Here is a 230,686-nt window from a genome sequence, read left to right on the forward strand (position 1 = left end):
GTCCGAGACTGACGGCACGCCGGGAAGGACGGTGGCCGCACTGTGCCGCAGGTGGCGCAGCAGGGGCGGGCCGGCCTCGGCGTGGGTGCCCAGCCACAGGTGCGCACCGCTGAGGGCGGCCAGAAACACCTGGTACAGCCCGTAGTCGAACGACAACGGCAGCGGGCAGTAGACGACGTCGTCATCGCGATACCCCAGGCACGACTGGATGGCGCGGGAGGCGAACAGAACCTGCTGGTGCGTGCTCACGACCGCCTTGGGCATCGACGTCGTGCCCGAGGTGTAAATCAGGCACACGGGATCGACGGAGAGCACGTCCTCGTCGAGCCGGGTCGGGTCCGCGGACTGGCTTCCCGGCTCGTCCACGTCGGAGGAGAGTCGAGCACTGGGCAGGTAACGGACCCGGTGCTGCTGAGCCGTGTCGCCGTCGTCGGCGTCGTCGGAGACCACGAGGGCGGGTTCGCTGTCCTGGAGGACATGGGCCAGCGGCTCTCCGCGGACGTGCTCGTGGAGCACGCTGAACGCCGCTCCCAGCCGCGATGCGGCGTAGACCAGGGTCGTCACGACGAGCCCGTCGGCTGCCTTTACGACCACGCGGTCGCCACGGGACACCCCTTGGTCCTGGATACGGCGAGCGGCGCGGACGCTCGCTACGGCCAGTTGACGGTACGTGCAGCTGCGGCCGTGGGCGGTTACGGCCGGCTCGTGGGGGGTGCGGTCGGCGGCGTCGTCGAGCAGTTCGTGCAGGAGGTTCGGCGTCTGAGCCATCAGTCCTCCCCGGAGGCTGCCGTGACCTTCTGCGCAGGGACCACGGTGGTGGCGGTGGCGCTGCATACCAGTCGCGGCTCGTCGAGTCGTCGAGCCCGGCTGGGACGGTCGGCGGGATCGGCGGCGATCACCTTGTGAGCCCGGAGGTCCACGACGCGGCGGAGCCGGGTTTTGCTCGTGAGTCGTGCGGTGGCCTCGACGTAGTCGCCCGGTGCAACCGGTGCGGTGAACTTCACCGCCGAGTACTCCGACAGGAGACCCTCGTCGCCGTCGGTCCGGATGGTGATCTCGGTGACGAGGTCACCGAAGAGCTTGAGGATGTGTGCTCCGTCGACGATCCCCCCTCCGTAGTGGGCGTCTTCCTGACCGATGCGGACCCGGAGGAACGCGGTGGTCGTGGTGTCCTCGCCGGTGTTTGGCGCGGTCATGGGCGTGGTTTCCTCCGTTCGTGGCGGGAGAGCGGTGGTGCCGGTATGCGCCGGGGGGAGCGGAACCGCAACGGCCGTCACCACGGTGTCTTTGTGCGAGATGGACAGAGCAAGGTCCGTGGAAGGCGACGGCAGCTCGGCTGCGGCTCCTTCGAGCCGCACCTCGGGAGATCCGTCGTCGGCCTGGGTCACGCAAATCTCGCGAGGGGCCACCCCCTGCAGCAATCCTTTGCCCATAGCCTTGAGCACGGCCTCCTTGGCGGCGAACCGTCCCGCCAGGAATTCCCGGCGGCGTTCGGCCCCGAGCTCGTCGGCGCGGCCGATCTCCTCCGGGGCATAGCAGTAGCGCAGGAACCACGCGCGCCGGAGCAGTTGATCGAGCTCGGTGCTGTCGAGGACGTCCACACCGATGCGGGCGGAGCCTTGCCGGGTCATGACGCCCCCACGAAGTCGACGAGATGCTGCTTGGCCAGCAGGTCTTGCGTGGTGTCGCGTTCACGGACCAGCAACGCACGACCACGGTGGACGAGGACTTCGGCGGGGAACCCCTGGCTGAGGAACAACCCCGGTGAGGCTGTGGGCCCGTACGCGCCGGAACGTTGCACGCCGATCAGATCGCCCGGTTCGACCCGTGGCAAGGCGACCTTCTTGGCCACGATGTCGTTGGGCGTGCACAGCGGCCCGGTTACGGAGTACCGCTGCAGTGGTGGTTCGTCCGGTCTTGTGAGGTGATGTATCGGAAAGTTGCGTTTGACGAAGCTACCGATCCCCACAGCCGCCATGTGGTGGTTGGTGCCACCGTCTGCGACGACGAACGACTCGCCCATAGATTCCTTGACGTACCGGGCTCGCACCACGTAAGTGCCCGCCGCGGCTGTGAGGTAGCGCCCCAGCTCCGTGACGAGCCGGCACCGGGGGTGGCGCTCGGCGAACGGAAGGATCACTTCCCGCAGCCGAGCTCCCAGCGCGTCGAGGTCGAGCTCGTCTTCGTTGTCGAAGTAGGCGACGCCCAGTCCGCCTCCGACGTCGACGATTTCCAGGGGGATGCCGAGCTGGTCGGCCAGCCTTTCGGCCGTATCCAGAATCCGACCGGTGTTGTGCACGACGTCGTCGTGATAAAGGAACCTGGTTCCCATGTAGGCGTGGATGCCGATGACCCGGATGTGGCGCAGGTCGGCGACGAACCGCTTGGATTCGGCGACCACGTCCTCGTCGACACCGAACTGGCGGGGTTTGCCGCCCATCGCCAGGCCGGACCCCTTGGTGCTGAACGAGGGGTTCACCCGCATGACTGCGCGGCAGTCGCTACCCCCTCGTCGTGTCACCAGTTCGTCCAGGAGGCGTAATTCGTCCAGCGACTCGCACACCACCGCATGGATGCCCGCATCGAGGCAGGCGTTGAGATCATCGGAGTCCTTGCCGGGACCGAGGAAGATCACGTTCTCCGGGCGCACCCCTGCTCTGAGCGCGGTCACCAGTTCGGCTTGGGAGGAGACCTCGGCGCCCGCACCCAGCGCACCGAGGAAGGCGCACACGCTGATGTTCGGATTGGCCTTGAGCGAGAAGAAGATGTCGAGCTGTTTCGGAAGGCGATCACGGAGATCTTGGTAGGTTTCTCGTAGGATGTCGGTGTCGTAGACGAACAGGGGAGTGCCGAACTCGTCTGCGATCTCGGAAATCGAATTCCCTTGGACGCGTGTCTCGTGCATGTCTCGGCGAGCCTTTCGGCGGTGCGGGACAGTATTTTGGATTTTCCCCGGTAGGGGTGAGCTGGCCGCTACGACTCCGGCGCCAGTGGTCCGATGCGGTAAAGAATCTCGTCGTGATGCTCCTCGGGGAAGTAGCTGGCGGGAAACAGCACGCTGTTCTCGATCTTGGCGGAGCGTGCCTTGGCGAATCGCCTGAGCACCATGATGATGGGCTTGTTGTTGGCGGAGACGGTGGCCTCGACGAAGTTCGCCCCCTTGGCGATCTGCTGCTCGGCGGCGTGCTTGAAGAGGTTGACTCCCAGGTCGGGAACGCCGTGTCGAGGCTTGACGGCCTCCTGCCAGACAACATAGGTGTCTGGGGCCTCCGGGCGCCTGTATCCGTTTAAAAACCCCACCACCTCCTCGTCGATGGTGGCGACGAGAGACTCCTGCGCGAAGTCCCGGAACCACATCGTGTAGTAGTAGGGACTGTTGGTGTCGAGTCGCCGGTCCTTGTCCACCATCTCCCATACGGGTAATCCGTCGTCCGGGGTCGGAACACGAAAAATGACCTCACTGCGATGATCGGAGCTCATGTGCGACACCTCCTCGAATCCGTGATGTGGAACACATCGGAATTATAAAGTACTCGTTCGGAAAAACTGGTGCAATATGCTGTTCGTAGTAATATCGGGTGACACGTCGTAATTACTTGCCGCGCTGGCGGGTGCCGCTCCGAGCGAGCGGGCAGATCCACTGTTCGGATGTCGTGCAGTACGTATCCAATATTGAATGGCCCGATCGAGCGCGACGAGATCTCGTTTGGCCACGAATCGAAAGAATCCCGCCGAGTCCTCCGGGCCCGGGTCGGGGCGAGACCGTCGGCAACGCGCGGGAGCGCCCCATCGCCTCAAGGCCGCGTCCGGGGCGACTCCACGACCCGGAGAAGATTCGCGCACGTCAATCGACTTCGTGGAGTGCGGGGACGCCGGTCACGTCCACGCGCGGATGGTCGCGCACGAGTGTCCTGCCGTGTGCCGAGACGACTCCGCGGCGGGGCTCGGACCCTGTGCGTCATGGCTTCCCGCTTGCTCGGGGTGTAAGAATCAAGCCATGGTTGCAAAGAATCGAGCCAGATCCGCTTCCGCGGACTCGGGTCGGCACCGGGTAGCTGTCTTCGTCCGTGACGGCCTGCTGCCGATGGAACTGGGACTGGTCCACCAGCTTTTCGGGCAGGCCAGATCGGAGGCGGGGGAACCGCTCTACGAATTGGTGACCTGTGCCTTGAGGCCGGGCCACGTGCGAACGGACACGGACTTTCCCATCGTCGTCGAACACGGTCCGGAGGTCCTCGGTGAGGCCGACACCGTGATTGTGCCGGCCTCCCACGAGTTCGACACCACTGAGACAGAAGGCCGACTCAGCGGGCCGTTGGCCGACGCCGTGGCCCGTATCAGGCCCGGAACACGGATCGCCTCGATCTGCACCGGTGCTTTTCTGGTCGCCGCTGCGAACCTGCTCAACGGTCGCCGCGCCACGACGCACTGGAAGTCCGCCGAGCACTTCCGCAAGCTCTACCCCTCGGTCAGGCTCGAGCCCGACGTGCTCTACATCGACGAGGGGTACGTGCTGACCTCCGCCGGTGAGGCCGCCGGTATCGACCTGTGCCTACATATGATCCGCAGCGATCACGGCTCCGCGATCGCCAATGACGTGGCCCGGGCGACTGTCGTGCCTCCGCACCGCGACGGCGGCCAGGCCCAGTTCATCAAGAGTCCCGTACCCGAGCCGGAGGGCTCCTCAACCGTCAAGGCCCGCGCCTGGGCGCTGCAGAATCTGCACCGCCAGCTCAAGATTAGCGATCTGGCCGGCCAGGAGTTGATGAGTAATCGGACCTTCACTCGTCGTTTTCGCGAGGAGGTCGGTATCTCCCCGGGGCAGTGGCTGTCCCAGCGACGTCTGGAGCACGCCCGTCAGCTTCTGGAGGATACGGAGATGTCGATAGAGCAGATCGCCGACAGCGCGGGCTTCGGCACGGCCACCTCGTTGCGTCAGCACTTACAGACCGCGCTGGGCGTTTCTCCGAGTGCTTACCGCAATACGTTCCGCGGGACGTCAGTGGTCTCCGGTGCCGACGGTGGTGATCGGCTCGGATGACCAACCCGGACGAGTCCTCCGGTTCGTTCTGCTCGACGAGCGGTGCGATCGCTCGGTGAACCCGGCGTCGTGCCACCGTCGGTGATGCTGTCCCGCAACGGTCGGACCCACCGCCGTCGTGCGCGGTGCCTCGGCTCAGCCGGTCTCGACCGCTTGGTGCTTGCTCGCGGCGAGATTGCTGCCGTGTTCATCGGTGTCATGGCGCTTGATCATCAGTGCCAGCAGGCCCGCGATCACGCACAACGCGGCGGAGACGATCCAGACCGGCGCGTAGGACCCGAGCGATTCCCGCATGATCGAAGCGGCCAGGGCCATCAGGCCAGCACCGACCTGATGCGTGGCGTTGACCCAACCGAACACGATGGCACCGTTGTCGCCGTAGAAGCGGCGGCACAGTTCGATCATGGGAGGTACGGTGGCCACGTCGAGCACTCCGAAGGCGACCATGAAAAACACCACCGAAGGCTGCACCGTCGAGGCCAGCAGTTGCGGCAGCAACAGTAGCAGGACGCCCCGCAGAGGGAAGTAGAGAGCGTGCAGCTTGCGCGGGTCGTAGCGGTCGGTGAGCCAGCCCGAACCGATGGTGCCCACCACGTTGAAAATGCCGATCATCGTCAGCAGCGAGGCCGCGACCGTGATCGGCATGCCGTGGTCGCGCGCGGCGGGAACGAAATGGGTCCACATGATGCCGTTCGTGGTAGCTCCGCAGATCGCGAACGTGGTCGCCAGCAGCCAGAATTGACCGGTCCTGGCGGCTTCGACAAGTACGCGCACCGTGCGACGGGCCGCACCCGGATCAGCAGCCGGTTTGGGGGTGAACTCACCGGCCCCGTAGGCGGTCAGCCCTACGTCGGCGGGATGGTCGCGCAGCAGCAGCCACACCAACGGTATCGTGATCAGTGCGGTCAGTGCCAGAGTCACGATGGCGGAACGCCACTGGTAGTGAGCGATGATCCAGGCCAGCAGCGGCAGGAAGACGAACTGGCCGAACACGCTCGCGGCGGTGAGCAGGCCGGAGACCACCCCGCGGCGCCGGACGAACCAGCGATTGGCCACGGTCGCAGCGAAGGCCATCGCCATGGACCCCGTGCCCAGACCGATGAGCAGGCCCCAGTAGAGGATCAGCTGCCAGGCCTCAGTCATGATCGTGGTCAACGCCGCGCCCGCTGAGATGATCGTCAGTGCCCCAGCGATAACGCGTCGAATGCCGAAGCGGTCCATCAGGGCCGCGGCGAACGGTGCCGTCAACCCGTAGAGCACCATGTTCACCGCCACCGCGATGCCGATCGTGCTGCGGGACCACTCGAACTCCTGGTGCAGCGGGTTGACCAGCAACCCGGACATGGTGGAGAAGGCGCCCGCGCCGAGAATCGCCAGGCAAGCACCGAGAGCCACCCACCAGGCGCGATGCACGCGCGACCCGCGTACGGGCGAGGAAGTTTCGATACCTTGTGTCATCACAGGTCATGGTCGGGGTGGTCCTCCCCGGTCACGAGTGGCTCGATAGCCATAATGAGAAAAAATCGAGCCAACCTGGTTGTCGGGATAGGGCGCCCACCCGGACAGCTGCTGGACGATCATGTGCAGATCCTCGGCGGGCACCGGCGCTAGGTAGTCGGCGAAGGCGTCGTCGCTGACTACGGGGGAGGGCGCCACGGTCGATGGGGCGAGCTTGTTGTCGCGCTCTCCGTGCGTAGACCAGCCAGCTGACCACCCCGCCCGGCCACACCGACGCGCCATCACCGATCCACGGGTGCATCGTCAGCTCACCGTCCCAGCAGGAGTGGCAACGATCCGGGCGATCCACAAGGCACTGCGGCACCCACGCCCGTGACGATCTCGGCAGGCGAGATCAACGAGGTGAGCACATTCGGTCTCTTCGGGTTGATGTGCGGTAGTCACAGAACAGCGCCCAGCGACTCGCCGCCCCATCGCTCACCTGGCCGACACCACCCCATCCACTGAGGCACACCGAATCCTCACTCGAGGAAGACAGTGAGGCCCTTACGCTTGGGTTCAGTCTGCGTGGATGAGGGTTTGGACGGCGTCGATCAGTGGGGTTGCGTGGTGCGGGCAGGCTCGGATCCGACGCGGGATTTTCCAGCTTTTGAGCTGGGCGTTGGCTCGTTCGTCGGGGCCGCGTAACCGGGCGTTCTGGTTCGCCGACTGCCGCGGGCGCTCGTCGAGGCCGTCCTCGCGTGCTCGGCGGCGTTGGGGGACTTCGACGCTCGCGCCGGCTCCGCGGTAGGCGCTGCCGGTGATCACGCGGGTCTCGGCGGCCGCCAGGGCGTCGATGAGCTCGTGTTATCGCGCCGCGCCTCTTTCGTGCCGGGCTCCGGACAACGCCGGTGAGACCCAGATCAGCTGCCCGGTCGGGTCGGTAACGACCTGCACGTTGACCCCGTGGCGCTTGTGTTTTCCTGAGTAGAACGAGCGATCCCGTCCCGAGGCCATGCCGACACGGTCGATGCGCAGCAGCGTGCCGTCGAGGATGACGAGCGCTTTCCGTGCTGCGGTCGTGATCGCCTCGCTCAGCCCGGCCGTCTGAGTGGCCAAGACCGCGAGAGCTTCGCGGATATAGCGGAGTACCGTCGTCGTCCCGATGCCGAACCCGACTGTGAGGTCGGTGTAGGTCTCGCCGTTGCGGAGGTGGGCCAGCACCAGCAGCGCCTGTTGAGCTGCTTCCAGCCGCCTCCGGCGGGTTCGGCGTGTCCGCCGCTCGTGACGTAACGCCTCGGCCGGCGTGTTCGGTGCGCGAGGAGGACACCGACATCCCCGGCGGGGGTGAGAAAGTCTCTCGAAGCTCCTGGCACGAACAGAGTTGATCTAGTCGATCCACTCGTCCACCAGGAGCTTCGCTCAGCTCCGCACCCAGCCCACTCGGTCTGGCAGTCCTTTCCCGGCAAGTGGAAAAGGCTCAGTGTCCCCGGGAACGGTCTATTGTCGCTGCTTCCGGCGGTGAACCTGACTGTCCGCGCGAGCGGGAACGGTCTACGGGCGCTCTCGGCGTCGGGGTCGTCGTCGTTGGTCGCGCAGCACGCTCAGTGCTGCGACGGTCTCGTCGGGGTCAGATCTCGCAGGGTGAGGGTTCCTCGGCAGCCGACATCGCGAGCTGTCGCCGGTGGAGGAGAGCTCCGATGGAGGCGAGTTGAGCGACCATGGCCAACACTGCACCGTGCTCGGTTTGCAGCTTGTCGTAGAGCGCCCGCAGTGCGGTTCGTCAACGCGCTCCGCGGGAGCGGCCATTCCTCTCGATCACTTCGTTGGGCGTAGCCGGACGAGCGGCGTCTTTCGGTGCGGTTACCTGCTGGCCTTGAATCGGAGACCGTCGAGCACCAGCTCGAGCCCGCGCTCGAAGTCGGCCGGTCCCCCGGGTGGACGGTCGATCGCCCCGGCGCTCGTGGCTTGCAGCGCGGTCTGTTCCTCCGTGGTGTGCCCGAAGACGAGGTGCAGGAGGGCGCGGGTGGCGACGTCGACGAGGTCGTCGGGCAGGTTGCCCTCCCGCAAGGTCTGTCGCAACTGGCTGGCGGGTTCGTCGGCGCCGAGGCCGAAGGTGTGCGCCGTGACGACCACCTCGGCGCCGTCCCGGTAGGCGAGCATCGTGTCCCGGAGCTCGCCGCAGAGCTCGACCACGCGCCGGTCCCACTCCTTCGCTCGCCGGGGTCGCCGGCCCCGGCGCACGATCTCGTCGGCGACCGCGGCCAGCAGTGTCTGCTTGTTCGGCACGTGGTGGTAGAGCGCGCTCGGCTGCACGCCGAGCTCGGTGGCGAGTCGCCGCATCGTCAGCGACTCCAGTCCGTACTCGTCGAGGACCGCGATCGCGCGGTCGATGACGTCGCTCCGGTGATGGCGCACGCGAACCCTTCCCGTTTGACCGATCGATCCTCCCGGTCTAACCTGAACGCTGTTCAGGTGAACAGTGTTCAGGTCACTCTACCAGCCGACACCGGGAGAAGTGATGAGCTCCACCTTCCAGCAGCTCGCCGATTCGGTCCTCGTCGGGACACCGGCCACCCACGACGACGCCCTCGCGGTGCTGCGCGCCGACGAGGCCGAGCTGATGTCCCTGGTAGCGGCCGCCGGCCGGCTGCGCCGGGCGCACTTCGGCAACACGGTGAAGGTGAACTACCTGGTCAACCTCAAGTCGGGACTGTGTCCGGAGAACTGCAACTACTGCTCGCAGGCGCTCGGTTCCGACGCCCCCGTCCTCAAGTACTCCTGGCTGTCCCGGGACGAGGCGCTCGAACAGGCCGGTGCCGGGATCGAGGGTGGGGCCGGCCGGGTGTGCCTGGTCGCTTCGGGCCGGGGACCGTCCTCCCGGGACGTCGACAAGGTCTCCGACATGGTCGGGGCGGTGAAGCGGGAGTATCCCGACGTCGAGGTCTGCGCCTGCCTGGGCTTCCTCTCCGACGGCCAGGCCGAGCGGCTCAGGGGCGCCGGTGTGGACGCCTACAACCACAACATCAACACCGCCGAGAGCAACCACGGCAACATCGTCCAGACCCACACCTACGCCGACCGCGTCGACACCGTGGAGAAGACGAAGGGGGCTGGGCTCTCGCCCTGCTCCGGTCTGATCGCCGGGCTGGGGGAGACGGACGAGCAGCTGGTCGAGGCCCTGTTCGCGTTGCGGGAGCTGGACTCCGACTCGATCCCGGTCAACTTCCTGATGCCGTTCGACGGCACGCCCTTCGAGAACACCTGGGAACTCACGCCCGCGCGGTGCGTGCGGATCCTGGCGGTGGCGCGGTTCGTCTGCCCGGATAGGGAGATCCGGATCGCCGGCGGTCGCGAGATGCACCTGCGGTCGTTGCAGTCGATCGCGCTGCACGTGGCCAACTCGATCTTCCTCGGTGACTACCTCACCTCCGAGGGGCAGGACGCCAAGGCGGACCTGGAGATGATCCGGGACAACGGCTTCGTCGTGCTGGGCTCGGAGGAGGAGCTCGCCCAGCGGGCCGCCCGGCCGGATCCGGTCGATCCGTCGATCCGCCGCCGCGGGGCGGGCACCGACGTCCTGCCGAACGCCTGATGACGATGTCCGAGGAACTGCTCGCGTTCGACCGCGAACACCTGTGGCACCCGTACACCTCGATGACCGACCCCACGCCGACGCGGCTGGTCACCGGCGCCTCCGGCAGCCGGATCAGCATCGATGGCGTCGGCGAGGTGGTCGACGGGATGGCGTCGTGGTGGTCGGCCATCCACGGCTACCGGCATCCGGCCCTCGACGAGGCGGTGCGCCACCAGCTCGACCGGATGTCGCACGTGATGTTCGGCGGACTCACCCACGAACCGGCGGTGCGGGTGGCCCGGCGCCTGATCGACCTGACACCGGCCGGCCTCGGCCGCGTCTTCCTCGCCGATTCCGGGTCGGTGAGCGTCGAAGTGGCGATGAAGATGGCGCTGCAGTACCAGCGCGGTGCGGGCCGGCCGGAGCGGACCCGGTTCCTCACCGTCCGCGGCGGCTATCACGGCGACACCTTCGACTGCATGAGCGTGTCCGACCCGGACGACGGCATGCACGCGATGTGGTCCGGTGCGCTGCCGGAGCAGGTCTTCGGCGCACGCCCACCTCGTTCGGACGGTGATGTCGACGCCTGGGCCGCGGGTTTCCACGCGCTCGCGGCCGAACACGCGGACCGGATCGCCGGGCTGGTCGTGGAGCCGCTGCTGCAGGGCGCCGGCGGGATGCACCCCTATCCGGCCGAGTGCCTGCGGGTCTTCCGCGACGTCGCCGACGAGCACGGGCTGGTGCTGGTCTTCGACGAGATCGCCACCGGGTTCGGCCGCACCGGAACGCTGTTCGCCGCCGAGGCCGCCGGGGTGACGCCGGACGTCCTGTGCGTCGGCAAGGCGCTCACCGGCGGTTACATGACGATGGCCGCCACGCTGTGCACGGCCGAGGTGGGACGCGGTCTGTCCACGAGCGACTCCGGCGTGCTCATGCACGGTCCCACGTTCATGGGCAATCCGCTCGCCTGCGCGGTCGCGTTGGCGAGCCTGGACCTGCTGGCCACCGGTGACTGGGTGGACGACGTGCGGCGGATCAACACCGGCCTGCAGGAGCTGCACGAGATCGACGCCGTGGACGTGCGCGTTCTCGGCGCGGTCGGCGTGGTGCAGCTCGATCACGAAGTCGACCGCGAGGCAGCGACGGAAGCGGCGCTGGCTCAGGGAGTCTGGTTGCGCCCGTTCCGCGATTTGATCTACACCATGCCGCCCTACGTGTGCACCGACGAGGACCTCTCCGCCATCTGCGCGGGGATCAAGGCCGCTGCGGAGACCGGATGAGCCGCTGGGCCGAGTGGTTCGCCGAGCAGAGAGCCGCGCGCGAAGAAGCCGGACTGCAGCGCACGCTGCGGCCACGTGGGGCCGACGAAGACGTCGTCGACCTCGCCGGCAACGACTACCTGGGGTTGAGCGGGCACCCCGATGTGCGGAAGGCCGCCGCCGACGCCGCGCTCTCCTGGGGCGCCGGAGCGGGTGCTTCCCGCCTGGTCACCGGCACCACCACGCTGCACGCCGACCTGGAGCGAGAACTCGCCGAATTCACCGAGCGCGCTGCGGCGCTGGTCTTCTCGACCGGCTACCAGGCCAACTTGTCCGCGGTGAGCGCGCTGGCGGACAAGCACTCGCTGATCGTCTCCGACGCGCACGTGCACGCCTCGCTGATCGACGCCGCGCGGCTGTCCCGGGCGGCGATCGAGGTGGTCGGCCACAACGACGTGGCCGCGGTCCGGGCCGCGCTGGCCGGAGCCGGTGACCGGAGGACGATCGTGCTGACCGAATCGATCTTCTCCGTGCTCGGCGACACCGCCCCGCTCGTCGACCTGGCCGCGGCCTGTGCCGACCACGAAGCGCTGCTCGTCGTCGACGAGGCGCACGGGATCGGAGTGGCCGGCGACGGCGGCCGGGGACTGGTGCACGCCCACGGGCTGGCCGACCAACCGCACGTGGTGATGACCGCGACGCAGTCGAAATCGCTCGGCGCGATGGGGGGAGCGGTCCTCGGCCCCGTCGAGCTGATCGACCACCTCACCAACCGGGCCCGCCCGTTCATCTTCGACACCGGGCTGGCCCCGGCTTCCACCGCCGGTGCGCTGACCGCCCTCCGACTGCTGCGGCGGCGGCCCGATCTCCCGCCGCGGATCCACCAGCGTGGTGGCGAGCTGGCCGACCGGCTCGGCGTGCCGAGGTCGGCGGGCGCCGTGCTCTCGGTGCCGATGACGTCACCGAGGGCCGCGGTCTCCGCGCAGGCCGCGGCGCTGGCGGCCGGAGTCCGGGTCGGGTGCTTCCGGCCGCCCTCCGTCCCGGACGGGATCTCCCGGCTCCGGATCACCAGCCGGATCGGCCTCGACGACGAACGCTGGGCGCGCGCGGTGGACGTGCTGGTCGGCGTCGTCGACGACCACCGGAGGCAATCGTGATCACCATCGTGACGGGAACCGACACCGGCGTCGGCAAAACCGTGGCCACCGCGGCGCTCGCTGCCCACTTCGGACCACGTGCGGTCGTCGTCAAGCCCGCGCAGACGGGCATCGGTACCGACGAACCCGACAGTTCCGTCGTGCAGCACCTGGCCGGTTGCGAGGTCGACGAGTACACACGGCTCGAAGACCCGCTCGCACCGGACACGGCCGCCCGGCTGCGCGGCATCGAGATCCCACCGATCAACGAGCACGCCGCCCGCGTCCGCGAGCTCGCCGAGACCCGCGACACCGTGATCGTCGAGGGCGCCGGCGGTCTCATGGTCCGGCTCGATACCGACGGCGGCACCCTGTCGGACCTCGCCACCGACCTCGCCCGGGATCACCCGGTGCGGGTGTACGTCGTGACCCGGGTGGGCCTCGGCACCCTCAACCACACCGCACTCACCGTCGAAGCGCTGCGTTCACGAGGCGTGGAACCGGCGGGACTGGTACTCGGCGCGGTGCCGGATGCGCTCGGTCTGGCCGAGGAGTGCGCTCTCGCCGAATTGCCCCGCGTCACCGCGGTGCCGATCGTGGCCGCCCTCCCCGAAGGGGCCGGCGGTCTCGATCCGGAGCACTTCCGGGAGCGAGTCGACTCGTGGCTGGCAGGTTGCCTCGCGGGACAGTGATCCTCGACAACCGTGGGGTGGACGACGTGCAACTCATCCGGAGCCGTGAGGCACCAGCGGCATCGGTGTGGACCGAGAACGCCCGCCGCTCGCACGCCGTCCCGGGACGCTTGGACGCCGGCACGGTCTGGGTGAACTCGCATCTCGTCCTGGCCAACGAGGTCCCCTGGGGGAGGTTTCAAGGGTTCCGGTTACGGCCGGGACCTGTCGATCTATGCTCTCGACGACTATTCCCGCACCAAGCACGTCATGCACAATCACGGGCGCTGACCGCTCCGGCCTGGTGGTGAAGGACCGCTGGACGGGCGAGGGGCGACGCGAACTGCCCCCTCGCCCGCGGTGGTGCCGCGACCGCTGTGCGCAACCGGGCCGAAACGGCTGCGCACCCACGACTCCTGCTCACTCGTCGTCGACGTCCTCTCGCACGGAGGCCGCACTGAGACCCCGCGGGTGCCCCGCCTGTTCTGGGCCGTGATCACCGGTGTGGCGGCGGCCCTGCTGCTGCTCGCCGGTGGCGAAGCCGCGCTCACCGTGCTGCAGGTCAGCTCGATCGCCAGCGCGGCACCACTGTCCGTCATCTACGCACTCGTCGTGATCGCACTGGCGCGGATGCTGCGCTACGAGATGGCGACCATGCCCCGCTACGTACGCGTCCGCCCGCGCGCCACTCCGTCAGCGCTCGTCTCGACCGCGCGTCAGCAGGCCGACGACGAGGAAGAGCTGCAGCGCAACCTCCGCGGACTGCTCAAGGCGCAGAGCAACGGCACGCCGTCACGCGGCAACCTCAAGCACGCCTCAGCGGCACTCGGCGGGCTCGCGGTGTCCCCAGCCGCGAAGCCGTCCACATCGACGACGAACGGCGTGGACACCGGTGTGCTGGCCGTCTACGACGTACCGGCGCGTGCCACCACAGTGGATGCGGAAACCGGCACCATCGCGAGCGACGACGACTCCGCGTTCCGGAACCCCATCGGGGGTGAAGTGTTCGACCCCGGAGTTCACCGCCTCCGCCGTCGGGGCCGAACACGAGACCGAGCAGCTCCTCCGGAAACACGCCTCCGACAACGGTCACTGACGACCCCGAAGCAGTCGATCACCGCGGGGCGCCCGCATGAGCGCAACGGGGGTTCGCCAGCAGCGGTACGCTGGCGAACCCCCGTACTGCATGAGCCGGATCGGCCGGGGAAGTGAGGGGGCCGTTCGCCGACACCGACCCGGTGAACGGTCGGTGCTTTGCCCCGAGGGCGTCATCGACGACGGGGTGTGATCATCCAGCGCCGCCGGACGGATGGCCGATCGTTCTGGAACGAGTCGTAGGGCGCGGAGGATCAGGCGAGCTGCTGGAGCAGATGCCCCATGCGGTCGCGCTTGGCCACCAGGTAGTGCGTGTTGTGCTCGTTCGGCTCGGACTCGACCGGCAGGCGTTCGCTGATCGTGATCCCGCAGTCCGCGAGGGCGCGGCACTTGTCGGGGTTGTTGGTCAGCAACCGCACCGAGCCGATGTCGAGCTCGGTGAGGATGCGGGCCGCGGGGATGTAATCCCGGCTGTCCACCGGCAGTCCCAGCGCCCGGTTCGCCTCGAGGGTGTCCATGCCTCGGTACTGCTGAAGCTCGTAGGCGCGGAGCTTGTGGCCGAGGCCGATCCCCCGCCCTTCGTGTCCGCGCATGTAGACGATCACTCCGCGGCCGGCGGCCGCGACGGACTCCATGGCCATGCGCAGCTGGGAACCGCAGTCGCAGCGCAGTGATCCGAGCAGGTCACCGGTGAGGCACTCGCTGTGCAGGCGTACGAGGACGTCCTCGCCGCCTTCCACATCACCCATCACCAGCGCGAGGTGTTCGACGCCGTCGGCTTCGGACCGGTGGGTCATCGCTCGGAAGGTCCCGAGCTCGGTGGGGATCGTGGCTTGACCGGTCAGTTCGACTCGGTCGTCGTGATTGCGCTTCCACTCGATGAGCTCGGCGATCGAGATCATCGGGATGTCGTGTCGCACGGCGAAGTCGTCCAGTTCGGGACGGCGCATCATGTGCCGACGGTCGGGGGTGACGATCTCGCACAGCAGTGCGGCTCCGCTCAGCCCGGCCATGCGGCACAGGTCCACGCCGGCCTCGGTGTGGCCTGACCGCTGCAGGACTCCTCCGGGCTTGGCGCGCAGGGGCATGACGTGACCGGGCCTGGCAAGGTCGGCGGGTTCGAGCCGCGGATCCGCGAGCGCACGGGTGGTCTTCGCGCGCTCGGCCGCGCTGATCCCCGTGGTCGTTCCGTGCCGGTAGTCGACGCTGACGAGGAACGCGGTGCCCTGACTCTCGGTGTTGGCCGAGACCATCAGGTCCAGCTCGAGCTCGTCGGCCCGGTGCTCGTCGATGGACACGCACAGGAAACCCGAGGTGTGTTCGAGGAAGAAGGCGACCTCGTCGGTGGTCGCGTGCTCAGCGGCCATGATCAGGTCGCCTTCGTTCTCGCGGTCCTCGTCGTCGACGACGAGGACCTTCCCACCGACCGACAGCGCGGCGATGGCTTCGGCAATTCTCGGCGAGGTCATCGATCTTCTCCTGCACACGTGTATCGCTCGGGCTGGGGTTCACCGCGTCACCGGGCGAGGTCGGCTCCTGCGCTTGCCGTCTCGGCCGTCCGACGGACATGCCGCAATTAGGCGTTCATAATATGAACGTAAAGTTCACTAATAATGACACCATCGCGAGTCTTCGTCAAGAAGATGCACCTATACGCCTGCTATCTCTCCAATCGGGCTCTTGACGAACTCGGCGAGCAAGGTCACAATATCGACGCAGTGTTCGTATAATGAACATACCGTTCGTTTTGAGGGTGAGTGGCTCGCGGTACTCCGGTTCCGCGGATCGTGAGGCGACTGTCGACCCCACGGCGAGCGCTCGATCCGCAGCAGCGATACCCGGACGTGAAACCGACTACGAGGGAGTGCTGTCACCGTGACCGAGGAAGCTGACGTCGTCGTGGTCGGGGGCGGGATCGCCGGCCTGATCACGGCCCGCGAGCTCAGCCGCCACAACTTGAGCGTCACCGTGCTCGAGGCCAGGGAACGGCTCGGTGGTCGAGTGTGGACCGACCACCGACTGGGCCATGACTTGGAGATCGGCGGCACTTGGCTGCATTGGGTGCAGTCGCACGCGTGGGCGGAGGTGACGCGCTACGGCCTCGACGTCACCCGGGGGCCGCGTCCCGAGGAGGCGTACTGGCTGGCCGGGGACGAGGTCCGCACGGGCACGCTCGACGGGTTCATGGAGCTGATCGACCCGGGGATGCGGCGACTGTTGGACCCGACGATGAGCTGGGTCCCGCGGCCGGATGCGCCGTTGTCGGCGCCTGAGTTGGAGTCGGTGGACGGTTTCAGCGTCCAGGACAAGCTCGACGAGCTCGACCTGCCAGTGGAGGAGTACCGCGCCAACGAGGCCGCCTGGGTGGGGCATCTCAACGCGCCGCCCGGGGACGCGGCGTTCACCAGTGCGCTGCGTTGGACGGCGGCCACCGCGGGCTCGTGGCATCTCATGCACGAGGCGTCGGCGGTGTTCCGTCTCGCGGGTGGGACCCGGTCGCTGGTGGAGGCGATCCGCGCGGACACCGACGCGGACATCCGGACGTCCACCGAGGTGCGCGGGATCGAGCACGATCCGAGCGGAGCGATGGTGACCACAGCGGCTGGAGGCCGGATCAAGGCACGCCGGGTTGTGCTGACGTTGCCGCAGAACATCCTCGGCGAGTTGGACGTCGCTCCCGGTTTGTGCCCGGAGAAGCGCGCCGCGAGCGCGGAGAAGACGGCCTCGAAGGGGGTGAAGGTCTGGATCAGGGTCCGCGGCCCGATCAAGCCCTTCTTCGCGTACTCGTCCGCCGCCCACCCGCTGTCGGTCGTGCGGACCGAGTTCGTCGGTGACGACGATGCCGTGCTGGTCTCCTTCGGGGCCGACTCGCGCAAGATCTCGCCGCACGACATCGACGCCGTCCGCGCCGCGCTGCGCGTCTGGCGTGACGACCTCGAGGTTCTCGAGGTCACCGGGCACGACTGGATGTCCGACCCGTACTCGCGGGAGACGTGGCTGATACAGCAGCCGCAGCAGCTCACCCGGTACTTCGCCGCGCAGCAGCGGCCGGAAGGTGTCCTGCACTTCGCGGGCAGCGACTACGCCAACGTGTGGGCCGGCTTCATCGACGGGGCGGTCGAAAGTGGGCTGCGCGTCGCCCGCGAGATCAGCACCGGCCTCGACGCCTCGCATTGACCCAACCGGCGACCGGCACCCGAACAGGGAGGGAACGCGATCATGACAATGCCGTCTCCAACGATCGAGCCACGTCATTTCCGGGACGTGATGGGGCATCTTCCCACCGGCGTCGTCGTCGTGGCCGGCCGCAGGGTGGACACCGGAGACCCCGCCGGACTCGTCGTCGGGACGTTCCAGTCGTTGTCGCTGGATCCGCCGCTGGTCAGCTTCAGCGTGGCGACGACCTCGAGCAGCTGGCCGAAGATCCGCCCGGCGGAGTACTTCAGCGCCAGCGTCCTGGCCGACGGGCAGAACGACGTCTGCCGGGCGATGTCGAGCAAGCGGGACGACAAGTTCGCCGCGGTGGACTGGAACGAGTCCACGGACGGTGCCCCGCAGATCTCCGGTTCGCACGCCTGGATCGACTGCAGGACCGTGCGCGAGCTGGAGGGCGGCGACCACCTCGTCGTGATCGCCGAAGTGCGCCGTCTGGAAGCCGGCGGCGGTGATCCCCTGCTCTTCCACCGAGGCCGCCTCGGCGGATACCGCGAGCTCCAATTCTGATCAGTTTCCCGCGTGCACGACGAAGTGAGAGCACACATCTGATGACCACCACAGCTCAACAGACCGAGCCTGAAGAGACCCACGACGAGATCGAGCGTCGCCTGGACGCCGCGACCGTCGCGACCGCCGACTGGGGGCAGCAACCTCCGAAGCAGCGGGCCGAAGCGCTGTCCGCGATCGCCGACGCGCTCGATGCCGAGAGTGCGACGCTGATCGCCGAGGCCGTGCGGGAGTCGGGGCTGCCGGAAGGCAGGCTCACCGGTGAGCTCAAACGCACGTCGGTGCAGTTGCGCATGTTCGCCGACGAGCTGCGCGACGGCTCCTACCTGCGGATCGCGCTGGACCGGCACGACCCCGACTTCGTCCTCGGCAACCGGCCGGACCTGCGCCGGTGGTCGACGCCGATCGGGCCGGTGCTGGTCTACGCGGCGAGCAACTTCCCGTTCGCGTTCTCGGTCGCGGGAGGCGATACCGCGTCCGCGCTGGCGGCGGGTTGCCCGGTCGTGCTCAAGGCACACCCCGGTCACCCCGAAACCTCCCGAAAAACCGCCGAAATCGTGCGGTCGGCCCTGGCCGCGAGCGGCGCACCGGAAGGCACCTTCGCCATGATCACGGGCCGTGAGGCGGGGGTGCGCGCTCTGCGGGATCCCCGGATCGCGGCGGGTGCCTTCACCGGCTCGGTCGCCGGAGGGCGGGCGCTGTTCGACATCGCCGTCTCCCGTCCCACCCCGATCCCCTTCTACGGCGAGCTCGGCAGCATCAACCCCGCCGTCGTCACCAGCGGTGCCGAACGGGAACGTGGTGAGCAGGTCGCCGCGGGCTTCGTCGGCTCGTTCACCCTCGGAGCCGGGCAGTTCTGCACCAAGCCGGGAACACTCCTGCTGCCCCGCGGAACCGCACTGCCGTCACGTATCGCGGAGCTGGCCGGCGACGTCGCGCCGGCCAGGATGCTCACCTCGGGCATCGCCGAGCGCTACCGGGAGCGGACCGAGGAGCTCGCGTCCGCGCCCGGGATCGAGGTGCTCGTGCGTGGAGCGGAGCACGACGACCCGTCCGGGGTACCGGCGGTCACACCGACCGTGCTGCACGCCGGTTCGGTGGAAAACCTGCTGAACAGCCCCGCTTTGCTGGAGGAGAATTTCGGGCCCTGCGCCGTGATCGCCGAGTACGGTTCGGACGACGAGCTGCATTCCGCGTTGGCTGCCGTGGAGGGCACGCTGACCGTCACCGCGCACACGGCTCAGGATCCGGACGAGGACGAGCGGCGGCGGCTCGGTCGACTGGTCCCGCTCGCTGCGGCCCGCTCCGGACGGCTCGTGTTCGACGAGTGGCCCACTGGAGTGGCGGTGACTCCGGCGCAGCAGCACGGCGGCCCGTACCCGGCCACCACCGCTGTCTCGCACACCTCGGTGGGCACCGCGGCGATCGACCGTTTCCTGCGGCCGGTGAGCTACCAGAACGCACCGGATTTCCTGCTGCCGGATGCGCTGCACGAGTCGAACCCGCTGGGACTTCCCCGAACGACGCACGAGGCGGGGAGCTCGCGCCGGTGGGACGCGCCGCGGAAGTAACCCCGACGCGCCCGCAGGTGGGCTCGCGGCTCACCGGCGGGTGGCTTCCCGCAGTTGCCACTGGCTGAGCCATCGCGGGCTCCCGCCCGGCCCGTCCCGGCGGGGCACCACGTCTGGGCCGGACCGGAATCCCAGCACTCCCACCGGATTCCGGGTAGCCGGGCCACCGCGGATGGGCCGTCGATCGCGTGACGGCCCCTCCGCCCCCGAGGAGAACCGTCCGGTGCGCACGGCCTTCGCCGTCGTACCTGCACCGATCCGCACACATACCTTCGATCCTGAGAACAGGAGCAGATGATGCTTTCTCGCCGCATGCGGCTGTTCGCCTTCGACTTCCAGGGCCCGGCGCATCTCTCCGCGGGGCTGTGGCGGCACGAGAAGGACCAGAGCGCGCGCTACAAGGACGTCCACTACTGGACGGAGTACGCGAAACTGCTGGAGCAGGGCCGGTTCGACGGCGTGTTCTTCGCCGACAACGTCGGCTACCACGACGTCTACCAGGGCAGCGCCGCCGGTGCGCTCGCCGACGGCGCGCAGCTCCCGGCCAACGACCCGGCCCTGGTGGTCTCGGCGATGGCCGCCGCCACCGAGCACCTCGGGTTCGGCCTGACCGGGTCCACCACCTACGACCACCCCTACGCGCTGTCCCGGAAGTTCAGCACCCTGGACCACCTCACCGACGGCCGGGTGGGCTGGAACCTGGTGACGTCCTACGCCGACAGCGCCGCGCGCAACCTCGGCAACGGCCAGCTGACCCCGCACGACGAGCGGTACGACGTCGCCGCCGAGCACCTCGAGGTCTGCTACAAGCTGTGGGAGGGCTCCTGGGAGGACGGTGCCGTCGTCCGCGACACCGACCGTTGCGTCCAGGCTGACCCCGAGCGCGTGCACGACATCAACCACCAGGGCAAGTACTTCAACGTTCCCGGTTTCGCCCTGTGCGAGCCCTCTCCGCAGCGCACCCCGGTGATCTTTCAGGCGGGCGGCTCGTCGAAGGGGCGTGCGCTGGCCGCTGCCCACGCCGAGGGCGTGTTCGTCAACTCGGTCTCCAAGTCGGCGCTCAAGCGGCAGGTCGAGACCCTGCGCGGTCTCGCCGCCGAGTCCGGGCGCGACCCGCGTGACCTGCGGGTGCTGCAGATGCTCAACGTCATCTGCGCCCCCACCGACGAGCAGGCGTACGCGAAGTACGAGGAATACCGCAAGCTGGTCAGCTACTCCGGTGCGATGGCCCGCTACAGCGGATGGACCGCCCTGGACATGTCCCAGTTCGACCCGGATGTGCCGCTGCGGCACGTCAAGACCGACGCCGGGCAGACCATGATCGACCTGTTCTCGAAGATGGACCCGGACAAGGAGTGGACTCCGCGCGACATCGCCGACTTCATCGGGATCGGCGGCAGCGGGCCCACCATCGTCGGTTCGCCGCAGACCGTCGCCGACGAGCTGATCAGCTGGGTCGAGGAGACCGACGTCGACGGCTTCAACCTCGGCCACGCCGTGAAGTACCAGGACATCGCCGACTTCGTCGAACTCGTCGTGCCCGAGCTGCAGCGCCGGGAGGCGGTGTGGACGGAGTACGAGGGCAAGACCCTGCGCGAGAAGCTGTACGGCCCGGGTGCCGTGCGGCTGCGCGACGACCACCCGGGCCGCAAGTTCGGCCACGCCGCACTCGGTGCCGGGCACTGACCCCCAAAAAAACCGGTCGGAAGGGAAGATCTCATGCAAGCAACGGAGCTCCACGAGATCGCGACAACACTGCGGGAAGCGCGGGTGAACCGCACGCCGGTCACCGCCCCCACGAAAACGTGGCAGGGACTCGACCCGGACAGCGCCTTCGAAGTCCAGCGGCTCAACGTCGAGACCGCTCTGGCCGACGGGGACCGCGTCGTCGGCTACAAGCTGGGCAACATCGCCAAGGCCATGCAGGCCGCGTTCGGCCTCGACCAGCCCGATTACGGGTACCTGCTGGCCACGATGTTCGCGTACGAGGGCACCACGATCGACCGTGAGCAGTTCATCGAGCCCTTCGTCGAACTCGAACCGGCGTTCATCCTGAAACGCCACCTGCGTGGGCCGAACATCACCGTCGCGGACGTCATCAACGCGGTCGAGTACGCGGTCCCCGCACTCGAGATCATCGATTCCCGGGTCCAGAACTGGGCGATCGAACATGCGGACACCCTTTCGGACAACGGTTCGACCGGCGCGGTCGTCTTCGGCGGAACACCTCGGCACGTCACCGAGCTCACGTTGAGCGATACCCGCGGCACCATTCGGTTCAACGGCCGCCACATGATGGAGGGCAACACCAAGAACATCCTGGGCAATCCCTTCGCCGCCACCGCGTGGCTGTGCAACAGGCTGGCCGCCTACGGCGCAGAATTCGAGCCGGGTCAGGTCATCCTCCCCGGTAGCTGCCTGGAAGCGGTGCCGATGAACGCGTCCGGACACTGGTCGGGCACCTTCACCGGCTGGGGAACGGTGGAGTTCGAGGTGTCCGGCGCCTGAGCGTTCGGACGAAAGCCACCAGTGGGCTCCGCCGCGCGCATGTGTCGGCGGAACCCACTGGTGGTAGTCGTACTCCCGGGGCCGAAGGCCACGGACGGACGTGAGAAGCCGTTGGGCAGACAATCAGCCGCCTCTGCCCAACGGCTTCTCACGTTGGGAAGGTCCGTCAGGACGGCGACGGCAGTCTCGCTGTCCTGCCGCCGTCGAGCACCACGGTCTCTCCGGTCAGAAAGCTCGCTTTGTCACTCGCCAGGTATACGGCGAGATCGACAGCCATCGCGCGAATCATCCCGTGAATGCCTGCCTTGGACGCGCAATAGGCCGCGTGCATGACCGGGGTTCGCTGCGGGCCCTTCGATCGAGCCGATGTTGATGACGCTTCCCCGCAGCGCCTGCGCATGTGCGGCAGAGCAGCCTGCGTCAGGAACAACTGTGCTCGCGCGTTGACCGCGAGCGTGAGATCCCACTCCTACGGCAGGAGGTCGGAGACACTGCGCTCGAACATGACTCCGGCGTTGTTGACCAGGATGCCGATGCCGCCGAGGTGCTCGACCACGCGCTCGACCACCGAGGTAGTCGACGACGAGTCGTTCAGGTCGGCGCGGGCGTGCGTGACATCCGGGTGAGTCGCCGGCGCAGTGTCCAGTGACCGACGTTGAACGACCGCCACCTGCGCTCCTTCATCCAGGGAGCGATCGACGACGCCGCGGCCTATTTCGCGCCTGCCGCCGGTCACCAGGGCGATTTTGTCTTCCGGCTGCAACGCGCTTCTCCTTTCGTTCCTTGCTCGGCTCCGCTGCGGCGGTGTAGCGAGCCCGCCTCGGGCCGTCGACGCGGTGAGCACCGCACACGAAGAGGGCACCACGCGCGGCGCGACGACACGGACAGCGCGCTACCGACTGAGCAACAACACGACGGCGCCCGATGTCGCTCAAGCAACTCGGGCGCCGTCATGCGGACAATCGTTACCGTTTGTCGCTGGAAGAGATCTCGTTCAGCGTGCGGCCGACCGTCTCCGGGGCCAGCACCTGGGACGCGGCAGCTCCGACAACGCAGATCCCGGCAGCGACGAGCATCGTGGTCCCGCCGCCGAGCTCCTCCATGGACCAGGGGAACAGGAACGTTCCGATCCCCGCTCCGACGCGGCTGACCGCCGTCGCGAATCCGGTTCCCAGCCCGCGGACCTCGGTCGGCAGCACTTCGCCGGGATAAACGCCCGTGAGCGCGGTGCACATGGCATTGGCGAACGCGAAGACCAGGAAGCAGCTCAGGACGACCAGCGGCGGCGCCGACGCCCAGAATCCGATGATCACCAGCACAACAGCAGAAACCCACTGCTGGGGAATGGTGAGCTTGCGGCGCCCGATGCGGTCGATGAGCAGGCACGACACGACGACACCTGCGAGGGCCACCCCGTTGACCCCGATGGCACCGAGCAGACCTTCCTCTCCGAGGCCGTACTGCGACAGCACGCTCGCGGAGAACGTCGCGATGGCGAAGTAGGGCGTCACGGTGCAGAACCAGAACACCGAGATGAACGTGGTGGCGCGCCAGACCTCCGGCGAGAAGAGCATGGCGAACGTGCCGGAGCGCTGCTCCTCGCTGAAGATGTCGGCGTGATCGGCACCGTCCTCGACGTAGGTGTCCGCGATCCGCTTGGCCTCCTCGGTGCGGCCCTTGTTCATCAACCAGCGCGGTGACTCCGGCACACCCAACCGGCCGAGGAACAGGACCACGGCGGGCAGGGTGCTGGTCCCGAGAACGATCCGCCAGTCGGCGTCGTACAGCGCCAGCACGTAGCCGACGATGAAGGCGCTCACGAACCCGATGTACCAGGCCACCTCGGCGAAGGACATGCACCTGCCGCGCAGGCGAGCGGGTGCGAACTCCGTCATGAGGGGCCAGCCGATGGAGTACTCGGCGCCGATCGCGATGCCCATCAACAGCCGCACGAGGAACAGTTGCCAACTCGAGTCGACCGCGAACTGCAGGATCGATCCGACCACGAAGACGGCGAGGTCGAGCGCGAACATCGGCTTGCGGCCGAACTCGTCCGCGAGCCAGCCACCGAGCGGGCCACCCGCGAAGATGCCGATCAACGCCGCGGCGCCGATCAGCCCCGTTCCGTACACCGACATGTTCAGGTCGGTAGTGATCGCGCCGATCACGGTCCCGATGATGCCGAGGACGTAGCCGTCGATGAACATGCCGCCGGAGGCGACGACGGTCAGCCTGAGCAGGAAGCGTTTCCGGTTGACCGGACTGCGCCCTATGCCCTCGACGGCGTCCTCAACTGCGTTGTTTGTCACCAGCTTGTTCCCTCTCTGGCGAAGTGCCCGCGGTACAGGTGCACACCCGGCCGGGGTCCTGTGCCTCGACCGCGGACGACGTGGTCTGAGACGTGCTGCCGCACGGTGACGACCAAGCTCGTGCTGGAGCCCGGACTAAGTAGCGTTCATAATGTGAACGCAATGACCAGGAACTGTGTCAGAGGTCATGTAGCCGAGTCAAGGCTTCGTCCCAAACAGCGACTATTGACAGGAGAGGGCGCTCGTTTCACACTCGTATTGCTCGAACAGAGTGTTCAATATACAAACACATATGGCATCAAGCCCTGCGTCACCCAGTACGAACGCCGACGGACATGCAGCCACCGAAAGAAACGCGGGTTCCTTTGCCGGCCGCGCAGCGCTCGCTCGAGCACCCGAGCGGTGCCTGAGCCGGTCACACCGATGCTCGGGCCTTGAGCTCCCGTGTCAAGCCGAGGACCTCGAACCGTTCCGCCGACCCTGTCGCCTCACGTTCCTCCGGGCGCCCCCGCCACCGCGTCCAGTAAGTGAACGCAGCTGTTAGGCTGAACGCACGGTACTGGCCCCACGGGCCTACGTGCGCTCCGAGGCGGCTGGAGGCGGAAACGGAATGGGCGACGGGCCCGAGCATGCGGAGGTGGCCAACAAGTCGGTGACCAAGGCTGTCCGCTTGCTTCGCGAACTGGCCGCTCAGCCGCGCACCGGCGCCACGGTTACCACGCTCGCGAAAGCGGCCCGCCTGAGCAGGCCGACCGCATTCCGATTGCTCTACAGCCTAGAGCAGGACGGCCTCGTTGACCGCGTCGACACCAACTACGTCCTCGGTTGGGAACTCGCCAGGCTCGGTCGTCGCGCAGACCCGTACGCGGGCCTGGTGACTCGTGCGCAGCCGCTGCTGCAGGAACTGGCGGACACGTTCAACGAGTCGGTGACGCTTTCCGTTCCAAACGGACAAGACGGACTCGACCTGGTCGCTGAGGCCGCGGGCTCCCACGTGGTCGGTGTCCTGTCCAGGAACATGGTCGGCCAGCACTATCCCATGTACGCCAGCTCCACCGGCAAAGTGCTGCTGGCCGAACAGCCGGTCGACAAGCTGCGCACGATGCTTCCCGACGAGCTCGAGGCGTTCACCCCGTACACCATCACCGACCGGACGACACTCCTCAAAGAACTCGAGCAGGTCCGAGAGCAGGACTTCGCCATCATCGACAACGAGCTCGAGCACGAGCTCCTCTCGCTGTCCCGCCCGATCCGGGACAGTGCAGGGACCCTGGTGGCCATCCTGACCCTCAACGGCCCGCGGAGCCGGTTCGGCCGCGCTCAGATCCCCGAGGCCCTGCAGCAGATGCAAAGCACTGTCGATCAGCTGGCAGAGTTGTTCTGGCGCGACTCGATCACCGGGTGATCCCGCACCGGTATCCGCGACTTCGTCGTCCCACTGGCCTGGATGGCGGGAACAGCGGTGACCTTGGCCCGGGCCAAGAGGGGTTGCCCGGTGACAGGTGGACCTTCTTGGTCTGGCACGCTGAGTATGAGTCCGGTTGAAGGACCGACCACAAGTACCGGGCGTGAGCCCACATCGAGCACGGCGGCCAGGTACAGCCATCCCTCGTCGGTGGGGATGTAGGTGATGTCGCCGGCCCAGCGTTGATCCGGCAGGCCGGGCGTGAAATCTCGACCAAGAAGATCCGGGGCTGGCTCTGGTTGATCTGCCACCGTGGTGCGTACCCGCTTGCGCGGGTTCACACCGACGAGGTCGTACTCCCGCATGAGGCGTTCGACCCGTTTGTGGTTGACCACCCGGCCTTCGCGGCGCAGCTGGGCATGCACCCGGGGTGAGCCGTAGGTGCCACCAGAGTCGGCGTGCACCGTACGGATCTTGTCGACCAGGTCTTGTTCGTCCTGCAGACTTCGCCGCCAGTCGTAGTAGGCCGACGTCGAGACCCCGGCGGCTCGACAGGTAGCCGCTACCGGGAAGCCGTCGGCCTTCTGGGAGCCGACGAAGCGCCTACCGGGTCACTCGGTCGACTCCCTCGCCCAGAAGGCTCATGAGCTCGTTTGAGCAGGTCCCGCTCCATGCGTAGCTTCGCGTTTTCCTGCTCCAGTTCCTGCAATCGAGCCCGTTCCCGGAGTGCTCGACCCTTCCTGCTGGCCGCGGTCGATGCGGGCCTGCTTCACCCAGTTACCCAGCGTGGAGTCATAGATCCCCAAATCCCGGGCCGCTTCGGCGACCGACTTGCCGCCGGTGAGTACCAGCTCCACCGCGTCTCGCTCGAACTCCGCCGAGAACTTCCGACGGGTTCGTCGTCGTTCTTCGGTCACGCGGACACTCTCCGACCAACACGAGTGTCCGGTCCAACGGGGGAAGGTCAGTGACCGGCCGGGGCATGTGCGGGTTCCGGCAGCGGCGCGGCACTGGTGCCGGCTGGGGCTGGTGACCGCGTCTTCGTGGCGGTCCGGCCGGCTGAAAACGTGCTGATCCTGCACATGCTGGCGGCGGTGGAGGACGTGTTGGCCGAGTACCACGCGGCGCTGCTGGGTGGTGATCACACATGAGCACCGATACCCAACACGTCGGGCAGGTGGGTTCCGCTGAGGTTGAGGCGGCGCGGTTGTCGCTGGCCCGGATGGAGGTCTCGCCGGAGCAGTTGGTCGCCGATCTGAGGCAGCGGTCACCGGCGCCTGACGTTCGCTGACCACATTCCCCAGGTCTCCGGGGCGGTCTCGGGCGGGACGCGTCGGGTGTATTGCTCGTATCGGAACAAGATCCTGGTCGCGTGGGGGCAGCGCTGGTTGGATGAGCCGAGTGCCTCGGAGATCAAGCGGCTGAGTTCGAGTCCCCTCAGTTCCACACCGGGAAGAGCCCGCTGATCCGGCATGAGAACGCCTGGTCAGTGGGCTTTTAGTGTCCAGGAGCGAATCTCGGTAGTAGCGCCATAGTATGATTAACTAAGGCTACCTGGAGCGAATCTGGAGTGTCGGGTTCGTGGGCATTGACGTAAGCCGCGATGGGGATCGATCCGGTGCCGTCCATCCCGCGACGAACTCCGTTCTCGGCGACAGGACGTACGGGGTCCGGGCATTGTCGTGAGAGCACGGGGCCGGCAGGCCCGTCCCGCCGATTGACGAGAATCAGGTCGCGTGTATGACCGGAAAGCAGCCTTGGTTCTTCGTGGCGGTCAGTGTGGCCGTCGTGGACCTCGCTGTCATCGTCTTGGTGCTGTCGGGTTCGATGGGGCCCGAGGTCAGCCCACTCACGGCTGATCTGACCGGTGTGGTGGGGACTCTCGCCGCCGCCGCGGCTTTCGCCTGGACGGGGTGGTACCAGGCAGGTGACGAGCGGCGATGGCGATGGCTGATGGTCCTGGCGCTCGCCTGGTGGGTCGCCGGGCACGCGATGTGGACCTGGTACCGCAGCATCGATCCGAAGACGTTCCCGAACGTGGCGAACGCGCTCTACCTGGGGCTGCCTGTATTCGCCTTCTTCGCCCTGCGCACCATGGTGAGGAAAGATCGTGGGGAGGCCACAGAGCAAGGGGCGGCCCCGCGGCGTGGGGTCGTCATGCTTGACGGATTCATCGTCGCGGGCAGCTCGCTGGCGCTGAGTTGGGAGATCACAGTCGATGCCGTCAGGCGTGCCGACGATGTTCGCGTGGGCAGGCTGCTCATGGTGACCACGTACACCGTGGCCGACCTCGTCCTGATCGTCATCGCGATCTTGTTCGCGATCACCCTGCACAGCATGTTGCGCTTCCCGTTGGCCTGGCTGGTGGCGGGGCTGATCGCCATCGGGTTCTCCGACGTGGTCTACATTTACACGATCAGCACCGCGACGTCGGCCCCGCACGTGGCCGATGTCGGTTACATGAGCGGGCCGATAATGCTGTTGCTGGCCGCACTCGCTCCCAACCGCCGCTTCTCGCAACGAGGTCCGCGGATATCGCTGTTGTTCCTCCCCTACGTCCCGCTGGCCGCCGTGTGCGCATTCACCGTGTTCACCACCGTGTCGACCGGTGTCCCCGAGGTCAGTGACGTGTACGGTCTCGTCGGTGTCGTGGCGCTGGTCGTCGTGCGACAGGTCGTGACGCTGCGTCAGTTGAACGCCGCCCAGCAGCAACTGACCTACCAGGCCACCCACGACCCCCTCACCGGGGTCTCCAACCGCGCCCACCTGCTGTTCCACCTTGACCGGGCACTGGCGCAGGTCCAGCAGCAGCCCCGCTCTCTGGGCCTCCTCTACGCCGATCTGGACAATTTCAAGGAGATCAACGATACTCTGGGGCACGAAGCGGGTGACACCGTGTTGCGCGTGGTCGCGGCCCGTCTGGGCGCCCGCATCCGGGGCGCGGACACGCTGGCGCGCATGGGAGGCGACGAATTCGTCATCCTCCTCAACCCGGTCGATGCGGACCCGTACGGTTTCGGTCAACGCATCCGGTCCGCGTTCCACGAACCCGTCCAGGTCGGCGACATCCCGTGCGCGGTCAGCGCCAGCATCGGTTACGTGGGGCTGAACACCAGCGACACCCCGGACCAGGCCCTCGTCCGAGCCGATGAAGCCATGTACCGGGCGAAGCACGCCGGCCGGAACGGGATCACTATCAACGTGCAACTCCCGTGACGCCGTGCCTTCGCCTACGGCTGGACGAAGCAACTGCCACGGTTGTGGCGTCGGAGGAGCCTGGCTAGAGTGATTCCCGCCAGTGTCGTGATCTTCGTGTCGGTTCGGTGACATGGGTTTCCCCTGGGGGATCATGAGTTGATCCCGTCGACGATGGTCTCGGCCCTGAGCGTGTTGATGGCGACCCACCGACTACGTCCGAGCAGGGGTGTCAGTGCCGGAGGCGTGGAGTGCGGTCGGGGAGCTCGTGGACCGCACATCTCGGGGTGGTTCGGACATCGGCCTGTGCGGCGCCGGCAAACACCCCCGAATCCCAGCCCGAGCCGGAGCGAAGCACGTCCCAGCCCGCTCCGTACCCGGACCGAAGCCTGCGAGTAGCTGCCCGGCCAGTAACTGAGAGGACCATCGGCGATGATCAGCGTTGAACACCCCAGCTACACGGGCTTGGCCGAGGCCATCGCCCGGCTCAACAACACCATGGGCGGCAAGAAGGAGATCGAACGGCTGCCCAAGTACCTCTTCGACGGTGAGGCCGTCGTCGAACTCGCCGTCGGCATGGTCAAGGCCAATGCCGGCGTCCTGGTGTTGACCGACCGGCGGATCCTGTTCGTGTTCGAAGGCTTGACCAAGAACCACACCCGGGGCTTCCTGCTGGACCAGGTCAAGGGCATCGGCGAGACGTACAAGGGAGCGCTCAAGCAGCCAGAGATCGAGGTGTTCGCCTGCACCTCGGGGCGCAAGAGCAAGGAACTCGCGCTGGAGGGCGTCGACGAGAACGACGCGCATCGATTCGTCGTCGCCGCCCGGGGCAGCATCGGCGGTGCCGCCCGTTCGTCGGGGGAGTAGCAGCGGATACGCGGGTACCGCTACGGCGCTCGGTTCGCTGGACGCGTGGCGCGTGCTACGGCGTCGGCCCCGTGCTATGCGCGGGAATCGGCGCGCGCCTGCACGTCGGAGTCGGAGCAGAATCCCTTACCGGTGCGCTTGAGGCACAGCAAACCGAGCAGCACGTGGTGGTCGTCGATCACGGCGAGGCGTCGTCTCCCGCTCGCGACCATCGCTCGCCAGGTGGTGTCGAGATCGGCACCGGGGCCGACGACGCGGCCGCGCAGCCGCCCGGCCAGCCGGGCGGGCAGATCCGGGGGCGCCGAGCTGATGTCAGACCGCTCCACGACGGCCGACAGCGCGCCGTCCGCGGCGATGAGCGCGGCGTGGACGTGGTCGTCGTGGAAGAGATCGTGCACGTCACTGACGGTCGTCGTGGGGCCGCACAGTTTGGGGGCGCGGATCATGTGCTCGGCCACGCTCGTGGGAGCGCTGTTGCGATCATTGGGTGAGGTCATGCGGGAGAGCTCTTCAGTCGGGCAGGGGCGTGATCGGTCCCGAGGTTGGGGGCCGACCGCTTCCGCGCGCACCGGGACGTCTCACAGGTCCTGCTCGGGCCCGGTCGTACGTTCGAGACGGACGATGATCGCCTTCGACACGGGGGTGTTGGACCGCTCGGCGACCGCGCCGAGCGGAACGAGTGGATTGGCCTCGGGATAGTAGGCGGCGGCGCAGCCCTTCGCAGTGGGGTAGGCGACTACGCGGAATCGTTCGACCCGACGTTCCTCGGTGACGCCCTGGTCACCGCTCCATGCTGACACCAGGTTGACGAGGTCGCCATCAGCGAGGTCGAGCGAGGCGATGTCGTCGGCGTTGATCAGGACAACGCGACGCGCGTCCTCGATGCCGCGGTAGCGGTCGGACAACCCGTAGATCGTCGTGTTGTACTGGTCGTGGCTGCGCAACGTCTGCAGCAGTAGACGGCCTTCGGGGATCTCGATGGGTTCGGGGATGTTGACCGTGAAGTTCGCTCTGCCCGTTTTCGTCGTGAAGGTGCGGTTGTCGCGGGGTCCGTTCGGAAGGACGAACCCGTCAGGTTGGCGGACACGTCGATTGAAATTCGCGCAGCCGGGCACGACGGCCGCGATGTGATCGCGGATCACGTCGTAGTCGGCCTCGAAGTCCTCCCAGCGGATCGGATGTTCGGGGCCGAGGAGTTTGCGGGCCAGGCGCGAGATGATCGCAACCTCGGACAGAAGGTGTTCGGAGGCGGGTGCAAGACGCCCCCTCGAGGCGTGGACCACGGACATCGAGTCCTCGACGGTGACGAATTGATCGCCGGATTCCTGCGGGTCGCGTTCGGTGCGACCCAGTGTCGGCAGGATGAGCGCGGTGCGGCCGGGTACTGCATGGGACCTGTTCAGTTTGGTCGAGACCTGCACGGTCAGGGCACAAGCGCGCAGCGCGCGTTCGGTTCCTCGGGTGTCGGGTGTCGCGGACGCGAAGTTTCCGCCTACTGCGAAGAACGCCTTGACGTTCCCGGTCTTCATTGCTTTGAGCGTGTCGACCGTGTCCAAGCCGTGGTGGCGTGGCATGGTCACGCCGAATTCGTTTTCGAGGGCGTCGAGGAAGGTGTCCGGCATCTTCTCCCAGATGCCCATCGTCCGATCGCCCTGAACGTTGGAGTGGCCGCGAACCGGGCACACGCCGGCGCCCGGCTTGCCGATCATACCGCGTAGCAGCATCAGGTTGACGACTTCGCGAATCGTGTCGACACCCTGTTTGTGCTGGGTCAATCCCATCGCCCAGCATGCCACGGTGCGCTCGGAGTCGATCAGCATCTCGGCGATTCTGGTGATCTGTTCACGGGGGAGACCGGTAGCCTCGACAACCTCGTCCCAGTCAACCCAGCGCGCCTGGTCCGCGAACTCGTCGTAGCCGTGCGTGCATTCGTCGATGAACTGCTGGTCGAGCACTCCGCCCCGGTCGTGCTCTGCCTGCAACAGCAGTGACCCCAGCGCCTTGAACAGTGCCAGGTCTCCGCCGATGCGGATCTGCGCGAACTCGTCGGCCAGCGGTGAGCCACGTCCGAGCGCCCCCCGGAGGTTTTGCGGGTTCTTGAACCGCATCAGGCCCGTCTCCGGAAGCGGATTCACGGCAACGATCCTTCCGCCGCGGTGCTTTACCTTTTCCAGTGAAGCCAGCATGCGCGGATGGTTGGTTCCCGGGTTCTGCCCGACCACCAGTACCAGGTCGGCGTGTTCGAGGTCGGACAGCGACACCGAACCCTTTCCGATGCCGATGGTCTCGGTCAGCGCCGTGCCGGACGACTCGTGGCACATGTTCGAGCAGTCCGGCAGGTTGTTCGTGCCGAAAGAGCGCACCAGGAGCTGGTGGAGAAACGCCGCTTCGTTGCTCGTGCGTCCCGAGGTGTAGAACGTTGCCTCGTCCGGGCCGTTCAAGCGGCGGAGCTCGCTGGCGATGACGTCGAACGCCTCGTTCCAGGTGATCGGACGGTAATGGGTGTCGCCGCCGCGAAGGACCACAGGGTGCGTGATGCGTCCCTGCTGGCCCAGCCAGTAGTCGGTCTTGTCGGCCAGATCGGCCACGGAGTGTCGAGCGAAGAAGTCCGGTCCCACCCGGCGGGTGGTGGCCTCCTCGGCGACCGCCTTGGCGCCGTTCTCGCAGAACTCGGCGGCCTTGCGCTTGTCTCCGTCGGCTTCCTGCGGGTCCGGCCAAGCACAACCCGGGCAGTCGAATCCGGACCGCTGGTTCAGCAGTGGCAGCGTTCGGGTGGTCCGACTCACCCCCATCTGTTCCCAGCTGCGTTGCAGCGAGACCAGCACGCCCTTCATGCCAGCCGCCGCATCTTCGGCAGCACCTACTTCGAGGCGGCTTTCGTCGATGTCGTGCCGAGGCGCATTTCGGGCCACTGGTCTTCCTCTCCTCGTGACGCGGGTAGTACTTGGTGCATGCCAGAACGGGTGGTGGCCCCGGCTCGGCGAGAGCCGAACCCACCACCCTTGCCGGCATGACCAGTGGTGGGGTGGGGCCACGCCGGACGTCGCTTCGCGATGTGACTGGCGGTAGCTTCCTGACGACGTGCTCGTCGGCCCTACTGCGCCATCGGCAACTAGGATGCCCGGTCGTGGGACCGCGTTTCCTCGCCGATCCGGGTGCGTACCCACTCGTGGAAGGCGCCGATGTGGTGCTCGCTGGGCACGAGCACGCCGCCGGCGGCGTAGGAGCGCGAGTCCATCGCCAGCTGGCACCGCTCGCAGGCGTCGAAGTCCTGCCGGTTGACTCGGTCGAACAGCTCCACCGACCGGGACAGATCCGTGCCCGAGGCCACGACGTCGGGGTGGTAGAGCCAGTCGCACTCGATGAGCGTGCGGTCCGGGGCGAGCGGGAACATCCGGTGGAAGACCACGTGGTCGGGGACGAGGTTGATGAAGACCTGGGGTTTGACGGTCATCGCGTAGTAGCGGCGGTTCTGGTGCTCACCGACCCCGGGCAACCGTTCCGCCCCCTCGCTGCCGTCGACGGTGAAGCCCTGCACGTCGTCGCCGAACTCGGCCCCGTGGCCGACGTAGTACTGCGCGGCGAACCCGTCGGCGAACTCCGGCAGGACCTCGGTGAGCTCGGGGTGGATGGTCGCGCAGTGATAGCACTCCATGAAGTTCTCGATGATCTGCTTCCAGTTCGCCTTCACGTCGTAGGTGATGCGCGTTCCCAGGCTCAGCGAGGCGACGTCGTAGGCGCCGATCTCCTCGGCGCCACCGAGCCGTTCGGCGACGTCGGCGACGACGGTGTCCTCGAACGACGGAGGGTCGTCGGCCAGGCACACCCACGCGTAACCCAGCCATTCACGCACGGCCAGGTGGTGCAGGCCGAGCTCGCCGCGGTCCACGTCGGGCATGTCGGTGAGGTTGGGGGCGGCGATGAGCTTGCCGTCCAGACCGTAGGTCCAGGCGTGGTAGGGACACTGGAAGGAGCGCTTGACCTGCCCCTGCTGTTCGGTGCACAGGCGCGCGCCGCGGTGACGGCACACGTTGAGGAAGGCGTTGATCTCGCCTCGGCGGCCCCGCGAGACGAGCACGCTCTCCCGACCGATCTGCACCGTCCGGTACGTGCCGGGTTCGGCGATGTCGGCGCTGCGCACCGCGCAGAACCACTGGGTCTCGAAGATGCGGGACTGCTCGAGCGCGAAGATCGCCGGGTCGGTGTAGTAGTGACCCGCCAGAGTGGGCATCAAGCTTTGCGATGATTCGGTGGTCGTCATGGTCGAACCTCACTTGGTTGATTCACGCGGCTTGCGGGATGAGCCGACGGGGGCGAAGAGGCCGATCGGATACTGCGCCGGAAGATCCGCCATTTTGGCGTTCGAACGGGCGCGGCTCCCGTTGACCTCGGATTCGGAGACGTGCGGTCGGTGCCCTCGGGCGTGTTTGCCGCGCGTGGCCAGGTGGTTGGCGGTGGCCCCCATGCCACCTGGCCCGCGACGATGACGCCGTCGTGGGTTGACTCGTCTCCTCACCGGGGTCAGCGGCGGATGCGGGTCATGTCGGGGTCGAACAGGGGCTCTTCGGCGACGGTGGCGGGGAGTCGGTCGCCGAAGTACTCGACGTGCACGCGGTCGCCGGGTCGGGTGGTGGGGGTGGGCAGCCACGCGTAGGCGATCGAGCGCTCCAGCGTGTATCCGTAGGTGGCGCTGGTGACGTATCCGGTCCCGGCGTCGGTGTGGACGGGCTCCTTGCCCATGACGACGTGTCCGGGGTCGTCGAGCAGCAGTGGGACGAGTTTGTGCTCGGGTTCGCGGTCAGCGAGGTCGGTCAGGGCCTTGCGCCCGACGAAGTCGCCCTTGTTCATCCGGACCGCGAAGCCCACGCCCGCGTCGAACGGGTTGTGCTCGGTGGTCATGTCCGTGCCCCACGCGCGGTAGCCCTTCTCGATCCGCATGCTGTTGAAGGCGCTGCGCCCGGCGGCAACGACGCCGAAGTTCTGGCCCGCTTCCCACAGGGCGTCCCACAACCGCAGACCCACGTCCGCGTCGGCGTAGAGCTCCCAGCCGAGCTCGCCCACGTAGGACACGCGAAGCGCGGTGACCGGTACACCGGCGATCGTGACGCGGCGGGCCTTGAAGAAGCCGAACCGTTCGTGGGACAGGTCGTCACTGCTCAGCGGCTGTACCAGAGCGCGCGCGTTCGGCCCCCACACGCCGATGCAGCAGGTCCCCGCCGTGATGTCGCGAATGGACACCGAGCGGTCGCGGGGAGCGTGTCGCAGCAGCCAGTCCAGGTCCAGGGTGGAGTTGACTCCGACCTGGAACTCCTCGTCGCCGAGGCGAGCGACGGTGAGGTCGCTGCGCACCCCACCCGCCTCGTCGAGCAGCAGGGTGTAGCTGACCGCACCCGGCTTGCGGCGCATCTGGTTGGTCGTCATCCGCTGCAGGAAGTCCAGGGCGCCGGGCCCGGAGACCTCCAGGCGCTTGAGCGGCGTCATGTCGAACAGGGCGACGCTGTTGCGGGTGGCGAGTGCTTCGGCCGCCGCGATCGGGGACCAGTACCGCGAAGCCCACTCACTCCGCGGGGGAAGCGAGAGCTCGTCGGCGAGCGCGGCGTTGGCCTCGTACCAGTGCGGGCGCTCCCAGCCGGCACCTTCCAGGAAGAAAGCCCCGAGTTCCCGCTGACGCGCGTGGAACGGGCTCGTACGCAGGTCACGGGGTGTGTCGGCCGGCTGCAGGGGGTGCAGGACGTCGTAGACCTCGACGAAGGCCCGCGTCGCGCGTTCGGCGACGTAGCCGGGGTCGAGCTGGACCTGTTCGAACCGGTGCACGTCGCAGTCGTGCACGTCGACCGTCGAGCGGCCGTCGGTCATCCACTCGGCCAGGGCTCGTGCGACCCCGGCCGAGTGCGTCACCCACACGGCCTCGGCCATCCAGAAACCGGCCACCTCGCGCGACTCACCCATCAGCGGCATGCCGTCGGTGGTGAACGACATGGCCCCGTTGAAGCCCTCCTCGACCTGCGTGTCGTGCAGGGCGGGCAGCAGCTTGCGCGCCTCCTTCCACGAGCCCTCGAAGTCCTCCTCGGTGAACTCGAGCACGGAGGGCATCACGGCGGCGTCGTCGAAGGCGGGCACGTCACCGAGGTCGATCGGCATCGGCCTGTGGGCGTAGGAGCCGATGCCGAGCCGGTCGCCGTGCTCGCGGAAGTACAGGTCGGCGTCCTGGTGGCGCAGGATCGGGCGCCGCGCCGAGGTCGGGTCCGCACCGAGCTCGGAGAGCTCGGGCAGGGGGCTGGTCTTGGCGTACTGGTGCGCCATCGGCAGCAGCGGTATGTCCACGCCGGCCATCGCGCCGATCTTCGGTCCCCACAGACCGGCGGTGGACACGACCATGTCGGCGGGCACGGCTCCCTTGTCGGTGACCACACTGCTCACCCGGCCGCCGCGCTGCTCGACGTCGACCACGGTGTGGTGGGCCAGGAACACCGCTCCTCGCGCGAGGGCCCGGCGGGCCTGTTCCGCGCCGGCCGGGACGGCCTTGGCCAACCCGTCGTCCGGGGTGTGCAGACCGCCGATGACCTGGTCGACGTCCACGGTCGGCCACATTTCGACGCACTCCTGCGGCGTGATCAACCGGGAGCGCACGCCCCACGAGGTGGCCAGCCCGTGCTTGCGCTGCAGGTCGTGCCAGCGTGCGGTGGTGGTCGCCAGCTCGAGCCCGCCGAGCGCGTCGAAGCACGGGTCGCCCTCGTGCCGCAGTTCGCTGAACTTGCTCACGGTGTACTGCGCGAACTTGGTGAGGGTCTTGGACCCGCTGGTGGCGAACACCAGGCCGGGGGCGTGCGAGGTGGAGCCGCCGGTGGCGAACAGCGGTCCCTGCTCGAGGACGGTCACGTTCGTCCAGCCGCGCTCGGTGAGCTCGTCGGCCAGCGAGCATCCGACGATCCCGGCGCCGATGATGACCACGCGGGATTGGGCGGAAGGTGTCACCAGCTTTCGTCCTTTCCATGTGTTGTGGGGATTGCGATCACTGGCCCGCCCTGGCAGGCCTGGCCGCACCCCCGGGGGCAGGTGCGCGATGAGCTTGAGGGAAAGGCGATCGTGAGGAGCGGCGACACCGAGCGGTCGCGGCGCTCGCCGCACCTACCGGTGTCGTCGCGTCAATGGGGGAACGTGGTGCGAGAGGTGTACCGGATCGGGGGGTGGGCAACTCTTGTGAGTGTTGCCCACTCCCCGACGAACCGGTGCGGAGTTGCTGGTGCGTCACGTCAGCGGCGTCAGTAGCCGCGGGCGATCCACTCGTCGAGGTGCGGGGCCTCGGCCCCGACCGTCGTGGTCGGACCGTGTCCGGTGTGGACGACGGTTTCGGACGGCAGCGTCAGCAGGCGCCGCGCGATCGAATCGGTGATCACCGAGAAGTCCGAGTAGGACCGCCCCGTCGCTCCGGGTCCGCCCGCGAACAGGGTGTCGCCCGAGAACAGCCGGCCGTTCTCGGCGTCGTGCAGGCTGACCCCGCCCCAGGTGTGCCCGGGTGTGTGCAGCACGTGCAGGTCGGTGCCGGCCACCGTGAGGATCTCGTCCTCGGACAGCGACCCGTCCGGCTCTCTGTCGGGGTAGACCTGCTGCCAGAGCTCGCGGTCCTCCGCGTGCAGCAGGACCGGGGCCCCGACCTTGTCGGCCAGCGGCACGGCACCGTTGATGTGGTCGTTGTGCCCGTGGGTGCACACGACCGCGGTGACTGATCGCGATCCGATCGTCTCGAGGATCAGGTCGGGCTCGTGCGCGGGATCCACGACGAGGACCTCGCGGTCGTCACCGATGATCCACACGTTGTTGTCGACGTCGAAGGTGCCGCCGTCCAGGACGAACCGTCCGGACGTGGTCACCAGCTCCACGCGGGCGCTCATCCCAGCACCACCACCGAACGCAGCACCTCGCCGCGGTGCATCCGGTCGAAGGCGTGCTCCACCTCGTCCAGCGCGATCCGCTCGGTGATGAACGCGTCGAGGTCGATGCGTCCCCGCTGGTGCAGGTCTACCAGCGTCGGGAAGTCCCGGGACGGCAGGCAGTCGCCGTACCAGGAGGACTTGACCGCCCCTCCGCGCGCGAACACGTCGAGCAGCGGCAGTTCCAGCTTCATCTCCGGCGTGGGCACCCCCACCAGCACCGCCGTTCCGGCGAGGTCGCGGGCGTAGAACGCCTGCTTGAACGTCTCGGGACGGCCGACGGCGTCGATGACCACGTCGGCGCCGAACCCGTCGGTCAGCTCCCTGACCGCCTCGACGGGATCGACGTGGCGGACGTTGACGAGGTCCGTGGCGCCGAACTTCTCGGCCCAGCTGAGCTTTTTCGGGTCGATGTCGATCGCGATCACGCGCCGTGCCGCCGCCAGGTCGGCACCGGCGACGGCCGCACTGCCGACCCCGCCGCACCCGATCACGGCCACGGTGTCCCCGCGCTGGACCGGCGCGGTGTTCACGGCCGATCCGATCCCGGCCATGATGCCGCAGCCGAGCAGGCCGGCGACTTCCGGCGAGCACTCGGGATCGACTTTCGTGCACTGGCCCGCGGCGACCAGCGTCTTGTCCGCGAAGGCCCCGATCCCGAGCGCGGGCGACAGCGGGGTGCCGTCGATCAGGGTCATCGGTTGGGTCGCGTTGTGCGTGTCGAAGCAGTACTCGTGACGACCGCGCCGACACGCCCGGCACCGCCCGCACACGGCACGCCAATTCAGCACCACGAAGTCACCGACGGCTACCTCCTCGACACCGTCGCCGACCGCCTCGACGACGCCTGCGGCCTCGTGGCCGAGCAGGAACGGGAACCCGTCGTCGATGCCGCCCTCCCGGTACTGAAGGTCCGTGTGGCAGACGCCGCAGGCCTGCACGGCCACGACCGCCTCCCCCGGCCCGGGATCGGGAACGACGATGTCCAGCACCTCCACGGGTGCCCCTTCTTTGTGCGCGATCACCCCGCGGACCTCTTGTGCCAACAGGCCACTCTCCTCTCGCAAGCAGGGACGTGAGATGTGTTCGGGCCGACCTCGTCGAATCCCGTAACCAAAACAGTTGCGTCATGCACAAACTGTTGCGGTATGCGAGACATGATGCGGTGTCGTGTTCATGCCGTCAAGGAGTCTCTCGTCATCCGAATCGGCCAATTTTGTGACTGTGGTCACATGCCGTATTGCGCAACAAAGGCCCTGGCGAGGACGACGCGTTCGCTGTCGACGAAGTTCGTCGCTCTCTTGACGATCGCCGGCACGCCGGGCAGTCTGTTGCGCATACCGAATCGAGTTTTCTAATACGCAACAGGAGGGGTCGATGTTTGCCGTCTGCCGTGTCGAGGAGCTGCCCCCCGGTGAGTCGATCCGGTTCACCGCCGACGTCGCCGTCGCCGTGTTCAACGCCGACGGCGAGTTCTACGCGGTCGACGACACGTGCACCCACCAGGACGCCTCGTTGTCCGACGGCTTCCTCGAGGGGTGCTTCGTGGAGTGCCCACTGCACGCGGCGTTCTTCGACCTGCGCACGGGCGCCCCGACCTGCCTTCCCGCGAAGCGGCCGGTGCGCACGCACCCGGTCACGGTCGACAACGACGTCGTCTACGTGCACGTCGAGCCCCACGGCCAGGTCCCGCAGGAAGCCGGCCGGGAGCAGGAGGAAGTCGCATGAGGACCGTCACCGTCGTCGGAACCTCGCTGGCCGGGTTCTCGGCGGCCCAGCAGCTTCGCGCGCAGGGGTTCGACGGTCGACTGGTGATGGTGGGCGCCGAGGTGCACCTGCCCTACGACCGGCCCCCGCTGTCGAAGGGTTTCCTGACCGGTAAGACCAGCCGCGCCGATCTGGCCCTGGGCGAGCAGTCCGACTACGATGAGCTCGAGGCCGAGTGGGTGCTCGGGGACCCGGCCGTGCAGCTGCGCCCGTCCAGCGCCGGAGTCGAGCTGCTCAGCGGTGAGCACATCGGTACCGACGGGATCGTCGTCGCCACCGGCGCCACCGCGCGGTCACTTCCCGGCGTCGACGAGCTCGCTGGTGTGCACACGCTGCGCACGCTCGACGATGCCGTGGCACTGCACGACGAGCTGTCGTCCGGACGTCCCCGGGTGGTCGTCATCGGCGCCGGCTTCATCGGTGCCGAGATCACCTCCTCCTGCCTCGATCTCGGGCTCGACGTCACCCTGGTCGAAGCCGCACCGCTGCCTCTGGAGCGCGCGCTGGGCTCCACGATGGCCCAGGCGTGCGCCGACCTGCATCGTGATCACCGGGTCGACGTCCGGTTCGGGGTCGGCGTGGAGGAGCTGCACGGTGCTTTCGGACACGTCACCGGCGTCCGGCTGAGCTCCGGTGAGGTCCTGCCCGCCGACGTCGTCGTCACCGGGGTCGGCGTGCAGCCGAACACGGCATGGTTGGCCAACACCGGACTGGGGCTGAACGACGGCGTGCTGTGCGACGCGGGCGGGGTGACCGACCTGCCCAACATCGTCGCCGTCGGCGACGTCGCGCGCTGCTACAGGCCGGATCTGGACCGCACGATCCGGATCGAGCACTGGGCCACGGCGAACGGCCAGCCCCGCGTCGCGGTTGGCAATCTGCTCGCCGGGAGCGTCGTCGAGCACCACACCGACGTCCCGTACTTCTGGTCCGACCAGTACGGCGTGCGCATCCAGTTCGCCGGAACCGTCCATCCCGACGACGACGTGCGGATCGTCGACGGGGCCGTCGAGGATAGGCGATTCCTCGCCCACTACGAACGGCAGGGGCAGCCGGTCGGGGTGCTGGCGTTCAACACCCCCCGGGCATTCGGACGAGCACGCCGCCAGCTCACCCGTCCGTCCCTCATCGTCACATGACCGCGGGCAGTACAGCGTGGACAGTCCCGCCCACGCAAGCAGCTGGTGGATCAATCGTCGGATCGTGTCGGTCGTTTCGGTTCGGTCCATATCCGGACGCCGGTCGTCCGGTGGTCCAAGTTGGTCGACGGGCGTTTTCCAGCCGAACGACACACAACCGGAGGCACACCATCATGTCGTCAATCGATCTGTTCAATGACCGGCTGGCCACCGTTGATCCGGAGGTGGCCGAGGCCGTCGGGGCCGAGCTGCACCGCCAGCAGTCCACGCTGGAGATGATCGCCTCGGAGAACTTCGCACCGCAATCGGTGATGGAAGCCCAGGGCACGGTGCTGACCAACAAGTACGCCGAGGGCTATCCGGGCAAGCGCTACTACGGCGGTTGCGAGCACGTCGACGTCGTCGAGCGGCTGGCGCTGGACCGCATCAAGGACCTGTTCGGGGCCACCTACGCCAACGTGCAGCCGCACTCGGGCGCGCAGGCGAACTCGGCGGCCATGTTCGCGCTGCTCAAACCCGGCGACACCATCCTGGGACTGGACCTGGCCCACGGCGGGCACCTCACCCACGGGATGCGGCTGAACTTCTCCGGCAAGCTCTACAACGTGGTGCCGTACCACGTCAGCGAGGACGACCACCGCATCGACATGGACGAGGTCGCCCGGCTGGCCCGCGAGAACAAGCCACAGATGATCATCGCCGGGTGGTCGGCGTACCCGCGCCAGCTCGACTTCGCCCGGTACCGGGCCATCGCCGACGAGGTCGGTGCCTACCTGATGGTCGACATGGCCCACTTCGCCGGGCTGGTCGCCGCCGGGTTGCACCCGAACCCGATCCCGCACGCCCACGTGGTCACCACCACCACGCACAAGACCCTCGGCGGCCCGCGTGGCGGCGTGATCCTGTCCGGTGACCAGGAGTTGACCAAGAAGTTCAACTCGGCGGTCTTCCCCGGCCAGCAGGGCGGGCCGTTGGAGCACGTCATCGCGGGCAAGGCCACGGCGTTCAAGATCGCGGCCACCGCGGAGTTCGCCGACCGTCAACGCCGCACGCTCGAGGGCGCCCAGATCCTGGCCGAGCGGCTGCAGTCCGCCGACGCGGCCCAGGCCGGGGTGCAGATCGTCTCCGGCGGCACCGACGTGCACCTGGTGCTGGTGGACCTGCGCCACTCCGAGCTGGACGGCCAGCAGGCCGAGGACCGGCTGCACGCCATCGGCATCACGGTCAACCGCAACGCCGTCCCCAACGACCCGCGTCCACCCATGGTGACCTCCGGACTGCGCATCGGCACCCCCGCCCTGGCCACCCGCGGCTTCGGCAAGGAGGAATTCTCCGAGGTCGCCGACATCATCGCCGAAGCCCTGCAACCCACCATCGACGAAGCCACCAGCACCCGACTCCGCGCCCGAGTCGAAGCACTCGCCACCAAACACCCCCTCTACCCACACCTCTGAACCGGGCTTCACCCCGGTGGCTTGTCCTGTCTTCCCATCGACGAACGGAGGTCCTGATGGCTCCGCGCACCCCGGGCGCAGACCTGCCCGAACACCCGACCTGGTTGTGGCACTCACCGGACCCCAAGTCCTCCTACGACGTGGTGATCGTGGGAGGCGGGGGACATGGTCTGGCCACCGCGTACTACCTGGCGGTCAACCACGGCATCACGAACATGGCCGTGCTCGAGAAGGGATGGCTGGCCGGCGGGAACATGGCCCGCAACACGGCGATCATCCGGTCGAACTACCTGTGGGACGAGAGCGCGGGGCTCTACGAGCACGCGCTGAAGCTGTGGGAGGGGCTGGAGGAGGAGCTGGACTACCCGCTGCTGTTCAGCCAGCGCGGGGTGCTCAACCTCGCCCATTCCCTGCAGGAAAAGCGCGACAGCGTTCGGCGGGTCGAGGCCAACAGGCTCAACGGGGTCGACGCGGAGTGGCTGGATCCGCAGCAGGTCGCCGAGATCTGTCCGATCCTGAACACCTCGGAGGACCTGCGATATCCGGTGCTGGGGGCGACGTGGCAGCCGCGGGCGGGCATCGCCAAGCACGACCACGTCGCCTGGGGTTTCGCCCGGGCTCTCGATCGCATGGGTGTTGATCTCGTTCAGGGCTGCGAGGTCACGGGATTCGAGCGTGTCGGTGACCGGGTGGTGGGGGTGGAGACCACGCGGGGACCCATCCGCGCGGGCAAGGTCGCCATGGCTGCCGCGGGCCGCACCTCGGTGCTGACCGACACGCTGGGTCTGCGGTTGCCGATCCAGAGCCACCCGCTGCAGGCGCTGGTCTCGGAGTTGCTGGAGCCGGTGCACCCGACCGTGGTGATGTCGAACTCGGTGCACGTCTACGTCAGCCAGGCCCACAAGGGAGAGCTCGTCCTCGGGGCGGGCATCGATTCCTACAACTCCTACAGCCAGCGCGGGGCGTTCCACACCATCGAGCGCGAGATGGCCGCGGCCGTCGAGCTGTTCCCGATGTTCGCCCGCGCCCACGTGCTGCGGACGTGGGGCGGTGTCGTCGACGTGACCCCGGACGCCTCGGCGATCATGGGGATGACGCCGTTCGAGAACCTCTACGTCAACTGCGGCTGGGGCACCGGCGGATTCAAGGCCACCCCGGGGGTGGGCTGGTGCTTCGCGCACACCGTCGCCCACGACGAGCCGCACCCGCTCAACGCCCCGTTCTCGCTGGAGCGGTTCACCACCGGCGCTCTGGTCGACGAGCACGGCGCCGCCGGCGTCGCCCACTGAGGCCGGTTCCGTTCGTCGAGGTCGTTTCTGCACATCTCTTGAAGGAGTCGCGACATGATGTTGATCCCGTGCCCGTGGTGCGGGCCGCGCAACGAGATCGAGTTCCACTACGGCGGCCAGGCCGACGTGCGTTGTCCGGCCGATCCGCAGGCGGTGTCCGACGAGGACTGGGCGACCTTCCTGTTCTTCCGGGACAACCCGAAAGGCGTCTTCACGGAGCGCTGGTCGCACGTGGCCGGGTGCCGCCGGTGGTTCACCGTGCGACGTGACACCGACAGCAACCGCGTTCTGCCCTCCGAGGGCACGCAGCAGGCGAGGACGGTGACGACATGAGCAACGAGTTCAGGCTGGCCGACGGCGGTCGGATCGACCGCGACCGACCGGTGCGGTTCGACTTCGAGGGGCAGCAGCTGCAGGGCTACGCCGGTGACACGCTGGCCTCGGCCTTGCTGGCCAACGGCGTGCACCGGGTGGCAACGAGCAACAAGTACGGGCGTCCCCGCGGCATCATGGCCGCCGGGGCGGAGGAGCCCAACGCGCTGGTGCAGGTGGAGGCTCCCTTCCCCGAACCGATGCTGCCCGCGACCACGGTCGAAGTTCGCGACGGTCTGCAGGCGAGCGGACTGCCCGGAAAGGGACGACTGGCCACCGAGGAGGACCCGGCCCGCTACGACACGATGCACACCCACTGCGACGTGCTCGTCGTCGGAGCCGGTCCCGCCGGACTGGCCGCCGCGCTGAGCGCTGCCCGCAGCGGTGCGCGCGTGATCGTCGCCGATGCCGACACCGAGTTCGGTGGCAGCCTGCTGGGCAGCGGGCAGACCCTCGACGGACGTGCGGCCACGGACTGGGTGCGGCGCACGACGGCCGAGCTCGCCGAGCACCCCGAGGTGCGGTTGCTGCCGCGCACCACCGTGTTCGGCTACTACGAGGACAACTACCTCGTCGCGCTCGAACACCGCGGTGACGACGCGAGCAGTCGCCAGCGCATCTGGCGGATGCGGGCTCGCGAGGTCGTGCTGGCCACCGGGGCCCACGAGCGCCCGCTGGTGTTCTCGGGCAACGATCGACCCGGCATCATGCTCGCCGGTTCCGCGCGGACGTACGTGAACCGCTACGCCGTGTTGCCGGGCCGCCGCGCGGTCGTGTTCACCACGAACGACAGCGCCTACGCGGCGGCGATCGACCTGCACGACGCCGGGGTGGAGATCGTTGCCGTCGTCGACGCGCGGGAGGTCGTGTCGACCTACTGGGCGTCGCTGTGCGTCGAGCGCGGCATCAGGATTCACGCGAGCACCGGCGTGGTCAGCACCTCCGGCACCGACCGGATCACCAGCGCGCACCTGTCCAGCCTGGGCCCGGAGGGGAACCACCCCACGAGCGTCCGCCAGGTCGTCACCTGCGACCTGCTGCTCGTCTCCGGTGGTTGGAACCCGGCGGTCCACCTGCACAGCCAGGCACGGGGATCGGTGCGCTTCGCCGAGGACATCGGTGCGTTCGTCCCGGACGGCACCGACCAGGCGGCCCGTTCGGCCGGCGCGGTTACGGGGGTGTTGGCCACGGGCAAGTGCCTGACCAGCGGCGCCGAGGCGGGCAGGGACGCGGCCCGCGCGGCGGGTTTCGACGCCGAGCTCGCCCGCGTGCCCGACAGCAAGCACGCGCCGATCCTGGCGGCACGGCACCTGTGGGTCGTGCCCGGCAGCGGGGACTCGGACGGGACGACGCAGTTCGTCGACCTCGCCCGGGACGCCACGGTCGCCGACGTGCGGCGCGCGGTCGCCGCGGGCATGGACAACGTGGAGCACGTCAAGCGCTACACCACCATCGGCACCGCGCACGACCAGGGCAAGACCTCGGGCACGCTGTCGACGGGCGTCATCGCCGAGGTGCTCGGCGTGGGCGTCGGTGAACTCGGCACGACGACGTTTCGCGCCCCGTACACCCCGGTCACGTTCGCCGCGCTGGCCGGACGCGAACGCGGTGACCTCTACGACCCGGTCCGGGTCACGGCCATGCACGACTGGCACGTCGAGCAGGGTGCTCTCTTCGAGAACGTGGGCCAGTGGAAGCGGCCGTGGTACTACCCGCACTCGGGCGAGGACATGGAAACCGCCGTGCTGCGCGAATGCTACGCCGTGCGGTCCGGAGTCGGGATGCAGGACGTGTCCACGCTCGGCAAGATCGACGTGCAGGGTCCGGACGCGGCCGAGTTCCTCGACCTCGTCTACACCAACAAGATGAGCACGCTCAAGGTCGGGCGCATCCGCTACGGCCTGATGTGCACCGCCGACGGCATGGTCTTCGACGACGGCACCGTCACGCGCACCGCCGAACACCGCTACCTGATCTCCACGACCTCCGGAGGCGCCGCCAACGTGCTGGCACACCTGGAGGACTGGCTGCAGACCGAGTGGACCCACCTGCGTGTGCACCTGACCTCGGTCACCGAGCACTGGGCCACCATCGCCCTGGTGGGGCCGGAATCCCGGCAGGTGCTGGCCGACGTGGCCCCCGAGCTCGACGTCGACAACGACGGCTTCGGATTCATGACCTGGCAGGAGGGCAACGTCGCGGGAGTGCACGCCCGTGTGTGTCGGATCAGCTTCTCCGGCGAGTTGGCCTTCGAGATCAACGTGCCCTGGTGGTACGGCCGCGAGGTGTGGGAAGTGCTCATGGCCGGCGGCAGGCCCTACGGGATCACCCCGTACGGCACCGAGACGATGCACGTCCTGCGCGCCGAGAAGGGCTTCCCGATCGTCGGCCAGGACACCGACGGCACCATCACCCCGCACGACCTCGGCATGAGCTGGGCGGTGTCGAAGAAGAAGGACGACTTCCTCGGCAAGCGCTCGTTCAGCCGCCCCGACACCGCACGCACCGACCGCAAGCACCTCGTCGGTCTGCTGCCCGAGGACACGAATCTCGTGCTGCCGGAGGGAGCGCAGATCGTCGAGCAGCCCGAGCTGGGCGAACCCCCGGTCCCGATGCTGGGCCACGTCACCTCCAGCTACCGCAGCGCCGTCCTCGGTAGTGGTTTCGCCCTGGCCGTGGTCAAGGGCGGACGCGACCGGGTCGGGGAGACCCTCTACAGCCCCGTCGGTGACCGGCCGGTTCCGGTCACCGTCACCGAACCCGTCTTCTACGACAAGGAAGGAGCGCGCCGTGATGGCTGAGCCGTACGCCGAGTCGCCGCTGGCGACCTACACCGACGTGCTGGAACGGTCGTCGGTCCGGGGGCAGCTCCGCATCGCCGAGGAACCGTTCCTGGCCCAGGTCACCGTGCGGGTCGACCCGAAGAGCCCGGCCGCGGAACGCGTCGGTACCGCTCTCGGCGGGATGCTGCCGAACCAGTCGGGCGAGGTCGTGCTCGCCGGTGACCTCACCGTGCTGTGGCTGGGTCCGGACGAGTGGCTGGTCGTGGGCCCCGAGGGCCGGGACCGGGATGTTCAGGAGCGCGTGACCGCCGCTCTCGACGGAGAGCACGGCGCGGTGGTCGACGTCTCGGCCAACCGCACGGTCCTCTCGGTGACCGGCCCAAGGGCACGCGACCTGCTGAACAAGGGATGCGCACTGGACCTGCACCCCAGGGCTTTCGAATCCAACCGCTGCGCGCAGACGATGCTGGCGCGGGCGGGCGTCATCCTGGTGCGCCGCGACGCCGAGGCGCCGTCCTTCTGGCTTTTGGTGCGGTCCTCGTTCGCCCGCTACCTCGCCGACTGGCTCGTCGACGCCGCTGAGGAGTACCGCTCCGGGGGTGGCGAGCCATGACGATCAGCGTCTTCGATCTTTTTTCGGTGGGCATTGGTCCGTCGAGTTCGCATACCGTGGGTCCGATGCGGGCGGCCGGCATGTTCGTCGGCAGGTTGCGTGTTGAGGGGGTGTTGCCCGCCGTCGCGTCGGTGCGGGCGGAGCTGTTCGGTTCGCTGGGTGCGACCGGGCACGGTCACGGCAGCCCGAAGGCGGTGCTGCTGGGGCTGGAGGGGCATCAGCCGGAGACGGTCGTTCCGGGCGCGGTCAGCGGGCGTGTCGACCGGATCCGGGAGTCCGGTCGGATCGGGCTGGGTGGAACGCACGAGATCGGCTTTTCGGTCGATCGTGACCTGGTGATGCATCGGCGCGAGTCGCTGCCGGTGCACTCGAACGGGATGCGGTTCAGCGCGTTGGACGGTGATGGTGGCGAGCTGCTGGTGGCCGCGTACTACTCGGTCGGGGGTGGTTTCGTCGTCGATGACGAGGCCTCCGGTGCCGATCGCGTCAAGCCCGACGAGACGGCGGTCGAGTATCCGTTCCACACCTCGGCGCAGTTGTTGGAGCAGGTGTCCGGGCCGGGGCCGGATGTCAGGATCAGCGATGTCATGTGGGCCAACGAGCGGTCCTGGCGTGACGCCGCTGCCGTGCGTGCCGGTCTGCTGCACATCTGGCAGGTCATGCGCGAGTGCGTGGACAACGGGTGTGCCAACACCGGGGACCTGCCCGGGGGGCTGAAGGTGGGGCGTCGAGCGGCCGAGCTGCAGGCCAAGCTCTCCGCGGACGACGACTCGATGGAGTGGGTCACGTTGTTCGCGCTGGCGGTCAACGAGGAGAACGCCGCCGGGGGGCGGGTCGTGACGGCCCCGACCAACGGTGCGGCGGGCATCATCCCGGCGGTGCTGCACTACTACTGGTGGTTCGTGCCGGGAGCGAGCGAGGACGGTGTGGTGCGGTTCCTGCTCGCGGCGGGTGCCGTCGGCGTGCTGTTCAAGGAGAACGCCTCGATCTCCGGTGCCGAGGTGGGGTGTCAGGGCGAGGTCGGTTCGGCCTGTTCCATGGCCGCCGCCGGGCTGGCCGAGGTGCTCGGGGGCACCCCGTGGCAGGTGGAGAACGCCGCCGAGATCGCCATGGAGCACAACCTCGGGTTGACCTGCGATCCGATCGGCGGTCTGGTGCAGATCCCGTGCATCGAGCGCAATGCGGTGGCCTCGGTCAAGGCGATCACCTCGGCGCGGATGGCGCTGCGCGGCGACGGCAGCCACCACGTGTCGCTGGACAAGGTCATCAAGACCATGCGCGCCACCGGCAAGGACATGAAGGACAAGTACAAGGAGACGGCACGCGGCGGCCTGGCCGTCAACGTCATCGAGTGCTGAGGCGGTTCACGTCGGCGCCCGGTGCCGAACGATCCACCGCGGCCGCGCTCAGGTCACAGCCCGCGCGGCGACAATTCGCCATCTACCGCGCCAACACGAGCCGACCGAAACATCGTGAAACAGCGAGAGGACCCGCAGTCGTGCGCAATGACACGATCGAAACCTTCTTGACGGCACTGGCCGAAAGGGTGCCCGCCCCTGGCGGGGGCGCCAGCGCCGGACTGCATGCGGGGCAGGCCGCTGCTCTGGTGGCCATGGTCGCCCGCTACAGTGACTCAGCTGCTTGCGCCCAGCACGCCGAGGTCATCGACTCGGTTCGCACCGGTGCGGACCAACTACGGCAGCACGCCCTCACCCTCGCCGAGGATGATATGAGGGCATTCACGGCGGTGACCGACGCCTACCGGATGCCGAAGAGCACCGAGAGCGAAGCAGTGCAACGATCGGCTGCGATCGGCGACGCGATGGTGGCGGCTGCCGAGGTACCGGCGCGGGTCATCGACGTGGCCGGGCGCGTGCTCGCGCTCGCCGAGGACCTGTTGCCGATCGGGAATCCCAACGTGATCACCGACGTCGCGGCGGCGGCTGAAGCAGCTCGGGCGGCTGCCACTACCGCACGTGTGAACGTCGAGATCAATCTCGGTGGAATCAGGAATCCGCAGACCCGCGAAACCCTGATGAACGTGATCGGCACGGTCGACGACGTCGGTCGACGCACTGAGAAGGTCAGTGCGGCGGTACGGGAGCAGGTGACCTCATGACGACCATCCTGAGCGGCAAGCAGCTGGCCGCCGACATCCGCGCTGAGACGAGCGACTCGGCTGCACGACTCGCGGCCCTCGGAACACCACCCAGGCTTGCCGTCGTCGTGGCGACGTCGGACGAATCCAGCGCTTGGTACGTTCGCTCCATCGCCAAGGCGGCTGAGAAGTGCGGGATCATCTGCTCGGTCGTCGACTGCGGTGCGGACGCCTCCGCGGAGCGGATCGCATCCGCGTTGCGCGAACTCAACGAGGATTACACAGTGCACGGTGTCATCCTGCAGACACCCCTACCGACTGGTGCCGACTTCGACGACCTGGCCTCCAGCATCGACTTCCGCAAGGACGTCGACGGAGCCAATCCCCTCAGCCACGGCAGACTCGTCACCAACCGGACGGCCTTCTCGCCGGCGACCGCGGAAGCCGTGCTGGCACTCCTCGACCACTACGAGGTGCCGCTGGCCGGTCGCCGCGCCGTTGTCGTCGGGCGCTCGAACGTGGTCGGCAAACCCGTCGCGCAATTGCTGCTCCAACGCGATGCGACGATCACCGTCTGCCACCGGCACACGAAGGAGCTCGCCGAGCACACCAGGCAGGCCGACGTACTCGTCGCGGCGGTGGGCCGTGCCGGTCTCGTCACCGCTGAGCACGTCGCCCCTGACACGATCGTCATCGACGTGGGCACCAATCCTTCCGAGCAGGATGGTCTGGTCGGAGACGTCGACGCCGCCTCGATCCACGACCGCGCGGCCGGTGTGACACCGGTGCCCGGCGGCGTCGGGCCGGTGACCACCGCGCTGCTGCTCCGGCACACCGTCCGGTCTGCGGCCGACACGGCCGACACGGCCGACACGGCCGACACGGCCGACACGGCCGACACGGCCGACACGGCCGACACGGCCGACACGGCCGACACGGCCGACACGGCCGACACGGCCGACACGGCCGACACGGCCGACTGGAGCGCGCACATCTGATTACCGCTGCGGTAACGAACACGATCGCTGCCGCACAACTCGATGACGAAGTGGAGATTTATGTGATGGATACCTACACGTTGACGGTGAACTGCCCGCAGCATCCAGGAATCGTGCACGCGGTGACATCGTTCCTGTTCCAGCAGGATTGCGACATCGTCGAGCACCAGCAATTCGACGATGTCGTGCGCGGGCAACTGTTCCTGCGAACGTGCTTTCGATCCACGAAGGAGACGGATGTCCAGTTCTTGTCCGCCGCGTTCGAGGAAACCGCCGCGGAGTTCGGCATGAGCTTCTCCGTGACCGACGACAGGCCCAGGCGGGTGCTCGTCATGGCTTCCAAGCTCGGCCATTGCCTCAACGACCTCATCTTTCGCTGGCGCGCGGGCACGCTGGGCGCCGATCTTGTCGCCGTGGTCTCCAATCACGACGATCTGCGAGCGATGGCCGAAGCAGCGGGATTGCCTTTCTTTCACGTACCGGTGACACCGGCCACCAAGGAGGCAGCGGAGGCTCGGCTGCTCGAACTGGTTGACCAGTACCAGGTCGACCTCGTGGTGCTCGGCCGCTACATGCAGGTGCTTTCCGATGAGACGTGCCGAAAGCTGAAGGGCCGTGCCATCAACATCCACCACTCGTTCCTGCCTGGGTTCAAGGGGGCCAAGCCCTACCACCAGGCCTTCGACCGCGGTGTGAAGCTCGTGGGCGCAACCGCGCACTATGTCACCGCGGATCTGGACGAAGGGCCCATCATCGAGCAGGAGGTTATCCGAATCGATCACACGTACGATCCGCGCGCGTTGTCGACCGTCGGGCGCGATGCCGAATCGCTGGCACTCTCCAGGGCGGTGCGCTGGCATTGTCAGCAACGCGTTCTGCTCAACGGCGGGAGCACCATCGTCTTCAGCTAAAGGCGCGCGGGGTTGTCGTGGTTCACGGACCTTCGGGGTTCGCGCCAGCGGTAGCCGGTGCGTTGTTGACGTCGACTCGGTACTGGCATCGGTGATTGTTCTACCGCTTGGGCGGGATTTTCGATGTGACTCGATGGGGAATAATGTGCTGTGCCGAAGTCATCCGCAGCGAAATTCCCTGAGGTCGACAGGATCGATTGCACTCCGTCGTCCCCGGAGTCGGCTCCAGCGGGTTCGTCTCGATCACGTCCAGGGCTTTGCGCTCCTCGGCGCACAGCCGGCGAGCCGTCCGCATGCGAATCGATCGCCGCTCACGACCGAACGGAACACTCGGCCTGCTGGTTGTGCTGCTTGACAGCAGGATGTGGCACACGTCATGATTATGTATCCGATGACCACAGTCGTTTCCCCGTCGAGGGATCACCGAGAAAGAGGTCTCTTGGCGGGTCGTTCGTTTTTCCTCTGCAGCGTCCGAGTGGGATTCGTGGGGATCGAGCACCAAACTTCCTCTGCGTGCTGATCACGATTTTGTTGGTTGCCGGCGGGTGGGCTTGCTTCGTTTCGTTGGTCGGGTCGTTGCTTGTGGGGTGAACTTTCCGAACGCGTGCCCGGCCGGGAGTGTGGGCCGGTGGCGGACGGTGCAACTGAAGACTGGAGAGGAGGGGGCGCCGCACCGTCGGTGCCGAGACCTGTGTCGACAGATACCTCGCAGAAACAGGAAGCCGGGGGGAGTTCGGCTCCCGATCCGGGTATGCAGGCCGCGCCCGACGGGCGCTCGAGGACCGACTGGGTGGTTTTCGGGGTCGTCGCGGTGATCATGTTCGTCCTGATCACCTGGGGTGCGGTCTCCACCGGCTCGTTGAGCGGTTTCGCCTCGAGCGGGTTGCACTGGTTGATCGAGTACGCCGGGTGGGGTTTCGTGCTCGCCGCCACGGGCTTCGTCGTGTTCGCGCTGTACCTGGCTTTCAGCCGCTACGGGCGCATCCCGCTGGGGCAGGACGACGAGCGACCGGAGTTCCGGACGATTTCCTGGATCGCCATGATGTTCAGCGCCGGTATGGGTATCGGACTGATGTTCTTCGGCGTCAGCGAGCCGCTCTCGCACTTCGTGAATCCTCCGCCGGGGACGGTTCCGGGACAGAGCGACGATGCCGTCTACACCGCGATGGCGACCTCGCTGTTCCACTGGACGTTGCACCCCTGGGCCATCTACGCGGTGGTCGGGTTGGCGATCGCCTACAGCAGCTTCCGCCGCGGTCGCAAGCAGTTGATCAGCGCCACGTTCATCCCGATGATCGGCAAGCGCAACGCCGAGGGGCCGGTCGGCAAGCTCATCGACATCCTGGCGTTGTTCGCCACCCTGTTCGGTTCGGCGGCCTCGTTGGGCATCGGCACGATCCAGATCCGCACGGGTATGGAGCAGGCCGGGTGGATCAGCGGAGCGGGCACGGTCGTCCTGGTCCTGATCATCGTCGTGCTGACCGTCTGCTTCATCGCCTCGGCCGTGTCCGGCATCGCCAAGGGCATCCAGTACCTGTCGAACATCAACATGGTGCTGGCCGCGCTGCTGGCGCTGTTCGTGTTCTTCGCGGGGCCGACGGTGCTCATGCTGAACCTGGTGCCCACCTCGATCGGCTCCTACCTCAGCGACTTCTTCGACATGGCCGCCCGCTCCGGCGCGACCGGCGGTACCGAGATGCAGGAGTGGCTCAGTTCCTGGACGATCTTCTACTGGGCGTGGTGGATCTCCTGGACGCCCTTCGTCGGCATGTTCATCGCCCGCATCAGCCGCGGTCGCACGATCCGCCAGTTCGTCGGCGGCGTGCTGCTGGTGCCCAGCGTGGTCAGCGTGATCTGGTTCGCCATCTTCGGCGGCGCGGCCATCGGTCTGCAGGGCATCGGCGAGAGCGGTACCAACATCGCGATGGGTGGTCCGGAGGCCCAGACGTTCAACGCGCTGGGCGAAATGCCGCTGTCGGCGATCACCTCGGTGCTGGTCATGATCCTGGTGGCGATCTTCTTCGTCTCCGGTGCCGACGCCGGGTCGGTCGTGATGGGAACGCTGTCCCAGCGGGGCGACATCGATCCGAGTCGCTGGATCGTGATCTTCTGGGGTGCCGCCACCGGTGCGGTCGCCGCCATCATGCTGGTCATCGGTGGTGGCGGGGACTCCGCCCTGTCGGGCATCCAGAACCTCACCTTCATGGGCGCGCTGCCGTTCACCGTCGTGATGGTGCTGATGTGCTTCGCGCTGCTCAAGGACCTGCGCAACGACCACATCACCAAGCGCGACGAGAAGGGCGCCGCCGTCCTCGAGGCCGCCGTGATGCAGGGCCACGAGGAGCACGACGGCGACTTCCAACTCGAAATCTCGCAGGCCACATCCAACAAGGCGCCCCCGGGTGAGTAAGTCGGACCCACTCACGAGTTGCGTGCCTCGCGCACGAGTCCTCCCGCGATCAAACGTGACGGGCATTTGGGATAGGTGACTCTGCCCGGGAACGGCGCCACACCGACAGGCCCGCCCGAACGACAGGTCTTCGAGCGTTCGCTGAGGACTCCTCGTGGTTGGAGCGATGTGGACGGCGTCTGGTCCAGGAGTGGAGGAGCGGTGAGTGGGATTCAGGCGGCTTCAACCGGGTCCGACTGCTGTCAACTGATGCGACTTGATCTACCGAACCTCCATTTCACAGGTCATCGCGGCATACCTGGAAGTCAGAGGGTCGGGGGTTCGAGTCCCCTCGGCTCCAGGCCGGGGGAACCTGGTGATCTAGCGTGAGCGTTAGATTAACGGTGGATCGGGTCTTGGCATCGGTTAGTTTCCTGTCGGGGTGATGCGGCCTTCGAACGTGATGGCGAACGCGTTCAAGGCGGGCTTTCACCGCATAGCCCATCGTGCCCGGCCGCGGCCGGTGGGGCCCAGTGAGCGGGTGGCCAGGTAGAGACACTTCAGCGCGGCTTGCTCGTTGGGGAAGTGCCCTTGTCGGTGATCCGCGAAATGGTGTCCTTGGACACCGACGCTCCGTAGATCTCGGAGAAATGCGCCGAGATCTCGCCGGTAGTCATGCCCTTGGAATGCAGCGACAGCACGATTTCGTCGACATCACCGATACGCCGTTGGCGCTTGTCTACAATCTGCGGATCGAAGGTACCTCTCGGTCACGAGGCACCGCGACCTCAACCTCACCGACCGCATCCGACATCACGGTCCTCGTGCGTGTGCCATTGCGGATGTTGGTCGATTCCCGCTCGGCATCGGCCCGGTTCGGCTCGTGTCCGAGATGCTCGGTCATCTCCTCATTGAGTGCCGTCTCGAGGACATTCTTGGTGAACAGCTTCAACAACCCGTCCGGGCCGGCAAATCCAGGACCTGCCGCCGGGCCTGGGCCACCATCGCCGCCGCAGCGGCCTGTTCCGGCGACAGCTGCCGCTTCGACTCCTCGGTCCGCTCCTGTGCGCTCACAACATCAGAGATCATCACTCACAGTGCCCATCCCGCCGGACCCAGGTCCGGCGTGTCGAGCCGGAAACACCGTTCGAGCGACAGTCCCCCAACTAATGAAAAGATCAGTAGGTCGTGTTTGGGGAGTGGTTTTGGTGAGGGTGCGGAGCCAATGTCGATCGTGACGAGGTGCACGGTGGTTTCGTAGCGCAGGCAGAGCTTGTCGTAGCGCGTGGCCTACCGCGCGGTGTTGTGTGAGCAGGTTGATGCCGCGTTCCACGGCGTGACGCTGCCGGTAGAGGTCGGGGTGGTTCGGCCTGCCAGCTCGGGTCACGACGAGCCCCGGCAGCACGCTGACGAGCCCGGTTGATCGTCGAGTCCACCGACACCTGCCACGTGACCACCCCGGCCGCATCCGCGAAGGCCCGCAACATGGCCAGGACCCCCCGGCCAGACCCGGTGACGCTGCCACCACCGGAACAAGCCATACACCGACTGCCAGTGCCCGTACCGCTCAGGCACATCCCGACACGGCGCGCCCACCCGCGCCCGCCAACGTAGCCCGTCCACCAGCTGGCGACGGGTCCACTTCGGCGGCCACCCCATCCGCGGACCCTCCGGCAGCAGCGACTCCAGGAGCTGCCACTACCGGTCCGACAAGTCCTTGCGCGCTCCGATCGATAAACCGCCCACCGAGGTCTCCGGGTAGATGACCTTCTTGGTCGTTGATCCATCTACCGGAGACCTCACCTACATCCACCACCCCGGACTCCCTAAACACGACCTAGCTGGACCAACGCCCGGCACCAGCAAGTCCATGACGTCGTGCAGGTAAACCGTCGTCAGATCCACCGTGCTCAACGCCGCGATGCGCGCGGTCGTCGTCCCGGGCACCGGCGAAAGCGTGCAGAACCTCTCCGCCGACGGCTACAGCGTGCACTTCGTCACCGAGGCCTACAAGCACTTCAAGCCGGTGGCCGCCAGCCAGGAGGGCGTGGCGATGCTCCAGCGGGCCGGGGTCAACGGAGTGCGGCGCGCCGATGACTCGCAATCGGTCGCCAACGACCACGGCGTCATCACGGCCGTGAGCAACGAGGGCTCGTTGCCCTCGGAGTTCTTCGAGGAGTTCGCCTCGACGCTGGCCGGTCACCGCGTGTGGGACCGGGACACCAGCCACGTCCCCGCATGAGCGAATCAGGGCGCAGGTCGCCGGATTCGCCGTTCACCGGCGAGGTGGCCTCGCGCCCGTCTTCGGACCCGCAGCGCACGCTCACGTGCCGAGCGGTCTCCGGGCGCTGCCGGTGACTCGCAGCCTGCGGTGGGCGGCCATCCGCACCGGCGCGTTGACGGTGCCGTAGCCGCTGTAGCCGCCGATGCGCTGCACCACCTCGAAGAAGATCCGCGAGCCGAGGATCTCGGTGTAGAAGTGCAGGAACTCGCCGTGCTCGTCGCGGTCGTAGAGCACGCTGCACTCGCGCATCGCGGCGAGCAGCTCGGGATCGGGTGCCAGACGTGCGTCCAGGTCGTCGTAGTAGTTGTCCGGAATCTCCAGCAGGGGAGCTCCTCGCGCACGCATCCTCCGCGCGGCGGCGATGGCGTCGCCGGTGGCGAAGGCGACGTGCTGCGGGGCGGGTACTCCCGGCACCCATTCCTCACCGCGGCGAAGGACCGCCACGTTCAGCGCGATCCGGACATCGCGACGGGGATCGGTGACCGCGCGGCTGCGGACCAGTCCGAACGGGGCTGCGAACTCGGCGGTGGTTTCCGGCTCCAGTCCCAGCACCGAGCGGTAGAACAGGGCCGCCTCGTCGAAGTGGTCGAAGGGCTGGGTGAGCGCGACGTGGTCGGTGCCGGTCAGTTCGGTTCCGGCTTCCGCCGCGTTGCCGGCGGGTGCGAAGTCGGCCGACCAGCTGCCGCCGTGTTCCCCGGCGGGGCAGAAGAACACCGAGGTCCCGTCGGGGGCGGCCACGGCGTGCAGGACCGCCTCGTCCGCACCGCGGCTGCGGGGGAGCACGGGCGCCAGCAGCGCTTCGGCGCGCCGGGCGGAACGGTGCGGGTCGTCGCTTTCCAGGCCCAGTGCGGTGACCGCGGCGCGCGGATCGTCCACGGCGTCCCGCTCGCGGTGGTCCGTGGTGTTGTTGAGCAGGACGCGGGCTTCGCCCTGCTGCCACAGTTGCACCGGCTTGGAGTGGTGCCGACCGGTGTGGGCGAAACCGAGTTTTTCCAGGGCGTCCGCGATGGGGCCGGAGGATGCGTCGTCGACGGCCAGTTCGGTGAAGGCGTGCCCGGTGAGTTCCGGGGCGTGCGGTAGTTCCGGGGGAGCGGTGGGGCGCCGAGCCGCTGCGGAGCCGGGTGTCTCGACCCGTTCCTGCAGGTCGAGCAGGGAACGCATCGCGTCGACGGCGGCGCGTTCGGGATCGGACTGGCGGAACACGTCGTTGAAGACCTCCAGCGACAGCGGACCGCTGTAGCCCGCGGCGAGGACGTGACCGAGGAAGCCCGGCAGGTCGAAGGAGCCCTGACCGGGGAAGAGCCGGTGGTGCCTGCTCCACTGCAGCACGTCCATGTCCAGCCGAGGAGCGTCGGCCAGCTGCAGGAAGAACAGCTTGTCGCCGGGGACGGAGCGGATCGCGGCCGGGTCCGAGCCGAGGGAGAGGATGTGGAAGCTGTCCAAGCACACTCCCAGCGCGGGGTGATCGGCACGCCGGACGATCTCCCAGGAGTGCTCGTAGGTGTGGACGTACCGGCCCCAGGCCAGCGCCTCGTAGGCGATGAGCAGGCCACGCTCGGCGGCTCGGTCCGCCAGGGTGTGCAGTTGCTCGGCGACGAGGTCGTCGTCGTGGGCGGCGTCCGGGGCCACCGAGGAGCAGACCAGGATCGTGTCCGCACCGAGCTGTTCCATCAGGTCGAGCTTGTGTTCCGCGCGGCGCAGGTTCGCGGCGAACGTCTCCCGGTCGGTCGAGTCGAAGTTCCGGAAGGGCTGGTAGAGGTCGACCGACAGGCCCAGTTCGAGACAGTGCTGCCGGACCCGGGCCGGTGACCAGGGTGCGGCGACGAGGTCGTTCTCGAAGATCTCCACCCCGTCGAAGCCCGCGGAGGCCGCCGCGGCCAGCTTGTCCTCCAACGTGCCGGACAGGCACACGGTGGCGATTCCCGTGCGCATACCGCCACCACGGTGGGCAGGGGGCTCAACGGTCTGCATGATCCTCCGCACTTCCTGCCGTTTCGGCTTCGGTGAGTGTTGCGAAATGGCGCAGCATCCGCTCCGCATCGGGATCGGTGCCGGTGAACAGGCGGAAGGCGTCGGCGGCCTGGAAGACCGCCATCCCGCCGCCGTCGAGGACGCGGCAGCCCCGAGCCCGTGCCGTGCGCACGAGTTCGGTGTTCAGCGGGCGATAGACGACGTCGGCCACCCACATCTCCGGCCGGAGCAGCTCGGCCGGGATCGGAAGGCCGGGATGGGCGGCCATCCCGGTGGGAGTGGCGTTGACCAGGCCGTCGGCTCGCCCCACGGCGCTGGCCAGTTCCTCGCCGTCTTCGTCCAGTCTGCCCGCCGTGGCGCGCTCGTCGCCGAAGTGCGCGCACAGCGAGCTCGCCAGTGCCGCGCTGCGGTGCGAGTCGACGTCGAGAACGCGGACCGATCCGGCCTCGAGGGTGAGCAGGGCGTGGGCGACGGCGGCGCCCGCCCCACCGGCGCCGAGCAGCGTCACGTTGCCCAGCGGGGCATCCGGCAGGCCCCGGTCGAGGTTGCGTGCGAAGCCCGACCAGTCGGTGTTGTGGCCGATGGCTCCACCTTCGGTGAGCACCACGGTGTTGACCGCGTTCAGGGCCACGGCGTCGGGGGAGAGCTCGTCGAGATGTTCGAGGACGAGCTGCTTGCACGGGTGCGTGATGTTGAGCCCGTCGTACTCGGCTGTCCGGGCGGCGGCCAGGATGTCGCCGATCGCGGTGGTCGGCATTCCGAGCTCGTCGAGGTCCATCCTGCGGTACAGGTAGCGCAGACCCAGCGCATCGGCCTCCCGCTCGTGCAGGGGCGGGGTCAGCGACGGTCCGATGCCCGAACCGACCAGCCCGACGAGGTAGCCGCTCTTGTCGTTCATGCCCGCACCGTGCCCCTGCCCGTCGCGCGTCGCCTCCGGGAAGCCGGCTCGGCCGTGTGGCGGCGGGGTGCTGCGCGAGCAGTCCTGAGTATCCCGGGGCGGAACCCGGCCGGGGTGAGTGCGCTGGGGGCGAATGTGATCAGGGGCACGGCCCCTCCTTCCGAAGCGGTCACTTATGAACGTACCAGATAGTTAATTAAGTGGGTCCGACGCCGCGGTGCACCGGGGACCGACCTCGTTGCGGCATGCCGGGCGATGGGAGCGGAACAGGGAGCCACTTAGAGTTGGGGAGACCCAGGACCCGTACGCAAAGGGGGACCGGTGGCCGCACCGACGTCCGACGACCCGCCTGCCGGTCCCTCGCCGCACGGCGCGGAGCGGCAGCGCGATCCCGACCGCACCCGGGTCGAGATCCTCGACGTCGCCACCCGCGAATTCTCCGAGCAGGGCTACGCCGGCGCCCGAGTGGACGAGATCGCCGCCAAGACGCGCACGACCAAGCGGATGATCTACTACTACTTCGGCAGCAAGGAACAGCTCTACCTCGCCGTGCTGGAGCGGGCCTACGCCACGATCCGCTCGAGCGAGCAGGAACTCGACATCGAGCACCTGGAACCGGTCGAGGCCATCCGGCGGTTGGCCGAGCTGACCTTCGACCACCACGAGTCGCACCCGGACTTCATCCGGCTGGTCAGCATCGAGAACATCCACGGTGCCAAGCACATCGCGCAGTCGCAGAGCCTGCCGGGGCTGGCGAACCCGGCGCTGGACGTGCTGGCACGCATCCTGGAGCGGGGGCGCGCGGCGGGGGAGTTCCGCGGCGACGTCGACGCTCTCGACGTGCACATGGTGATCAGCGCGTTCTGCGTGTTCCGAACCGCCAACCGGCACACCTTCAACGTGATCTTCGATCGGGACATGTTGGATCCCACGCACCGTGAGCACTACCGCACGATGCTCGGCGACATGGTTCTGGAGTACCTGACCGCCCGCTGAGGGCGTCGGTGAGGACTCTTGACAGAGAGCCCGAGACCCTCCAGGATCCGTGAATTAACTAACTAGTTCATACATAACCGATGCTCGCTGCCCGAACAGGTGACCGCCGACTCCGAGCGGGAAACATCCGCGCCGATCGGCCGCCGTGGCTGTCATCCCCCGGATGCGACAGTGTTCCGAGTCAGCCGACAGCCAGGCATCGGTCCTGCTGGGGGACGGCCGGAACGCCGTCCCGGCGCAGCACTGTCCGGCGACGGCACCAACTACAGGAGTACCTGTGACCGATCACCCCACCGACTCCACGGCGGCACGCATCGCCGAGCACGGCAAGCCCCGCAGAGCCGCGCTCGCCGCCTGGGTCGGCAGCGCACTGGAGTACTACGACTTCTTCATCTACGGCACCGCCGCCGCCCTGGTCTTTCGCGAGATCTTCTTCCCGGCGGCGGATCCGACCACCGGCACGCTGCTGGCCCTGGCGACCTTCGGCGTCGGGTACGTGGCACGCCCCCTCGGAGCGTTCTTCCTCGGACACGTCGGGGACCGGCTGGGGCGCAAGAGGGTGCTGCTGTTCACGCTGATGCTGATGGGTCTGTCGACGTTCCTGGTGGGATGTCTGCCCACCTATCAGGACATCGGCATCCTGGCACCCGTCGCGCTGGTGTTGCTGCGGCTGCTGCAGGGACTGTCGGCGGCCGGTGAGCAGGCCGGCGCGAACTCGATGAGCCTCGAACACTCGCCGGAGCACAAGCGCGCCTACTACACCAGCTTCACCCTCAGCGGGACCCAGGGCGGGCAGATCATCGCCACGGCGGTGTTCCTGCCGGTCGCGGCGCTTCCCGAGGAGCAGCTGCTGACCTGGGGGTGGAGGATCCCGTTCTGGCTCAGCGCCGTGGTCGTGCTGGTCGGGTTCTTCATCCGGCGCAGTCTGGACGAGACACCGGTGTTCCAGGAGGAGGTCTCGCGCACCGAGACGACGCGGAACCAACTGCCGATGGCCGTGCTCTTCCGCGATCACTGGACCGCGGTGCTGCGCATCGTCGTCGCCGCCGTCATCGCCTCGGTGAGCACGATCTTCACCGTCTACGCCCTGAACTACGCGGTCAACACCGTCGGCCTGGACCGCACGTTCATGCTGTGGGTGGGGGTGCTGGCCAACACCGCGGCGCTGGTAGCGATCCCGCTGTGCGCCAAGCTGGCCGACCGGATCGGGCGCAAGCCGGTGTTCATCGCCGGGTCGCTGGGCAGCGCGGTGCTGATGTTCGCCTACCTGTGGTCGATCTCGATGGGCAACTACCCGCTGATCATGATTTCCGGCATCCTCATGTTCGGTGTCGTCTACAGCGCCACCAACGCGATCTGGCCCTCCTTCTACGGCGAGATGTTCCCCACCCGGGTCCGGCTGTCGGGCATGGCGATCGGCACGCAGATCGGCTTCGCGATCGCCGGGTTCATGCCCAGCATCGCGGTCTGGGCGACCGGCACCGGCGAGAACAGTTGGCTCGGCGTCTCGTTGTTCGTCGCGGGCCTGTGCCTGGTCAACGTGATCGCGGTGGCCTCCGGGCGGGAGACCTACAAGGTCCCCACCGCCGAACTCGGGAAGAAACCGGCCGAGAAGCCGGGCCGGGAGTCGGTTTCGGCGACGGTCTGAACCGTCCGGTTCGACGAGGAACGGGCCCGTCGCAGCACCCGGCTGCGGCGGGCCGGTTCCGTCCCGGCAGTCGTAAACCGCCGGCGTCGCGGGCACGTCGAAAAGCCCTCAGTGGTGAAGGGCTTCTCGTGCGTGCGGCGTCGGCGGGGAGCCGGCTGCGGACAGCGGTGGCGCACCGGTACGGCAGAAGCGAGCTTCCCCCGGCTGTTCGGAGGGCCTGGCGAGACCCGGTGGGTTCGCGGATCGGTGGACTGGACCCTGCAGGGACTGATCAGGGCATTGTCAACGGTCTGCGGGCCACTTCCGCGCCGTGACCAGACTCCAAGGATCGCTGAATTCGCCTCGCTGCTGATGACAGGTGCCAGCCGAGGACTGTCGGAGCAACGGTGGGTCCGGGGCTCGGTCTGACACGCCGAGCAGGTGCTCGGTGGGAAAGATCGAGCGCAGCCGACGTATCGGTCTTGCGACTGAGGCACCGGGTCAGCCCCCGATCACGAGCCGTTTGCGCTGGTGGGGGTGGGGCGTAGTGGTCGGGTCCGGCTCCGACGCGTTATTGCCCCGATCATGCCCCGGGTGCCGAGTTCATCCAGCACCACCCGGTGCAGCCGCCGCCACAACCCCGCCTGGAGTCCACTCGACACACCGCCGACGCGCCGTGGGCACCGTGACCGGAGAACGACGGAGGCAGGCGTCGCCAGGCGCACCCGCTGGTCAGCACGAACACGATCGCGGTGCACACGGCACGGTCCTCCACCCGCGCACGCCCTCCACCTCGCGGACGCGACGGACCAGCGGAATCAGCGGCTCCGCCAGCTCCCACAGCTCATCCGGGACCAACCGACGCGGCACCGCATCAACCATCAACCCCGACCGTAATCACCCAGCCACTCCACACCACATGAGACACGCTCCAAGCACTCCCAGGAAAGCCAGAGAACGAGAACCAACTCGAGCAACCCGGATGGAGCAACGTCATCGACCGGGGCGGCGGAACGGAGAGCCGAAACGATACCCAAGGGCTGGTTCCGCCGCGCGGTGCTGTCGACGGTGGTTTCCGCGGAACCGGCCCTCGCCTCCGGACGAAACGGGCTCCGTCGAGCAACACCGGAGTGCCCCGGCCTCCGTCCCCCCGGGCTCCTCTCGCGGAAGTGCGCGACTCACGTGGGCGAGGGGGCCGTCGAGATGACGTCCCTCGCCAACGGGGCGATGGCGAACAGGGTTTCGCTGATCACGTGGTCGGCCACCTCGGTCTCGTGCAGCGCGTCGGCCAGGTATCCGATGACCAGGTCGTACTCCTCGTGGTAAATACCGCGCTGCTGGTGAAGCTGCTTCGCGAGCTCCCACCGATGGCTTCCGGGGCCTCCGAGGGCCGCTGTGAAGGCCTCCGTCTGGTACTCGCTCAACTCCTCCATGTCGTCCTCGTGGAAGAACCCCGCCAATCGCTTGTCGGCGAGCACCTTCCCGTAGAACCGGGTGACGACCTCTCCGACAGTGGACTCGCCGCCGATTTCCTCGTAGAGCGTGCTCATCACTACCTCCAGGAGGGGATGTTGACTTCCCCCAAGGAGACATGTCGCGCTTTGCGCTCTTGTGAGGAGACGGTAAATACCAGCTTATCCGGAACCGTATTCGGGAGGTGAGCGAGAACGTCGGGCGGTGAGCGCCCCTTGCCGGAACCCGCATCGGACTCTCACGCGCGGAGACCGTCCTCGTGTTCTCCCGGCTCGCACCGTGGACGGGGCCAGATCCGCTGCTACGCCTCCACGCGCGGAGTCGGCCGTGAAGCGGACGTTCGGGTGTTCGGTTGTCGCCGCTGCGGGAGCCCTCGGCCCGCGGAGCGGGCGTCGTTCGGATTTCCGCTGCGCTTACCTCCCCGAACCGGCCGGACCCGGCCCACCGATGGCGGGACGCGGGTTCCCGGCGGGAAGCGTCGCAACGGTCGTCCGAACTCCGCCGGTCGCTGCCGCACGTGCTGCTGGAAGGCACCGCGATCAGCACCGACCGGCTGAGCGAGATGACCACCAGTGTCCAGGGAACGATCAGCGATCTGCGGTACTCCGGCAGGCACCGCGCTCCGAGCGTCGTCGGCGCCGAACGCGGCTCCACCCTGCTCGCCCAACGCTGGCGCACGCTGCGGAGCGTTACCGCCAGTCCCGGAGGAAACCGACGTCGTCGAAGCCGACCTCACTCCGGACCCCCTCGAACGCTGCACGCCATCAAATCAGCTGGGATCGTCTCGTCGGCTCCATTGCGGTCTTGGAGACCAAGGCGATAACGAGACCGCGATGATGCGGGGTGTGCGCTCCCTCGCCCGGTGCGCAGCGGTTCGGCGGGCCGAGAACGTCAGGTCTTCGCCGCCGCCCGCGTCCGTCCCCGCTCGTTATCGGTTTTCTGCTTCGTCATCGGTGTCGTGGTCGGCCGGGTCGGTGGTCGCGTGGCTCGTCGAGGTCGCGATCGCCGGTGTCCACTCGGGTGGTTTGGTGGCGGTGAGCCGTTCGATGGTTCCGAGGCGGTGGTGTCGCTGGTGGACGATGGTGAAGCCGGTGTCGCGGACCAGCGGGGCGACGTGGCGCAGGTGGGCGTCCTGGACTCCTCGTTGGGTGGAGAGCCGTTCGAGGAGGCGTTGGGCCGTCCGGACCGGGCGGTGGGGGCTGGCGACGTGGCCGAGCAGTACCAGGTGTCCGCCGGGGCGCAGGACGCGGTGCGTCTGCGTGAGCGCGGCCCGGTCGTCGGGGATGGCGCGCTCGTAGTGGCGCGTGTCGGAGTCGTAGTGCGGTGCGTAGACGTCGTGCTGGCGGCGTGCTCGCGAGGTCGCGTCCCGCTCGGTCATCGATGGTCCTTGCCGGACCGAGGGGCTGTTCGTCGCTGTGCTCGTGGGGTTGTCCATCGTGCTTCTTCCGGGAGGACTGGCGGAGTTCGCCGCGGTGACCGAAGCGGAGCTCGCGGGGCGGCCGGTGGTGCGACTCGACGATACTGAGCCGGGCGTTCAGCGATCGTTGGTGAGTGTCTCGGGACGCGGAACGAGGCGTGGGCGGCCACCGCTTCCGGTGACCGGCAATGCACGGTGCGTCCTGCGAGGGCGGGATTTCGCCCCACTCGGTCCGGCGCCGGGGCAGGTCTTCGGCCCGGGGGCTGAACCGGGTCGGAGACCCGTGGCAGCTCGTGGTCGATGCCGAAGAGATCGGGGAGATCTCTCGCCGCGAGGGGGCGGTGCCGTCGAAGGCGCCTGGCCCGGACGGTGGGCTCGTGCCCCTTCGGCTCGCACCAGCTGCGAATCGAGGCCGGTGAGCGGTTGGTCGCGCTGCTGGACGAACAAGGGCGGGCGCTGCTGGTGTGCCTGCGACGAGTCTCCTCAAGACTGTTGCGCGACGCAGCGGGGCCGGTGTGCTGGCATCCCCTCCCTCGTTGGCACCAACCGCGTACCTCCTCGACGCGAAGGCGGATCGCGCGGAGTGCGGCACGGTTCCCACGGGTGGCGGGCCCCTACGACGTTCCGGACCGTTCGTGCTCGGTCTGCTCGACGAGTGATCGCCAGAACCGCAGCGCCGCGTACTCCATCTCGAGGCCGAGTTCGAGAGTGACCATGCGCGAGGCGATCTCGGGGTTACTGCCGAAGCGCTGCTTCATCCCCTCGTACTCGGCGATGCGTTCCTCGTGCTGCTTGACCTGGTCGTGAGCGAGCCGCGCGATGTCCTCGGGATCGGCGAGCTCGTTGAAGAACAGCTTGATCTCGGCGATGTCGCGGAGCTCGAAGTGCTGGTGGGTGGGTTCGGCCAGCCAGGCCCGGAGAACTCGAAGCCCTTCGTCGGTGATCGTGAACGTCTTGCGGCGCCGCCCCGTGCCCTCCTCGCTCACCCTCAGCAAGCCGAGCTGTTCGAGACGTTTGGGTTCGGAGTACAGCTGCGCGTGGGGAAAGTGCCAGAAGTAGCCGACCGAGTGGCCGATAGCGCGTTTGAGGTCGTACGAGGTCGAGGGGCCTCGCATCGCGACCATCCCCAGGACGACGTACGAGGTCGTCGAAAACCGAGCCGTTGACACGCCCCAAAGCGTACCGTATGTTCCTGACCATCTGAAACAGATGGTCTGTTGCATATGGTCGTTTCCGTATCATTGTTGCGGTGGAGGGACGGGTATGGACCTCGGAACAGTGCTGAGATGGACCGCCGAGCGCTACCCTCGGCATCGCGCGGTCGGCGGAAAGTACCCCTTGACATATGCCCAGTGGGACGTCCGCACCGACAGGCTGGCCCGCGTGCTGGCCGAGCTCGGCGTGCGGCCGGGCGACCGGGTCGCGTTCCTGCTGGCCGGGGGAGAACCGATGGCCAGCCTGCACCTCGCGGCGCAGAAACTCGGCGCCGCCTCAGTGCCGCTGTCGATCCGCTTCGGCGCGGAGGAACTGGCCTACTGCCTGCGTGATGCGGCACCGGCTCTGCTGGTCACCGATGCCAGCACGACCGATACCGCCGAGGCGGCCCTGTCGGACGAGCGACCGTTGGCCCGCGCCCACGCCGGTGAGCCCGCCGAGGCACCGCCCGGTGTCCGTCCGATCGAGCGGGTGGCCGCGGACGAGCCCGGCGGTGCGCTGAACACCCGGGTCTCGGAGGGCGACATCAGCGTGATGCTCTACACCTCGGGCACCACGGGAAAGCCCAAGGGCGTGCCGCGCACGCACTCGGCCGAGCATCAGGCGGCGGTGGCCCACCTGCTGCAGAGCAGGCAGGGGCCGTTCGCCACGACGCTGGGTGTGATGCCGATGTTTCACACGATGGGTCTGCGCAGCCTGCTGGCCAGTGTGATCAGCGCCGGAACCTGGGTGCCCCAGGTGCGGTTCTCCCCGGAGGAGACCCTGGAGCTGATCACCAGGGAAGATGTCTCGGCGCTGTACCTCGTACCGACGATCTACTGGGGGCTGCTGCGGACCGGGCGTCTGGCGGAGGCGACGAGCGTGCGCAAGCTGGCTTACGCGGGCGCGTCGATGACACCGACCCTGGCTGAACAGCTCACCGGCGCACTCGCTCCCGAGGTGTTCATCAACCACTTCGGCAGCACGGAGATCTACACCTTCACCATCGGCCCGGACGTCGCGGCCAAACCCGGGTGCGCGGGCAGGGCCGGCGTCTTCACCCGGGTCCGCCTGGTCGATCCGGAGCCGGGCGCGTCGCCCTCCGACGTCGTGGGGGAGGGCGAGCAGGGTCAGATCGCGATCTCGATGGACTCCCCGGAGGCGTTCGGCGGGTACTGGAACCGGCCCGATGCCGACGCGAAGTCCATTCGGGACGGCTGGTACTTCCCGGGGGACCTGGCCACGGCCGACGAGGACGGGGACCTGTGGGTGGCCGGCCGCGTGGACGACATGATCAATTCCGGGGGCGAGAACATCTACCCGTGCGAGATCGAGGAGACCCTGGACCGCTGCCCGGCGGTGGCCGACGTCGTGGTCGCCGGCCTTCCCGACGACCGCTGGGGTCAGGCCGCGACGGCCTTCTTCGTACCCGCCCCCGGAATGACTCCGCAGCACGCGGCCACCGTGCTGGCGCATTTCGTGCGCGAGCAGTCCGGGTTGCCGTCGCTGAAGCGGCCCAAGCGCCTGATCGCCGTCGAGCGGATCCCGAAATCAGCCGTCGGCAAGACCCTGCGCCGTGAACTGACCACGGGCAATTACGCACCACTGGCCGAGGCCCCGTCCGAGGCCATGACCCCTTCGCGCAGGTGAATACCGTGACCGATCCGAGCGAACCTCCCACTGGCGATGGCGGAGGACGCGGGCAGCGTTCCACGGCGCGCGTGGAGGACCCGGCTCTGCTGTGCGGCCGGGGCCGCTTTCTCGACGATCTCGATCCGCTGCCCGGAACCCTGACCGCGGCGATCGTGCGCAGCCCCCATCCGCACGCGAGGCTTCGCAGCGTGCACCTCGAGCGAGCGCGGGCGCATCCGGGTGTCGCTGCCGTCATCGGGCCCGAAGAGGTGACCGCGGCACTGCATCCGTTCCCGCTGTCGCTGAAGACACCGATGCCGTACTACCCGACCGCGACGGACAAGACCCGGTTCGTCGGTGAGCCGGTGGCGGTAGTCGTGGCCAGCGATCGCTACGTCGCCGAGGACGCGGCCGAGTTGGTAGAGGTCGATTACGAGCCGCTGCCGGCAGTGGTGGACACCGACAAGGCCCTCGACCCCGGAGCCCCCAAACTGCACGAGCAGGCCGAGGGCAACGTCGCCACCGACCGGACGTTTCACTTCGGGCCCGTGGACGAGACGTTCGACCGCGCCGACCGGGTGGTCACCGCCGAGTACGAGTTTCCCCGCTACTCCTCCACGCCGATGGAGTGCTACTCGGTGGTCGCCGAGTGGCACGACGAGGTCGACGGGCCCGCGATCACCGCGTGGGCGAACTTCCACGGCCCGTTCTCGATGGTGCCCGTGCTGGCCGGAGCGCTGGGTGTTCCCACTTCGCGCGTGCGGCTGCACGTCCCGGCCGACAACGGCGGCAGCTTCGGCATCAAGGCCGGTATCTACCCGTACGTCGCGCTGCTGGCCCTGGCCAGCAGACACGCGGGACGGCCGGTGCGATGGACCGAGGACCGCATCGAGCACCTGCTGGCGAGCTCGGCCGGTTCGGACCGATCGATGCGTTTCGAGGCGGCGGTCTCCGACGACGGACGCATCGAGGCGCTGCGGGCGGATCTCGTCGACAACGTGGGCGCTTACCTGCGCCCGCCCGAGCCCAGCACGCTGTATCGCTGCTTCGGCAACATCACGGGCGCCTACCGGATCGGCGCCGTACAGATCCGCTCCCGTGCCGTGGTCAGCAACAAGACACCGACCGGGCTCAACCGCGGGTTCGGTGGACAGCAGCTCTACTTCGGTCTGGAGCGGCTGATCGACACCATCGCCCACGCCCGTGGCATCGACGCGGCGGAACTGCGCCGCCGCAACTTCGTGCAAGCCGACGAATTTCCCTACAGCACCCCGACCGGTGGCATCTACGACTCGGGAGACTATCCGCAGGCCTTCGAGAAAGTCCTCGAGAACGCCGACTACACCGCGCTGCGGCAACGCCAACGGGAGGCGCGTGAGCGCGGCGAGTACTTCGGCATCGGGATGGCCAGCGTGGTGGATCCCTCCGCGACCAACATCGGCTACGTCGGTCTGGCCACCCCGGCCGAGAACCGGCCACCCGGTCGCGGCAAGTCCGGCTCCACCGAGCACGTCCGCGTCAGCGTGGACCTCAACGGCGTGGTCTCCGTTCTGCTCGGCACCGTGCCGCAGGGTCAAGGGCATGCCACGGTGGCACAGCAGATCGTCGCCGAGCAGCTCGGCCTGCAGCGGGACCAGGTCCGCCCCGTGGTCGAGATGGACACCGCCACCACGCCGTGGACGGTCAGCTCCGGCAGCTACTCGTCGCGTTTCGCACCGTTGCTCACCAGCGCCCTGGTGGAGGCCGCCGAACGACTGGCGGTCACAGTGCGGCTGGCCGGGGCGACGATGCTCGACGCGGATCCCGAGGAGTTGGAGCTTGCCGACGGACGGGTCCGGGTTCGTGATGATCCCGAGCGCGCCGTGGCGTTCCGCCACGCCGCCGGCCTGGTGCACTGGGACCCCGGCTCGTTGCCGGAAGGAGCTTCGGCCCGGCTCTACGAGGAGGCGGCGTTCACTCCGCCGGAGTCCAAGGCGGCCAACCAGAACGACCAGATCAACTCCAGCCTGTGCTACGGCTTCGTCGCCGAACTCGTGGTGTGCCGCATCGAGCCCGACACCCGCGAGATCACTCTCGAACACGTGTCCACCGTGCACGATCCGGGCACGATCCTGAACGAGACGCTCCTCGAAGGCCAGATCCACGGCGCGCTGGCGCACGCCATCGGGGGCGCGCTGTACGAGGAGATGCGCTACTCCGAGTCCGGCCAGCCCACATCGGCGACGTTCATGGACTACCTGTGCCCCACGGCGGCCGAGACCACCTACGCGCTCGACAGCGACCACGTGCAGACCCCGTCCCCGGTGACGCGGCTCGGCGCCAAGGGCTCCGGTGAGGGCAGCTCGATGAGCCTGCCGGTGGCCATCGCCAACGCGGTCTCGGACGCGCTCGCGCCCCACGGCATCGAGATCACCAGCCTGCCCCTGCACGGCAACGTCATCCACCAGCTACTCACCGAGGAAATCCCGGCAACGGAAGGAATCCACTGATCATGGCACTCACCGGAGGCGAGATCCGGCTCGACCGCGGCCACGAGGGGCGAGTGGCCTACCTGACCCTCGATCACGGCGAGTACAACGTCATCACCTGGGAAACCCGCAACGTGATGGCCGACCGGTTCGCCGAGGTCGACGCCGACGACACCGTCCAGCTCGTGGTCATTCGCGGCGAGGGCGAGCACTTCTCGTCCGGGGGTGACATCGCCGGGTTCATGGAGGTCGAACCGGTCGACTTCACCGACCTCGGACACCACGTCACGGCCCCGGCCCGCAGCCCCAAACCGGTGATCACCGCCGTGGACGGTTACTGCTTCGGCGTCGGCTTCGAACTCGCCCTGTCCTCGGACATCCGACTGGCCACCGCGCGCAGCCAGTTCGCCCTGCCCGAGATGAACCTCGGGATGATCCCCGGATCCGGCGGTACCCAGCGGCTGGCTCGGCTGATCGGGCTCTCGCGGGCCAAGTACCACGTACTCACCGCCGAGCGCATCAGCGCCGAGCAGGCCGGCGACTGGGGCCTGCTGGCAGGCGTCACCGAGGACCGCGCCGCCCTGGACGGCGAGGTCGAACGCCTCGTGGCCAAGATGCTCGGCTTCTCGCCGCTGGCGGCGCGTACCGCCAAGGAAGTGCTCGACCGCGGTGCTGACGGCCCGCTGTACACCGGCATCGAGCTGGAGCGCAAGGCCTACTCGATGCTGCGGGCCAGCCACGACTTCGCCGAGGGCGTCGCGGCGTTCAACGACAAGCGCACCCCGAAGTTCCGGGGGCGGTGAGAGTCGATGAAAGCCGCCCCCTTCGCCTACGTGCGTCCCACCAGACTCGAGGACGCCGTGAACGAACTCGCCGGCAGTGACGGCGGCGGGAAGGTCCTCGCCGGAGGGCAGTCGTTGGTGCCCGTCCTGGCGATGCGGCTGGCCCGGCCCGAGAAGCTGGTGGACATCACCACGGTAGAGGGACTCGACCAACTCCGGAGCACCGGTGACTCGCTCGAGGTCGCGGCGATGGTCCGGCAGCGACGAGTGGAACACGACCGGGCGACCGATTCGGTGCCGTTGTTGCGCATGGCCCTGCCGTGGGTGGGGCATCGGGAGCTGCGCAGTCGCGGAACCGTGTGCGGCAGCCTCGCGCACGCCGATCCGGCTGCTGAGATCCCTGCTGTGGCGGCCTGCCTGAACGCCCGGATCACGTTGACCAGTCCGCGCGGTACGCGCCAGGTACCGGCGCGGGAGTTCTTCACCGGTGCCATGACCACGGCTCTCGGTTCCGAGGACATCCTCACCGCCATCCGGTTTCCCGTCGCGACCGACGGTGAGGGCTTCGGGTTCGCCGAGATCGCACGCCGACACGGGGACTTCGCCCTGGCAGGTGTTGCCGTGCGCGTCGCGGTTTCCGGTGAGCGGGTCCGCGAGGCGACGCTCACGGCGTTCGGGGTCTCCGACCGCCCGGTCACCCGCGACGTCAGTACCGAGCTCGCTTCGGCCGTCAGCGCGTCCGGACAGGACGGTGTTCGGCTGGCCGCGCGGCTGCCCGAGCCCTTGGCCGATATCGCGCAGGGCATGGTCGACACCGACGGAGACGCGCACGGTTCCCGGGACTACCGGCGCCGGCTGTTCGTGACGCTGTCCGGTCGGGAACTGGCCAAGGCCCACGACCGTGCCCTCCGGGGCATCAACGGGGATAACCCATGACCACCAGCGAAAACACCCACGACACCGCGCGGTCGGCGGACCGCCGGGAAGGCAAGCCCCGGCCGGTGAGCGCAGGTGCAGACGAGCCGGTGGAGGTCCGGCTGTCCGTCAACGGCACCCCGGCCGTGTTGCGGCTGCCGCCTCGGCACACCTTGGCGGACGCACTGCGCGACCACCTCGGCCTCACGGGGACCCACCTGGGATGCGAGCACGGCGTGTGCGGCATGTGCACGGTGATGGTCGACGGGGAGGCCGCACGCGCCTGCCTGCTGTTCGCCTGCCAGCTCGACGGATCCGACGTGGTCACCGTCGAGGGCTTGGGGCGTCCGGACGACCTGCACCCGTTGCAGGAGTCCTTCGGCCACCACCACGCACTGCAGTGCGGTTTCTGCACGCCGGGCTTCCTGATGAGCTCCTACGACCTGCTCTCGCACAAGCCGGGCATCGCCGAGGAGGAAATCCCGGAGGAGCTCTCCGGCGTGATCTGCCGGTGCACGGGCTACCGCAACATCGTCTCGGCCGTGTCCGAGACGAGTCGTGAACACCCTGAAGGGGTTCCGGAACCCGGCAACTGCGCCCACCGCGCACTCGTCGGCCGCGCGGGTGGACAGGCGGCCGGCTTGCCGGGCGGTGCTGAGGGAGTCTCCGATACGCAACGAGCCGATGCCGCCTCCCAGGATGTGGAGATCGTGCTGCCGGACTCCGATCCGACGGTGTCCGTCGAGGTCACCACGGATCTGGACGTGCCGTTCGAGAAAGTGTGGCGCGTCCTCGACGACGTCCACCTGCTCGCGACCTGCCTGCCCGGCGCCGAACTCACCGACGACCTCGGCAACGAGCACTACACCGGACGCGCCCGCGTCGCGGTGGGACCGATCAAGCTCTCGTTCACCGGCGTCGCGCACATCACCGAGCACGACCGGGAATCCGGAAGAATCCGAGTGCTCGCCCAAGGCCAGGACACCGGCGGTGCGCAGACGCAGGCCGACCTCACTCTGGTGGCCGAGTCCACCGAGACCGGCACGCGGCTGCAGGCCGACGCCGCCGTGTACCTCACCGGCCGGATCGCCCAATTCGGGCGGGCACTCGCCGGTGACATCAGCCGCCGCATGTTCGAGCAGTTCGCCGACTCCGTGAAGCAGGCGGCCACCTCCGGCCAAGCACCGACCACTCCGGCGGGAGCGCCGAGCGCCTTGCGCCTGGTCGCCGGCACCCTCGCCACCCGGATCCGTCGGGTGCTGCGTCACATCGGTCTCGGGAAAGGGAACTCCCGCCGCGGCGGGACACCGACGGACGGCTTCCGCCAAGCGGGGTGAGGAACGGGCCGTACGCGCGAGGACCTCGACGCGCACCGGTGGGCCGAAAACCGACTCAAGGAGCACATCGATGAGCAGCTCTCCTCCGGTAGCGCCCCCACGTGCCGGCACAGACGATCGACTCGTCGAACGGGGGCCGGGGATACGCAGCGGCTTGCGGGACCTGCCCGCGCACCTGAATCTCTCCACGGTGGGCGCGGCCGTGGTCGCTACCGTGTTCGGCTGTACCGGACCCGCGCTGATCATCATCAACGGGGCGGGAGACGCGGGTCTCTCGGCCTCCCAGACCGCGTCCTGGATCTTCGGGATCTACGTGTTCGGCGGTCTGAACTCCCTGCTGCTCGCGCTCTACTACAAGCAGCCCGTAGTAGGAGCGTGGAGTATTCCCGGTGCGGTGCTCGTAGTGGATGCGCTCGGCACCTTCACCTTGGGTGAGCTCGTCGGGGCGTACCTGGTGAGCGGCGCCTCGGTGGTCCTGCTCGCACTGACCGGAGCGCTCCGCCGGGTGATGACCTGGCTGCCTGGTCCCATCATCATGGCCATGATCGCCGGCGCGCTCGTCGAGTTTGCGATCGGTGTCGTCGAGGCCGGGCGCGCCGCCCCCTGGATCGTGGCCTCCGCACTGGTCGGCTACCTGCTCGTGGCGCGGTTCGGCAAGAAGGTCCCGGGCGTCGTTGGTGCGCTCGTGGCCGGCGTGGTGGCCGCCGGGTCGACGGGTGCGTTCGTGGGACTCGACCCGGGTACCCGGCTCGCCGTGCCGGCACTCGTCGTGCCCACGTTCGACTGGGGAGCGGTCCTGGCCGTCTCCGTACCGTTGACCGTGCTCGTCATCGGGGCCGAGAACGCGCAGGCGACCGGGGCGCTGATGGCCGCGAGCTACCGTCCACCGATCAACTCCATGTCGTTGCTCAGCGGCCTCAGCGGGCTGGCCGCGGCAGGATTCGGGGGGCACACGGCCAACATCGCGGGTCCTATGACCGCCATCTGCACGTCCCGCGATGCCGGTCCCGAGGCGGGGCGTTACGCGGCGGCCGTGCTCAACGGGATCCTGTTCATCGCCTTCGGGGTGGTTTCGGGCGTTGCCGTCGCGTTCGTCACCGCGCTCCCGGTCGAACTCGTCACCTCCGTCGCCGGGTTGGCGATGATCACGGTCCTGCTGTCGTCCTTCCAAGGTGCTTTCGGTAGCTCCCGGTTCCAGATCGGGGCGTTCTTCGCGCTCGTCATCGCCATGAGCGGAGTCAGCATCGCGGGTATCTCCAGTCCTTTCTGGGCTCTGCTCGGCGGTGTGACGGCGTCCCTGCTGCTCGAGTTCGACCAGTTCAGGGATCGCGCCGATCACTCCGACTGAGCGGTGCGGGAACGGGAGCGGTCTTCCGAACAGTCGAGAGGAGATCGGATGTCTGCGGTCGAGGAGGACGGCGCGACACACGGCAGCGCCGTCGAGCAGCTCAGGGAGGCGCTGTCCGGAACGGAGCAGCTCGTCGTCCGGATGGGTCTGGAGATCACGGCGTGGAACCCAGATCACCTGGTCGGCACCCTGCCGGTGGCCGGTAACCGTCAGCCCTACGGGTTGCTGCATGGTGGGGCGAACGCGGTCCTGGCCGAGACGCTCGGCTCGATCGCCGCGGCGCTGCACACCGGGGCGAGTCGGTAAGCCCTGAGCGTGGATCTGTCCTGCACGCACCATAGGCCGCCCGCCGACCAGCGGATGATCGGGGCCGCGACACCGTTGCACCGGGGACGCGACCTCGCCACCTACGAGATCACGCTCAACGACGAAGACGGAAACCGCACGTGCACCGCACGACTGACCTGCGTGCTCCGGGAACACCCCTCCCATCGCCACCCGTCGTGAGAAACGCGTTCGGTGGAGCGCCATCAATGGGCAGGAGGCAGGACGGTGTTGGCGAGGGCGACGGGGACGGCAGTGCCGCCCCCAACACTCAGCGCGGTGTTGCATTGCCACGAAGGCAGGCCCAGGAGTGGTTATCAGGGCCACTCCGGCCACTCGGTGAGAGGGGCCGTCCAGGGTGTAGACGGCGAGGATCGCCCCCACCGACGTGTGGTTGCTGCCCGATGGGACTGCCCGATGAACAATAGATCCGAACTTTGGTCCAGCACGTCGAGCGTTGCTTGGTAGCAAGGACCGAACGCTGGGCTTGCAATCGAGGAAGCGGATCAGATCCCGAGCATCAGTCATGTCTGCTGGTTGAGCGCGTGGGCGTAGTGACCGGATCCGGCCTCTGACACAACTCATCGTTCCAGTGCGGCTGTGTGTGCTGGGTTTTTGTGAGGTTCCCCCTGTTGGCCGGACAGGTTAGTTATGTGGCCATGGGTTGTGGGTGGTCATGGTGGGCTTCCAGTGCTCGGGGCTGGCATAGTTCAGAGCCGAGTGCGGTCTCTTGCGGTCTTACCAGGTCTGAATGCAGGCGAAGATCGCCCGGCGGACCTCGGCGCGGGTGGTGAAGCGGTGTCGGTGCACGAGTCTTCCTTTCAACGCTCCGAAAAACGACTCCACGACCGCGTTGTCCCAACAGATCCCGGTGCGCCCCGGAAAACGCCGGATGCCCGGCTTGGCGCAGCGCTGGGCAAACCGGGCGCTGGAGTATTGACACCCTCGGTCGTTGTGAAAGATCATTCCGGCCACGGCGCTGCCCCGGAGGTCGACGGCGGTATCCAGACGGTCGGCGACGAGCTCGGTGCACAGGTGGCTGGCCATGGCATAGCCCAGCACCCGGCGTGAGCCCACGTCGAGCACGCCTGGTGGCCCCGTGCTCGTCGAACTTGGTGCGCACGATGCCCCAAGCAGCGTAGGCGGCCTCCATCGCGACTTCCGGGGCGAACAGGTGCCGAGCAACGAGGCGAAATGCCTGCGCAACCCGACCACTGCGAAGAAAGCCACGCTCGCGCATGGTCGCGACCATCGCGGTACGCAACTCCTCGGCATTCGCGGAGCAACCACCGGCGGGGCTGTCTCGGTGAGGGCTCACCCGGTCACCCTTGCAGAGGCCTCCGACAGTCCCGCGGGAACCACCGGGGCCGTGGGCGAGGTCCGCCCACGAGGTCCAGGGGCCTGAGTAGCACCAGTGCAGGATCTGGCGGTAGTGGCTGCCCTTCCTGTTCAGAGTGGTGGGCGGATCAGTCGTGTCGGATCGCCGGGAGCGACGACGTTTGCCGACGCGGGTTCCCGGCATTACCGACCTGGACGGACGACTTGGCTCGCCGAGGTGTCGACGAACCCTCGTTCGTCGGCACACGTAGCCGGAGTGCTTATCGCCAGATCCTGTACGCCTACTACTCCCACTCGGCGGAGAGTACGACCCGGAAACTCCCCTGGACCGGGTGGGAACCGAATACGGCGGAAAGGGGCATTCCGAGGTTCGCACACTGCGTCGACTCCGCTGACCGGCGCGAACCGGTTCCATACTGTTTTCTCTGAACCGGTCAGGCCACACGTTGCGTCGCACGATCAACCGTGTACACAGCAGGAATGCTGTTCGCGACCCGTATCAGCCGCATTCCGGCCGGCCCCGGATGAGGGATGAACGCTCGCTGCTGCCGCATATGCCGCGTGCGTTGCGCCGGTCGCACGGTGGATGCCGCGCGAGCACCCGGGTGGCGACATTGACGTATCGCGGACGTGCCCGCATAGTGTCTAGAGAAGGTTGCATGCCGCTTTGCCGGGAATTCAGACGCTAAGAATATCGACGGAGATGACAGCGGGAAGCGATACTCATGTCCGAGCAGCATGTCGAACAATTGACGCACCCCCGCAGTTTGCGCTTCACCACGCAGGGAATTGCACCGGCGAGCCGCGTGCACCTGTGGGAACGCCACAACGCGCGCGCTCTCATCCCGCTCGACATTCGTACGATCGACGAATCACCGCTGCAAGCGCGCGAGATCAACGTCCACCTGCCGCATCTCAGCCTCGCGCAGGTGAACGGGTCCCCGCAGATCGTCGAGCGTTCCGAATCGTTCATTGGCGACAATCCCAGGGATGCGGTCGCGATCTACTTCGCTACCCAGGGTGATGCGTTCTTCTTCCACTGCGGTGGCAACGAATCCCTGAAACCCGGGCAGGCCATCATGTACGACACGGACCTGCCGTTCACCCGAGGGTTCGCACGCGGGCTCGAAGAACTGGTCCTGACGATCCCGCGTGCGGTCTACCGCGATCTCACCGGCGAGGAATCGCTGCGGGAGCCGGTGGTCTTCCCGTTCGGGTCCGATGCGGACACCACTGCACAAGCACTGGTCAAGCTCCTCCGCAGCACCGTGGTGCCGCAGGCGAACGGCAGCGCCCCGCACACCCCGGACGCCGAGCGCGGCCTGCTCGATCTCCTCAGACCGCTCGTGGTGCACCGGCAAGCGGGCAACGGTTCCTGCTACGTGAGCGCTGCCAAGGACTACGTCGAACGGCACCTGGCCGATCCGGGCCTGTCAGCGCAGCAGGTCGCGGCCGCCGTGGGCATTAGCCCGCGCCACCTCGCGCGGGCGTTCGCCGAGACGGGCCTGACACTGCGCGAGTACCTCCGCGACCGCCGACTCGACCGAGCGTGGGAGCTGCTCACCGCGCCCGGCGCCGAGGACCTCGCCCTCGGCGAACTCGCTCCGCGAGTGGGGTTCTCCTCGCACAACTATTTCAGTCGCGCCTTCCGGAGCCGTTTCGACGTGACGCCGTGTCGAGCGCGGCAGCAGTTTGGCATCGCTTCGCACTGAGCCGCCGAGTTTTAGCACTCAGCGGACATCACCGACGTGACGTCTTTCACCCCGTGCTGCAGTGGGTCAGTCTGTCGGACACCCGCAAACCGGTGGAGGGACCCGCGCCGCCCGCTGCGCGGCCGGGCCTTTCGGTCCCGATCGTCACTGGAGACGTCATGCACCTGGATCCGCGAGAGCTCAGGAACTGCCTCGGTCACTTCGCCAGCGGAGTCACCGTTGTCAGCTGTGAAGTCGACGGGGACCCGCACGGTGCGACGGTCAACGCGTTCAGCGCGGTCTCCCTGGATCCACCGCTGGTGCTGGTCTCGCTGGACCGCCGCAGCAAGGCGTGCGGACACTTGCAGGACCGGCCGTTCGCGGTGAACGTGCTCCGCGAGGAGCAGGACGCAGTGGCGCTGCATTTCGCGGGCAAACCCACGGACGAGCCGATCGAATGGATCCGTCCCGAAGGGACGGCGCCGCATCTGCGCGGATCGCTCGCGCACATCTCGTGCCGACCGTGGCGTTCCTACGACGGCGGGGACCACGTGATCCAGCTCGGCGAAGTGGACTCCTTCGAATTGGCCGGGGGCGATCCGCTCGTGTTCTATCTCGGCACGTTCCGACACCTGGGCAAAGCGTTTGAAACCGCGCCGTGGTTGGAATCGCTCGACTGCCCGACGGGCCAGACCCGTTTCGTACTGACGTGAATCGCCGCGTCCGATCGGACGTGCGGCCACCTCCGCCTGAACCCCCGAAAAGAACGTATCCGCAGCAAAGGAGCACGCGATGACCCAGCAGGAAGAACGCACCAGCAATCCCGCGGTCGCCCCCGAAGCACAGCAGCGGCCGATGACCGGTGACGAGTATATCGAGAGCCTGCGCGACGGCCGGGAACTGTGGTTGTACGGCGAACGCGTCGACGACGTCACCACACACCCGGCATTCCGCAACCCGGTGCGCATGACCGCGCGGCTCTACGACGCGCTGCACGACCCGGACAAGCAAGACGTGCTGACCACCCCGACCGATACGGGCAACAACGGGTTCACACACCCGTTCTTCCGCGCGCCGCACAGCGCCGAGGACATGGTCGCCGACCGCGACGCGATCGCCGAGTGGGCGCGGATGTCCTACGGGTGGATGGGACGTAGCCCCGACTACAAGGCCAGCTTCCTCGGCACGCTCGGGGCCAACGCAGACTTCTACGAACCGTTCTCCGATAACGCCCGGCGCTGGTACCGGGAATCGCAGGAGAAGTGCCTGTACTGGAACCACGCGATCATCAACCCGCCGGTGGATCGGCACCGCGATCCGGAAGACGTCAAGGACGTGTTCATGCACGTCCACGAGGAACGCGATGACGGGCTCATCGTCAGCGGTGCCAAGGTCGTGGCCACCGGTTCGGCGCTGACGCATTTCAACTTCCTCGGCCACTACGCCCTGCCGATCAAGGAGCGCGAGTTCGCCCTGGTCTGTACCGTGCCGATGAACGCGCCGGGGATGAAGCTCATCTGTCGGCACTCGTACTCCATGCAGTCGGAAGTGATGGGCAGCCCGTTCGACAACCCGCTGTCCTCGCGCATGGACGAGAACGACACGATCTTCATCCTGGATCGGGTCAAGATCCCGTGGGAGAACGTGTTCATCTATGGTGACACCGAGAAGGCCAGCACGTTCATGCCCAACTCCGGGTTCCTGCCGCGGTTCACCTTCCAAGGCGTCACCCGGCTGGCCGTCAAGCTGGATTTCATCGCCGGTCTGCTGATGAAGGGCGTCGAGGCCACGGGCACCAAGGACTTCCGCGGTATCCAGACCCGCGTCGGCGAGGTCCTGGCCTGGCGCAACATGTTCTGGGGCCTGACCGACGCGATGGCCAAGACCCCGGAGGCGTGGAAGAACGGCACGGTTCTGCCGAACGTGGACTACGGCATGGCCTACCGGTGGTTCATGACGCAGGGGTACCCCCGTATCAAGGAGATCATCCATAAGGATCTCGGCAGTTCGCTGATCTATCTCAACTCGCACGCGCGGGACTTCAAGCAGCCCGAGATCAGCCCCTACCTGAATCAGTACGTGCGCGGATCGAACGGTTACGAGGCCGTGGACCGGGTCAAGCTGATGAAGCTGATCTGGGACGCAATCGGCAGCGAGTTCGGCAGCCGGCACGAGCTCTACGAGGTCAACTACTCCGGCAACCACGAGGGCGTGCGCGCGGAAATGCTCTTCGCGCACCAGAACTCGGGCAAGGCCGATGAGATGAAGGGCTTCGCCGAGCAGTGCATGGCCGAGTACGACCTGGACGGTTGGACGGCACCGGACCTGTTCAACCCTGACGACGTCAACATCCACGGCAAGCGCTAAACCGCAGGGCGCGGACTGGTCGGTACCGGCCAGTCCACGCGCCTCGCTCCATTGCCTGACCAGGGAGCAACCGTGACCTCGCAGCAGCGTCCTTCGAACCTGTTCCCCGAGGCCTCCCCGCGGTGATCTCCCGATTGGTGTGGCCGACAGAACTCGGTCAGCCCACCCCCTGGACGGAGGTGCCTGCTGGGCAACGTGCCTTCGTCCCCACGGACCATTCCACCAAGAAGTAAGGAAACGACGATGACGAGGACAGAGCAGTCTCCGACGGCGGCGGGATCGGGAGCGTCGGCCACGCAGGCCTTTCGCGCAAGTCAACCGCAGGGCACGGCGGAGAGCACCTCCCCGGAACGTGTCTCGGCGGTGGTGAAAGCGCTGCTGGACGGCGTGCACGAGGCGATCCGCACCGAACAGGTGACCTACACGGAATTCCAGGCCGCCAAGCAGTGGTTGATCGAGGTCGGCGAGGGCGGCGAGTGGCCGCTGCTGTTGGACGTGTTCGTCGAGCACGCCGTCGAGGACGTCGCCTCCCGGACTCAGCGGGGAAGCAAGGGCAGCATTCTCGGCCCGTACTACCTGCCCGACCAGGCCAAGCTGCCGGCGGAGGCGACGTTGCCGATGCGGCCGGACGAGAAGGGCACACCACTGGTGTTCGCCGGCCAAGTGCGCGACGCTGCGGGCCGTCCCGTGTCAGGTGCCGAGCTGGACCTCTGGCACGCCGACGACGAGGGCTACTACTCCGGCTTCGCCCCGCACCTGCCCGAGGGCAACCTGCGGGGAGTCGTCACCGCCGACGAGCAGGGCCGGTTCGAGGTCATCACGATCCAGCCCGCGCCGTATCAGATCCCCACCGACGGGCCAACCGGCAAGCTCCTCGAAGCGGCCGGCTGGCATCCCTGGCGGCCCGCCCATCTGCACTTGATCGTGCGCGCGCCCGAGCACCGACCGATCACCACCCAGCTGTACTTCGAAGGCGGCCAATGGCTGGACAGCGACGTCGCCGGGGCCACCAAACCCGAGCTGGTCCTCAACCCGCAACCACACGGTGATGGCTGGCTGCGCTCGGAGTACGACTTCGTGCTCGAACCCGAGAACTGACCGATCGTGGGGGACGAACGCTCCAGCAAGGGCGTTCGGCCCCGGCTTGCCGTCCGGCTGTGCTCGCCGCTGTGCCCGGTGCGCTGCGCGCCACCGGGTTGCCCGATCAAGCAACCCGAGGAGAAGGCCCATGTCTGCGCTGACTATCCACTCGATCGAGACGGTCATCGTCGACCTGCCCACGAGCCGTCCGCACAAGTTCAAATCGACGACCATGCTCTGTCAGAGCTACGTGCTCTGCAGGGTGCGCACCGAAGACGGCATCGAGGGCATCGGGGAAGCGACGACCCCCGGAGGCCCCTGGTGGGGAGGAGAGAGCGTAGAGACGATCAAGGCCACCATCGACACCTACCTCGTCCCCGAGCTGATCGGCCAGCAGGCCTCCCGGATCGACTTGTTAGCCGACCGCATGGACCGAGTCGCCGCGGGCAATCACTTCGCCAAGAGCTGTGTGGAGATGGCGTTGTTCGACGCTTGGGGCAAGGCGCTCGGCGTGCCGGTTCACGAGCTGCTCGGCGGGTTGTTCCGGGAATCCATCCCCGTGACCTGGGCGCTGAGTGCCGAGGACGCCGACATCGTCATCGCCGAGGCCGAGGACAAGCTCGCGCTCGAGGGGCATCGCAGCTTCAAGCTCAAGGCGGGATCGCACAGTCCCGATCGGGACGTCGCCCGCATCCTGGCGGTGGCCAAGGCTCTGGGAGAGCGGGCCAGCGTGCGCATCGACCTCAACGCCGCTTGGGACGAGGCCACTGCTGCACGCTGGCTGCCCAAGCTCGAGGCCGGCGGGGTCGACCTCGTCGAGCAGCCGATCCCCGGGTGGAACCTCGAAGCCCTGGGCCGCCTCGCCGCACAGCTGACCATCCCGATCATGGCCGATGAGAGTCTGCGCAGCGTCCAGGACGCCTACGCGGTGGGCCGCCACGCCGCCGGCGACATCTTCTCCCTGAAGCTCAACAAACTGGGCGGCCTGTCGCGGACGAAGAAAACCGCCGCTGTCGCCGAAGCCATGGGCGTCCCGTGCCACGGCGGCACCAGCATCGAGAGTTCGATCGGCACCGCGGCCGCCGCGCACACCTACGGCGCGATCGCCAACGTGACCTTCGGCAGCGAGTTGTTCGGCCCGAAACTGCTGGCAGATGGCATCGTCGAAGAACCCCTTGTCTACGACAGCGGCGAGTTGAGGGTCCCCCGAGGGCCGGGACTGGGCATCAGTCTCGACGAAGCCAAACTCACCAAGTACCAACGCTTGTAGCGGAGCGGGAGCGGAGAGGAAGCTGCCATGCCAACCATCAGCACGAATGCCGTGGGGGGACCCCTGGTCCTGTCGGGTCCCGGCGTGTCGAGTGATCTAGGGCGCATGCTGGACCAGCTCAGTATCGATCGCGTCGTGGTCGTGTGCTATCCGGAGGACGTGTCCGGTGCCTTGGGGCAAGTGATCGCTGTGCTCGGTAGCCGTGTCGTCGCGGTCGTCGACAAGGTCAAGGAGCTCCCCACACCACAAGATGTGTTCGCCGTCGCCGATATCGCGGTTACCAGCGAGGCCAATGGCGTGCTCGCACTCGGCCAACCCGGCCCCGTCGAATTGGTCAAGGCCCTCCGCCTGGTCGTGGATCTTCCCTCAGCAGTGGTGTCGGCGACACGGCCGAGTACGGCCGAGGAGTGCTGGGCGCTCAGCGCGCGCGGCATTCTCACTAGCGGTCGACACGAGCGTAGTTCTTTGCGCCTTGCCTGCGAAGACCCGAATCTGAACATGGTCACATGACACGGGATACGCGACGAGTACAGCTGGGAGGGCGAGGGCAGCTCCGTCATCGCAGCTTCGTGAGCGAACCGTTCCCGAAACGACGAGCAGTACCCCAGTAGGACATGATGAGTGCACGCCCCGCTGAGTTTTGGGCCGTGAAAACATCCGGTCACGTTCGCCGACTTCTCGCCTGTCCCGCTTAAATTGATCGAGGTGGTAAGCATGTGTCACGCCGACAGCACGGGCATCGGCACACCAGCCGTGGCACAACAGGAGGTCGAAGTGGACGTCGGTGGTGAAGCGATGCCGGCGACTCTGTACCTGCCGCCCGAGGGGACGGGTCCCGGTATAGAGGTATTGTCCGACGTCTACGGACGGTTGCCGTTCTACCAGGGACTCGCCGCCAAACTGGCCCAGGACGGGTATGTGACCCTCCTGCCAAATTACTTCTTCCGCCAAGGCCCCCTCAGCGAGGTGAGCAGAGAAGCGGCGTTCGCCCGCCACTCCAGAACCGACGAGCAAAAAGCCGTGCACGACCACGCAGCAGCCGTATCCTGGCTCCACGACCATCGAGCCGTACGAGGAAACCGTATCGGCCTGCTGGGATTCTGCCTCGGTGGAACTTTCGCCCTCGACCTGTGCGCCGAACGGAACGACGTCGCAGCAGTATGCTACTACGCATTTCCGTACGGATTTGGCAATCCCTGCACGCGTAAGGCCCCACGGCCGATCGAACTCGCCGAAGAGATCACTCAGCCAGTGCTGGCGCACTGGGGAGGCCAAGACCACATCATCCCCGTGGAAGAGATATCAACCTTTGGAGAGGCCATGCGAGCCACAGGAAACCCCTACAGCCAGCATGTCTACCCCGAGGCAGGCCACAGCTTCCTCGCCGGGCTCGCAGAGGGACCCCCGGACTCCTTTGCGGCTCTTGAATCCTGGAAGAGGAGTCTCGATTTCTTCGCGTGCGAACTCTCCCGGTGAGGGAACACGCAGATTGGCTGTTACGGCCAGTTTCGGAAGATTGAATTAAGTGCGAGGCCGCCGACCTGTACCTCGGCTGGGGCGATCAGTGCGAGATCGGCGGGGACGGTACCTCACTCGTACGACCCGACAAACACGTCGACTGGCGGGCGATGCGCCTGCCGGATGATCCGAACGCCGCCCCGCTGGATGCCCTGTCGACTCTATTGAGGTGATCTCGACGAGGGAGTGGCAGGAGTATGAGGTCGTCGGGTGGGGTGCGTTGGTAAAGAGGCTGAGAGCCCCTGGTAGGGCTGGTCTTACCGCAGATCCCGTCCATGCGGGCTCTCCGCGGTTACCCATCGTGCCGCGCTCGATGTGTCTGTCGTACTGGCCGGAGTATGTGGCCTGGCTGTTGTTCGCCGAACGGTGCCGGCGAGGTACTCGGTCGGTCACTCCGGCGTTGACCTGTTTCCGGCAGGCTGTGCTGGGGTTTCGCTGGTTCCGCGATCGCATGCCCCGATCCGGCTGGGCCGCGATTATCAGATCTCGCGGGCGACGAGCTCCGGGTATCTCGACGAGGTCATCGCCGTGCTGGCCGCCCAAACTCCGGACGTGGACCAAGCTCTCCAGAACGCCCAGAATCAGGCTTGACGGCGGCAGCGTGCTGGCCTCGGATTGCTACGCTGAGAAAACCACCAGCGCAGCCGCTTTATCATCGACCTGTGGTACTCGGGCAAAGCCGCCCAGCACGGAGGCACCGTTCAAGCCCTGTCCACCCCGACCGGGACACCACTGTGGGTCTCCGACGTCGAGCCCGGCTCGGTCCATGACATGACCTGCGCTCGCCAGGACGCACTCGGTGCCCTGTATGCCGCCGCGGCTCAGGTACTGCCGACCCCGGCTGACAGCGGCTATGAGCGTGCCGGCATCGGAGTCCACACGGTTACTGGGCATTCCGCGCCGGTCCTGAGAATCAACGCCGGATCCCTGGAAGAAGACGGGGCCAGGGCCTGGCGGGGCAACGGTGGGGGCGGGGCTTGGTCTGACACGCCGAGCAGGTGCTCAGTGGGAAAGATCGAGCGCAGCCGACGTATAGGGCTTGCGATCGAAGCACGGGGTCGGGATCCGAGCACGAGTCGTTTGTGTCGGGTGAGGGCGTGGGCGTAGTGACCGGCTCCGGTCTCCGACGCAACTCATCGTCGCAGTGTGCCCCTGCGCTGGGTTTCGGTGCAGCCGGGTTCTGTCGCGGTGTGTATCTAGAGTGTTGACCTGCGTTCTGCGCGTGGGGTCGTCTTGCCCTCGGATACGTCCGGTCCGTCCACGGGGTGCTTCGTTGAGCGTGCTGTCCGGGAGGTGAGCATTGCCGAAGTGGCTCGTCTGTCGGTATCGCGGGAGCGGCCCGTCAGTGGTCGTGCCGGTGTGCTTGCTCCTCCGTCGCGGCGGGGGAGGGCGATGTCGTCTTTTCCGCTCGGCGTAGCCAGAGCACTCCGCCGAACTGGACCGCCATGGCAGCCGCGATCAGCGCTATCGCCGCGGCGCCGAACCAGGACCAGCCGATCACGGGGAAGACGATGAGTCCGACCACGAAGAACGCTGCTGTCCGGACCAGGACGAGGGTCAACCTGCGAGAGTTCATGACACGCCACCTCGTCCCTTCGACGGTACGGATGCTTTCCTCCGCCATCTGAAGTGCGCATCGCGACAACGACCGCGCCGATGCCGAGAGCGGTCGGTGCCCGTGTCGACGGGGAGTCGGTTCGCGTCGAGTGGCTGGTGTATAGGTCGCTCCGTAGCGATGCTTGCTGGCTGAGGGGGTTGATGGTGTATCGCCGGCTTCGCCGAGTGACGGTGTCGTCGGGGTGTTTCGGACACTGCCGTGCGATGTCAGGATCAGCATGGCAGGCTCCCGTACCGATGCGCGGCGCACGTGCAGCCGTCGTTTTCGGCCTCGGTCACGATAGTGCGGTCGTGGGCAGCGGGGTCATTTGGTGTATCAGCGGGCACTGGCACGATCCGGTTAGGCTTGGTGGCGCTTCGTCGTGAGCTCGGGAGGAGCGGCCGACTGGTGGGGCTGTGGGACTTCCGCTTCGTTCTGCTCAGGCGGGGGCTGGTGCTGTGGGGACGTCTCAACCGGTTCGTTCTGAGGTGACGTGATGTCTGCGGTCGGTGCCTGGTCGTTGGGCACGTCGTGTGCGGGCTGCAGGCCGTGCAGGCCGCGCAGCCAATCGTTGTAGGCCTTGAGCTCGGCGTCGCCGTCTCGGCGGGCTTGCCGCTCCGCGCGGCGGGCGGCGCGGGCGTCGGAGTGGTGCCACTGGCGGGCCACCACGAGCATCGAGCCGAGGGTGGGCAGTTCGCCGAACATCCAGGCGATGCTGCCGGCCAGCCACTGGTCGGATACGGGGTCGACGCCCCAGGAAGGCGGGGGTTGGGCGAAGAAGTCCACGAGCAGGTTCGGAGTCATCATGATGATCACTCCGAAGAACGCGTGGATCGGGGAGCCCATGAGCAGCTCGATGATGCGGGCCAGGTGCCCGTTGCGCCGGGGCCAGGGGTCGATGGCCAGTGTGGGGCCGAAGAACAGCAGTCCGGAGATCAGGAAGTGGCCCAGCATGAAGTAGTGCCCGAGCACCGTCGACATCAGTTGGTCGAACAGCGGGGTGAAGTAGATCCCGTACAGGCTGCCGATGAACAGCGGCCACGTGAACAGGGGGTGCGTGATGGCTCTCATGAACCAGCTGTGCAGCACGGTCAGGACCACTCGGCGCAGCCGTCCGGCGAAGCGCTGGTTGGTGGGCAGGGCGCGCAGCAGCAGTGTCGTGGGGGCGCCGAGCAGCATGAGGATGGGGGCGAGCATGCTCAGCGTCATGTGCTGGAACATGTGGGCGCTGAACAGCAGCATGCCGTAGCCCTCGACGCCGCTGGTGGTGCCCCAGGCCACCACCAGGCATCCGGTCATCCACAGGCCGGTGCGGTGGATCGGCCAGCTCAGGTTGCGCTGGCGCAGTTTGTGGACGCCGTAGGCGTACAGCCCCATCAGCAGGAGCATCAGTACCGGGTACAGCGGGATCGGTTGCCAGTGCCAGTCGATCAGACGCCACAACGTGGGCGGTTGTTCGGGCATCCACATCGGCCCGTTCATCACCGGTGCGGGATCGCCGGGCGTGTCCGGTCCGGAGGTGTTGCCGTAGGCCAGCCATGAGGTGGTCACGATGGTCTCCCTCGAGCGGATGCGGTGGTCGCACGTGTGGATCGCGATGGTCGTGTTCTCGACCGTGTCCTGCTATCGGCCTGGGGGCACCGCGACGTCGAGTGGGCCATGCCGGGTGGTGGTGACGTCGACGTGCTCGCTGCGCAGGCGGGCGGCGGTGTTCTTGATCGTTTCGGCGTTGCACGGGAGCTTTGCCGCAGGGAGCTGGCGGAACCGGGGTGCGGCTTCGTGATCGGTGGTGCGCAGCGATCGCAGCAGCGTGGGCCCCTCGGGGTTCTTGCGCACCGGGTGCGGGCGCGTGGCGGTCGGCTGCGAGACGGCGCTGTTCATTGAGGCTTCTCCCGCCGTAGCGTGTGAGGTTCACGGTTCGCGTCGAGATCTTCGTGATGTCGGTTGCCGGAATCACCCCGATAGGGCGACCGTCATGGTGTCTGTTCGCCCTCGTTTCGGTGCTCTTCCGAGAGGGGGGACTCGCCCCGAGGGCGGGTGTGCAGGGAATCGGTCGGCAGGAAGTCGTGGCGGTGGTCGACCTGCAGGGTGGTGTGGGTGATGCCGTGGCCCTCGGCGAGCATGCGTTCGACGGCGGTGCGTCGCTCGTGGCAGTCCTGGTCGGCCGAGACCAGCACGTGGGCCGACAGCGCGGGAAAGCCCGAGGTGACTTCCCAGACGTGCAGTTCGTGGACCTCGACGACGCCGGAGACGGTGCGCATGTTCGCCTCCACCTGCTGGGGATCGATGCCCTTCGGGGCGGCTTCGAGGAAGATGCGTCCGGAGTCGCGCAGCAACCCGTAGCCGGCCCGGGCCATCAGTGCGGCGATGACGAGCGCGGCTATCGCATCCGCGCGGGCCCACCCGGTCAGCAGCACGACGAGGCCGGAGATCGCGGTGGCGATGAAGGCGTACAGGTCGTTGAGGATGTGCTGGAAGGCGCCTTCGACGTTGAGGCTCTGCCGGTTGGCCCTGCTGATCATCCAGGTGGCGGCGAGATTGACCGCGATACCCACCAGCGCGGTGACCAGCACGGGTAGCCCGGCCACCGACGGCGGGTCGATCAGCCGCCGGATCGCCTCGATGAGGAAGTACATCACCAGGGCGAACAGCGTGATGCCGTTGATCTGTGCTGAGAGGATCTCCGCGCGCTTGAGCCCGAAGGTGAACGCACCCCGGGCGGGGCGCTGCGCCAACCGCCCGGCCAGCAGTGCGAGGGCGATCGCTCCGGCATCGGTGAGCATGTGGCCGGCGTCGGAGATCAGCGCCAGCGACGACGCCAGTAACCCGATGACGACCTCGACGACCATGAAGCAGCCGATCAGGCCGAGCGCGGCACCCAGGTACCGTCGATCGGCCTCGTTGCTGACGGCGTGCGAGTGACCGTGCTCGTGGTCGGTCATGGGCGGGGGCCTCCCGTAGCCGGTCGACGTGTGTCCTGACGAAGGTGCTGGTGGACCGCGCCGGGACAACTGAACTTCTACACAGTGTAGAGGTTCTATCGAACGTAGAATAACTGGTGTTGACGACCTCGAGGATGGAACCGGATGCGACTCGGTGACCTGGAACGCGCCATCATGGAAGTGCTGTGGCACCACCCCGACGGACTGCTCGCCCGCGAAGTGGCCGATAGGCTGCCGTCCAGCCCGGCGGCGACTACCGTGCTGACCGTGCTGGACCGACTGACCCGCAAACAGCTGGTCACCAGAACGAAACAGGGCCGAGCGCACCGTTACGCCCCGATGGCCAGCAAGGAGGCCTTTCTGGCCACGGCCATGCACACGGCCCTGGTCGAAGCCGACGACCCCGACGCGGTGCTGAGTCACTTCGTCGGCTCGGTCAGCGAAGAGGAAACAGCTCTGCTGCGCAGGGCGTTGACGCAGGTGGACCGTGACCACTCCGAGGGTCCGGAGGTGGGCGAGTCCTGATGGTTCTCTGGGTCACGCTCGGGCTCGCGCTGCTGGCAGCGCTGCTCATCGGCCCGGCACCCGTTCTGCTCGCCCGTGCATGGTGGCCGCTTCGGGCCCCGCGGGCGGCGCTGGTGCTGTGGCAGGCTCTCGGCGCGACCGCCACTCTCTCGGCCGTGGGAGCCGGGTTGGGAGCGGCCGTGGCACCCTTGGCGACGACGCTGACCCACGGTGTGCACACCCTGCTGGCACAGCTGCTGGCCGGCCAGCAGCCGCCCGGGTTGCGATGGCCGCACTACCTCGCACTGGCGTGGGCGATCGGTCTCGTCGGCTTCCTGGGGTGGCGCTGTGGCCGCGCGATCAGGGCCACCCTCGGCAGGCGTCGTCGGCATCGCGATGTCGTCGACGTGGTCGCCGAACCGGTTGCGGAGCTTGGGCCGGACGTGGACATGCTGGATCACCCCGCCCCCACGGCCTACTGCTTGCCGGGGCGGCCTTCTCGTATCGTGATCAGTCACGGCGCCGTGAACCTCCTGCCGATGCCGGAGTTGCATGCCCTGCTCGCCCACGAGCGCGCACACGTCTCCGCACGCCACGATCTTGCGGTGCTGCCCTTCACGGCCCTGGCCCATGCCCTGTCCGGATTGACCACCGTGCACCTGGCCCGCGACGCGGTCTGCCTCCTCGTCGAGATGCTGGCCGACGACCGTGCCCGCCGTTCCCACGACGACCGCATCCTGGCCAGGGCCCTGCTGCAGTTCGCCGCGCACAAGAGCGCGGCTCCTCCCGAGGCGTTCGCCGCCACCGGCGCCCCGGTGCTCACGCGCGTGCGTCGACTGCTGGAGCCGGTCCCACCCATTTCCGCGTGGCAGCGCCTGCTCGTCTACCAGCTTGCGTTGGCGCTGCTGTTCGTACCCGTGGGGGTGCTGTTCTCGCCGCTGTGGCCCGTACTGCCGTGACGGTTCCGAGGTGGCCCTCTCGAACCCGGTAAAGCTTCACGTTCTACGGTTCGTAGAATTCCGGTGGCATCCGACGCGGTTGCCGGCAGCCCCGGACCGCCGGTCGGTGGGAGTGGTCGCTCCGCGAGCCACCCGGCTGGTGGAGTGCGCTCCTACGGTCCCGGCTGCAACACGCGTGACTTCCCCAAAGCGAACCGAAGGCGAAAGGGCAGGACGTGGCACCCCCTCAGTCGAACCGGTCCCCGGCGTCGTCGTTGTTCGTGGACAACGCTTCCTCCGGCGATCGCGAGCCTCACGCCGTCGGCGCCGAGGAGGATGCGGCGCGACGGCCGTTGCGACGGCCCACCCGGTCGATGCGTGCCTATGCCACGATGCTGGCCGTTCTCGGTGGTGCGGGAGCGGCCGAAATGGTGACAACGACCCACGAGGCGCAGGCCGCGACGCATCCGGACACCGTCGAGGGGGCCATCGAGGCTCCGCTGGCCGCTCTCGGCCACATCGCGGCGGAGGAATCGCAGAACGACACCGCGTCGCCGCCCGTGCCTCCGGCGCCGCAACCACCGAGAATCCTTCCGGTCAAGCCCTCCACGGAGGCCACGGCCGCGGCAATCGGCCAGGTCAACAAAAGCCAGCGCATCGCCGCTCAGCGTGCTGCCGCGCGGGAAGCGGCACAGCGGCGCCGGGAGGCCGCCGAACGCGAAGCCCGCCGCAACCGCGTGGTTTGGCCCGTCGAGGGGACGGTGACCTCCAATTACGGATCCCGCTGGGGGTCCACGCACTACGGGCTCGACATCGCCAACAGCGTGGGGACTCCGATCAAGGCCGTCAAACGTGGAACCGTCGTCGAAGCCGGACCGGCCAGTGGGTTCGGTCTCTGGGTCCGGATCGAGCACGAGGACGGCACCATCACGGTCTACGGTCACATCAATGAGGCGCTGGTCAGCGAGGGCGAGACCGTGGAAGCCGGCGAGACCGTCGCCGAGGTGGGCAACCGAGGTCAGTCGACCGGCCCGCACCTGCACTTCGAGGTCTGGGGCACCGATAGCCGCAAGGTCAACCCGCTCGCCTGGCTCACCGAACGCGGTGCCCGGCCCTGACTCTTCGAGAGGGGCTGCGGCTGCCTCCGCCGGATCGTCGCGGGAGACCGAGCCAGCGTGGTGTGCGGTCGCGGTAGGCGCGGTATTCCGCCCCGAACTCGGACTCGAGGCTGATTTCCTCGACCAGCACCCACCAGCGGTAGGCGGTTGCGATGGTTCCGGTGAGGACTCCGGCGGTCGTGGACGGGCGAGTCAGCGCCAAGCCCGCGAGGACCAGGACGTATCCGGTGTATTGCGGGTTGCGGCTGTAGCGGTAGACACCACCGGTGACCTGCGGACCGATCTCGGTGCCGGAAATCTGGCCTGCCCCGGTGAACCGGCCCAGGCCCGCGATCAGCAGGACGGTGCCGCCGAGCACGAGCACTCGGCCGCACCACCCCGCGGGCCGGGGCAGGCGAAGTTCGCCGGAGCGACGCAGCAGCGCCCAGGCGGTCATGCCGGCGTGGGCGCTGTAGATCGTGTACATCCAGGCCACGGTCGAAGGGGCCAGTTGGCCCGATCCGAGGAATTCGGTCCGCATTCGCCGCAGCAGCGCGGCCGTGGTCAGCCCGGTCAGTGTTGCGGGCACAGCCGTGCGGACAAGGCCGTGCTCGCGGTGGCGCCGTGGAGACTTCATCGTCACGATCCTTCGTCGTGGTTGCGGCGGTCGTCGTCCTCGTGGCCCGCCATGGCCGTGGCCGGTGGGGCGCAGCAGTTGTCGCCGCGCCAGGCCTCGCGGCCCTCCTTCGCGGCGACCGCGGCGATGACCAGGGCCACGATCGGGTCGGCCCAGGACCAGCCCAGCAGGCTGTTGAGCAGCAGCCCCACCAGCAGCACTCCGGACAGGTAGGTGCACAGCAGGGTCTGCTTGGAGTCGGCCACCGCGCTGGCCGAGCCCAGTTGGCGGCCGGTGAACCGCTGGGCCAGGGACAGACCAGGCATGATCAGCAGGGACAGCGCGGCCAGCACGATGCCCACCGTCGACGAGTCGGCGGCCCCGCCGCCGAGCAGGGAGCGGATCGCCTCGACGGTCACGTAGGTCGCCAGGGCGAAGAACGAGACCGCGATGATCCGCAGGGCCGTGCGCTCGCGAGCCTGGCGGTCCGCGGCCTCGCGAGCCGAGAACTGCCAGGCCACGGCCGCGCAGGCAGGCCAGGTGATGGGACACGTTCGACCGGGGCAAGCCCAGCTCGCCGGCCAGCTGGCCGGGATAGTTCGCTCCGTCCAGCAGTCGCACCAGGACCCGGCACCGCAGGCCAGCAGCTCGCATGAGCCGGTGCACGTGCTTGCGTGAGACCTGCTCGTCCAGCCTGGCCAGATGGTGGTGCACTCGACGGGCGTCCAATCGATGGCGATGTCGGTCCATGACCCTGGTGGTCTTTTCCGCCGGTGTTTCAGCGCGACGCTGCTGCTGTGTGGCTCTTTGTCATGCCATTCGTGGTAGCCCTGACGAGGTGCGTTCAGCATGCGGAACATGAACGTCACCGTGTATTTTGGCTGGTCTTCGGTGTGTTCGCCAACGTTCCCTCGTTGATTCCGAGATCGCGTGCTACTTCCGCGATCGGTTTGCCCGGCTCGCGGACCAGCTCCATCGCATGAGCGCGGTACTCGGCGGTGTGCCTCCGACGCGACGGCGCCATCATCATCCTCTTTCACAGAAAGTCGACCGCTACTCTCGGCTTTCCGCGCAAGCGGGAACGGTTCACACGGGTTGGCGTCCCTGTCGCTGCTGCCCGATGGGGCCGAGCGGGGTGTCGTGCCGCGCAGGCGACTCGAGTTCCCGGAGCGGCCGGAGAGCTTCTTCGACGAGGGCGAGCGTCCGCTGCGCACTGAAGAGCCGTCGGAGCCCTACCATCGAGGCATGCTGCGCATCGCTCGCGCGACCAACCGCGCGGAGCGCCGATGGCTGCGGGAGATGCTGGACGGTTCCGAGCAGGACCGCTGAGAGGAGAGTCGATGCTGGGGTCCTGGTATGACGAGCAGGGCCCTGCCACCGAGATGTTGAAGCTCGGTGAGCTACCCGATCCGCGGCCCGGTGTCGGTGAGGTGCGGGTGCGCGTGCGGGTGGCTGGGGTCAACCCGGGCGAGACGAAAAAGTGGCGCGGATGGTTGGGGGTCGGCGATGCCGTACCCGCGGGTGATCCCGCACAGCGATGCGGCCGGTGTGATCGACGCCGTGGGCGAGGGCGTGGATCCGCAGCAGGTTGGGCAGCGGGTGTGGGTGCACGGGGCGCAGTCCTACCGTCCGTTCGGGACCGCCGCACAGTTCACCACGGTGCCTGCGCAGCAGGCGGTGCCGCTGCCCGAGCACCTCGGTGACGAGCTCGGGGCGAGCTTCGGCATCCCGGGGATCACCGCGCACCGGACCGTTTTCGCCGACGGTCCGGTGGACGGGAAGGTCGTGCTGGTGCACGGTGTGCTCGGGGCGGTCGGCGCGGTGGCCGCGCAGTTGGCCCGGTGGGCCGGGGCGATCGTACTCGCCACGGTCCGGCGTAGTGAGGACCTGGACCAGGTCGATTCGTGGCTGCGGTCGCGGACAGTGGCTCTCGACCGTGACGACGCGACAGCGACGATCCGCACGCACGCGCCGGACGGCGTGGACCGCATCATCGAGGTGGCGCTGTCCGATAATGCCGATCTGGACAATGCGGTGGTAGCCAACGGCGCGGTCATCGCCGCCTACGCGACCAACGCGGAGCGCCCGGAGATACCGTTCTGGCCCCTGCTGTTCAACAACGTCACGCTGCGCATGCTCGGCAGTGACGATTTCCCGGCCGGCATAAAGAGTCAGGCCGCGCGCGACGTCACCGACGCGGCCGCGGTCGGCGCGCTTACCGTGGACGTCGCCGCGTGCTACCCGTTGGCCGAAATTGCGCAGGCCCACGACCACGTCGACGCCGGCAGCCGCGGACGAGTGCTGCTGGCGATCCCGGACTGAGCCGGCTCACTCGAAGCGGAGAACCGGCTTGATCGTTTCGCCGCGGGCGGAGTCGGAGAAGGCGGTGTTGATGTCGTCGAGCTCGTAGGTCCGGACGAGCTCGTCGACCGGGAACCGGCCTTGTCGCCACAGTTCGACCAACCGCGGGATGAATTCCTGCGGGATCGAGCCGCCCTGGACGATCGTCTGGAACGTCCAGCCCTTGACCAGAGATGCGCCGATCTCGAACGGGGCCTCGGTGCCGGGTGCGGCGGCGCCGACCAGGGCCAGGTGGCCGCGGATGCTCAACCCGCGGGCGAGGGTGTTCAGGACCGCCGGGATGGCCGTGGTGTCGAGGATGTAGCCCACACCGCGCCCGTCGGTGATTCGCTGCAGTTCCTCGAGCGTGTCGGATCTGCCGGCGTTGACGGTGTGGGTCGCGCCGAGTTTCTCCGCGGTACGCAACCGGGTGTCGTGCAGGTCGAGTGCGATCACCGTGGTGCAGCCCGCGACGCGGGCTGCCATGATCGCGGCCATGCCGACCGCTCCGGCACCGGAGACGGCGATCGACGATCCCGCCGGTGGCCGGAGTTCGTTGAGCACCGCACCGGCGCCGGTCTGCATTCCGCAGCCGAGCGGTGCGAGGAGTTCGAGCGGTGCCGCGGGATCGACGGGGACTAGGCTGCTTTCCACGACGTTCGCGCGGGCGGCGAACGAGGACTGGCCGAAGAAGTGCGACGAGATCGGTGTATCGGCCTCGTCGGTGAACGCCGTGGTGCCGTCGGAGCGCCGCCCTCCGAAGTCCTCGGCGAGCAGGTTCTCGCAGTAGGCCATCCGACCGCTGCGGCACTGCGGGCAGCGGGTGCAGTACGCCGCGGACAGCACGACGTGGTCGCCCGGACGCACCCGCGTGGTTCCGTCACCGACCTGCTCGACGATCCCGGCGCCCTCGTGGCCGAGCACGGCGGGCAGCGGTGTCGGGTAGACGCCGTCGCGGACGATGGCGTCGGTGTGGCAGATGCCGCTGGCCACCATCCGGACTCGTGCTTCGCCGCGGCGTGGTTCGTCCAGGTGGAGCTGTTCGATGCGGAACGGCTCGTGGTAATCGCGCGCGATCGCTGCGGTGGTCACTGTCATGGAACGCTCTCCTCGGCGATGCGTGCGAATGCTGCTTCCTACGGGGAGCAGCCGCCCACATCGGACGGCTGCTCCCGACTCATCCGGTCACTTCAGGCGGCGGATGCTGTGGTCTTCGACGTAGGCGGCCAGGCCGTCGGTGCCGAACTCGCGTCCGATCCCGCTCTGCTTGATGCCGCCGAAGGGCATGCGCAGGTCGAGGGATTCGAAGGCGTGGGTGTTGATGAAGGTGCTGCCGGCCTCGATGCGGCGGGCCACGTCCAGACCGCGGTCGGGGTTGCTGGTCCACACCGAGGAGCCCAGTCCGTATTCGCTGTCGTTGGCCCACTCCAGCACCTGTTGCTCGTCGTCGTAGGCGATCAGTGGGACGACCGGGCCGAACTGTTCCTGGCAGGAGATCGGGGTGGAGTGCTCGGTGTCGCGGACGACGTGCGGCAGGACGTAGTAACCGTTGTCCCAGCCGGCCGGGTCGAGCTTGCGGCCGAGTTGGACGAGATTTGCCGCGGAGTTGCGGGTGCGGTCCAGCAGGTCGAGGACCTTCTTGTACTGGGTCTCGTTGTTGAGCGGCCCGAACCCGGCGTTCGAGTCGAGGCCGTGGCCGACCGCGTACTCGTCGACCCGGTCGCAGAAGGCGTCGGCGAAGCGCTGGTAGAGCCCGCGCGGCACGTAGATGCGCTTGACGGCGAAGCAGATCTGACCGCTGCGGGTGTAGACGCCCTTGAGCATCCGGTCGAGCGCGGCGTCGATGTCGACGTCGTCGAGCACGATCGCGGGGTCGTTGCCGCCGAGCTCGAGGGTGACGTTCTTGATGGTCTCGCTGGTGGCGCCGATGACCTTCTGCGCGGTCTCGGTGCCGCCGGTGAAGCCGACCTTGCGCACCAGCGGGTGTGAGCACAGCGCGGCGCCGACGTCGCCCTCGCCGTGCACAACGTTGAGCACGCCGGGCGGCAGGAGCTCGGCCATCCGGCTCAGCGCGAGGGTGAGCGCCGCTGGGGCGAACGGTGATGGCTTGAGCACCATCGTGTTGCCGGTGGCCAGCGCTGGGGCCAGCTTCATCATGGTCAGCACGACCGGCATGTTCCACGGCACGATCGCCGCGGCCACGCCGCGCGGGACCTTCTCGACGCTGATAAAGCTCTCGGCGTCGTCGAATTGGACAGGCGTGAAGAACTCTTCGGTCAGCGAGGCGGTGTGCTGCAGGACTCCGGTGCCGAGCGCGAAGTCGGTGTGCGCCTCCCAAGCCACTCCGCCGTGTTCGCGCACCAGCAGCGAGGCGAGTTCGTCGGCGGATCCAGTGAGAACGTCCGCTGCGGCCAGCAGCTTCTGCACGCGTTCCGCGACGGGGACCTGTCGCCAGCTCTGGAACGCCTCGTGCGCGCAGCGCACCGCGCGGTCGACGTCGTCGACGGTGCCGACCGCGACTTCGGCGACGACCTCGTCGAGTTTCCCGGGGTCGTGCACGGCCCGCGCGTTCTCGGCCGCGGTCATCTCGCCGCCGATCAGGTGACCGACACGCTGGGTGATTGTCGATGTCATCGTGAACTCCTTTGTTCGCGTGTTCGCTGGACTTTGCTCGTGCCCGGAGAGTCCGGGAATCCGGTGGCGGGCCACGCCGGTCAGATGCGGGCCCGCATTCGCTGAGGCGATCGGATCCGCGCAGGACGCGTCGCGGGGAATCGCGGACTCATCCGCTTCCCGCGCGTCACCAAGGAGAGCAGCGCGACTGCCGAAATCCGTGGATTGTGCAGCACTGATTGAGCTTCCCTCCGGAGTGCCGAATCCATGTGGTCGAAGACACAGCCAAGCTTCGAGAGTAATGTACGCGGTGTGGTTCAGCTGGCACAAATACTCAGAGCAAATCGATTTATCATGTTTTTAATATCAATGAACCGATCCCTAAAAACGAATCGAGAGGACTTGACTGTACCGATCGGTACATCTACGCTGCTGCGAGCGTACCTGTCGGTACGGAAATTTTTCGGCGGCGAAGTGGGGCGTTATGTCAGCAGCGACATCAGTGGCGATCATCGGCGGCGGAATCGGCGGTCTGACGCTCGCTTTGGCGCTGCGGCGACACGGCATGGACGCAGCGGTTTACGAGCAGGCCCCGGAACTGCGCGAGGTCGGTGCGGCGGTGGCGCTGTCGGCAAACGGAAATCGGGTGCTGCACGAACTCGGTCTGCGGGCGGGACTGGCGGAGTGCAGTGCGGTGCCGACGGAGCTGATCTACCGGCACTGGCTGTCCGGTGAGCGCGTCGTGGCCTACGGTGTCGGTGAGGATTACGAGCAGCGGTTCGGCGCGCCCTACTGCGGCGTGCACCGCGCGGACCTGCAGAAGATGCTCGCCGACGAGTGCGGGGATCGGGTGTTCCTGGACCACCGGCTCATCGATCTGTCTGCGTCGAGCGACGAATATCGGTTGGAGTTCGCCAACGGGGCGGTGGTCTCAGCAGACGTGGTCGTCGGGGCGGACGGGGTGCACTCCACGGTGCGCCGCTGGGTCACCGATTCAGAGCCCGCGGTGTATTCGGGCACCAGCGGTTTCCGCGGACTCGTGCAGGCCGAACAGCTGCCGTCGCTGCCGGATCCGGGCGCGATCCAATTCTGGATGGGGCCGGGCGCGCATGTGTTGCACTACCCGATCGGTGACGGCTCACTCGTCAACTTCCTCGCGGTCGTGCACGAGCCCGAGCAGTGGCGGTCGTCGAGCTGGACCGAGGAGATGTCTCTGGAGAGGATCCGGACCTTCTTCGACGGCTGGTACCCGGGCGTGCGGGAGATGATCGAGCGCACCTCGGTGCCGCAACGGTGGGCGTTGTTCGGGCAGCGGCCGCTGAACCGCTGGTACCGCGACGGGATCGTGCTGCTCGGCGACGCGGTGCACGCGATGCTGCCGCACCACGGCCAAGGCGCGAACCAGAGCATCGAGGACGCCGCGGCCCTGGCGGAGTGCCTGCACCGTTACGGCCGCGAGGAGGCGCTGGCCCGTTACGAGCGGCTGCGGCGGGCGCGCACGCGTGCGGTGCAACGCAGTTCGTGGGTCGCTTCTGACCTGTTGCACCTGCCCGACGGCCCGGAGGCGGAGCGACGCGACCGTGGCCTGAACGACATCTCCACGACGTTGCAGTGGATCCACTCCCACGATGCCCGAGCTGCCGCGTCAGCCTGACTCGCGGGTCGCGGCGGCAACGGTTTTCAGCGTGCGTTATCGGTAATGGTCGCGACGATCTGCGGCCACAGGGGGCGGGGAAGTTCGTGTCCCATTCCGGGCAGGATGGTGAGCGTCGACGCCGGGATCTTCTGGTGCAGCACCTCGGCCGCGGTCGGGCTGATGAGCCGGTCGCCGTCGCCGTGCAGGATGGTGGTCGGTGCCTTGGTTGTCGCCAACGCGGCGGTTCGATCCGGTGAAGCGTTAATGGCGTTCATCTGCCGCTCGGTGCCATTTGGATCGTAGTCGCGGTCGTACATGAGCCCGCCGACCTCGCGGAGCCATTCCAGATCGGCAGGATAGCCAGGGGAGAGGCAAGGTTCCTGGCTGCGCGGGTGCAGTTCGACCGCTTCTTCGCGGTTTCGGGCGCGCGGCAGTGCCTTCTGCTCGTCGAGCAGCTCCCGGCCGCTGATGAACTCCAGGCTGGGAGTGGTGTAGATCAGTCCCAGCGAACGCACCCGGCCCGGGTGATCGATCACCAGTTGTTGGGCGATCATTCCGCCCATCGACTGGCCGACGACGTGCGCGCGGTCGATGTCAAGAGCGTTGAGCAGTCCGGCGGTGTCCGCGGCCATGTCGGCCAGGTCGTAGTCGCCCTCCGGGAACTTCTGCGACAACCCGACGTCCCGGTTGTCGAAGCGGATGACCTGAAAACCGGCCTCGGCGAGCTGGCGGCACAGCTCTTCGTGCCAGCCGAGCATCTGGGCACCGAGCCCCTGGATCAGCAGCAGCGGAGGATCGGCAGGATCGCCGAAAACCTCGTAGCAGAGGTGAACCCCAGCGGGAGTGTCGATCAGCGACATCTCTTTCCTTTCTCCGGCGGCGAAACACGCCAAGCGATTTTCTGCGCCGGGCAGCGCTCGCGACGGGCGCGGGCGCGTCCGCCTTGGTGACGGGTTCTGTGATCCGCTCGTTTGCGGTTGTGCTCCTCTTCCCGGCGCGTTCTGGTGCAGTCGCGCCGTATCGGCCTTGCCAAGCGGAAGCGGCTGTTACGTCTGGTGGGCGGCTCAGCAGGCGATCCGGATTCTGCGCCGGCATGGGAGTTGATCTCGCACTCACCCTACCTCGTTCCGACATGACTCGAAACGAGGTTTCCCTTGCGCCAGGTGCGTCCGATTCGTGCGATCTTCGTGAACGTAGGCTCATCGACCGCAAGCTGATTTCATGGTCTCGGCGCTCGTGCTGAGCCGGGAGGCACCAACGACCGAGTGCCATGCCTGTTCTCCCCTCAGCCAGCGTGGATCTCAGCCCTGGCGTTTGCCGATCTCTTCGGTGAGTTGGGGGGCGACCTGGAACAGGTCTCCGACGACGCCGAAGTCGGCGATCTCGAAGATGGGGGCCTCGGCGTCCTTGTTGACGGCCACGATGGTCTTCGAGGTCTGCATGCCGGCGCGGTGCTGGATCGCCCCGGAGATGCCCAGCGCGAGGTACAGCTGCGGCGACACGGTCTTGCCGGTCTGGCCGACCTGGAACTGGTGCGGGTAGTACCCGGAGTCCACCGCCGCGCGCGAGGCGCCCACCGCCGCGCCCAGCGAGTCGGCCAGCTTCTCGACGACCGCGAAGCTCTCCGCGCTGCCCACGCCCCGGCCACCGGAGACCACCACGTTGGCCTCGGTCAGCTCGGGACGGTCCCCGGCCTCGACCGGCTGCCGCGCGGTGACCCTGGCGGCGGTGGCCGCGTCCTGGGCCGGGACCTCCACGGCCTCGACCGCGGCCGCGCCCTCGGCGGAGGCGACCTCGACGCTGCCCGGCAGCACCGAGATCACCGGCGTGCCCGTGGCCACGGTCGCGGTGGCCTCGTAGGAACCGCCGAACAGCGAGTGCGAGGCCACTCCCGCGGAGTCCAGGTCGACGACCTCCGAAAGCAGCCCGGAGCCGAGCCGCACCGCCAGGCGACCGGCGATCTCCTTGCCGTCCACCGAAGCCGGGATCAGCACCGCCGCCGGGCTGGTGCGCTCGACCAGCGCGGCCAGCACGTCCACCGCCGGAGTCACCAGGTAGTCGTCGACCTCGTCGGACTCGGCCGCGTACACCGTGGCGGCCCCGGAGGTGTTCACCGACGCCGCGACCTTCTCGCCCGCGCCGGACGTGCCCACCACGACCGCCGCGGGATCCCCCAGCCGACGTGCGGCCGTCAGCAACTCGTGGGTGACCTTCTTGACCTCGCCGCCGGCATGGTCGGCCAGGACCAGCACCTCAGACATGAAAAAAGCCTCTTCTCCTCGCGAACCGACGGCTGTCTCAGACCAGCTTCTGGCCGGACAGGAACTCCACGACCTGCACGCCACCGTTGCCCTCGTCGGTGACCTTCTGCCCGGCCTCCTTCGGAGGCGCCGGTGCCGAGGACACCACCTGGCTACCGGCGTTGGCCAAGCCCACCGCGCCGGCGTCGATGCCGGCGTCGGCCAACGACAGCACGCTCACGGGCTTCTTCTTCGCGGCCATGATGCCCTTGAACGACGGGTACCGCGGCTCGTTGATCTTCTCCGTCACGCTGACCACGGCGGGCAGGTTCGCCTCGACCGTGGCCACACCGGCGTCGGTCTCCCGCTCCACGGTCACCGCGGAACCATCGGAGGTGACCTTGCGCGCATGCGTCAACTGCGCCCATCCCAGCAGCTCGGCCAGCATCGCCGGCACCGCGCCACTGCGGCCGTCGGTGGACTCGTTGCCCGCCACGACCAAATCCACCGACTCCACCGTGCCGATCGCGGCGGCCAGCGCCCGCGCGGTGGCCACCGCGTCCGAACCGTGCAGGCCCTCGTCCTGCAAGTGCACCGCCTTGTCGGCCCCCATCGACAGGGCCTTGCGGATGGCCTCGTTCGCACGCTCCGGGCCCATGCACACGGCCGTCACCTCACCACCGTGGGCTTCCTTGGCCAGCAACGCCTCCTCCACCGCACGCTCGTTGATCTCGTCGAGCACCGCATCCGCAGAGGCACGGTCCAACGTGTGATCCGAACCCGACAACTTGCGCTCGGACCACGTGTCCGGCACCTGCTTCACCAGGACAACAATGTTCATGGGTCCTCTTCGACCTCCTCTCGTGTCGTTGGTTCGCGCGGTCACGTCCTTGGCTCGGCCGCCGCGCTTGGCCGCTGCCCCTCCGAGCTTCCGAGTACGAAGACGCTCAGTGCTTCGGCGATGCAGGCGGGGCGGTCGTGGCCTTCGAGGTCGACGGTGACCTGCTGCTTGGTGCGCACGCCTGCTTTCGTGCGCGTGACATCGAGCAGTTCCACGGTGGCGCGCACGTGCGATCCCGCGGGAACGGGGTTGATGAACCGGACGCGGTCGAGGCCGTAGTTGAGCTTCGCGCTCGCCGGGGCCAGCTGGATCAGCGCGGAGGTCAGCGGCACGACGAGCGCCAAGGTCAGGAATCCGTGTGCGATGGTCGTCCCGTAGGGTCCGCTGCTCGCGCGCTCGGGATCGACGTGGATCCACTGGTGATCGTCGGTCGCGTCGGCGAACAGGTCGATGCGGTGCTGGTCGATCTCGAACCAGCTGCTGGTGCCCAGTGTGGTGCCGACCGCTGCTTCGAGTTCGTCGACGGTGCTGAACACCTGGCCATCGGGTGCGGGAGGGGCCGTCACATGTACCTCCCGCCGGTGACTTCGAGGACGGTGCCGGTCATGTAGCTGGACAGGTCACTGGCGAGGAAGGTGGCGACCTTGGCGACCTCCTCGGGAGTCCCGGGGCGCCCCATCGGGACTTCGGAGAGCTTCTGCTTCTTGATGTCCTCGGGCATGGCCTCGGTCATGGGGGACTCGATGAAGCCGGGCTGGATGGCGTTGACCCGGACACCTGTGAACGCGACCTCCTTGGCGGCAGCCTTGGTGAGCCCGACGATGCCGGCTTTGGCCGCAGAGTAGTTGGTCTGGCCGAGGAATCCGACCTTGCCGGAGATCGACGAGAGGTTGATGATCGATCCGCCGCCGGACTCGCGCATGATTCCGGCGGCCTGCCGCGTGCCGTTCCAGCAGCCGCGCAGGTGGACCCGGATGACCTCGTCGAACTGGTCCTCGGTCATCTTGCGCATGGTGGCGTCGCGGGTGATGCCGGCGTTGTTGACTACGACGTCGAGCGGGCCGAACTTCTCGGTGGCCGTGTTGAGCAGCTGGGATACGTCCTCGCTCGAGGTGACGTCGCACCGGACGCCGATCGCTTCGGTGGGCAGGGATTCCGCGGCTTCGCGGGCTGCGGTTTCGGAGAGGTCGCCGATGACGATCCGCGCTCCGTACGCGGCGAAGGTGCGGGCGATCGCCAGTCCGATGCCTTGTGCGGCACCGGTGATCACGGCGGTGCGTCCGGACAGCATGGTGATCCTTTCTGGGGAGTGTCAGCGGTGTTCGGATTGGTGGGCGACGCCGTTGCGGAGGGCCTCGTCGGCGCTGCTGGTGTCCATTCCGGACTCGACGAGCAGCGCTCGGGTGTGCTGGCCGAGCGCGGGGACGTCGCCCATGTGCGCTTCGACGTCGGTGAACGTCGCCGGGGGCAGCAGTGCCTCGACGGTGGCGTGCTCGGTGCCGATCTCCCGCCAGCGGTCGCGGGCGGCCAGCTGGGGGTGCTGCACTACTTGGTCGAGCTCTTTGAGCTGCGCGGCGGGCACTCCCGCGCGGGCGAGGTGCTCGTCGAGCTCCTCGGTGCTCCATAGGGCGGTCTGCTCGGCCACGCACGCGTCGCACTCGGCGCGGTGGCGCACCCGCTCGACGTTGGTGGCGAACCGGGGGGCGTCGGCCAGCTCGGGCACGCCGAGGACGTCGGTGACCAGCGTGCGCCAGCCGTGGTCGTTCTGGACCCCGATCAGCATTTGGCCGTCGCGGGTGGGGAAGGCGTCGTAGGGGGCGATGGAACTGTGGCTGAGTCCCATCCGCGGCGACTGGGTACCGGTGTGCATCTGGGTGTAGAGCGCGTAACCCATCCATTCGGCGGTGGCCTCGAGCATCGAGACGTCGATGGTGGCGCCTTCCCCGGTGCGCCCGTGGCGCAGCAGTGCGGCCAGGACCGCCTGGGAGCAGTACATGCCGGAGGCGATGTCCGCGGTGGGGATGCCGGTCTTGACGGGGGTCTCGGGCGTGCCCGTGATCGAGATGAGTCCGGCTTCGGCCTGGATGAGCATGTCGTAGGCCTTGCGCTGCTCCATCGGACCGCCGGCGCCGAAGCCCGACAGGTTGGCCACGACCAGCTCCGGGCGTGCTGAGCGCAGGTCTGCGGCACCGAGACCCAGACGCTCGGTCGCCCCCGGCGCGAGGTTCTGCACGAAGACGTCGGCGTGCTCGACGAGGTTCCGGACGACGCTGCGGCCTTCCGCGGTCTTCAGGTCGACCGCGACGGACTCCTTCCCGCGGTTGAGCCAGACGAAGTGCGCACCAGTGCCGTGCACGGCGTGGTCGTAACCGCGGGCGAAGTCCCCACCGTCGGTGCGTTCCACCTTGACTACCCGCGCGCCGAGGTCGGCGAGGTTGCGCGTGGCCAGGGGAGCGGCCACGGCCTGTTCGAGGGAGACGACGGTGATGCCCTCCAGCGGGCGGGTCATGACGCCTGCTTCTTCGCGGCTCGCACCAAGCCACCGCCGATGATGAGGCGCTGTATCTCGCTGGTGCCCTCGTACAGGCGCATCAGGCGGACGTCGCGGTAGATCCGCTCGACGGGGACCTCGCGCATGTAGCCGGTGCCGCCGTGCACCTGCACCGCCAGGTCGGCCGCCTTGCCGGCCATTTCGGTGCAGTAGAGCTTCGCGGCCGAGGGAGCGATGCGCCGGTCTTCCCCGCTGACGTACTTGTAGGCGGCGTCGCGGGCGAGTGCACGGCCAGCGAGCACCCCGGTCTGCTGATCGGCGATCATCGCCTGCACGAGCTGGAAGTCGCCGGTGGGCGTGCCGCCCTGCGTCGCCGAGGCGGCGTGGGAGACGGATTCGTCGAGCGCCCGCTGCGCGCAGCCGACGGCGAGCCCGGCCATGTGGATGCGGCCGCGGGCCAGCGAGGTCATCGCCGCGCGGTAGCCGACCTCGCCGTCGGAGCCGACGAGCGCGTCCGGCCCGACGCGCACCTGCGAGAAGGTGACCTCGGCGGTGCGCGAGCCCTCCTGGCCCATCTTGGCGTCCTTGGTGCCCACCTGGACGCCGGGGGCGTCACCGGGCACGAGGAAGACCGCGATGCCGGTGCCGGATTCCGGTGCGGGCTGCGTGCGGGCGAAGACCACGAACAACCCCGCCTCGGTCGCGTTGGTGATGAACTGCTTGGTGCCGTCGATGATCCAACCGTCGCCGTCCGCGGTGGCAGTGGTGCGCAACCCGGCCGGGTTGGAGCCGGCGCCGGGCTCGGTGAGCGCGAAGGAAGCGACCACGTCACCGGAGGCGATCGCGGGCAACCACCGGGCCTTTTGCTGCTCGGTGCCGTACCCGACGAGTACCTGACCGGCGATTCCGTTGTTGGTGCCGAACATCGACCGCAGTGCCAGCGAGGTGTAACCCAGTTCCATGGCGACCTCGACGTCCTGGACGAGGTCGAGACCCAACCCGCCCCACTGCTGCGGGATCGTGTAGCCGAACAGACCCATCTCCGCTGCCTGGGCGCGCAGGTCGTCGGGGATCGCGTCGGTGTTCATGATCTCGATCTCACGGGGCAGCACGCGGGTGCGCACGAAGTCGGAGATCTGTGCGAGGACGTCGCGGAAGACGTCTCCCGGAACCTCGGTGGTCTCGGTGTCCATGCCCTTACCTTCACCCATCAATTGAGACCAGTCCAATACTTAATCGGTCCTTCTGCGATACTCCATCTGCAAATATGGAGGTGAGGAGCATGGAACTCGCACAACTGCGGTCGTTCCTGGCAGTGGCCGAGGAACTGCACTTCGGACGAGCCGCCGAACGGCTGCGCATCGCCCAGCCACCGTTGAGCCGCACGATCAAACAGCTGGAACGGCAGCTCGGCACCCGGCTGTTCGAACGGAACACGCGCTCGGTCCGGCTCACCGCCAGCGGGCAGGCCCTGGTCGGCCCGGCCACGGAGGTACTGGAGACGGTGCGTCGGGCCGAGACCGCCGTGCGCGCTGCCGACGACGGAGAGGCCGGGCTGGTGCGGATCGCCTTCGCGGGGCTGTCCACCCACGGCCTCGTCGGCCGGCTCGCTCGGGCCGTGCGTTCCCGGAAACCGGGAATCCGCCTGGAGCTGTCCAGCCAGAACTTCGCCCAGCCGGCGATGAAGAAGCTGCTGAACGGCGAGACCGACATCGCCCTGGGTCGCTGGGACGTGATCCCCGCCGAGGTGCGCGCCGAGATCGTGATGAGCGATTCGCTCGTGGTCGCGCTGCCGGACACGCATCCGCTGGCAGATGCGAAGCGACTGTCGATCACCCGGCTCGCTGACGAGGGGTTCGTGTCGCTGCCGTCGCACGAGGGCGCCGTGCTCAACGATCGGCTGCGGCGGCTGGCCCAGGAGCACGGCTTCGCGGCCGAGGTGGTGCAGGTCGCCCCGGACACCCAGACCGCGTTGGCGCTGGTCAGTGCGGAGGTCGGCTGCCACGTCACGCTGGCTTCGGTGGCGCGGAACCCGAACGATCCGCACGTGGTGTTCGTGCCGCTGGAGGGCGCGCCGCTGGACGTGGATCTGCGGATGGCCTGGCGCCGCGACGACCGCAGCCCGGCGCTGCGGGCGGTGCTCCAGGAGGCGCTGGACCTCGGCGAGGTGCCGACCGGCTGAGCGCGCGGCCTCAGAGGGAGCTCTCGCTCCTGTCGAGGCCGAGTTGCCGGAGTCGTCGGTAGAGTGTGGTTCGCCCGATGCCCAGGGTGGCCGCCGCCTCGGACTTGTTGCCCCCGGCGGCGTCGAGCGCGTTGCTGATCGCGTCGCGTTCGGCCCGCTCGAGCGGAGTGAGCGAGCGTCGCGGCGACGTCTGCTGGAGGTGCTGCGGCAGGTGACGGCGCTGGATCACAGCCACGGGCACCTCGCGGACCAGACTGGTCAGCACGCTGGTGAGCTCGGCGAGGTCCCCGGGCCAGTTCGACTGCATCAGCGCCTGCAACGCCGCCGGGGACATCGAGTGCCGCCCGTCCGGATCGACCCGCGCGAGGATGTGCTTGACCAGGCCCGGGATCCGCTCAGGGGTACGTGTCAGCGACTGCGTGCGCCGCGCGGGGCCGATCTCGTCGATCATCGCCTGGACCTGCTCGGCGGCTGCCTCCCAACAGGCGGTGAGCAGCAGGGTGCTGGTGCGCCGTCCGGTAGCGGCCGCGGTGCGGTGGTCGGCGACCAGAGCCGACAGTCGGGGTGCGTCGTGGCCGGGTGTGTGCTCGACCCGTCGCAGGAGCACGTCGGTGCCCCCGTCGAGCAGGTCGGTGATCTCGTCCCGCGGGACCTGCTCCGCGGGGGAGAGGGTAATCGGTTCGAGGGCGTGGTCCGCGGTGCGCTCGGCGTGCAGTTCGGCGGCGACCGTCGCCCGTCCGGAGCCCCGTGGCCCCTCGACCAGCAGCACTCCGGTGGTGGCCGCGGGGGTCGGCCACGGCGTGAAGGACGGTGTGGCGGGACGTGCCTCGCCGGCGTCCGGTTCGGAGAAGTGCAGTACGAAGTGGGGGCGCGGCCCCTCGGCGACTCGCCGGGCGCGGACCTCGACGTCCGAGCCGTCGAGCAGGAGCTGCGCGGTGTTACCACCGGACCAGTCGTGGGAGTGCAGCAGCTCCCAGAGCGCCACGTGCGAATGGACGTTGACGTACGGTAGACCGGGCGTGTTGGCCAGCACCGACTCCTGGTCCATCACCACGGTCGGGCGTTTCGAGTTGCTGAAGCGCATGAACGACATCGCCAGGGCGAGGTCTTGGGGCCGGGATTCGGCGCGCAGCCGTTCCTCGATCTGCTGGCCGATCTCGCAGGTCAGCGAGAGCATCAGCGGGTTCGCCGCCTCGATCGGGCCGCCGACCGAGATCGAACCGAGCACCGTGCCGGTCGGGGCGCACACGGGCGCGGCGGCGCACGCCAACGCCGCGAGCGCGTCGTTGTAGTGCTGACTGCCCTCGATGTAGACGGCGCGGCGCTCGACCATGGAGGTGCCGAGCCCGTTGGTGCCGACAGAGCCCTCGGAGTAGTCGAATCCCTCGGCGGCGTAGACCCGGTCCAGGCGCTTGAGCGCCGTGCGGTTGCCGGCGCGCCGGGCCACGATATTGCCCGCCCGGTCGCTCAGAAACAGCGTCGCCCCGGTCTCGGCGAGCCGGCCCTGCCAGCGGTCGAGGATCGGCCCGGCCGCGCGGCACAGCAAGGAATCGGTGTCGACCTCCCGGCAGTGTTGCTGCAGGGTGCTGCTGTCGACCTGGCCGCTGAGCGAGCGCCGCCAGCTGCGCACGATCAGGTCGGGCACCACGCCCTCGGTGCGGACCTCGCTGCACAGCCCACTGCGGATGAGGTCCTGCCGTGCCTGGCGCACCAGATCGGACATCGTCCTGCCTCCTTCGTCAGTCCGATTTCCCGGTTCAGCTTGGGCGACCGTGCCTCCCCGCGGCGCGCGATTTCCAGTGCGCCGCGCCTGCCGAACTTTTGCTCCACGAGTATCAATGCCGGTCACCGGCTCGTTGCCGCGGTGTTTCAGATCGGAACACCTCCGGAACCGGCAGTTTCTCGCATCATGATGCCCCACCAGTGAAGCACGCCACACGGGCGTCACGACCAAAGGAGCTCGCGCCATGCAGGAAGCCGCTCCCGATCAGATCCACCAGCTCGACGCCCTCGTCGTCGGCACCGGGTTCGGCGGGATCCACATGCTCTACAAGCTGCGCAAGGAGCTGGGGCTCGACGCCGTGGCCATCGACAAGGCCGGCGGCGTGGGCGGCACGTGGTACTGGAACCGGTACCCCGGTGCACTCTCGGACTCCGAGAGCTTCGTGTACCAGTACTCGTTCGACCGGGAGCTGTACGAGCAGAACCCGTGGAAGACGAAGTACGTCACTCAGCCGGAGATCCTCGAGTACCTCAACGGCGTCGTCGACCGCTACGGCCTGCGCGACCACATCCGACTCGAGACCGGCATGACCGAGGCTGAGTTCGACGAGAACTCCGGCACCTGGATCGTGCGCACCGACCGTGACTTGGTGTTCCGCTGCCGATTCCTGGTCACCGCGGTCGGGCTGCTATCGGCGACGAACCTGCCCGACATCCCCGGCATCGAGGGTTTCCGCGGCCGGGTGGTGCACACCGGGGCGTGGCCGACCGACCTCGACCTGGCCGGCAAGCGCGTCGGCGTCATCGGCAACGGGTCCACCGGTGGTCAGGTGACCACCGCGATCGCCCCGGTCGTCGGGCACCTGACGTCGTTTCAGCGCACGCCGCAGTACAGCGTGCCCGCCGGCAACCGGGAGCTGACTGCGGAGGAGAGGCGCTCGCACCGCGAGAACTTCGAGACCAACTGGGAGCAGGTGCGCAACTCCAACGTCGCGATGGGCTTCGAGGAGAGCACCGTACCGGCCTTCAGCGTCTCGGCCGAGGAGCGGGAGCGGATCTTCCAGCGGGCCTGGGACGAGGGCGGCGGATTCCGCTTCATGTTCGAGACCTTCAGCGACATCGCCACCGACCCGGCCGCGAACGAGGAGGCGGCGGCGTTCATCCGCCGCAAGATCGCAGAAATCGTCGAGGACCCCGAGGTCCGGCGCAAGCTCACGCCCACCGGCGTCTACGCGCACCGGCCGCTGTGCGATTCGGGCTTCTACGACACGTTCAACCGCCCGAACGTCAGTCTGGTCAACGTCAAGGAGAACCCTATCGCCCGGATGGCCGAGGACGGGATCGTCACCGAGGACGGCGTCGTGCATGAGCTCGATGTGCTGGTGTGCGCCACGGGGTTCGACGCGGTCGACGGGAACTACAAGCGGGTCGCCATCCGCGGCCGCGACGGTGAGCTGCTCAAGGACAGCTGGGCCGACGGGCCGACGAGCTACCTGGGAGTGGCCACCACCGGATTCCCGAACATGTTCATGATCCTGGGCCCCAACGGCCCGTTCACGAACCTGCCGCCGTCGATCGAGGCACAGGTCGACTGGATCGGCGAAACCGTGCAGCACGTGCGCGACACCGGTGCGTCCTGGATCGACGTCAAACCGGATACGGAGGCCGCCTGGACCGAGACATGCGCGGACATCGCCAACCAGACGCTGTTCCCGAAGGCCGCTTCCTGGATCTTCGGTGCGAACGTCCCCGGCAAGAAGCGGACGGTCATGTTCTACCTGGGTGGGCTGAAAGGCTACCGCGCGCTGCTGGCCGAGGAGTCCTCGTCCGGTTATCCCGGCTTTGTCATCAGCGCCGACGAGCTCGCACCGGTCTGATCCGGACCCGCATGAACCCGGTCGGGGCGGCCACGCGGTGCGACCGTTCCGACCTGCCCGAAGTGTCGCGGAAGGACCAACAGTGACCAAGTACGCAACTGTCGACCCCACCACGGGCGAGCTGGTGCGCGAATTTCCCGTCATGTCGGATGCCGAGGCCGATCAGGCGCTCAAGCGCTCCGCCGACGCCTACCACGGCTGGCGCGAGGCCGGCCTGGCCGAGCGGACCGCGGTGCTCTCCCGCATCGCCGAGCTGCACCGGGAGCACGCCACCGAGCTGGCCGAGCTGATGACCCTGGAGATGGGTAAGCCGATCGCGCAGGCCAAGGGCGAGGTCGAGCTGTCGGCGAAGATCTACGAGTACTACGCCACCACCGGCCCCCGGTTCCTCGCCGACGAGGAGCTCGACATCGCCGGGGACGGGCGGGCCGTGGTGCGCACGGCTCCGATCGGCCCGCTGCTGGGGGTCATGCCGTGGAACTTCCCCTACTACCAGGTGGCCCGCTTCGTCGCGCCGAATCTCTTGCTGGGCAACACGATCCTGCTCAAGCACGCCGGCAGTTGCCCGCAGCAGGCCTTGCGCATCCACGAGATCGCCGAGGCGGCCGGTGCGCCGGGCGGCGTCTACCAGAACGTCTTCGCCGACAACGGCCAGGTCGCGACCATGATCGCGGATGCGCGGCTGCAAGGGGTATCGCTGACCGGTTCGGAACGGGCCGGCAGCGTCGTCGGCGGTCTGGCCGGCAAGCACCTGAAGAAGTGCGTGCTGGAGCTGGGAGGCTCGGACCCGTTCCTCGTGCTGCCCGGGGCCGACCTGCCCCAGGCCGCGGCGGCCGCGGCCACCGGGCGGTTCGCCAACACCGGGCAGGCTTGCACCTCCGCGAAGCGGATCATCGTCGAGGCGTCGGTGTGGGACGAGTTCCTGCCCGCGTTCCTGGCGGAGGCGGCGAAGTGGCAGGTCGGTGACCCGCGTCTCCCGGAGACCAAGTTGGGGCCGATGTCCTCGATCCCGGCCCGCGGGGAGCTGGCCGAGCAGGTCGCCGACGCCGCCGCCCGAGGTGCCACCGTCCACATGGGAGGCGAGATTCCCGGAGGTGACGGCGCGTTCTATCCGGCCACGGTCCTGTCCGGGGTGGTCCCGTCGATGCGCGCCTACCGCGAGGAGCTGTTCGGGCCGGCCGTGGTGCTGCACAAGGCCGAATCGGTCGACGCGGCCGTCGAGCTGGCCAACGACTCGCCGTACGGGCTCGGTGGTGCCGTGTTCGCCCGCGACGAGGCCGAGGCCGACGTGGTCGCCGATCGCCTCGATGTCGGGATGGTCGGCATCGGCACCACCGTGAAGAGTGCCCCGGACCTGCCCTTCGGCGGGGTGAAGAACTCCGGGATCGGGCGCGAGCTGGGCCGGTTCGGCCTCGACGAGTTCGCGAACAAGAAGCTCATCCGAACCGCCTGAACGGCGACCTGGCAATGACGGAAGGAGGAGACATGCGCGCAGCGGTCTACTACGGCAACAGCGACCTGAGGATCGAGGACGTCCCCGAGCCCGAGCCCTCAGAGGGCCGGATCAAGGTGCGGGTCAGCCGCAACGGGATCTGCGGAACGGATCTGCACGAGTACTACGACGGACCGATCTTCATCCCGCCCGGCGATCCACATCCGCTGACGGGCAAGAGCATGCCCGTGGTCATGGGCCACGAGTTCTCCGGTGTCGTGGCCGACGTCGGCCGCGGGGTCGGGGACGTCCAGGAGGGCGACCACGTCGCCATCGAACCGCTCTACCGCTGCGGCGAGTGCCGGGCGTGCCGCACCGGGCGCTACAACGTGTGCAGCAAGATCGGGTTCCACGGTCTGATGGCCGACGGCGGGATGGCCGAATACACCGTCGTTCCCCGCGACCAGGTGCACCGGCTCCCCGAGGGCGTACCGGTGGAGATGGGCGCGCTGGTCGAGCCCATGGCGGTCGCCTACCACGCGGCCGTGCAGGGCCAAGTGGACGATCAGAGCAGCGCGCTGGTCTACGGCGCCGGACCGATCGGGATCGGCATCTGGTTCGCCCTGCGCGGGATGGGGCTGACCGAGATCGACGTGGTCGAGCCCTCTGCCGTGCGGCGCAAGGCGATCGAAGCGCTCGGCGCCCGCACCCTCGATCCGACCGAGCTGGACGTTCCCGAGCTGATCGCCGACCGCTCCGGCGGCGACGGTGTCGACGCCGCGTTCGACGCGGCCGGGGTCGCTCCGGCGATCGAGTCGGCGGTGCAGTGCGTCGGCGAGCACCGGCCGCTTGTCAGCGTCGCGATCTACGACAAACCGCTGATCACCCCGCTGATCCACTTGGTGCTGCGGGAACGGCGCATCCAGGGAACCCTCTGCTACACCGGGGAGGACTACCGCGCCGTCATCGACCTCATGGCCCGCGGCCATTACGACACCACCGGCTGGGTCGACACCGTTGCGCTCAGCGATGTCGTGGATCAGGGCTTCGAGCAGTTGCGCGCCGGGCGCCGGATGAAGCTGCTCGTCGACCCCTCCCGCTGACCTCTTCGCGCGGCCGTCCGGTGGTGCCATCACGCCCCCCGGACCGGGAGATCACACCACCGCCGGCACGGACATACCGCGCCACCGCACGGATCCGACCACGGACAGGAGAAAGTCATGACCGTCGCACATGTCACCGGCGCCGCCCAGGGCATCGGCAAAGCCATCGCCCTGCGGCTGGCCCGGGACGGGCACGACGTGGCCGTGTCGGACCTGCCCGTCCAACGGGATCAGGTCGAGGGCACCAGCAAGGACATCGCCTCCCACGGCGTGCGCTCGGTCGCGCTGACCGGCGACGTCTCCGATGCCGAATCGGTGCGCGGCCTGATGTCCGGCACCGCCGAGCACCTCGGCTCGCTGGACGTGCTGGTCGCCAACGCGGGTGTCGCGCAGACCAAGGCACTGCTGGACGTCACACCCGAGGAGTACGACCACGTCCACGCGGTCAACGGCCGCGGGATCTTCCTGTGCTACACCGAGGCCGCGCGGCAGATGATGCGCCAGGGCACCGGCGGCAAGATCATCGGAGCGTCGTCGATCGCCGGGCACAAGGGCTTCGGTCTGCTGGGTCTCTACAGCTCCTCGAAGTTCGGCGTCCGGGCCTTGACGCAGGCCGCAGCGCAGGAGTGGGCCGAGCACGGCATCACCGTCAACGCCTACTGCCCGGGCATCGTCGACACGCACATGTGGGTCGAGGTCGACCGCGACCTCGGCGCCATCAACGATGTCGGCGAAGGAGAGTCGATGAAGGCCATGGCCGAGGGGATCACCCTCGGCAGGGTCTCCACGGGCGAGGACGTGGCGAAGTTCGTCTCGTTCTTGGCCGGCCCGGATTCCGACTACATGACAGGGCAGTCCGTGCTCATCGACGGCGGGATGCTGTTCAACTGAGCCCCCGGTGGGCCGGGGGCCGGTGTGCATACTCGGGTCCCGGTTCTTCCTTCTGCTGTGGCAGATCAGCAGTTCTGCTCGGTAGCGTACGAAGTGGACGAGGAGCTCAGGCGGCGCAGCGACGTGTCGGACTCGTACGCCTGGACCGAGGGGGAAGTGACCACGAGAACAGCAGGCGCAGGTTCGGCGAGTTCGGAATCGTTCGAGCGCCCGCGGCGGCGACGTCCCTCAGCGGTGGTGCGAGCGCTTCGCGCGGGAGGAACCGTGCGCTTGACCAGCGTGGAGGCGCTGAAGCACTGTGCTGGGCCACCGCTGTCCCACAGGACAGCGATGGCGGAGTGACCTACGCACGGTGCTCGTTCTGCGTGAAGACTTCGGTTCCGTGGCGGACCATCAGCATCGCGATGTAGTCATAGGGTGTCCGGCGGAGCTCGCGAGCACCGCGATGTCCGAGCATCCATCCCACGCGGCAGTCTACGAACCACGGCCCTCCCGGATCGTCGACGTGACGACCGAATCGATGTTGTCCACATCGAGCTGCCGAGTCAGGTGGCTCGCGGAAAAGTCGCTGTGCCGCTCTTCCCGGGAGAGGGACCCGCCCGAGCTCGAAACAACGGAGATCCCGCCACCGCGAGATTGGCGGAAGCACGAACCAGATTGCCCGTACATGTCAGCGCCCCTCTCAGTGCTGCAACGGAGTGAGCCAAACTGCAAGTCGTGCGGAGGCGCTGTCGGGGATTGGGGTCGGTGTTCTCAGCTTGATCTTTAACTCTCTCGCCTGGGTTGGGTGTCCTTCTTGTGATGGGTCGGCGCTTGTACGGCTCGCCGGTGGCGAGGAGGCGCCCGACGTCATGGCGTGGGGTGGTTCGATGGTTCTTCGGGTCGGATGGTCGTGCAGGACCCGGCCGGGAAGGTTTCGGTGCGTGCGCTCTGGACGGCGATCGTCGAAGGCGAGCAGCGGCGTAGCATCCGCATGTTGCTGCGGGTGCTGAGCCTGGCGACCACGCAGCCCGACGTGTACGGCTCGTTCGCGGCGACCGCGGTGGAGGTCATGCTCGAACCCACCGCGGACGGCTTCCGACGAGCGGGTCACACGCCGGAAGGAGCGGACGCGAGTGCCACGTTCGTGGTGTCCGGCCTGCGAGGGCTGTGCCAGGACCTGCTGGTGACCGGTGACTCGGACCGGGATGCACGTGGCCGCCGAGGCGCTGATCGGCGCCGCCACGGCGTAGCGGACGCGCCCGGCGGGCGGTCCGGTGCCGATCTGGACGCACCGTCTGGCCCCACCGCAGCGGCCGGGGGTCGGCTACGACGCGTCCGGGATCAGCAGGACTTTGCCCGCGTCGCCGGCCTGCAGGTCGAGGGCGTCCTGGAACCCGGATAGGCCCACGCGGTGGGTGACGAGCGAGTCCAGGTCGAGCTGGCGCCGGGACGCCAAAGCGGCGAGCACGTCCCAGGTCTGCCAGAGGGACCGGCCGAAACTGCCTTTCAGCGTGATGCCGTGCTTGATCAGGTAGCGGGTGATGTCGAGAGCGTGCGACTGCTTCGGGACGCCGACGCACACTGCCGTCGCTTCCCGCCGCAAGGATCGCAGCACGATCTCCAGCGCGTCCGCGGAACCAGCGCAGTCGAATCCCACGTCGAACCCGCACCGATCGTCGGCGTCCGCCAAGCACCAGTCCACCGCGTTCTCGTCCGCGTCGAGCGCCACGGCGCCGAAGGATTCGGCCATGCTGCGGCGGAAGGCATTGGGCTCGACCACGACCGTGCGCCGGGCAGCCGAGGAGTTCGCCAGCTGCGCCAGAGCCAACCCGACCGGACCGGCACCGGCGATGAGCACGGAGTGTCCGGCGAGGTTGACCTCGCTGCGCAGCAGCGCGTGCACCGCCACGCCCGCGGGCTCGAACAGCGCGCCCGTCTCGGTCGCCACATCGCCGGGCAACGTGAAGCAGGAGTGCTCGGACACGACCAGCCGTTCGGCGAATCCGCCGTGGACGTGCAGGCCCAGCAGCGCCATGTTCACGCAGTTGTGCCCTTGACCGCGCCGGCAGTGGTAGCAGGTCCGGCAGGCGAGGTGGGATTCGAGGGCCACTCGGTCGCCGAGCTGCAGCGTCTCGACACTCGGACCGGCTTCGACCACGGTTCCGGCGACTTCGTGACCGAGCACGACCGGGAACGACAGCCCGAGAGCCTCCGCGGCCGGGCTGTGGCGGACGAGCTCGCGGTCCGTGCCGCACAACGAAGCCGCGGCGACCTCGATGCGCACCTCGCCGCGCTCGACCGGCCGGTCCGGATGCGCGCCCGTGTAGTCGAACCCCGGCCCGGGGGCGGTTTTGACGATGGCTTGCACGGGGTGCCTCCCGACGAATCGTTGGAGTGGGCTCAGATCGGGGCGTCCCCGGTGGTCAGTCCGCCGCACACGTACAAAACCTGACCGTTGACGAAACCGGCGCGCTTGTCGAGGAAGTGACCGGCCGAGTAGGAGATGTCCTCGGGCGTGCCCATCCGGCGCACGGGCACGGCATCGACGATCTGCTGGACGCGTTCGGGATCGTTGGCCTTGGTGAACAGCTCGGTGGCGACCGGGCCCGGCCCGATGGCGTTCACAGTGATCCCGAGCGGGCCCAGCTCGAGCGCCCAGCCCCGGGTGAGGCCGAGGAGACCGGCCTTCGACGCGGCGTAGGCGGTCCGCAACGACTTGCCGAGCGCGGCCCGGGAGGCCATGTTCACGATCCGCCCGAACCCGGCCTCGGTCATCCCGGGGAGCAGCGCCTGCGTGCACTGCACCGCGCAACGCAGGTTGAGCCCGTGCGCGGCGTCCACATCGGACAAGCTCTGCTCCTGGAGCGGTCCGGGGAACACTGCGCCGACGTTGTTGACCAGCCGGGTGACCGGACCGCCCGCGAGCACCTCGTCGAGAGCCGCCGCGGTGGAGTCGGTGTCGGCCAGGTCGGCGAGCACGCCCGTGCCCACCGGGGACGACTCGCGGTCCACGACGACCACGTCCCAGCCGCGCGCGAGGCCCTCCTCGGCGATGGCTCGACCGATGCCGGAGGCGCCACCGGTCACGAGAAGTCGTTCTGCAGCAGTCACATCACACCGTCGCGATCGGAGTCAGGGGCGACCCGGTGGCACCGGGCAGCCGCAGGGGAGGGGCGGTCAGCAGGAAGCGGGACCGGTCGCGGGCGCGCAAGTACTCGGCGAGCTCGGGCAGCCACCACAGCTCGCCCAAGTGCACCCCGAGCCGGAACAGGCACAGCTCGTGCAGCGGCAGCGCCGGGGTGCCCCGCACTTCGCGGGTCGGCGGGAACGCCTCCACCGCGTAGTTGTCAGCGGCGATCGCGACGACCTCGCTGTCGCGGATCCAGCCTTGCAACTCGGGATCCGCGCCGTCGAGCACCGCGCACACGTCCAGCGAACCCGGTTCCGGACGGCCTCCCCGGGCGTGGACCTCGCGGGTGAAACCGGTGTGCAGCACCAGGAAGTCGCCGGGTTCGACGACGATCCCGTCGGAGTCCAGCACGCCGGCGAACTCCTCGTAGCCGACGATCGTTCGCTGTGGACCGAAGTGGGCTTCGAGGTCGACGAGCACGGCCCGGCCCTGCACGCCGTGCCCGGCCATGTGACTGATGTCGACCGGACCGGCGTGGGAGGTGGAGGCGGTTCCGTTCGCCGCGCCGTCGAGATCGCCGAGGCTGCCGATGCCGGCCTGCACGACCGCATCGGGCCCAACCGCGTCCTCTCCGGCGCGCCAGCCGTTGTAGTAGACCGGCTCCGCGGTCCCGTCGCCGTCGGCGTCGAACAGGGCGCCTGCGTGGCCGAAGGCGTCCCACTGCGTCGAGTACTGCGTGTGCAGCACGACCAGATCGTCGCTCATCACGTCCGTCGCGCCGGGGTGGGCGACGGCCATGTCGCAGTTGAAGTTGACCGCCCCGGCTCGGAGCGTGGGGCGCACCACCGGAGGGAACCGGTTGGCGTTGAGCACCGTGCGCCCCGGCAGGTCCAGTGGCAGCGCCAAGCTGAACACGAGGCCGTCCCGGACTTCGGCGACGCCGTTGCGGACCTGCTCGGGTCCCACCAGGTTGAGTCGCCCCAACATGTCGTCCGGCCCGAAATCGCCCCAGGTCGCCCCCTCCGGCCGATGCTTCCAGCGCGTCATTGGGCCTTCCTTCGGGAAGTGTGCGTCATCTCCTGAGTTCGCACCGTGCTCCGCGGGACCGCGCACCGCCGTTTTCGAGCTCGAAAGCGCAGCGATGCGCGGCCGTGGGCGCGCGTGCGCCCGGGTCAGGACATGATCTGGTGGATCTCGATGACGTTGCCGGCGGGGTCGGTCAGGAAGATCTGGTCCCAGTCCTTCACAGCCCATTCGCCGTAGTCGGAGAACGGGACGCCCTGCTCGGTCAGGTATTTGCGCACGGCGTCGAGGTCGTCGGTGCGAAAGGCGAAGTGCCCGGTCAGCAGTGGGTTGATGGCGTGACCCATGCGGGGCCCGAGGTAGGCCTGGCGGCGCCCGGCGTGGATCTGCATCTCGTCATCGCCGCTGGCGTCGAAGAACGCGACGTTCTGGTTCCACTTGTCGTCGTCCTCGGACTCGGTGCGGTCGTTCTGGTGCCCGAGGTGCTCGACCATCGGCGGCAGCGGCGTGGTCTCCAGCCCCAGCACCTCGGAGTAGAACTTGTGCAGTTCCGGCATGTCGTCGGAGACGACGTTCACGTGGTGCAGACGTAGCTTCATCGATGATTTCCTTTCCCTCGCGCCGAGCGTGCCGACGACCCGGGGCTCGTGCCGACCGTCGCACGCACGCCAGGCATGCCGTGCTCGCGCGCTGTGCGTCGCGAGCCGGGATGCACGTTCGTCCGTTCTCGCTCTGCGGGAGGACCGCTGCCGCAGTGGGGAGACTTCTTGCCGCAGAGCGCTGTTGACATGCTGACCCACCTACACTTAAAAATCCAATACCAATCTCGCAGAATCTGATAGTGAGCGAGTATCAAAAGCGGTAGGGAGCACATGGATCTGCGCGATGTCGAAGCGTTCATCGCCGTGGCCGAGGAGCTGCACTTCGGCCGCGCGGCGGCCCGCCTGCACATGGCGCAGCCACCGCTGAGCAACCGCATCAGCCAGCTGGAGAACGAGCTGCAGTTCAAGTTGTTCCAGCGCAACACTCGCAACGTCGCGCTCACCGACGGTGGAGCGCGGCTGCTCGAACCAGCGCGGCGTCTGCTCGGCCAGGCCGCGGCGGTGCGCGACGTCGCGGCCTCGATCGTCTCCGGAGATGAAGGCCGCGTGCGCATTGGCTTCGCCGGTGCCTCCAGCCAGCGGGCCCTGCCGCTACTGACCAGGGCGGTCCGAGAAACCCACCCCGGGATCGAGCTGGTGCTGCAATCCCAGACCTACGTCTACACCGCGTTCGAACGGCTCGTGGCCGGTGACCTGGACCTGGCGTTCGTGCGCACGCCGGTTGCCCGCCCGGAACTGCGTCACCGGGTCGTCGAGGTCGAACAGGTGCTGTGCGCGTTGCCGGATGGGCACCGCCTCGCCGACGAGCCGAGCGTGCGCCTGGAGGACCTCGTCGACGACGAGTTCGCCAGCCTGCCCGACGACCGGGGGTCCAAGCTCCAGCAGACGATGTACAGCATGTGCCTGCGCGCCGGATTCCAGCCCAAGATCGCGCAGGTGGCGCCGGACTCGAGCACCGTGCTGGCCCTGGTCGCCGCCGGTGCCGGGGTGACGATCACGCTCAGCTCGGTGCGCCCGGTGCAGAGCGTCGGCATCGTCTACAAGCCGATCGAGGGCACCGGGCCGAGCCACCAGTTCGCGGCTCTCGCCTGGCACGGCGACAACACCTCCTCGGCGCTGCGCCGAGTCCTCGAAGTCGGGGAGGAGGCGCTGCCCACCCCCGATTTATACGGTTTCGATAACACCGATTGAGAAATTGGTGTTGGACGCCTGAAGAAAACCATCGCTAGCTTCTTCGGCAGCGCGGTGAGCAGCGCCGCTCGCCCGCCGAGGGAGTGTCTATAGTGAAACTACGAACCAAGCTCGACGGGTCGGCCGGTTCCATGGACGGTGGAACGTTGTCGCCCATGCCGACCCGAGATCTGCCCCGGGCGCCGAGAATCCGGAAGGTCATCGGACCGGGGATCATCATTTCCGCGGTGGGACTCGGATCGGGCGAGTACCTGCTGCACCCGTACATCACCAGCCAAGTCGGTCTCACTTTCCTGTGGGCAGCCGCGATCGGGTTGTGTGTCCAGTACTTCATCAACACCGAAGTCGCGCGCTACACGCTGGCCACCGGCGAGACCGTCCTGACCGGATTCATCCGCCTGTGGCGCGGATGGGCTCCGCTGTTCATCGCGATGACGGTCATCCCGTTCGCCTGGCCGGCGTGGATGACCAGCTCGGCCGAGATGCTGACCTTTCCGCTGGGAGGCGGGAACGTCACCTGGATCTCAATCGGCGGGCTGCTGATCATCGGGTCGGTGCTGACCTTCTCGCCGGTCGTGTACAAGACCGTCGAGAAGCTCGAAATGCTCAAGATCTTCATGATCCTGCTGTTCGTCGCGTTCGCCGTCGTGGTCCTCATCGGCTGGCAGCCGTGGGCGGAGCTCCCGGCAGCGACTGCACGTGGCATCGGGCGGTTGCCGGCGGAGGTGCCCACGAGCGTGCTCGTGTCCGCACTGGTCTTCTGCGGTGGCGGTGGGGCCATCAACCTCGCGGTCAGCAATTGGGCCCGGGACAAGGGATGGGGCATGGGAACCCACGCGCCCCGCGTCGTCTCTCCGGTGACCGGGGAGGAAGAGGCTGGCACCGCCACGGGGTACCAGTTCGCCGTGGACAGCACGAGCCTGTCCCGGTGGAAGCGCTGGTGGACCGCGGTGCGGATCGAGCAGTTCGTGAGCTTCTTCCTCGTCACGCTGGTGTCGATCGTCGTGTTCTCACTGCTGGCACACCGCATGATAGGAGTCGGCGGCTACGCCGGGGACTCGGACCTCGGATTCGTCGAGTTGCAGGGGACCGTGCTCGGTGACCGGTACGGCGACTGGATCAAGATTACCTACTGGACCATCGGCGCCGTCTCGCTGACCTTCGCCAACCTCGTAGTGGTCGACCTGGTCGCACGCATCACCTCGAACATCCTCGCCACCACCTACATGCGCGACAGCAGCATCTGGACCGAGGCCAAGATCTACTCCGCGGCTGTCTGGCTCATGGTGTCCCTGGGGATCGCGATCCTGGCGCTCGGCATCGACCAACCGTTGTCGCTGATCTCGATTGCGGCGATGCTCAACGGGCTCGTCATGGTCGTCTACTGCGCGCTGATCGTGCGCGTCAATAGCGCGTTGGACCACCAGATCCGCATCTCCCGGCCGCGCCGGATCGTGCTCGGCCTCGCCGGCCTCGCCTATGCGCTCTTCACCGTTTACAGCATCATTACTTGGGGACAGTCATGAATCTTCCGCAATCCTTCCCGGTCACCGTCGTCGGATACGGCGCGATGGGCAGGCCGATGGCTCGTCGTCTGGCCGAACGCGGATGCGACGTCGTCGCAGTCGATCCGAGCTCCCGCGCCCGTGTGCAGGCCGCCGACGACGGCGTGCGCGCCGTTGACGACATCGCCTCAGCATTGCGAAGCGCTGCCGTGCTCGTGCTGGTGGCCACCGGGTCGCAGCTGCTCGAGACCGCCAAATCCGCCGCGGTGCACCGGCGCGTCGACGGCGAGACCTGGGTGGTCTGCTCGACAGTCGGGCGCCAAGCGACGGCCGAAGCCGCCGAGCTCCTCGCCGGCGCGGGCGCTGACGTGGTCGACGCTCCGGTCACCGGGGGCGTTTCCGGTGCCGAGCGCGGAGAACTCCGCTTCCTGGCCGCCGGTGAACCTACGTCGATCGCCGCGCTCAACGGTCTGTTCTCGGCTCTCGGCGTGGTGACGGCGATCGGGGAGCGGCCCGGCGACGGCCAGGCGACCAAGCTCGTCAACCAGCTGTGCAGCTCGGTCCACCTCGCGGCCGCGGCCGAGGCGATCGCTTTCGCCGTACAGCTCGGGCTCGACCCGGTGCGCACGGTCGACGCGATCCGCGGAGGTTCTGGAGCCTCCTGGTTCCTCGACGAACGCGGACCGCGGATGGCCGAGCTCGACACCGTGTCCGACGTTCTCACGCGGCTGGCGATTCTGACCAAGGACAACGGCCTGTCCGAGGCGGAGGCCGATGCGTGCGGTGCGGACGTCCCGCTGCTCAAGGCGGCCAAGCAGCAGTACGCGCGGGCGGCCGAACTCGGCCTGCTGGAAGCTGATGACAGTCAGCTCATCCGTGCTTACCTCGACTGACCTCCGCAGCGCGCGAGTCGGCAACGGCGACGGCCGCGCGGCAGGAACGAGCAGCCGGCCCCTGCGGGCATTCACTCGGACAGGACACCCATGAAGATCATTGATGTGCGGACCATCCCGTTCGCGATTCCATACCGCAAGCCGTTGCACTTCGCCAGCGGCCACATCGACGTCGCCGACAACGTGCTCGTCGAGGTCGTCACCGAGGACGGCATCACCGGCGTCGCTGAAGCCCCTCCGCGCCCCTACACCTACGGCGAGACCCAGGTGTCCATCGTTCACGTGATCAACGCGGTGTTCGGCCCGGCCGTCACCGGAGTCTCTTTGCTGGCGCGGGAACAGGTGCGGGAGCGCTTGTCCCGCACGGTCGGCAATCCCACCGCGAAGGCGGCCATCGACATGGCCATGTGGGACGCCTGGGGGAAGATGATCGGTGCTCCGGTGCACGAGATGCTCGGCGGCTACACCGACCGCCTGCAGGTCAGTCACATGCTCGGCTTCGCCGAGCCCGCTGCCATGGCGGAGGAAGCACTGCGCATGCGGGACGAGTTCGGGATCACCTCGTTCAAGATCAAGGTGGGGCGGCGTCCGATCGGGCTCGACCTGGCCGTGTGCCGGGCGATCCACGATGCGATCGGCCGGGAGGCCGAGCTCTACCTGGACGGCAACCGCGGCTGGACCGCCGCCGAGGCGGCGCGGGTGATGCGCGAGCTGGCCGACCTGAATCTGTCCAGAGTGGAGGAGCTCTGCCCTGCTGACGACGTACTGGCGCGCCACTGGCTCGTCAAGCAGTGCCCGATCCCGTTCGTGGCCGACGAAAGCGCGCCCACCCCGGCTGACGCCACCCGCGAACTGCTCGCCGGTGCGGCCAACGCGCTCAGCATCAAGACCGCGCGCACCGGCTTCTCGGGCTCGCTGCGCGTGGCGCACCTCGCCGAAGGACTGGGCGTGCCGACCGTCATCGGCAATCAGATCGACGGCCAGATCGGCAGCGCCTGCTCGTTGGCATTCGGTGTTTCGCAACGCTCCACCGCGCGTGAAGCAGCGGAGCTGTCGAACTACCTCGATATGAGCGATGACCTGCTCACCGAGCCCCTCCGCATCACCGCCGGCTCCATGCGGGTGCGCCCGGGCCCCGGCCTCGGCATCGAGGTCGATCAGGACAAGCTCGACCACTACCGGACCGACCGTTGATCCTCACCCGGTTGCGTGCACACGTCCGAGGGGCACCGTGGTAGCGACCGCCGCCTTCCTCGCCCGCGCACGCGTGTTTTCACGGCACGCGGTATCATCCGGATCATTAGCCTGATCACGGACAACGAACTTTGCTACACCAGTTTCCGCTTCGCCCGTGCCATCGGGGCCAGCCACCACCAACCATCCGAGCGTTCATCTCACGCCACGACGGGAAAGTCGAGCGCTACCAACGGCTGTTGGCCATTGAGCTCTGCTATGCCCACGCTTGGCACTTCGAGTCCCACCGACGCGACGCGTTGTCTCGCTGACTAATCCGTCTCAACTACCACCGCCCACGCACTGCGACCGGAGAGGCACCACCCGCGCCCCGTCTCCACACAGGCGTCGTCAGCTTCATGATCGGGTATGTCGACATGCCGCCGACCGCTGAGCATGCGTAAAGATCGCATGCATGGAAGAGTGCTAAGCAGGGTAGTAGAAGACGGTGAGTGGATCATCGTGCTTGGAGGTCGGCGTGAACGAGGTGTTCGTGTCGGTGCCTGAAAGGGTGCTCCCTCGCGCGGAGATGAGGGTGTGAGGGGGCCCACTGTGGTGAGTGGATTCGGTGCGGCGCTGGTCCTGCTGGGAGTGGCGCTCGTGCTGGTCGGTGCTGGTTACGGGGTGGCGCGGTTGGTGGCTGTCGCTTCCCCCGCCGGTCCCGTCGGTCCGTTCCTGTCCGGGCACGAGCCGGCTGAGCACGCGGTCTCCCGGTTCCACGTGCGCTGGTACGCGCTGACGCTGATCTACCTGGCCTTCGAGATGGAGATGCTGTTCATGTACCCGTGGACGCTGGTCGTCTCCTCGAAAGGCGCGAGCGCGGTGATCGAGATGTTCGTGTTCCTGGCGATCCTGCTGGCCGGTGTGGTCTACGCGTGGCGGGAGGGAGCGCTGCGATGGAGCTGACACGCGCTTTGCTGCGGTTCGCCGCCGGTAGGCCGCACGTCCTGCTCCTGGAGGTCCCCGGCGGCACCGCGACCCGGTTGGCCGCGGAGGTCGAACTGCGGCGTCGTGGCTGGCCGGCCGCGGTGAGTCCCGCTGAGGCCGACATGGTGCTCCTCGCCGGAGCTGGCGGTGCGCGATTGACGCCCATGATGGGCCTCTTGTGGCGCCAGGTGCCCAAGCCACGGGTCTTCGCGCACCTGGACGACGCTGCGACTGTCCCGCAGATGTTCGACGAGGCTCGCCGCAGGTTGGCGACCGGCGGCGAGACGTGGGAGGTATTCGCCGGTGAGGAGCAGGACGGCGACGAGTTCCGCGAGGGTCATCACGGTGACGAACATGGCGGCGATTCCGACCACGGTGACGGGGACCACGAGGACACGAGTGCCGGCGGTGGCGACCACGGGAGTGGCCACGAGGGTGGGGGCGAGCAGAGCGGCGGTGATGACCACGGTGGTGGGCATGATCACGGTGGCGGACACGGGCACGACCACGGTGGCATGGAGATGCCCGGGGGGTTGTCGATGGCGGGTCGCGGACCGGACCGCGATGGTCTTCAGCTCGATCAACTGCATGTTCCGCTCGGCCCGCTGTTGCCGGACTGGCCCGCCGGGCTGGTCGTGTACACGACGTTGCAGGGCGATGTCGTCCAGCAGGCCGAGGTGGACGTTCTCCGCGCGGAGAGCGTCCACGAGGGTTTCTGGGATGAGCCCTGGCGTCGTGTCGGGTCCGGGCAGGAGGTGGCCCGTGGTGAGGGGGCTCGGCGCCGCGTTGCCGGGTACTTGGACAGCCTCGCCGGGTTCTTGCGTGTGGCCGGCTGGCCCGATCCCGCTGTCGGCGCCGCGAGGTCGCGTGACGAGCTGCTCGCCGGGGCGCGCGCCGAGCAGGTGACACCCCGTTTGCGGCGGCTGGTCCGGAGACTGCGCCGGGCGCGGACGTTGCGGTGGCTCACAGACGGGCTCGGTGTCCTGTCATCGGCCAGGGCCGAGTCCGCCGGGTTCGAAACCGTGCTCCGGGCGAGTCGCGGTGACGGGGACGTCACCGCGCGCTGGCAGACGTGGTTGACCGAGATCGAACGGATCCTGCCCCAGGTCGACGACACCACCGCACTGCCGGCCGAGAACGCGCTGCTGCGGGGAGAGTCCAGTGAGGATCCGCGCTCGCTTCCCGCGCTGGCCGTGCTCCCCGAACTGCTGGAGGGCGCCGAGCTCGCCGCCGCGCGGCTGATCGTGGCCAGTCTCGCCCCCGACGTCACGGCGCTGGGAGGCCGAGCAGCCACGGAGGTGGTCGGTGACTGAGGTTCCACTGTGGTCCCTGGCGGTGTTGCCCGCGGTGCTGGGGGCGGCCACGATCGTCGCGATCGCTTTCGACGTCGCGCTGTCCGCCCGAGCCGGTGGTCGTGCGGCGTCGTTGACGGAAGTAGTGGTGGTCCCGCTTCGCGAGGCGGTGCGGCTGCTGGTGGGGCAGCGGCGCGTGACCACGGCCGCCGATCGCGTGCTGTGGCGGACCGGTGTGGTGACCGTTCCGGTGATCGCGCTGCTGGCCGCGCTGGTGCTGCCGCTGGGCGGGGTGGCCGTGGCCGACCTCGGTGTCGGTGTCGTGTGGTTCAACGCGATGGAGATCCTGGCGTGGGCGGCGGTGTGGATGGCCGGGTGGGGCCCGAACTCGGTGTTGTCCCTCGTCGGCGGTTACCGGTTCGTCGCACAGGGTCTGGCCTACGAGTTGCCGCACATGTTCGCGCTGATCAGCGCTGCCACGGCGGCGGGCACGCTCCGGGTCGGCGGCATCGTCGAGGCCCAGTCCGGGGTGTGGTTCGTGGTGTGGATGCCGGTGGCGTTCGTGGTTTATCTGCTCAGTGCCGTGGCGATGGCTTTCCGGGGGCCGTTCGACGCGCCGACCGGGCGTGACCTGGCCGGTGGTGCGGTCGAGGAACTGTCCGGGGTGGATCGGCTGGTGTTCCAGGGTGGGCGGTGGTTGCTGCTGGTGGTCGCGGTCGCGATGTCGGTGCCGCTGTTTCTCGGCGGCGGTCACGGTCCACTGCTGCCGCCGTGGTTGTGGACGGTGCTCAAGACCGCAGCGGTGTTGGCGGCGGTGCTGTGGCTACGTCGCAAGTTTCCGACGGTGCGCATGGATCGGTTCGCCGAGATCGCCTGGGTGGTGCTGATTCCTCTGACGATCCTGCAGGCCCTGGCCGTGGGCGTTCTGGTGCTGACGTGGTGAGGAGGTGGATCGCGTGCTGAGCGCGGTACCGGCGTGGGTCTTCGGCGCGCTCGCGTTGGTGTCGGGCGCGCTGGTGTTCCGGCTGGACTCAATGGCGAAGGTGACCTTCGCGCTGCTGGCGTCGTTCCTGTTCGTCGCGGGTGAGGTGCTGCTGCTCGGTCTGGGCTATCTCGGTGTCGTGCTCGTGCTGATGATGGTCATGGAGATGGTGATCATGGTGGTGTTCATGATCATGTACATGATGAACCCGGCCGGGCTCATGCCCATGGCGATGTTTCACAACACGCGCGGCTCGGCGGCGATCGCCGGTGGCATCTTCATCGCCCTGACCGTCGGAATCTTCCTGGTCGACTGGCCCGCGCGGGCCGGACGTCCACCGGCCGACTCCACGCTGGCCCTCGGCGAGTCGTTGATGGGTGGCCAGATGCTGACGATGATGACGCTGGGGCTTGCGCTGTTCGCGACCATCGTGGCCTCCGTGGTGCTGGCCACGCATCGGGGCCGTTATGACCGGTTCGGCGACGATCTACGCGCGGATCACCCCGACGATCCGATTCCCGGCGGGGTGGGCCGATGAGTCTCGAACTGTTCCTCGTGATCGGTGCCGGGCTGCTCGCCATCGGACTGTTCGGCGCGCTGACCCAGCAGTCGGTCGTGATGCTGATGATGGGCCTGGAGCTGATGCTCAACGGGGTCATCGTGGCCGCCGCCGCGTTCTGGTACTACGTCGCTCCGGGGACCGCTGACGGTCAGGTGCTCATCGTCGTCGTGATCACGGCGATGGCGGTGGAGATGGCGATGGGCTTCGCGGTGGTCACGGCGATCTTCCGGGCGCGGGACGTGGACATGACCGACATGGCCGCCGACCTCAAGGAGTAGCAGCGATGGAAGCACTCGTGTGGCTGCTGGTCGCGGTGCCGTTGGGCACCGGTGCGGTGCTGGCGTGCACTGGTCGGCGTGGTGATCGGCCCGCCCCCGCGGTCGGGATCACGGCTGCGTCGGTGACGCTGGTGTTGGCCGTGCTGGCTGCGATGTCACGTCCGGCCGTGTCGGTGCCGCTGTTCGCCGGGATCGAGGCCGGTCTGGCCGTCGACGGGCTCTCGGCGGTCCTCGTGATCACGGTCGCGGCGGTGACGCTGTTCGTGCTGTGGTTTTCCACCGGGGAGTTCGCAGCGGACGAGCCGCGGGCGCGGTTCACCGGGCTGATGCTGGTCTTCGCCGGGGCGATGCTGGTCACCGTTACCGCCACGGGGCTGGGCGTGCTGCTCATGGGCTGGGAGGTCATGGGCGCGACGAGCTGGGCGCTGATCGGGTTCTGGTGGCGGGAACCGCACCGCGTTCGGGCCGCCGACGTGGCGTTTCTGACCACCCGTGCGGCCGATCTCGGGCTGTACCTGGCGGCCGGGGCGGCGCTGGCCGGTGGTGTCGGTTCGCTGGCCTTGACGGAGCTTCCGCAGGCGTCGCAGCCGTGGATGGCGGTGCTCACCGCCGGGGTGGTGGTGGCCGCGGTGGGCAAGTCGGCGCAGCTGCCGTTTCACTTCTGGCTCTCGCGCGCCATGGAGGGCCCGAGCTCGGTCTCGGCGTTGTTGCACTCGGCGACCATGGTCGCCGCAGGCGGCTACCTGCTGTTGCGGCTGCAGCCGCTGCTGGCCGCGTCCGGGTGGGGCGAGCCGGTGATCGCCTGGACGGGGGCGGCCACGGCACTGGTGCTCGGTCTGGTCGCCGTCGCCCAGAGCGATCTCAAGCAGTTGCTGGCCGCGTCGACATCGGCGCAGATCGGGTTCATCGTGCTCGCGGCGGGCGCGGGGGGCGTGGCCGGCGGCACCATGCAGCTCGTGGCCCATGCCGCCACCAAGTCGGCGCTGTTCCTGGCCGCCGGAGCGTGGCTGACCGCGCTGGGCACCAAGGCGCTGCCCGCGCTGCGCGGTGCCGCACGCCGGCATCGCCTGGTGGGGGTGACGTTCACGGTCGCCGCCGCGACTCTGGCGGGTGTGCCGCCGCTGTCGTTGTGGGTGACCAAGGACGCGGTGCTCGCCACGGCGTTGAAAGGCAGTCTCGGCCTCTATGCCACAGGGTTGGCCGCCGCGGTGGTGGCCGCGGTCTACAGCGCCAAAGCGGCGTGGGTGGTCTGGCAGCCGGAACCGGAGGATGCAGAGTCCGGTTGGGACACCGAACACGCCGGTACTCGCGAGGTGCCCGCATTCGCACGGCCCGCGCTGGTGGTACTGGCCGGTGCAGCCACCGTGCTCGGCGCTCTGGGGGTGCCGCCCGTGGCCCGTGCCCTCCAGGCGCTGATCGGCGTGGGAAGCCACTCCCTGCCGAAGGCCTGGGAACTCGTGCTCTCCGCCGTGCTCGCTCTCACCGCCGCCTCCGCCACCTGGTGGTGGGGGGACCGTGCGGTTCCCGTTCCGCTCGCTGCTCGCCGGTGGCTGGGGCAGTGGATGCGGTTCGAGCGGCTCGCCGAGCTGCTCGTGGTGCGGCCGACGATGACCCTGGCTCGGACGCTGGCTGCTTTCGACGACCGGGTGCTCGACCGAGTCGTGATGTCCGTGCCCGCCGCCGGGATGTGGTTGGCACGTCTGGTCGACCGCGGTGCCGAGACCCCGGTCGACGGAGTGGTGCGCCTCGTGGCCCAGGGAGCCAGGGGGCTTGGCACGCTCGCGCGTCGCCCGCAGACGGGCCAACTGCACCAGTACTACGCCCAGGCCGCCGCCGCGCTCGTCGTGCTGGCCCTGTTCCTCGTGTTCGTGAGGTAACCCGTGCTGTCGTTGATCGTGTTCCTCCCGCTGGCCGCCGCCGCGGTGCTCGTGGGCGTGCCCGCCTCCGCCGGCAAGCGGGTCTTCACAGGTAGCTGGGTGACCGTGGCCGCCGCCGATCTCGCCCTGGTCGTGGCCGCCTGGATCGGCTACGACCTCGGCGGTGGGTTGGCCTACGAACAGCGACTGCCCTGGATCCCCAGCGCCGGGGTGAGCTACCACGTCGGCGTCGACGGGCTGTCACTGCCGCTGGTCGCGGTCACCGCGGCGCTGTTCCTGGCGTGCGCGATCTACTCGCTGCGCCAGACCCACCGGGTCAAGAGCTTCGTGCTGCTGTTCCTGGGCCTGCAGACGGTGAGCCTGGGCCTGTTCACCGCGCTGGACCTGATCCTGTTCTTCGTCTACTTCGACCTGTCCATCGTGGGCATGTACTTCGTCATCGCCCGCTGGGGACACGGGCGAGCCAGGCAGTCGGCCCTGACGTTCTTCCTCTACACCTTCCTCGGATCGCTGGCCCTGCTGCTGGGCTTCATCGGGCTGTACCTGGCCGCCGACCCGCACACCTTCGACATCGTCGCCCTCACCCGGACTAACCCCCTGGCGGGCGGTGAGCTCTACGGCGCGCTGGTGCTGCTCGCGATCGGCGTCGGCCTGGCGGTCAAGACTCCGACCGTGCCGTTCCACACCTGGCTGCCGCCGGCGCACACCGATGCCCCGGCTGCCGGGTCGGCGATCCTGGCCGGGGTGCTGCTGAAGATGGGCACCTACGGTTTCGTGCGCATCGCGATGCCGCTGCTCCCAGACACCTGGCGCCAGTACGCCGGAGTGGTCGTGGTCATCGGGGTGGTCTCGGTGCTCTACGGCGCGCTGGTGGCGCTGGCCCAGGAGGACTTCAAGCGCATGGTCGCCTACACCTCCGTCAACCACATGGGCTACGTCGTCCTGGCCGTCGGTGCGGCGGGCCTCGCCGCCGGCAGCGACGAACAGGCCCGCTCGCTGGCCGTGACCGGGGCGGTGACCCAGATGGTCAGCCACGGGCTGCTCACCGGTGCGCTGTTCCTGCTCGCCGGGGTGCTCCACGACAGGGCGGCCAGCTACGACATGGGTGCCTACTCCGGGCTGGCCGGCCCCGCTCCCGTCTTCGCCGGGGTGACCGGACTCGTCGTGTTCGCCTCGCTCGGCCTGCCCGGATTCTCCGGGTTCATCGCCGAGTTCCAGATCCTCGCCGGCAGCCTGGGTCCGGCCACGGTCGCCACGGCGCTGGCCCTGCTCGGCATCCTGATCACCGCGGGACTGCTGCTGCGCGCGCTGCACCGGGTCTTCCTCGGGGAAGCGCGGATCCCCGGCGCGCCCGAGTCCGGCTTCACCGACCTGAAGCCGAGCGAGACCGCCTCGATCGTGCCCCTGCTCGCGCTGGCGATCCTGATCGGTGTGCTGCCGCGCTTCCTGCTCGACGTGATCGAACCCTCCTCGGCAACGCTGATCGGGGTGGTGAGCTCGTGAACATGAGTCCCGCCGCCCTCACCCCCGAACTGACTCTAACCGCCGGGGCCGTGCTCGGGATCCTGCTCGGCTCCTGGCTTCCCCGACACCGCCAGTGGGTGGTGCGCCTGCTTGCCGCGCTGGCCTGCCTCGTGGGCCTGGCCGCCACCGCCGCTGCAATAGGTGGTGCGCCGCAGCTGGTCTTCGGCGGTAGCTACGCGGTGGACACCGCCACCAACGCCGGACGGGTCATCGTGCTCGCCGCCACCCTGCTGACGATCTGCCTGTCGATCGACACGGTCGGCTCTCACCCGCGCGAGACCGAGTTCTACGTGTTGATGCTGCTCGCGGCGCTGGGCACGATCATGCTAGTCGGCGCCACCGATTTGCTGCTGCTCATGGCCGGCTACCTGCTGGCCTCGGTCCCGCTGTACGCGCTGGCCGGGCTCGTCAAGGACGCCCTGGGCACTGAGGCGGCGCTGAAGTACTACCTCATGGGCGCCCTGCTCGGTGTCACCATGCTCACCGGCATCACCGTCCTCTACGGCGCGGGCCGCTCCACCGGCTACGCCACGCTGGCCCAGAATCTGCCCGGCGCACCGCAGGCCGCGGTCGCGGTCGGCTTGGTCGCCGTCCTCGCCGGGCTCCTGTTCAAGATCGGTTCGGTGCCCGCGCACTTCTGGGTGCCCGACATCACCGAAGGCGCCAGTACCCCGGTGGCCGCGTTCGTCACCACCGTGCCCAAGATCGGCGGCCTGATCGCCACCTACCGGCTGGTGGCCGAGGCCCTGCCCGCGGCAGGGGTGAACTGGCCGCTGCTGGTGGCCGTGCTGGCCACCGCGTCGATGACGCTCGGCAACCTGGCCGCGTTCTTCCAGGACACCGTGCGTCGCCTGCTGGCCTACTCCACGATCAGCCAGGTCGGGTACCTCCTGCTGGCCGTCGCCGTCGCCACCCGCAGTGAGCTGGCACTACCCGCGCTGCTGCTCTACCTGGCCGCCTACGCCGTGACCAACCTCGGCGCCTTCGCCGTCGTCGCCGCACTGCCCCACGCCCCGAACCTGGCCGACTACCGCGGCCTCGCACGTCGCCACCCCGGCCTCGCGGCGGCACTCGTCGTGTGCCTGCTCGGCCTGGTCGGCACACCGCCCACCGCCGTGTTCCTCGGCAAGCTCGAGATTTTCAGCGCCGCCATCGACGGCGGCTACGCCTGGTTGGCCGTCGTCGCCGTCGTCAACACCATCGCCAGCCTCTTCTACTACCTGCGCTGGATCGCCCCCGCCTTTGCCGCGGAACCCGAGACGTACTCGGAGGAAGTGCTCGCCCCAGCCGGACGCTGGCCGGCTCTCGGTGCCTACACCGCCGCAGCCGCGTCCCTGGCTCTCGGCGTCGCCGGCGGAGTGGTACTTCCCCTGGTGAGCGGTCCATTACTGCCATGATCGGCGGTGGTGGACCACGTTTCGGGTGAATCCACGGTGGAGGCCGACGTGCTCGCCACCCTGACGACATCCGGGGTTTCCCCCGGATGTGCCCGGTTCGTCCTCGCGCCATGCTTGTGGTAGCGGGTCGGGTGCGCCGTTCCCGTCGCAGTGACGGAAGAGGTGGGGATGATGCCGACGTTGACCAACACCGACGTGGTCCGGTTCTTCGACAAGATCGCTCACCGCTACGACCGGCAGATCGGGGTGTGCGAGCGGTTCTTGTTTCCCGGCAGCCGGCGGTGGGCCGTCGAGCACGCCCGCGGCCGGGTCGCGGAGATCGCGGTCGGAACCGGACTGAACCTACCGCTGTATCCGGCCGACGTCACGGTGGTCGGGGTCGAGTTGTCCGAACGGATGCTGGCCCTCGCCCGCGAGCGCGTGACCACCGAAGCGCTTGTTGACCGGGTCGAGCTGCACCAAGGTGATGTCCAGGCCTTGCAGCTGCCCGATGCCAGTATCGACACGGTCGTGTCCACCTTCACGATCTGCACCATCCCGGACCCGGCCGCCGCAGTGCGCGAGGCCTACCGCGCACTGCGACCTGGCGGACGTTTCGTGCTGGTCGAGCACGGGCCGTCGGACAATGCGATCCTGCGTGCGGGGATGCGACTGGCCGAACACGGCACCGCTCGTCTCCTCGCCGACCACCTCACCCGCGATCCGGTGCCACTGCTTGAACAGGCGGGGTTCCGGGTCGAGGCCGTGTCGCGGGCCAAGGCCGGCATCGCCTTCCGCGTGCTCGCCAACCGACCGTGACATCCGGCCCGGATCACGCCGTTCACGTGCCGCCGGGGTCTCGACATGATCGAAATCGATTGGGCCGAGGGGTCCGAGGGCTGGCATACCCTCGGGCCCCTCGGGCAGCCACGGCGCACCGTCCTGCGCGAACCACGGTGGTGGTGTACCGGGAGCGCGGAAGGGAAGGAGGTCAACGCCGCTGCGGCGAGTGCTCCGTACCGATCAGCGGTAGTGGTGCCGTCTGTTCCTCCGAAGCCTCCTCTGAGCGGGGTTCCGCACCGTATTCCGGATTGTCGGTGTCTCCGCTGGTCGTGTTCTCGGTACGAGCGGGTTCGGCGGCGAGGACGCTGCCGATCGCGCAGGCCGTGGCCATGACGACGATGGTCGGCGCCACGGGCATGAGCCCGATCAAGGGTCCGGCCAGCAGCGGTCCGGCCGCTTGGCCGATGAGCAGGAAGCTGTTGGCCGAGCTGACGAAGCCGCTGCGGTGCTGCTGGGGTGCGTGGTTGCCGAAGTGCAGGAACAGCGACTGGGCCAGGGCGGCGAAGGCGAAGCCCTGCACGAGCCGCAGCGGGATGAGCAGGGCCGGATCGAGGGGGAGAGCCAGTGGCGCGATGCTGACGGCGCAGGCGGCCGCGGCGAGCGCGAAGGTCCGCAGGGGGCGCTTGCTGATGTCGTTGTGCTTGCCCCACCAGAACGAGCCGAGCAGGGTGGCTCCCCACATCACAGAGTAGAGCACGCCGACCCACAGGCTGGCCGAGCCCTGATCGGGCACGGTGTTGCTGACCTGCGCGGCGAAGACGGGGATGAGTCCGTAGACGCCGAAGTAGGCGCCGATGGCGGCCAGGGCCAGCGGTACGGCCCCGGGCACCCGCGTCACGCTGGGGCGCCGTGTGCGGCGCGATGCCCCCGTGGGCGTGTTGTCGCCGGTGGGCTCGCTGGCCGGTTCGTGCAGTCCGAGGGCACACGCTGCCGCCAGCAGGACCGCGGCGGCGGCGATGACCAGCATGAGGGGGCGCAGCCCTCCTGCTCCGACGAACACCCCTCCCGCGACCGGTCCGACCAGTGCCCCGGCGGCGGTGGCGCTGAAGGACTTGCCCAGCGACGAGCCGCGCTTCTTTCCGGAACCGACCGAGCCGGCGAAGGCCGCGGCGGCCTCGACCACCCCGCCGAGCGTGCCCTGCAGCAGACGTCCTGCAACCAGCAGCAGCGGGGTGGTGGCGGTGGCCATGACGCCCATGGCCACCGCCAGTCCCAGCAGGGCGCGCACGACCATCCACTTGCGACCGACCCGGTCACCGATCCGGCCCCAGAGGGGAGTGGCCACGGTCAGGGCCAGCGCCGGGGCGGCGATGGCCACCCCGGCCCAAGTCTGCGTCGCGGCCACCGAACCGGTGCCCATGCCCTGCAGGTAGAAGGGCATGATCGGCACCAGCATCATCAGCCCGGCGGTGTTGACGAACTGCCCGGCCCACAACAGCATCAGATTCCGGCGATGGGTCGCCCTCGAGTAACTCTGCTCCGGGGCGGCTACGAAAATCTCTCCTCGCAGCGTGCGGGTCATGAGCGCACCGCCTGCTGTGGTTCCTGCCACGGCTCGGCCAGCCCCGCCGCCCACTCGTCGTCGTAGACGAGGTCGAGGTAGCGTTCACCGCGATCGGGCAGCAGGGTCACGATCCGTGCGGGTTGCTCCAGCCGTGAGACCAGGTGCTCGAGCCCGGTCACCACCGCACCGCAGGAGCCACCGCCGAAGATCTTCTCGGTGGTCAGCAGTCGGCGGCACCCGGCGACGGACTCGGCATCGGCGACGTGGACGACCTCGTCGATCTCGTCGGGATCGAGGATCTCGGGCACCCGGCTGGCCCCGAAACCGGGAAGCTGCCGCGGACCGGCCTGCGCCCCGAAGATCACCGACCCGACGGCGTCGACGGCCACCACCTTCAGGTGGGGACTGTCCTGGCGGAGCCGCCGTGCGATGCCTTGGATGGAGCCGGTCGTCGACACCGCCGCCACGAGGTAGTCGATCGGCCCGTCGACCGCGCGCAGGATCTCCTCGCCGGCGGTGTCGTGGTACGACCGCCAGTTGCGGTCGTTGGCGTACTGGTTGACCAGCACGGCCCCGGAAGTGGAGGTCACCAGTTCCCGGGCGCGGCGCACCCGGGTGTGCAAGTAGCCGCCGGAGTCGTCGGGCTCGGTGACCATGTCGACATCGGCGCCGAACAGCTCCAGCAGGCGCAGGTTCGCCGGCGAGGTCTTCGGATCGACCACGGCGGTGAACGACAGCCCGTGCAGGCTCGCCGCCATGGCAAGGGCGATGCCCAGGTTGCCCGAAGTGCTCTCCACCAGACGCATCCCCGGTCGCAGGCTACCGTCACCCAGGCCCTGCTCGACGATGTAGCGCGCGGGGCGATCCTTCATGCTGCCGCCTGGGTTGAGCATCTCCAGCTTGGCCAGCACCTCCGCGTGCGGCTCGGGAAAGCAGCGGTCGAGACGCACCATCGGGGTGGATCCGACACAGTCGAGTACCGAATCGTGAATCAACGCGAACCTCCTGACAGCGACCCGAACCGGTCGACGGTGGTGGTCGCTGAAAACGAGTTGGGGAAACCTGAGAAGGAACTGAGGAAGTTCTCCGAGGGGAGCGTCCTGCACGAGAGGGTGGACCGATGTCACCGTGCTCCTGACAGATGTCGGGAGCAGTCGTCGATCGAGAAGCAAAACGCCTTCACGAAAAGGTGCTGCTTCAGCAGATGTTCATCGCCCGTTTTCCGGTGAGAACGCTTCCTCGCGCTCGCATCACGTTCGTGACACGCAGGTGAATGTCAGAAGATCCGTTCCGGACGGCCGCCAGGGCGGTCGGGACGACCACTGCCGGTGGCGAGTCCGCAACCAGGACAGGAGGGGGCGGCCGAAGGTGATCCCGATGGCGGCGACGAACAGCCGAGGGCCCAGGTCGACCATGTCGGAGTGAGTGAAGCGAGCAGGGGGTGTCCAGGAAAAAACCGGCCCCGCGTGGCAATGTGGAGACTCGTCGCCATGTCGGTGATCACCATCGGCTCGGGTGGGGTGTGCTGAACCCGAGCCATCCGCCGAGGACGGTCCGGACTCCTGCGTCCCCTGCCGCAGGGTGTCCATTTCGGAAGCGCCGGGCGCTGTGTGGCTCATCAGCGCTGCGTGCGCGGGTAAACCGTGCGTCGGAAGCAGACTGAAATGCCCGATGAGGAAGCCGACAAGAACAATGGGCAACGCGAGGAACGCCTTCCGGGCGTGCCGCCGAACGGTCAACTCCCTCATGGTCACCACCGTAGGTTCCGTTCCTCGTCCCAGCTAACTCGTGTGCTTTCTCTTGCACGAACGGCCACCAGTGTGTGGTGAGGGTGAAGTGAACTGGTGGGATCACGGTGGTATAAACGCGCAACCATGTTCGTGGTCTCCCGATGTGGGTGATCTTGTACTAGCAACCCTAGTAGAGCCCTTCGTGGTTTTTTCTCCGGGGTGGAGCTGTGGCGGATGCGTCGCCAGGGTGATGCCTGCGGTCGGTACGCGTTCGAAGCGCATGACCGAGCGCTCGACCGCGGTCGTCGTTCCCGATCTCTGGACTAGTGCGCGTCGTGTCCGGGCTTCCGAGGCTCGTTAGTACTAGCGACCTTAGTAGGAAGGAGGGTTGGCGGCAGGTGGCTTGACCGCTACCCCGAGGTCGCAGCCACCGGGCGCTCGCCTGGGGGCGGCTTGTTGGTGGCGTTCGGGGGTCGTGCAGGGGGCAACCGCGGGAGCAACGTGGGAAGCCCGTCCGTCGAAGCGCTGTCTCAAGGTGAGTTGTGCAGCTGCCGGGGTACCGAGACGAACAAAGGAGTGACGCGCGACAGATGGCACACCGATCGAACCGGTTCGTGCGCGCAGGCGCAGCGACGACGGTTGCGCTGACCTTGGGCTTTGACCCACCTGTGGCCACCGCGGAACCGAGTCCACCATCGTCGAGCAGTTCCGAGTCCCTCCAGCGGTACAAGAAGCTCGGTACGAAGGCCGCCAAGGCGAACGAGGAACTGCTCGCCGCGCAGCAGGATCTCCAGCGCAAGCGCAACGAGCTCGCTGCGGCCGACGACGCCTCGGCCCGGGCGCGCGCTGCGGAGGAGGCCAGGGCGGTTCAGGTGAAGGCGCGCGGCCGCGTCGATCGGTTCATCAAGGCCCCGTACAAGGGTGCACGACTGAACACGGTTTCCGCGCTGTTGGTCAGCGAGCCCCCGGGGCGTTTCTGGATCGGCGAACCGTGCTCGTGACCTTGGCAGTGGACAAAAAGGATTCCTGGACGCGTACTCACAAGCCGTGGAGCGAGCAGAACAGGCGCGCACGGCTGCCGAAGCGGCACGGCGCCGCGCTCGTGAAGCCGCGAACGCGGCCGAACGGCTGACCGAACAGCTCACGACGCGGAAGGCGGTAGCTGGAGGACGAGGCCGTGCAGGTGCGTCGAGCCATGGAACAGCTCAGCGCCGAGAAGAGGACCGAGTTGAGCACGGTGCAGGACACCGGCAGCTACTTCGGCCCACCCCGAGCAGCCGACACGGCGTTGCAGGCCGCCCTGGCGAAACGCGGTTCGGAGTACGAGTGGGGTGCTGAAGGCCCCGCGGAGTTCGACTTTTCCGGACTGACGAGCTGGGCCTACGAGCAGGCGGGCATCGACATCCCTCCGGACGAGCCGGACCAGTACCGGGCCGGTCGACCGGTCTCCAGGAACGAGCTGCGGCCCGGCGATCTGTTGTTCTACGACGACGGCAGCGGTGATCCGTCGCAGATCCACCACGTGGGCATGTACGTCGGCAACGGCAAGATCATCGATGTGCCCACCGAAGGGCAACTGGTCGACGTCCGCTCGATGGAAAGCGAAGGGCACTACATCGGCGCCCGGCGCTACGCCGGTTGACCACTCGAAGGCAACGAGGTGGGCAGGCGCCTGCCCCCGTGTGGGGCTTCTCTCGTGGCTCGTGCGATGCTCTTCCGTAATTACTAGGTAAGTTAGTAATCGTGAGGATCTTTCGAGTGGGCACGAACGGTGAGCGTTCCGGTGGGGTGCAAAGCGCGGTTGGCAGTGGTGTGGAGAAAACACCCCCGGTGACGAGCAGGCGACGCTTTCTCGGCCTCGGTGCCGGTTTGGCTACGGTCACCGCCGCGCAGGCGTGCGGTGCCCCGAATGCCGAACCGGTTCGGCCGGGCAGCCGGGCGGTGCGTGAGGCCGAACGCGCTCGTCGCGCGCCGAACGCGCCCGTGGTGAGCAAGGAGTTGCTCGCCAAGCCTTCCGAAGTCGATCTCGGAGGGATCCGGGTGCCGACCTGGACCTTCGACGACCGCCTTCCGGGACCGGAGATCCGGGTACGCCGCGGGGACGTGCTGCGGGCGGATTTGCGCAACACCGTGCCCGAGGGCGTCACGATCCATTGGCACGGGATCGCACTGCGCAACGACATGGACGGTGTGCCCGCTGTGACGCAGGAACCGGTGGCTCCGGGGGAGCGGTTCCGCTACGAGTTCACCGTGCCGGACGCGGGCACGTACTTCTTCCACTCCCACGTCGGCATGCAACTCGATCGGGGGCTCTACGCCCCGCTGATCGTGGAAGACCCCGACGAGCCCGGCCGCTACGACGACGAGGTGGTGCTGGTCCTCGACGACTGGCTCGACGGTGTCAGCGCCGGTCCCGAGGCGCAGCTCGCCGAGCTGCGGCGCGAAGGCATGTCGATGGGTGGCATGGGGCACGGCGGTACGGGCGGCATGCAAGGTGGCGAAGGACACGGCGGCGCGGGCGGCGGACCGCTGGGAGCCGACACCGGCGACGTCGACTACCCGCACTACCTGATCAATGGCCGGATTCCCTCCGCCCCCTTCGTCGCCGATGCGAGGCCGGGGCAGCGGCTGCGACTGCGGTTGATCAACCCCGGGGCCGACACCGCGTTCCGGGTCGCCGTCGGCGGGCACCGCATGACCGTCACGCACACGGACGGTTTCCCGATCGAGCCGGTGGAGACCGACTCGGTGCTGCTGGGGATGGGGGAACGCTACGACGTCCTCGTCACGGTCGGTGACGGCGTCTTCCCGATCGTGGCCTCGGCCGAGGGCAAGCGGGGCCAAGCGATGGCGCTGATCCGCACCGGCTCCGGTACCGCTCCGCCTGCGACGGTGCGACCCCGCGAGCTGGCGAGCCGAACGCGGATGGCCGAGGAGCTGCGCGCGACCGAGCCCGTCCGACTACGGCCCGGAGAGCCCGACCGCACGCACACCCTGAAACTGGGCATGGACTCCTCCGCCAAGTACCGATGGACCATCAACGACCGCACCTTCGATCAGCGCGAACCCATGCCGATCCGCCGGGGCGAGCGGGTCCGACTGCGGTTCGTCAACACGACGATGATGTTTCACCCCATGCACCTGCACGGACACACGTTCCAGCTCGTGGGTGGGCGGGGTGCGGGCGCTCGCAAGGACACCGTCATCGTGCGACCGTTGGAGACCGTCGAGGTGGACTTCCAGGTCGACAATCCGGGGCAGTGGCTGGTGCACTGCCACAACACCTACCACGGTGAATCCGGCATGATGACCGTGTTGTCCTGCGTGGCTTGAGCCGTGCGGGGCCGCCGTTTGTGACGATGAGGGCTGGTCAACCGCCGAGCGCTGAGGAGCAGACAGCCGTCGCCGTCATCAGGAGAATTCCGATACCACCCGCCACCGGTAGCGAAAGGCCGACCAACGCAGCGAGTCCCGAAACCAGTATCCGCCGGGGCGGGCGAGCTACGGTTGCCCGTGATGACCGAAGGTGGCGTAGGCGGAGCGCGACGCTATCCTGGGCCATTCCCAGCGCAGGGGGTGGTGCGGTCCGTGGGGCTCGACTCATGGCGAGGAGTGCGGACCGTACGGTGACGGCACCGTACGTGCGTGCGGCGGCACGGTCGGCGGTCAGCTCGACCGCCGTACGTACGAGGGCGGGGGAACGTCCCGTCAGGGGTAGCCAGGGCGCCGAGGCCGCTAGCGCCTCGGCGATCCCCACCAGCAGATGGTGTCGTCCGCGCAGGTGTGCGCGCTCGTGTTCGATGACCGCGGCGCAGCCGGTGCCGCCGAGCTGCTCGCGCAGGCCCTCGGAGACGACCACGAATTCCCGGCGGCCTGCGACACTGTAGGCCAGCAGCCCGCATGCGGCAGCCACATCGTCGGGATGGGCCCGGGGGCGGTTCTCGCCGCGATCCGCAGCAGCTCGACTTGACGCCGGTGCAGGCGGCGTTGTCGGTGCAGGCGGTGAACCAGGTTGCGGACGGCGAGCACCACCGCGCTCACGAGGATGCTCAGCAGGAGTGCGGCGGTGAGGTTGTGCGCTTGGGGGGGCGGAGCCGTGCCGCAGGCTGTTCCAGCAGTGGTGCATCAGCTGCAGCAACCGGGGCAGACCGCTGTGCGTGGGCAGCAGCGCAGCCAGCAGGGAGCCGGTCACGGTGAAGAACGAGGTGCCGACGAGCACGCCCCACAGCACGAGCACTCCTTGCGGATCGACTCCGCGCCGGAGGAGCGCGTGCAGTATCGAAGGTGTGCACCATGCCACGGCCAGGACTCCGAACAGGAGCGGCAGCAGCCCCGTCATTTCCGGGACCGCCGCCGCAGCCCACGCCGGAGCACGACGGTTTCCTCGTCGGAGGCGGACTGCGCGAAATGCAGCAGCACCCCCTCCGGATCTCCGCTGGACTCGAGCAGCTCTCGCACCGCGCGACTGGCTGCTTCTTGCCTGCCTTCGCGTGGTGCGTACTGGTAGGAGCGGCTGCTGAGCTCACGGTCGACCCACCCCTTGCGGTACAGGTTGTCCAGCACGGTCATGACGGTGGTGTAGGCGAGTTGGCGCGATCGGTTGAGCTCGGGTGAGCACCTCTCGCACCGACAGCGGTGTATCGGACCGCCACAGCGCGTCCATCGCCGCACCTTCCAATTCACCTAACCCCTGCATGGCACCTTCCTCTCGCTTTCACGGTGAGAAGGTACGGCTACCGCCGGGCGCAACGCGCCAGTGGCGCAAGGGTCGGGTGAGGCCGCCCGTCGCGTTCGTCGTGGCGATGCGTCTCCCGAAGCGGCCTGGTGGTGATCGAGTGGTCCGAGCGTGGCCAGGAGATCGGCGGTGTCACCGTGCTGTGTGCGATTGGCGCACTAGTCTGGTTAGTAGTGAGTTGGTCCGTGTCTACACGACTGCAGGGGGGCGTCATGATGGACGGTATGGGTGGCATGGGGGTGGGAATGCTGCTTTGGGGGCTCATCGGCCTCGCCCTGCTCGTGCTGATCATTGTTGCGATCGTGTGGCTCGTTCGTCATTTGCTCACTGGAGCGGAGTCTCGAGCTGATCGGGCCGAGCAGGAACTTCGGCGCCGCTACGCTGCCGGGGAGATCGATGCGGACGAATACCGATGGCGGAGGAACGACCTGCGCGAGGAGTGAGCCCTGGGGCGGTGTCACCCAACCGGGCTGCTGCTCTCGGCCCATTCGGTGGCCCGGCCACGGCAGCGGCGATTCCACCGTGATCGGCGAATGCGTGGACGGGGACGGGCGGTGCGTACCCGGGCCTGTTGAAGCTGACAACAGCATGATGCTGAATGTGCCTCCGCTGTCAGCAGTGCCCCTGGAAACCGGTGAACAAGGCGGTGATCTGGGGTTTCCACGTCGCGGGGTCGATGGAGCAGTGGTCGGCACCGATGGCCGTCAGCGCCGGGCCGGTTGCCACGGTGAGAGGCAGCACGAGGACGAGCAGTGCCAGAGCTGCCCCGGTCACGCTCGGTGCGAGTCGCAGGGGTGAGTGCGCGTCGATGAGCCGGCGCACCCGGGCAGCTGCCGTGCTTCCTCTCGCCGCGAGTGTCGCGGCGGGGCTGCGGCCGCTGTTGAGGGTGAGCAGGGCTTCGGCGAGGGTGAAGCGGTCGGTGTTGCGCACGGCTGCGTCGTCGGCGGCGAGTTCGACGAGCCGGGCGATCTCGGAGTGGGCGGTGCGGAACGTGCGGCTGTGCGGGAACGCGTTGGCGATGGCACCGGCGAGGAGCAGGATCAGGTGGTGGCGATGGCGCAGGTGCGCGCGCTCGTGCGCGAGGACCGCGCGGAGCTGGTCGGCACTGAGTGCTTGCAGAGCACCGGTGGTCAGCACGACGCGGTCTTGTCCGCCCGGCAGGCAGTAGGCGGCGGCCGAGGTGTGTTCGAGCAGGGTCGTGTCGTCCGGGCCATCGCGACCGACGAGCGCGAGAGTGTGCTGGTGCGCGCGCCGCTGCCGACGTGCCTCCCAGGACACCTTGGCCAGGTGGTAACCCGTCCGCATCGTGACGACGGTCGCCAGGGCGAGCCCGGTGCCGCCCAGGAGGGCGCCCGCCGGGGTCGCGTAGCGCTGGCGGATGAGCATCGAGCACGCTTCGAGGAAGTCGGCGATCCCCGAGCTGACGGGTGCGGAGGGGACCAGCAGGCTCATCCCGCCCAGCACCACCGACGACAGCGTCGAGGCCACCAGGACTTGCCAGGCGAGGATGCCGAGGTTGGGTGCGCGGTCGAACACGCGGAACCGGAACATCACCGGGGCGACGACCAGGGGAAGGAAGGCGGCGTAGGCGAACAGTGCCAGGGCGACCATCATGAGCGGTCTTCCGCGTTCTTCGCGGCATCCAGGGCGGCCTGCAGTTCGGAGACCTCGTCGGGGTCCATCTGCTCGACCAGCCGCACCAGGGTGGCGGTCCGGTCCGGGGTCGAGGAAAGGACCTCCTCGACCAGTCCCGCCGTGTATTCCTCCCGGCTGTGGGTGGCCCGGTAGCGCCAGGCGCGGCCGTCCTTGTGACGCTGCAGCCACCCCTTGCGGTAGAGGATCTCGGTCACCGTCTGCACGGTGGTGTAGGCGGGTGTGCGCTCGTGATCGATCCGTTCCAGGATGTTGCGAACCGTCAGCGACTCGTCCGCGTCCCAGACGGCGTCCATGATCTCTGCTTCGAGCTCCCCGAAACCGCGCACAAGTCCTCCCTCGCCACAGGCACCGCTGTTGGCACCCGGTTCCATAGTAGGTCCGGGCCGGAACACCTCAACCGCACCCGGTTCACTACGAGCGGCAGGAAGAACCGTGACCACTCCTGCTGTGGTACTCCGAGCCGCACTGGATCACGTGCCGGGGAGATCGATGAGTGCGAGCGCTGCCGACGTGGGGGCGAGACGTGTACTCGACAAACCGGCCTGTTCGGTGGTCTCGACTCCGAAAAGAGCCTGACTGAAAGCAGGGGTTGACGGAGGAGCATGGTGAGTTGTGTCTGCCATGTGAAGGGCCGGTCGGGCAGTACTCGGGGTCGATCGTGGACAGTGCTGGTTCGGTTGCAAGTGTCACTGGTAACGCGAGCACCGCAGGACAGCCACCGACACGGGGAAGCATTCGCGAAAACGCACAGCTACGCTTGCTTGAGCGTGTACTGCCGGACCACGTATGGCCTGTGGTTGTTCCGTGGGGTGAGCCGGTCGGAACTCGTCCTTGACGAAGGCGAAGTGATCCGTCCGGGGCGGAGGGCGCCGCCGCCCCGGACGTCCCGGCACTCTCAGACGTTGCTGCCCTGCCGTGGTGGGCAGCCTCGGGCGGCGAAGCTCTCGACGTGCGACGCTGCAGTGGTGTGGGTCATCTGCAGGGTCGTGTGATCGATACCGAACCGCTCACCGAGTAGCTCGATCAGTCGGTGCCTGACGGAGTCGAGATCGGCCTGATCGTCGACAACGACGTGCGCGGAAAGGGCGGGGAATCCGGAGGCGACTTCCCAAATATGGAGATCGTCGATCTCGGTGACCTGTGGATCGGAGGTCAATGCATTGCCGATCTCTTGCGGATCGACACCTCGTGGTGCTGCTTGGAGGAACACGCGCGTGGATTCGCGCACCAGGGCGACGCCAGCCTTGAGCATGAGAGCTGCCACGATAAGTGCGGCGATGCCGTCGGCGCGCGTGAACCCGGTAGTCAGTACCACCACACCGGACACAGTGGTGCCGATGAAGGCGTAGAGGTCGGTCAGGACGTGCTGGAAGGCGCCTTCGACGTTGAGGCTGTCGCGGTCGGCCTTGGCCATTGTCCACGTGGCGAGGAGGTTGACCACGATGCCGATGGCGCCGACGACCAGAACGGTGAGGCCTTCGACCTCGGGCGGATCGATCAGTCGGTGCACACCTTCGTAAGCGAGGTAGGCGCCCAGGGTGGTGAGGGTGAGGCCGTTGACAGAAGCGGCCAGAGTGCCTGAGCGCTTGAGCCCGAAGGTGTAGGCACCGAAGCTGCCCCACGTGCTCAAGCTCATGGCGATCAGAGCGAAAGCAATCGAGGCCGTGTCGGTGAGCATGTGCGCAGCGTCCGACAGCAGTGCCAGCGAGTTGGCGAGGACGGCCGCGATGGTTTCGCCAACCATGAAACCGCCCAAGAGCACCAGGGCGAGGGTCAACTTCTTCTTGTCGGTGTGTGGTCCGACTCCGTGGCCGTGGCCGTGGCCGTGGCCGTGGTGCTCTTTACCGGTGGAGTCTTGGTTGCTCTGCCGCACCGGCCGCCTCCAATGCATCAATAGTTGCGCATACGATCAAGTATCAACTTACAAACACTTGCGCAAGTACGCAAGTAATAGACTGTTTCCGGAACACACCGGATCCGGGAGGAGGTGCCGGGTGCCCCAGGCGGATCACCCGAACCAGTCGTCGAAGCACGAACCCCGTTCGCGCCATCCCGAGCGTGTTGCGACGGCGAGGGCTGCGTTGCCCGGCGAGGATGCCCTTTTTCGAGTGACGCGGTCACTGCACCTGCTGGGTGAGGCAGCGCGGTTGCGCATCGTCGTCGCTTTGCTGGCAGCCGGAGAACTGTCGGTCAACGACCTCGCGGTGACGATCGGTCTGTCCGAGGCTGCTACCTCGCAACATCTGCGCCTTCTCCGTTCGGAATCCATGGTCGGGACCAGACGAGAAGGGCGCACGATCTACTACTCACTCGACGATGACCACGTCCGTGAACTCGTCGAGTTGGCGCTCGCCCATGACGGTCACCGCGACTGACCGGTGCGTTCGGGAGGACGCATGTGTTCTCCGGGGGCTCGCGGGACCTGGCCGCAGGTTCGGAGTGAGCTGCGGCCGCATGGCCGAGGGTGAACTGTTGAGACGTGGGCGTGGGGTCTTCTGGTCGTGCTTCTGTCGTAGCCGAGCTGATCGGCGCGACGAAGGCGAATCGAGGCTTGCGTACGGTACCCCCCTACCCTCGGGTCGCTGCGCGTTGAGAAGCTGCCCGCGAGACCGTCTCGAGTGCAGAGCTCGAGACGGCTCTGGTCCCGTGTCCGAAGACAGGATCCCGAGCACGTTCGTTACCGACTGCTTACGCGGTGTCGGAAGTTCGTCGGCTCGGTCCTACGGGCACGTCATGGCGATGGTGGGGCAGCGTTCGACTGGCCTTCCCCCGCTGGACCGGACACTCGAGATGATGGGATCCGAGTAGTGACAGAAGCAGGAATGGCGCTTCTGGCTTTTCTGCTGGTCAGCAGCGCGCACCATAGCCCTGTCGTGACCCGGTGGGTCACGGAAGTGGATTCCGACGGCCTCGTGCCGTGCGACGAGGGCTCGTACCGCCAGGTCCTGTACGGTTACTGCTTGGACTCCGCCAGCGCGGATTCGATCGCGGCTGTCAGCTCCATGGTGTTGTTGCCGCCCTCGTAGCGCCGGCCGTTGACGAAGAAGGTGGGCGTGCCGCGGACGCCGCTGGCGCGGCCGGAGGCGATGTCGGCGTCCACCCGGTCCATGTGTCTGCGCACGCGTCGGCTGGTGATCACGTCTGCGGGGAGGCCGACCTGCTCGGCGTGTGCTGCCAGACCGTCTGTATCCAGCTGTCGTTGGTGGGTGAACAGTTGTTCGTGCATCTGCCAGAACCGGTCCTGGGCCCCTGCCTCCTCCGCGGCAAGTGCGGCTCTGCGCGCGTTCGGGTGCAGCGAGTCGATCGGGTAGTGCCGAAACACGAACCGCAGCTGACTCTCGTATCGCGCTCGAAGAGCGTGCAGCACCGGATGCATCATGCCGCAGGACGGGCACTCGTAGTCCGCGTACTCCACCAGTGTGACCGTGGCGTTCTCCGGTCCGAGAACGTGGTCGTGCTCGGAGACGGGTTCGGCCAGCGTGTCTGGCAACTGCTCTGCGGGCGTGTCTTCCCCGGGCGGGGCGCACACCGCTCCTCGGTTCCAGGCCAGCCAGAAGATCACCCGCCCGATGATCGCCGCCAGCAGCGACCCTGCCAGGATCCCGACTTTCGCCTCGGTGCGCAGTGCCTGTTCGGCGAAGGCCAGCTCGGTGATGAACAGCGATACCGTGAACCCGATCCCGGCCAGGGCCGCGCCGCCGAGTAGCTGGCCCCACACCAGCTGACCGGGGAGCGAGCCCAGCCCGGAGCGCAGTCCGACCCAGCTGCCCAGAGCCACACCGGCGAACTTGCCGACCACCAAACCGGCCACGACGCCGTGGGTCACCGGCGAGGTCGCTGCCCGTGCCAGCGTGTCCGCCCCGAGCGGGATGCCGGCGTTGGCCAGTGCGAACAGCGGGATCACGGCATAGCTGGTCCACGGGTGCAGGCGGAGTTGAAGGCGCTCGTTCGGCGGCACCGCGGCCTGCAACTCGCGCCGAGCCGCATGGCCTCGCTCCGGCGTGGGATTTCTCGTGAAGGCCTGGGCCAGCTCGCCGACGCGCAGCACCCGCACGTCCGGTGGGACGTACACCCGGACGAGGGCACCCAGCGCCAACCCGACGACAGTGGGATGCAGCCCGGACTCGACGGTCAGCACCCAGATCGCCACCGCCAGCACGGTGAACAGCGGAGCCCACCGGATACCGACCCGCCGCACCACCAGCACGAGCACGAACAGCACGACAGCGGCCACCAGCGCGGAAACGCTGATCTCGTTCGTGTAGACGATCGCGACGACACCGATGGCTCCCACGTCATCCACGACAGCCAGGGTCAGCAGAAACACCCGCAGCGGATCCGGGCACCGCGGCCCGACCAGCGCCAGCACTCCCAGCACGAACGCCGTATCGGTGGCGATCGGGATGCCCCACCCGATCGCTCCCGGGCCTCCGGCGTTGATCACCAGATACAGCACAGCGGGAAGTGCGAGCCCACCCAGTGCGGCCAGCAGCGGAACCGCCACCATGCGGCGGTCGCGCATCTCGCCGAGGGTGAACTCGCGGGAGACCTCCATCCCGACGACGAAAAAGAACAGGGCCATGAGCCCGTCGTTGATCCAGTGCCGCAGATCCAGCTCCAGCTCCAGCACGCCGATGCGCACCGCCAGCGGGGTGTGCCAGAGCGTCTCGTAGCTGGCGGTGAACGGGGAATTGGCCCACACGATCGCGACTACGGTCGCTGCCAGCAACAGCAGCGTGCTGCTGGCCTCGGTGGCCAGGAACGCCTGCACCGCCCGCGGCAGAGATCGGGTGGCGGTGGACGCGGGCAACCTCATCGGGCAATGGCCTCCAGACGCGGTACACGGCGAGATCGGCCCCACCCGAGCGGGTCAGCCAAGTCGCGTCGATAAGACGTGGCTGCGGGATATTCTGCGCACACCGAACACTGATCGCACGCGACTCACCAACGCCCCTAACCTCACGACGTCCGGAGAGCACGGCTTCGCCGTGGCTGAACAACCCCGCTCCGGCCGCCACGTGGCTCTACACCGGATTGCCGGTCACAGCAGTGTGAGCCCTCGCCATTACGTGGGTGCTCGGCAAGAAGGACAAGCACATGCGCCTGCTTGCGGCCTACGGCATCCACATCGACCCATGCACCAACAAGGTCACCAACCAGCCCCATGAGGTGCTCCGGGTTCTCCAAGGACCCTCAGACCGGCGGTGTGGACGAGGCCAGGTCATTTCACCGAGCTGGTCACCACCATCGACTTCCTCCACGCCCCCGAACGCGTTGCCGCGGCACCGGCCCTTGCCAACGACTCCCGGTCGTTGGCGGCACGACGCGGCCTGTTCCCGCAGACGTGGAACTTCCGGCGGAGGGCTCGTGTTGCCGGACGAGACGACGGGGAGGTCGCGACCGCAGACGTCCCGGAGGCCACCGGAGGCCACGTCACGTGTCGAGGACGCGGCCTTCGGGACAGCCCTCTCCCTGCTCGACGGCGATACCGCTGAGCCGGTGCGTCACGGTCGTTCCCGCTCGCGGGAACGACCGGACTCACCGGTCGACGCGGTGCGCATCACCCGGTCGAGTCGCTCCTGCCGGGTGCGGCGCATCCGCTCGACCGTGTCCGTGTCCGGCTGCTGCTTGACCACGGAGGATTCGAGCGTGTCACGGCGCGACAGGGTGGGGTAGAGCTGTTCGGCGAGCGCGTCGAACAGCTCCCCGCCGCCGAGGAGGGCGGTGGCCAGCGGGCCGGCCGCCGTCCAGCGCGGAGCCAGTCCTTCGGCGACGAGCCGGTCGACGTCCTCGGGCGCGGCGACCCCGGAATCGACCAGCTCCGCGGCCTCGCGCAGCAGCGCGAACTGCAACCGGTTGACGACGAATCCCGGAGCGTCCCGGCGGAGCCGCACCGGGTTCAGTCCCAGGTCCGCGAGGATCTCCGCGAAGCGGTCCAGGACCACCGGACTCGTGCGCTCCCCCGGAACGAGCTCCATGACGCGGAAGAGCCCCGGTGGGTTCAGGTGGTGGGTTCCCGCCAGCATCGCCGGGTCGGCAAGCCCGCGGGCGATGTCGCTGACGGTCAGCGACGACGTGTTGGTGCCGAGCAGCGCATCCGGTGCCGCTCGCTGAGCCCGTGCCAGCTGCTCGCGCTTGAACTCCAGGTCCTCCGGCAGCGACTCGATCACGACGTCGGCGTCTTGGCAGGCTTCCTCGGTCTTCGCGGCCCACCGCAGGTGCCACTGCCCCGCGGTGCCGTCCGCGCCGGCGTCGCGAACGCGCGCCAGGGCGTGTTCGGCGCTGGTCTTCGCCGAGGTGGTGATGACGACGCTGTGGCCGGCCCGGCCGTACTGGGCGGCCACAGCAGCCCCCATGCGCCCGGCACCGAGAACGGCCACCCGGAGAACACGTCCCACCGACGTCGTCATCACTCGCTCCTCATCCGTCAGATCCGGCAGCTTTCGATCGGGTTCGGTGAGTTTACGTCTCGGAGGTGGCGTTTCCCGCCCCAGGCCGTCCCCGGCGGATCCCACGGTCGACGTCGGCCGCCCGTCGACGACCGCCGGCTGGGCGGCTGCGGCGCCCGACCGGTGACTGGGGCTCGTCGTTCGCGAGCGGACCAGCAGGAGTGGTCGTGCCCGGCACCGGCGAGGAGGTCAGGTGCGGAACGGGTCGGCGACGTGCTCGGTGAGGTCGGTGACCGAGTTGATGACCCGGTCCGGTTGGTGGGGGCACTGCGCCGCTGTGTTCTCGTCGGAAGGCCCGGACAGCACGAGAACGGTGTGCGTGCCGGCTTCCATCCCCGAGCGGACGTCGGTGTCCATCCGGTCGCCCAGCACGACCGTGTGGGCCGCGTGCGTGCCCAGGGCGCGCAGCGCGGAACGCAGCATCAGCGGGTTGGGCTTGCCGACGTAGTAGGGCGGACGCCCGGTGACCCGTTCGCTCAGGGCGGTGACCGCCCCGGTCGCCGGCCGCGACCCTTCCGCTCCCGGCCCCTTCTCGTCGGGGTTCGCGACGAGGAAGCGGGCACCGCCTTCGACCAGCCGGATCGCTGTGGTGATCGACGCGAAGCCGTAGCTTCGGGTCTCGCCGATGACGACGTAGTCGGGGTCGTGATCGGCGAGCACGTACCCGGCGTCGGCCGGCGCTGTGGTCTAACCCGGCTTCGCCGACGGTGTATGCGGAGCCGCCGGGGCGTTGCTGGCTCAGGAACTTCGCGGTGGCCATCGCTGATGTCCAGATCGAGCTCTCCGGTACGTCGAGCCCGCAGTCGTTTAGCCGGACCCGCAGGTCGCGGGGCGTGCAGACCGAGTCGTTGGTGAACACCAGGAAGGGGATCTCGTGCAAGCGGAGTGCGGACAGGAAAGCTTGCGCTCCTGGCACGACGTGCTGTTCGTCGGGCATGAGCACGCCGTTGAGGTCCATCAGGCAGGTCCAGGGGGCTTACGTCGGTCACGCCTGCGTGATCCACCTGAACCTCCGGTGCAGCCACCGCAGATGGTGAGCTCCGACCACCCTACGGCGGCTGTCGGCGCCGTCCTGAAGTCCTTCAGCTCCCGCATGAGGTGGTCGAGCGCAGGACCAGCTGCCAGCGCTCGACGTCCAGCTCCACGGCCACGTCGGAGTTGGGGTGCGGCCGGTGTAGCGGTCGAGGCCCACCGCGGTCGTCCCCGGCCCGCTCCCGCAGTACTCGACCTCGAGATCGGTGCGGACGACCCGCACCAGAGTGGGGCGACGATCCGCGCCACGGCGACCAGATCGGTCACCCCCTCGCCGAGCCCCTCGTCCCACGATCACCCAAGGCGAGGACATGGCCGCCGTAGCGAACTCGAGGTGACAGTCAGCTCGGCGATTCCCGGGCCGCGATGACCGGGGCGAACGGTTCTCCTCACCACGGCCCAGTAACGCGACATGCAAGGGTCCTCACATGCAGCCGGGCGGATAGTGCGCAGCTAGCCCCTCCGGCACGATGGAATTCCCACATCGCTGGGCTGCGGGTTGACCTGCGCCTTGGCGGTGGGGGTTTCTTTATTGTAGGTGATCTGTACCCCGAGGGCCTGGTAGACGGGGGCTTCGTGCTCGGGGGCGGCCCGGTGCAGGTGACGGGCCAGTTCGTGGCAGTTGTCGAACAGTTGTGCGATAATATCGGGGTTGTGGCTTCGTGGGGCCTGGGCATCGCGCAGGGTGGCTTGGGCGCGGGCTTGTTCGGCTTCGACGTCGGCGATCCAGGAAGCCACTGTGGCGGGGCTGACGCCTTCGTCGAGGGCCTGGCGGTACTGGGCGAGTTTGCGTTGACAGTCCTGCTGGGTGGCGCGCGCGGTGGCAATGGCCTCGGACTCGCGTGAGTTCTCGTGTTGGGCGGCCGCGCGGAGGTGGGACAGAGTGTCGTCGAGCCGCTCGGGAGCGAAGGCGCTGGCCAGCCAGCCGTCCAGATGGGGCAGGACATCGATTTCGCGCAGGTAGACGTTGGCCGGGTGGGCCTTGGTGTGGGCGAGGGCGACGTCGTCGACGTCGATCAGGGATTCGCGTTTGTATTGCTTGTTCCAGACCTGGTGTCCGGTGTAGCGGGGGTTGGTCAGGATGGTGCGCACGGCACCTTTGGACCAGGCGGTGGTCGAGCGGTGCGGGTTGCGGGCCCGGTCGTGGGCCGACGGTGAGAGGATGCCGTCGCGGGTGAGTCCTTCGGCGATGGCGAACAGTCCGGCCCCGGCGAGGTATTCGGCGAAGATGCGCTGCACGACCGGGGCGGTGTCCGGGTCGGGAGTGAGGGTGTGCAGCCGTTTACCGTCGGCGGCCTTGCCCGGATTGGGGTGCGGCCCGGCGTCGACCAGCCGGTAACCGTAGGGCGGCCTGCCGCCGAGGTAGCGGCCCTCCAGTCGGGCTTGGGATTGCATGGCGGTGCGCACGCGGACTTTGATGCGGTTGCGTTCGCCCTTGGACATGCCCCCGAACACGCCCATGATCAGATCGTGGGCCTCGGAGCCCGGATCGATGGGCCCGCCGACCTCGGGCACCCACAGCCCGACCCCGTAGTGGTCGAACACGGGAAACGTCAGGCTGTACTGGTTGCCGTAGAACGCGCGCTGGGGCTCACCGATGACCACCGCATCGAACCCCCGGTCTGGGTCTTTGAGCGCGTCCAGCAGCCGGGTGGCCTCGCTGCGGCGCTTCCACGGCAGTGACCGGGAATGGCCGATGTCGAAGTACTCGACCACGATCTGCCCGTGAGCCTCGATCAGAGCTTGGGCACGAGTGCGCTGCCAATTGCGTGAGGTCTCCGGGTCCTGCTGGTCCTCCGTGGACACACGACCATAGAAATCAAACCGCAGATTCATCGCAGGGTTTTTCCTTGCTGTGAGTCGGAATCGGTGTTGTCCCGATTGTCGCTCGTGTACAGGTGAAGAAGAAGGCGCAACAATGATCGGGCTGCTGCTGGAGTGAGTTTCGGTGGCTCGTCGGGAAGTTCGAGATAGACCCCTTGCCAGGAGGAGCGGTTGCTGGGTGAAGTGCTCGATTGCTGTGAAGCTGGGATCACTCGGAGCCTCCGACCGAGATGGGTACGGACGACGTCTGTCGCCCCTGAACTGCGATGTGCCGGGCCGGTTTGGGACATGTCGTACCTAGATGTTGCGGGCTATGACGTTGGTGACACGGTGTCGGACTGACGGACTTCGGAGGTCACCGCTTGATGGGTCGTGGTGCCCGCGTCACGCCGTGCCGACGCTGGCGACCAAGCGTGATTCTCTGAGCACATGGATCCGTCGATTCGACTTCACCAGATCCTCCCACTGGTCGAACATCAGCACTCGGTGATCGAGCAACTGCGGGCTCGGCATCCGAAGGTGACGACGGCCCGTCAACTCGCCGAGCTTGTGGGAGTCAGCTCACGCACGATTGAACGGGACGCCGCTCGTCTGCGAGAGGCAGGAGTCCCGCTCGAGGTGACCGTTGGCCTGCGAGGTGGGTATCGACTCGCTGCCACGGACCGCGACTGTCAGGTGCGGCTGTCGCCAGGTGAGGTCTCCGCTCTCATCGCTGCCTTGGTGTCGATCGGCCCGTATAGCTCGGCCACCGCCCGAAGTGCCTTCGACAAGCTCATCGCGGCCCTCGGCTTGAGCGAGGACCCAGAGCAAACGCCGACATAGCCCTGACGGAATTCGCTCTTAGAGTCGAAGACATGAACAACTCCGAGATTGACGACTACCTCACTCGCTACGCAGCGACGCTCACGACCTTCGACTCCAAGGCCGCGGCCGATCTGTGGGCTACACCCGGAATGATCATCGACGCCCGCTTCGCCGGCGTGCTCAACGACCGCGAGTCCATGGCCCAGGGCTTGGAGCAGTCATACCCGCTGTACCGCGAGCTCGGGCTGGCCTCGGTCAGTTACGAGCGCCTGGACACCCAGAACCTCACCGATGCGATCAAGCTTGTCCAGGTCCGCTGGCTCTTCAATGACGCGGACGGCAACCAGCTCACCGACAGCACCGCCTACTACATCGTCCGCCGTGATAACGACGGACTGCACGCCTGTGTCTGCGTCCAGACTGATGACGCCGAGAAACTGCAGACCCTTGCCGCCGAACGTGGCATTGACCTAGCAAAGTTCACGAAGAGCTGAATCGACGCAGACGTGAAGCTTCCCTCCCGACCCGCAGTCACGGAGGCCCGCACATGCCTCACCGGAACGCGCCTTTGAACGTCGAAGGGCGGCGACGCCTGATCGAACGTTGCCGAACTCGTCCGATTGCGCATGTCGCGGCTGAGATGGGCATCTCACGTGCCTGCGCGTCGAAGTGGGGCAACCGGTGGCGACGACACGGCGACGCCGAGTTCATCGATCGTTCCTCGACGCCACACCGGAGCCCGAACGCGGCACCAGCCTGGGTCATTGAGCAGGTCGAGACCTGGCGACGCGAACGCAAGTGGTCCGCCCAACGCATCACCGACGAGCTCGCCGACCTCGACTTCACGATCAACCGCCGCACCGTGACCCGACACCTGACTCGGCTCGGGCTCGGTCGACGCCAGTTCATCGACCCAGACGGGGACAACAACCGCAAGCCAGGCAAGATCACGGCTCGCTGGCCCGGCCACGTGGTGCACCTGGACGTGAAGAAGGTCGGTCGAATCCCCGATGGAGGCGGGTGGCGAATCCATGGCCGCGACAGCAACCAGTCCAAGGCCGCCGGTCGCGCCAAATCAGCTGGAGCAAAACGCGGCTACATCTACCTGCACTCGGCCGTCGATGGTTTCTCCCGACTCTCCTACACCGAGCCCCTCAGCGACGAGAAGGGAGCAACCGCGTCGGCGTTCCTGGCACGAGCGAAGGTATGGTTCGCTGCCCACGGCATCGCCCACATACACCGCATCGTCACCGACAACGGTGCCTGTTATCGCTCCAACGACTTCGCACGGATCGTTGACGATCAGACCCGGCATCAGACGACTCGGCCGTACACCCCACGCCACAATGGGAAGGTGGAGCGCTACCAGCGCATCCTGGCCGAGGAGCTGCTCTACGCTCGCGAGTTCTCCAGCGAAGCGGCCCGCTCCGACGCGATCGCCGTCTGGAACATCCACTACAACTATCACCGACCGCACACCGGCGCTGACGGCATGCCACCGGCCTTACGGCTTCGGACGGGCGTCACCAACGTCCGGCCCTCATACACGGCTGGCCGTGCTCACACGTTGGTTTCGTCGCAGGGCGGCCACGCGGATCGCCCATCGGTGGTAGGGGCCGGTGACCGCCTCGGGCACGGACAGCTCTGGGTGGCATTGCCCCTCGACAAGGCGCTCAAACATGCAGACCCTTCGTAATCCGGCCGGCGCGAATGACTGATGTTCCCTCGTTTACTCGGAGGCTGGTTCTCTGCTCCCGATCGGTCTTGATGCGCCTCGTCAGCCAGGGATGATAAGGCCGGTGGCTAGCCGTGGCGCACAGAGCACCGACTTCGTGTGTCAACCTGTTGCTCGTGTGGGAAGCGCCGGATGGGCGCTGACGTAGTCTCCGGATTGCTGCGACCGTCGAGCGAGGCGACTATGGGTGTGACAGCCGCCGGGTTTCACTGGGTTCGTCGGGCAACCACGGTCTTCGATAGTGGTGGCCGCCTCCGGCACGACCCGCGAGCGGAATTCGGTTCCCGTCTTGAGGAGAGAAACACGTGAGCACGGAACACACTCCAGCTGACGATATCGTCTATGACTTGGTCAGCGTCCAGTATCATGCTCTGCAGGGCGCCCAGAACAACGATAAGTTCCGCAGGGATGCCGAAGAGCACGACGATGTTCGGGAGTTCTTCGACGAAGTAGCCCAGCAGGACGCGTGGCGCGCGCAGCGTTGCCACGCGTTGTTGGCTCAGCTGACCGGTGGTGGCCGGGGCCTGGATGCTCGCTGAGGCTGTTTCGTGTCAGGTCCTGTTCGTGCCAGTCGGCCGATCGCCGTGCCGACGGGTTCCACTCGGGAGCGCGAGCGCCTCGGCACGCCGTGTCATTCCTGAAGCCTCGAGTGGCAGGAGTTCACGTGCTGCTAGGCAGGCCACGGAGAGGTTCCACACCGCTGCCCATCGGTTGATTCACCGTTTTTCCGCAGGCATCGACCGTTGTTGGGCCGTGGTGTAGGCGTACTGCAGGAAGCCCGAACCTGCCACGGCGGTGCAGGTCGTCATGACAGCTCGGGTGGTGCCGGGGGAGAAGGTGTAGCCCGCGAGCAGTCCGGAGGCGACCCAGGAGGATAGGCAGAACGGACACGAGACCAGTTCGCCCACAGCGTGTTCCATGCCCGATGCCCGCACCTCCTCGTGCAACTCAGAGGCCGCGGTGACGTCTTCGAAGCGGGTGAACGGCATCCGTATCGGGCTGGTGACGGGGTCCTTGGCGAGCGCCCGGCTGATCTTGCACGTGGTGATCGCCATGAGAGCGAGGTCGCCGCTGCCCATCCTCGGCGCAGGGCGGTGCGTAATCCGGGCGATCCCGGCCACTCCTGCGAAACCCACCGCGTAGACCGTCAGCATGACCGAATAGCCCGCGATCGGCCGGCGGGGTGCATCCCCGCTGTACTCGGCGCGCTGCTGCGCGAAGCAGCCGTACAAAGCCCTTGCTCCTCGGTGCGCAACGTTCACGCTCGCCCCCTCGCGCGATCGCGGATGGTTCTCGGCGGATCGTGCTGCTGCGGATTGCCGCACTCGTGGACGCTGCAGGTGGTTGCGGAACACAGCGATGCTCGTACCCCGCGCCCGACCTCATGCGGGTGTCCCCACAGAGCGTCTTCGTGGAGCTCCCCGCCGTTATCGCCGCCCAATACGGGCTGGTCAAGTCCGCCCCGGCTGATAATCGCGGGGCAGACGGTAGATACGGTGCGTTTGGGTGATTCCGGAATGGCCCAGCCCTTCGCGCCGCAGGGTGAGTGTGCACCCCGAATACCTCAGTGCTGATCCACCGCTCGCCCGGGCCGGGCCTGTACCTCCATGGCTACCCACCCGCCAGCCGCGCTCCAACCTTGAAGTGTCCGCGCAAGCGGGAACGGTCCGCTATTCGGGCGCTTCGCGTTGGTTTTCCGCCGCTATCTCGCGGGCTTCGGTGTCGTTGGCCGCCGAGGGGGCTGATCCCGGCATGGGGCGACCGGCGCTTTCGCGGGTGAAGTACACCGCGACCGCGCCGATGACGCCGGCACCCACGAGCAGGAAGGCGGGCATCAATTCGCTGCCGGTGGTGGCGACCAACGCTGCGGCGATCAAGGGGGTGGTGCCTCCGAACACCGCCACGGAGACGTTGAACGCGATGGCCAGTGAGCCGTACCGGACCCCGACGGGGAACAAGGCCGGCAGGGCGGCCGGCAAGGTGCTGTTGAAGCACAACAGGGTGAGTCCGAGGAGCAGAGTTCCCAGGAAGACCAGCACGTAGCCGCCCTGGGACAGGGCGAAGAACGCCGGCACGCTGAGCACGAGCAACAACGCGCAGCCCACGTACAGAATCGGGTTGCGTCCCACCCGGTCGGAGAGCCACCCGCCAACGGTGACCAGGCCCATCAGGATCACCATGACGGCCAGGACGATGAGCAACGCCGGGGTGTGGGCCACACCGACCTCTTCGGACAGGTAGGTGGGCATGTACTGGGTCAACGTGTAATTGGTGACGTTGAACGCCAGCACCAGTCCCACGCAGATCAGCAGTGGCCGCCACGGCTTGACGACGGTGTCGTGCAGCTGCTCACCGACGCTGTCCTGCTGCTGGTCACGATCCTGGACGTGTTCCTCGTAGGCCGGTGATTCTTCCAGCCGCGTCCGCACGTAAAGCCCGACCAAGCCGAGCGGGCCGGCTATCAGGAAGGGAATACGCCACCCCCAGGACAGCAGCGCCTCCTGCGGCACGACAGCGGTGATGCCGGTGGCGACGGCAGCGCCGAGTACATAGCCGCACAAGGTGCCGAACTCCAACCAGCTGGCCAGGAACCCCCTGCGGGTGTCGGGGGCGTGTTCACCGAGGTAAGTCATCGCTCCGGCGTACTCGCCGCCGGTGGAAAAGCCCTGCACCAGTCGGGCCAGCAGCAACAGCACCGGTGCCCATGCCCCGATGGCGGCGGCGCCGGGGATCAGGCCGATGCTCAACGTGCCTATCGCCATCGTGATCATCGTGATGGCCAGTACCCGCCGACGGCCGATCCGATCGCCCAACGGGCCGAAGAACAACCCGCCCAACGGGCGCACCACGAACGCCGCGGCGAACATGGTGAACGTCGCGACCAGTGACCCAGCCGAGGTGGTTCCGCCGAAGAACACCTGACTGATGGGTGGCACCAGGAAGGCGAAGATCCCGAAGTCGTACCACTCCATCATGTTGCCGACCGACGTGCCACCGATAGTGCGCTTGAGCCCCCACGGTCGGATCACGGTGACCTCGTCTTGGGAGCTCTCTTGTCCTGCCGGCGTGTTACGTGCGGAACTCATCGAACCACCTTCCTTCGCCCGGGCCCGCCTGCGCTGCGACGCATCGACTGCTCACAGTCCCTCTCGGACCCTGTCCCACTACCTTGACCACGCCTGACTTGATCTACCCACGAAGCGGGCGGGCCAATCACATCGGGACGTGGCGAAGCTGCGGTTCGCCGTGGGCCAGCCTGCGGCGAGCGTCATCCTGCTGGTGCGAGGAGATCCCCTCGCCGTGGGATGGGACAGAGTATCCGGACTCGTGCTGCTCGTGCTTCGGTCTGCGAACCACGCCCGCCGCGCGGGCCGCCCTCGCGGAGCTGTCCTCCGGCAAGCACCGCACCCCGGACTGGCCGTCCAGCTCGTGACCGATCTGGACGGCCGACGCCGCTACGTCTCGACACCCGCTGACGGCAAAACCCATGACGCCGAAGCACTTCGTGCCTCCGGCATTCTCGACCACCTCCCGCCAGACGACCTGCTGGACGATAAGGGCTACGTCGGACTCGACATGCTCACCCCTACCAAAAACCGTCCACCGTGACCTCCTCGGCTGGGAAAAAGAATTCAACGCGCGGATCATCCGGGTTCGCCGTGTCGTCGAACGCGCCATCGTCGGCTTCAAAATCCGGGGAATCCTGTTCATCGGCTACCGGCGCCCCGAGGGACCTTCCCCCGAACCATCAACGCGGTCACCGCACTCGCCGAGTTCAGGGGTTCTGAATAACCCACCAGGTGCTCCGGCACGTGTGCGCATCGAGTGGGGAGGGTACACGCGCATTAGCGACTCGATGCGTTTCCGCATCGGTCCCCGACCGAAGCTCAGGGAGGTGGCAGCGATGCCGCAGCAGGCATGGACCCGCAAGCAGGAACGTCAGTACGAGCACATCAAGCAGCAGACCGAACAGCACGGCTCCAGCACCGAACGTGCCGAGGAGATCGCCGCCCGCACCGTGAACAAGGATCGCGCGCAGGAAGGTCACGCCCGACAGCGCAGCGGGACCGCCACCGAGGACATTTCCCCCGAACGACGCGGCGGACTGCGATCCGGCAACCGCACCGGCCCCGGCGGGCGCACCAAACAGCAGCTCTACGAAGACGCCCGCAAGGCGGGTGTGCGGGGGCGATCGAATATGACCAAGGCCGAACTCGAAGACGCCCTGGGATCCCGCAGCGACGAATCCAGCCGGTGACCGTCGGGACGGTACGCATGCACACCGCAAAGGTCTCGCTGCCGACGTTCGTCTCCTACTCCTGGACTACGCTGCTCGACCGCAGCGACGAGGCCGAAGTGCGCGAGGGACGGCAAGTCCAGAGCGTCTCGGCATGACTGGACGAGGTCGCCGTATGGCAGGGCAGTCGCCCGCCCGGCGACGCAGGAGTTCGGCCGTGGCTCGCACCGCGGCGCTTGCCCTTCCACGTCGAGCGATACGACCGGCAGCGTCACGCGACGTGCCGGCCGCGGGGCTCGGATCCTTCCTGCGTACGGAAAACGAACGAGGCTCAGCCGGTCAGATGCGAAAAACCGAAGCATTGCAAGCCTGCACACGCTGCCCGGTGTCGAAACGGTGTCGGCCCACGTGCTGACCGCACGTGAACCCTGCGGAGGGCGGGGCGGCCTCGCCGAAAGCCGACGGCAAGCCTTGCTCAACGCTTCTCGGGCAGCAGAACGCACCACTGGCACGTGATCGTCGGGAACACTGCGAACGCCCACCGTGAGACTTCGATCGCCGGCCCGGACGGAAAGAGGACAGATGGTCGACGAACCCCATCCGCTGGAGGGGAGGGACCGCACGCTGCTTGCAGCGTTGGGCTTGCCGGCCTTCGGTATCGCGCTGGCGTACACGCTGGTCACCACGTATCTGCCGGTACTCGTAGAACGCCTGTCCGGACCAGCGATCACCGGGTTCCTGATCAGCGGTGAGGGACTGCTGTCGTTGTTTCTGCCCGTCATCGTGGGTAGCTGGTCCGATTCGATCAGCACCCGCCTCGGCTCGCGGATGCCGTTCATCCTCGCTGGGACGGTGTTGACCGTGGTCGGGCTTCTGATCATCCCGGCGGACACGGGATCGCTGACGGCGATCGGCGTCGGCCTGGCCATCTTCTTCATCGGCTACTTCGTCTACTACTCGCCCTACTACGCACTGTTTCCGGACCTCGTCCCCGCTGCACAACACGGACGTTCCCAAGGAGCGCAGGGCCTGTTCCGGTCGGCGGGCATGCTGTTGTCACTGGCCGTCGGCGGTCTGCTGCTGCACCTGTGGCAACCGCTGCCGTTCCTCGTGGGCGCCGCTGCGATCACGTGCGTCACGGTGGTCCTGTACCTGTCAGTGCGGGAGCGGTGCGGGCGGGGCTCACCTCGTGATCAACCGAGTCGCAACGGGTGGTCGGTCGAGTGGGAACTGTTGCGCGACAACGACGACATCCGTAGTTGGACGATCGCCAACTCGTTCTGGGAAGCCGCGCTGGGCGCGCTCCGGGTGTTCGTGGTCCTCTACTTCACCCGGGGCCTGGGACTGTCGCTGCCGCAGGTATCCGGCGCGCTGGCACTCGTCGGGGTGGCGGTCGTGTCGGCGCCGCTGTCCGGCAAGCTCGCCGACCGCTATGGCCACCGTCCCGTCATGACGACAGCGGTGTGGATCTTCGCCCTCGGTCTCCTGCTGCCGTTGTTCACCATCAATACGATCTTCATCGCCGGGATCGTGCCCGTCGCGTGCGCGGCGGTCGTGCTCCTGACCCTGCCCTACTCCGTGCTCATGGGTCTGCTGCCCGCGCACCGGCACCACGGAGTCGGGGCAGGCTTGTTCGGAGTCAGCCGGGGGCTCGGAATCCTCGCCGGACCACTGCTGGCCGGCCTGGCGGTCCAGCTGCTCGAGCCGGTGCAGTTCCTCGTCTTCCACGAGACCGACGGCTATTCGGCCGTGTTCGGCGTGGCCAGTCTCCTCCTGCTGGCCAGCATCCCGGTACTCGGCCGGATCAGGATGGACCCGCGCGAGGCACCGGGCAAGCAAGACACCGGCGAGTGCAGAGCCGCTTCCGACAACTGAACGTCCTGGTTCACCGGCATGACCTTGGCTCGACGGAGTCCTTGGACACCGGTCCTACGCTCACCGGTGAAAAATGGTTGACGCCACCGAGCACGGCCGAGAGCCTCGGTTCGAGTTCTATCGGGCTGCCTGGTCGATGGCGGGCGCGTCCCGAGCAGCCAGGTAGCTCGACAGTGCCTGCAGCATTCTCGTCGCCGAGTCGAGAGAGGCGACCACCTGCTTCGGTCTCATTCGTCCACCTCGTCCGCGAACGCAGCCAACCAGCACGGCGACGCCCTTCGAGCGCGAGAACGAAACCATGTGTCCCGATCCCCGGCCAGATGATCAGCCGTCCTCGCGAGAGTAGCCGCATTGCCCCTGGGTGAAGCGCTGCTTCGGTCGTGGTACACGCTTCCGGTATCTTCCAGGCGGATTTTGGGCGCTCATCGTGGCGGGACTTCCGGTCCTGGCTGCCAGCGCGTGGTCGAGGACCTGGGCGGGATCGACGTCCTGGGCAACCACGCCGGAGCCCAGGGTGTGGAAACCGACTTCACTCAGGTGGCCGCCCAGCAGTTCGATCGGACGTTCAAAACCAATGTTTGCGGGGTGTTCTGGCTGATCCGCGCGGTCCTGCCGCACCTGCCCGCTGGTGACGCGATCATCAACACCGGCTCGGTCAACCTCGCGTGTACGCGGCCGTCGACGACGCGCGTGGGGAAAGTCGGCTGCGGTGCTATCGCCGGGCCGTGGAGCACGGTGCCGTCGGAGAGTCGGAAAACGCTGCCGTGCCACGAGCATTCCAGGCACGGTGAACTCCCTCCGGCCACGACGTCGTCCCCTGATGCAGCGGTCCCGAGGCGTGACTACACCGGTCGGCCAAGACGTAGAGGTCCGCGCCGCCACGCAGGACCGGGACGGGGACCTCGCCGGCCATTCGCCTGACCGGCTCCCGCTCCGGCAGTTCCCGCGGTCTCACCCCGGCCCGGCAGTGGTAGCTCCAACTCGCCGGCGTACAACGCCTGCCGCAGAGTCCTCGTGACGTCATCCGAGCCGCGCAGAGGCTCGTTCAGCGCCGGTGTCCCCGACCCAACGATGCTCAGCATGCCCACCCCCGTGTGCGTCACCGGTCGTCTCGCCCACCGCCCCCGTACGACGGTGGTCCAAACCTTGTCCCGGTCAGCCGCGTTGGGGCGGGTGCTGCGTTCGGTTCGAGTAGTGCTGCATCGGTGCCGGAGCAAGTTGTGCTTCCACGGTTGATGAAACCCGCTGTTGTGGCATGTGCTGGTCGAGCACGAGCTCCTCTTCGGCGATCCACCGACTTCCCCGGTGAGCACGGTGCGATACGCCGCGGCGCAGGCACGGCGCACCAGTACCGCCCGGGCCTTGCGGCCGGGTGCAGCAGCAGGTTCGAGATCGGCGGCATTCAGCAGGACCTCACTCCGCACTGCTCCATCGTCGGTCGTGGTGGTGCGACCATTGCGTCGCAGCCATCCCGCCAGCGGTGAATCGAGCGGGACGACTTTGACGTGTACCCGGCCTGTTCGCCCCAGTGCCCAGGTGCTGCACTGCCGCGCGAACTCGCGAGCAGCACGACGCCCAGCACCATCGGCCGCGGACACGGTCTCTTTCCCATCGCTGTCACGCAGTGTGGACTCAAGCAAACCGTGCTCATCAGCCATCATTGACACCCCCGCGTTACGGGACAGGTGTCTTTGCCAGCGGCCACCCCTCTCACGGGGGAGCGAATTCCCGGCCGTCTGAGGTAGCGATTCAGCTTCGTTCTCGAGGTGGCCCGAACTCCAACGAGACGGATCGTTCTGGTTCTGGGTGGCTCGTGTGCGTGATGAACCGACTACGAGGGGTTCCGGCCCGGCTTCGGTGGCGCGGTCTCGGTTTGAAAGATCGACCTGCGGGTACTCCTGGAACCGAAACACATACGGGTTCGACGTGTTCAGGAGGTATAATTGATTATTCTTGGCATCATCCTGCTGGTGGTCGGTCTGCTGGCCCAGCTTCCGATCCTGACCACGATCGGCGGTATCCTCATCGTGGTGGGTCTCGTTCTGGCCGTCGTGGGATTCGCCGGCAAGAAGATCGGTGGACGTTCCCACTGGTTCTGACATCCCCGCGGACACGTCCGTGCCCCGGTAAGCTTACCGGGGCACGGACCCGCCGGATTCGGTCATCGATGACGCCCATCACTCCGGCGAGTGCTTCCGCTGCTTCCGGCTCAACCCTCCTCTTGCGAATGCCTCAGCCCTTCTCCGGCTCCGTGTCCGAAGGCCTCGCGTTGAGCCCTCGGCCCTGGCGGCTTTCTGTACGTACCGGTCGACGGGGAACACCTCATCAGTGGGTCACCGCGAAGGTCGCCAAGAAACCCGCAGCGGTGGCGAAGGCAGTGATCTCACCTTCTTCCCGGTGTGGCCTGCGGCACGAGTGTCCCGACGAGCGAGGACAGTACGGCTCCGACGGTGAGGGTACGCACTCCGGACAGCGCCGCGGAGGCGAGTGTTGCGAACCCGGTGTTGCCGATCAGGACCACGAGCGTCGGCGCCACGGCCGTGCTCGCCCACGCTCCGGTGGTGAACTTCTCCGAGCGGGCCCGTCGCGCATATCGACGGCTCCCACCCGACGCCGTCGGAAAGTCCGGAATCCGGCTTACGATCAACAGCGGCTGGCACCACCGATCGTTGGAACGGTTTCACCGGACGGGTCGGACGTGTGCTCGGTACTGATTGGAACACGCCCTCCGCGGGTAAGTGAAAGATGTTGGATACCTGCGAAGACGAGGAGGCATGATGACCATCACGCGGGGAGAGAGCCTGGTCGGCATCATCGTCGCAGACCACCGCGCCGTGGACGAGGTTTTCGGCGAGTTGGAGAACGGCACCGGCTCTGCCGGGCATCGTCGTGCACTCATGGACCACGTGATCACCGAGCTTGTGCGGCACTCAGTGGCCGAAGAGCAGTACCTCTATCCTGCGGCTCGTGAAAAGCTCGCGGACGGGGGCCGGATCGCCGATCACGAGCTCAAAGAGCATGCCGAATCCGAAAAGCTGCTGAAGCAACTCGAAGGAGTCGACCCCAGCGATCCGGAGTTCGATCGCCTGGGGCGTAAGCTGATCAGCGACATCCGGCATCACATCGAGGACGAAGAAAACGACCTGCTCCCACAGCTGTCCAAGGCCTGCACGATCGAAGAGCTCGACGACCTGGGCAAGAAGGTCCTGATGGCCAAGGAGGCGGCCCCGACCCGGCCCCATCCCTCCGCGCCGGACAGGCCACCGGCCAACATGATCCTCGATACCGGCATCGGCATGATCGACCGACTTCGCGATGTGCTCTCCGGTCGTGAGCAGTGACCCTCGCCCGCGTGACTGCAGTAGTAGCCGCTGGCCTCTGCAGCTACGCGGGCATGAGTTGCCCGTTGTCGCGGGCGGAATCTTCGCGGGGAGACATTTCCTGCCACAGTGAAGTTTTCCGGGGACGCGGGCCAAGACGACGCGTTACGCAGCACGGTGTGAAGTGTTTCCGCCTGAGCGGAGACTTCAGAGAATCGGACGGTGCTGCTCGGGCTCGTCCTGAACGGTTTCGTCGGCCGACGCTCAAGTATGGAAGGACCTCGTCGCCGCGGCGGGCGGCTGCTCGGAGCAAGCGGTTCCGGTCGTTCTGGTGGCTGGGGCGCGTGGTCCGGCCCAGCAGGTCCGCCGTGCCGAGGTGCTCGCCACCCGGCTGGTGCGAGAGCGTGGCGTCGCGGTGCGGCAGCTTGCCGAGTATGCCGGTACCACCGGCCGTTGCGAGAGCGCATGACTTCGCTTCACCGCGGCGGGCAGTTACTCGCGGCGGATTGTCACCCGGTGGGAGCAGCGCGGGAGGGGCCTCCGTCGGGCTCGTCTCGGGGCACGGCGCGTGGGTGGGGGTGGCGTGCTCGGGTGTGTGCGGTAGTAGCGGTCTTCTCGGGGTCGAAGGTGGACTGGTCGCCGTAGGTGAACCGGCAGGTCAGGTCGAGGGCTTGCAGGGCCCGGTCGATGGCGTGGGTGCCGGTGATCGGAGTGAGGTGGTGGCCCGTGGTGCGGGTGTGGTGCTCGGCGTGCAGCAGCGCTTCGGTCGCCACGCCGCCCAGGAAGGTCACACCGCTGAGGCCGAGCACGGTGTGGTGGCGCGCAGGCGTGGGTCCGGCACCTCGACGAACCGGGATGTGGTGGCCAGGTCGAGGGGCCCGACGGGCGTGAACACGATCTTCTCGCGGTGCGGCCGGGTCACGCTGATGCGGAACGAACCCTCGTCGGAGGGAGAGCCGCGGTTGGTGGCCAGTGCGGGTTCGGTGGCGCTGGTGGGGGTGCCCCTATGGGGTTGGTCAAGCCGTTTGGGGTGCGGGCGGCATCGGCGATCACGACGGCATCGCAGCCGCATCTCCGGCCGATGTTGACCGTACGTCGGCACGCGAAAATGTCGCCATAGCTGTGGATTTCGTCGATCGATCGGGTTTTCCCGCATTTGATCGTGAGGCAGTCGTACGGGCCGGGCTTGATCCGGAGTTTTCCGAAGAATTCGAGACGTCTTTCATTGAGACGGTCGAACTGCTGAAGCAGTCCCTGTGTCGAAATTCTCGGACGATCCGGAGATCGCTCCGGCGAGCAGCATCTTCCCCGCTTGGCTGAACTGCGTGATTTCTATATCCTGCATTGCAGGGTCTCTATTGGTGCTGTTTCCGCGGCGTTCACCACCGGTGCGTCGCTGCCAGCTGCTCTCGCCTCCTACGGGCTTGCCGCAGCCGCCGCTGCCGGTCCATGTTACGATGAAAGTGGTGACCCCGTTTTCGTGTGATTACGTGAAATGTTCCCTTGAACGGGCGAGTTAGTCCGCGAGGTAAAAATGAAGCGCATGTCGTCCAGGTTCCTTGTGGTCCAAGCGATATCGCTTCTCGGGGTGTCCCTGGCTTTTGCTATGAATGTTGCACCGGGTGCGAGTTCCGTGATTCCTGGACCCGCGACATGGGTTCTGCTCGTGTTGAGCCTGATTTATCTCGCGGTCAGCATAGGCGAACTTGTCCGGCGCGGAGCGCAGGAGAAGTAGCACTCGATATCGAAAACATGCTGAGACGACTAAGACGAGGCCGCTGAACCGGACAGCCCTCGGCGGCCAGGTCGAAGCTCATCCTGAACGCGCCCCAGAACGCACAGTGCAAGCATTCCGAGTCGCTTTCACGCCTGCCTCCGTGAGCATCCGTGTTCACGGATGCGGGTTTGCCTTACTCGGGGCCTTTCCGGTTCCTGCCGCTAGAAGGGACCCGGAGAAGAACCGTGATAAATTGAACGGCAGCGGGCATCGTTGCTGGTCGTTCCGAGGCGATGTGCGGCTTCCTTGAGTCTCGAAGCGAGCTGGGGTAGTGCGATGAGCTGCAGTAACGTTCAGTTTGCCCCGCCTGTTCTCCATACCCCTACAGTCGCCGGATTTTGTTCCGGTTTTCCTCACGCCCCTTCTCCTCGGAGGGCTCACTCGGGCGAGGCCAGTGGGTTTTCTCAGTGGTCCGGGATTGCCACGTGGTGCGGTGAGACGCCTGTTGGATCCACCCACCGAGCGGATCCGCTCGATCGTGCCGTGCGCGGTATTCACGTTGATCACTCCCGTCCGCGAGGCCTGCTCCCAGGAGACGACGGAGAGAGCCACCCGCGATGCTCGCCACCGGAACCACCCGTTCAACCCAACGTGGACAGCGAGCCTGGAGTGCTCGTCACCTCGGTGGGCTTGTACTCGGTGCGCACTCTGCTCATCGCGGTCCTGGCTATGGCGATCGCCCGGTTCGTTGGACTTGCCGCCGGTTTCCCAGCTGGTCTCGAGGCAGCACAGGTCGTCGGCTCCCCCGCTGGAGTGATCGTCGGGCTAATCAGCGGCCTCGCTTCACCATTGCCGGACTGACTGCGGCCGGTTCTCTGCACAGCCTCGTCGACACGAGAAAGTGAAGGATGACAAGCGCACCCCCCCGGGGACGGTGAAATCGTATCCGCGAGAGCGGCTGTGCCGGGTGGCGTCACTGATCGGTCCTGATCCGAGTCCGGCGATCAGGTCGGCGACGGCATGTTCGCGGTCCTCGGCGTAGTGGCTTTTGGTTCCATCCGTCCTCAGTGGACCGGCGCACCGCCGAGTGCCCCGAGCACGCCGAGGCCGGTCCGGATCGGATCAAGTAGCAGGGGTAGACCCGAGTCCTGCTCGGCGGTGTCGACCGCCGAGCATCCGTTCACCACCGCGGTGACTCCGGCGGCGCGTGCTGCGCTCAGCGCGGGACGCATCGCGGCGGCCCAGCGCGCGGGGTCGGTGATGTCGGCGACCCCGAGGTCCAGCACGGTCACCTCGTGAAACGAGGCGTCCCAGCCGTAGCAGGTGATCCGGTGCCGGAGCTCGGCGGCGATCGCCGCGTTTCGGGTGATCGCCCCGACCCGGTGCCCGGCGGCGACTGCGGCACCGATGGTCAGCCGGAGCAGCCCCAGTGCGGGTCGTCCGCCCAGCGTGCCACCGTCGGTCGGCACGCCGGGGTCGAGCACGCAGTCCGGGAGCACCGCGTCGCAGTCAGGGGCGTCGGCCAGGGCGTCGGCGACAAGGGCCTCCGAGTGACGCACCTCGGCTGCGGTATCGAGCGCGCGGGGCCCATCCGGGTCCAAGTCGGACAGCACCACCCGAATTCCGGCCGGGACGAGCACGTCGTACCGGGCTTGGCGGCGGGCCAGTTCGAACGGCCCGACGGTGATCGGGGTGACGGCACGGACGCGCATGCGGTTCCTCCTCATCGGAAGCGGGTCACCGAGCCGAGCGCCCGAAGCCGTTCCCCGGTGTCCGCTGCGTCCGGCAGCGCGGCGCAGTGGTCTCGGATGCCGGTAACCACGTCCGGGGCACCGAGCAGGTCACCGAGGACGCGGGCCCGGTCGTCGGGGGTGAAGGGGTGGTACGCGGCGTCGCCGACCGGGTTCGGCTGCTCCGCGACGAACCGGCCGCGTGCCGTGCTCACGGTGACCCGGACCGGGCGCTCGGCCGGTAGCCGGGCGTCCAGGTCGGCCGCCGCCCGCACCGTGACCCGGCGGGCGAGGTCCTCCGTGGAGGGGTCGGCCAGCGCGTCCGCGGACAGGTCGGCCGGGACGAGCCGCCCCCGGCGCAGCGCGGTGGCGACTACGAACGGCAGCGAGAACATCGCGGCCAGCGGAGTCGGCCACCGCGTCCGGTCGAGCTGCGCGCCGAGCGAGTGGATCTCGACGAGGACCTCTTCGGGATAACCGTCGACCCGGTCCCGCAGGGACAGCGCTGCGTCGACGGCGGCGTGGGTGAACGAGCACGACGAGTGCTGCTTGAAGTAGCCGCCGAGGATCTCCCAGCGCTCTCCCAAGCCGTCGTCGAGCGCGTTGGGGTCGAGGTCGCCGATCAGGTCCCCGAGCGATGCGGCGGCGACACCGGTCAGGTGCCCGGTCCCGGACGCGGCCAGTCGGGCCGCGGCGAGACCGGACTGGTTCGCCGCGCCGACCCAGGCGTCGCGAACCGGGTTGCCGTCCAGGGCCGCGGAGAACGGTCCGGCTACCGGCAGACCGCTCCCGGCGTCGATCGCGACCGCTGCGTCGTCGGGACGCAGCCCCAGGACCCGGGCGCAACCGGCCCCGGCGCCGGCGACGCCCCAGTTGCCGTGCGGGTGGGTGCCCGGCCGGAGCCGGGTCGCACGGCCGAACCTGGCCGCGACCTCGTAGGCGACGAGCAATGCGCTGCACAGATCCGTTCCTGTCGTCGTCCGCCGCGACGCCAGGGCCAGCACGGCCGGGAAGCCGTGCGCCGCCGGATGACCGCCGGCGAGCCGGTGCCCGTCGTCGAGTTCGAGTCGGACCGACGCGGTGGCGTTCAACCACGCGGCAGCATCGACCGCGACCGTTCGTCCGGTCCCGAACAGGGGGGCCGACCCGGTCGGCGGGTCCCAGGACTCGACGAGCGCCCGCTGCGCGGGCTCGCGCGAGCCGAGCGCGGTGACCGCGACGGTGTCGACGAGCACGGTCAGCACCCGTGCCCGGACCTCGGCCGGGACGTCGGACCAACGCAGCCCGGCCACCCATCCGCCCAGCCGCCCGACGGCCGCCCTGACGACGTCTTGACGGGTCTCCCGCGCGACCACGGTCAGGCCGACTCGATGGCGGTCTCGACCGCAGGGGCCGCGGCACGGGTCGGCTCGCGCGGGACGAGCAGCATCAGCAGCGCACCGGCCACCGCCAGCCCGGCCATCACGACGAACCCGCTGGTGAAGCTGCCCGTGCTGGACACGATGAACCCCATCACCGAGGGGGCCACGATCCCGGACGCCGCGAAGGAGGCATCGGCGAATCCGGCCGCACTGCCGGGCTGGTCCGGAGCCGCGTCGATGGCGGCGACCCACCAGATGCCGCCGGTGACGAAGCCGAAGCCGACGCCGAGCGAGATCGAGATCAGCCCGACGGTCAGGGTCGGCGCGATCGCCAGAGGTGCCAGCGAGCATCCGGCCAGCAGCAGAGCCACGCCCATGACCGCGAACCGGCTGCGGATTCGCGGGCTGCGGCGGTAGACACGGTCGACGATGACGCCGCCGGCCAGCGCGCCGACGATGCCGCACGCCCACGGCGCGATCGAGAACGCGCCGGCCTGATTGACGCTGAGTCCGTAGGCATCGGACAAGAACGAGGGCAGCCAGTACATGAATCCCCAGAACATGAACCCCCAGGCGAAGTAACCACCCGCGACCACCCACAGGTTCCGGTTGCTCAGCAGGGGGCGCCACCGCACCGGCGACCGGCCTGATCCGGCGTCTGCCTCCTGCCCCGATGCGATGAGGGCCCGCTCGGCCGCGCTCACCCGCGGAGACTCCTCCGGCAGGTCGCGCAACAGAGCGATCGCGATGACTCCCCAGACGGCACCGAAGATCGCCAGCGTCCAGAACATGCCGCGCCAGCCGACGAGATCCATCAGCCAGGTCAGCAGCGGGCCGGAGATCAACAGGCTGCCCGAGACCGCGACACCGCCACAGAGGGCCAGCGCGACCCCGCGTTCACGGATCGGCAGCCAGCGACTGACCGTCCGGGTCGCCGCCGGGAACGCCGGTGCTTCGCCGATCCCGAGCAGCAGGCGGATGATCAGCAGACCCGCGAACGATCCGGCGACCGGTATGAGTGCCGTGGTGATCGAGAACAGCGTGACGGCGGCGATCAGTACCCGCCGGCACCCGAACCGGTCCACCAACGGCCCGGACAGGAATGCGGCGACCATGTATCCGACCGAGAAGACGGAACTGATGATCCCGTACTGCGCGGTGGTGATCCCGAAGACTTCCTCGAGCGGTTCAACCGCGTAGGAGATCGCGCTGCGGTCGATGTAGTTGATGACGATGAGGGCGATGACCAGCCCCAACGTCACGAAGCGGAACCGTGTACTCATGATCGTTCCCCTTGAATCGGATCCGCTTCACGCGGATTATTGTTCCGCTCTGCGAAACAAAAGAGACGTCATTGTCGGCTTATTCTCGGAGAAGTGCGCATTTCAGGTCAATGATCAGGGAGGGGATTTGTTAATCCGGAGCAGAGATTTCCGGTCGGATGTTTCGCTAACCGGAACATTGTCCGGCGTTCTGCAATCCGGTCATCACTTCGGCGACCGGACGATCGTCGCGCAGGTCCCACAACGACTCGACGATCCCGGCAGCCCGATCCGTTCCCACGGTCTGCTCGGCGTTACCGGTGAACTTGGCGGCGAGCTCGTCGGCCGACAGCGGCCGCTGCGGCCCGCCTAGGTTCTCTCGGACGCGTTCGGTAACCGAGGCGCCGTCGGCGAGTTCGGCGGTGAGCACGGCTGGGAACTGGCGCGGGAACCCGGCCGTCGCCTCGTCGTCGGCGACGACCCGCACCCGTCCGGCGAGCTCCAGCCGTCGGGGATCGGCCGCGGCGGCGTCGGTGAAGTCCTCGTGGAACACCCCCAGCCCGCCGCCGCCGAGCAGTGCGGCGGCCACGGTGTAGGGACCGGAGAACGCCGCATGGTACCCGGAGCGGGGCCGACGTTTCTCCTCCTCCGGCTCGGCGATCGTCCGCAGGACCGGCGCGGGCACCCCGAGCACCAGCTCGCGGACTCCGTCGGCGGTCACCCCCCGCTCGCGCAGCCGGAGCGCCGCGTCCACTCCCGCGTGCGTGAAGTGGTTGCACGGGTAGGGCTTGAAGAACACCCCCGGCGTCTCCCACTGCTCGCCGAGGCCGTCGGTGACCCGTTCCGGGTGCACCCGCTCGCCGCAGAACGCGCGCAGGAACCCGAAGCGGCCCTCGATCACCGTCGGCGGTCCGGTCAGGCCGTGCCGCGCCAGGTCGGCGGCGACCACGCCGGCGTGCGCGGCCCAGCCGCAGTGCACCCGCTTGATCGTGCCGCCGGTGCGGTTGGCCTCGATCACCCCGGCGCCCATGCTCGCCGCGATGCCCACGACCGAGGTCAGCCGGTCCGCGTCGAGCCCCTGCAACATGCCCGAGGCCACGGCCGCGCCCACCGAGCCGCAGATCGCCGTCGCGTGTTGGCCGTGCTCGAAGAACACCGAGTTGCCCAGCTCCTCGTCGTAACCGGCCATGCCCAGGCGGCAGGTCACCTCGATGCCCATCGCGGCCGCGGCCAGCAGTGCCCGACCGCCCGCCCCGGTGCGCTCCGCCGTGGCCAGCGCCGCCGGGACGACCGCCGCCGACGGGTGCAGCACCGACGGCAGGTGCGTGTCGTCGAAGTCCAGGCTGTGCGCCAGCGTGCCGTTGACCAGCGCCGCCGAGGGCGCTGGTACCCGCTGCGCCAGCCCGATCCCGGTCGCCACGGGCGTGCCGCCCCACTCGGTGGCCACCGCGCCGGCGACCCGGGCCGGTTCCTCGCGCGTGGCGGCCAGCGAGTTGCCGACGACGTCGACGATTCGCCGAACCAGGTCGTCGGCCAACCGGTCGTCGACGCCGTCGGCGGCCATTCGGGCGCCGACCTCGCCGATTCGCTGCGCGGGGGTGCTCATGACGGCACCACCGCCAGGGGGCGGACCGGGGCGCCGGTGCCTCCGACGATCCGCAGCGGTGCGAACACTGCCAGGAACTGGCCGAGACCGGCCTCCGCGGCGTCCTCGCACGCCATGTGCTCGACGATGTGGATGCCGTGCTCGACCAGCAGCTCCCGGTGCACCGGGAGCACCCGGTGCCCGGCGCCAGCCGGGATCTGCTCGTAGGCGGTGGTGTCCGCGCCGGTCGCGACGATCCGCCGCTCGGCCAGCCAGCGTGCGCCCTCCACCGTCATGCCGGGCACGCCGGTCTCCTTGCCGACGTAGGCCGCCGGGTCGCCGAACAGCCGGCCCCAGCCGGTGCGCACCACCGCCACGTCACCGGGACCCGGCTCGGCGCCGGCCCGCTCGGCGGCCCGCGCCAAGTCGTCCGCGGTCACGCCGTACCCGGGATCCAGCACGTCCACCCCGTGCACCGCGGCGATGTCGAGGAAGACGCCACGGGTGACCATCGGCGGGATGGTCTCCGCGCCGTGCACTGTGTGCTTCCCGCCGCGCTGGGCCTCGGCGGCGTCGGTGCCGCCATGTAGCAGGCCGTCGTGGCTGACGTGGGCGAGCGCGTCGACGTGGGTGCCGGTGTGCCCGCCGGTGACGATCACCTCGTTCGACGCCGAGCCACCGTCCGGGCGGACCGCATCGCCGTGCCGGCGCTCGAGGGTCATCCGGAATCCAGGGTGGTTCGGCGAACCGGCCATCCCGGTGTAGAGCGGATGGCCGAGCTCGATCACCCGTGTCCCGGCACGGACGGCGTCAAGCAGATCGGGGTCAGCGGTGGTGGGGGTGGTCACGAGGTCTCCTTCCCGACCCTCAGCACGGGCCGGTTCGTCATGGTTGTTCGGGGAGACGTCCAGCGTGTCGGCGAGGTCGGTCACCCAGCGGGCACCGGCGACGACGGCCGGATCGACGAAGCGGCCGCGGTCGTCGACCCACGCGGCGGCGTCACCCGCGACGTCGAGCGAGTCGAGCAGGGCACGTGCCCGCTCGACCTCGTCGCGGTCCGGGGTGAAGGCGCGGTGCACCGAGGCGATCTGCCTCGGGTGGATCACCGAGCGGCCGAAGAACCCGGCGTCGCGCAGCGCGGCGCTGTCCTCGGCGAGCCCCGCAGTGTCGGACAGGTCGGTCCAGACGCTGGCGACCGGACTGGGCAGCCCGGCCGCGCGGTTCGCGGCGACGATCCGGGCGCGGGCCCAGGCCAGCTCGCGGCGGTCGCGAATCCGCAGGTCGGCGGCGAGGTCGGCCTCGCCGGGCGAGACACCGGCCACCAGCGGGTGGCACTCGGCGAGCTCGAACACCCGGTGCAGCCCATGGGCGCTCTCGATCAGCAGGTGCAGCGGGAGATCAGTCCGCTCCGCCAGCGCAGCGACGGCCGCAGGGTCCTCGGCCTTGGGGACCCGCAGGCCGGCGGCGGCGCGGCCGGCCAGTGCCGCGGCGTCGCCGTCGGCCCAGTCGGTGCCGGCACCGTTGATGCGCACCCAGACCCGGTTCCGCCGGGACGCGCACGTCGCCACAGCCGTGTCCCGGGCCTGTTCCTTGAGCGCGGGCGGCACCGCGTCCTCCAGGTCCACGACGACCGCGTCCGCCGGGCCGTCGAGCGCCTTGCGGACGAGGTCGGCGCGGTGCCCGGGGACGTAGAGCCAGCTCCGGGCCCGACCGACGGCGGTCACACGACCCCCTGCGTCCGCAACCGCTCCAGCTCGTCGGCACCGATCCCCAGCCCGCCCAGGACCTCGGCGGTGTGTGCACCCAGTCGCGGGCCCGTGGTACGGACCGATCCGGGAGTCTCCGACAGCCGGAACGGGGTGTTCTGGAAGCGGACGGGGCCGAGCTCGTCGTCGTCGATCGTCACGATGCTGCCCAGCGCGTTGAAGTGCGGGTCTGCGAGCACGTCGGCGGCGGTGTAGATCGGTGCGACCGCGGCCTCGGCCTTCTCGAACGCCTCGACGACCTCGTCCTGATTCCGGGCGGCGATCCAGGATCCGACGGCCACGTCGAGTTCCTCGACGTGCTCGGCTCGGCCCGCGCCGCTGGCGAACCACGGCTCGTCGATCAGCTCGGGAGCTCCGACCAGCCGCATCACCCGCTCGGCGATGGACTGGGCGCTGGTGGACACGGCCACCCACTGGCCGTCGGCGCAACGGTAGGTGTTGCGCGGGGCGTTGTTGGTCGAGCGGTTGCCGTTGCGCGGTTGCAGGGCCCCGAGCTGGTCGTAGGCGATCAGTCCTGGTCCGAGCAGGTGCAGCAGCGGCTCGATGATCGCGGTGTCCAGCACCTGCCCGCGACCCGTGGTCTCGCGGGTACGCAGCGCGGTCATGATGCCGAACGCCGTGGTCACCGCGGCGACCCCGTCGGCCAGGCCGAACGGTGGCAGGGTGGGCGGGCCGTCCGGCTCGCCGGTCACGGCGGCGAACCCGCTCATCGCCTCGGCCAGCGTGCCGAACCCGGGTCGGGTCGCATATGGTCCGGTCTGGCCGAACCCGGTCACCCGGGCCAGCACCAGCCGCGGGTTGCGGGCGGACAGTTCCTCCCAGCCCAGGCCCCAGCGTTCCAGGGTCCCCGGCCGGAAGTTCTCGATCACCACGTCGGCCTCGGCGGCGAGGTCGAGGAACAGTTCCCGCCCGCGCTGGGTGGAGAGCACCAGCGTGATCGCCCGCTTATTGCGGGCCAGCATCTTCCACCAGAGCCCGACGCCGTCCTTCTGCGCACCGTGGTTCCGGGCGGGGTCGCCCCGCGGGTGCTCAATCTTGATCACGTCGGCACCGTGGTCGCCCAGCAGGGTGGCGGCCAGCGGGCCGGCGAACAGGGTGGAGGCGTCGAGGACCTTCAGGCCCCCCAGCGCAGTCGGGTGGTCGTGGCTCATGGCGTCCTTCCGGTGGGAGTGGGGACGGCGCGCGCGGGAGCGGTGCCGCCGAGCCGAGCGGTGATCCGGTCGGCGGTCTCGATCAGCTTCGGGGCGGTCGCGGCGACGAACTCGTCGGTGACCCGAAATCGCGGCCCGCACACCGAGACCGAGCCGACCAGTCCGTCGGGGCCGAACACCGGCACGGCGACCGATCCGGCGTCGCCCTGACGCTCGCCGGCCGAGGCCGCGTAGCCGCGCTCGCGGATTCGGACGAGCTCGGCCCGCAGTGCGCCAGGATCGGTCGGCGTGGCGGGGGTGAGCGCGGTGAGCTCGTCGGCGAGCAGTCGGACGAGCTCATCGGGGTGGGAGTGGGCGAGCATGCACTTGCCCGAGGAGCCCGCGTGCAATGGGAACCGGCGGCCGAGCTCCACCGACATGGTGATCTCGTGGGTGCCGACGACCTCGTCGAGGTAGACGCGGCCCCCGTGTACCTTCGCGCTGATCGTGACCGTCTCGTGCAGGCGGTCACGCAGCTCGGTCAGGAACGGCAGGGCCGCGGTCCGCAGGTCGGAGTCGCGCAGGGCCCGGCTGCCCAGTGCGGCAGCCGTCGGCCCCAGCCGGTACTCCCGGATGTCCGGATCGTAGGCGATCAGGTTCCGGCTGATGAGCGACTGCAGGATGCGATGCACGACGGCCTTGGACAGGCCTAGCTCCCGGGACACCCGGCTCACGCCCAGGGTGGGCGGCCCGTCGGTGAACAGCAGCAGCACGTCCGCCACCCGCTCTGTGGCCCCGGTGCCCCCGGTCGACTCCGTCACGCCGTCCTCCCCGCGCTCAGTAATGTACCGCTCTACGGAACGAGAATGTGGTGAAGCACGGTGGAATGTCAAGAAGTTGTGCCACATGTCTTGCATAAGTGCAGGCAAACTGGTGTTATCGCGCCATCGGACGGCTCGGTTTTTTGTTCCTCTTGGCGAAACAAAATGTGTCCGCCCGACCATGAGGAGGAAAAATGACGATCGATGTCGATCTGGTGGTCGCGGGTGCCGGTGGTGGGCTGACCGCCGCACTCCGGGCCGCCGAGCTCGGTCTCGACGTGCTGGTGGTGGACTCCGATCCGAACTTCCGCCGCGGCAACAACACGTCGATGTCCACCGCGATGATCCCGGGGCCCGGGTCGCGCTTCCAGACGACCGCCGGGATCGTCGATTCCCCGGCGCGATTCGTCGCCGACATCACGTGCAAGACCGGCGGGGCCGCCGACATGCGGATCGCCTCGGCCCTGGCCTGCGTCAGCGCCGAGCTCATCGAGTGGCTCGCCGACCACGTCGGGATTCCGATCGAGCTGCCCACCGACTTCACCTACCCCGGGCACTCCGCGCCCCGGGTGCACAGCCTGCCCGGGCGGCACGGGTCGTCACTGCTGCGCCACCTGCTGGAGGCCGTCGACAGCACCGAGCGGATCGATCTCATGGTTCCTGCCCGGCTGACCGCGGTAGAAGCGGGGCCGGGCGGGGGCAGGGTCGCCGTCGTCGAGAAACCGGACGGTGCGCGCGAGGAGATCAGCTCCCGTGCCGTGCTACTCGCCACCAACGGATACGGCGCCGACGCCGCGCTCGTCGCGACCCACCTGCCCGAGATCGCCGGTGCGCACTACCACGGCGGCGAGCACTCTCGCGGCGACGCGCTGCGGATCGGCGGTGAGCTCGGCGCGGCCGCCGGCTTCCTGGACGCCTACCAGGGCCACGCCGCCCTCTCCGCGGCCGCGCAGACCCTGGTGACCTGGACGGCGGTGATGCACGGCGCTGCCGTGGTCGACACCGGGGCGCGTCGCTTCGGCGACGAGACCACCGGCTACTCCGAGTACGCGGCCGCGCTCGCCGCCCGCCCGGGCGGGCGTGGGTGGCTGGTGTTCGACGAGCGCATCGACGGGCTGTGCCGTGCCTTCGGCGACTACCAGGACGTCCTGGCCGCCGGCGCGGTACGTACCGCGGACACGGTGGCCGAGCTGGCCGCGGTGGCCGGCCTCCCGGAGAATGCGCTGAAATCCGAGCTCGACGCGCTGACCCGGGTCGCGGCCGGGGAGCAGGCCGACCGGTTCGGCCGCACCACCGCGACACCGCTACGCGCACCGTTCCATGCCGTCGAGATCGTCCCGGCGCTGTTCCACACTCAGGGCGGGCTGCTCGTCGACGAGCACGCCCGCGTCCTCGACCCCGCAGGTGGCCCGATCACCGGGTTGTACGCCGCCGGTGGCGCCGCCGCGAGCATCTCCGGCCACGGCGCGGCCGGCTACCTGGCCGGCAACGGTCTGCTGCCCGCACTGGGCCTCGCCTACCTCGCCGCCGGGCACCTCGCCCGGTCGGCCTCCGCCACCCGATCCCTCGCTCCGGAAGGTACCCGATGACCGAGCCCGCCCTGATCATCCGCGACGTGCGCGTCGTCCGTCCCGGCGGCGGGGAGCCCACCGCTGCCGACATCGCCGTCACCGACGGCGTCGTCTCCGAGGTTGGTCCCGGACTGACCGTCCCCGAGGGCGCCGAGGTGCACGAGGGGCGTGGCCTGCTCGCGTTCCCCGGTGTCGTCGATGCCCATCAGCACTGGGGAATCTACGATCCGCTGTCCGAAGACACCGCCACCGAGAGCCGGGCGTGCGCGCAGGGCGGCGTGACGACCTCGCTGACCTACATGCGGACCGGGCAGTACTACCTCAACCGCGGCGGCCCTTACTCCGAGGTGTTCCCGGAGGTGCTGGCCGCCGCAGAGGGCCGGTCGTACGTGGACTACGCCTTCCACCTCGCGCCCATGCAGTCGTCGCACATCGACGAGATCCCGGCCCTGGTCCGCGACCACGGCGTGACGTCGTTCAAGATCTTCATGTTCTACGGCAGCCACGGGCTGCACGGCCGCTCCACCGACCAGAGCGACTTTCTGATGATCCCCGAGGGCGAGCGCTACGACATCGCCCACTTCGAGTTCGTCATGCGTGGGATCCAGGCCGCCCGCGAGGCGAACCCGGAGATCGCCGACCAGATCTCGCTGTCCCTGCACTGCGAGACCGCCGAGATCATGACCGCCTACACGCGGCTGGTCGAGGGGGAGGGGTCGTTGTCCAGGCTGGAGGCCTACAGCGCCTCGCGTCCGCCGCACTCGGAGGGGCTGGCTGTGACCATCGCCTCTTACCTCGCCCATGAGACGGGGCTGCCGACCATCAACCTGCTGCACCTATCGTCGGCCAAGGCGATGGAGGCCGCGATGCTGATGGCGAGGACGTTCCCGCACGTCGACTTCCGACGGGAGGTCACCATCGGGCATCTGCTCGCCGACGTGACGACCGCCGACGGGATCGGTGGCAAGGTCAACCCGCCCCTCCGCCCGAGGGCCGACGTCGAGAAGCTGTGGGAGCACGTGCTGGCCGGTGACGTCAGTTGGGTGGTCTCCGACCACGCCTGCTGTCGGGAGGAGAAGAAGTTCGGCCAGGACCGCGACGATGTGTTCGCGGCGAAGTCCGGATTCGGGGGCACCGAGTACCTCCTGCCGGGCCTCGTCGGCGAAGGCGGCAAGCGGGGGCTGTCGATGTCGACCGTCGCCGAGCTCGTGTCGACCAATCCAGCCAGGCGACTCGGCCTGCCCACCAAGGGCGACATCGCCCCCGGTTTCGACGCCGACATCGCGCTCGTCGACCCGAATCGTTCGTTCGTGGTGGACCCGGTGGCCTCGGAATCCCGGCAAGAGTACACGCCATTCCGCGGAATGGAGATCGGCTCGACGGTCGAGACGACGTTCCTCCGTGGACAGCGGATCTTCGACGAGGGCAAGGTACGCGGCGAGCCGCTGGGGAGCTACCTGCACCGCCCCACGGGGCGGTGACCTCCTCTCCCGTCAGCCCGGCTCGGCGGGAAAGGTCGTCGTGGGCGGCGCGAAGTGAGCGTCTCCTCAGTGTCACTGGTTCCCGGTGTGACCGAGTCCTATGAACAGGTCGACGACGGCCTGCTCGCGGTTCTTGGCGTAGCGGCGGCCGAGGCCCCGCGGCGGGGCTGGGCATCCGGAGCGTGTCGCGAACGACCCAGCCCTGATGTCCGCCCGGGCGTGTTCGATGCTGCCCAGCACGTCCCCAGCGACTAAGACGCGGTACGAGAGGATTGACCGGGGCGGGAACCGGATACGTTGGAAAGGGGTCGGGGCGCTACGTAAGCGCTGGTCAGATCGTTGTCGTGGGACGTGCCCACCGGCTCCGGCTCGAAACTGGCGTATTCCGCTCCCGCCCTACGACCAGGTCGTGGTCAGTTCCCGACCGCTGTTGTGCGTTGGGTCAGGAACGCGTCGAGGCCGGCTCGGCCTCCTTCCCCAGCCGAGCCCGCTGTGCTTGAGCCGCCGAAGGGCACCGATGGGGTGGTCGGGGAGGCGTTGTTCACTCCGACGATTCCCACATCGAGCGCCTCGACGATCTCGGCCAGCCGCAGCTCGGAGGTCGGCGCGACTTCGAAGGGGTTGAACAGCACCGGGCATTCGGCGGTCAGTGCGCGGGCGATCTTGCGGACAGGGATGGACGGGGAAATTCCACGTCGTGAGCACGGCGACGATGCCCAGCGGACGCTGGATCGCCTCGTGACGCGGGCCGGGAACCACCGAATGGGATTAAACGCATGCACCCGTAGACCGGTGGAGCGCAACGCGGCGACAAGCAGACCTCGCGGGGGTCTCGATCGCCACGGGAACCGGGTCTTCTTCGGTGCCGCCGGTCTCGGCCAACATCTCCAGCAGTGCCGCGAAGCCTTCGGCGCCGTCGCTGATCCGGCGTTTGGCGACCAGCTGGCCCTGCTGGTCGGCCAGGCGACGTCGTGATGCCGCTCTGCTCAGTCGATCCCGGTTGCGCAGACACTTCATCGCCGGCCAGCCTGGAGACGAGCACCTCCGTGGTGTTCCTCCTCCGGTTACCAGTCGTTTCTGCTGGTGGAGGGGGTAGGCGTAGTGGTCGGGTCCGGCCGTCGTGACGGTGACCAGTCCGGGGGGCAACGGGCTGATTCAGTCATGTTCACCGAGGTTCTGGGCATGATCCTGTTCCCCACGTCCGCTCCGGGCCGACCGCGCACGCGCCCGCATCGGGTGCTGGTCGGGTCAGCTCGGGAGATCGGCCTCCCCCATCTTCCGTGACTGCTGCAGCACCGCCGGGCCAAGCACGTGGCACAGGTGTAGGGCGAGTTCGAGGTCGAGTCTTCCCTCGGTCAGCGGACGGCCTCGTTCCTGCTCCGCCTTGGCCAGTCGGTACTTCACGGTGTTGCGGTGCAACATCAGCGTCTTGGAGGTATCGACGTAACTGCCGGTGCGCAGGAAGGTCCGCAGGGTCTCCCGCAGCCGGTCGGCAGGCTCGGCGTCGACCGCCAGCGTCCCGAGGGCGTCGACGACCCATTGTCGGCTGGCTGGAAGGTCTCGGGCCAGCATCGCGACGAGCGCCATCCCGTCGTCGCCGTAGGACACCACTCGTGTGTGCGGTGCGCTGCTGGTGCTGGCGACGATGCGGACGGCGTTGGCCTGCTCCAGCGTCCGACGGAACCCCTCGATGCCCACCACGTGAGCGCCCATCGCGGCCCGTACGGCCGGGGCCTCCGCCAGCACCTCATGCACCTGCGCCGTGTCGACCGAGGACGTCGCACCCGGTACGTGGCACCAGACCCAGGCGGTGCTGCGATCGATCGGAATGAACAGCGGCGCGTTCGGGCTCCCCAGCGCCCGGGTGAGCCGGGTCGCCAGCGATCGGAGAGCCTCGATCTGATCGGCTGCCTGGCGCATCCCCTCGTCCCAGAGCACCGTGGCGACGTGGGGACGGTCGAGACGGTAACCGGTCGTGCGGGCGAACTGATCGGGTTCGACCGGCTCGCGGTCGAGCACCCGATGCACGAGCCGGGAAACGTCGGTGGCGTTCTGCTCCACGAGCGCCTGCCGCTCCGCCTCGTGAACGTCGAGCACCACCCGGGTGATCCAATCGACGTAGTGGTGCAGCCAACCGGCCAGGTGGTGCAGCAGGCGCAGCTTGAGTTCCGACGGGCAGTCCAGCAGTTGAATCTCGCGGAACACCTCGGCGAGCAGGTCGTCGGAGCCGATGTGGTAAGCCCGTCGCAGCGATGCCGCCGGCACGCCCGCTCGAGCAAGCCGGACGGCGTACTCGGTCGCGGCAGTGGCCGGTTGCACGTGCTCGATCGGGATGCCGTTGCGCAGCATGTGCAGGATCGTGGTGATGTTGCCTTCGACGCTGGCATGCAGCATCTCGGTCAGTTCCGGGGCGTCAAGGTCGGCGATGGCGTCCTCGATCGCGGCGTTCATGCTGTCGCTGAGCTCGGTGTATCGGTCCTGCAGGCGTTCGGCGACACGGACCACGAGAGCGCGGATCTCTGCGGCCTCCGGGGTGTCGTCGGAGATCTGGCGCCGTTTCAGAGGTCCCGTCACGAGTGGCCGGCACTCCTCCCGCGAAGCTCCCGCAGCGCTGACCGCGCCGCGTTGTAACCGCACATGCCGTGCGCACCTGCGCCGGGTGGGGTGCCCGCCGAACACAGGTAGGTGCCGGGCACGCCGAGGTGGTAGGGATCGAGCGCGAGCCGCGGTCGGAAGACCAGCTGCAGCGCGTCGTTGGCGCCGGTGACCACGTCGCCCCCGACGTAGTTGGGGTTGTGCTCCTCCAACCGCAGCGCCGACCGGACGTGCCGGGCGAGAATCCGGTCCCGGAAACCGGGGGCGAACCGCTCGATCTGCTGCTCGATCACCGGGGTGGCGTCGCCGGCCCAGCCACCGGGCACGTGCGCATAGGCATAGACGGGGACAGTATCCCCGGCAGTCCGCGAGGAGTCGGCGACATATTGCTGCCCCACCAGGAGGAACGGCCGCTCCGGCATCCGGCCGCGGTGGATCTCACTCTCAGCCGTCGCGATCTCGTCAAGGGATCCACCCACGTGGACCGTGCCGGCACGCCGGGACTCCTCGTGCTGCCAGGGCACGCCCTCCTGCACCGCGAACTCGACCTTGAACACGCCCGGTCCGTGGCGGTAGCGGGTCAGGGCCCGGGAGACGCGCGGGGGCATCCGATCGCCGACGATCCGTGCTGCCGCAGCGGGGGCCACGTCGAGCATGACCACGTCGGGCGAGCCGAGCTCGTCGAGCGACGTCACGGTGGCCCCGGTCCGCACTCTGCCACCGTGCTCCTCGAGCAGACCGACGAGGGCCCGCGAGATCGCGGCCGACCCGCCCTCTGCGACGGGCCAGCCGTAAGAGTGAGCCGCTGTACCGAGCGCGAGACCGATCGCCGAGGACATCGGCGAACCGAACGGGCGCAACGCGTGGGCGGCGACGCCGGCGAAGAGCGCCTGGCCTTCCGGCGTCGACCACCGCCTGGCCAGTGTCGACGCCGGCAGCAGGGACAGCGCCCCGAACCGGGCCAGCTTCACGGGATGGGCGGGCACGTGCAGCATTGGTCGGAGGAAGTCCTCGGTGATGGCGTCGAACCGAGTGGCCAGCCAGCCGAAGACCTGCTGCCACGCGCGGCCGTCGACACCCAGATCGGTTGCGGTGACATCTATCGACCGCCAGGCCGCCGCTCCACGACCACCGTCCAGCGGATGGGTGTACTGCACTTCGGGCCACCGCCAGCGGAGACCGTGGCGGGAGAGGTCGAACCGCCGGGAGAACGGCGTGTCGACGGCGAGGGGGTGGAAGCCCGAGCACTCGTCATGCAGCAGGCCGGGAATGGTGAGCTCGCTGGTGCGGGTTCCGCCTCCGACGGTGGGTGCGGCCTCGAGCACCTCGACGTCCACGTCCTCCGCCGCGAGGGTGAGTGCGGCAGCGAGCCCGTTGGGCCCGCTGCCGACCACTACTGCCTTCGTCATGACGTGACCGTGCCATCGGGACTGTCCCCGGATCGAACACGCCGCTCAGAGCCGGCGGGGTGCGGTGTGGGGTGGACGAAGTCCCCGGCCGGCTCGTAGCCGGGCTGCCGCCAAGTCACCCGGTGTGCGACAGGCCCGTTCGGAATCCACGGCTGCTCGGCCACTGCGTCCCGCACGTCGTAGTACCCGCGCTCGACGACGCCGAGGGCGGCGTCGACGACCTTGTACTGCACGGTCTTCTTGTGGATCGGTTGCGACTCGGTCCAGGCCATCACGAACTCACCGGGCTCGAAGTTGCAGTATTTCTGGACCCTCGCGATCGTGCGCTCGTCGAACAGGTGCCCGTCGCCGAACTGCCAGCCGACGAGCACGGTACAGACGACCTCGCCTTCGCGCAGTCGGTAGTTCTCGAGCTCGTCGAGGTGCCGCTGTAGGAGCGACAGGTGCATGCGGCCGTGGCTGTGCAGGCTGCGGAAGGCCACGCACTTCTGCAGGAAGATCTCGGCCACGTCGGGGCCGTAAAGGTTGAGCAGCTGCTGACGCTGGGTCTGCAAGGTCTTGACCAGGCCGGTGTCGAGCTTGTCCTCCGCGCCGTTCATTCGGAACGCCATCGTCCCCGACGCCCAGTTGCCGGCGTACTGCCGCATGGACACCAGGAACGACACCCACTCGGGCTTCAGATTGCCGAGGATCGGGCCGGTCAGGTAGAGCACCAGCGCCGCGGCGAGGATCCAGGCGCTGCTGAAGTCGAACACGCTGTACCCGTCGCCGGCGAAGAAACCACCGAACAGGAACGGCGCGACGAAGACGAAGAACACGTTCCACTCGAGCGGCACCGCGAGCGGATATGTCGAGTAGATGAAGACGTGGAACAGCACCATGCCGGTGATCGCCAGCCAGGTGATGGTCCCGTTCGTCGAGAACAGCAGCACCAGCGGCAGGCACAACTCGACGACGGTGCCACCCAGGTGCGCCCATCCCCACGCCATCTTCGACGGACGCAGGTCGTTCGGCATGTCCCTGTAGAGCGAACGCTTGAACCGCTTGGACGTCAGCCAGGGTGTGTTGCTCATCATCGCCTGGACGACGAGGCTGAAGTGGTGTCCGAACTTGGAGACGCCGGCCCCCAGCCAGATGGTGGCCATGGCGATCTTGGCGACGAGCACCATGTCGACGTGGTCGGCCAGGACGCCGAAGGCCAGCAGGCACACGGCGTACTGCTCGGGGCGTGATGCCAAGAACACGACCTTGTCGCGGAAGCCCATGACCAGGAGGAGCGTGACGTAGCTGATCAGCGCCCAACCCGGCAGCAGGCCGATCTCGCTGTAGGCGGCCTCGCTCCGGAAGCCGGGACTCACGAGCAGGAACACCAGGTTGGACACGATCAACAGGTAGAGTCCGATGTCGAAGGCAGTCCGCCGGTCCCCGGCGGTGCCGGGGACCTTGCCCGGGTAGGGCGGGGCGCGCAGAGTTCCGGGCTTGGTCCAGTAGCGCCAGCCGCCGATCATCGGGCCGAACTTGAAGGCCAGCGGCCCCCAGGACGCCGCGTGTCCGGTGATCTCCCACAGGACCATCCAGACCATGAGCTTCTGGTACACGATGAGTTCGCCCCACCACCCGCCGAGTTCGACGAGGCCGAGACCCGGAGTGGTTGAGCCGACGACGAGCCAGCCACCGACCACGAACAGGACGGTCTTCACGATGTAGAGGGCATGCATCTGCTTCGGGCCGCCGAAGCCGTACTCCGCCCAGTGCGTCGCCAACATCCGCATCCTGTCCATAACCGGCATCGACTCGAACTCCGCCGGGGCCACTGGTGGCATGTCTGGAGTCTTGAATCCCACGGTGTTCTCCTTCATCGGGCAGGACGTTCCGCGCCAGGAGGTTTCGCGCAGAACGAGGGGGCCGGATCCGAGGGGTGGTCAGGCTGGTTGGGTGTTCAGGTTCCGCCGAAGGGTGGGCTTGTCGATTTTGCCGACGGGGTTCTTCGGCAGGGTGCCGACGACGTGGATGCGCTCGGGCACCTTCACCCTCGTGAGGTGACGTCGACAGTGGTCGAGGAGCTGCTCCTCGGTGATCCTCGAGTCGGGGTAGACGCTGACGTAGGCGATCGGGACCTCGCCGTACATCTCGTCGGAGCGGCCGACGACAGCGGACTCGAGCACGTCGTTCACGGTCGTGAGGACAGCCTCGATCTCTTTGGGATAGATGTTCTCCCCACCGCGGATGATCATGTCCTTGAGTCGGTCCACGATGGTGAGGTAGCCGTCCGCGTCGAGGCGGCCGACATCGCCGGTGTGCAGCCAGCCGTCGACAATGGTCTCGGCGGTCGCCTCCGGCCTGTTGAGGTATCCGCGCATCACCGTCGGGCCGGAGATGACGACCTCGCCGTCCTCACCGGCCGGTAGGAACGAGCCGTCGGGGCCCGTGATCCGGATCTCCTGGGAGGGAAGTGCCGGGCCGACAGTGCCGATCTTGCGGATACCGTCGACCGGGTTGCAGGAGGAGGCGCAGGTGCCCTCGGTGAGGCCGTAGCCCTCGACGATCTCGAAGCCGTACCGCTCCTGCAAGCGGGTCAGCAGCTCGGGAGAAGCCGGGGCGGCTCCGCAGATGACGAACCGGAGCGAGGAGATGTCGGCGTGGACGTCCCCGGGCAGGGCGGCGAGCACGGCATAGATGGTGGGCACGGCCGAGAAATACGTCGGCCGCAGCCACTCGACCTGGTCGAAGAACCCGGTGGCGGAGAACTGCCCGGCGATGCTGACCTGTCCGCCGCAGCGCATCGGGGCCAGAACGCTCACCATGATCGCATTGACGTGGAAGAGCGGGAGGATCAGCAGGCAGTGGTCGTCCTCGGTCAGCTTGAGGTGGTGCGCCATCGTCGCGGACATGACCTCGGCGTGCCGGTGGTCGAGCATCACGCCTTTGGGGCGGCCGGTGGATCCGCTGGTGTAGATCAGCAGGGCGAGGTCGTCGTCTTCGACCTCCGCGGGCGGCCGGGGCTCGCCCCGACGGACGGTTCGCATGTCGTCGACGTGGATGGCCGACCTGTCGCCGTTGGGAGCGTCCGGAGCGAGGGTGACGACGAGCGACGCGCCGGCGTCGGTGATCTGGTACTCCGCTTCGTCCTCAGTGAACACAGGGTTGACCGGGGTGGCCGCTCCACCCAGTCGCCAGGCCGCGAACATCGCGACGAGCAGCTCGACGCGGTTCGGCAACAGGATCGCCAGCACGTCGCCGCGGCCGAAGCCGTGCTCGCCGAGCTGCTCGGCGAACGCCTCAGCCCAGGCGCTGAACTGCTCGTAGGTGAGTTCGACGCGGTCGTCACGGAGGCCGATGTGCTCCCAGCGCTGGCGCAGAGGGCTCGTTCGGTTCCACGGTAGGTATCGCAGCTCCATGCCCTCTCCATCAGCTTATATGTGTCTTGCGTCACAACGAATGTGATGTCCGACACTACGCGGCTGGTGGAGGACTTCCTATGTCCAGACGGGACGAACTTCCTGTCGGGAGTTGTGCATCATGCACAAAACGGACTGGTGGGCTGATGCGGCGTATGGCCAGTCCGTGTCGAAAGGAGGTCGCTCGCCACGTTCGGGCGTCGACTCGGCCCCGGATCACCGAGGTCTCCACCGAGCCGGTGAAGTCCAGCAGTTGGGCCAGCGGCATGTCGTAGGCGCTGGCCAGGATCAGCAGCCCCCGGGGAGGGCTGTTGACGCCCGCTGTTCTCCAGTCTCCACAGGTACGGCCGGTACGGCCGGCAAGATCGGCCAGCGACCAGCTCCGCGACTCGCGACGGGAGCATCCGGGCATGAGCAGGAGCTGAATCCGCCGACCGCGGTGGCGCAGCGTTTGGGGACGACACGTCGCGGGTAAGCACCGGCAGGACGAGCACCATGCGATAGGGGGAGTCGTACCGTGGGCGCACCGCTGACGCTGCCGGCAGCCGAGCCCGGCGACTTCGCCGAGGGCAGCATCTACTTCATCGGCAACGCCACCGCGCTCATCCGCTACGGCGGGTTCACGATCCTGACCGATCCCACGTTCCTGCACGCCGGGGACCACGTGCACCTCGGGCACGGCATGTACGCCCGACGCGAGGTCGAACCCGCCTGCCAGATCGCCGACCTCCCGCCGCTGGACTTCATCGTGCTCTCGCACCACCACGGCGATCACTTCGACGACGTGGCCGCCGAGCAGCTGGACAAGAACACCCCCGTCATCAGCACCGAGCACGCGGTGGGACTGCTCTCCGAGCAGGGCTTCACCCGCGGACACGCCCTGGACACCTGGCAGTCCCAAACCGTGTCCAAGGGCGACGACGAGGTGCGCGTCACCGCGATGCCGGCCAAGCACGATCCGGACCCGGTGGCGGGCATGCTGCCACCCACGATGGGCAGCGTGCTGGACTTCGGTCGCGGCCGGGAACACAGCTTTCGCCTCTACATCAGCGGGGACACGCTGCTGCACGACCGGCTGTACGACATCCCCCAACGCTATCCCGGAATCGACCTGGCGATGGTGCACGCCGGCGGGACCACGCTGCTGGGAACCGTGGTCACCATGACCGGTCAACAGGCCGTGCGGGCCGTGGAGATCATCAACCCCCGCAGCGCCGTGCCCATCCACTACAACGACTACTCGGTCTTCCAGTCCGGGCTGGACGACATCAAGCAGGCGGCGGCCGCGTCGTCGACGTCGGCGGAGTTCCACTACCTCAACCACGGCGAGACCCACCACTTCCGCCCCACCCAGTGACGGTGAGCGGGAACTGGGGTCTGCCACCCTCGTTCGGGATGTCGACGGCGCACCGCCGGTTTCAGCAGTGGACCGAGGCCGGGTTGTGGCGCAAGCTGCACAAGGCCGTGCTGGATGAGCTCGGTGGCCGGGGTGAGATCGAGTGGGCTCGCGCGGTGGTTGATGCGGCTACGGTCCGGACCGAAAAGGGGATCGATGACCGGGCCCGGCCCGGCTGATCGCGGCAAGGCTGACTCGACGATCCACCTGCTTTCCGAGCAGGTCGGGCTGCCGCTGGCGATGGGAGTCTCCGCTGCCAACACGCACGACAGCCACGGCCTGAGGCCTCTGGTCACAGCGATCCCGAAGGTGCGCTCCCGACGGGGACCGCAGCGGGGTGAACCCGCCGAGCTGCACGGCGACAAGGGTTACGACTACGACGAGCTGCGCCGATGGCCACGACAGCGAGGGATCACACCGCGCATCGCCGGTAAAGGCATCGAGTCCAGCGACGCACCCGGCCGCTACCGATGGGTCATCGAACGCAGCCTGGCCCGGCTGCCCGGCTACCGTCTCCCGACCCAGTGCTACGAACGCCACGGTCACCTCTTCAGCGCCTTTCTCACCCTGGCCGCGGCCCTCACCTGATACAAGAAAATTCCCACACGAGACATGCTCTGAACGGGTGTTCGCGCGCCGGCGCTGGAACTCCGCTGCTTGACCGAATTATGTTCACGACGAGCTAACCGGAGAAGAGCACGAGCATGCAGGCGAGGAGCACCCGACCAGTTCGGTGTGGTCAGCGTGCTGCTGCGCAGTGTTCAAGCGGACACCCGGAACCTCGGTACCCTTGACCGCGCATTGCGCTGGAGCGGTACAGAAGGCGGCTTTGCGCTGTTCGGGTGAATGGCGATGATGGTGGATAGTGGACGCGGTCGAGGAGCTGTGCGAAGGTGTGGAATCAGCGGCAGACGACGGCGGAGGCGAGGTTAAGGCAATACCGTGCATCTTCGCGTATCTGTATTGGCTTTCCCGGCGCATCGCGCCGAGCCGTCATTTTTTGTGCCCGTAAGGATGGTGCAGCCGCTGCATGCTTCATTTTCCGGAGTCGCGCTGTCCGTTGTATTTGACTGAATTGCGCTCTGTGCTGTTGTCTCTCAGCTAAGGCGCGCCACAGCGTTCAGGAGGGTGAGATGGCACGGTATTTGCATCGCAGGGACCTCATGCGACTGCTCGGTTCGACGGCTTTGACCGCGGGGTCCGTCGAAACGTTCTCGGCGCAGACGGCAGCGGCGGCCCCGGCCTCAGCCGATCCCCGCGTTCTTCGACACTGGGAGCACGCGCTTCAGCAGGAGGTCGACGCCGGCAGCGCGGCGCGGATGAGCGAGGCGATGTCCACCTACCCCGGCCTGGTGGGCACTGAGGGCTCCGTTCGCAGGACGACGTACTCGACGAAGAAGCTGACCGAGTGGGGCCTGGACGCGAGGCTGGAAAGCTACAGTGTCCACTCTTCGGTGCCGAAAGACATCTCGGTGACCATGACGGCGCCCGAGCATCGGGAACTGGACGTCAAGGAGCCGCCGTTCCCCTGGCACGAGAACTTCGACGACGTCGTCGTCGGGTACAACGCGTACTCGCCTGCCGGCAACGTCACGGCCGAGGTCGTCTACGTCAACTACGGGCTTCCGGAGGACTACGCAAGACTCGAGGAGCTGGGTGTCGACGTCGGGGGCAAGGTGGTTCTGGCTCGCTACGGGCGTAGCTTCCGCGGCGTGAAGTCGAAAGTCGCCGAAGAGCACGGCGCCGCAGGGGTGATCCTGTACTCCGATCCCGAAGACGACGGTTTCGCACGGGGTGAGGTCTACCCCGACGGGCCGTGGCGCAACGCCGACGGCATCCAACGAGGCAGCGTCCAGTACATCTTCCAGTATCCTGGAGATCCGCTCACTCCCGGAGAGCCTTCGACACCCGGAACTGCCCGGTTGGATCCTTCGGAGGCGAAGAACCTGCCCGGCGTGCCGACCACGCCGATATCCTACGGTCAGGCCAAGCATTTGCTGGTCGCGCTCGAGGGGCCGAGTGCTCCGCGAGAATGGCAGGGCGGCTTGGACTTCGACTACCGGATCGGCCCGGGGCCCACCGCAGTCAATCTCGCCCTGGACATCGACTATCAGCAGGTGCCGGTCCACGATGTCCTCGTCGAGATCCCCGGTTCCAAGTATCCGGAGCAGAAGGTGGTGCTCGGCGCGCACTACGACTCCTGGACCTACGGCACGAAGGACGACGTGTGCGGGTGGACCACCGTGATGGAGACGGCTCGAGCGATGTCGCGCTTGCGTGCCCAGGGGTGGCAGCCGGAGCGCACCATCGTGCTCGCCGGGTGGGGCGGTGAGGAGTACGGGCTGCTCGGTTCGACCGAGTGGGCCGAGGAGCACCGGGCCGATCTCGTCGAGAACGCGGTGGCCTACCTCAACCTCGACGGAGCAGGCGGTGGGAGGAACTTCGCCGCCAGCGCCGTGCCCGCGCTCGACGGTGTACTGGTCGATATCGCCAAGGAGATCGCGGATCCCGACCACGGAACGGTCTACGACAACTGGCAGCAGGCGTCCGGCGAGCAGCATCCCGTACCGGGACGTCTGGGCAGCGGATCGGACTACACCGCTTTCCTGGACCACCTCGGTATCGCCTGCGCCGACGTCGGCATGTCGACACCGGCCGGCGAGTACCACAGCGCCTACGACGACCTGCACATGATGCGGAACTTCCTCGATCCCGGCTACACCCATCACGCGGTCGCTGCCGCCTATGCCGGCACGTTCGCGTTGCGGATGGCAGGATCGGAGACCTTGCCCATGGCCTATTCCGGCTACGCCCGAGAGGTCGTGCGATACCTGCGAGCCCTGGACGAGAAGCAGGCCGATGAGCCGGTGGTCGATCTGGCGCCCGCGTATTCCGCCGCTCGGGAATGGCGAGCGGCGGCCAAGCAACTGGAAGGCGCCGCACGGCACCCTGGTGACGGCCGTGCTCAGGAGATCAACGCTGCGCTGATCGCGCAGGAACGTGCACTGATTCAGGACGAGGGACTCCCTGAGCGCGAGTGGTTCAAGCACATGGTCTACGCCCCGGGCTTTTACACCGGGTATGCCGTGCAACCGCTGTCCGCGATCGACGACGCTGTCGCAGCCCGGGACTCCGCCACGGCATCGAAGTACCGGGACCTGCTCGTCGACTCGATGGAGCAGGCCGCCAGCGCGGCCCGCGACGGCGCGAGGCGCTGATCAACCGGCCACGCGGTGGGTCCGGTTCTCGTTCGGGGGAGCCGGACCCGAGAGGTTCGAGCAGCAGGTGGACGCGTGGAATGAGCTGAGGGCGGCGATACCGGTATCGGTGTCCGTGGCGTTCGAACCGGTCACTTCACACCGACACGCACACCCGGGGTTGCCAGCAATTGGTTGGCGCGCCGGTTCGCTGGTTGCCTGCGCTGGCGTGCAAATGTCTCAGTGCACAAGTGCCTTGGGCGTGGTCCGCGACGTGCTCACTATCGACACGGCGCTTCGCAGCGGGCAGGGGAGCGAGTACTTCGCGATCGAGCCGCCCTTCGTCCCCGGCACCGGGGTGGCCGCCGGGGTGGACGCTGCGTCCGGTCGATCCCGGTGACGGGCGGTGGGGCGAGTTCGTGCCCGACGAGGAGCCGACTGACGGCGAGGCGGCGGCTGCCCCGGCGTCCCCGGAAGAGGCGAGCGAGTGGAACGCCCGCGCCCTGCTGCTGCGGCGGGCTCTTGAAGCGATCATCCATGCACAACCTGCCCGCCTTATGTTCGGCAGTCGTCCGCAGGTGTGCGAGCTGCTCGCGGCGATGGAATCGGCCGCAGACGCACACGAGCACTTCGTCGCCACCTGGTCGGACAGCACCACGCTCAGCGCCTTCACCCGGGAAATGCTGGAGGACGACGTGTGCACCCCGGCGGGAAGGGGGCCTCCGTCATCGAGGTTCTTGTCGAGAACCGACGCGGCACGCCCGTACTTCGCGGATCGGGACAGCCTCGGGAGCACAGGGCCCATGAACTCGGAATCGAGTCCGCTGTCGGCGTAGACTGAGGGTACCGAGGTTCTCGGAAACGTGAGCTGTCCAGCTTCCACAATCCCGGGGACCGGTATTGACCGTTGATCGGTCGGGACGGAGTTCCGTCATGGGATCCGAGCAGCCACTCCTCACTACCAAAGCGTCCGAACACGACAGCGTCGCGTCCCCCAGCGCTCTGCTCGCCGAGGATCGAACGTCGGGTGTCACACCCCTTCCGCGGCCTGTCGAGGCACCGCCTGAATCCTGCTGGGAAACCGACGGCGGCCACCTGCTGACCGCGTCCCCGGCACGGACGTGACCGGAGCGCGGGCGAAGTACGCCGATTGTTCCCATCTTGCTCCGAGCCGACTCCGGTCTGGCTGGGGTCGTTGACGGAGGGCTGTCCACAGGGGCCCGCCACATGTCCCCTTCCACTCCGCGCGGTCGTCGGCATTCGGCCCCACCGAACGGGTCGACGGTGTGATCAAGTCGGGGTGCGCGAGGTGGTGCGGAAAGCCCGCGCCCGACTGCGGCGGGTGCGGGCCTGGGACTTGAGGAACATCCGAACGATATCCAGCGCCAAGCCACGACAGTGCTGGTGGGGGAGTGCGATAGGGGGGGACGAGGACAGTGCTGCTTCCGCGGATAGCTGGTGATCATCTGCGGCGGTGTGCTCGCCGACCTCGGAGAACCTCTCCTGTCGGTGCGGTGACTCGCCTGCTTATCTGCGATAGCACCATTGGGCGTGCCCGGCGCTGAACCCTCTGGCGCACGATCCGACACGGATGTTCCTCGACCCCCGTCGCGACGATCACGCGGTCTCACTGCCTCGCGGCTGGCCGCAGCGACCGGAGAACCGGGCCTACGGGGCGGGTTCGTACGACTCGTGTCCTTTGTAGGCGGTGTGGACATCGCGCAGTGGGCCCTGCAACCGCATCCGTCCCTCGTCCATCCAGACACCCGTGCTCATAGCTCCAGCAGCAGCTCTTCGCGCGTGAGGCGAATACCGGGATGCCCGAGCGGTTCGCCAGGTCCACGAGGCGTGCCCGAGCCAAGGAACAGCTGCTCCACCGAGTTCGGAACCACCAGGCAAACCGTCCACACCTACCTGCAGCCGCCGACACCCGTCTCAAGCGGCACCAACGGTGCTTCGTCACCAGCCGCCCGCATCCGGACCAGCCGCGCGGGCGCGTGTACGACTACCAGCTGCCCGAACACCTGATCTCCTGCTCCGATCGGGCTTCGGCCCGCCTTGGGTGGTGAGGAGGTCTTTCGCATGTTTTCCGTGCCCGTGTTACGGCAGGATGCCGACGGCGCCGTAGACGTTGCCGCGCTGGGCCTCGTGGTCGGTGACGGGTTGGTCGGGGCGCCACAGGGCGGCGGGAACCACTCCGGGGTCCAGCAGGGTGTAGCCGGGCAGGAGTGCGGCGACTTCCTCGGGGGTGCGCATGTGCAGGTTCGGCGTCGAGGTGTCGACCAGCAGGGAGCGCAGGCCGGCGACCTCCTGATCTGTGCGGGTCAGCTGGGCGTTGTTGGACACCGCCAGCGCGCTGCCGGGCACGCACGCGTCGCGGTAGCGGGCCACCAACCCCGCTCCGTCGGTGGTGGGAAGGATGTCCAGGATGCCGAAGGCCAGCACCGCGATCGGGCGGGTGAAGTCCAGCAGTCCCGCCACCCCGGCAGCGTTGAGCACGGTCTCGGGATCGCCCACGTCGGCCTCGGTCACCGTCACCCGCTGCTCCTCGGCGCCGAGCAGGTGGCGGGCGTGGTGGCAGGCGATGGCCTCCCAGTCCACATAGGCCACGCGCGTGGCCGGGTTGTGCTGGTGGGCGATCTCGTGGACGTTGCCCACGGTCGGCACCCCGCTGCCGAGGTCGAGGAACTGGTCGATGCCGTGGTCGGTGACGAGGATGCGGACCGCGCGGCCCAGAAAGGCGCGGTTGGCCCAGCAGTAGTCCCGCTCCGTCGGCGCGACCCGCAGGGCCTGCTCGGCCGTGGTCCGGTCGATGGCGAAGTTCGCGGACCCACCGAGGTGGTAGTCGTACATCCGCGCGATGTTGGGCTGGTCGAAATCCGCGTGCGCCACCTGGGCGGCCAACTCCGCATCCTGGAACATATCCGGCAGCCTAATCCGTCTGACCGGCCACGACCATGCCGCGAACTCGCCTCCGTCGGGCCAATCCCCGTCCGCGCGGTCTTTCGAGTACCTGCCGGGCAGGGCCGAAAACGACCTGTGCCCGGTCAGGACACCGGCCCTCTCGACGTCGAGCGGGCCGGTACCCAGCGACCTGGTGGGCTCGGATGGTTTCGCGCCGACACGTGCTCGGCACGTTTCGAGAGGGGACAGCCGGGTGGCTGATGAGGCAGGGCCGGGCCGGTGCGCCCACTGCGGAGCGCCGCTCCCCACGGAGGTATGAACGTTTTCGGCCGGAATACGGCAGGTGCCCGAAGAGGTGGTTACCGGAGCAGCAGGCCGTCGCACAGGGTCTGCAGGTGCTCCGGTGAGCAGGCGGTGAGCACGGTCGCGCTGTCGCTGAGGGGGTCGTGGGCCAGACCGCGCAGCATGGCCCGCGGGTCGGACTCGTCTCCGCACCGTTGGCACCGCGGCGAAGGGGCCGTGCCTACCGGGGCGCGTGCGCCACCTCGGTCGGAGCCTGTGGGGTAGGGGGTGTCATGTGCTTGTCACCACCCTGTGCGCTCCGCACGTCTGGCAGATCAGTCGGAAACCGAGGCCTTGGGCGAACTCGTGGACAGAGTTCTCCTGGAGGGCGTGGCAGCCGCAGACCTGGCAGGCCATCGCGGACAGCGCCGTCGCCCCGGCTTCGGTCGCCGATGTGAGCGCGGAGGGGTCCTGTGGTTCGGGTGGATTCATGGGGCTCACCCCTTCTGCTGGCTGTGGCCGTCGATGAGGTGCCTGCATGCCTCCACGGCGACGGGCACGCTGCCGAAGCAGGGCAGGCTGGCCTGGAGTTCGCCGGCTGTCAGGGCGCGGTCGACGGCGTGATTGCTGTTGACGACGCCGAAGGCAATCCCGCGGTGGCCAGCGTAGGCGTGCGCGTGGGCCAGCAGTTCCACACCGGCCAGGCACAGGAATGTCACTTCGCTGAGGTCGACCACGAGCGCGGACAGCGTGGTCTGCAGCCGGGGCCACAGCAGCTGCTCCAGCTGCGGGGTCGTGGCCAGGTCCAGGTCGCCGGCCGCGCTGAGCACCTGTACGTGCGGCTCGGTGTAGCTCGTGCGCAGCAGCGTCGGGTAGGCGCCTGCGGGAACTTCGGTGTGGCTGGCGCGATCGGTGACCGGGTTCTTGGTGAGCACAAACAGCTCCTCTTCGTCCATGCCGCGGCACTCGTACGAATAGCGCCCTCCAGCGCGAGCAGGGGAACCGGGAAGGGCACCACACCGCGGTCATCGACGAGTGGCGTGGGAATCCATCAACGCGGTACCCCCGAGCAGGGCACTGCCAGCTGCTTGCTCAACCAGGTACTGCCGACCCTAGGTTAGACAGACAAGTCTGTCTAACTCGAGGTACGAGGCCGCCCGTCGTCGTTTCCACTCACGACGCAGAACTGCCCTGGAGACAGGACCACGGTGAGGGGATATGACGAGCATGCACGAAGCGGCCGCTCGTGCCGGCCCGCGCGAGCGCATCCTGGATACGGCCTACGCCCTGTTCGCCCAGCGCGGGGTCGGCAACGTCGGCGTTGACGAGATCATCACCCGCTCCGGGGTGGCCAAGGCCACCTCGTATCGGCACTTCCCGGCCAAGACCGACCTGGTGCTGGCCTTCCTGGCCGAACGCGAGCAGCGCTGGACCCCCGAGTTCGTCGCAGCCGAATCCGCTCGCCGAGCGGAAGCTCCGGAAGGTCAACTGCTGGCCGTCTTCGACGTCTTCGGCGAGTGGTTCCAGCGCGCCGACTTCGAGGGTTGCTCGTTCATCAACGTGCTGCTGGAAATGCACGGTCACGGCCCCGAGCATGCGCTCGGTCACGCCAGCATCCAGTACCTGGCCAACATCCGCGCCCTTGTGCGCGAGCGGGCCGGCCGGGCCGGCCCGGCCGGCCCGGCCCGGCCGGAGGAGTTTGCCCACTCCTGGCACGTCCTGATGAAAGGCTCCATCCTCGCCTCCGCCGAAGGCGACACGGCCGCCGCTCGCAGCGCCCAAACGATGGCCCGCTGCCTCATCGATGAACACCGCACCCCACAGCCCCGCTCGGCCTGATGCGCATCGCGATCACGCGCTCGCCGGAGTTCATGAACGCGTAGAACGTGGCCTCGCCCGGGCGGTCCTCGCAGGGAAGTACGCGGGTGAGGTTCTCCTCGGCCGCAGCGCGGTAGTCAGCGGTGACGCTGACGACGGTCCCGACGGCCGCCACGTCGACCGGCACCCCGGCGCAGACGACGTTGACCAGGGCCGTGTCCCGCCCCTCGCCGAACATCGCGTCATCAACGTGGAGGCCGATATCGCGGTGGTACGCCGCGAGAACCACGGCATCGAGATCGGTCATCGCTGGAACTCCCAGCGCTGTCCAAGGGCCGACCGGAACATTCCGGCCGGCCCTGCTTTGCGACGGTTGGTTTCAACGAGCGCGCGAGTCGGTCAGGCGGTGCGGTAACCACCACGGCAGGCTTCGAGTCGTCGAGGTCCGCGCACAACCGAGCGCGTTCCGGATCGGCACGCGGATCTGGGGCCATGCACGGAGCGCTGGCACGCTGCCGAGCGCAGTAGGCGGCGAAATCAGCGCGGCGTGCTGCGAGGTCGTACGTGGTCGGTGACCACTCCAGCGCCACAAGAGCGCGACGAGGACCACGGCGCCACCGCCTGCCGCTTACCACGGTACGGCCGTGACGAGCGCCGCAACGCCCAGCCACGGTGTGGACGTTCCACGACCTGCGACGCAGCGGCATCACCCACGCCGCCGAGGACGGCGTGCCGACCACCGTCCTGCGCGCCGAGTCCGGACACCGCGACCTGCGCAGCCTCAGCCGCTACGCCAAGCCCTCCGTCGAGGACGCGCAACGCCAGATCGACCAGGCGCGCGAGCACCGGAGCGGGAGAACACGGTGATCGTGGCGATCACGGGATCTGAAGAAGATCCGTGACAGAGGAAACGCTGGTGAGTGTCGCTGCTGGCCACCTCGTCGGAGGCGAGCCCGATGAACGAGCTGGTGACCGGTGAAAACACCGCTAACGCTATCCTGGTTCCGCTGCGGCGAGCCTTCAGCGTTTCGCACTGCCGCCCGCGTTCCTGAGCGATGAGGGTCTCGTAGCAGCCGTTCGAGAGTCCCTTCGACGCTGCCGACGGCACCGAGGCCACGGTGCGGAGGGGAGCACCGATCACGACTACCGGTTCCGGTGTCGCCGGAGACCCACCCGCGGCGAGAATAGAGCAGAGTTTTGAGTCAGGACGACGACACGAGCGTGTCGAATCCACCATCGGCATCGTCGACCAGCACGGCCGAGCAGGGCACCAGCGATCGCGGTGGGGCCGAGGAAACCGAAGGCGGGCTTCGTCGCATGGACCACGAGCGTCCGCTACCTCGGCGACGCAGTCCGGCGAGCCACGCGCTCGCCGAGTTCCTCTGGCTGCCGATGCTCATCGTGGCCGGGTTCCTGGTGTTCACCGCCGTGATGGTGCCCGTCGAGCTGTTCACGTCGATGGGGCCGTTCCAGCGGGCGCTCGGCGCCTACGTCCCGCAGTCGGCCATCTCCTCGTTGCTACCGGCGATCGCGACGAGCCTGGTCACCGCCGCCTCGATCACCTTCTCGCTGTTGCTGATGACGGTGCAGCAGGCGGCCTCGCGCTACAGCCAGGTGGTTTTCGACCAGTTCCTGCGAAGGCGCACCAACCAGATCTCCATAGGGTTCTTCATCGGCCTCGCCCTGTACTGTCTGTCGCTGATCCTGTTCGTCTCCTCGACCCAGGCGGTCCTGTCCGGTGTGGTGGCGCTCGTGCTGACGGGCGTCGCGTTGGTGCTGCTGATCTTGTTGATCTACGCCGCGATCGACCAGATGCGTCCGAGCTCGGTGGTCTGGAACATCCAGACGATGGCGTTCAACGCCCGCAAGCACCAGCTGCCGCTGCTGGCCCGCTGCCGTTCGACACCGCAGCTCGTCGACGCCGCGATCGGGACCACCCCGGTGTACTCCGGGCAGCTCGGCTACGTCGTCGACATCGATGCGGAACGGCTGGCCAAGGGATTGTCCGCGGTGACCGGCGAGGTGGAGTACTCGGCGGTCAGCGGGGAGATGGAGATCGAGCTGTACGCGCGGCTCGGGACGCACCTCGTCGTGGGCGAGACCGTGGCCGAGATCCGCGGTGGGACCAAGCGCGAGCGCGACCACCTGGCGAGGTCGGTGCTGGAGGCGTTCACGCTGGGGCGGATGCGCGACAGCGCCACCGACCCCGGTTACGCGGTGGACCAGCTCGGCAACATGGCCTGGGCGCTGGGCTCCACCGGAACCCAGGACCCCGAGGGCGCCCTCGTGGCCGTCCGCGGGTTGCACGGCCTGCTGGTCGAGTGGGGGACCGACGATGCCCCGGCCGCCGAGGACCACGGCGGACCGCTGCCCATCGTGTACCGGGACGGAGCCGTCGAGAAGGTCATCGGTTCGCTGATCTCCGAGCTCATCGTCTCGACCGAGTCGGCCCAGTACCACGTGTGCGCCGAGGTCCTGGACACGTTCGGCCTGATCCTGCCCCGACTGGATCCCGAGGCCCGGAACTTCGCGGCGGACAGCCTGCGGGGCGTCGTGCCCTCGGTCGCGCGGCACGTGCTGACCCTGGACATGCGCCGTGCCCTGGACCGCCTGCAACGAACCCTGAGCGACCTCGGGCACACCGAGGAAGCCGCCTTCGTCGAGGGCGTCACCAGCCAGCTGGGCGGAGTGAACGATCACACCGCCAACACCACCGACGGACGGTCGTGAACACCCACCCCCACCGGTCATCGGCACCACGTCGGGGGTGGGAACCGGACACGACGGAAACGGGGTGCCGGCAAGGAGTGTGCCACCGGCCGCAAGGGGGCGCTTCCGTGCAGGTCATCGACTCAACGGTCGATCATGCCATGGTGTCTCGTCTCGGACCGTAGTGCACGACGTGCATGGCCCTGACCGGAAATGACGGCCGCACTGGCGGCTCCCGCCAGCTTCGGGGTGTGCGGAGCATCCGTGTCGGATCGTGCGCTGAGCAATGATCAGTCGTGGCAGTGCGTCGATGGACTGTTGACGATAAAACGTGAAAATCGGCCACGTCTGGGGTCTCGGTAAGCGCACATCGTCGCGCCCGAAGGGACCACGATTCCCAGCAGTCCGGTCACGCTCGGGGGAGCCCGGCGGGGCCGTCGTGTATTCGCAGCTCACCCGGGCGACCCAAAAAGACCAGGACAGCGACTCCACTGCTGTCCGCCGACACACGGGAGGCAAGCCCGAGCGACTCGTCCGTCTCGCTGCCAGCGCCGCCGGGTGCCCGGCCCCGCTGACCGTCACCGCCAGTCCGGCCGCCGCCCAGATCGACGAGTTGGTGGACACCCCGAACTCGATACGTGCTCAGCGCCATCGAGGACCACCACGAAGCCCCCGAGGGGGACGCCTGGCCCCATCGGGACTTCCACCGAGCCGCTGAGCCCGGGATCGTGCGACCTCCCTGAGTGCGGCAAGGGGGTTGAGGAACATCTCCGTCAGATAGTGCGCCGAAGCGTTGATGCTGCTGGCCGAGTAGGGGTGGAGCAGTAGGAGCGCAGGACCCTGCGGTAACGAAGCTCCTTCCTGGTCGCGGCGGCGGGAACAGGAGGTCGGGGCCGTCCTGGCCGTTCCACGGCTGCGTGCCGACACCTCGATCACCAGCCGAAACCGTGCCTGGCGCCACATCCTGTACCGCTCCTGCCCGGACCCCATCACCAGCACCCGATGACCGCGGCTCACGGAAGGCGAGGTGTCGACCCCCGACCAGTACGTGCGACGCACCGCTGTCGTGGTCACCGCCGCGCAGCAAGCGAGAGCCCGTCCCTCCGGATCGGTCACGGCACGGGTAAGCAGCGGCCGTGACGGGTAGACGGTTCGGTATGGGACCGCACAGCGTCGAGGTGTTTCCGTTCCGCTTCGACCGGCGCTACCAGCTGGCCGGGCTCCCCCTCGGGATCACTCCGCGCACGGCCGGCGTGCGCATCACCGAATCCGAGGTGGTCGTCGTCTTCGGCCCCTGGCGATTGCGCACCGACCGGGACAACGTCACCTCCACGACGATCACCGGCCCGTACCAGGTGCTCAAGACCATCGGACCACCCCACCTGTCGCTGGCCGACCGGGGTCTGTCCTGCGCGACCAACCCCGACGAGGGACTGTGCCTGCGCTTCGACCGCCCCGTTCCCGGAATCGAACCGACCGGCCTGCTGCGTCACCCGGCGGTCACCGTCACAGTCGCCGACTGCTCGCGCCTGGCCGCCGCGCTGCACTGACCCGCACCGAACGAGCACCTCGGCACCGTCAGACCGACATGCCGCGGGCGCAGCCGGTGTAGACCTCCACGCCGTGCACCATCCGCCCACCGGAGAGCGCGCAGACGTTCGCGCAGTAGTGCGCCCACAGGTACGTCTGCATCTCCTTGAACAGCTCGACGCCGTCGTAGAGCAAGTTCACCACCCAGTCCCCGCTGCGGGCCCACGACTCGATCTCGAAGACCAGGGCGTCGCCGGCGGAGTAGGCGCGAAACTCGATCTGGCCGGCCTCGAGGTGCTCCCGCAAGGTCACCAGCCGGAAGGAGGTGTCCCCGACGTCGAGCACCCGGACCGGGCCGTCCCAGGGGCCCGGCATGCGCACCACGAGCTCGTCACCGACGCGCAGTCCGCTCCGGCCGTCCCGCCTGTCGAACACGGCCACCTCACGGGGCACCGCCTCGTTCGGGTCCGCCCTCACACGCTCGATCAACCGCTCCGGCCCCATCTGGCTGGAGTGGATGCGCACCCCGTAGCGCCTGTGGAACACCGGCCCGCTGCCCTCCTGCGGCGCCTGGATCCCCGGCCCGCAGTGCTCGGGAAGCTCGGGGACGACGACGACCTCGTGCTCGTCCACGCGGTGGATCGGCAGCGCGTGCAGGAAGTACCGCACCGTGGCCAGCGCCACGCCCGGTGACCAGCGCAGCAACTCGCCCAATGCCGCGGTGACACCAATCATGTCCGCCTCCCACGCTCGAGGCCGCACTGACCCGAAGTGTCACCGCTGCGCCCCGCAGCCGCCACACGAGACCGCCAGCACGCCGGCGGCGAGGGTGACCAGCCCGGAAAACCCCCACGCAACCAGGACGCGTCCGCCCCCGGCAGCCTGCGCCGCCCAGTCCACCGCAGCCACCCACCCGCCAAGACCTCCGCCGCGACCAGCAGCCAACGTCGAGAGCCGCAGCAGCCGGATCACCGCGTTTCGTCGGGGCGCGATCCGCGGGGTGGGGCTCCGGCACGGCGTGCGTCATGTCCTGAGCAGCTGGGCGGTTCGCGTCGTCGGCGGGTGTCCGCAAGGGGTTCCCTTGCGGACTGCTCGCCGGGTCAGCCCGCTGCGGGGTGGAGCCCTCCGATTCGTCCAAGCCGACCAGGGGGCGTGCCTGCGATGATGTGGTCATGATCAGGAGAATCTTTCCTTACGCCGACGGAGATGATCTTCCCGCGTCTCGGGACTTCTGCGTCGGGGTGTTCGGGCTCGAGGTCGCGATGGAAGATCCGGTCCTGGGCCTGACGTCGCCGACCGATCCCTCGGATCAGGTCCTCGTTCCTCCCCGCGGGATGGAGAGTCCTCCGCCACGCTTCGGGATCGACGTTGGCAAGCCGGCGGCAGTTGACGCGGCGCACTCGGAGGTCGCAGGCTGCGGCCTGCGCGTCGTCTATCCGCTCACCGACGAGTCGTGGGGCGTGCGCCGCTTCTTCGTGGAGGACCCCAACGGCACGGTGGTCAACGTGCTCGCACACCTCCCCTGACCTACGGCATCCAGCACCGTTCGGCCGCGGATCCCCTCCGCGTGGAAGTTCGGATCGTCGTGATCACCTGGATGCCATCCCGATGAACTGCGAAGACACGACCAGGGTTGTGTGGAGCACGCTCGAACCGAACAGCGCCCGCCCCCGGATTCTCCGCACGAGCAGCTTCCCGGCGCACTGTCGCGCGCCGAGCAGCACGCCCGAGTGCTGGATGCCCGCGTGCTGATCGAGTGCCGGTTTTTCGGCCCCTGCGGGGCGAACCGGGACGAACGCGGAAATCCCTGCCCCGAGCGGGATCTGTGACTGCGATGCTGCGGGCATGCTCGGTTTCGTGTGGTACGTCAGCTACGGCTCGAACACGCACGCCGACCGGCTCGGCTGCTACATCGCCGGCGGCAGGCCTGCCGGGGCCTGCCGCACCTACCCCGGCTGCCGCGACCGCACCGCGCCGCGCCGTTCGCGGGGCACGCTGCTGGCAGGCGGTATCCATTTCGCCACGCACTCGCCGGTCTGGGACGGCGGCCGGGCGCTGTACGATCCGCACCTGCCCGGCACCGCCGCCGCGCGGGCCTGGCTGGTCACTCCGGGCCGGTTCGCCGATATCGCCGCCCAGGAGATGTATCGCGACCCCGACGGCGACCTCGACCTGGCCGAGGTTCTGCGCACCGGGCGGGTCGTACTCGGCCCGGGCCGCTACGAGACCCTCCTGCACGCCGGCGACGTCGACGGCTATCCGCAGCTGACCTTCACCGCCGGACACCGCTGCGGCGACGTCGAGCCCGTGGCCCCCTCGGCGGCCTATCTGCGCATGCTGGCCGGTGGGCTGGGCCAAGCCCACGGCTGGAGCCTGACCGAGGCCGCCGACTACCTGGCGTCCCTGCCCGGCGCGGCTCCGCACTGGAGTCCCGAGACGATCGCCCACGCCTGCACGACCCCGCCCGCTGACACCGAGCCGGACGTCGAGCTCGACCGCGAGGTGGGTGAGCGGTAGCCGTCGGTGTCAGAACAGCGTGGCCTGCACTGCGGTGCTCCCGGTGTCTGCGGTGTCGTCTTCGCCGCGCAGGCGCCGGCACCTCCGGCAGGTCACCGGTCTGCGGGTGGCCGACAGTTCGCTGTGGGTGCCGTGTCCGGTGAAGCCCTGGCGGCACGCGGGTGCGGGCAGGGTGAGGTCGTCGATCCAGTCCAGCCACGTCGTCGCGTGCACAACTTGTGATTGGCCGACGTGCAGGTTCCTGTCGGCGAACGCCCGCTGCTGGGCGGCGGCGAACCGCGCCGGATCACGCCGCCGTCGCCCATCGCGACCCGGCGGGGGAGCGAACGGCACGATCTCGGCACCCTGGTCGTCGTGCTCGGCGGGATCGGCGGGCATGCGCCCAGTATGGGCTTCCGTGGCCGCGAGCGACAGGAGCCAGGATCAGAGCGAGGATCACAGAGCGGTTTTTGCGACGCGGCTGGACGGGATAATCCCCGGAGAGTCGCGCACGGCCACAATGCCGTCTCATTTTCCCGTTGGCGCGAACACCGTGGGCACAGCGTTGTTCCTCACGTTTCAAGACGACGTGGTGTCAGAGGTCGACGGCAGACTGAGACCGCTGACGGTCGGCCTCGGACAGGGAGGTGCTCTCATGAGCTCAACACCGCGGCGCCCGTGCCAGTACTGCGGGACGTTGTCGCCCTGGGCGCTGACCCGAACCGGCGCGGAGTATCACGAGGAGTGCGTCGCCGACTCCGATCATCGTGCCGCTACTGTCCACGGTGGCTCCATTGCTGGGAACCACTCGGAAGCACGAGGCCTGATACCCAGAAGTATCAGGCCCGCTGGGTAGGCCGAGGCCTGCCACTGCGACACAGCCGGGCATCGATCCCCGCGCAACTCGGCCTGATACTGGGACGGTGTCGTCCTGGCTCGACCGGATGGGCATCCGCCGGGAGCCCACGTGCCGCTGCCGTCGCCGAGGGGTGAGCCCTGATGCCGACACCGACAAGCTCGCCTCAGTGATCGGTTGCTCGAGCCGTACGGCGTTCTGGATGCGTTTCCTCGCCCCGCATGGTCAGTGCGGCGCGATTCATGTCTTGGACGAAGCCGTGAATCCGTCCGGTGCTGCGGACAACGGGTCGGAGTCGTCGGCGGAGCGAGCTCTTTCGCGGTGCGCGCGGAGAGCGCGAGCCGCGGGGGCGAAGAGCTGCCCCGAGGGCGGCGGCTGCGGCGGCGGTGAGGAAGGCGCTGGTGGGGCTGTGGATGTCGCTGAGCAGTCCCACCAGGGGGGAGCCGAGAGCCTGGCCGGCGGCGATCAGCAGGAAGGCGGCACCGACGCCGAAGGCGGGAGCAGCGGGATAGACATGCGTGCCCCAGAGCAGCAGGAGGCCGGTCAGCGCGATGTAGACGACACCGAAGAGCGCGGCGGCGACAAAGACGTAGGGAGAAGAGCCGGCGGCGAGGGCAATGCCGGCGGTGGCCGCTGCCAGGGTCAGCATGGCCGCGATCCATGCGCGGCCGAGGCCGGTGTGGGCGGTGAGGTCTCCGGTCAGGGCACCGAGGAGACCGGCGGCGCCGAGGGCGATCCACATCAGGGTGGAGGCCAGCGGGCTGGCACCGTGGTGCACGACTATTTCGCGGCCGAACGTCCAGACCGCGGAACTTGCCGTGCCCATGACCCCGGCGGCGATCAGCAGTCGCGGTGCCCCGGGAGGCAGCCAGGACGAGGGCAACCGAGTTCCGGCGCGGCCCGAGGCGGAGTCGTCGTCCCCGCTGCGCACGCGGTGGGTGGGGATGGTTCTGGCGGCCCATACTGTGACCACGGCCGCGGCCAGCGCGAACGCTGCCCAGGCCGTCCGCCAGCTGTGCCCGAACAGCAAAGCGACCGGGCCGGAGACCATGACTCCGAGACCGGTCCCGGCGTTGACCACGGTCTGGATCCGACCTGCTCGGTCGGCGGCGACCCAGCGGGCCACCGCGTCGGCGAGCGGGGGAGAGGCCATCCCGGTGCTGGAGCCCGCGAGCACCACCCCGGCCGCGAGAACACCCGCGTGCGGGGCGGCTGCGACCAGCCCCGTTCCCAGCGTCGCCGTCGCCCCGGCGGCGACCGCCACCACACGCGGGCCCCATCGTGCGGTGGTCACCGTTGCGAGCACGATCGCCACGCAGTAGCCCCCGTAGCTGCCCGAGGCGATGGCGCCTGTGGTGGCGGAGTCGAGAGAGAACTCGGCGCCCAACACCGGCACGAACAATCCGTAGGCGAACCGCGCCAGCCCGTAGCAGACCGCGATCAGCGACAGGCCCACAGCGGCCAACCCGGTCGCGTGCACGAGTGAGCCACCAGTGCGTTCTCCGATGCCCCCGCCTCGGCGATGGTTGAGCATGCTCGCCTCGCTTTCTTGGTATACCGACCGGTATGGTTACCAGGGTGCACAGTGCGGAACGGAGAAGTCAACTCACCGGTGGGTATACTCCTGGGTGTGGCGATACGAGCGAACATGACCCCGGCCGGGCAGCGCGTGCTCGACGTGGCAAGCAGGTTGTTCTACCGCGACGGGATCAACTCCGTCGGCGTGGCCCTGGTCGCCGAGACCGCCGAGGTGACCAAGAAGACCCTCTACGACTGCTTCGGCTCCAAACAGAAGCTGGTCGTGGACTATCTCCGCCACCGCCATGAGATCTGGTGGTCCCATCTCGAGCAGTGCCTGGCCGAGGCCGGCCGGCCCCGGACGCTCACGCTGGTCGACGCCTACCTCACGCACCCGAACCTGCGCATCAACCGCGGCTGCGCGTTCCTCAACGCCGCGGCCGAGCTTCCCGCCGACCACCCAGGTCTGGACGTGATCCGAGACCACAAGAAAGCCGTCCGCGCCCGGCTCGCCGACCTTGTCGCCGAAGACGCTCCAGCCGTCGACTCCGAGAGCGTGGCCGAGCACGTCTTCCTGCTCCTCGAAGGAGCCATCGCCCACATCGGCATCGATGACCACAACAACCGGGTCCAGCAAGTTCGGCAACTCGCCACCACACTTCTCGACAACGGTCACGGAGACCGATGAGGGAACCGCGCCCGCGCCCCTCCTGCGGTCAGTGCCGCACTACTCACCAGCACCCCGGGTGCCGGCAGCACGCGTTGAAGATTCACTCTCGCGCTGGGCGCAGGCCGATCAGAGATCGTGGGGCCGCTTCCGGTCATGTGCGGTTGACCGGTGCCGACGTGATTTTGTCGTTCCGAGGTGCTTGTCGGTGAACGATGGCGGGTAGTGGTGGGTGGTGGGATCGTCAATGCCGAGCGGGGCCTCGTCGGGGGGTCGCCGAGGTGGCCGGGCCGGGCAGCCGGCCGCGCGCCGGAGCCGCAGGATGCTGGGCGGCGCGGTGAGTCTGTCGGTGTCGGCCGCGACCGCTGTTGCCGTGCTTGCGCTGTTCCCGTCCGGAGTCCCGGTGGGGGACACGGCAGCGCCGGTGGTCACGGCCACGCCCGGAACCGTGCAGGAGGAGATCGTCACGGTGGCACGGGCCGAGCTCGGCACCGAGGAGGTCGGCAACGGGTGCCAGGAGTACTCCGACCGGTGCGTGCCCTGGTGCGCGCTGTTCGCCATGTCGACCTGGGAGAGGGCGGGCGTGGACGTCGAGCACGACGAGTTCGCCTTCACCGGTGACGTTTACACGACTGGGCGGGCCGAGGGGACGTCCTATGGCAGCGAGCAGTTGGAGCGCGTCGGGCCGGGTGATGTGCTGCTGTTCGGCACTGGTCCGGAGAGTCCCGCTTCCAGCAGGCACATCGGTGTGGTCGAGCGGGTCCAGGGCGATACCGTCACGCTGATCGAGGGCAACACCGGGGACGACCCCGACAGGGTGATGCGCAAGGAGCACCGGATCAGCGAGGACATCTTCTACGGCGGTGTGCGCCCCTGGTGACGAGGTCCGGGGGTCGTGGTGGGCGCGCGGGTCGGTGTCGGTCCGCGCCCGTCGGACAAGCAGCACCAGCCGCTCGGGCACCGACGAAATCCACTGACCGGTCCTGTGCCTGGTGCCGCAGTGGCGTGCGTGCTGTCGATGTGGCTGTGGTCAGGGGCTGCCGTATTCGCCGCGCCAGTGGGCGAGTGGGCCGCGGCGGCTGACCGCGCGCAGGCGGCGTTCGGTGGTCTCGCGCTGGGCGGGGATGGTGACGAGGAGCAGTTCGTCACCGACCTCCAGCCAGGTCTCGGGGTCGGGGACGAAGGTGCGTCTCTGGCGGATGATCAAAGTGATGACGCTGGGGTCGGGCAGTCGCAATTCGGTGATCGACACGTTGTGCAGCTGGGAGTCGGACGGGATCGTGAAGGTCAGCAGTTCGGCGTCGAGCACGTCCAGGGGCGCGACCTCGATCTGGATCTCCCGGGTGGTCTCGGCGGGGATCAACCGCAGGCGGCGGGCCAGCGGGCGCAGGCTGGGCCCCTGGAGGAGCGTGAAGATCATCACGAGGACGAAGACGAGGTCCACCAGCCGGTCGCTGCCGGGGACGCCGGCCACGACGGGGAAGGTGGCCAGCACGATGGGCACGGCACCACGTAGGCCTGCCCAGGACAGGAAGGCGTGCTCGCGCCACGGCAGCCGGAACCCGGCCAGCGAGACGACCACCGACAGCGGGCGGGCCAGCAGCAGCAACACCAGTCCCACGACCAGTGCGGGCAAGATCTCGCGGCCCAGTTCGCTGGGGGTGACCAGCAGGCCCAGCAGCACGAACAGGCCGATCTGGGCCAGCCAGCCCAGTCCTTCGGCGAAGGAGCGGGTGGCCGAGCGATGCGGTAGTCCGGCGTTGGCCAGCACCATTCCGGCGAGGTAGGCGGCGATGAAACCGCTGGCCTGGGCCGCGCCGGCGGCGGCGAAGGCCGCGATGCCGAGTCCGACGGTGGCCAGGGGATACAGCCCGGAGGCCGGCAGTGCCAGGCGGGGCAGTCCCGCCGCGCCCAGCCAGCCCAGCGCGAGCCCGATCGCCACGCCGGCGGCGAGTTGGTAGAGCAGGGTGAGCGCGATCTCGCCCGGCGCGATCTGCAGAGGGGTGATGCTGAACAGCAGCACCAGGATCACCGTCGGGGCGTCGTTGAAGCCGGACTCGGCTTCCAGCAGGCCGGCGACCCGTTTGGGCAGCGGCAGCACGCGCAGGATGGAGAACACCGCAGCGGCGTCGGTGGAGGAGACGATCGCACCGAGCAGCAGGGCCAGCTGCCAGTTCAGGCCCACCAGGAAATGAGCGCCCGTGGCGGTGATCGCCGTGCTGACGCCGACCCCGGCGGTGGCCAGGGTCCCGGCAGGAGACAGCAACCGGCGCACATCGGACCAGTTGGTGGTCAGACCACCCTCGACCAGGATGATCGCCAAGGCCGCGGTGCCCAGGTTCTGGGCGAGTTGCGCGTCGTCGAACTCGATGCCCAGCCCGTCCTCGCCGAGCACGACGCCGAAGACCAGAAACACCAGCAGAGCCGGCAGCCCGATGCGGGACGCGAGGCGGGTGGCGACGATGCTGCCCAGCAGGACCCCGGTGCCGGCCAGCAGCGTCACGTACAGCTGCTGCAGGCTCATCCGTCCTCGATCCCGTGGTCAGCCAACGGGTTCGACGGCTTCGCGCACCCTGGGGATCGCGGAAGAGCGACACATGCATCCCGATAGTGACTGACCGTAGCGTGTCAGGCTGATCCGACGTGACTCGAATATCAGGAGTGATGTTATCAGGCGGTTTTCGAACGGGGAGTGGGATCCTCGGCGATCCACGCCCGTTTCCAGGAGGGCGGGCGCCACCGGTACACGGGCCGAGCTGTCCTCGTCGCATCCGGCCGCGATGCTGACCGAGTACCGGGCGAGGCCGGCACGGGCGGACCTCTCCGGCGACGCGCCTACGCCTCCCGGCTTCCTCGACTGGCTGTCCAGCAGCGCGGAACCGAGCGCTGGTGGGGACCCGCTCACCGAGGCCCGCGCCCGCGACATCGCCGTGGCCGCAGGCCTGGTCCACGACACCGGTACCGAGGCCGGCGAAGCCCGCGCGCACCACCACACGCTGCGACGCACCTCCGGCGCCCAGCTGCTGCGCAACGGCGTCGACAAGGTCACCGTCGCCGACCTCACGGGTCACACCACCCCCCGGAAGCCACCACGCCGGCACCCGCTCCGCGACCGACCACGCCAGCAACCCCGCACTGATCACCGACGAGAAGCACCGCACGCGTCGACCCCACCCCGCACGAACCGGCCGCCGCCCCACCACGCAGCAGGCTCGTACGCGTGATCAGCGGCGCGCCGTGAAAATCGTGGCGACCGTCTGCGCCTCACCACCGGTCAACCTCAACCGCCACCGATACGTATCGCGGTCGTCCTCGCAGCGGGTGTACAGCTCGAAAGTACCGTCCCGAGCAGCGTGGACGCTGACACCCGCACCTTCGTCGGTGACGAACTCGTGCACCACTCCGCGCCCGGGAAGCAGCTCTGCAGCAACGTCCACGACCCCATCGTGACCCGGTGAAACACCATGTCATAGGCCGACTGTGTTCAGTCACCGTGCTCACGGGGTCGGATGGCGCCTCGGGTCCGGCACCGTCGCCGGCACCGCTGGGGAGGGCTCCCACCGAGCACGCCTCGGTGCGGCGCTGCGAGCAGGGGCACGAGACCACGGTGATGCTGGTGGAGTCACGACCGGCCGAGTGTCGCGTAAACCGGACCGGTGTGCTGATGGGGACGTCCGGCAGCCTCATCACCGCCCTGCGAGTACCGGACACGGGTGGGTGGCCGTGATGTCGGCGCACAATACAATCGCGGCGTGGATGTCACAGTGACCCCGTTGCCGGGACTCGGGACGCAGCAGGACTTCATCACCGCTTCCGGCCATCGTGTCGGCGTGATCACCTACCGGGACGGGCGTCTCGAGTTGATCGTCTCCGCGGGGGAGGATCCGGACAAGGTCGCGGCTTCGGTCGGTCTCACCGGCGAGGAGACGAGTGCGCTGGCGAACCTGCTCGGAGCGCCACAACTGGTCTCCCAGCTCACCAAGCAGCAGCGGGAAGTCACCGGGATCACCACGTGGCAGCTGCCGGTCGCAGCCGGGTCCCCCTACGACGGCCGCAGTCTCGGTGAGACGGAGATGCGCACGCGGACCTCGGTGTCCATCGTCGCGGTCGTCCGCGGCGGTACCGCGCATCCCTCGCCGGGTCCGGACTTCGAGTTCGCCGGAGGGGATCTCGTGGTCGTCGTCGGCACGGCCGACGGGTTGCGCGCGGCCGGCGAGGTCCTCGACAAGGGGTAACACACCCCGCACCGCCACGCGGACAACACCCTCGCACCTGAGGGGCACCGCCTAGAACGGCATCACGATGCGCGTGGGGAGCGGGCGAGAGGAACCACAGGGTGCACACAACAGCAATATCACTCATTCAGTTGGGCGGCGTCTTCTTCGGGCTCGGTGTTCTCGGTCGCCTCGCCTGGCGGATCGGAATCTCACCCATCCCGCTGTACCTGATCGGCGGGCTGGCCTTCGGCCAGGGCGGCATGCTCCCGCTGGAGGGGATCGAACCGTTCACCACCATCGCCTCGGAAATCGGCGTCATCCTGCTGTTGCTCCTGCTGGGGTTGGAGTACTCCGCTTCGGAGCTGGTCACCGGACTACGCCGCTCCTGGGTGGCCGGCCTGGTCGACATCGTGCTCAACGCCACGCCGGGGGCCGTGGTGGCGCTGCTGCTGGGATGGGGGCCGGTCGCGGCGACGGCGATGGCCGGAGTCACCTACATCTCCTCGTCGGGCATCATCGCCAAGGTCCTCGGCGACCTCGGTCGGCTCGGCAACCGGGAAACCCCGGTCATTCTCTCGCTGCTGGTGTTCGAAGACCTGGCCATGGCCGTCTACCTGCCGATTTTGACCGCCCTGCTGGCCGGAGTCAGCTTTCTCGGCGGACTCACCGCCGTGGGGATCTCCCTGGTGGTGGTCACCCTGGTGCTGGTCATCGCGCTGCGCTTCGGCAAGTACGTCTCCGCCCTGATCGACAGTCCCGACGCCGAGGTGTTCCTGCTGCGGTTGCTCGGCGCCGCACTACTGGTGGCCGGGATCGCCTCCCAGCTGCAGGTGTCGGCCGCCGTCGGCGCGTTCCTGCTGGGCATCGCGATCTCGGGTTCGACGGCGACCAACGCCACCCGGATACTCGAACCGCTGCGCGACCTGTTCGCGGCGATCTTCTTCGTCGTCTTCGGGCTCAACACCGACCCCAGCGCCATCCCCCCGGTCCTGCTGTTCGCCCTGATGCTGGCCGTGGCCACCACGCTTACCAAAGCCGCCACCGGCTGGTTCGCCGCACGGATGCAGGGCCTGCGCCCGATGGGACAAGCTCGTGCGGCGGCCGCTCTCGTGGCCCGGGGCGAATTCTCCATCGTCATCGCCGGACTGGCGGTGTCCTCGCCGGCAGTCACGGGCGAGCTGTCCGCGCTGACCACCACCTACGTCCTCCTCATGGCCATCATCGGACCGGTCGCCGCCCGCACGGTCGAACCCGTGGCGCGGCTGTTCGTCCACCGTCGCGCCCGTCGTGTCCGCCGCGGCGGACACGACGGGCGCGACCACGACGACGCCACGAAATCCCTCAGCCACACGTAGAGCACCAACGAAGGCCACCGCCGTGTCCCGGTAAACTTTCGACGAGGACGGGATGTCCATCGCGGGCAACCCACCCGGCCGCGACGACGGTGGCCTCTGGCGACGACGGCGGTCCTTGTCGTGTCGTGCCTCCGGCCTCGGCCTGCGTCATGAGGACCAGCAGCCTCTTGTGCTGGCCGGGCCGTGTGGCAACGCACTGCCCTCGCACTCATCGCGCTGACAACCGACAGCCGCGTCGCCAACGAGTCCCGGGCCGGGTGCTACCTCTTCGCAGCGCCGTCCGCAGTCGGCATCGAGTCGATCACCAGTGCGGGACCTGCCACCGGAGTTCGGCCGCTGGGGCGCGGGAGGGCCTTGGGCGGCCGGCGATATCCGCTGACCAGCGGATATCGCCCCGGTTCCGGAGGGGTGCCCCGCGCTGGTCGAGATCGTTTACCGCCGTGCCGGTCACGCCGGACGTAGCCGGTAGGGGATCTCGCGCTGTTTCACCTGACCGGCGTGCCGGCCGACCGGATGCGGGTCACCCGGCCCACGAGCTCGGCCACCTCGCCCTCCACCAGGCAGGCGGGCCTGTCAACGGGTCGGAGCCGAAGCCGACCGGTTCGCCGCCGAGCTGCTGACACTCGGCGCCGTCCTCGCCACCGACGTGGGCTTGGCCGGTCGGGGTGCTCAGTCGTTGAGCGGGAACCGAAGCAGGGCGCCGACGCCGTCGGCCAGGTCGGTGCCGGCCTCGACGAGGTCGGCTCGGGCGCTGGTGTCGGCGCAGACCTTGAGCAGGAACGCCTCGCGATCGAGGCTGGTGCCGTATTCCAGCAGCAGTGTGTCCACCGCTCCCATCTCGGCGGCTCGGGCCACCGCTTGGTCCCCGTGCACGGCCTGACCGTGGGCCAGGCCGGCATTGAGCTGCTCGGCCCGTGCTTGGGCGTTGCGGGTGCTCTCGTGCTCGGCCAGCTCGCGCAGCTGCTCGGCCAGGGCCTGCTCGGCGGCTTCGTCCTGGTCGCCGCCGCGGTCGGCATCGACGTGCAGCTCGGCCAGTCCCTCGGGCAGCGCGTCGCGGATCGCGGTGCGGCCCTGCATCTCTCCGGCCAGCACCAGGAGCCGTGGCCGGAATCCGGCCTCGATCGTGCGCAGGTGCGCGACGATGTCTTCGGCGTTGTGCTCGACGGCCTGCTCGGCACGGCGCTGCAGCTGCTTGTGCGCCAGCGCCGCCCCCCGGGGCTTGTGGGTCCGCGAGTCGGAGCCGCCCTCGACGGTCTCGGCCTTGAGGTCGCGGGGGGCGTGCTGCTCGGCCACGATTTCCTGACGCACCACGGCGTGCTGCTCGTCGGCGATGGCCACCAGCATGCGCACCGACCGGGCCTCCTCGCGCACGTAGGCCCCCAGCTCCGGTAGCCGCGTCCAGTGCGCCGCGTCCCCGGCCCCCAGGGCGGCGTCCCACGGTTCGTCGAGAACCACCCCGGCGGCCTCGGTGGCCACCAGCACGCGTCCGTTGGTCTGTTCCTCACCGGCCTCGGCGGTGGTCACGCTCGCCTCGACCGCGTCCAGGACCCCGGCTCCGGCGCCGGCCTCGTCCAGGCGCTCCCGCAGTGTCTTCCACCGCAGCCGCAGTTGCTGCCCGGCGTCCTCGCCCGGCGAGCGCCCTTCCAGGTACACCGTGGCGAACGGGCCCTCGTACTCGTAGACCGACCGCAGCCGCGTCAACTCCATCGCTGTCGTTCCTTCCTCGTCAGCGCCCGGCACGGCCCGTGCCGGGCGCGGCAGTCTGGCTACCCCCGTGAAGATCGTCTTCTCCGGGCCGTAGTGGCAGCTGCGGGATGCCCGGTGCGCGGACCGGCGAAACCACTCGCTGCGGGTGGTGTTCTACGTCATGTTTGCCGGCCCTCCGGTGCGGGCAGTGCGTTGGAGGCCATGTCGTGAGATCGCGTCAACCTCCGCCGGCCCTCGGTGCGGGCCGGCACCACACGACCGGCAGACATAGCGCGAGGAAGGAACCACCGTGGAAGAGATCTGGCAGGGTGCGTCCATGCGCACCTTCGCTGAGCAGGTGCAGCAGGCAGCGAGCCTGTCCTCGGTCGACGAGGCCTCCCGGGTGGCCCGCGCCACCCTGACGACGTTGGCCGAGGCCGTCAGCGCCGGACAGGTCGACGAGTTGACCCGGGGGCTGCCGCCGGAGCTGCAACGCGAACTGTCCCAACGCAGTGGCCAGGCCCGCTCGCTGGACAAGACCGAGTTCCTCGACCGCGTCAGTGGTGAGATCGCCACCACCGACCTGGAGACCGCCGAGCACCAGACCCGCGCCGTGCTGACCACGTTGCGCGCCTGGGCCCCCGAGGGGGAAACCGACGACACGGTGGCTCAGCTGCCCCGCTCCATCGCCGAGCTCTTCCGGTAAGGGCACCGCGTCCCAGCTGCGAGGTGCTGGTCGTGTGCGAGGCCATGCGCGACGAGGACTTCACGCCGGAGCTCATCGGCGGCGCCGGTGCCGCCCGCGGCACCGGCGCCGCACCGCTGGAGTTCGTCGACCACGTCGGCACCCCGCTGGCCGAGGGGCCGCGCATCGTGCGCAACGCGCTGGTGGCCACCCAGGACCCCGAGCGCACCCGGGCACTGGTGGTCGGTGAGGAGGCGCTGCGCGTGCAGCGCTCCCAGCGGGCCGCGGTGGCAAGCGCCCGCAGAGCACGGCCTCCGCGGGAGTCTCGCACCCCCGCCCAGCCGCGCCCCGACATGCTGCGCAAGCGCCTCGACCCGCACACGGTCCGCTCCTGCGCCGAGCTGTCCCCCTACCTGCAGCCGGGCCGGAAGCTCGACCCCGGCAGCGCGACCACCCCCGGCGACTGGCTCCCCGGCCGGTACGCCGCCGACCCCGACACCTTCACCGTCTGACCGGGGGCGTCCCGAGATGAGGGGACTCGCTGGCTCGCCCACGGTTTCACAGAGGTACGTGGCGGGAAGGCGCTGAAGGCGGTATCGCTTTCAGCGAGGGTGCGGGTCCGATCGACGTCGGATGCGCGGGAGAACACGGTCGACGGGAGTTTCGTGAGCACTGAGCAGGACGAGCCGGAGAACCGCTTCTTCTCCCCGCACGACACGCGGGGGCAGCAGCGGATGCGCGACGATGCGGTCGACAGGGCCATCGACCGCATCGTCGAGCAGGGCCGCCCGCGCCTGTACCGCACGTGGCCGCAGCTGCTGGCCACCGCGCTGGTCGCCGGCATGGAGGTGGCCCTGGGCGTGCTGGCCCTGCTGACGGTCCAGCAGGCCACCGGCAGCTCGCTGCTGGCCGGGATCGCGTTCTCGGTCGGCCTGATCGCCCTGCTGCTCGGCTACGCCGAGCTGTTCACCGAGGGTTTCCTCGTACCCATCGTGGTCGTGGTGGCCAGAGAGGCCCGCTACCGGCACCTGATGCGCTTCTGGGCCGGTACGTTGCTGGGCAACCTCGTGGGTGGCTGGGTGCTGACCTGGCTGGTGATGCTCGGTTTTCCCGAGCTGGGCTCCACGGCCGCGCACCTGGGCGCCGAGTTCGTGCACGCGGGCGTCTCGCTGCAGAGCTTGTGCCTGGCCATCCTGGCCGGCAGTGCGATCACCCTGATGACGCGCATGCACAACGGCACCGACAACGACGTGGCCAAGGTGATCGCCAGCGTGGTCACCGGATTCCTCATCGTCGGGACCGGGATGCACCACTCCGTCCTGGACTCGCTGCTGGTCTTCGCCGGTATCCACGCCGGAGCCGAGTACGGCTACGGCGCCTGGGCGGTGTGGTTCGGATGGTCGCTGCTGGGCAACTTCATCGGAGGGATCGGCATCACCACCGCGCTGCGCATCGTGCGCGGCTACACCCGCATCTACGAATGGCGCCACAGCTGAACGGATCGCGCGGGGGCTTTCGGGTGCTGCGCGGTGAGGGGTCAGAGGTCGTAGTGGACGAGGCGTACTCGTCGGGCAGGAACTCGGCCACTCGCGAATCCGATGCGGGCGTGAGTGCAGAGGTTCTCGACACTCGTCCTCTCCCCGGGGGCTCACGTGTGACTGCGAGAGCTCCGGGGTAGTGAAGTGCACGAGCTTCGGCGTTGCTCACGCGAACGCGCACCACCACGACCAGCGAGGAGGGACCATGACCACGGCGTGCGAGATCACGCGTGCGGACTCGGCATGTGTTCATACCACCTCACGGCCGAATGCGGTGGGTGCCCGGGATTTCCCGGACGTGACCGCAACCGGGCCGAAGCGATCACGGCTGGAGCCGACGACACCGCCGAGAGCGTGCTGGCCAGCGGGTCAGGTGGCTTCCCGTGATCGACTAGCAACGCCTCGCATGAATGATCACCGTGGTCGGCCTCGCCCGGGTGCTCCTCGGGAGCGGTTCGGCCCGATCCGGACGACGCGTTCAACACCGAGTGACACCCGAGCGGGATCCGACGAGCACGCCCAGTGGCAAGGAAGGACCAGCCATGGCCGACGACAAGAAGAAAACCAAGGGTGACGAGGCCGGGAAACCTGTTACCAGTGTGGAGGAGGCACTCGCGCGCGGGCAGGAGGCCGTCGCGCGGGTAAAACCCAAAAACGCGGTTCTGTACTGGGCCCTGACGGCTCAGACGCTCGTGCTCCGCGACATCCGCGACGCGATGCGGCACGAGCGTTCCCGCGCGGAGGAAGACGCTTCCGGTCAGGAGCGGAGTTCCTCGGCAGAGGACTCGGACACCTCCACCGCCTCCGCAGAGCACGCTGCAGGGGGAAGCACTCGAACTCGCTCCCGAACGACCGGGACGGCGAAGTCGAGAAGCGCCTCCCGGGCTGATACCACCTCCACGTCGCGCAACCAGTCCGCCAGTTCGGGACCGCGTAGCCAGACGCGCAACCAATAACGGGCAAAAACACCGCCCAGTCACCCTGGGCGCGAAGGAAGGAGTAGTACGGTGGGCATTCTGAGCTGGATCCTCTTCGGCCTCATCGCCGGCGCCATCGCGAAGTTCATCCTGCCGGGCAAGGACCCCGGCGGCATCATCGTGACCATCCTGCTGGGCATCGTCGGCGGCCTTCTCGGGGGCTGGCTGGGCACCTCGGTGTTCGCCAGCGGCGGTATCTCCGGGTTCAACGTGATCAGCTTCGTCTGGGCGGTGATCGGGGCGTTGATCGTGTTGATCGTCTACCGCCTGCTCTTCCACCGGTCCCGCGCCTGACCGAGTGCCCATCGTGCACCGGGACGGAACCGCCGAGGAGGTCATCGGTTCGCTGCTCTCCGAGCTCATCGTCTCGACCCGGTGGGTACCGACCACCCGGCCACCGCCCCGCCGCCGGCGCGCGGCGGGGCGAGATGGCCCACGTCGCAGCGACGCGCCGAAACCACAACACCGACGCACACAAACGGGGAGGGCCCGCCACTGGCGGGCCCTCCCCGTGTCTGAACACGCTCGAACTTCCACCACGTCGGTCCGACGGGGTCGATTCGGGCCCTCGTAGATCGGCACGGTTCGGGCTCGGTCGGGTCGGGTTGGCGGCGGTAGGGGCGTGGTCCGTCGGCGGCGAGCAGGATCCGGATGCGGTAGTTGGCGAAGACGCGGGAGCCGTGATCGTGCCGGAGTCGGACTCGGCCACCGATGCCCGGATCGCCGAGCGGGAACGGCAATTGACTGAGTCGCAGCGGGACAACGAGATCCTCAAGGCGGCGTCGCCTTTTTCGCGAAGGAACTCGACCCCCACCACCGCGATGCCCGCTTTTGTGGATGCCTCTCACGAGCAGTTCGAGGTGGAGGAACTGCGCCACCTGACCCGGTTTCCGGTATCGACCTACTACGCGACCAAACAGCGGGAGAAAACGACCCGTCGAACCGGGCGCGGCGGGCTGCTGAGCTGGCCGAGTTCCTCCGCGCCGAACGGGAGGACAGCGGTCGCCTGTACGGGGCTCGTAAGATCTGGCACCACTTGCGCCGCCGGGCCCGATGCACGGTCGAACGGCTCAGGCGGGCTGGCGGGATGAGCGGGCACGTTGCGGCCCGGCGACGTCCGCGCACGACCGCGCCCACCGATGGTGACCGGCCTGCTGACCTGCTCAAGCGGGACTTCAGCACCGCTGACACAAATCGACTGTGGATCACCGACATCCCCTGTGCCGAGCTGAACCAGGGGCAGTTCTGCTATACCGCTTTCGCCGTGGACGCGCTCTCACGACCCATCATCGGCTGGTTTCAGAACCGTTGCAGGAGGAGTTTTCCTGGAACGTCATCCACGAGGTCGAGTAGCAGGTACGAAAGCGTACCAGCCCTGTGAGGATGTGGACAACGCGTTGCGGTCGCACGGCCGCCTGCGATACCCCGTACCAGGATTTTGCATTTTTCGGATGCGCGAGAGCACGTTCGACAGGAGCACGCGGTCCGTCCGGAGTCCTGTTGAGCAATTCTGCGCTCGGTCGAGCTCGATGTTGGCGGGTCTCCTGATCGGCATGATCACTTTGGTGCCGTGGTAACCGCCGCCGACGATCGTGTTGGAGTGCTCCGGCGCCGAGTAGGGGCTGCTGTTGCGGAAGGCGGTGTCATCGTGCGTGGCGCCGCGAAAGAGTCCGGATGCGGTCAGTGATCGGACGTCCGGGGTGCCCACCGCTTTGGGCGTTGACCCCGGACTTGCCGCGCTTGCCGGAGTACGGTTTCTCCTGGTCAGAGCGGTGACCGGTAGGCAGAGGAACCCGTCGGGGACCGCGGTGCCGTCGGAGAACTGGTCGCCACGCTCTCGCTGACTTCGCCGAGCAGTCGGCTGGACCAGCCGGCGATCGACGCGCTGCTGCCTCAGCTGTCAGGCACCGTCCGAGCGATTGATGCCGAACTCGGCCGGGTGTCCTCACGCCGGGGAAGCTCACTGGCTCTTGAGGTCAGGAGAGCGGTGTGCCGGCGCGGAGTGGTGGTTTTGGGGGAGGAACTTCCCATGCGCGTTGATATGAGGCAGACTCTCCCGCCGAAGTACGTACAAGGTGTACGTACAGCTTGGTGGCGTGCTGGACGGGCAGGTCACCGGAAGGGTGGCGTGATGTCCGACAGGGTGAAGTCCCGCGTCCCGCTTTTCCGCGCCATGAACCGCGTCCCGGGCGGCTCGATGCTGATCCCGCTGGTGCTGGGTTCCGTGATCGGCACCCTGGCTCCGAGCGCGCTCGAGATCGGCAGCTTCACCACGGCGCTTTTCAAGGAGAGCGCCCTGCCCCTGATCGGGCTGCTGATCTTCACGACCGGTACGCAGGTGACCGGGCGAACCGGTGGGTCCGTCCTGGCACACACCGGTGTGGTGCTGCTGACGAAGAGCCTGATCCCGGCCGGGATCATCGTCGCGCTCGGCGCGGTGGTCGGGCTCGACGGCATCTTAGGCGTTTCGGTCCTCGCGCTGCTGGCGTCCTTCGACAACAGCAACGGCGGGCTCTGGTTGGCCTTCACCGGCCACTACGGTGACGAGCGCGACCGAGGGGCCTACATCTCCTCGGCCGTCAACGACGGTCCGTTCTTCACCTTGCTCCTTCTCGGCGCATCGGGCTTGGGTGACATCCCCGTACTGGCCCTGGTCGCCGCGATCGTGCCGTTCCTGCTGGGCGTGTTGGTCGGTAACGTCGACGCTGAGTGGCGCGAGCGCCTGCGCCCGGTCCCCGACATCGTCATCCCCTTCTTCGCCTTCGCGCTCGGTACCGGCATCGACCTCGGGGCGGTGGTTACGGGCGGCCTCACCGGCGTGCTCGTCGGTGTCGTGGTGGCTCCGGTCACCGGTGGACTCGTCTTCCTCGGTTACCGCTACCTGCTGCGCCGCGGCCGTCGCTCAGCGTTGGGATTCGCCGCGGGTACCACCGCTGGCAACGCCATCGCCACACCGGCGGTCGTCGCGGCTGCCGACCCGAGGTTCGAGCAGTACGTCGGGACCGCCACCGCACAGGTCGCCGCCTCCGTCCTGGTGACCGCGATCCTGGCACCACTTCTCGCCTCGTTCTTCCTCAAGCGTGCGGGTGCGCTCGAGCCTCCAGAGGTGGCCGAGAGCGCGGCAGTTCCCGCAGCACCGCGGGAGGACGCCTCGAATGCTTCCGGAGGGCAACTGTGACCTGCGACGTCACCGTCGTGGCCGATGATCTGACCGGCGCGAACGACACCGCGGTGCAGTTCGCGCGGCAGGGCTGGGCGACGCTGTTGACCCTGTCTCCGGACAGTGACCCAGCCGGGAAGGGCGTGCTCGCTCTCAGCACCGACGCGCGCTCCGCGGGTGACGACGCGGTGAGGATCACCGCTGAGGCCGTGACGCACCTGCTGACCGGCGGCGTCGAGCACCTTTACGTCAAGATCGATTCGACCATGCGCGGTTCGGTGACCGCACAGGTCGACGGCGCCCTGCGGGCGTGGTCCGCCGTGCACGAGGACGCGTTCGCGGTCGTGTGCCCGGCCTACCCCGGCATGGGGCGGACCGTCGTCGACGGCACGGCACTCGTGGACGGTGAGCGTCTCGAGAGCACACCCGCCGGTCGCGACCCCGTGACCCCGGTGCGCTCTTCGACGCTCGCCGATCTACTTCCCGGTTCGACGCACGTGCAGCTTCCCGACACGCGCGATCCGGAGCTGTTGGCTTCGGAACTCGCCGGGCACGGCCGGCTGTCGCGCGTCCTGACACTGGACGCCCAAAACGACGAGGAGCTCACGCTGATCGCCCAAGCCTTGGCTCGACTCGGCCGGAAGGTCGTCCCCGTGGGCTCGGCCGGGCTCGCCAACGCCCTGGCCACCACCTGGCGACCCGCCGGCGGCAGCCGGGATCTCGGGGGCAATCCGGACTCCGCCCGGACCGGACCCGTGGTGGTCCTGGTCACCTCGCTGCACAAGGTCGCTCGGGCACAAGAAGAACGACTCCGTGAATCCGGCGGTAGCGACTTCCTGCACCTGGCACCGGACCTGGACGACCTCCTCGACGAGGAATCCTTCGCCTCGTGGTGCACCGCGCGCTTTCCCCCGGGGAACCTGCCCGCGGTCGTCCTCGTAACCGCTCCTGACGAGCGCCCCGACAAGGGGACGCCCGTCGGGAACACCGTGGCGCAACGGCTGGCCGATCTCGTTGCCCGCCTGCACGCCCACCAGCCGGCCAGCGCGGTCATCGTGACCGGGGGCGACGGAGCGCGAGCACTCGTCGACCGGTGGGAGTGCACCGGAATCGCCGTTCGCGACGCGGTCTGCGAAGGCATCCCGAGTGGGTTCCTCGTCGGCGGCGCCGTCGACGGCCTGCGAGTCATCACGAAGGCCGGTGGCTTCGGTGCCTCCGACGCACTCGTCAGCGCCGTGCGGCACGCGGACACCTGCTAACACGCGTCAGAACAAGGGGACAGCAATGAACAAGCCGACACTGGCGATGACCGTAGGAGACGTCGCGGGCATCGGCCCCGAGATCACCGCCAAGTGCCTTCTCGGCCACGACGACCTTCGCTCCGAGTGCGTCCCCGTCGTCGTCGGCGACGTCGGCGCGCTTCGTGCGGGCGTCACGATCGCGGGAGGCGACCCGGACGTCGTTCGTGAACTCGAAGACCCGCGGCAGGCCACCAACCAACCCGGCACCATCGAGGTCGTCCCGGTCGGTGACTCGCTGCCCGACGTTCCACTCGGTTCGCTCAGTGACGTCGCCGGCGATGCCGCCTGTCGCTACGTCGTGGCCGCCTGCGACCTCGCGAAGCGAGAAGCGGTCGACGGCATCGTCACCGCTCCGCTCAACAAGGCCGCCATGCACGCCGCCGGGCACCAGTGGCCCGGTCACACCGAGTTGCTGGCGCACGAGTTCGGAGTTCAGGACTACAGCCTCGTGCTGTCCGCGGCCGACCTGTACTTCTTCCACCTCACCACCCACGTGTCGCTGCACGATGCCATCGGCGCGGTGACACGCGAGCGCACGGATGCCGTGCTGCAGTTGGCCGGTGCCTTCACCAAGGCTCTGGGCCGCCCAGCGGAGCGAATCGGCGTCGCCGGGCTGAATCCGCACGCCGGTGAGGGGCGCCTCTTCGGCCACGAGGACGCGGACGTGCTCGCGCCGGCCATCACGGCAGCACAGACCGGGGGGATCAATGCCGTGGGACCGCTTCCCGCGGACGCACTGATCCCGGCGGCGGTGCGCGGCCAGTGGCAGATGGTCGTCGTCTGCTACCACGATCAGGGACACGCGCCCTTCAAGGCGGTCTACGGCGACAACGGGGTCAACATCACCGTCGGTCTGCCCGTCGTCCGGGTTTCGGTCGATCACGGCACGGCCTTCGACATCGCAGGCCGGGGCATCGCCCGTGAGGACAGCCTCGTCCTGGCCTGCCGCCGCGCGGCACAACTCGCACCCGGCTGGGATCACGTGTGGCAGACCGCTCAGCAGGCCGACGCCCCGGCCGATCCACGCCCTACCCTGTAGTCATGGACCGGTCGAGTTCCCGCCCGCTGCACGCGCAGGTCTCGGAGGCGCTGCGCGAGGAGATCCGCGACCGTCGGCTCCCGGCCGGTTTCGCGCTGCCCAGCGAAGAATCCCTGCGGCAACGATTCGGGGTGGCGCGCTCCGTGATGCGTCAGGCCCTGGCCACCCTCGTCGCCGAAGGACTGGTGGACAAGGGGCGGGGACGGGGCAGCGTCGTGGCACCGGCCGGAGAGCACCACCGCCTCGTGCAGCGCTCGAGTGGCCTGTTCTCCCAGATGGCCGCCGAAGGTCTGACCGTGACGACACGGGTTCTCCAACTGCGCGAGGAGGACGCACCCGCCGTCGCGCAGTGGCTCGGCACTCCGAGGGTGCTGCGGCTTGAACGGCTGCGTAGCGTCGAGGGCAATCCGTTGGCCTACATCCGGACGTACCTCCCGCTGCCGCGCTGCTCCGGTCTGAGCTCCGACGAGCTCACCGACGCGTCCTTGCACGACATGCTGACCAGCCGACTCGGCTTACGACCGACGAACGGACGACGTCAAGTGCGTGCCGTCGCAGCCGACACCGACCTCGCCGCCTCGCTGGACGTCGCCCCCGGATCCCCGCTGCTGCTGCTCGAGGGCCACGGCAACGATCAGCTGGGACGACCGCTGGAGGTCTTCGCGACGTGGCACAGCGCCAGTGACATCGCCTTCGACATCGATGTCCAGGACGACACCGGTACGGCCGCGCTCTCCGGGCCAGTCGCCCGCGCGTCGTCGAGCGATCTTCCGAACGACCCACCTCGGGGACACGAGTCCGCCCCCGAGGACCTGCGCACAGCAGCCGACTCGGCCCAGCGGCTCGCGACGTTGCTGAACAGCCTCGCCAATGAATGACTCCGCCCACAGCAGGCGCCGCGTCCAGCTCGTCGGGAGCGCAAGGACTCGGCCGGGACAGGGAGTCCGAACGCAGCGGACCGTCCTCGGCAACTCCGGAGCCCCCCGAGGCATCACCACGAAAGTCCACGACGGACTCAGTACCGGGGATGCCCTCGACAGTTCCGTTGAAGACTGCGGTGCATCCCTGCGGGAGGAACCTGCTGGGGAGCCCGCGGACCGCGGCACCTCCGCGCTGCGGGCCGTGAAGGGCGCCGTCCCCGTCATCGCGGACTGAAAGCTCGCTTCCGCGGTGACGAGTTCGGACGGTCCTGCCGGACTCCGCAGGCATCGGCAGCACAGTGCTCGCTTCCCCGAACGGGCACGGGGACTCGTACGGTGCCCAAGCTATTGGCTTTTGTAGACAATAGTCTTACAGTGCTTGTGCGGTGGAGAGGGGCGTGATGGTGTGAGTGAACAACGAGGTCGACGGCCCGAGCCCGGCTTTCCGGGAGCAGAGTTACGGACGCTGCTTCGAACCGAGCCGCCGGCGGAGTGCACTGCGGATCACGTGGCTCACCAGCACCACGGAGCGGTACACGTCGTCACCCTCGCTCGTCCCGAAGCCCTCAACGCGCTGAGCCTGGCCGCGTGGCGCCGGATCGCGACGATATTCGACGCGATCCGACGGGACGACCACGCTCGTGCGGTGGTCGTGCGCGGAAGCGGGGAACGCGCGTTCGGGGCCGGTGCCGACATCGCCGAGTTTCCGCAGGTGCGGGTGGGAGCCGCGGCGTCCCTGGGCTACACCGAGGCGATCGCGGCAGCGGTGAACTCCATAGCGGAGGCACCCGTACCGGTCATCGCCATGGTGCACGGCTTGGCCGTCGGCGGCGGCTGCGAACTGGCCGCGGCCTGCGACGTCCGCATCGCCGCGAGCACCGCTCGTTTCGGCGTACCGATCGGGCGGCTCGGAGTCACGCTCGGCTACGCCGAGGCGAACGCCCTGGCCCGGCTGATCGGTCCCGCAGCGCTGAAGTACCTGCTCTTCAGCGGCCGGCTGATCGACACCGACGAAGCGCTGCGGCTGGGGTTGGTACAGCGCGGCGTCGCTGCCGAGGACCTGGTCACCGAGACGGTGAACCTCGTGGAGAACGTGCACGCCAGTTCGGAGATCACCATCCGAGCGGGCAAGCTCGTCGCGGACATGACCGGGCGCGCGCTCACAGCGGCCGACACCGAGGCACTGACCCGCACCACGGTGGAGGCCTACGAGGGTCCCGACCTCGCGGAGGGGATCGCGGCCTTCCGGGAGAAACGAGCACCGGAGTTCACCGGCGAAAGGGGAGACCATGCCCGCTCTTGACGGCATCCGGGTGGTGGACCTGACGCGCTACCTCTCCGGCCCGACCCTGACGATGCTGCTGGCCGACCTCGGCGCCGAAGTGATCAAGGTCGAGAGCACCCCGAGCGGTGATCCGGCACGCCAGTCCGGCCCGTTCCACGAGTCGGAGAGCGTCTACTACATGGCCTCGAACCGCAACAAGCAGAGCCTCGCGATCGACGTGCGCAGCCCCGAGGGAAGGGAGATCCTGCGAGAGCTCATCGCGGGGGCCGACGTGTTCGTCGAGAACTTCCGCCCCGGAACGGCCGAGTCCATGGGGCTGGACCACGAGACGCTCGGCGCGCTCAATCCGGAGCTGGTCCACGTCTCGGTCACCGGTTTCGGCTCGAAACCACCGGGCGACTCGATGCTGGGCTTCGACCAGATCGCCCAGGCTATGTCCGGCCTGATGAGTGTCACGGGCACCGAGCAGACGGGGCCGTTGCGGGCCGGGATCGCGGTGGCCGATTCCGCCACCGGCGTGTTCGGGGCGGTGGGCGTGCTGGCGGCGCTGCTGCAGCGGGAGCGTACCGGGCAGGGCGCGCGGGTCGAGTCTTCACTCATGGAGTCGATGCTGAGCCTGATGTCGTACCAGGCGCAGAAGTATCTGAGCCTGGGCACGGTGGCGGGGCAGGACGGCAACGATCACCCGATCATGTTCCCGCAGGGCACCTTCGCCACGGGCGAAGGCGGCGCGATAACCCTGGCCTGCGGCAACGAGAAGATGTGGCACAAGCTCTGCGCCACCCTGTCACTGGACGACTACGCCGAGGACGCCCGGTTCGCCGACAACGCCTCGCGGATGGCCCACCGCGTCGAGCTGCGCGGTCTCATCGAGGACGCGCTGAGCGCCCGTGGAACCCAGGAGTGGATCGAGCTTCTCGGCCCGGCGGGGATCCCGTGCGCTCCGGTGCTGAACCTGGAGCAAGCCCTGACCCATCCCGTCACCGAGAGCCTGAGCATGGTCGAGGAGGTCGACCACACGTCGCTGGGCACGATGCGAGTGCTGGGGCAGCCGGTGAAGGTGGCGGGAACCGAGCAGGGTTGGCTGCGGGGCGCCCCGCCACTTCTGGGAGAGCACACCCGGGAAGTGCTCTCCGCAGCGGGGTACTCGACCGAGCAGATCGAGCAGTGGACGGCACGGGGTATCGTGCAGCAGTCGGGTGCGCCGGAGGGCGACCATGACGATGCTCGGTGAGTCGGGTCCCGAAGTGGGGGCAGGGGAATGGGTGAGGGCGACCGGATCGCGATCCCCTCCGTGGTCGATGTGGTGGTGGACGAACTCAGGGCGCTGATTCTCGCCGGCACGTTCGGACCCGGTGAGCGGCTGATCGAGGAAAGGATTTGTGAACGCTTCGGAATCAGCAGACCACCACTGCGCGAAGCACTCCGGGTATTGCAACGCGAAGGCCTGGTTTCCAGTCGGCCGCGCCGCGGATACAGCGTGATCTCCCTGTCGGACGATGATGTCCGCGAAATCTACAGCTTGCGCGGCGCGCTGGAGAGGCTCGCGGCGGAATTGGCTGTTCCCGTCGCCGACGAGAACGCTTTGTCCCCTCTCGAGGAAGCGATCGGCGCGATGCGCACCGCCGCCTCCGACGGAGACGATTCCGCCATGCTCGCGGCGAACGTGGCATTTCACTCAGCGTTCGTGGCACTGGCCGATCACAGCAGGCTGCAGCAGAGCTATGAATTGCTTCGGTCTCAGCTGCAGCTGTGCATGGCGCAGAATCTGCGTTTCCGTCAGCACCGCACGGGAGACCCGTGGGACGTGGTGCGCCGGCACGAGTCGCTGCTGGAGCGCGTTCGCGGCGGTGATGTCCAGGAGGTCGTGGCCGAGCTGGCCGAGCACGGCGATCGCTCCTTCCTGCGTCAGGAGCAGTAACCGCCCGGGACGTGCCCGGCCGTGCTGCCTCCGCCCGACCGTGTTCAGTCGCTGCCCTGCGCCTCGCGGAGCAGTTCCACGGGATGCCACGCGCGGTGCCGGCTGCCGTGCTCGATCTGTTGCCGGCAGGAGACTCCCGTGGCGGCCACCACGGTCGTCTCCGGTTCCGCACGCAGGGCGGGGAAAAGCCGGTCGGAACCGACTGCCATGGACAGGTCGTAGTGCTCGGCTTCGAAACCGAAGGAGCCGGCCATGCCGCAGCATCCCGCATCCAGTTCGGTGACCTCCACACCCGGGATGCGCCGGAGCAGGGCCATGGTGGCCGAGGTTCCGACCTCGGCCTTCTGGTGGCAGTGACCGTGGAAGAGGATTCGGCGACCGCTCAGCCAGGAGTCGCTTCGCAGCTGGAGCCTGCCATCGTCGATCGCGGTGACCAGCAGTTCTTCGACCAGCTGCGTCCGACCGGCGATGTCGCGCGCCGTCTCGTCGTCGGGAAGCAGCGAAAGGTGCTCGTCGCGCAGCGTCAGCAGGCAGGAGGGCTCGCACCCCACGATCGGCGCCCCGGACGGAGTCCTCCGGGCGAGCGAGCCCGTCATGTCCCCGGCCTGCTTGGCGGCCTCGTCGAGCAGGCCCTTGGAGATGTTCGCTCGTCCGCAGCACCCGGCCGATTCCAGCTGCACCTGCCAGCCGGCGCGTTCCAAAAGCTCGATGCAGGCCTTGCCGATTCCCGGCTCGGTGAAGGTGGTGAACGAGTCGGCGAGGAAGACCACACTACCGCCGCTCCCGTCTCCGGAGGCGCGACGACGGGAAAACCAGCGCACCAGGTTCCGCCGGGAGAAAGTGGGGAGTGGGCGGTTGGCCGTGATACCCAGCGTGCGCTCCAGGATCCTGCGCAGCGGCCGGATACGGCCGGGCAGGTTCGACAGCGGCGCGGTGGCGGATCCGAAGCGGTTCAGAGACCGGATCGCTCCGAAGACGCGGGAGCGCAGCGGCGTTCCGTGCGCGTCGTGCTCGGCGGCCAGAGCCTCGCTTTTCAGAGCGGCCATGTCCACGCCCAACGGGCACTCGCTCTTGCACGCCTTGCACATCAGGCACAGATCCAGCACCTCGTGCAACCGCTGCTCCCCGAGCGCCGCCGCCGGATCGGGCTCGGAGAGCGCTTTGACCAGCGCGTTCGCCCTGCCCCGCGTGGAGTCCTGCTCGTTGCGGGTTGCCATGTAGGACGGGCACATCACCCCGCTGGTGCTCTTGCGGCACTGCCCTATGTTCATGCAGCGGTCGGCCGCTCCGCGCATCCCGCCCACGACCTCGAAGTTCAGCCGGGTGCGAAGCTCCGGAGCGGGCGGCAGCGCCGCGTCGCGCAGGTTCTCGGTCATCGAAGGCGCCTCGACGATCTTACCGGGATTGAGTCGATTCTCCGGATCGAAGAGTCGCTTGACCTGGCGCATCGTGTCGTAGAGCTCGTCTCCGAAGAGCTGCCGGTTGAACTCGCTGCGGGCGAGGCCGTCGCCGTGCTCGCTGGAGTTCGCACCCCCGTAGGAGCTCACCAGCGCGCGGACCTCCTCGGCCACGGCGCGCATCTTCGCCACCTCGTCGGGTCGGGAGAGGTCGACGAAGGGCCGGATGTGCAAGCAGCCCACCGAGCAGTGACCGTAGAAGCCCGCCGATAGCCCGTGGCGCTCGAGCACCTCGCCGAACCGGGCGGTGTACTCCTCCAAGTACTGCGGGTCCACGGCGGTGTCCTCGACGAAGGCCAGCGGCCGGTTGGTGCCGGTGCTGGCGGCCATCAGCAGCCCGAGGCTGGCCTTGCGTACCTTCAACAGCGCGTTCTGCTGATGCGGGGTCACGGCCCGCAGCGTGTGGTAGCCGTGTCGGTGCCGCTCCCACAACGCGGTCAGACGGTCGAGGCGGGCGAGCAGCTCGGTCTCGTCGTCACCGGTGAAGGTGACGAACAGCAGCGCCTCCGGATCGCCCTCCAGTGCCGAGGCCAGCTCCCGGTACTCGATCCGCTCCCTGGCCAGGTCCAGGATCGTGCGATCCATCAGCTCCACTCCGGAGGGATCGCAGGACAACGCGTCCGTGGTGGCGGCGATCGCCCCGGCCGTGGAAGTGAAGTGCCCCACCGCGATGACCGTGTGCCGCGGCTTGGCGACCAGGCCGACCACCGCCCGGGTGGCCACGGCCAGGGTGCCCTCGGAGCCGACCACGAACTTGGCCAGGTCCAGCGGCCCGTCCTCGGCGACGCGATCCAGCCGGTAACCGCCGGCGCGGCGCCAGAACGAGGGGTAGTTGCCCGCGATGGCCTCCGCGTGCTCCGCCACCAGTTGCGGCAACTCGCGGTAGATCCGTCCTTCGAGGGTCTCGCGCGAGGCGCGGAGAGCCCGTTCGGCATCGGTGACCGGTTCCAGGCGAGCGTTGCCCGCATCGGCGAGCACGGCTTCGATCGCACGCACGTGGTCGATCGTCATGCCGTAGCGCACCGAGCCGCTGCCCGCGGAGTTGTTGCCGATCATCCCACCGATCGTGGCGCGGTTGCTCGTGGAGGTGTCCGGGCCGAACATCAACCCGTGCGGGGCGGCCGCGCGGTTGAGATCGTCCTGCACCGCGCCGGCCTCGACCAGCGCCTGCCCACTGCCGGGGTCGATCTCCAGGACACGGTGCATGTGGCGCGAGAGATCGAGCACCAGCCCCGGACCGACGGTCTGCCCCGCGAGGCTGGTCCCTCCACCTCGGGACAGCACCGGCACCCCGAACTCGCGCGCCACCGCGACCGCCGCGCTCACGTCCTCCGCATGCTGGGGAAAGACGACACCGCGCGGTCGGATCGCGTACATGCTCGCGTCCCGGGAGAACAGCGTTCGGGTGTAGTCGTCGAAGGCGACCTCCCCCTCGACCGCGCGGTGCAACGCGCGGACCAGTTCCTCGTCGCCTTGCGCGGCGGGTGAGGTCTCCTCTGCGGAAACGGAGTTCATTCGGCCTCCAGCCTTTCGAGGGCGGCGGTGAGGCCGCCGGGGGCGATCGGCACACCGGAGGTGCTCAGCCCCAGCTGCACCCCGGCGAGCGTGCCTGCCAGCGTCAGATCGTTGAAGTGGCCCAGGTGCCCGATGCGAAAGACCGTCCCGGCGAGCTTGCCCAACCCCGCTCCCAGTGACATGTCGTAGCGCTGCAGGATCCGTTCCCGCAGCTCGTCGGCATCGTGACCCTCCGGCATCACCACGGCCGTCAGCGCGGGGGAGTGCTCGCGCTCGTCCGCGCACAGCACCTCCAGCCCCCAACCCCGAACCGCCGTGCGGGTGGCCTCGGCGTGCCGCTGGTGGCGGGCGAAGACCGCGGACAGGCCTTCCTCGTGCAGCATCCGCAACGACTCCCGCAGCCCGAACAGCAGATTGGTGGCCGGTGTGTGGGGAAAGGAACCGGCGCGATTGGCCTCCAGCACCGGTTCCCAACTCCAGTACGACCTGGGCATGCGCGCCGTGCGCGCAGCGGCCAGAGCCTTGTCGCTGACCGCGTTGAAGCTCAGTCCCGGAGGCAGCATCAGACCCTTCTGCGATCCGGCGACCGTCACGTCCACGCCCCACTCGTCGTGGCGGTAGTCGACGGACCCCAGTGAGGAGATGGTGTCCACCAACAGCAGCGCCGGATGCGCGGCCTCGTCGACAGCGGCCCGGATCTCGGGGATACGGCTGGTCACCCCGGTCGAGGTCTCGTTGTGCACCACCATCACCGCCTTGATGGCGTGCTCGCGATCGTCGCCGAGTCGTTCGGCGACCTGCGCGGGGTCGACACCGTGGCGCCAGTCGCCCGGGACGAGCTCCACGTCCAGCCCGAGGCGACCGGCCAGCTGCTGCCACAGCGTGGCGAAGTGGCCGGTTTCGAAGCACAGCACCCGATCACCCGGACTGAGGGTGTTGACCAGCGCCGCCTCCCAAGCCCCCGTGCCGGATGCCGGATAGATCACCACGGGCCGGCTCGTTCCGAACACCGCTCCCAGGTTGCCGAGGACGTCCGCTGTGAGCTCCGCGAACTCAGGGCCACGGTGATCGATCGTGGGTGCCGCGATAGCGCGCAATACTCGATCGGGAACATTCGTCGGACCGGGAATCTGCAAGAAGTGACGACCGCTGCGCACAGTCATGGAACCTCTCTGTCACGCCGAACTCCACAATACGGAAAAGACACGGAACAATGACCGTAGCACTCTTCTCAGTGGGCGCACCAGGCCTTTGTCCGGATTCCTCGCCGACGTGCGTCGATGCGCCATTTCGCGCAGCAATTGCGATACAGCGGGAATCGTCTCCTTGACGTCGCTTGTGAATGGTGTCACACTCATCGCTGGAATTATTTCCCATAATATGAGACACAGCGACAAGACTGGAACCCGGGGAGTCTGCATGTCCCTTGAGGTCGTGTCCATCATCGTGTTCATCGTGGTGTTTCTCCTCGCCACGATGATCTCCATCAACATGGGCGTACTCGCCCTGATCGCCGCGTTCGTACTGGGGACGGTCGCGCTCCATCAGTCGGCGGAGGAAATCTTCGCCGGCTTTCCCGGAGACCTGTTCGTCACGCTCGTCGGTGTCACCTTCCTGTTCGCGATAGCGAAAAGCAACGGGACGGTGGACTGGCTGGTCCGAGCCGGAGTGCGAGCCGTCGGAGGTCGGGTCGCCGCGATCCCGTGGGTGATGTTCCTGGTCTCGGCCGTGCTCAGCGCGGTGGGGGCCGTGGTGCCCGCCGCCGTAGCGATCATGGCACCGGTCGGTATCAGCTTCGCCAGGAAGCACGGGATCAACCCCCTCCTGATGGGCCTGATGATCATCACCGGCACCACGGCGGGTGGTTTCTCCCCGATCAGCATCTTCGGCACCATCACCAACGGCGTCGTGGAGCGGAACGATCTGCCGAGCAGCCCGCTGACGCTGTTCCTGGCGACGTTCCTCTACAACGCGGCGCTGGCCGTGATCGCCTACTTCCTCTTCGGCGGCCGCAAGCTGATGCACGCCTCGGCAAGTGCCGTGGAAGCCCGTCGGTCCGCCGAGCCGGTCGCCGTAGCGGAGCCCGCACACGCCAGCTCCGGTGGTGGCCCTTCTTCCGGCGATGCCAGCTCCCCCGGCGGTGCTCTCGGAAGTAGCTCCTCGTCCGCCGAGGCAGGAGACGTCGGTGAGGACCACGATGAGGATCCTGCCGAACGACTGGATCTCAACCGCGCGCTGACCGTGGTCGGTCTGCTCGGCCTCACCGTCGGAGCACTGTTTTTCGGCCTGAACGTGGGAGCGGTGGCACTGATCGTGGGAGCGCTGCTCACGATGGTGTCCCCGAAGAGCGCCCAGGGCGCGGTCAACGGCGTGTCGTGGAGCACGGTGCTGCTGGTCTGCGGCATCGTCACCTATGTTTCGGTACTCCAGAACATCGGAACGATCGACTTCCTCGGCGAGCAGGTTTCCCAGCTGGGCATCCCGTTGCTCGCCGCGCTGCTGATCTGCCTGATCGGCGGTGCGGTCTCGGCGTTCGCCTCCACCACGGGAATCCTCGGTGCGCTGATCCCGCTTGCGGTGCCGTTCCTGCTCGGCGGTGAGATCGGCGCGGTCGGTCTGATCGCGGCGTTGGCGATATCGTCCTCGGTGGTGGACTCCAGTCCCTTCTCCACCAGCGGTGCTCTGGTCACCGCCAACGCTCCCGAGGACATGCGCGACATGGTTTTCCGCAGACTCATGGCCTGGGGGCTCAGCCTGATCCTGCTGGCTCCACTGTCCACATGGCTGATACTGGTGCTCCCCGGCTGGCTGTAGACAGGAGGGTGGCTCCGGCAGAACCGCTGGACTCGGACGTACACCGAGCCCGCGACGTCGATGTCGCTCTGGACACGTCGAGAAGCAACTGGCGGTAGGTGGTTCGAGCAACGCTGTGCCACACCACCGGAAGGAACACCTCGCCCACGACTCCGGCGGCCGGAGGCCGGTTCGCCGGGGCCGTGCTGCTCGGGCGGTCTCCTGGTTCCTCACGTCCGCCACGTGGGCGCGGAGACCTGAGCTCACATGCTCGCCCTGATCGACCTGTCTCCCGGGCCCACTACGACCGCGAACGCGCCCAAGGCAAACACCACAACGCCGCCCTCTTCGCCATGCTCGCAAGACGAGGCCCACTACCAGCAGCCAACGCCCCCCACCGCTTGACCAACCAGGTAGGGACACGTTGCGGAGTCAACCCGACCGGATGTTGCGGTGGCGCGGGAGAAGCGTTCACTCCTGCGGCGGGGAACCGGAGCGTCCGGGCGGGGAGCACGAGCCGGTCGAGCGGTTCTCGCGGAGCTGGGTCATGACTTCCCGGCGGAACTCCGCCGGGGTCCGGCCGGCCCCTCCTCTGAACACCTGCCCGAAGTGGGAGGCGCCCTTGAAACCCCAGCGTGCGGCGATGGCGGCCACCGGGAGGTTCGCCATGTGCGGGTCCGCCAGGTCGCGCTGACACATTTCGACGCGCCGGGCCCGTATCCACGCGGCCACCGTGAAGTTCGTTCCCGCGAACAAGTCGTGCAGGTACCTCGGTGACACGTAGTGCGCCGCCGCGACACCGACGGGGCCCGCGCCAGGACCTCGCCGACGGGGGCGGCTTCGGTGACGCGCACGGCCAGCGAGTACGTTCCCTCGGCCCGTTTGGCCAGCCCCAGTGCCATCCAGGGCTCCAGTTCCGGACGCAACCCCAGATCGGGGCGCCGGCGGGCGGGGTTGTATCTGAGTTCCCGACACGAATCGATATGC

General features: G+C 68.2%; 196 protein-coding genes and 12 pseudogenes (2 of these 208 running past the window's edge). 120 read left to right on the plus strand and 88 right to left on the minus strand.

Going from position 1 to position 230,686, the window contains the following annotated elements; genetic code table 11:
* The 4 genes from FHX42_RS06405 to FHX42_RS06420 form a co-directional block, all read right to left on the minus strand.
* Positions 1-768: the 5' portion of a class I adenylate-forming enzyme family protein gene (locus FHX42_RS06405; RefSeq protein WP_182543167.1), read on the minus strand. Its footprint begins 765 nt before the window's first position; 768 of the gene's 1,533 nt are visible here — the first part of the coding sequence; the start codon lies at positions 766-768; its stop codon lies beyond the left edge, outside the window.
* On the minus strand, positions 768-1,631 hold the full coding sequence (locus FHX42_RS27670; protein WP_182543168.1) for a 4'-phosphopantetheinyl transferase superfamily protein: 864 nt from the start codon (positions 1,629-1,631) through the stop codon (positions 768-770). The genes FHX42_RS06405 and FHX42_RS27670 overlap by 1 nt, the downstream gene beginning before the upstream one ends.
* Positions 1,628-2,905, minus strand: a complete 1,278-nt coding sequence (locus FHX42_RS06415; protein ID WP_182543169.1) for a type III PLP-dependent enzyme domain-containing protein — start codon at positions 2,903-2,905, stop codon at positions 1,628-1,630. The genes FHX42_RS27670 and FHX42_RS06415 overlap by 4 nt, the downstream gene beginning before the upstream one ends.
* A 68-nt stretch (positions 2,906-2,973) precedes the next feature.
* A complete protein-coding gene (locus FHX42_RS06420) occupies positions 2,974-3,480 on the minus strand; it encodes a GNAT family N-acetyltransferase (RefSeq protein WP_182543170.1) in 507 nt (168 codons plus the stop codon).
* 517 nt (positions 3,481-3,997) lie between these two features.
* Here FHX42_RS06420 and FHX42_RS06425 point away from each other — a divergent pair.
* On the plus strand, positions 3,998-5,041 hold the full coding sequence (locus FHX42_RS06425; protein ID WP_182543171.1) for a GlxA family transcriptional regulator: 1,044 nt from the start codon (positions 3,998-4,000) through the stop codon (positions 5,039-5,041).
* Positions 5,042-5,176: 135 nt separating this feature from the next.
* On the opposite strand, the gene FHX42_RS06430 is transcribed toward FHX42_RS06425, so the two are convergent.
* The 3 genes and pseudogenes from FHX42_RS06430 to FHX42_RS06440 form a co-directional block, all read right to left on the minus strand.
* Entirely contained in the window at positions 5,177-6,499 is a 1,323-nt protein-coding gene (locus tag FHX42_RS06430) for an MFS transporter (RefSeq protein ID WP_182543172.1), read from the minus strand.
* Between the two features lie 558 nt (positions 6,500-7,057).
* Positions 7,058-7,814: pseudogene (locus tag FHX42_RS27675) on the minus strand (transposase family protein).
* A gap of 527 nt (positions 7,815-8,341) precedes the next feature.
* Complete coding sequence (locus tag FHX42_RS06440) at positions 8,342-8,896, minus strand: TetR/AcrR family transcriptional regulator C-terminal domain-containing protein (protein WP_182543173.1); 555 nt, start codon at positions 8,894-8,896, stop codon at positions 8,342-8,344.
* Positions 8,897-8,999: 103 nt separating this feature from the next.
* Here FHX42_RS06440 and bioB point away from each other — a divergent pair, with 103 nt between their 5' ends.
* The 5 genes from bioB to FHX42_RS06465 all read left to right on the plus strand — a co-directional run bounded on the left by bioB (position 9,000) and on the right by FHX42_RS06465 (position 14,333).
* Positions 9,000-10,073, plus strand: coding sequence for a biotin synthase BioB (gene bioB / locus FHX42_RS06445; protein WP_182543174.1), 1,074 nt, complete (start codon positions 9,000-9,002; stop codon positions 10,071-10,073).
* Positions 10,073-11,335, plus strand: coding sequence for an adenosylmethionine--8-amino-7-oxononanoate transaminase (locus tag FHX42_RS06450; protein WP_182543175.1), 1,263 nt, complete (start codon positions 10,073-10,075; stop codon positions 11,333-11,335). The genes bioB and FHX42_RS06450 overlap by 1 nt, the downstream gene beginning before the upstream one ends.
* Positions 11,332-12,471, plus strand: a complete 1,140-nt coding sequence (locus FHX42_RS06455) for an 8-amino-7-oxononanoate synthase (protein ID WP_182543176.1) — start codon at positions 11,332-11,334, stop codon at positions 12,469-12,471. The genes FHX42_RS06450 and FHX42_RS06455 overlap by 4 nt, the downstream gene beginning before the upstream one ends.
* Positions 12,468-13,142: a dethiobiotin synthase gene (bioD, locus tag FHX42_RS06460; protein WP_182543177.1), complete on the plus strand. Its 675-nt coding sequence runs from the start codon at positions 12,468-12,470 to the stop codon at positions 13,140-13,142. The genes FHX42_RS06455 and bioD overlap by 4 nt, the downstream gene beginning before the upstream one ends.
* Before the next feature lie 339 nt (positions 13,143-13,481).
* Positions 13,482-14,333 carry a BCCT family transporter gene (locus FHX42_RS06465; RefSeq protein WP_220479555.1) on the plus strand — a complete coding sequence of 284 codons (852 nt, stop codon included), beginning with the start codon at positions 13,482-13,484 and terminating at the stop codon, positions 14,331-14,333.
* 137 nt (positions 14,334-14,470) lie between these two features.
* Here FHX42_RS06465 and FHX42_RS06470 read toward each other — a convergent pair whose 3' ends face one another.
* Positions 14,471-15,685, minus strand: coding sequence for a bifunctional 3,4-dihydroxy-2-butanone-4-phosphate synthase/GTP cyclohydrolase II (locus FHX42_RS06470; RefSeq protein ID WP_182543178.1), 1,215 nt, complete (start codon positions 15,683-15,685; stop codon positions 14,471-14,473).
* 406 nt (positions 15,686-16,091) lie between these two features.
* Between FHX42_RS06470 and FHX42_RS06475 the strand changes: the two genes are divergently transcribed.
* The 5 genes from FHX42_RS06475 to FHX42_RS06495 all read left to right on the plus strand — a co-directional run bounded on the left by FHX42_RS06475 (position 16,092) and on the right by FHX42_RS06495 (position 22,018).
* Positions 16,092-17,393 (plus strand): flavin monoamine oxidase family protein, encoded by a 1,302-nt coding sequence (locus FHX42_RS06475; RefSeq protein ID WP_182543179.1) that lies wholly within the window; start codon positions 16,092-16,094, stop codon positions 17,391-17,393.
* Between the two features lie 42 nt (positions 17,394-17,435).
* The gene (locus FHX42_RS06480; protein WP_220479557.1) at positions 17,436-17,939 is read left to right on the plus strand and encodes a flavin reductase family protein; all 504 of its coding nucleotides are present in this window, start codon (positions 17,436-17,438) and stop codon (positions 17,937-17,939) included.
* A 41-nt stretch (positions 17,940-17,980) separates the two neighbouring features.
* Positions 17,981-19,510, plus strand: a complete 1,530-nt coding sequence (locus tag FHX42_RS06485) for an aldehyde dehydrogenase (NADP(+)) (protein ID WP_182543180.1) — start codon at positions 17,981-17,983, stop codon at positions 19,508-19,510.
* A 297-nt stretch (positions 19,511-19,807) separates the two neighbouring features.
* On the plus strand, positions 19,808-21,196 hold the full coding sequence (locus FHX42_RS06490; RefSeq protein WP_220479560.1) for an LLM class flavin-dependent oxidoreductase: 1,389 nt from the start codon (positions 19,808-19,810) through the stop codon (positions 21,194-21,196).
* A gap of 33 nt (positions 21,197-21,229) precedes the next feature.
* A complete protein-coding gene (locus FHX42_RS06495; RefSeq protein WP_182543181.1) occupies positions 21,230-22,018 on the plus strand; it encodes a 2-keto-4-pentenoate hydratase in 789 nt (262 codons plus the stop codon).
* A 166-nt stretch (positions 22,019-22,184) separates the two neighbouring features.
* On the opposite strand, the pseudogene FHX42_RS26435 reads toward FHX42_RS06495, so the two are convergent.
* Positions 22,185-22,883: pseudogene (locus tag FHX42_RS26435) on the minus strand (SDR family NAD(P)-dependent oxidoreductase).
* Positions 22,884-22,983: 100 nt separating this feature from the next.
* The gene (locus FHX42_RS06505) at positions 22,984-24,327 is read right to left on the minus strand and encodes an MFS transporter (protein WP_182543182.1); all 1,344 of its coding nucleotides are present in this window, start codon (positions 24,325-24,327) and stop codon (positions 22,984-22,986) included.
* A 610-nt stretch (positions 24,328-24,937) separates the two neighbouring features.
* Here FHX42_RS06505 and FHX42_RS06510 point away from each other — a divergent pair.
* Entirely contained in the window at positions 24,938-25,732 is a 795-nt protein-coding gene (locus FHX42_RS06510) for an IclR family transcriptional regulator (RefSeq protein WP_182543183.1), read from the plus strand.
* Here the strand turns inward: FHX42_RS06510 and FHX42_RS06515 are convergent.
* Positions 25,690-26,235: an IS3 family transposase gene (locus FHX42_RS06515; RefSeq protein WP_328795966.1), complete on the minus strand. Its 546-nt coding sequence runs from the start codon at positions 26,233-26,235 to the stop codon at positions 25,690-25,692. The genes FHX42_RS06510 and FHX42_RS06515 overlap by 43 nt on opposite strands.
* 138 nt (positions 26,236-26,373) lie before the next feature.
* Positions 26,374-26,649 carry a transposase gene (locus FHX42_RS26990; protein ID WP_182543185.1) on the minus strand — a complete coding sequence of 92 codons (276 nt, stop codon included), beginning with the start codon at positions 26,647-26,649 and terminating at the stop codon, positions 26,374-26,376.
* A 230-nt stretch (positions 26,650-26,879) separates the two neighbouring features.
* On the opposite strand from FHX42_RS26990, the gene FHX42_RS06525 reads away from it, so the two are divergent.
* The 3 genes from FHX42_RS06525 to FHX42_RS06535 all read left to right on the plus strand — a co-directional run bounded on the left by FHX42_RS06525 (position 26,880) and on the right by FHX42_RS06535 (position 29,794).
* A complete protein-coding gene (locus FHX42_RS06525) occupies positions 26,880-27,023 on the plus strand; it encodes a hypothetical protein (RefSeq protein ID WP_182543186.1) in 144 nt (47 codons plus the stop codon).
* Positions 27,024-27,472: 449 nt separating this feature from the next.
* Positions 27,473-28,948: a GGDEF domain-containing protein gene (locus FHX42_RS06530; protein ID WP_220479566.1), complete on the plus strand. Its 1,476-nt coding sequence runs from the start codon at positions 27,473-27,475 to the stop codon at positions 28,946-28,948.
* A 411-nt stretch (positions 28,949-29,359) separates the two neighbouring features.
* Entirely contained in the window at positions 29,360-29,794 is a 435-nt protein-coding gene (locus FHX42_RS06535; RefSeq protein ID WP_182543187.1) for a PH domain-containing protein, read from the plus strand.
* 74 nt (positions 29,795-29,868) lie between these two features.
* On the opposite strand, the gene FHX42_RS06540 is transcribed toward FHX42_RS06535, so the two are convergent.
* The 6 genes from FHX42_RS06540 to FHX42_RS06565 all read right to left on the minus strand — a co-directional run bounded on the left by FHX42_RS06540 (position 29,869) and on the right by FHX42_RS06565 (position 38,771).
* On the minus strand, positions 29,869-30,291 hold the full coding sequence (locus FHX42_RS06540; RefSeq protein ID WP_182543188.1) for a CBS domain-containing protein: 423 nt from the start codon (positions 30,289-30,291) through the stop codon (positions 29,869-29,871).
* Between the two features lie 81 nt (positions 30,292-30,372).
* Positions 30,373-32,706, minus strand: coding sequence for an FdhF/YdeP family oxidoreductase (locus FHX42_RS06545; protein WP_182543189.1), 2,334 nt, complete (start codon positions 32,704-32,706; stop codon positions 30,373-30,375).
* A 200-nt stretch (positions 32,707-32,906) separates the two neighbouring features.
* Positions 32,907-34,055, minus strand: coding sequence for an aromatic ring-hydroxylating oxygenase subunit alpha (locus tag FHX42_RS06550; protein ID WP_182543190.1), 1,149 nt, complete (start codon positions 34,053-34,055; stop codon positions 32,907-32,909).
* A 260-nt stretch (positions 34,056-34,315) separates the two neighbouring features.
* Positions 34,316-36,769, minus strand: coding sequence for a GcvT family protein (locus FHX42_RS06555; RefSeq protein WP_328795931.1), 2,454 nt, complete (start codon positions 36,767-36,769; stop codon positions 34,316-34,318).
* Between the two features lie 287 nt (positions 36,770-37,056).
* Positions 37,057-37,686 (minus strand): MBL fold metallo-hydrolase, encoded by a 630-nt coding sequence (locus FHX42_RS06560; protein WP_182543191.1) that lies wholly within the window; start codon positions 37,684-37,686, stop codon positions 37,057-37,059.
* Positions 37,683-38,771: an S-(hydroxymethyl)mycothiol dehydrogenase gene (locus FHX42_RS06565; protein WP_182543192.1), complete on the minus strand. Its 1,089-nt coding sequence runs from the start codon at positions 38,769-38,771 to the stop codon at positions 37,683-37,685. Before FHX42_RS06565 ends, FHX42_RS06560 begins: the two co-directional genes overlap by 4 nt.
* A 331-nt stretch (positions 38,772-39,102) precedes the next feature.
* On the opposite strand from FHX42_RS06565, the gene FHX42_RS06570 reads away from it, so the two are divergent.
* The 12 genes and pseudogenes from FHX42_RS06570 to FHX42_RS06625 all read left to right on the plus strand — a co-directional run bounded on the left by FHX42_RS06570 (position 39,103) and on the right by FHX42_RS06625 (position 53,559).
* Entirely contained in the window at positions 39,103-39,453 is a 351-nt protein-coding gene (locus tag FHX42_RS06570; protein ID WP_182543193.1) for a bifunctional 3-phenylpropionate/cinnamic acid dioxygenase ferredoxin subunit, read from the plus strand.
* On the plus strand, positions 39,450-40,631 hold the full coding sequence (locus FHX42_RS06575) for an NAD(P)/FAD-dependent oxidoreductase (protein WP_182543194.1): 1,182 nt from the start codon (positions 39,450-39,452) through the stop codon (positions 40,629-40,631). Before FHX42_RS06570 ends, FHX42_RS06575 begins: the two co-directional genes overlap by 4 nt.
* A gap of 173 nt (positions 40,632-40,804) precedes the next feature.
* On the plus strand, positions 40,805-42,085 hold the full coding sequence (gene glyA, locus FHX42_RS06580; protein WP_182543195.1) for a serine hydroxymethyltransferase: 1,281 nt from the start codon (positions 40,805-40,807) through the stop codon (positions 42,083-42,085).
* 56 nt (positions 42,086-42,141) lie between these two features.
* Entirely contained in the window at positions 42,142-43,374 is a 1,233-nt protein-coding gene (locus FHX42_RS06585) for a sarcosine oxidase subunit beta family protein (RefSeq protein ID WP_182543196.1), read from the plus strand.
* Between the two features lie 54 nt (positions 43,375-43,428).
* Complete coding sequence (locus FHX42_RS06590; RefSeq protein ID WP_182543197.1) at positions 43,429-43,707, plus strand: sarcosine oxidase subunit delta; 279 nt, start codon at positions 43,429-43,431, stop codon at positions 43,705-43,707.
* Entirely contained in the window at positions 43,704-46,547 is a 2,844-nt protein-coding gene (locus tag FHX42_RS06595) for a sarcosine oxidase subunit alpha family protein (RefSeq protein WP_182543198.1), read from the plus strand. The genes FHX42_RS06590 and FHX42_RS06595 overlap by 4 nt, the downstream gene beginning before the upstream one ends.
* Positions 46,540-47,142 (plus strand): sarcosine oxidase subunit gamma, encoded by a 603-nt coding sequence (locus FHX42_RS06600; protein ID WP_182543199.1) that lies wholly within the window; start codon positions 46,540-46,542, stop codon positions 47,140-47,142. Before FHX42_RS06595 ends, FHX42_RS06600 begins: the two co-directional genes overlap by 8 nt.
* On the plus strand, positions 47,139-48,500 hold the full coding sequence (locus FHX42_RS06605) for an L-serine ammonia-lyase (protein WP_182543200.1): 1,362 nt from the start codon (positions 47,139-47,141) through the stop codon (positions 48,498-48,500). Before FHX42_RS06600 ends, FHX42_RS06605 begins: the two co-directional genes overlap by 4 nt.
* A gap of 140 nt (positions 48,501-48,640) precedes the next feature.
* Complete coding sequence (locus FHX42_RS06610; RefSeq protein ID WP_182543201.1) at positions 48,641-49,261, plus strand: cyclodeaminase/cyclohydrolase family protein; 621 nt, start codon at positions 48,641-48,643, stop codon at positions 49,259-49,261.
* Positions 49,258-50,091 (plus strand): annotated as a pseudogene (locus FHX42_RS06615) (bifunctional 5,10-methylenetetrahydrofolate dehydrogenase/5,10-methenyltetrahydrofolate cyclohydrolase); the annotation flags it as partial. The gene FHX42_RS06610 and the pseudogene FHX42_RS06615, both read left to right, overlap by 4 nt.
* Before the next feature lie 212 nt (positions 50,092-50,303).
* A complete protein-coding gene (purU, locus tag FHX42_RS06620) occupies positions 50,304-51,149 on the plus strand; it encodes a formyltetrahydrofolate deformylase (RefSeq protein WP_220479570.1) in 846 nt (281 codons plus the stop codon).
* 751 nt (positions 51,150-51,900) lie between these two features.
* Positions 51,901-53,559 carry a BCCT family transporter gene (locus FHX42_RS06625; protein ID WP_182543204.1) on the plus strand — a complete coding sequence of 553 codons (1,659 nt, stop codon included), beginning with the start codon at positions 51,901-51,903 and terminating at the stop codon, positions 53,557-53,559.
* A gap of 569 nt (positions 53,560-54,128) precedes the next feature.
* Here the strand turns inward: FHX42_RS06625 and FHX42_RS06630 are convergent.
* Together FHX42_RS06630 and FHX42_RS06640 are read right to left on the minus strand one after the other, a co-directional pair.
* Positions 54,129-54,627, minus strand: a pseudogene (locus tag FHX42_RS06630) (transposase); the annotation flags it as partial.
* Positions 54,628-54,921: 294 nt separating this feature from the next.
* The gene (locus FHX42_RS06640; protein WP_182543206.1) at positions 54,922-55,197 is read right to left on the minus strand and encodes a transposase; all 276 of its coding nucleotides are present in this window, start codon (positions 55,195-55,197) and stop codon (positions 54,922-54,924) included.
* A 247-nt stretch (positions 55,198-55,444) separates the two neighbouring features.
* On the opposite strand from FHX42_RS06640, the gene FHX42_RS06645 reads away from it, so the two are divergent.
* On the plus strand, positions 55,445-55,780 hold the full coding sequence (locus FHX42_RS06645) for a hypothetical protein (protein ID WP_182543207.1): 336 nt from the start codon (positions 55,445-55,447) through the stop codon (positions 55,778-55,780).
* Between the two features lie 81 nt (positions 55,781-55,861).
* Here FHX42_RS06645 and FHX42_RS06650 read toward each other — a convergent pair whose 3' ends face one another.
* A complete protein-coding gene (locus tag FHX42_RS06650; protein WP_182543208.1) occupies positions 55,862-57,754 on the minus strand; it encodes a bifunctional sugar phosphate isomerase/epimerase/4-hydroxyphenylpyruvate dioxygenase family protein in 1,893 nt (630 codons plus the stop codon).
* Between the two features lie 25 nt (positions 57,755-57,779).
* Positions 57,780-58,691 (minus strand): shikimate dehydrogenase, encoded by a 912-nt coding sequence (locus tag FHX42_RS06655; RefSeq protein WP_182543209.1) that lies wholly within the window; start codon positions 58,689-58,691, stop codon positions 57,780-57,782.
* 321 nt (positions 58,692-59,012) lie between these two features.
* Here FHX42_RS06655 and FHX42_RS06660 point away from each other — a divergent pair, with 321 nt between their 5' ends.
* Both FHX42_RS06660 and FHX42_RS06665 read left to right on the plus strand, forming a co-directional pair.
* Positions 59,013-59,687 (plus strand): TetR/AcrR family transcriptional regulator, encoded by a 675-nt coding sequence (locus FHX42_RS06660; RefSeq protein WP_182543210.1) that lies wholly within the window; start codon positions 59,013-59,015, stop codon positions 59,685-59,687.
* A gap of 277 nt (positions 59,688-59,964) precedes the next feature.
* Complete coding sequence (locus tag FHX42_RS06665; protein WP_328795932.1) at positions 59,965-61,335, plus strand: MFS transporter; 1,371 nt, start codon at positions 59,965-59,967, stop codon at positions 61,333-61,335.
* Positions 61,336-61,895: 560 nt separating this feature from the next.
* Here FHX42_RS06665 and FHX42_RS06670 read toward each other — a convergent pair.
* The 4 genes and pseudogenes from FHX42_RS06670 to FHX42_RS06685 form a co-directional block, all read right to left on the minus strand.
* A pseudogene (locus FHX42_RS06670) lies at positions 61,896-62,196 on the minus strand (transposase); the annotation flags it as partial.
* Between the two features lie 296 nt (positions 62,197-62,492).
* Complete coding sequence (locus FHX42_RS06675) at positions 62,493-62,864, minus strand: group I truncated hemoglobin (protein ID WP_182543212.1); 372 nt, start codon at positions 62,862-62,864, stop codon at positions 62,493-62,495.
* A gap of 851 nt (positions 62,865-63,715) precedes the next feature.
* Positions 63,716-64,165 (minus strand): methyltransferase domain-containing protein, encoded by a 450-nt coding sequence (locus FHX42_RS06680; protein WP_182543213.1) that lies wholly within the window; start codon positions 64,163-64,165, stop codon positions 63,716-63,718.
* 653 nt (positions 64,166-64,818) lie between these two features.
* A complete protein-coding gene (locus FHX42_RS06685; RefSeq protein WP_328795933.1) occupies positions 64,819-65,373 on the minus strand; it encodes a PadR family transcriptional regulator in 555 nt (184 codons plus the stop codon).
* Positions 65,374-65,467: 94 nt separating this feature from the next.
* On the opposite strand from FHX42_RS06685, the gene FHX42_RS06690 reads away from it, so the two are divergent.
* The 8 genes from FHX42_RS06690 to FHX42_RS27685 all read left to right on the plus strand — a co-directional run bounded on the left by FHX42_RS06690 (position 65,468) and on the right by FHX42_RS27685 (position 74,387).
* A complete protein-coding gene (locus FHX42_RS06690) occupies positions 65,468-67,048 on the plus strand; it encodes a class I adenylate-forming enzyme family protein (protein ID WP_182543214.1) in 1,581 nt (526 codons plus the stop codon).
* 5 nt (positions 67,049-67,053) lie between these two features.
* On the plus strand, positions 67,054-69,519 hold the full coding sequence (locus FHX42_RS06695) for a xanthine dehydrogenase family protein molybdopterin-binding subunit (RefSeq protein ID WP_328795934.1): 2,466 nt from the start codon (positions 67,054-67,056) through the stop codon (positions 69,517-69,519).
* Between the two features lie 2 nt (positions 69,520-69,521).
* Positions 69,522-70,301 carry an enoyl-CoA hydratase/isomerase family protein gene (locus FHX42_RS06700; protein WP_182543215.1) on the plus strand — a complete coding sequence of 260 codons (780 nt, stop codon included), beginning with the start codon at positions 69,522-69,524 and terminating at the stop codon, positions 70,299-70,301.
* A 6-nt stretch (positions 70,302-70,307) separates the two neighbouring features.
* Entirely contained in the window at positions 70,308-71,216 is a 909-nt protein-coding gene (locus tag FHX42_RS06705) for an FAD binding domain-containing protein (RefSeq protein ID WP_182543216.1), read from the plus strand.
* Entirely contained in the window at positions 71,213-72,532 is a 1,320-nt protein-coding gene (locus FHX42_RS06710; protein WP_182543217.1) for a xanthine dehydrogenase family Fe-S subunit, read from the plus strand. The genes FHX42_RS06705 and FHX42_RS06710 overlap by 4 nt, the downstream gene beginning before the upstream one ends.
* A gap of 70 nt (positions 72,533-72,602) precedes the next feature.
* Positions 72,603-73,880 (plus strand): benzoate/H(+) symporter BenE family transporter, encoded by a 1,278-nt coding sequence (locus FHX42_RS06715; protein ID WP_220479574.1) that lies wholly within the window; start codon positions 72,603-72,605, stop codon positions 73,878-73,880.
* A gap of 48 nt (positions 73,881-73,928) precedes the next feature.
* On the plus strand, positions 73,929-74,186 hold the full coding sequence (locus FHX42_RS27680; RefSeq protein ID WP_407926199.1) for a PaaI family thioesterase: 258 nt from the start codon (positions 73,929-73,931) through the stop codon (positions 74,184-74,186).
* A gap of 9 nt (positions 74,187-74,195) precedes the next feature.
* Positions 74,196-74,387, plus strand: coding sequence for a PaaI family thioesterase (locus tag FHX42_RS27685; RefSeq protein WP_407926200.1), 192 nt, complete (start codon positions 74,196-74,198; stop codon positions 74,385-74,387).
* Between the two features lie 555 nt (positions 74,388-74,942).
* Here the strand turns inward: FHX42_RS27685 and FHX42_RS06725 are convergent.
* Positions 74,943-75,290 carry a DDE-type integrase/transposase/recombinase gene (locus FHX42_RS06725; RefSeq protein WP_182543218.1) on the minus strand — a complete coding sequence of 116 codons (348 nt, stop codon included), beginning with the start codon at positions 75,288-75,290 and terminating at the stop codon, positions 74,943-74,945.
* Positions 75,291-76,267: 977 nt separating this feature from the next.
* On the opposite strand from FHX42_RS06725, the gene FHX42_RS06730 reads away from it, so the two are divergent.
* The 8 genes from FHX42_RS06730 (at position 76,268) to FHX42_RS27690 (ending at position 84,575) form a co-directional block, all read left to right on the plus strand.
* The gene (locus FHX42_RS06730; RefSeq protein ID WP_182543219.1) at positions 76,268-77,254 is read left to right on the plus strand and encodes an AraC family transcriptional regulator; all 987 of its coding nucleotides are present in this window, start codon (positions 76,268-76,270) and stop codon (positions 77,252-77,254) included.
* 158 nt (positions 77,255-77,412) lie between these two features.
* A complete protein-coding gene (locus FHX42_RS06735; protein WP_182543220.1) occupies positions 77,413-77,946 on the plus strand; it encodes a flavin reductase family protein in 534 nt (177 codons plus the stop codon).
* A 79-nt stretch (positions 77,947-78,025) separates the two neighbouring features.
* Positions 78,026-79,600, plus strand: coding sequence for a 4-hydroxyphenylacetate 3-hydroxylase family protein (locus FHX42_RS06740; protein ID WP_182543221.1), 1,575 nt, complete (start codon positions 78,026-78,028; stop codon positions 79,598-79,600).
* 243 nt (positions 79,601-79,843) lie between these two features.
* Positions 79,844-80,698 (plus strand): catechol 1,2-dioxygenase, encoded by an 855-nt coding sequence (gene catA / locus FHX42_RS06745; protein WP_182543222.1) that lies wholly within the window; start codon positions 79,844-79,846, stop codon positions 80,696-80,698.
* A gap of 130 nt (positions 80,699-80,828) precedes the next feature.
* Complete coding sequence (locus FHX42_RS06750; protein WP_182543223.1) at positions 80,829-81,950, plus strand: muconate cycloisomerase family protein; 1,122 nt, start codon at positions 80,829-80,831, stop codon at positions 81,948-81,950.
* Positions 81,951-81,977: 27 nt separating this feature from the next.
* The gene (locus FHX42_RS06755) at positions 81,978-82,460 is read left to right on the plus strand and encodes an iron-containing alcohol dehydrogenase (RefSeq protein WP_182543224.1); all 483 of its coding nucleotides are present in this window, start codon (positions 81,978-81,980) and stop codon (positions 82,458-82,460) included.
* Between the two features lie 204 nt (positions 82,461-82,664).
* Entirely contained in the window at positions 82,665-83,426 is a 762-nt protein-coding gene (locus FHX42_RS06760; RefSeq protein WP_182543225.1) for a dienelactone hydrolase family protein, read from the plus strand.
* Positions 83,427-84,128: 702 nt separating this feature from the next.
* A complete protein-coding gene (locus tag FHX42_RS27690; protein ID WP_220480050.1) occupies positions 84,129-84,575 on the plus strand; it encodes a transposase family protein in 447 nt (148 codons plus the stop codon).
* A 235-nt stretch (positions 84,576-84,810) separates the two neighbouring features.
* Here the strand turns inward: FHX42_RS27690 and FHX42_RS06770 are convergent, their stop codons facing one another.
* The 4 genes from FHX42_RS06770 to FHX42_RS06785 all read right to left on the minus strand — a co-directional run bounded on the left by FHX42_RS06770 (position 84,811) and on the right by FHX42_RS06785 (position 88,007).
* Positions 84,811-85,044: a hypothetical protein gene (locus FHX42_RS06770; RefSeq protein ID WP_182543226.1), complete on the minus strand. Its 234-nt coding sequence runs from the start codon at positions 85,042-85,044 to the stop codon at positions 84,811-84,813.
* Positions 85,045-85,425: 381 nt separating this feature from the next.
* Positions 85,426-86,616, minus strand: a complete 1,191-nt coding sequence (locus tag FHX42_RS06775) for a cytochrome c oxidase assembly protein (RefSeq protein WP_220479576.1) — start codon at positions 86,614-86,616, stop codon at positions 85,426-85,428.
* A 72-nt stretch (positions 86,617-86,688) separates the two neighbouring features.
* Positions 86,689-86,946 carry a hypothetical protein gene (locus tag FHX42_RS06780; protein ID WP_182543227.1) on the minus strand — a complete coding sequence of 86 codons (258 nt, stop codon included), beginning with the start codon at positions 86,944-86,946 and terminating at the stop codon, positions 86,689-86,691.
* A 92-nt stretch (positions 86,947-87,038) separates the two neighbouring features.
* The gene (locus tag FHX42_RS06785; RefSeq protein WP_182543228.1) at positions 87,039-88,007 is read right to left on the minus strand and encodes a cation diffusion facilitator family transporter; all 969 of its coding nucleotides are present in this window, start codon (positions 88,005-88,007) and stop codon (positions 87,039-87,041) included.
* A 144-nt stretch (positions 88,008-88,151) separates the two neighbouring features.
* On the opposite strand from FHX42_RS06785, the gene FHX42_RS06790 reads away from it, so the two are divergent.
* The 3 genes from FHX42_RS06790 to FHX42_RS06800 all read left to right on the plus strand — a co-directional run bounded on the left by FHX42_RS06790 (position 88,152) and on the right by FHX42_RS06800 (position 90,567).
* Positions 88,152-88,532 (plus strand): BlaI/MecI/CopY family transcriptional regulator, encoded by a 381-nt coding sequence (locus FHX42_RS06790; protein ID WP_182543229.1) that lies wholly within the window; start codon positions 88,152-88,154, stop codon positions 88,530-88,532.
* Positions 88,532-89,470 carry a M56 family metallopeptidase gene (locus FHX42_RS06795; RefSeq protein ID WP_182543230.1) on the plus strand — a complete coding sequence of 313 codons (939 nt, stop codon included), beginning with the start codon at positions 88,532-88,534 and terminating at the stop codon, positions 89,468-89,470. The genes FHX42_RS06790 and FHX42_RS06795 overlap by 1 nt, the downstream gene beginning before the upstream one ends.
* Before the next feature lie 215 nt (positions 89,471-89,685).
* The gene (locus FHX42_RS06800) at positions 89,686-90,567 is read left to right on the plus strand and encodes a M23 family metallopeptidase (RefSeq protein ID WP_328795937.1); all 882 of its coding nucleotides are present in this window, start codon (positions 89,686-89,688) and stop codon (positions 90,565-90,567) included.
* Here the strand turns inward: FHX42_RS06800 and FHX42_RS06805 are convergent.
* The 4 genes and pseudogenes from FHX42_RS06805 to FHX42_RS27700 all read right to left on the minus strand — a co-directional run bounded on the left by FHX42_RS06805 (position 90,542) and on the right by FHX42_RS27700 (position 92,192).
* Positions 90,542-91,183 carry a methyltransferase family protein gene (locus FHX42_RS06805; RefSeq protein WP_182543566.1) on the minus strand — a complete coding sequence of 214 codons (642 nt, stop codon included), beginning with the start codon at positions 91,181-91,183 and terminating at the stop codon, positions 90,542-90,544. The genes FHX42_RS06800 and FHX42_RS06805 overlap by 26 nt on opposite strands.
* A 2-nt stretch (positions 91,184-91,185) precedes the next feature.
* A pseudogene (locus tag FHX42_RS06810) lies at positions 91,186-91,695 on the minus strand (cation transporter); the annotation flags it as partial.
* A gap of 37 nt (positions 91,696-91,732) precedes the next feature.
* Positions 91,733-91,912 (minus strand): annotated as a pseudogene (locus tag FHX42_RS27695) (IS3 family transposase); the annotation flags it as partial.
* Positions 91,913-92,027: 115 nt separating this feature from the next.
* Positions 92,028-92,192, minus strand: coding sequence for a transposase (locus tag FHX42_RS27700; RefSeq protein ID WP_407926201.1), 165 nt, complete (start codon positions 92,190-92,192; stop codon positions 92,028-92,030).
* Positions 92,193-92,257: 65 nt separating this feature from the next.
* Between FHX42_RS27700 and FHX42_RS06825 the strand changes: the two genes are divergently transcribed.
* Both FHX42_RS06825 and FHX42_RS06830 read left to right on the plus strand, forming a co-directional pair.
* Positions 92,258-92,491: a hypothetical protein gene (locus tag FHX42_RS06825; RefSeq protein WP_182543232.1), complete on the plus strand. Its 234-nt coding sequence runs from the start codon at positions 92,258-92,260 to the stop codon at positions 92,489-92,491.
* 192 nt (positions 92,492-92,683) lie between these two features.
* A complete protein-coding gene (locus FHX42_RS06830; protein WP_220479579.1) occupies positions 92,684-93,484 on the plus strand; it encodes a zinc-binding dehydrogenase in 801 nt (266 codons plus the stop codon).
* A 6-nt stretch (positions 93,485-93,490) separates the two neighbouring features.
* Here FHX42_RS06830 and FHX42_RS06835 read toward each other — a convergent pair whose 3' ends face one another.
* Together FHX42_RS06835 and FHX42_RS06840 are read right to left on the minus strand one after the other, a co-directional pair.
* Positions 93,491-94,600, minus strand: a complete 1,110-nt coding sequence (locus FHX42_RS06835; protein ID WP_182543233.1) for an NAD(P)-dependent alcohol dehydrogenase — start codon at positions 94,598-94,600, stop codon at positions 93,491-93,493.
* A gap of 87 nt (positions 94,601-94,687) precedes the next feature.
* Entirely contained in the window at positions 94,688-96,136 is a 1,449-nt protein-coding gene (locus FHX42_RS06840; RefSeq protein WP_182543234.1) for an aldehyde dehydrogenase family protein, read from the minus strand.
* Between the two features lie 463 nt (positions 96,137-96,599).
* On the opposite strand from FHX42_RS06840, the gene FHX42_RS06845 reads away from it, so the two are divergent.
* On the plus strand, positions 96,600-97,769 hold the full coding sequence (locus FHX42_RS06845) for an FAD-dependent oxidoreductase (protein ID WP_182543235.1): 1,170 nt from the start codon (positions 96,600-96,602) through the stop codon (positions 97,767-97,769).
* 26 nt (positions 97,770-97,795) lie between these two features.
* On the opposite strand, the gene FHX42_RS06850 is transcribed toward FHX42_RS06845, so the two are convergent.
* From FHX42_RS06850 to FHX42_RS06880, 7 genes are all read right to left on the minus strand, one after another.
* On the minus strand, positions 97,796-98,611 hold the full coding sequence (locus tag FHX42_RS06850) for an alpha/beta fold hydrolase (protein ID WP_182543236.1): 816 nt from the start codon (positions 98,609-98,611) through the stop codon (positions 97,796-97,798).
* 441 nt (positions 98,612-99,052) lie between these two features.
* Complete coding sequence (locus tag FHX42_RS06855) at positions 99,053-100,012, minus strand: electron transfer flavoprotein subunit alpha/FixB family protein (protein ID WP_182543237.1); 960 nt, start codon at positions 100,010-100,012, stop codon at positions 99,053-99,055.
* Between the two features lie 37 nt (positions 100,013-100,049).
* Positions 100,050-100,832 (minus strand): electron transfer flavoprotein subunit beta/FixA family protein, encoded by a 783-nt coding sequence (locus FHX42_RS06860; RefSeq protein ID WP_182543238.1) that lies wholly within the window; start codon positions 100,830-100,832, stop codon positions 100,050-100,052.
* 41 nt (positions 100,833-100,873) lie between these two features.
* On the minus strand, positions 100,874-101,398 hold the full coding sequence (locus FHX42_RS06865; RefSeq protein ID WP_328795939.1) for a MaoC family dehydratase: 525 nt from the start codon (positions 101,396-101,398) through the stop codon (positions 100,874-100,876).
* Positions 101,395-102,123: a 3-oxoacyl-ACP reductase FabG gene (fabG, locus tag FHX42_RS06870; protein ID WP_182543239.1), complete on the minus strand. Its 729-nt coding sequence runs from the start codon at positions 102,121-102,123 to the stop codon at positions 101,395-101,397. The genes FHX42_RS06865 and fabG overlap by 4 nt, the downstream gene beginning before the upstream one ends.
* A gap of 21 nt (positions 102,124-102,144) precedes the next feature.
* On the minus strand, positions 102,145-103,341 hold the full coding sequence (locus FHX42_RS06875) for a CaiB/BaiF CoA transferase family protein (protein ID WP_182543240.1): 1,197 nt from the start codon (positions 103,339-103,341) through the stop codon (positions 102,145-102,147).
* Complete coding sequence (locus FHX42_RS06880; RefSeq protein ID WP_182543241.1) at positions 103,338-104,516, minus strand: acyl-CoA dehydrogenase family protein; 1,179 nt, start codon at positions 104,514-104,516, stop codon at positions 103,338-103,340. The genes FHX42_RS06875 and FHX42_RS06880 overlap by 4 nt, the downstream gene beginning before the upstream one ends.
* A gap of 89 nt (positions 104,517-104,605) precedes the next feature.
* On the opposite strand from FHX42_RS06880, the gene FHX42_RS06885 reads away from it, so the two are divergent.
* Positions 104,606-105,505 carry a LysR substrate-binding domain-containing protein gene (locus FHX42_RS06885; RefSeq protein WP_182543242.1) on the plus strand — a complete coding sequence of 300 codons (900 nt, stop codon included), beginning with the start codon at positions 104,606-104,608 and terminating at the stop codon, positions 105,503-105,505.
* 10 nt (positions 105,506-105,515) lie between these two features.
* On the opposite strand, the gene FHX42_RS06890 is transcribed toward FHX42_RS06885, so the two are convergent.
* Positions 105,516-107,228 (minus strand): helix-turn-helix domain-containing protein, encoded by a 1,713-nt coding sequence (locus tag FHX42_RS06890; protein WP_182543243.1) that lies wholly within the window; start codon positions 107,226-107,228, stop codon positions 105,516-105,518.
* 244 nt (positions 107,229-107,472) lie between these two features.
* Here FHX42_RS06890 and FHX42_RS06895 point away from each other — a divergent pair, with 244 nt between their 5' ends.
* The 5 genes from FHX42_RS06895 (at position 107,473) to FHX42_RS06915 (ending at position 113,914) form a co-directional block, all read left to right on the plus strand.
* Positions 107,473-109,104, plus strand: coding sequence for a flavin-containing monooxygenase (locus tag FHX42_RS06895; protein WP_182543244.1), 1,632 nt, complete (start codon positions 107,473-107,475; stop codon positions 109,102-109,104).
* 82 nt (positions 109,105-109,186) lie between these two features.
* Positions 109,187-110,557 carry an NAD-dependent succinate-semialdehyde dehydrogenase gene (locus FHX42_RS06900; RefSeq protein WP_182543245.1) on the plus strand — a complete coding sequence of 457 codons (1,371 nt, stop codon included), beginning with the start codon at positions 109,187-109,189 and terminating at the stop codon, positions 110,555-110,557.
* Positions 110,558-110,589: 32 nt separating this feature from the next.
* The gene (locus FHX42_RS06905; protein ID WP_182543246.1) at positions 110,590-111,639 is read left to right on the plus strand and encodes a 2,3-butanediol dehydrogenase; all 1,050 of its coding nucleotides are present in this window, start codon (positions 110,590-110,592) and stop codon (positions 111,637-111,639) included.
* A gap of 117 nt (positions 111,640-111,756) precedes the next feature.
* Positions 111,757-112,530 (plus strand): SDR family oxidoreductase, encoded by a 774-nt coding sequence (locus FHX42_RS06910; RefSeq protein ID WP_182543247.1) that lies wholly within the window; start codon positions 111,757-111,759, stop codon positions 112,528-112,530.
* Between the two features lie 886 nt (positions 112,531-113,416).
* On the plus strand, positions 113,417-113,914 hold the full coding sequence (locus FHX42_RS06915; RefSeq protein ID WP_182543248.1) for a hypothetical protein: 498 nt from the start codon (positions 113,417-113,419) through the stop codon (positions 113,912-113,914).
* Here FHX42_RS06915 and FHX42_RS06920 read toward each other — a convergent pair.
* From FHX42_RS06920 to FHX42_RS06935, 4 genes are all read right to left on the minus strand, one after another.
* Positions 113,837-114,880 (minus strand): zinc-dependent alcohol dehydrogenase, encoded by a 1,044-nt coding sequence (locus tag FHX42_RS06920; RefSeq protein ID WP_182543249.1) that lies wholly within the window; start codon positions 114,878-114,880, stop codon positions 113,837-113,839. The genes FHX42_RS06915 and FHX42_RS06920 overlap by 78 nt on opposite strands.
* A gap of 32 nt (positions 114,881-114,912) precedes the next feature.
* On the minus strand, positions 114,913-115,623 hold the full coding sequence (locus FHX42_RS06925) for an SDR family NAD(P)-dependent oxidoreductase (protein ID WP_182543250.1): 711 nt from the start codon (positions 115,621-115,623) through the stop codon (positions 114,913-114,915).
* 1 nt (position 115,624) lies between these two features.
* Positions 115,625-116,689 carry a cyclase family protein gene (locus FHX42_RS06930; protein ID WP_182543251.1) on the minus strand — a complete coding sequence of 355 codons (1,065 nt, stop codon included), beginning with the start codon at positions 116,687-116,689 and terminating at the stop codon, positions 115,625-115,627.
* Positions 116,690-116,814: 125 nt separating this feature from the next.
* A complete protein-coding gene (locus tag FHX42_RS06935; RefSeq protein WP_182543252.1) occupies positions 116,815-117,264 on the minus strand; it encodes a VOC family protein in 450 nt (149 codons plus the stop codon).
* Between the two features lie 273 nt (positions 117,265-117,537).
* On the opposite strand from FHX42_RS06935, the gene FHX42_RS06940 reads away from it, so the two are divergent.
* From FHX42_RS06940 to FHX42_RS07000, 13 genes are all read left to right on the plus strand, one after another.
* On the plus strand, positions 117,538-118,458 hold the full coding sequence (locus FHX42_RS06940) for a LysR substrate-binding domain-containing protein (protein WP_182543253.1): 921 nt from the start codon (positions 117,538-117,540) through the stop codon (positions 118,456-118,458).
* A 155-nt stretch (positions 118,459-118,613) separates the two neighbouring features.
* Entirely contained in the window at positions 118,614-119,984 is a 1,371-nt protein-coding gene (locus tag FHX42_RS06945; RefSeq protein WP_182543254.1) for an Nramp family divalent metal transporter, read from the plus strand.
* On the plus strand, positions 119,981-120,856 hold the full coding sequence (locus FHX42_RS06950) for an NAD(P)-dependent oxidoreductase (RefSeq protein WP_182543255.1): 876 nt from the start codon (positions 119,981-119,983) through the stop codon (positions 120,854-120,856). The genes FHX42_RS06945 and FHX42_RS06950 overlap by 4 nt, the downstream gene beginning before the upstream one ends.
* A 90-nt stretch (positions 120,857-120,946) precedes the next feature.
* Positions 120,947-122,050: a mandelate racemase/muconate lactonizing enzyme family protein gene (locus FHX42_RS06955; protein WP_182543256.1), complete on the plus strand. Its 1,104-nt coding sequence runs from the start codon at positions 120,947-120,949 to the stop codon at positions 122,048-122,050.
* 594 nt (positions 122,051-122,644) lie between these two features.
* Positions 122,645-122,995 carry an NADH-quinone oxidoreductase subunit A gene (locus FHX42_RS06960; RefSeq protein WP_182543257.1) on the plus strand — a complete coding sequence of 117 codons (351 nt, stop codon included), beginning with the start codon at positions 122,645-122,647 and terminating at the stop codon, positions 122,993-122,995.
* Complete coding sequence (locus tag FHX42_RS06965) at positions 122,986-124,329, plus strand: hypothetical protein (RefSeq protein WP_182543258.1); 1,344 nt, start codon at positions 122,986-122,988, stop codon at positions 124,327-124,329. The genes FHX42_RS06960 and FHX42_RS06965 overlap by 10 nt, the downstream gene beginning before the upstream one ends.
* Positions 124,322-125,251, plus strand: coding sequence for an NADH-quinone oxidoreductase subunit H (locus FHX42_RS06970; RefSeq protein ID WP_182543259.1), 930 nt, complete (start codon positions 124,322-124,324; stop codon positions 125,249-125,251). The genes FHX42_RS06965 and FHX42_RS06970 overlap by 8 nt, the downstream gene beginning before the upstream one ends.
* A 13-nt stretch (positions 125,252-125,264) precedes the next feature.
* Complete coding sequence (locus tag FHX42_RS06975; protein ID WP_182543568.1) at positions 125,265-125,828, plus strand: NADH-quinone oxidoreductase subunit J; 564 nt, start codon at positions 125,265-125,267, stop codon at positions 125,826-125,828.
* Positions 125,825-126,130 carry an NADH-quinone oxidoreductase subunit NuoK gene (locus FHX42_RS06980; protein ID WP_182543260.1) on the plus strand — a complete coding sequence of 102 codons (306 nt, stop codon included), beginning with the start codon at positions 125,825-125,827 and terminating at the stop codon, positions 126,128-126,130. Before FHX42_RS06975 ends, FHX42_RS06980 begins: the two co-directional genes overlap by 4 nt.
* A gap of 5 nt (positions 126,131-126,135) precedes the next feature.
* Positions 126,136-128,007 carry an NADH-quinone oxidoreductase subunit 5 family protein gene (locus FHX42_RS06985; RefSeq protein WP_182543261.1) on the plus strand — a complete coding sequence of 624 codons (1,872 nt, stop codon included), beginning with the start codon at positions 126,136-126,138 and terminating at the stop codon, positions 128,005-128,007.
* Positions 128,008-128,010: 3 nt separating this feature from the next.
* Positions 128,011-129,510 (plus strand): complex I subunit 4 family protein, encoded by a 1,500-nt coding sequence (locus tag FHX42_RS06990; RefSeq protein ID WP_182543262.1) that lies wholly within the window; start codon positions 128,011-128,013, stop codon positions 129,508-129,510.
* Positions 129,511-129,512: 2 nt separating this feature from the next.
* Positions 129,513-130,928 (plus strand): NADH-quinone oxidoreductase subunit N, encoded by a 1,416-nt coding sequence (locus tag FHX42_RS06995; RefSeq protein ID WP_182543569.1) that lies wholly within the window; start codon positions 129,513-129,515, stop codon positions 130,926-130,928.
* Between the two features lie 171 nt (positions 130,929-131,099).
* A complete protein-coding gene (locus FHX42_RS07000; RefSeq protein WP_182543263.1) occupies positions 131,100-131,726 on the plus strand; it encodes a class I SAM-dependent methyltransferase in 627 nt (208 codons plus the stop codon).
* Positions 131,727-131,898: 172 nt separating this feature from the next.
* Here FHX42_RS07000 and FHX42_RS07005 read toward each other — a convergent pair whose 3' ends face one another.
* Complete coding sequence (locus tag FHX42_RS07005) at positions 131,899-133,272, minus strand: MFS transporter (protein ID WP_182543264.1); 1,374 nt, start codon at positions 133,270-133,272, stop codon at positions 131,899-131,901.
* Positions 133,269-134,249 (minus strand): 2,3-diaminopropionate biosynthesis protein SbnA, encoded by a 981-nt coding sequence (gene sbnA, locus FHX42_RS07010; protein WP_182543265.1) that lies wholly within the window; start codon positions 134,247-134,249, stop codon positions 133,269-133,271. Before sbnA ends, FHX42_RS07005 begins: the two co-directional genes overlap by 4 nt.
* Before the next feature lie 1,325 nt (positions 134,250-135,574).
* Here sbnA and FHX42_RS07015 point away from each other — a divergent pair.
* The 4 genes from FHX42_RS07015 to FHX42_RS07030 all read left to right on the plus strand — a co-directional run bounded on the left by FHX42_RS07015 (position 135,575) and on the right by FHX42_RS07030 (position 138,954).
* Positions 135,575-135,985, plus strand: coding sequence for a hypothetical protein (locus FHX42_RS07015; protein ID WP_182543266.1), 411 nt, complete (start codon positions 135,575-135,577; stop codon positions 135,983-135,985).
* 194 nt (positions 135,986-136,179) lie between these two features.
* Positions 136,180-136,626 (plus strand): C40 family peptidase, encoded by a 447-nt coding sequence (locus tag FHX42_RS07020; protein ID WP_182543267.1) that lies wholly within the window; start codon positions 136,180-136,182, stop codon positions 136,624-136,626.
* A 227-nt stretch (positions 136,627-136,853) separates the two neighbouring features.
* Entirely contained in the window at positions 136,854-138,317 is a 1,464-nt protein-coding gene (locus tag FHX42_RS07025) for a multicopper oxidase family protein (RefSeq protein WP_220479585.1), read from the plus strand.
* Positions 138,318-138,747: 430 nt separating this feature from the next.
* A complete protein-coding gene (locus tag FHX42_RS07030; protein ID WP_182543269.1) occupies positions 138,748-138,954 on the plus strand; it encodes a hypothetical protein in 207 nt (68 codons plus the stop codon).
* Positions 138,955-139,319: 365 nt separating this feature from the next.
* On the opposite strand, the pseudogene FHX42_RS07035 reads toward FHX42_RS07030, so the two are convergent.
* Positions 139,320-139,680: pseudogene (locus FHX42_RS07035) on the minus strand (BlaI/MecI/CopY family transcriptional regulator).
* Positions 139,681-139,931: 251 nt separating this feature from the next.
* Between FHX42_RS07035 and FHX42_RS07040 the strand changes: the two are divergent.
* Entirely contained in the window at positions 139,932-140,162 is a 231-nt protein-coding gene (locus tag FHX42_RS07040; protein ID WP_182543270.1) for an SHOCT domain-containing protein, read from the plus strand.
* Between the two features lie 169 nt (positions 140,163-140,331).
* On the opposite strand, the gene FHX42_RS07045 is transcribed toward FHX42_RS07040, so the two are convergent.
* The 3 genes from FHX42_RS07045 to FHX42_RS07055 form a co-directional block, all read right to left on the minus strand.
* A complete protein-coding gene (locus FHX42_RS07045) occupies positions 140,332-141,333 on the minus strand; it encodes a M56 family metallopeptidase (protein ID WP_182543271.1) in 1,002 nt (333 codons plus the stop codon).
* A complete protein-coding gene (locus FHX42_RS07050; protein WP_182543272.1) occupies positions 141,330-141,701 on the minus strand; it encodes a BlaI/MecI/CopY family transcriptional regulator in 372 nt (123 codons plus the stop codon). The genes FHX42_RS07045 and FHX42_RS07050 overlap by 4 nt, the downstream gene beginning before the upstream one ends.
* Positions 141,702-142,270: 569 nt before the next feature.
* Complete coding sequence (locus tag FHX42_RS07055; protein WP_220479587.1) at positions 142,271-143,248, minus strand: cation diffusion facilitator family transporter; 978 nt, start codon at positions 143,246-143,248, stop codon at positions 142,271-142,273.
* Between the two features lie 121 nt (positions 143,249-143,369).
* On the opposite strand from FHX42_RS07055, the gene FHX42_RS26995 reads away from it, so the two are divergent.
* On the plus strand, positions 143,370-143,750 hold the full coding sequence (locus tag FHX42_RS26995; RefSeq protein WP_182543274.1) for an ArsR/SmtB family transcription factor: 381 nt from the start codon (positions 143,370-143,372) through the stop codon (positions 143,748-143,750).
* Positions 143,751-144,328: 578 nt separating this feature from the next.
* On the opposite strand, the gene nhaA is transcribed toward FHX42_RS26995, so the two are convergent.
* From nhaA to FHX42_RS07080, 4 genes and pseudogenes are all read right to left on the minus strand, one after another.
* Positions 144,329-146,191, minus strand: a complete 1,863-nt coding sequence (gene nhaA, locus FHX42_RS07065; RefSeq protein WP_220479589.1) for a Na+/H+ antiporter NhaA — start codon at positions 146,189-146,191, stop codon at positions 144,329-144,331.
* A 688-nt stretch (positions 146,192-146,879) separates the two neighbouring features.
* Positions 146,880-147,785 (minus strand): 3-hydroxyacyl-CoA dehydrogenase family protein, encoded by a 906-nt coding sequence (locus tag FHX42_RS07070; RefSeq protein WP_182543275.1) that lies wholly within the window; start codon positions 147,783-147,785, stop codon positions 146,880-146,882.
* A gap of 228 nt (positions 147,786-148,013) precedes the next feature.
* Positions 148,014-148,782: pseudogene (locus tag FHX42_RS07075) on the minus strand (HAD-IIA family hydrolase).
* 527 nt (positions 148,783-149,309) lie between these two features.
* On the minus strand, positions 149,310-150,662 hold the full coding sequence (locus tag FHX42_RS07080) for a recombinase family protein (protein ID WP_220479591.1): 1,353 nt from the start codon (positions 150,660-150,662) through the stop codon (positions 149,310-149,312).
* Positions 150,663-151,109: 447 nt separating this feature from the next.
* Between FHX42_RS07080 and FHX42_RS07085 the strand changes: the two genes are divergently transcribed.
* From FHX42_RS07085 to FHX42_RS07100, 4 genes and pseudogenes are all read left to right on the plus strand, one after another.
* A complete protein-coding gene (locus FHX42_RS07085; protein WP_182543277.1) occupies positions 151,110-151,502 on the plus strand; it encodes a helix-turn-helix transcriptional regulator in 393 nt (130 codons plus the stop codon).
* A 32-nt stretch (positions 151,503-151,534) separates the two neighbouring features.
* Positions 151,535-151,978: a hypothetical protein gene (locus tag FHX42_RS07090; protein WP_182543278.1), complete on the plus strand. Its 444-nt coding sequence runs from the start codon at positions 151,535-151,537 to the stop codon at positions 151,976-151,978.
* 53 nt (positions 151,979-152,031) lie between these two features.
* Positions 152,032-153,033 (plus strand): annotated as a pseudogene (locus tag FHX42_RS07095) (IS481 family transposase); the annotation flags it as partial.
* 491 nt (positions 153,034-153,524) lie between these two features.
* Positions 153,525-153,758 (plus strand): hypothetical protein, encoded by a 234-nt coding sequence (locus FHX42_RS07100; RefSeq protein ID WP_182543279.1) that lies wholly within the window; start codon positions 153,525-153,527, stop codon positions 153,756-153,758.
* 177 nt (positions 153,759-153,935) lie between these two features.
* Here the strand turns inward: FHX42_RS07100 and FHX42_RS07105 are convergent, their stop codons facing one another.
* Positions 153,936-154,451 (minus strand): DUF1360 domain-containing protein, encoded by a 516-nt coding sequence (locus tag FHX42_RS07105; RefSeq protein WP_220479593.1) that lies wholly within the window; start codon positions 154,449-154,451, stop codon positions 153,936-153,938.
* 438 nt (positions 154,452-154,889) lie between these two features.
* Positions 154,890-156,305, minus strand: coding sequence for an MFS transporter (locus FHX42_RS07110; RefSeq protein ID WP_182543280.1), 1,416 nt, complete (start codon positions 156,303-156,305; stop codon positions 154,890-154,892).
* Between the two features lie 250 nt (positions 156,306-156,555).
* Between FHX42_RS07110 and FHX42_RS07120 the strand changes: the two genes are divergently transcribed.
* The 4 genes from FHX42_RS07120 to FHX42_RS26445 all read left to right on the plus strand — a co-directional run bounded on the left by FHX42_RS07120 (position 156,556) and on the right by FHX42_RS26445 (position 160,252).
* Positions 156,556-156,828: a transposase family protein gene (locus FHX42_RS07120; protein ID WP_328795967.1), complete on the plus strand. Its 273-nt coding sequence runs from the start codon at positions 156,556-156,558 to the stop codon at positions 156,826-156,828.
* Positions 156,829-157,123: 295 nt separating this feature from the next.
* A complete protein-coding gene (locus FHX42_RS07125; protein WP_182543282.1) occupies positions 157,124-157,477 on the plus strand; it encodes a plasmid stabilization protein in 354 nt (117 codons plus the stop codon).
* Positions 157,478-158,038: 561 nt separating this feature from the next.
* The gene (locus FHX42_RS07130; RefSeq protein WP_182543283.1) at positions 158,039-159,331 is read left to right on the plus strand and encodes an MFS transporter; all 1,293 of its coding nucleotides are present in this window, start codon (positions 158,039-158,041) and stop codon (positions 159,329-159,331) included.
* Positions 159,332-159,790: 459 nt separating this feature from the next.
* Positions 159,791-160,252, plus strand: a complete 462-nt coding sequence (locus FHX42_RS26445) for an SDR family NAD(P)-dependent oxidoreductase (protein ID WP_328795940.1) — start codon at positions 159,791-159,793, stop codon at positions 160,250-160,252.
* On the opposite strand, the pseudogene FHX42_RS27705 reads toward FHX42_RS26445, so the two are convergent.
* Positions 160,152-160,355 (minus strand): annotated as a pseudogene (locus tag FHX42_RS27705) (Rieske 2Fe-2S domain-containing protein); the annotation flags it as partial. The gene FHX42_RS26445 and the pseudogene FHX42_RS27705 sit on opposite strands and share 101 nt — an antisense overlap.
* A gap of 919 nt (positions 160,356-161,274) precedes the next feature.
* Here FHX42_RS27705 and FHX42_RS07140 point away from each other — a divergent pair.
* Positions 161,275-161,430 carry a DUF6131 family protein gene (locus FHX42_RS07140; RefSeq protein WP_182543285.1) on the plus strand — a complete coding sequence of 52 codons (156 nt, stop codon included), beginning with the start codon at positions 161,275-161,277 and terminating at the stop codon, positions 161,428-161,430.
* A gap of 678 nt (positions 161,431-162,108) precedes the next feature.
* The gene (locus FHX42_RS07145) at positions 162,109-162,672 is read left to right on the plus strand and encodes a hemerythrin domain-containing protein (RefSeq protein WP_182543572.1); all 564 of its coding nucleotides are present in this window, start codon (positions 162,109-162,111) and stop codon (positions 162,670-162,672) included.
* Between the two features lie 488 nt (positions 162,673-163,160).
* Here the strand turns inward: FHX42_RS07145 and FHX42_RS07155 are convergent, their stop codons facing one another.
* The 9 genes from FHX42_RS07155 to FHX42_RS07200 all read right to left on the minus strand — a co-directional run bounded on the left by FHX42_RS07155 (position 163,161) and on the right by FHX42_RS07200 (position 174,023).
* The gene (locus FHX42_RS07155) at positions 163,161-163,442 is read right to left on the minus strand and encodes a hypothetical protein (protein WP_182543287.1); all 282 of its coding nucleotides are present in this window, start codon (positions 163,440-163,442) and stop codon (positions 163,161-163,163) included.
* Positions 163,439-163,723, minus strand: a complete 285-nt coding sequence (locus FHX42_RS07160; RefSeq protein ID WP_182543288.1) for a hypothetical protein — start codon at positions 163,721-163,723, stop codon at positions 163,439-163,441. The genes FHX42_RS07155 and FHX42_RS07160 overlap by 4 nt, the downstream gene beginning before the upstream one ends.
* 1,709 nt (positions 163,724-165,432) lie before the next feature.
* Entirely contained in the window at positions 165,433-166,080 is a 648-nt protein-coding gene (locus FHX42_RS07165; RefSeq protein WP_182543289.1) for an aspartate/glutamate racemase family protein, read from the minus strand.
* Between the two features lie 11 nt (positions 166,081-166,091).
* On the minus strand, positions 166,092-167,453 hold the full coding sequence (locus FHX42_RS07170; protein ID WP_182543290.1) for an MmgE/PrpD family protein: 1,362 nt from the start codon (positions 167,451-167,453) through the stop codon (positions 166,092-166,094).
* Between the two features lie 2 nt (positions 167,454-167,455).
* Complete coding sequence (locus tag FHX42_RS07175) at positions 167,456-168,742, minus strand: MFS transporter (RefSeq protein ID WP_182543291.1); 1,287 nt, start codon at positions 168,740-168,742, stop codon at positions 167,456-167,458.
* A gap of 166 nt (positions 168,743-168,908) precedes the next feature.
* Positions 168,909-170,327 carry an MmgE/PrpD family protein gene (locus FHX42_RS07180; protein ID WP_182543292.1) on the minus strand — a complete coding sequence of 473 codons (1,419 nt, stop codon included), beginning with the start codon at positions 170,325-170,327 and terminating at the stop codon, positions 168,909-168,911.
* Positions 170,324-172,030, minus strand: coding sequence for an aldolase/citrate lyase family protein (locus FHX42_RS27290; RefSeq protein ID WP_328795941.1), 1,707 nt, complete (start codon positions 172,028-172,030; stop codon positions 170,324-170,326). The genes FHX42_RS07180 and FHX42_RS27290 overlap by 4 nt, the downstream gene beginning before the upstream one ends.
* A complete protein-coding gene (locus tag FHX42_RS07195) occupies positions 172,027-173,223 on the minus strand; it encodes a CaiB/BaiF CoA transferase family protein (protein WP_182543293.1) in 1,197 nt (398 codons plus the stop codon). The genes FHX42_RS27290 and FHX42_RS07195 overlap by 4 nt, the downstream gene beginning before the upstream one ends.
* Complete coding sequence (locus tag FHX42_RS07200) at positions 173,220-174,023, minus strand: IclR family transcriptional regulator (protein WP_182543294.1); 804 nt, start codon at positions 174,021-174,023, stop codon at positions 173,220-173,222. The genes FHX42_RS07195 and FHX42_RS07200 overlap by 4 nt, the downstream gene beginning before the upstream one ends.
* A 194-nt stretch (positions 174,024-174,217) precedes the next feature.
* On the opposite strand from FHX42_RS07200, the gene FHX42_RS07205 reads away from it, so the two are divergent.
* The 3 genes from FHX42_RS07205 to FHX42_RS07215 all read left to right on the plus strand — a co-directional run bounded on the left by FHX42_RS07205 (position 174,218) and on the right by FHX42_RS07215 (position 178,050).
* Positions 174,218-175,612 (plus strand): FAD-dependent oxidoreductase, encoded by a 1,395-nt coding sequence (locus FHX42_RS07205; RefSeq protein WP_182543295.1) that lies wholly within the window; start codon positions 174,218-174,220, stop codon positions 175,610-175,612.
* Entirely contained in the window at positions 175,609-177,075 is a 1,467-nt protein-coding gene (locus tag FHX42_RS07210; protein WP_182543296.1) for a dihydroorotase, read from the plus strand. The genes FHX42_RS07205 and FHX42_RS07210 overlap by 4 nt, the downstream gene beginning before the upstream one ends.
* Before the next feature lie 492 nt (positions 177,076-177,567).
* Positions 177,568-178,050: a hypothetical protein gene (locus FHX42_RS07215; protein WP_182543297.1), complete on the plus strand. Its 483-nt coding sequence runs from the start codon at positions 177,568-177,570 to the stop codon at positions 178,048-178,050.
* Positions 178,051-178,323: 273 nt separating this feature from the next.
* On the opposite strand, the gene FHX42_RS07220 is transcribed toward FHX42_RS07215, so the two are convergent.
* From FHX42_RS07220 to FHX42_RS07235, 4 genes are all read right to left on the minus strand, one after another.
* A complete protein-coding gene (locus FHX42_RS07220; protein WP_182543298.1) occupies positions 178,324-179,649 on the minus strand; it encodes a PucR family transcriptional regulator in 1,326 nt (441 codons plus the stop codon).
* Positions 179,646-181,079: a phytoene desaturase family protein gene (locus tag FHX42_RS07225; RefSeq protein WP_182543299.1), complete on the minus strand. Its 1,434-nt coding sequence runs from the start codon at positions 181,077-181,079 to the stop codon at positions 179,646-179,648. Before FHX42_RS07225 ends, FHX42_RS07220 begins: the two co-directional genes overlap by 4 nt.
* Positions 181,076-182,938: a DUF3556 domain-containing protein gene (locus tag FHX42_RS07230; protein WP_220479597.1), complete on the minus strand. Its 1,863-nt coding sequence runs from the start codon at positions 182,936-182,938 to the stop codon at positions 181,076-181,078. Before FHX42_RS07230 ends, FHX42_RS07225 begins: the two co-directional genes overlap by 4 nt.
* A gap of 63 nt (positions 182,939-183,001) precedes the next feature.
* On the minus strand, positions 183,002-184,477 hold the full coding sequence (locus FHX42_RS07235) for a class I adenylate-forming enzyme family protein (protein WP_182543300.1): 1,476 nt from the start codon (positions 184,475-184,477) through the stop codon (positions 183,002-183,004).
* Between the two features lie 517 nt (positions 184,478-184,994).
* On the opposite strand from FHX42_RS07235, the gene FHX42_RS07240 reads away from it, so the two are divergent.
* The 4 genes and pseudogenes from FHX42_RS07240 (at position 184,995) to FHX42_RS07260 (ending at position 189,906) form a co-directional block, all read left to right on the plus strand.
* Positions 184,995-185,834, plus strand: coding sequence for an MBL fold metallo-hydrolase (locus tag FHX42_RS07240; RefSeq protein ID WP_182543301.1), 840 nt, complete (start codon positions 184,995-184,997; stop codon positions 185,832-185,834).
* A 20-nt stretch (positions 185,835-185,854) separates the two neighbouring features.
* A pseudogene (locus tag FHX42_RS07250) lies at positions 185,855-186,461 on the plus strand (IS5 family transposase); the annotation flags it as partial.
* 545 nt (positions 186,462-187,006) lie between these two features.
* Positions 187,007-189,091, plus strand: coding sequence for a M28 family peptidase (locus FHX42_RS07255; protein ID WP_182543304.1), 2,085 nt, complete (start codon positions 187,007-187,009; stop codon positions 189,089-189,091).
* A gap of 398 nt (positions 189,092-189,489) precedes the next feature.
* Complete coding sequence (locus FHX42_RS07260) at positions 189,490-189,906, plus strand: hypothetical protein (protein WP_182543305.1); 417 nt, start codon at positions 189,490-189,492, stop codon at positions 189,904-189,906.
* Between the two features lie 1,264 nt (positions 189,907-191,170).
* On the opposite strand, the gene FHX42_RS07265 is transcribed toward FHX42_RS07260, so the two are convergent.
* From FHX42_RS07265 to FHX42_RS07275, 3 genes are all read right to left on the minus strand, one after another.
* The gene (locus tag FHX42_RS07265) at positions 191,171-191,992 is read right to left on the minus strand and encodes an SAM-dependent methyltransferase (RefSeq protein ID WP_182543306.1); all 822 of its coding nucleotides are present in this window, start codon (positions 191,990-191,992) and stop codon (positions 191,171-191,173) included.
* Positions 191,993-192,547: 555 nt separating this feature from the next.
* Complete coding sequence (locus FHX42_RS07270; protein WP_182543307.1) at positions 192,548-192,748, minus strand: hypothetical protein; 201 nt, start codon at positions 192,746-192,748, stop codon at positions 192,548-192,550.
* A 5-nt stretch (positions 192,749-192,753) separates the two neighbouring features.
* Positions 192,754-193,191: an STAS domain-containing protein gene (locus FHX42_RS07275; protein ID WP_182543308.1), complete on the minus strand. Its 438-nt coding sequence runs from the start codon at positions 193,189-193,191 to the stop codon at positions 192,754-192,756.
* Between the two features lie 283 nt (positions 193,192-193,474).
* Between FHX42_RS07275 and FHX42_RS07280 the strand changes: the two genes are divergently transcribed.
* Complete coding sequence (locus tag FHX42_RS07280) at positions 193,475-194,095, plus strand: TetR/AcrR family transcriptional regulator (protein WP_182543309.1); 621 nt, start codon at positions 193,475-193,477, stop codon at positions 194,093-194,095.
* On the opposite strand, the gene FHX42_RS07285 is transcribed toward FHX42_RS07280, so the two are convergent.
* Entirely contained in the window at positions 194,055-194,381 is a 327-nt protein-coding gene (locus tag FHX42_RS07285; RefSeq protein ID WP_182543310.1) for a hypothetical protein, read from the minus strand. The genes FHX42_RS07280 and FHX42_RS07285 overlap by 41 nt on opposite strands.
* 365 nt (positions 194,382-194,746) lie before the next feature.
* On the opposite strand from FHX42_RS07285, the gene FHX42_RS07290 reads away from it, so the two are divergent.
* From FHX42_RS07290 to FHX42_RS07300, 3 genes are all read left to right on the plus strand, one after another.
* Positions 194,747-194,941, plus strand: a complete 195-nt coding sequence (locus tag FHX42_RS07290; RefSeq protein WP_182543311.1) for a tyrosine-type recombinase/integrase — start codon at positions 194,747-194,749, stop codon at positions 194,939-194,941.
* A gap of 330 nt (positions 194,942-195,271) precedes the next feature.
* Positions 195,272-196,804 (plus strand): DUF2254 family protein, encoded by a 1,533-nt coding sequence (locus tag FHX42_RS07295; RefSeq protein WP_182543312.1) that lies wholly within the window; start codon positions 195,272-195,274, stop codon positions 196,802-196,804.
* Between the two features lie 1,115 nt (positions 196,805-197,919).
* Positions 197,920-198,333 carry a hypothetical protein gene (locus tag FHX42_RS07300; protein WP_220479599.1) on the plus strand — a complete coding sequence of 138 codons (414 nt, stop codon included), beginning with the start codon at positions 197,920-197,922 and terminating at the stop codon, positions 198,331-198,333.
* 28 nt (positions 198,334-198,361) lie between these two features.
* Here FHX42_RS07300 and FHX42_RS07305 read toward each other — a convergent pair whose 3' ends face one another.
* Complete coding sequence (locus tag FHX42_RS07305) at positions 198,362-199,048, minus strand: DUF1990 family protein (protein ID WP_182543313.1); 687 nt, start codon at positions 199,046-199,048, stop codon at positions 198,362-198,364.
* Positions 199,049-199,485: 437 nt separating this feature from the next.
* Between FHX42_RS07305 and FHX42_RS07310 the strand changes: the two genes are divergently transcribed.
* The 3 genes from FHX42_RS07310 (at position 199,486) to FHX42_RS07320 (ending at position 200,830) form a co-directional block, all read left to right on the plus strand.
* Positions 199,486-199,839: a VOC family protein gene (locus FHX42_RS07310; protein WP_182543314.1), complete on the plus strand. Its 354-nt coding sequence runs from the start codon at positions 199,486-199,488 to the stop codon at positions 199,837-199,839.
* Between the two features lie 111 nt (positions 199,840-199,950).
* Entirely contained in the window at positions 199,951-200,142 is a 192-nt protein-coding gene (locus tag FHX42_RS07315; RefSeq protein WP_182543315.1) for a hypothetical protein, read from the plus strand.
* A 16-nt stretch (positions 200,143-200,158) separates the two neighbouring features.
* Entirely contained in the window at positions 200,159-200,830 is a 672-nt protein-coding gene (locus tag FHX42_RS07320) for a histone deacetylase (RefSeq protein ID WP_220479601.1), read from the plus strand.
* A gap of 9 nt (positions 200,831-200,839) precedes the next feature.
* On the opposite strand, the gene FHX42_RS07325 is transcribed toward FHX42_RS07320, so the two are convergent.
* Positions 200,840-201,208 (minus strand): hypothetical protein, encoded by a 369-nt coding sequence (locus tag FHX42_RS07325; RefSeq protein WP_220479545.1) that lies wholly within the window; start codon positions 201,206-201,208, stop codon positions 200,840-200,842.
* 623 nt (positions 201,209-201,831) lie between these two features.
* Positions 201,832-203,199, minus strand: coding sequence for an MFS transporter (locus tag FHX42_RS07330; protein WP_182543316.1), 1,368 nt, complete (start codon positions 203,197-203,199; stop codon positions 201,832-201,834).
* Positions 203,200-203,295: 96 nt separating this feature from the next.
* Between FHX42_RS07330 and FHX42_RS07335 the strand changes: the two genes are divergently transcribed.
* Both FHX42_RS07335 and FHX42_RS07340 read left to right on the plus strand, forming a co-directional pair.
* Positions 203,296-203,871: a TetR/AcrR family transcriptional regulator gene (locus tag FHX42_RS07335; RefSeq protein ID WP_328795942.1), complete on the plus strand. Its 576-nt coding sequence runs from the start codon at positions 203,296-203,298 to the stop codon at positions 203,869-203,871.
* 301 nt (positions 203,872-204,172) lie between these two features.
* Positions 204,173-204,730, plus strand: coding sequence for a CHAP domain-containing protein (locus FHX42_RS07340; protein ID WP_182543317.1), 558 nt, complete (start codon positions 204,173-204,175; stop codon positions 204,728-204,730).
* A 150-nt stretch (positions 204,731-204,880) separates the two neighbouring features.
* Here the strand turns inward: FHX42_RS07340 and FHX42_RS07345 are convergent, their stop codons facing one another.
* Positions 204,881-206,368 carry a potassium/proton antiporter gene (locus FHX42_RS07345; protein WP_407926209.1) on the minus strand — a complete coding sequence of 496 codons (1,488 nt, stop codon included), beginning with the start codon at positions 206,366-206,368 and terminating at the stop codon, positions 204,881-204,883.
* A gap of 262 nt (positions 206,369-206,630) precedes the next feature.
* Here FHX42_RS07345 and FHX42_RS07350 point away from each other — a divergent pair, with 262 nt between their 5' ends.
* Positions 206,631-207,074: a tyrosine-type recombinase/integrase gene (locus FHX42_RS07350; protein WP_182543319.1), complete on the plus strand. Its 444-nt coding sequence runs from the start codon at positions 206,631-206,633 to the stop codon at positions 207,072-207,074.
* Here the strand turns inward: FHX42_RS07350 and FHX42_RS07355 are convergent, their stop codons facing one another.
* Positions 207,075-207,287 (minus strand): hypothetical protein, encoded by a 213-nt coding sequence (locus FHX42_RS07355; RefSeq protein WP_182543320.1) that lies wholly within the window; start codon positions 207,285-207,287, stop codon positions 207,075-207,077. It abuts the gene before it with no gap.
* 315 nt (positions 207,288-207,602) lie between these two features.
* Between FHX42_RS07355 and FHX42_RS07360 the strand changes: the two genes are divergently transcribed.
* Both FHX42_RS07360 and FHX42_RS07365 read left to right on the plus strand, forming a co-directional pair.
* Positions 207,603-208,085: a cation:proton antiporter regulatory subunit gene (locus FHX42_RS07360; protein ID WP_182543321.1), complete on the plus strand. Its 483-nt coding sequence runs from the start codon at positions 207,603-207,605 to the stop codon at positions 208,083-208,085.
* A 101-nt stretch (positions 208,086-208,186) separates the two neighbouring features.
* On the plus strand, positions 208,187-209,422 hold the full coding sequence (locus FHX42_RS07365; protein WP_182543322.1) for a cation:proton antiporter: 1,236 nt from the start codon (positions 208,187-208,189) through the stop codon (positions 209,420-209,422).
* Between the two features lie 669 nt (positions 209,423-210,091).
* On the opposite strand, the gene FHX42_RS07370 is transcribed toward FHX42_RS07365, so the two are convergent.
* A complete protein-coding gene (locus FHX42_RS07370) occupies positions 210,092-211,129 on the minus strand; it encodes a baeRF2 domain-containing protein (protein WP_182543323.1) in 1,038 nt (345 codons plus the stop codon).
* Positions 211,130-211,445: 316 nt separating this feature from the next.
* Between FHX42_RS07370 and FHX42_RS07375 the strand changes: the two genes are divergently transcribed.
* The 13 genes from FHX42_RS07375 to FHX42_RS07435 all read left to right on the plus strand — a co-directional run bounded on the left by FHX42_RS07375 (position 211,446) and on the right by FHX42_RS07435 (position 223,934).
* The gene (locus FHX42_RS07375; RefSeq protein ID WP_182543324.1) at positions 211,446-211,814 is read left to right on the plus strand and encodes a DUF2267 domain-containing protein; all 369 of its coding nucleotides are present in this window, start codon (positions 211,446-211,448) and stop codon (positions 211,812-211,814) included.
* A gap of 32 nt (positions 211,815-211,846) precedes the next feature.
* On the plus strand, positions 211,847-212,305 hold the full coding sequence (locus FHX42_RS07380) for a hypothetical protein (RefSeq protein ID WP_182543325.1): 459 nt from the start codon (positions 211,847-211,849) through the stop codon (positions 212,303-212,305).
* 153 nt (positions 212,306-212,458) lie between these two features.
* The gene (locus FHX42_RS07385) at positions 212,459-213,289 is read left to right on the plus strand and encodes a formate/nitrite transporter family protein (protein ID WP_220479605.1); all 831 of its coding nucleotides are present in this window, start codon (positions 212,459-212,461) and stop codon (positions 213,287-213,289) included.
* Between the two features lie 584 nt (positions 213,290-213,873).
* Complete coding sequence (locus FHX42_RS07390; protein WP_182543326.1) at positions 213,874-214,287, plus strand: hypothetical protein; 414 nt, start codon at positions 213,874-213,876, stop codon at positions 214,285-214,287.
* A 51-nt stretch (positions 214,288-214,338) separates the two neighbouring features.
* Positions 214,339-214,602, plus strand: a complete 264-nt coding sequence (locus FHX42_RS07395) for a GlsB/YeaQ/YmgE family stress response membrane protein (protein WP_182543327.1) — start codon at positions 214,339-214,341, stop codon at positions 214,600-214,602.
* 386 nt (positions 214,603-214,988) lie between these two features.
* Positions 214,989-215,399: a hypothetical protein gene (locus FHX42_RS07400; protein WP_182543328.1), complete on the plus strand. Its 411-nt coding sequence runs from the start codon at positions 214,989-214,991 to the stop codon at positions 215,397-215,399.
* A gap of 1,040 nt (positions 215,400-216,439) precedes the next feature.
* The gene (locus tag FHX42_RS07405; RefSeq protein ID WP_182543329.1) at positions 216,440-217,486 is read left to right on the plus strand and encodes a 2-keto-3-deoxygluconate permease; all 1,047 of its coding nucleotides are present in this window, start codon (positions 216,440-216,442) and stop codon (positions 217,484-217,486) included.
* A complete protein-coding gene (locus FHX42_RS27295) occupies positions 217,483-218,727 on the plus strand; it encodes a four-carbon acid sugar kinase family protein (protein ID WP_182543330.1) in 1,245 nt (414 codons plus the stop codon). Before FHX42_RS07405 ends, FHX42_RS27295 begins: the two co-directional genes overlap by 4 nt.
* Positions 218,728-218,752: 25 nt before the next feature.
* Entirely contained in the window at positions 218,753-219,808 is a 1,056-nt protein-coding gene (gene pdxA, locus FHX42_RS07415; protein ID WP_182543331.1) for a 4-hydroxythreonine-4-phosphate dehydrogenase PdxA, read from the plus strand.
* A 2-nt stretch (positions 219,809-219,810) separates the two neighbouring features.
* A complete protein-coding gene (locus tag FHX42_RS07420) occupies positions 219,811-220,686 on the plus strand; it encodes a GntR family transcriptional regulator (RefSeq protein ID WP_182543332.1) in 876 nt (291 codons plus the stop codon).
* 550 nt (positions 220,687-221,236) lie between these two features.
* A complete protein-coding gene (locus FHX42_RS07425) occupies positions 221,237-222,031 on the plus strand; it encodes an enoyl-CoA hydratase/isomerase family protein (protein ID WP_328795943.1) in 795 nt (264 codons plus the stop codon).
* Positions 222,018-223,247 (plus strand): CaiB/BaiF CoA transferase family protein, encoded by a 1,230-nt coding sequence (locus FHX42_RS07430; protein WP_182543334.1) that lies wholly within the window; start codon positions 222,018-222,020, stop codon positions 223,245-223,247. The genes FHX42_RS07425 and FHX42_RS07430 overlap by 14 nt, the downstream gene beginning before the upstream one ends.
* Positions 223,248-223,274: 27 nt before the next feature.
* Complete coding sequence (locus FHX42_RS07435) at positions 223,275-223,934, plus strand: GntR family transcriptional regulator (protein WP_182543335.1); 660 nt, start codon at positions 223,275-223,277, stop codon at positions 223,932-223,934.
* A gap of 44 nt (positions 223,935-223,978) precedes the next feature.
* Here the strand turns inward: FHX42_RS07435 and FHX42_RS07440 are convergent, their stop codons facing one another.
* Together FHX42_RS07440 and FHX42_RS07445 are read right to left on the minus strand one after the other, a co-directional pair.
* Positions 223,979-226,906 carry an FAD-binding and (Fe-S)-binding domain-containing protein gene (locus FHX42_RS07440; protein ID WP_182543336.1) on the minus strand — a complete coding sequence of 976 codons (2,928 nt, stop codon included), beginning with the start codon at positions 226,904-226,906 and terminating at the stop codon, positions 223,979-223,981.
* Entirely contained in the window at positions 226,903-228,069 is a 1,167-nt protein-coding gene (locus tag FHX42_RS07445; protein WP_182543337.1) for a pyridoxal-phosphate-dependent aminotransferase family protein, read from the minus strand. The genes FHX42_RS07440 and FHX42_RS07445 overlap by 4 nt, the downstream gene beginning before the upstream one ends.
* Positions 228,070-228,325: 256 nt before the next feature.
* On the opposite strand from FHX42_RS07445, the gene FHX42_RS07450 reads away from it, so the two are divergent.
* Positions 228,326-229,720 carry an SLC13 family permease gene (locus tag FHX42_RS07450; RefSeq protein WP_182543338.1) on the plus strand — a complete coding sequence of 465 codons (1,395 nt, stop codon included), beginning with the start codon at positions 228,326-228,328 and terminating at the stop codon, positions 229,718-229,720.
* A gap of 450 nt (positions 229,721-230,170) precedes the next feature.
* Here the strand turns inward: FHX42_RS07450 and FHX42_RS27010 are convergent, their stop codons facing one another.
* Positions 230,171-230,686, minus strand: partial view of a helix-turn-helix transcriptional regulator gene (locus FHX42_RS27010; RefSeq protein WP_182543339.1) — the 3' portion only. It continues 420 nt past the right edge of the window; the window shows 516 of its 936 coding nt (coding positions 421-936); the start codon falls outside the window, past its right edge; the stop codon is at positions 230,171-230,173.

This window comes from Halosaccharopolyspora lacisalsi (assembly GCF_014137975.1).
Taxonomy (GTDB): domain Bacteria; phylum Actinomycetota; class Actinomycetes; order Mycobacteriales; family Pseudonocardiaceae; genus Halosaccharopolyspora; species Halosaccharopolyspora lacisalsi.

Bases quoted from the DNA above. Each gene is read 5' to 3' on its own strand.
- FHX42_RS27670 (WP_182543168.1), bottom strand. From the start codon at position 1,631: ATGACCCGGCAAGGCTCCGCCCGCATCGGTGTGGACGTCCTCGACAGC.
- FHX42_RS06415 (WP_182543169.1), bottom strand. From the start codon at position 2,905: ATGCACGAGACACGCGTCCAAGGGAATTCGATTTCCGAGATCGCAGAC.
- FHX42_RS06420 (WP_182543170.1), bottom strand. From the start codon at position 3,480: ATGAGCTCCGATCATCGCAGTGAGGTCATTTTTCGTGTTCCGACCCCG.
- FHX42_RS06425 (WP_182543171.1), top strand. From the start codon at position 3,998: ATGGTTGCAAAGAATCGAGCCAGATCCGCTTCCGCGGACTCGGGTCGG.
- FHX42_RS06430 (WP_182543172.1), bottom strand. From the start codon at position 6,499: ATGACACAAGGTATCGAAACTTCCTCGCCCGTACGCGGGTCGCGCGTG.
- bioB (WP_182543174.1), top strand. From the start codon at position 9,000: ATGAGCTCCACCTTCCAGCAGCTCGCCGATTCGGTCCTCGTCGGGACA.
- FHX42_RS06450 (WP_182543175.1), top strand. From the start codon at position 10,073: ATGACGATGTCCGAGGAACTGCTCGCGTTCGACCGCGAACACCTGTGG.
- FHX42_RS06455 (WP_182543176.1), top strand. From the start codon at position 11,332: ATGAGCCGCTGGGCCGAGTGGTTCGCCGAGCAGAGAGCCGCGCGCGAA.
- FHX42_RS06470 (WP_182543178.1), bottom strand. From the start codon at position 15,685: ATGACCTCGCCGAGAATTGCCGAAGCCATCGCCGCGCTGTCGGTCGGT.
- FHX42_RS06480 (WP_220479557.1), top strand. From the start codon at position 17,436: ATGACAATGCCGTCTCCAACGATCGAGCCACGTCATTTCCGGGACGTG.
- FHX42_RS06485 (WP_182543180.1), top strand. From the start codon at position 17,981: ATGACCACCACAGCTCAACAGACCGAGCCTGAAGAGACCCACGACGAG.
- FHX42_RS06490 (WP_220479560.1), top strand. From the start codon at position 19,808: ATGCTTTCTCGCCGCATGCGGCTGTTCGCCTTCGACTTCCAGGGCCCG.
- FHX42_RS06495 (WP_182543181.1), top strand. From the start codon at position 21,230: ATGCAAGCAACGGAGCTCCACGAGATCGCGACAACACTGCGGGAAGCG.
- FHX42_RS06510 (WP_182543183.1), top strand. From the start codon at position 24,938: ATGGGCGACGGGCCCGAGCATGCGGAGGTGGCCAACAAGTCGGTGACC.
- FHX42_RS06525 (WP_182543186.1), top strand. From the start codon at position 26,880: ATGAGCACCGATACCCAACACGTCGGGCAGGTGGGTTCCGCTGAGGTT.
- FHX42_RS06530 (WP_220479566.1), top strand. From the start codon at position 27,473: ATGACCGGAAAGCAGCCTTGGTTCTTCGTGGCGGTCAGTGTGGCCGTC.
- FHX42_RS06535 (WP_182543187.1), top strand. From the start codon at position 29,360: ATGATCAGCGTTGAACACCCCAGCTACACGGGCTTGGCCGAGGCCATC.
- FHX42_RS06540 (WP_182543188.1), bottom strand. From the start codon at position 30,291: ATGACCTCACCCAATGATCGCAACAGCGCTCCCACGAGCGTGGCCGAG.
- FHX42_RS06550 (WP_182543190.1), bottom strand. From the start codon at position 34,055: ATGACGACCACCGAATCATCGCAAAGCTTGATGCCCACTCTGGCGGGT.
- FHX42_RS06560 (WP_182543191.1), bottom strand. From the start codon at position 37,686: ATGAGCGCCCGCGTGGAGCTGGTGACCACGTCCGGACGGTTCGTCCTG.
- FHX42_RS06570 (WP_182543193.1), top strand. From the start codon at position 39,103: ATGTTTGCCGTCTGCCGTGTCGAGGAGCTGCCCCCCGGTGAGTCGATC.
- FHX42_RS06575 (WP_182543194.1), top strand. From the start codon at position 39,450: ATGAGGACCGTCACCGTCGTCGGAACCTCGCTGGCCGGGTTCTCGGCG.
- glyA (WP_182543195.1), top strand. From the start codon at position 40,805: ATGTCGTCAATCGATCTGTTCAATGACCGGCTGGCCACCGTTGATCCG.
- FHX42_RS06585 (WP_182543196.1), top strand. From the start codon at position 42,142: ATGGCTCCGCGCACCCCGGGCGCAGACCTGCCCGAACACCCGACCTGG.
- FHX42_RS06590 (WP_182543197.1), top strand. From the start codon at position 43,429: ATGATGTTGATCCCGTGCCCGTGGTGCGGGCCGCGCAACGAGATCGAG.
- FHX42_RS06595 (WP_182543198.1), top strand. From the start codon at position 43,704: ATGAGCAACGAGTTCAGGCTGGCCGACGGCGGTCGGATCGACCGCGAC.
- FHX42_RS06600 (WP_182543199.1), top strand. From the start codon at position 46,540: ATGGCTGAGCCGTACGCCGAGTCGCCGCTGGCGACCTACACCGACGTG.
- FHX42_RS06605 (WP_182543200.1), top strand. From the start codon at position 47,139: ATGACGATCAGCGTCTTCGATCTTTTTTCGGTGGGCATTGGTCCGTCG.
- purU (WP_220479570.1), top strand. From the start codon at position 50,304: ATGGATACCTACACGTTGACGGTGAACTGCCCGCAGCATCCAGGAATC.
- FHX42_RS06625 (WP_182543204.1), top strand. From the start codon at position 51,901: ATGCAGGCCGCGCCCGACGGGCGCTCGAGGACCGACTGGGTGGTTTTC.
- FHX42_RS06640 (WP_182543206.1), bottom strand. From the start codon at position 55,197: ATGGGGTGGCCGCCGAAGTGGACCCGTCGCCAGCTGGTGGACGGGCTA.
- FHX42_RS06650 (WP_182543208.1), bottom strand. From the start codon at position 57,754: ATGCGCACGGGAATCGCCACCGTGTGCCTGTCCGGCACGTTGGAGGAC.
- FHX42_RS06655 (WP_182543209.1), bottom strand. From the start codon at position 58,691: ATGAACGACAAGAGCGGCTACCTCGTCGGGCTGGTCGGTTCGGGCATC.
- FHX42_RS06675 (WP_182543212.1), bottom strand. From the start codon at position 62,864: ATGAGCACGCTCTACGAGGAAATCGGCGGCGAGTCCACTGTCGGAGAG.
- FHX42_RS06680 (WP_182543213.1), bottom strand. From the start codon at position 64,165: ATGACCGAGCGGGACGCGACCTCGCGAGCACGCCGCCAGCACGACGTC.
- FHX42_RS06690 (WP_182543214.1), top strand. From the start codon at position 65,468: ATGGACCTCGGAACAGTGCTGAGATGGACCGCCGAGCGCTACCCTCGG.
- FHX42_RS06700 (WP_182543215.1), top strand. From the start codon at position 69,522: ATGGCACTCACCGGAGGCGAGATCCGGCTCGACCGCGGCCACGAGGGG.
- FHX42_RS06705 (WP_182543216.1), top strand. From the start codon at position 70,308: ATGAAAGCCGCCCCCTTCGCCTACGTGCGTCCCACCAGACTCGAGGAC.
- FHX42_RS06710 (WP_182543217.1), top strand. From the start codon at position 71,213: ATGACCACCAGCGAAAACACCCACGACACCGCGCGGTCGGCGGACCGC.
- FHX42_RS06715 (WP_220479574.1), top strand. From the start codon at position 72,603: ATGAGCAGCTCTCCTCCGGTAGCGCCCCCACGTGCCGGCACAGACGAT.
- FHX42_RS27680 (WP_407926199.1), top strand. From the start codon at position 73,929: ATGTCTGCGGTCGAGGAGGACGGCGCGACACACGGCAGCGCCGTCGAG.
- FHX42_RS06730 (WP_182543219.1), top strand. From the start codon at position 76,268: ATGTCCGAGCAGCATGTCGAACAATTGACGCACCCCCGCAGTTTGCGC.
- FHX42_RS06735 (WP_182543220.1), top strand. From the start codon at position 77,413: ATGCACCTGGATCCGCGAGAGCTCAGGAACTGCCTCGGTCACTTCGCC.
- FHX42_RS06740 (WP_182543221.1), top strand. From the start codon at position 78,026: ATGACCCAGCAGGAAGAACGCACCAGCAATCCCGCGGTCGCCCCCGAA.
- catA (WP_182543222.1), top strand. From the start codon at position 79,844: ATGACGAGGACAGAGCAGTCTCCGACGGCGGCGGGATCGGGAGCGTCG.
- FHX42_RS06750 (WP_182543223.1), top strand. From the start codon at position 80,829: ATGTCTGCGCTGACTATCCACTCGATCGAGACGGTCATCGTCGACCTG.
- FHX42_RS06755 (WP_182543224.1), top strand. From the start codon at position 81,978: ATGCCAACCATCAGCACGAATGCCGTGGGGGGACCCCTGGTCCTGTCG.
- FHX42_RS06760 (WP_182543225.1), top strand. From the start codon at position 82,665: ATGTGTCACGCCGACAGCACGGGCATCGGCACACCAGCCGTGGCACAA.
- FHX42_RS06770 (WP_182543226.1), bottom strand. From the start codon at position 85,044: ATGAACTCTCGCAGGTTGACCCTCGTCCTGGTCCGGACAGCAGCGTTC.
- FHX42_RS06780 (WP_182543227.1), bottom strand. From the start codon at position 86,946: ATGAACAGCGCCGTCTCGCAGCCGACCGCCACGCGCCCGCACCCGGTG.
- FHX42_RS06785 (WP_182543228.1), bottom strand. From the start codon at position 88,007: ATGACCGACCACGAGCACGGTCACTCGCACGCCGTCAGCAACGAGGCC.
- FHX42_RS06790 (WP_182543229.1), top strand. From the start codon at position 88,152: ATGCGACTCGGTGACCTGGAACGCGCCATCATGGAAGTGCTGTGGCAC.
- FHX42_RS06795 (WP_182543230.1), top strand. From the start codon at position 88,532: ATGGTTCTCTGGGTCACGCTCGGGCTCGCGCTGCTGGCAGCGCTGCTC.
- FHX42_RS06805 (WP_182543566.1), bottom strand. From the start codon at position 91,183: ATGAAGTCTCCACGGCGCCACCGCGAGCACGGCCTTGTCCGCACGGCT.
- FHX42_RS27700 (WP_407926201.1), bottom strand. From the start codon at position 92,192: ATGATGATGGCGCCGTCGCGTCGGAGGCACACCGCCGAGTACCGCGCT.
- FHX42_RS06835 (WP_182543233.1), bottom strand. From the start codon at position 94,600: ATGACAGTGACCACCGCAGCGATCGCGCGCGATTACCACGAGCCGTTC.
- FHX42_RS06840 (WP_182543234.1), bottom strand. From the start codon at position 96,136: ATGACATCGACAATCACCCAGCGTGTCGGTCACCTGATCGGCGGCGAG.
- FHX42_RS06845 (WP_182543235.1), top strand. From the start codon at position 96,600: ATGTCAGCAGCGACATCAGTGGCGATCATCGGCGGCGGAATCGGCGGT.
- FHX42_RS06850 (WP_182543236.1), bottom strand. From the start codon at position 98,611: ATGTCGCTGATCGACACTCCCGCTGGGGTTCACCTCTGCTACGAGGTT.
- FHX42_RS06855 (WP_182543237.1), bottom strand. From the start codon at position 100,012: ATGTCTGAGGTGCTGGTCCTGGCCGACCATGCCGGCGGCGAGGTCAAG.
- FHX42_RS06860 (WP_182543238.1), bottom strand. From the start codon at position 100,832: ATGAACATTGTTGTCCTGGTGAAGCAGGTGCCGGACACGTGGTCCGAG.
- fabG (WP_182543239.1), bottom strand. From the start codon at position 102,123: ATGCTGTCCGGACGCACCGCCGTGATCACCGGTGCCGCACAAGGCATC.
- FHX42_RS06875 (WP_182543240.1), bottom strand. From the start codon at position 103,341: ATGACCCGCCCGCTGGAGGGCATCACCGTCGTCTCCCTCGAACAGGCC.
- FHX42_RS06880 (WP_182543241.1), bottom strand. From the start codon at position 104,516: ATGGACACCGAGACCACCGAGGTTCCGGGAGACGTCTTCCGCGACGTC.
- FHX42_RS06885 (WP_182543242.1), top strand. From the start codon at position 104,606: ATGGAACTCGCACAACTGCGGTCGTTCCTGGCAGTGGCCGAGGAACTG.
- FHX42_RS06890 (WP_182543243.1), bottom strand. From the start codon at position 107,228: ATGTCCGATCTGGTGCGCCAGGCACGGCAGGACCTCATCCGCAGTGGG.
- FHX42_RS06895 (WP_182543244.1), top strand. From the start codon at position 107,473: ATGCAGGAAGCCGCTCCCGATCAGATCCACCAGCTCGACGCCCTCGTC.
- FHX42_RS06905 (WP_182543246.1), top strand. From the start codon at position 110,590: ATGCGCGCAGCGGTCTACTACGGCAACAGCGACCTGAGGATCGAGGAC.
- FHX42_RS06910 (WP_182543247.1), top strand. From the start codon at position 111,757: ATGACCGTCGCACATGTCACCGGCGCCGCCCAGGGCATCGGCAAAGCC.
- FHX42_RS06915 (WP_182543248.1), top strand. From the start codon at position 113,417: ATGGTCGTGCAGGACCCGGCCGGGAAGGTTTCGGTGCGTGCGCTCTGG.
- FHX42_RS06930 (WP_182543251.1), bottom strand. From the start codon at position 116,689: ATGACGCGCTGGAAGCATCGGCCGGAGGGGGCGACCTGGGGCGATTTC.
- FHX42_RS06935 (WP_182543252.1), bottom strand. From the start codon at position 117,264: ATGAAGCTACGTCTGCACCACGTGAACGTCGTCTCCGACGACATGCCG.
- FHX42_RS06940 (WP_182543253.1), top strand. From the start codon at position 117,538: ATGGATCTGCGCGATGTCGAAGCGTTCATCGCCGTGGCCGAGGAGCTG.
- FHX42_RS06945 (WP_182543254.1), top strand. From the start codon at position 118,614: ATGCCGACCCGAGATCTGCCCCGGGCGCCGAGAATCCGGAAGGTCATC.
- FHX42_RS06950 (WP_182543255.1), top strand. From the start codon at position 119,981: ATGAATCTTCCGCAATCCTTCCCGGTCACCGTCGTCGGATACGGCGCG.
- FHX42_RS06955 (WP_182543256.1), top strand. From the start codon at position 120,947: ATGAAGATCATTGATGTGCGGACCATCCCGTTCGCGATTCCATACCGC.
- FHX42_RS06965 (WP_182543258.1), top strand. From the start codon at position 122,986: ATGGAGCTGACACGCGCTTTGCTGCGGTTCGCCGCCGGTAGGCCGCAC.
- FHX42_RS06980 (WP_182543260.1), top strand. From the start codon at position 125,825: ATGAGTCTCGAACTGTTCCTCGTGATCGGTGCCGGGCTGCTCGCCATC.
- FHX42_RS06985 (WP_182543261.1), top strand. From the start codon at position 126,136: ATGGAAGCACTCGTGTGGCTGCTGGTCGCGGTGCCGTTGGGCACCGGT.
- FHX42_RS06995 (WP_182543569.1), top strand. From the start codon at position 129,513: ATGAGTCCCGCCGCCCTCACCCCCGAACTGACTCTAACCGCCGGGGCC.
- FHX42_RS07000 (WP_182543263.1), top strand. From the start codon at position 131,100: ATGCCGACGTTGACCAACACCGACGTGGTCCGGTTCTTCGACAAGATC.
- FHX42_RS07005 (WP_182543264.1), bottom strand. From the start codon at position 133,272: ATGACCCGCACGCTGCGAGGAGAGATTTTCGTAGCCGCCCCGGAGCAG.
- FHX42_RS07015 (WP_182543266.1), top strand. From the start codon at position 135,575: ATGGCACACCGATCGAACCGGTTCGTGCGCGCAGGCGCAGCGACGACG.
- FHX42_RS07020 (WP_182543267.1), top strand. From the start codon at position 136,180: ATGGAACAGCTCAGCGCCGAGAAGAGGACCGAGTTGAGCACGGTGCAG.
- FHX42_RS07030 (WP_182543269.1), top strand. From the start codon at position 138,748: ATGGTGTCGTCCGCGCAGGTGTGCGCGCTCGTGTTCGATGACCGCGGC.
- FHX42_RS07040 (WP_182543270.1), top strand. From the start codon at position 139,932: ATGATGGACGGTATGGGTGGCATGGGGGTGGGAATGCTGCTTTGGGGG.
- FHX42_RS07045 (WP_182543271.1), bottom strand. From the start codon at position 141,333: ATGATGGTCGCCCTGGCACTGTTCGCCTACGCCGCCTTCCTTCCCCTG.
- nhaA (WP_220479589.1), bottom strand. From the start codon at position 146,191: ATGAGGTTGCCCGCGTCCACCGCCACCCGATCTCTGCCGCGGGCGGTG.
- FHX42_RS07070 (WP_182543275.1), bottom strand. From the start codon at position 147,785: ATGACGACGTCGGTGGGACGTGTTCTCCGGGTGGCCGTTCTCGGTGCC.
- FHX42_RS07085 (WP_182543277.1), top strand. From the start codon at position 151,110: ATGGATCCGTCGATTCGACTTCACCAGATCCTCCCACTGGTCGAACAT.
- FHX42_RS07090 (WP_182543278.1), top strand. From the start codon at position 151,535: ATGAACAACTCCGAGATTGACGACTACCTCACTCGCTACGCAGCGACG.
- FHX42_RS07110 (WP_182543280.1), bottom strand. From the start codon at position 156,305: ATGAGTTCCGCACGTAACACGCCGGCAGGACAAGAGAGCTCCCAAGAC.
- FHX42_RS07125 (WP_182543282.1), top strand. From the start codon at position 157,124: ATGCCGCAGCAGGCATGGACCCGCAAGCAGGAACGTCAGTACGAGCAC.
- FHX42_RS07130 (WP_182543283.1), top strand. From the start codon at position 158,039: ATGGTCGACGAACCCCATCCGCTGGAGGGGAGGGACCGCACGCTGCTT.
- FHX42_RS07145 (WP_182543572.1), top strand. From the start codon at position 162,109: ATGACCATCACGCGGGGAGAGAGCCTGGTCGGCATCATCGTCGCAGAC.
- FHX42_RS07160 (WP_182543288.1), bottom strand. From the start codon at position 163,723: ATGCGGCTGCGATGCCGTCGTGATCGCCGATGCCGCCCGCACCCCAAA.
- FHX42_RS07165 (WP_182543289.1), bottom strand. From the start codon at position 166,080: ATGCGCGTCCGTGCCGTCACCCCGATCACCGTCGGGCCGTTCGAACTG.
- FHX42_RS07175 (WP_182543291.1), bottom strand. From the start codon at position 168,742: ATGAGTACACGGTTCCGCTTCGTGACGTTGGGGCTGGTCATCGCCCTC.
- FHX42_RS07180 (WP_182543292.1), bottom strand. From the start codon at position 170,327: ATGAGCACCCCCGCGCAGCGAATCGGCGAGGTCGGCGCCCGAATGGCC.
- FHX42_RS07195 (WP_182543293.1), bottom strand. From the start codon at position 173,223: ATGAGCCACGACCACCCGACTGCGCTGGGGGGCCTGAAGGTCCTCGAC.
- FHX42_RS07205 (WP_182543295.1), top strand. From the start codon at position 174,218: ATGACGATCGATGTCGATCTGGTGGTCGCGGGTGCCGGTGGTGGGCTG.
- FHX42_RS07210 (WP_182543296.1), top strand. From the start codon at position 175,609: ATGACCGAGCCCGCCCTGATCATCCGCGACGTGCGCGTCGTCCGTCCC.
- FHX42_RS07225 (WP_182543299.1), bottom strand. From the start codon at position 181,079: ATGACGAAGGCAGTAGTGGTCGGCAGCGGGCCCAACGGGCTCGCTGCC.
- FHX42_RS07230 (WP_220479597.1), bottom strand. From the start codon at position 182,938: ATGAAGGAGAACACCGTGGGATTCAAGACTCCAGACATGCCACCAGTG.
- FHX42_RS07235 (WP_182543300.1), bottom strand. From the start codon at position 184,477: ATGGAGCTGCGATACCTACCGTGGAACCGAACGAGCCCTCTGCGCCAG.
- FHX42_RS07255 (WP_182543304.1), top strand. From the start codon at position 187,007: ATGGCACGGTATTTGCATCGCAGGGACCTCATGCGACTGCTCGGTTCG.
- FHX42_RS07265 (WP_182543306.1), bottom strand. From the start codon at position 191,992: ATGTTCCAGGATGCGGAGTTGGCCGCCCAGGTGGCGCACGCGGATTTC.
- FHX42_RS07270 (WP_182543307.1), bottom strand. From the start codon at position 192,748: ATGAATCCACCCGAACCACAGGACCCCTCCGCGCTCACATCGGCGACC.
- FHX42_RS07280 (WP_182543309.1), top strand. From the start codon at position 193,475: ATGACGAGCATGCACGAAGCGGCCGCTCGTGCCGGCCCGCGCGAGCGC.
- FHX42_RS07285 (WP_182543310.1), bottom strand. From the start codon at position 194,381: ATGACCGATCTCGATGCCGTGGTTCTCGCGGCGTACCACCGCGATATC.
- FHX42_RS07305 (WP_182543313.1), bottom strand. From the start codon at position 199,048: ATGATTGGTGTCACCGCGGCATTGGGCGAGTTGCTGCGCTGGTCACCG.
- FHX42_RS07310 (WP_182543314.1), top strand. From the start codon at position 199,486: ATGATCAGGAGAATCTTTCCTTACGCCGACGGAGATGATCTTCCCGCG.
- FHX42_RS07320 (WP_220479601.1), top strand. From the start codon at position 200,159: ATGCTCGGTTTCGTGTGGTACGTCAGCTACGGCTCGAACACGCACGCC.
- FHX42_RS07325 (WP_220479545.1), bottom strand. From the start codon at position 201,208: ATGCCCGCCGATCCCGCCGAGCACGACGACCAGGGTGCCGAGATCGTG.
- FHX42_RS07330 (WP_182543316.1), bottom strand. From the start codon at position 203,199: ATGCTCAACCATCGCCGAGGCGGGGGCATCGGAGAACGCACTGGTGGC.
- FHX42_RS07340 (WP_182543317.1), top strand. From the start codon at position 204,173: ATGCTGGGCGGCGCGGTGAGTCTGTCGGTGTCGGCCGCGACCGCTGTT.
- FHX42_RS07350 (WP_182543319.1), top strand. From the start codon at position 206,631: ATGCTGACCGAGTACCGGGCGAGGCCGGCACGGGCGGACCTCTCCGGC.
- FHX42_RS07370 (WP_182543323.1), bottom strand. From the start codon at position 211,129: ATGGAGTTGACGCGGCTGCGGTCGGTCTACGAGTACGAGGGCCCGTTC.
- FHX42_RS07375 (WP_182543324.1), top strand. From the start codon at position 211,446: ATGCGCACCTTCGCTGAGCAGGTGCAGCAGGCAGCGAGCCTGTCCTCG.
- FHX42_RS07390 (WP_182543326.1), top strand. From the start codon at position 213,874: ATGGCCGACGACAAGAAGAAAACCAAGGGTGACGAGGCCGGGAAACCT.
- FHX42_RS07405 (WP_182543329.1), top strand. From the start codon at position 216,440: ATGTCCGACAGGGTGAAGTCCCGCGTCCCGCTTTTCCGCGCCATGAAC.
- pdxA (WP_182543331.1), top strand. From the start codon at position 218,753: ATGAACAAGCCGACACTGGCGATGACCGTAGGAGACGTCGCGGGCATC.
- FHX42_RS07420 (WP_182543332.1), top strand. From the start codon at position 219,811: ATGGACCGGTCGAGTTCCCGCCCGCTGCACGCGCAGGTCTCGGAGGCG.
- FHX42_RS07430 (WP_182543334.1), top strand. From the start codon at position 222,018: ATGCCCGCTCTTGACGGCATCCGGGTGGTGGACCTGACGCGCTACCTC.
- FHX42_RS07435 (WP_182543335.1), top strand. From the start codon at position 223,275: ATGGGTGAGGGCGACCGGATCGCGATCCCCTCCGTGGTCGATGTGGTG.
- FHX42_RS07440 (WP_182543336.1), bottom strand. From the start codon at position 226,906: ATGAACTCCGTTTCCGCAGAGGAGACCTCACCCGCCGCGCAAGGCGAC.
- FHX42_RS07445 (WP_182543337.1), bottom strand. From the start codon at position 228,069: ATGACTGTGCGCAGCGGTCGTCACTTCTTGCAGATTCCCGGTCCGACG.
- FHX42_RS07450 (WP_182543338.1), top strand. From the start codon at position 228,326: ATGTCCCTTGAGGTCGTGTCCATCATCGTGTTCATCGTGGTGTTTCTC.